A 230,148-nucleotide genomic window follows, 5' to 3' on the forward strand; every position below is an offset into this window, starting at 1 on the left:
AGCTGTGATATACTAATATAGTTGTCGCTTGAGAGAGATTGAGTGACAAAGACCTTTGAAAACTGAACAAGACGAACCAATGTGCAGGGCACTACAACTAATGTTGTAGTACTGAACAATGAAAAACAATAAATCTGTCAGTGACAGAAATGAGTGAGAACTCGAACTTTTAATGAGAGTTTGATCCTGGCTCAGGACGAACGCTGGCGGCGTGCCTAATACATGCAAGTAGAACGCTGAAGCTTGGTGCTTGCACCGAGCGGATGAGTTGCGAACGGGTGAGTAACGCGTAGGTAACCTGCCTGGTAGCGGGGGATAACTATTGGAAACGATAGCTAATACCGCATAAAATGGATTATCGCATGATAATTCATTGAAAGGTGCAAATGCATCACTACCAGATGGACCTGCGTTGTATTAGCTAGTTGGTGGGGTAACGGCTCACCAAGGCGACGATACATAGCCGACCTGAGAGGGTGATCGGCCACACTGGGACTGAGACACGGCCCAGACTCCTACGGGAGGCAGCAGTAGGGAATCTTCGGCAATGGACGGAAGTCTGACCGAGCAACGCCGCGTGAGTGAAGAAGGTTTTCGGATCGTAAAGCTCTGTTGTAAGAGAAGAACGAGTGTGAGAGTGGAAAGTTCACACTGTGACGGTATCTTACCAGAAAGGGACGGCTAACTACGTGCCAGCAGCCGCGGTAATACGTAGGTCCCGAGCGTTGTCCGGATTTATTGGGCGTAAAGCGAGCGCAGGCGGTTAGATAAGTCTGAAGTTAAAGGCTGTGGCTTAACCATAGTACGCTTTGGAAACTGTTTAACTTGAGTGCAAGAGGGGAGAGTGGAATTCCATGTGTAGCGGTGAAATGCGTAGATATATGGAGGAACACCGGTGGCGAAAGCGGCTCTCTGGCTTGTAACTGACGCTGAGGCTCGAAAGCGTGGGGAGCAAACAGGATTAGATACCCTGGTAGTCCACGCCGTAAACGATGAGTGCTAGGTGTTAGACCCTTTCCGGGGTTTAGTGCCGCAGCTAACGCATTAAGCACTCCGCCTGGGGAGTACGACCGCAAGGTTGAAACTCAAAGGAATTGACGGGGGCCCGCACAAGCGGTGGAGCATGTGGTTTAATTCGAAGCAACGCGAAGAACCTTACCAGGTCTTGACATCCCTCTGACCGCTCTAGAGATAGAGTTTTCCTTCGGGACAGAGGTGACAGGTGGTGCATGGTTGTCGTCAGCTCGTGTCGTGAGATGTTGGGTTAAGTCCCGCAACGAGCGCAACCCCTATTGTTAGTTGCCATCATTCAGTTGGGCACTCTAGCGAGACTGCCGGTAATAAACCGGAGGAAGGTGGGGATGACGTCAAATCATCATGCCCCTTATGACCTGGGCTACACACGTGCTACAATGGCTGGTACAACGAGTCGCAAGCCGGTGACGGCAAGCTAATCTCTTAAAGCCAGTCTCAGTTCGGATTGTAGGCTGCAACTCGCCTACATGAAGTCGGAATCGCTAGTAATCGCGGATCAGCACGCCGCGGTGAATACGTTCCCGGGCCTTGTACACACCGCCCGTCACACCACGAGAGTTTGTAACACCCGAAGTCGGTGAGGTAACCTTTTAGGAGCCAGCCGCCTAAGGTGGGATAGATGATTGGGGTGAAGTCGTAACAAGGTAGCCGTATCGGAAGGTGCGGCTGGATCACCTCCTTTCTAAGGATAAGGAACTGCACATTGGTCTTGTTTAGTCTTGAGAGGTCTTGTGGGGCCTTAGCTCAGCTGGGAGAGCGCCTGCTTTGCACGCAGGAGGTCAGCGGTTCGATCCCGCTAGGCTCCATTGGTGAGAGATCACCAAGTAATGCACATTGAAAATTGAATATCTATATCAAATAGTAACAAGAAAATAAACCGAAACGCTGTAGTATTAAAAGAGTTTATGACTGAAAGGTCAGAAAATAAGGTTAAGTTAATAAGGGCGCACGGTGGATGCCTTGGCACTAGGAGCCGAAGAAGGACGTGACAAACGACGATATGCCTTGGGTAGCTGTAAGTAAGCGATGATCCAGGGATTTCCGAATGGGGGAACCCAACAGGTACTACCTGTTACCCACATCTGTTAAGGATGTGAGGAGGAAGACGCAGTGAACTGAAACATCTAAGTAGCTGCAGGAAGAGAAAGCAAAAGCGATTGCCTTAGTAGCGGCGAGCGAAACGGCAGGAGGGCAAACCGAAGAGTTTACTCTTCGGGGTTGTAGGACTGCAAAGTGGACTCAAAGATTATAGAAGAATGATTTGGGAAGATCAGCCAAAGAGAGTAATAGCCTCGTATTTAAAATAGTCTTTGTACCTAGCAGTATCCTGAGTACGGCGGGACACGCGAAATCCCGTCGGAATCTGGGAGGACCATCTCCCAACCCTAAATACTCCCTAGTGACCGATAGTGAACCAGTACCGTGAGGGAAAGGTGAAAAGCACCCCGGGAGGGGAGTGAAATAGAACCTGAAACCGTGTGCCTACAACAAGTTCGAGCCCGTTAATGGGTGAGAGCGTGCCTTTTGTAGAATGAACCGGCGAGTTACGATATGATGCGAGGTTAAGTTGAAGAGACGGAGCCGTAGGGAAACCGAGTCTGAATAGGGCGCATTAGTATCATGTCGTAGACCCGAAACCATGTGACCTACCCATGAGCAGGTTGAAGGTGCGGTAAGACGCACTGGAGGACCGAACCAGGGCACGTTGAAAAGTGCTTGGATGACTTGTGGGTAGCGGAGAAATTCCAAACGAACTTGGAGATAGCTGGTTCTCTCCGAAATAGCTTTAGGGCTAGCGTCGACATAAAGATTCTTGGAGGTAGAGCACTGTTTGGGTGAGGGGTCCATCCCGGATTACCAATCTCAGATAAACTCCGAATGCCAAAGAATTATGGTCGGCAGTCAGACTGCGAGTGCTAAGATCCGTAGTCGAAAGGGAAACAGCCCAGACCACCAGCTAAGGTCCCAAAATAATTGTTAAGTGGAAAAGGATGTGGGGTTGCACAGACAACTAGGATGTTAGCTTAGAAGCAGCTATTCATTCAAAGAGTGCGTAATAGCTCACTAGTCGAGTGACCCTGCGCCGAAAATGTACCGGGGCTAAAACAATTTACCGAAGCTGTGGATACCTTTATAGGTATGGTAGGAGAGCGTTCTATGTGTGGAGAAGGTGTACCGTGAGGAGCGCTGGAACGCATAGAAGTGAGAATGCCGGTATGAGTAGCGAAAGACAGGTGAGAATCCTGTCCACCGTAAGACTAAGGTTTCCAGGGGAAGGCTCGTCCGCCCTGGGTTAGTCGGGACCTAAGGAGAGACCGAAAGGTGTATCCGATGGACAACAGGTTGATATTCCTGTACTAGAGTATGTAGTGATGGAGGGACGCAGTAGGCTAACTAAAGCAGACGAATGGAAGAGTCTGTCTAAGCAGTGAGGTGTGATATGAGTCAAATGCTTATATCTGTAACATTGAGCTGTGATGGGGAGCGAAGTTTAGTAGCGAAGTTAGTGACGTCACACTGCCAAGAAAAGCTTCTAGCGTTAAACATGCTCTACCCGTACCGCAAACCGACACAGGTAGTCGAGGCGAGTAGCCTCAGGTGAGCGAGAGAACTCTCGTTAAGGAACTCGGCAAAATGACCCCGTAACTTCGGGAGAAGGGGTGCTGACTTTAGGTCAGCCGCAGTGAATAGGCCCAAGCAACTGTTTATCAAAAACACAGCTCTCTGCTAAATCGTAAGATGATGTATAGGGGGTGACGCCTGCCCGGTGCTGGAAGGTTAAGAGGAGTGCTTAGAGGTAACTCGAAGGTATGAATTGAAGCCCCAGTAAACGGCGGCCGTAACTATAACGGTCCTAAGGTAGCGAAATTCCTTGTCGGGTAAGTTCCGACCCGCACGAAAGGCGTAATGATTTGGGCACTGTCTCAACGAGAGACTCGGTGAAATTTTAGTACCTGTGAAGATGCAGGTTACCCGCGACAGGACGGAAAGACCCCATGGAGCTTTACTGCAGTTTGATATTGAGTGTCTGTACCACATGTACAGGATAGGTAGGAGTCTAAGAGATCGGGACGCCAGTTTCGAAGGAGACGTTGTTGGGATACTACCCTTGTGTTATGGCCACTCTAACCCGGATAGGTGATCCCTATCGGAGACAGTGTCTGACGGGCAGTTTGACTGGGGCGGTCGCCTCCTAAAAGGTAACGGAGGCGCCCAAAGGTTCCCTCAGAATGGTTGGAAATCATTCGCAGAGTGTAAAGGTATAAGGGAGCTTGACTGCGAGAGCAACAACTCGAGCAGGGACGAAAGTCGGGCTTAGTGATCCGGTGGTTCCGTATGGAAGGGCCATCGCTCAACGGATAAAAGCTACCCTGGGGATAACAGGCTTATCTCCCCCAAGAGTTCACATCGACGGGGAGGTTTGGCACCTCGATGTCGGCTCGTCGCATCCTGGGGCTGTAGTCGGTCCCAAGGGTTGGGCTGTTCGCCCATTAAAGCGGCACGCGAGCTGGGTTCAGAACGTCGTGAGACAGTTCGGTCCCTATCCGTCGCGGGCGTAGGAAATTTGAGAGGATCTGCTCCTAGTACGAGAGGACCAGAGTGGACTTACCGCTGGTGTACCAGTTGTCTTGCCAAAGGCATCGCTGGGTAGCTATGTAGGGAAGGGATAAACGCTGAAAGCATCTAAGTGTGAAACCCACCTCAAGATGAGATTTCCCATGATTATATATCAGTAAGAGCCCTGAGAGAAGATCAGGTAGATAGGTTAGAAGTGGAAGTGTGGCGACACATGTAGCGGACTAATACTAATAGCTCGAGGACTTATCCAAAGTAACTGAGGATACGAAGTGTGAGGTTTACTTGGTATTTGATAGATATTCAATTTTGAGTAGGTATTACTCAGAGTTAAGTGACGATAGCCTAGGAGATACACCTGTACCCATGCCGAACACAGCAGTTAAGCCCTAGAACGCCGGAAGTAGTTGGGGGTTGCCCCCTGTGAGATATGGAAGTCGCTTAGCTCGAGGGAGTTTAGCTTAGTTGTAATTGAGAGGAAATCGAAATTACAATCGGCGGATGAGAGAAACGAAGTTTCTTACCGTTGGCTGAGCTAGACTCCACCCTTTGGGAGTTTAGCTCAGCTGGGAGAGCATCTGCCTTACAAGCAGAGGGTCAGCGGTTCGATCCCGTTAACTCCCATATAGGTCCCGTAGTGTAGCGGTTATCACGTCGCCCTGTCACGGCGAAGATCGCGGGTTCGATTCCCGTCGGGACCGTTTAAGATAACGGAAGTTATTTTAGACTCGTTAGCTCAGTTGGTAGAGCAATTGACTTTTAATCAATGGGTCACTGGTTCGAGCCCAGTACGGGTCATATTTGCGGGTTTGGCGGAATTGGCAGACGCACCAGATTTAGGATCTGGCGCTTAACGGCGTGGGGGTTCAAGTCCCTTAACCCGCATAATAGAAAGCAGCCGGCTTAGCTCAGTTGGTAGAGCATCTGATTTGTAATCAGAGGGTCGCGTGTTCAAGTCATGTAGCCGGCATTTTTTTATATAGAATAAGAGGTCGATGCGAACGTAGTTCAGTGGTAGAACACCACCTTGCCAAGGTGGGGGTCGCGGGTTCGAATCCCGTCGTTCGCTTAGAGAGGCCGGGGTGGCGGAACTGGCAGACGCACAGGACTTAAAATCCTGCGATTGGTAACGATCGTACCGGTTCGATTCCGGTCCTCGGCATATAATGATGAGCACCCTTAGCTCAACTGGATAGAGTACCTGACTACGAATCAGGCGGTTAGAGGTTCGACTCCTCTAGGGTGCATTTTTTTATTTAACGCGGGAAGTAGCTCAGCTTGGTAGAGTACTTGGTTTGGGACCAAGGTGTCGCAGGTTCGAATCCTGTCTTCCCGATTCATGGCGGTGTAGCTCAGCTGGCTAGAGCGTCCGGTTCATACCCGGGAGGTCGGGGGTTCGATCCCCTTCGCCGCTATATTGATCTTGTTGGACCTTTAGCTCAGCTGGTTAGAGCTCTCGGCTCATAACCGAGTGGTCGTAGGTTCAAGTCCTACAAGGTCCATTGTAAATAATGGAGGATTACCCAAGTCCGGCTGAAGGGAACGGTCTTGAAAACCGTCAGGCGTGTAAAAGCGTGCGTGGGTTCGAATCCCACATCCTCCTTTTATATTAACGCGGGATGGAGCAGCTCGGTAGCTCGTCGGGCTCATAACCCGAAGGTCGTAGGTTCAAATCCTGCTCCCGCAATTTGGCTCGGTAGCTCAGTTGGTAGAGCAATGGATTGAAGCTCCATGTGTCGGCGGTTCGATTCCGTCTCGCGCCATATTTTGTTTTATTAAGCGGGTGTAGTTTAGTGGTAAAACTACAGCCTTCCAAGCTGTTGTCGCGAGTTCGATTCTCGTCACCCGCTTTGAACTTTGTTCAAATACCAAGTTTTTAACTTGGGCGCGTAGCTCAGGTGGTTAGAGCGCACGCCTGATAAGCGTGAGGTCGGTGGTTCGAGTCCACTCGTGCCCATTAATAGGAGAATTACTCAAGAGGCTGAAGAGGACGGTTTGCTAAATCGTTAGGTCGGGTAACCGGCGCGGGGGTTCGAATCCCCCATTCTCCGTACTTAGAGAGCTAGTAAGCTCTTTTTTTGTGTGTAGTTCTTTTAAAATAATAGTGAGTAAAAATTTTTAATATAGCAACAGCTTTGCTAGGTTTAGTGCTTTATTAGGAATAAAGATTTTGAGATATCAGGTGATTCTATATGAAAAATGGAGTAAAATTTCGTAGTATTTTTTATAGATTTATACTATTTATCTTTGTAGTATTTCTAACTGTGATTTCAATGATCTTAGATACAACAGAAGCTCAAATTCGCTTTTTAAATCTATCCTTGATTGTTGGGCAAGAGGAGTTGAGGATTGTTACAGTTGTAGTTTTGCTCCTTACTTTTCTTCTATCCTTCTTGCTTAAATGGAAATGTTCAATTCATAAAAAAGGGATTTATCTAAGAAAAATTGATTTATTTATAGCTTGGGATGAGATTAGAGGTCTTAGCCATGTCTGGATCAATGAATATCATCGTGGACCTCATGGTTTCCTGTTCTATAATCGTAAGACGCTGGTTATTTATAGGAAAAATTACCAGCCGATTTGCCTTTATAATATTTCATTATTGGCCTTATATGTGGCTAAATGTTATCATCCAAAATTGAAAACCAATATAGTCTTAGCAACGTTAGCAAGTCTCTTCAATATGGCTTTAAATGCATGGTTCTTGTATGAGATGTTTAGTAAAAATTTGGTGAATATAAAAGCTGAAGTCTTTATGTTTTGGGTGCTTTTATATGCTGTTAAAGTTTTTGCGCTGCCATTGATTATGCTTGAATATGAGAATCACTGCTATGGAGCTTCTTTGGTACATAGCACGGCATATAAAAAGAATGCCTCAAAAGCTATCCACCTGTAAATTGTTGATAGGAAGCTAGCTATTTATATATCTGTTACTTTCTACATTCAAACAGCACTATATGCTTGCTAGATGAGATTCTAGACATCATATAGTGCTGTTTGTTAAGCCCAGCTAGTGAGTGAGATTTCACCACTATTGAGCCAGATTTCTGTCTGGTCATCAAGCTGAATAAGGAGTTGTCCTTTGTCGGAGATGTCCTTGGCGACTCCTTTTTTTTTAGTCTGATCTTGGATAAAACTGACCTCTCTTCCTAGAACAAGAGAGTGTTCTTTATAAAGGTAGAGTAGTTCTTCGGGTGCTGTTTGGTAGAAACAACGCCAAATTTCTGAGATTAGTTCGTTTCGTGTGATAGGTGCAGGTGGCATAAATAGGCTACCTGCTTTTTCTTTTAGGTCTTCTGGGAAGTCTTCTATAGCAAAGTTTATTCCAAGTCCGATAATGACATCTGTAACCAAGCCTGTCTCAACTGATGTCATTGCTTCGGTGAGGATACCTGCTATTTTTTTATTTTTAAAGTAGATGTCATTTACCCATTTGATATCGACTTCTATCATAGTTAGATTTTTAATGGCTTTGTAGACTGCACCAGCTACAAGGAGAGTATAGGAAGGGAGTTTTTCATAGGGAAGATTGGGTTGAATATGCAGGGACATATAGATCCCACCTTGAGATGGAGAATAGTAGGGACGCTGAAAGCGGCCACGACCTGCTGTTTGACAGGTTGAAAGATAGAGTGTATTTCCTTTGGTTCCAGCTTCAATCCCTTCTTTTGCATCTGTTTGTGTTGATTTGGTCTCAGGTTTGTAGCGAATGGTTAAGTTGGTTTTCTCCTGAATCAAATCAGGCAATATCAGATCGCCTTGAATAAGCTTGTATCCTCTATTTTTGATACTGTCAATCATGAGCCCTTCTTGTTGGAGGCGTTGGATTGCTTTCCATATGGATGTCCGACTTAGATTCAGTTCTTCGCCAATTTTTTCTCCGCTGACATAGTCGTTTTCTCTGACTAGTATTTGGTAGACTAGTTGGTGTGATTTCATTGATTTTCCTTTCTAGCTAAGAGGGAGTGAGAGTATTCATTTCGAGTTTGACTAGGTGTTTTATGAAAAAACTGTTTGTAGGCTTTTGAGAAATGTAGTGGATCTGAAAAACCCACAGAATATGCAATGACTTTGATCGTTTCATTGGTGTGTTCTAGTAACTGTTGAGCACGGTTCATTCGAACGAAAAGCAAATATTCTTTTGGAGAGAGTTGGTGAAATTCTTTAAACACACTAGTTAAGTAACTTCTATGAACCGATAGCTCTTTTGCTAAATCTTGAATTGTGAGTGATTGAGGGTAGTGACTATCTATCAATCGTTTGCAGTCAAGATAGAGTTGGTGGGTTGATGAAATATTCTTTTTTTTCTGATTAGGAGCAATAGTTCCTAGATGAAACATTAGTTCATGGAGTTGTCCCATGATGTGGAGTTGAGCTAATTCATTTGATTTTGTTATTTGAGCGAAGCGGACAATATCTGAGATGAGTTTTGCAGTTGTTTGTGTATGACAGTTATTTGACTGGGTGAGGTAGGATTGGTCAGAAATTTGAGATAGAGCAAAGTAGTCGGGTGCCCTCCCTCCAGTGATCCCCAACCAGTAGTAAGCCCAAGGATCCTGGTTATCTGCTTTATAGAATGTTAATTCATCTGGTTTTAGTAAAAAGAAATCTCCTGCCTTTAAATCAACAATTTTCCCCTTATAATGGAATTGACCTTTTCCTTTAGTAATGTAATGTAGTACATAGGTATCTCGAATAGCTGGGCCAAAAGAGTAGTTAGGCGTGCATTCTTCATAGCCGTAAAAGCTAAGAGAAAGATCAATTGTTCCAGTCTGGTATTCTGAAAAAACGAGCATGGGCCACCTCCTACCTAACATTTTACCATACTTTAGAGACATTTTTCTATTTTAGAAAGCGCTTTTATTTGCTAAAATTTTATCAAGAAATGGATGAGGTACAATTTATGGGAATTCGGATAGAGAATAATCTATTTTACGTTGAGAGTAAAGGTTTAAGTTTGATTATTGAAAATAGGGATGGGTTCTTATTGTTAAAACATTTAGGAAAGACTATTAAGGACTATAGAGGGGCTAATAGTGTTTACGAACGCGATCATGCTTTTTCTGGTAATTCCATAGCTACTAATCGAACCTTTAGTTTGGATACGCAACGTCAAATTTTTGGACAACATGGTTTAGGTGATTTCAGAAGACCAACCTTACAGGTTCAGCATGATGCAACTGAGGTAACAGACTTTCGATTTGTAGAAGCAAAGATTTTAAAAGGTCAGAATGGTCCACAGGGCTTACCTTCTCCTCACAGCATGGATGATACAGAGACTCTTGCATTGATTTTAGAAGATCCTCAAGCTAAAATTAGTCTGACTTTGTATTATACAGCTTTTGATAATGATGCGACAATTGCTAGTTACAGCAAATTGGAAAATAATAGTAATCAGGAAGTTGTCATTCATAAGGACTTTTCTTTTATGGCTGATGTTCCCGCTGTGGCTTACGAAATTGTAACTCTGCAGGGTGCTTATGCTCGTGAAAAGACTGTCCGGCGTCAACAGGTAGAACAAGGAATCTTTTCAATTAGTTCGAACCGTGGTGCTTCTGGTCATGCTCAAACACCAGCTCTTCTACTATGTGATCAAGGAGTCACAGAGGATGCTGGGAATGTGTGTGCTCTGCAACTACTGTATAGTGGAAACTTTGAAGCTTTTGTTCAAAAGAATCAATTGAATGAAGTTCGGGTGGCTATTGGCATTAACCCGGAAAACTTTTCTTGGAAGTTAAATCCTGAGGAAAACTTTGAAACACCGGTAGCTTTAGTGACCTTTTCAGATCAAGGATTAACTGGTATTAGCCATGAAAGTCAAAATTTTGTATTTAAGCACATTATGCCAAGTAAATTTTCTAAAAAAGAACGCCCAATTCTTATCAATAACTGGGAAGCTACTTACTTTGACTTTCAGAGAGAAAAACTGTTAGAATTAGCTGATGAAGCTAAGAAAGTTGGAATAGAACTTTTTGTATTAGATGATGGGTGGTTTGGAAATCGCTTTGATGATAATCGTGCTTTAGGTGATTGGGTTGTTAATGAGAAAAAACTGGGTGGAAGTCTAGAAAGTCTGATTTCAGCTATCCATGAAAGAGGTTTGCAGTTTGGGCTTTGGTTAGAACCTGAGATGATTTCCGTTGATAGCGACTTGTATCGTAAACATCCTGACTGGGCTATTCAGGTTCCAGGTTATGAGCATACTTACTCTCGAAATCAATTAGTACTTAATCTTGCCAATCCCCAGGTATTAGGATATTTGAAAAATGTTTTAGATGAACTCCTCTCTCATCATAAAATTGACTACATCAAATGGGATATGAATCGTAATATTACTAATCTGGGGAATGGTTCAGTTTATCTGGAAACCCAGATGCAGTCTCATCAGTATATGTTGGGGCTTTACGAACTCGTTTCTTATCTGACAGAGAAACACAGTCATATTCTCTTTGAGTCCTGCTCTGGTGGTGGTGGACGAAATGATCTTGGTATGATGCGCTATTTCCCACAAGTCTGGGCTAGTGATAATACTGATGCCATAGCACGTTTACCTATACAGTATGGATCATCCTATCTCTATCCAACCATTTCTATGGGAGCTCATGTGTCAGCTGTACCAAATCATCAGATGGGACGAATGACACCATTGGAAACTCGTGGTCATGTGGCAATGATGGGAAATCTGGGCTATGAGCTTGATTTAACAAGTTTATCAGATGAGGAGAAAACTGAGATTGCTAATCAGGTGAACTTGTATAAAGAATTGCGGCCAGTAGTCCAGTTGGGAAACCAGTATAGGTTAATCAATCCCGATGCTGAATCCAATGAAGCAGCTGTACAATTTAACTATGAAAATCAAACGATTGTAACCTACGTCCGAGTCTTATCAGTTGTGGAAACAATGGAAACAACTTTAAAGTTAAAAGATTTGGATGAAGAGGGACGGTATGAATTACAGGAAAATGGTGTAGTTTACTCAGGTGCAGAACTCATGTATGCGGGTATTACTATGGGACTTCCGCAGGGAGATTATCTCAGCAGGCAGTTACATTTCATTAGAAGATAAGGAGATAAAATCATGAGATGGTATAAAAAGATGAGCTTAATTGCTACTACAGGACTCTGCCTTTTGGGACTGTCAGCCTGTAGTAGTCAAGAGAAGTCAGCTGATGGCAAGGTAACGATTGAGTTTTTTAACCAGAAGACCGAGATGGCAGATACCTTGCAAAGGATAGTGGATGATTTTGAAAAGGAACACCCTAATATTGATGTGAAGCTGACTACAGTACCTTCAGCTGGAATTGTGCTAAAGACTCGGATTTTATCAGGAGATGTTCCAGATATTATTAATATCTATCCTCAAAATATGGATTTTCAGGAGTGGGCGAAGGCAGGCTATTTTGCAGATATGACGGGAAAACCCTATCTTGAGAACATCAAGAATGACTATGCCGAAAAGTATGCAATCAATAACAAGATTTATAGTGTGCCATTAACAGCCAACCTTTATGGAATCTATTACAATAAAACGAAGTTTAAAGAATTAGGGCTTGAGGAACCGAAGACTTTTAAAGAGTTTCAAGAGATTGTTAAAAAGATAAAAGATAGTGGGAATTCTCCATTTGCAGTTGCAGGCAATGAAGGCTGGACATTAAATGGTTACCACCAACTTTCTCTCATTACTATTACAGGTAGTGGAGATGCGGCTAATAACTACCTTCGCTTTTCAAAACCAAACGCCATTTCTGCAGATGATGCTATTTTAAAAGCAGATGCGGAACGTCTCGATTTATTAGCAGATAATGCTCAAGATGGTTGGCGTGGTGCTTCTTATAATGATGCGGTGGTAGCATTTTCGAGTGAAACAGCTTTGATGATGCCACAAGGTTCATGGGCATTAGCGGCAATTAATCAACAGGATCCAAAATTTGAGGTGGGGATGTTTGCCTTCCCAGGAGAAGAAGTAGGAAAAGAAGTTACTGTTGGTGCAGGGGACATGGCATTATCAACTTCAGCTACTACTAAACATCCGAAAGAAACCGAAGAATTTATCAGCTATATGACTAGTCCAAAAGCTATGCAGTCATATTATGATGTAGATGGATCACCAGTTGCTGTAAAAGGCATACAGGAAAAAGAAGACTCAGCGCTTACAGAGATTTCTAAACTGGCATTTACTGACAAACATTATGTTTGGTTGGGCCAACACTGGAATTCTGAAGAAGACTTTTTTAATCTAAGTGCAGGTTACTTGATGGATAAAAATCTGAAAAATATGGCAAACAATCTCAATGCTTTCTTTAATCCAATGAAGGCAGATTTGGACTAGAATAGGAGTTAAGATGATATGGCTATTCGAAAATTTTTAAATAAATACTGGGGTTGGACTTTTTTGCTCATCCCACTTGCATTACAAGCTATCTTCTTTTACTTTCCAATGGTGCAAGGTGCTTTCTATAGTTTGACTAACTGGACTGGCTTGACCTATAATTACAAATTTGTTGGTTTGAATAACTACAAACTGCTAATGATTGATGGGAAATTCTTCACAGCCATAGCCTTTACTTTGATTTTAACTCTGGCATTGATTATTGGAGAGATTACGATTGGGATGGTTGTGGCACGAGCCTTAAATTCTAAGATGAAAGGACAGACCTTCTTTAGAGCTTGGTTCTTTTTCCCGGCTGTTTTGTCTGGTTTGACAGTTTCCTTGATTTTTAAACAATTTTTCAACTATGGTCTTCCAACGATTGGAAGAATTTTAGGGATTGGTTTTTTACAAGAGAGTCTATTAGGAACACCTGTAGGAGCGGTAGTAGCAACTATTTTTGTTCTTCTATGGCAAGGAGTAGCAATGCCAATTATTCTCTTTCTTGCTGGTCTTCAGAGTATTCCAAGTGATATTTTGGAGGCGGCATCAATTGATGGTGCAACAAGCAAACAAACTTTTTGGAAAATTGAATTACCCTATTTGCTGCCAACGATTTCTATGGTTTTTATCCTAGCTCTTAAGTCTGGTTTGACTGCCTTTGACCAGATTTTTGCCTTGACGAGTGGTGGTCCAAATAATGCTACAACGTCTCTTGGGCTTTTAGTCTACAACTATGCTTTCAAGAGTAATCAATATGGATATGCGAATGCAATTGCCTTGATTTTATTCTTAATTATTGGAATTGTTTCTCTTATCCAAATCAAACTATCAAAGAAATTTGAAATCTAACAGAGGAGTCCTACACATGAAAAAAGAAGAAAAATTGAATCAGTTTTGGAAATATGTCCTCTTGATAGTTGGTGGTATTCTTATACTTGTTCCTTTGTTGGTAACAGTATTTAGTTCTTTCAAAACAACTAAGGATATCATGAATCATTTCTTTAGTTTGCCCAATCCTTTTACCTTAAGTAATTATGAACGATTAATTTCGGATGGAATTGGAGGGTATTTCTGGAATTCAGCAGTTATTACGGTGTTATCATTGATTGTAGTAGCTTTCTTTATACCAGCTGCAGCTTATTCCATTGCTCGAAATATGTCCAAGAAAAAAGCCTTTGCAATTATGTATTCGCTCTTGATCTTAGGGATATTTGTTCCGTTTCAGGTGATTATGATTCCCATCACAGTTATGATGAGTAAACTCGGTCTAGCAAATATGTGGGGGCTGGTAATACTCTACCTAACTTATGCTATTCCACAGACTCTCTTCTTGTATGTTGGTTATATAAAAATCAGTATACCAGATAGTTTAGATGAAGCTGCAGAAATTGATGGGGCTGACCGTTTTACAACTTATCGTCGAATCATTTTTCCAATGTTGAAGCCCATGCATGCGACAACTTTGATTATCAATGCTCTCTGGTTCTGGAATGACTTTATGTTGCCACTGTTGATTCTGAATAAGGATTCCAAGATGTGGACTTTACCTCTCTTCCAATACAACTACCAAGGTCAATACTTCAATGACTATGGGCCAAGTTTTGCATCTTATATTGTTGGAATTGTAACGATAACCATTGTCTACCTCATCTTCCAAAAACATATCATTTCAGGAATGAGTAACGGGGCAGTGAAGTAAGAAAGTGCTTAGGGAATTTATAATTCCATACATAGACGAACGGTTCAGCTTGTTGACAATTCTATGTAGAAAACAAGAAAGTAGTACTTAATTGCTTTCAGTCTATATTAGTACGAGTTCAATGTGAACAAAAATCTAAAAATATCTTTTATTTACGAAGCCAGGTCATATAAGACTTGGCTTTCATCAGAAAAAGGAGAACATCTATGACCATTCAAAATAAAACTATGTTGATTACTTACTCAGATAGTCTTGGAAATAACCTTAAAGACTTATATGAGAATTTGGAAGAGCATTTTGGCGATGCTATTGGGGGAGTTCACCTTCTACCATTTTTCCCATCAACAGGTGACCGTGGATTTGCGCCAGTTGACTATGATGAAGTGGATTCAGCTTTTGGTGATTGGGAGGACGTTAAGCGTTTAGGTGAGAAATATTATCTTATGTTTGACTTTATGATTAATCATATTTCTCGTCAATCCAAGTATTATAAGGACTATCAAGAAAAACATGAAGCCAGTGAATTTAAAGATCTCTTTCTAAACTGGGACAAGTTTTGGCCGGAAAATCGTCCGACACAAGCTGACGTAGATTTAATCTACAAGCGTAAGGATCGTGCACCAAAGCAAGAGATTGTTTTTGCAGATGGTTCAGTGGAACATTTGTGGAATACCTTTGGTGAGGAGCAGATTGATCTTGATGTGACCAAAGAAGTAACGATGGCATTCATCCGTAAGACGATTCAACATTTAGCAAGTAACGGGTGTGATTTGATTCGTCTAGATGCCTTTGCTTATGCAGTGAAGAAATTGGATACCAATGATTTCTTTGTGGAACCAGATATTTGGGATTTATTGGACAAAGTTCGAGATATCGCTGCTGAGTATGGGACAGAGCTCTTACCTGAGATTCATGAACACTATTCGATTCAGTTTAAAATAGCGGACCATGATTACTATGTTTACGATTTTGCCCTTCCAATGGTGACCCTTTATACTCTTTACAGTTCTAGAACAGAGCGTTTGGCTAAGTGGTTAAAGATGAGCCCGATGAAGCAATTTACGACACTAGATACTCATGATGGGATTGGAGTGGTAGATGTCAAGGATATCCTGACCGATGAGGAAATTGACTATGCTTCAAATGAGCTCTATAAGGTAGGAGCGAATGTCAAACGGAAGTACTCCAGTGCAGAGTATAACAATCTAGATATCTACCAAATCAATTCAACATACTATTCTGCGCTTGGAGATGATGATGTCAAGTACTTCCTCGCTCGTCTGATTCAAGCTTTTGCTCCAGGTATTCCTCAGGTTTACTATGTGGGTCTATTAGCAGGTAAGAATGACTTGAAATTATTAGAAGAAACTAAGGAAGGTCGAAATATTAACCGTCATTACTATAGCAATGAGGAAATAGCAAAGGAAGTCCAACGTCCTGTGGTGAAGGCCCTGCTTAATCTATTTTCTTTCCGTAATCGATCAGAGGCCTTTGACCTAGAAGGGACTATTGAGATAGAAACACCAACAGCTCACAGCATTGTAATCAAACGTCAAAATAAAGACAAGTCCGTAACAGCAGTAGCAGAAATTGATTTGCAAAGTCAGACCTATCAAGTATTGGAAAACGGCAGAAAAATTCAGTTCTAGTGCTATATTAATGAAAGAGTTTTTTTGTGGCGAAAACGTGTTCATTGTTCCCAAATGACAGAAAAAATGGTAGAATATAAAGATAGTTTAGCATTTATCTTCTGGAGAAATCCAGAACAGAAAGGATCCGTTTTGAAATCAATTGGATTACTGGATAAGATAAGAGGGCTTTCGAAAAAAGATTTCTTTTTGTATTTGATGATCATAAGTATCTTTTTACCTTTTTATTTGTTCTTAGCGCTCTTTGCTTTATATTTGATAGGTTTACTTGTTACTGGGGAGATGAAGGGAATTATCAAAGGATTAATCAAACATCCTGTACTTCTCTTTTTTATTGCCTACAGTAGTATCATCTCTATCGTCGCCAAGAACTGGCTTGGATTGGTTGCATCTTTACTGATGTTTCTCTTCCTCATTTTCTTTAGCTTCTACCAGAAACGTCTGACGCATGCTTTCTTTCGACTGATTCTGCAGACAATCTTGTTTGGTAGTGTGCTCTCTGCGGCTTTTGCTACTTTGGAGCATTTTCAAATTGTAAAGAAATTTAACTACGCCTTTCTTTCGCCCAATATGCAAGTATGGCACCAAAACCGTGCAGAGGTGACCTTCTTTAATCCTAACTACTATGGGATTATCTGTTGCTTCTGTATCATGATAGCTTTTTATCTCTTTACAACGACGAAGTTAAGATGGTTAAAAATCTTTTGTGTGCTAGCAGGTTTTGTGAATCTATTTGGTTTGAATTTTACGCAAAATAGGACGGCCTTTCCTGCCATCATTGCTGGTGCCATCATTTATCTCTTTACAACCATTAAAAACTGGCGTGCCTTCTGGCTCAGTATTGGAGTTTTCGGAATTGGACTTTGTTTCCTCTTCTCAAGCGATTTGGGAGTCCGTATGGGAACACTAGATTCTTCAATGGAGGAGCGTGTTTCAATTTGGAATGCGGGTATGACTTTGTTTAAACAAAATCCGATCTGGGGTGAGGGACCACTGACTTATATGAATTCTTATCCGAGAATTCATGCACCTTACCACGAGCACGCGCATAGTCTTTACATTGATACCATTTTGAGTTATGGCTTGATTGGAACCATTCTTCTATCCATTTCTTCGGTTATCCCGGTTCATATGATGATGGATATGAGTCAGGAGTCTGGTAAACGACCAATTATCGGTCTTTATCTCTCCTTCCTTACAGTAGTCGCTGTACATGGAATTTTTGACTTGGCTCTCTTCTGGATACAGTCAGGATTCATCTTCTTGCTGGTTATGTGCAGTCTACCACTGGAACATCGAACACTGGTGTCCGAAATGACAGATTAAGTTGATCAAGATTAGAGATCTTCTACTTTAGGTAGGAGGTCTTTTTTGTTGGTAGAAATTATTTCTAAGTCGAAATAGTTGACAGATGGAACGGCAGGTGTTACAATAAAAACAATTCGATATAGAAATAAAATGGAGAGGTCATGAAAGATAGTCATTTAGTTGCCCATCATATTCGTTTGCTGAATGGGCGGATTTTTCAAAAGTTACTGAGTCAGGATCCGGAGGCTCTTTATCGAAGTGAGCAGGGCAAGATTCTCACGGTGTTATGGAATAGTGAAACTGGCTGTGCAACTGCGACAGATATTGCGCTGGCGACTGGACTCGCCAATAATACGCTCACAAGCATGATAAAGAATCTTGAGGAGCAAAAGCTGATCACGATTAGTCCGTGTGGGGTAGATAAGAGGAAAAAATATGTCGTTCTGACTGAACTTGGTTCATCCCAGAAAGAAGTCGGCCATCGTATCAGTCAAAAGTTGGATGCAATTTTTTATAAAGGATTCACTGAGGAAGAAATTCGCCAGTTTGAAAGCTATCAGGAACGCATTTTAGACAATCTGAAAGAGAAGGAACATGAGGTTTAGAATGGGGTAAATTAGTTATTAAAAGTTTGGTAACTTGACCAATCGAGGAAAATTTTAAATTGAGGACAAAGAATGATTGAATACAAAAATGTGGCGCTACGCTATACAGAAAAAGATGTTTTGAGAGATGTCAATTTACGGATTGAGAATGGGGAGTTCATGGTTTTAGTTGGGCCTTCTGGGTCCGGTAAGACGACCATGATTAAGATGATTAACCGTCTTTTGGAACCCACTGATGGAAATATTTACATGGATGGCAAGCGCATCAAAGACTATAATGAGCGTGAACTTCGTCTTTCTACTGGTTATGTTTTACAGGCCATTGCTCTGTTTCCCAATCTAACGGTTGCGGAAAATATTGCTCTCATTCCAGAAATGAAGGGCTGGACCAAGGAAGAAATTGCTCAGAAAACAGAAGAGCTTTTGGCTAAGGTTGGTTTACCAGTAGCTGAGTATGGGCATCGCCTACCTAGTGAATTATCTGGTGGAGAACAGCAACGGGTCGGTATTGTGCGTGCCATGATTGGTCAGCCTAAAATCCTGCTCATGGATGAGCCCTTCTCAGCCTTGGATGCTATTTCTCGCAAGCAGTTGCAGGTTCTGACGAAAGAATTGCATAAAGAGTTTGGGATGACAACGATTTTTGTGACCCATGATACGGATGAAGCCTTGAAGTTGGCGGATCGCATTGCTATTTTGCAGGATGGAGAGATTCGTCAGGTGGCGGGTCCTGAAACAATTTTACAAGCTCCTGCAACAGAATTTGTAGCAAACTTGTTTGGAGGTAGTGTTCATGACTAATTTAATATCAACTTTTCAGGATCGTTTTAGTGATTGGTTGACAGCCCTATCTCAACATTTGCAGTTGTCACTTTTGACCTTGTTACTAGCTATTTTGCTTGCGATTCCCTTGGCTGTCTATCTTCGCTATCATGAGAAGTTGGCGGACTGGGTCTTGCAAATTTCAGGGATTTTCCAGACCATCCCTTCTTTAGCCTTGTTGGGGCTCTTTATCCCCTTGATGGGAATTGGAACCTTACCGGCCTTGACAGCTCTAGTGATTTATGCTATTTTTCCGATTTTGCAAAATACCATCACTGGACTGAAGGGAATTGATCCGAGTCTGCAAGAGGCTGGGATTGCCTTTGGGATGACCAGATGGGAGCGTCTCAAGAAGTTTGAAATTCCACTGGCCATGCCTGTTATCATGTCTGGGATTCGAACGGCAGCTGTCTTGATTATCGGTACGGCAACCTTGGCGGCTTTGATTGGGGCAGGGGGACTGGGTTCCTTTATCCTTTTGGGAATTGACCGTAATAATACCAGTCTGATTTTAATTGGGGCCCTTTCTTCTGCAGTGCTTGCCATTGCCTTTAACTTCCTACTAAAAGTGATGGAAAAAGCAAAATTGCGGACGATTTTCTCTGGTTTTGCCTTGGTGACCATATTGCTCGGTCTGTCTTATAGTCCAGCCTTACTAGCTCAAAAAGAGAAAGAAAACTTGGTGATTGCTGGGAAATTGGGACCAGAACCCGAAATTTTGGCCAATATGTATAAGTTGCTGATTGAAGAAAATACCAGTATGACTGCGACTGTTAAACCGAATTTTGGGAAAACAAGCTTCCTCTATGAAGCTCTGAAAAAAGGGGATATTGATATCTATCCTGAATTTACCGGTACCGTGACTGAAAGTCTACTTCAACCATCACCGAAAGTGAGTCATGAGCCAGAGCAGGTTTATCAAGTGGCGCGTGATGGAATTGCTAAACAGGATCATCTAGCCTATCTCAAACCCATGTCTTATCAAAATACCTACGCTCTAGCTGTTCCGAAAAAGATTGCTCAAGAATATGGCTTGAAGACCATTTCGGACTTGAAAAAAGTGGAAGGGCAGTTGAAGGCAGGCTTTACTCTGGAGTTTAATGACCGTGAAGATGGAAATAAGGGCTTGCAATCAATGTATGGTCTCAATCTCAATGTAGCGACCATGGAGCCAGCCCTTCGTTATCAGGCTATTCAGTCAGGTGATATTCAAATCACGGACGCCTATTCGACCGATGCGGAATTGGCGCGTTATGATTTGCAGGTCTTGGAGGATGACAAACAACTCTTCCCACCTTATCAAGGGGCTCCACTAATGAAAGAAGCTCTTCTCAAGAAACATCCTGAGTTGGAGACGGTTCTCAATAAATTGGCTGGTAAAATTACTGAAAGCCAGATGAGCCAGCTCAACTACCAAGTCGGTGTTGAAGGCAAGTCAGCAGAACAAGTAGCCAAGGAGTTTCTACAAGAACAAGGTTTGTTGAAGAAATGATGGGGCAGAGACTTTAAACATACTGAACTCAACTCCCTTAAACAACTAGATAAAAGAATGCTCAGACAATTTCGTCTGGGCTTTTTGGGTGTCAGAATTAATGATTTTCATTTTTAAATGGAAAATAAGAGGAAATTTTTAGGATTTTCTAAAATTTTACTGTAAATACACTTGACTATTCAGAAATTAGGTGTATAATGTGTTGTGAACTACTTAACAAATAAAGATTTCCAGCTCATGTCGACTAAGGATGGAAATCTTGTGTATAGACAGTTCAGTAGATATATAATAGAGCGTTGCGTCCGAAAGTCTATCCAGACACGGCTCTTTAAAAACAAAAGGAGAAGATTATGAAAACAGAACCGATTCATCGTACCAGTATGTGGAAATTTAAGTTAAGTGCTGCCACCATGACTTTGATTCCCGCTGCCGTGGGGATTAACTATGTTGCCAAAGCCTTGGCGGAGGGGTTAAAGTTGCCCGTTTGGCTGGGGTCTTTGGGAACCTTTCTTACTAGCATGTTGGCTGGGCCGGTTGCCGGTGCCATTAGTGGTTTCATCAACAACGTGATCTATGGGCTGACCTTATCGCCAATTTCAACCGTGTATGCGATTACCAGCATCGGAATTGGGATTGCTGTCGGAGTTTTGCACGCCAATGGGTGGTTCTCGTCAGCGCGACGAGTATTTGTTTCTGCTATTATTATTGCCATCGTTTCAGCTGTCATTTCAACGCCACTCAACGTCATCTTTTGGGGTGGTCAGACCGGTATCGCTTGGGGTGACTCATTGTTTGCGGTAATGGTCGCCAATCATGCACCAGTGTGGCTGGCCTCATTTACCGATGAGTTTGTCTTGGATATTTTGGATAAAGTCTGCGTGGCCTACCTGGCATTCTTCATCTATCGTCAGCTGCCGAAGCGGATGGTGCACTTCTTTAGCGATGATAAATGATGACTGATAAAACATTGATTTCTGGAGCGCCACGGGTCAAGCTCAAGTGGTACCAGGTGATCGATCCGATTACTAAGCTCTTGTTCATCTTGGACATGACGTTGTTGAGCTTTGCCAGTATGAATTTATTGCTTCAGGCCGGATTAATTCTTGTCGCAACACTGCTATTGTTATTTTCCAAATTGAGTTCTACCACCTTTAAGGCGCTGGGATTCAGCCTGTTTCTGATTTGCACCATGCTGATCATCCAAGGGTTATTTTACAGTCGGAATCAAACTGTGCTGTTTTCTGTGCTTGGGGTGTCGTTCTACAAAGAAGGCCTGATTTACGCCACCACTCTGGGTTGTCGAGTATTGGTGATTATTTTGACCAGTGGCTTTTTTATGGTGACCACGAGTATTTCAGAAAACGCGGCCTATTTGGAACTGTCCGGATTGTCTTATAAAACCGTCTACGTTCTGATGTCGGTGTGTTATATTTTGCCGGAAATGATGCGCAATATGCGGAAAATCCAGCAGGCACAAAAAGTTCGCGGAACCAATCCGCAAAAAACGTTGATTCAGAAATTAAAGTCAGTCCTGCCGGTTCTAATTCCATTGGTGATTAAGACCTTGGATCAATCGATGACGCGGTCGATTTCTCTCCAACTGAGAGGTTTTGATAATCTCAACCGGACTGTCAGAACCTCCCAGCGCGTGTATCGCCTGTCGCGGACGCTGCACATTGGTCTGACTGGATTGGCAATTTTATTGATTGGGTGGAAGATATGGACGAAGATAAACGGATTGTAATTGAAAATTTGACCACCCGTTATCCGGGTACTGAGCAACCACAACTGCGTCAGATTAACGTGGAGGTTCATACTGGCCAGGTGGTTGGGATTATCGGGAATAGCCACTCCGGCAAATCGACTTTGTGCCGTGTGCTGGCAGGGGTTATTCCCAAAATTGTGTCTGCTGAGATTGAGGGCGATTGGCACATGTTTGGCCAGCGAGTGTCTGACAATTGGCCCGTTTATAATGCCATGAATGGAGTTGTACTGCAAAATCCAGCTGGCCAACTAAGCGGGTTGGCAGACACGGTTGCCGATGAAATCGCCTTTGACTTGATTAATCAGGGAATGGCTGAAGGACTGATTCAAAAACGGGTTGAAGAAGTTGCCACGCAAATGGGGCTGATTGAACAGCTGAATTTGCGTCCCGAGAGCCTTTCCGGTGGTCAGATCCAGCGGTTGGCAATTGCCACGGCGATTGTGGCTAATCCGGCTGTTTTGATTATGGATGATCCGACCAGTGAGATGGATCCCCTTGGCCGCCGGCAATTTTTCCAATGGCTGGCCCAAGTCAAAGAGACGACTGTCTTCATTGTCACCAGTGAAATTGACGATTTGTGCGAAGTCGCCGACGTTGTGTGGGTGCTGCACGAGGGTCAAATGGTAGCCCAGGGCAGGCCGGGTGAGGTGTTTAATCATTTGGCAGCTGACTGGCAGATTCCAGCCCCGACAATCCAGCAACTTGCTCAAAAAATGGATTGGCACTTGGCTGATGGCCGGTATCCGGTGAATTACGCTGATCTGAAGGAGGTTCGTTATGTCCACAATTGAACTGAGCCACCTGACGTTCACTTATCCGGAACGGTCCTTTAGCTTGGATGTTGAAGACAAACACTTCGCCGATCCGATGGTGGCGATTGTCGGCCAAAATGGTGCCGGCAAATCAACGCTCTTCAAATTGTTGACGGGTTTGCTGACACCACAAACCGGTGTGATTAAGATCGATGGAGAAAATTTTAATGATCTTAAACCAGTCGAAAAGTTACTGAAGGTTGGGATTACTTTTCAGAATCCTGACGATCAGCTTTTCAACCCGACCGTTCAACGAGAGGTGGAGTGGAATGTCGCGCAGGTCATGGATGACCACGACACGATTACGAGGCGGGCTTTAGCGGCTCTAAAAAGAGTTGGCTTGGATGATAAAACAGCTGAAAGTCCATATGACCTGTCATTGTCGGAACGCAAGCTGTTGAGCGTTGCCACAGTTTTGGCAGTGGATCCGGCGATTTATTTATTTGATGAGCCGATGATGTCGCTTGATTGGGAAAGCCGGCGCAAGTTGACCGCAATTTTCCATCAGTTGGCTGATTCGGGCCACCAAGTTGTGACCATCACCCATGATATGGATTGGGTCGCCGCCGAGTTTGAGTCGGTGTATGTTATGGAACACGGGAAGTTTGGCTTCGCCGGCAGTCCACGGGAATTGTTCAGCAATCACGAACTTGTCCAGCGAGTGGGATTACTACCACCGCGGATTATGGACATAGCGGAGTCGCTGGGTGATTCACAGACATATTTATCGGTTAATGATTATTGCCAGAAAAATCGAGATGTATAGAAAAAGTCACCTCTGCGGGTTTTCCAGGTTGAAGGATTAACTTCAGCTTCTGGCAAGAACTCACATGGGTGACTTTTGTGTTTAATAACGTTTCATGATCATCGGGTGCTTCCTCAGATCACTCGGTTTGATTTTACTTTGTTTTATGGTCATAATCATATACCATTTCTTTTGGATTTTTTGTTTGACTAATACAAAATAGGTCTTCATAGGTCTTCGCATTTTTAGCGCCCATTAGGATCATCAGTATAATTTTCTGAATTAGGAGACTGTCCCATCACTATTCGAACTTCGTCTCCCAACTTACGCTGTTCCCATTCATCCGTGAATCCTTTAAATCGCAATTCTGGAACTTTCTTTTTAACTGAATCATCTATTTTCGCCATAGTCCCCACCATTTTATTGGTTTTTCTTGTTCTTCTATCCTTTTTTGATCTTTGATTTGTTCCTGTAAATTTTCCAACTTCTCTTTAAGAGCGTTCACTTCATCTTTATATTGATTGTCTAAGTGTTTGAATTCTGTTTCCTGTGAGGGCATTTTGAGGGCTTTTAAGTTATCATTTTCCGCCTTGTATTCTTCTAGCAACTTTTTATCTTGCAAGGCTAATCGTTGTTACTGGTCTAACAAATTAGTTAGTTTTTCTATTTGTTGGTCTTTGCTACTTATTTGTTGGTCTTTGGTATTTGATTTGCTACTACTTTCTACTTTACCTAAAATTATTTTTTCTGCTTTAGAATTTATTAGATTAGACCCATTGGAACTTTTAAGCTGTAATTCTTTTGGTAACCTTTGGTAGTGATATTGAATATTTTGTTTTGTAACACTCAATTCCTCCGCCAGCTCTTTGATCGTTTTTAAGTCTTCACTCATGGTTTAAGAACCGTTGGTAGATATTGTTCAATGGCTTTTTTGAGGTAGCGTGCGATATTATGCTTAGAATATTCTTCACGTCTGCTGGCAACATAAGACAAGTGGTCTTTAACACTATTTAGCCCTCTTAATTCTTTCAGTTCGTCATAGAGGGGGTAAACATGGACTTGCAATCCTGCCATGATTTTTGTATCTTGCATTTCAAACGGACTTAGCAACATATTTTCTAGCAATAGCGTGGTGTACTTGCTTTTCATTGCTTCAATAGCTAGCTTATCTTCGGTTTCTGCTTTGCGTGCTTTATCTTCTTGATAGGCGGTATCTTCTAACTTATAGCTGTTATCGTCTGCTCGACGTTTCTTTCGTAACCAGATATCCAATGTTAAACCGTCCGCATCAATCGCTCGATAGAGATAATGCCAACGCCCCTTAATTTTGATATAGGTTTCATCCATTTTCCACGAATAGAAGGACTGTTTATTTTTCTTTTTCCAGAGATGATAGAGGATTTTACTGTATTCTTGAACCCACCGATAAATCGTAGTGTGACAAACATTTATTCCACGGTCATAAAGCAATTCCTGAACTTCACGATAGCTCAGATTGTAACGTAGGTAATAACCAACAGCGACAATGATGACGTCTTGTTGGAATTGTTTGCCTTTAAAATGATTCATCTCTCAAGCCTTACTAACCTTTTTTTGCTCTTTGAGAAGCTGAAGGTCGTGCTAGTAACTACCTATTTGGTTTGATTAATTCCATCATTTATCTGGTGCTTGCCCTTCAAAAAGGCTTCTATGGTGAGGTTTTAACAACTCTCTATTTTACAATTATGCAGCCAATTGGTCTCTTGGTTTGGATTTATCAAGCCCAGTTTAAGAAAGAACAACAAGAGTTTGTCGCACGTAAACTAGACGGCAAGGGTTGGACAAAGTATCTTTCTATTAGTGTTCTTTGGTGGTTGGCCTTTGGGTTTATTTATCAGTCTATCGGAGCTAATCGTCCCTATCGTGATTCTATCACTGATGCGACCAATGGTGTAGGGCAAATCCTCATGACAGCTGTTTACCGTGAACAGTGGATATTCTGGGCTGCTACTAATGTCTTTTCAATCTATCTCTGGTGGGGGAAAGCCTGCAAATCCAAGGGAAATACCTAATTTATCTCATCAATAGTCTAGTTGGGTGGTATCAGTGGAGCAAGGCAGCAAAAAGCGCTTAAAAAAGTAAAAAAAGGATCAGATGATCCTTTTTTTGTGTTAGAGCAAAATGAATAATACCGTAATGACAATAGCACTCGTTATACGAATAATGTGGTGCGATATATGTTGATTTTCTTGCTGTCGCCCGTTCCAGTAGGCACCATAGCAGACGATACTCGAACCCAAAATCCATAGTAGAATGGTTGCCAGTGGGACGAAGTAAAAGATAGCTAGAGCCAGAGAGGTGAGGCAACTGCCGACCAAGATGCACGTGTTTCCCAGACTGTAGTTCTTTTGTTTCATGGCTGAAAAAGCAGCAGCAAGGTGAAGTAATGAGAATGCGAGAGCAAGTACGATTGTTAGTATTCCTAGAATCATCGAAGTTAACATAGTTTTTTCCTTTCTGAGTTACAGGCTTAGTTATCAAGTGGAGTTGTAGAGGTCATCTCCATTACATCAAGGTAAAATCTCACCACTTGCTCTTCGGTATAAGATTTTCCTTTTTTTAGCCACCAAGTTAGAGTCTCGATAAAGTTCGTCACAACAAAATGCTGGAGGTAGGAGGCTGGAATGTTTGGGTAGGCCTCTTGCAAGTCACCCGCCACCATGGGATAAACGTGGTGTTCGAGTTCCTTGTGTAGTTGGCGGAGGAAGTAGTCGTTTTTGGAAAAAAGGAGACTGGTGACATGGTCCTGGTTTTTCTGAAAATGTAAAAAGATATGTGCGAGGTAGTCCTCGGTAGTAAAGTGTCCTTCTCTTTCAAAGAGATGATGAAAGAGGTAGCGACAGAGCTCATCTAAAAGGAGTTCCTTACTCTCGTAGTGACAGTAAAAAGTAGAACGTCCAACATCTGCTAGGTCAATGATATCTTGAACAGTAGTGGTATCATAGCCTTTGTCGTTCAAAAGTTGTAAAAAAGCTTGATAGATGGCTTTTTTAGTCTTGTTGACTCGACGGTCTCTTTTTGGCATATAGACACTTGAGACAAACTGTTCAGAACTGAACATAGCTGACAGTTTGCTTCTATCCTTTCTTTGAATTTTATTAGATAATACAAATGAAAGAAGTATGTATATACCCATTATACCAAAGGAGGGAGAGAAATGAGTTCTAAAACATCTATCTGGTTAGCTTTTTTCTTAAATTTAAGCTATGCGATAGTCGAGTTTATCGCAGGAGGAATCTTTGGTTCAAGTGCAGTTCTTGCTGATTCTGTTCATGACTTGGGAGATGCTATGGCCATTGGCCTATCAACCCTTTTAGAAACAATTTCAAACCGTGAAGAGGATAGACAGTACACCTTGGGTTACAAACGTTTTAGTCTTTTAGGGGCCATGCTAACGGCTGTGATTCTTATGATAGGGTCTGTCCTAGTGATCTTGGAAAATATCACAAAGATCGTTCACCCGCAACCCATCAATGAGGAAGGCATCCTCTGGCTGGGAATCATTGCGGTAGCTATTAATGTGCTAGCTAGTATAGTAGTTCGTAAAGGAAAGACAAAGAACGAGTCTATTCTTAGCTTGCATTTTTTGGAAGACACTCTTGGTTGGTTGGCTGTCATTCTAATGGCGATTATCCTCAAATTTACAGATTGGTATATCCTTGATCCACTCTTATCTCTTGTCATTTCTATCTTCATTCTAACAAAAGCCATTCCTCGCTTTTGGAGCGCACTAAAAATTTTCCTAGATGCTGTGCCAGAAGGGGTAGATATCAAGAAAGTTAAGAATGACTTAGAGCAGTTGGACAATGTTGCTAGTGTCAATCAGCTCAATCTTTGGACTATGGATGGATTGGAGAAAAATGCCATTATCCATGTTTGTCTCAAGCGGATAGAAGACATGGAAGCGAGTAAAACAGCTATCCGTCACTATCTAAAGGACATTGGCTTTCATAATATTACCATTGAAGTGGATAGCGATCAAGCTAGTCATGCCTGCCATAAACGGGATATCCATGCCATAGAGAGTCAGAGCGGACATGATCACCACCAGCATTAATGAAGAATTGGTACTAGCAGAATCCCAAGAAGAAGTGTATACTATAGTTAAGTAAGCAATAGAAAGGTAGGTTGTTCCTATGAAAAAGACAGTCTATACAAAAGCTGGCCAAGTTGGTCTAGTAGAAGTGGAGCGTCCGCAGATCGAGGCGCCGGATGATGTCATTCTCCGTATTGTGCGTACCTGTGTCTGTGGTTCTGATTTATGGAGCTACCGCAATCCAGACATTGAAAAGGGGCATCAAAATAGTGGTCACGAGGCAATCGGGATTGTCGAAGAAATCGGAGATGCTATTACAACGGTTAAACCAGGAGATTTTGTCATTGCGCCTTTCACCCATGGCTGTGGTGAGTGTGACGCCTGCCGTGCTGGCTATGATGGGACTTGTGACCGCCATATTGGAACCAACTGGTCAGGTGGTGTCCAAGCTGAGTATATCCGTTTCCACTATGCCAACTGGGCGCTGGTTAAAATCCCAGGTCAACCCTCTGATTACACAGAAGGAATGCTCAAATCTCTCCTAACACTGGCTGATGTCATGCCGACAGGATATCATGCGGCGCGTGTTGCAAATGTTCAAAAAGGGGACAAGGTTGTTGTTATCGGTGATGGGGCTGTTGGTCAATGTGCTGTCATCGCAGCTAAGATGCGTGGAGCATCGCAAATTATCCTTATGAGTCGTCACGAAGATCGTCAACAAATGGCCTTGGAGTCAGGAGCGACAGCTGTTGTAGCTGAACGAGGAGAAGATGGTATTGCTAAGGTCCGTGAAATCCTTGGTGGTGGAGCGGATGCTGCCCTTGAATGTGTCGGTACCGCAGCAGCTGTTGATCAAGCTCTGGGTGTCCTTCACAATGGAGGACGCTTAGGATTTGTCGGTGTGCCTCACTACAATAACCGTGCTCTTGGTTCGACCTTTGCCCAAAACATATCTGTAGCAGGTGGAGCAGCTTCTGTTACCACCTATGACAAACAGTTCTTGCTGAAAGCAGTGCTTGACGGTGATATCAATCCAGGACGAGTCTTTACGACAAGTTATAAATTGGAAGATATTAATCAGGCCTATAAAGATATGGATGAACGTAAGTCCATTAAGTCTATGATTATAATGAACTAAAAAATAAAATCCTAATGGAGATTTGAGAATCTCTATTAGGATTTTTTATGTTGAACTGTTGTACTTAATGCAGAGTACTTTCTCTCAGAGTCAGTCTAGTTCCCAGCATAGTCAGGCTAGGAATTTTCCGACCATGGAGTACTTCCTTGTTAAGAATATCCATACCTGCTCGGCCCATTTCTTCGGTATAGACTGTGATGCTAGAAAGAGGGGGATAGACCTGCTTGGTCAGGCTAGTGTCGTTAAAGGAAATAAGGCTAACACGATCTGGTAGACTGATTCCAGATTCTTGGAGCGCACGGAGGGCGCCGATGGCTAAACTATCGCTGGCTGCGAAAAAGGCTGGGGGTAGTTGATCCCCCAACTTGTGAATGGCCTCCTTCATCAAGTCATATCCAGACTGGGCAGTAAAGCTCCCCTGAAAGACCAGTTCTTCATGGTAGATTCCTTTTGCTTGGGTAATGTCTTTGAAATTTTCTAGCCGCTTATCCTGGATGATTTCTTCTTGGTCGGTTGTTTCCTCAAGGCCTGTTAGAATGCCAATCCGATCCAGTCCCTGATTGAGAAAATGGTCTACAACTTGTTTCACAGCAGTGTAAAAGTCGGTGATAATACAGGTATGACCTAGTGAGAGGGTGTCACTGTCTATAAAGACCAAAGGTTTTTGGTATTCTTCGAAGGCAGAAATCTGAGCTCGGCTGAACTTTCCGATACAGAGAATGCCAATCACTTCCTCGCTCAGGGTAAAAGGATGGTCATTAAAATAGCGCAAGATATCATAGTCCAACTCTTGAGCTCTTTTTTCAATCCCTAGACGAATCTGGTAGTAGTAGAGGTCGTCTAGCTCTCCTTGTTCGCTGACCCATTGGATAATGGCAATTTTTTGCTTGGGTTTGTGGGATTCGCCTGTCTTGAGATGTTTGGTATAGCCCAGCTCTTCAGCGACAGTTAAAATACGGTGTCTGGTTTCTTCTGTAACAGATAGACTCTGGTCGCGATTGAGGACACGAGATACGGTCGCGATAGAGACAGAGGCTAGCTGTGCGATGTCTTTTAATGTAGCCATAAATCCTCCTTTTAGGTTAGTATATCATATTTTTCTTCTTTTTACCGATTGTTTAGTAAAACTTTAGTAAAAAGGATTGACCTTGGTAAAAGCCTTGGATACAATAGAAGAAAACGATTACACGTTAAGGCGACTTAACGGACAGTCAAAGGAGAATTCATATGACACAACATCTTACTGCTGAAGCCCTTCGCAAAGATTTTCTTGCAGTTTTTGGTCAAGAAGCAGACCAAACCTTCTTTTCACCAGGTCGCATCAATTTGATTGGTGAACACACGGACTACAATGGCGGGCACGTTTTTCCAGCTGCTATTTCCTTGGGAACATACGGTGCAGCTCGCAAGCGTGACGACCAAGTCTTGCGTTTCTACTCAACTAACTTTGAGGACAAAGGTATCATCGAAGTGCCTCTTGCTGATCTCAAGTTTGAAAAAAAGCACAGCTGGACCAATTATCCAAAAGGAGTTCTTTATTTCTTGCAAGAAGCTGGGCACGTGATTGACAAAGGTTTTGATTTTTATGTTTATGGGAATATCCCAAATGGTTCTGGCTTGTCTTCTTCAGCATCATTGGAACTCTTGACAGGGGTCGTGGCAGAGCATCTCTTTGATTTAAAACTAGACCGTTTGGATTTGGTTAAAATCGGAAAACAAACAGAAAATAACTTTATCGGAGTCAACTCTGGTATCATGGACCAGTTTGCTATCGGTATGGGGGCTGACCAACGTGCTATTTACCTAGATACCAACAGTCTTGAGTACGATTTGGTGCCACTTGATCTGAAGGACAATGTCGTTGTTATTATGAACACCAATAAACGTCGTGAACTAGCAGACTCTAAGTACAATGAACGCCGTGCTGAGTGTGAAAAAGCAGTAGAAGAATTGCAAGTTGCCTTGGATATTCAGACCTTGGGTGAATTGGATGAGTGGGCTTTTGATCAATACAGCTACCTGATTAAAGACGAAAATCGTTTGAAACGTGCTCGTCATGCTGTGCTTGAAAACCAACGTACCCTTAAAGCTCAAACAGCTCTTCAAGCAGGTGATTTGGAAACATTTGGTCGCTTGATGAATGCGTCACACGTTTCTCTAGAACATGACTATGAAGTAACTGGTTTGGAATTGGATACTCTTGTTCACACAGCTTGGGATCAAGAAGGTGTTCTCGGTGCTCGTATGACAGGAGCAGGTTTTGGTGGCTGTGCCATTGCCTTGGTTCAAAAAGATGCCGTTGAGGCTTTTAAAGCAGCTGTTGGCAAGCACTACGAGGAAGTCGTTGGATATGCTCCAAGCTTCTATATCGCTGAAGTTGCAGGTGGCACTCGCATCCTTGACTAGTCAAAAGGAGGCTTTATAGTGACCTTAGTAGATAAATTTGTAACACATGTCATTTCTGAAAGTTCATTTGAAGAAATGGATCGCATCTACCTGACCAATCGTGTCTTGGCACGAGTAGGCGAAGGTGTTTTGGAAGTTGAGACTGCTCTAGATAAATTGATTGACCTCAAAGACCAGTTGGTTGAGGAAGCGGTTCGATTAGAGACGATTGAGGATAGCCAGACTGCGCGTGAAATCCTTGGTGCTGAATTGATGGACTTAGTAACCCCTTGTCCAAGTCAGGTCAATCGTGACTTTTGGACAACCTATGCCCACTCTCCTGAGCAAGCAATAGCGGATTTTTACCAACTCAGTCAGAAAAATGACTACATCAAACTCAAGGCCATTGCTAAAAATATCGCCTACAGAGTACCATCTGACTACGGAGATCTAGAAATCACCATCAACCTCTCTAAGCCTGAAAAGGATCCAAAGGAGATTGCAGCAGCCAAGTTGGTGCAAGCTAGCAATTATCCCCAGTGTCAGCTTTGTCTAGAGAACGAAGGCTATCATGGTCGAATTAACCATCCAGCTCGCAGCAATCACCGCATTATCCGTTTCGAAATGGCGGGTCAGGAGTGGGGCTTCCAGTATTCACCCTATGCTTATTTTAATGAGCACTGTATCTTCTTAGACGGCCAGCATCGTCCCATGGCCATTAGTCGTCAGAGTTTTGAGCGCCTGCTGGCTATCGTAGAGCAGTTTCCAGGCTATTTTGCGGGTTCAAATGCGGACTTACCAATTGTGGGAGGCTCTATTCTGACTCATGACCACTATCAGGGAGGTCGTCACGTATTTCCTATGGAATTGGCTCCCTTGCAAAAGACTTTCCGATTTGCTGGTTTTGAGCAGGTCAAGGCTGGGATTGTCAAGTGGCCTATGTCAGTGCTACGTTTGACCTCGGATTCAAAAGAGTATTTGATCAACTTGGCGGACAAGATTTTGCAGGAATGGCGGAAATATTCAGACCCTGAAGTGCAGATTTTAGCAGAGACAGACGGGATACCGCATCACACCATTACACCCATTGCCCGTAAACGCGATGGACAGTTTGAGTTGGACTTGGTCTTGCGGGACAATCAGACTTCGGCAGAGCATCCTGATGGCATCTATCATCCCCACAAGGATGTTCAACATATCAAGAAGGAAAATATCGGCTTGATTGAGGTCATGGGTTTGGCTATATTGCCACCACGTCTGAAAGCGGAAGTGGAGCAAGTTGCTAGCTACCTCGTGGGAGATGGTGATATAGTTGCCGACTATCATCAGGAATGGGCCGACCAACTCAAAGCCCAATATCCAGACATAGCGGATAAAGAAAAAGCCTTTGAAATCGTCAAGGACTCTGTGGGTGCTATCTTTGCACGTGTTTTGGAGGACGCAGGGGTTTACAAGCAGACGGAACAAGGACAGGCAGCCTTTATGCGCTTTGTAGAACAGGTCGGAATTTTACCCGACTAGGAGCTTTCTCCTTGCACAGTCCTATAAAAAGTAGTATCATAGTGTCGTTTGAACTATCAGGAGGAGAATATGAAAGATTTTCATTTTGACGCTATATCAGCTTTTGAAAATTATGAAATTAAAGAGATGAGAGATGGCCACGTTGAGGTGACAACCAAAGTAGTGGACTCGTCGCTTAACTATTATGGCAATGCCCATGGAGGCTATCTCTTCACCCTTTGTGATCAGATTAGTGGTTTGGTGGTTATCTCGCTAGGGCTTGATGCAGTGACGCTCCAGTCATCCATCAACTACCTCAAGGCAGGAAAACTCGACGATGTGCTGACCATTAAAGGAGAATGTGTCCATCATGGACGCACAACCTGTGTCGTGGATGTCGATATCACCAATCAAGAAGGCAGAAATGTCTGCAAAGCCACCTTTACCATGTTTGTCACAGGACAAAGGTCAGAAGAAAGACAGGTAAGGATATAAAGAAACAAAAAAGAGGCTCACACCTCTTTTTCTTATTTCTTTTTCCGGTTTAATACTGCATTGAGGACAATGGCCAGTATGCTGGCTACGACGATTCCGTTTGAGAAGAACATTTGGAAAGCTGTCGGCATGCTGACAAAGAGATTACTATTGTTGAGTCCGACACCTGCAGCGATGGAAACAGCTGCGATAAGGAAGTTGTGTTCATTGTTAGCAAAGTCAACGCGGGCGAGGATTTGCATACCTTGAAGGGAAACAAAACCAAACATCACCAGCATGGCACCACCGAGGACAGGACTCGGAATGATTTGGGCGAGGGCACCAAACTTAGGAAGGAGTCCAAGGAGGACTAGGAAACCAGCTGCGTAGTAGATTGGCAGACGGGTCTTGATACCTGACAATTTAACCAAACCAACATTTTGTGAAAATCCTGTGTAAGGGAAGGTGTTAAAGATTCCTCCGAGAAGTACGGCCAGACCTTCTGCGCGGTAACCGTTGCGCAGGCGCGTACTGTCGATTGGGTCATTGGTAATATCAGACAAGGCTAGGTAAACACCAGTCGACTCAACCATAGACACCGTTGCGATGATACACATCATGACAATAGATGAGATTTCAAAGGTTGGCACCCCAAAGTAGAGGGGAGTTGGAACATGGACAAGCGGTGCTGCCGCAACAGGGGAGAAATCAACCAAGCCCATAGTAGCAGCAATGGCGGTTCCGACAACCAGACCAATCAAAATGGAGATAGACTTGATAAATCCTTTGGTAAAGATGTTGATCAAGAGGATGATCAGAACAGTGATTGCAGCAAGCAAGAGACTTTGACCAGTTGGCTCTGGGACATTATTTCCCATATTTCCGATAGCGACAGGAATCAGGGTCAATCCAATCGTGGTAATGACAGAGCCTGTTACGATAGATGGGAAGAGATTGGCTACTTTTGAGAAAATGCCTGAAATCAGAACCACATAAATCCCTGAAACGATAAGGGCACCAAACATAGCACCGCTACCGTGGCTTTGCCCAATCATAATCAAGGGAGCAACCGACTGGAAGGCAACTCCGAGAACGACTGGTAGTCCAATTCCAAAGTATTTATTGAGTTGGAGTTGGAGGAAGGTGGCCACCCCACACATGAAGATATCTGTGGAAATTAGGTAGGTCAACTGCTCAGCTGAATAGCCAAGAGCTGTCGCAATCATGATAGGAACCAGGATAGAACCTGAGTACATGGCTAGTAAGTGCTGTAAGCCAAGAACGGCTGCTTGCGAGTGTTTTTCTTGTTGTTGCATTAGAGATCTGCCTCCTTAAATACGACCTGACCGTTTTCAAAACGTTCCAAACGAGCGAGTGATAGAACTGGATAGCCAGCTTTCTCAAGCAAATCACGACCATCCTGGAAGGATTTTTCGATAACAATACCGATGGCTTCAACTTTTGCTCCGGCCTGTTCGATGATTTGGATCAAGCCTTTGGCAGCTTGGCCATTTGCTAGGAAATCATCGATAATCAAGACCTTGTCCTCAGGTGAGAGGAATTTTCCAGCGATGGAGACCGTGCTGGTCACCTGCTTGGTAAAGGAGTAAACCTCAGCAGTTAAGATGCCTTCGTTCATGGTGATGTTTTTAGCTTTCTTTGCGAAAATCATGGGAACATCTAAGGCTTCAGCTGTAAAAACAGCTGGGGCAATGCCTGAAGCTTCAATGGTCACGACCTTGGTAATGCCAGCAGAAGCGAATTTTTCCGCAAAAACTTTACCAATCTCCCGCATCAAACGATAGTCAACTTGGTGGGTTAAAAAGGAATCTACCTTGAGGATGTTGTCACCCAAGATATGCCCATCCTGAAGGATGCGCTCTTCTAATAATTTCATAAAACCTCCTAAAGTCTAAAAGATGCTTCATTTGCTTGTCTAGAGTTTCTAGTATGTAATAGAAAAGGGACCTACTTAATCCCCTAAGTAAGTCCCCAAAATAGGCATGGCCAACACCATACCTTCAGCTGACATACTCATTGTTAGGTGTTCCGGCACCTTGTAGAAACGTCGCGCCAATTCACGACATAAACAAGTAAAATGATATTCAATTTTAAAAAGGCTGCTGCCAATGTTTTTATTTTACACCAATTAGCTTTAGAAATCAAATGTTTTGTTAGTGTTTTAATGAAAAAAACGAACAAAAAAGAAACCTACAACGAGATACAGTATTGTAGGGTTCTATTATTCTATTCACTAAATCTTAAAAAATAACCATCTGGATCCAAAACTGCAAATTCGTGAGGGTAAATAAAGCTATCTCCCACTCGAAATTCTCTTTTGGTCAGCGGACGATGGATAGGATAGTCAGCTTCCAGCAGTTTTTGGTAGAGCTGAGGGACATCTTCAATGCCAAAGGAAATATTGACACCGCGCCCGAAAGGATAGGTTAGTTGGGCTAATTCTTCTGTACTGCCTTCTTCTAGCATAAGTTGGCAATCTAAAAGAGATAGGAAGAGGAATTTCTCCTCTGGACGCTCGTATTCGACAGAAAATCCCAGCAAGTCGCAGTAGAAGTGGCGTGACTTTTTGAGGTCAGATACTACAAATTCAGGAATGACAGCTTGATAGTCCATTTGTTTTCTCCTTAGAGTTCAATCTCCATGACAATGGGTGTGTGGTCTTGGCGCGCACCAGAGTCAATCATATCAGACTTGGTCACCTTGTCAGCTACGCGGCTGCTAGTGAGCCAGTAGTCGATTCTCCAGCCTGTATTGTTGATTTTAGAAGTCTTGCTGCGTTGCGCCCACCAGGTATAACGCTCTGGGACATCACCGTGAATATGGCGGAAGGTATCGGTAAATCCAGTTGCCAAGAGGTTGGTAAATCCAGCACGTTCCTCGTCGGTAAATCCAGGTGAACGGCGATTGCTGGCAGGATTTGCAAGGTCGATTTCCTTGTGAGCTACGTTGTAGTCTCCAGTCGCAAGGACTGGTTTTTCTTTGTCTAGTTGAGCCAAATACTCAGCATATTTGACATCCCAGATTTGGCGTTCTTCCAAGCGTTTGAGACCGTCTCCAGCGTTTGGTGTGTATACTTGGCTCACGAAAAATGCATCAAATTCCAAGGTGATGATGCGGCCTTCCAAATCCATGGTAGAAGGAGCACCGATTTCTGGGAAGCTAATCGTTGGTGTGAGTTCTTTCTTATAAAGGAACATGGTTCCAGCGTAGCCTTTGCGAGCAGGTTCTTGAGAGGAACGCCAAGTGTTTTCATAACCTGGGAAGAGTTCTTCTAAAATTTCCAAGTGTTTTTTTGTAGGCCCTTTTGAAGAAAGCTTGGTTTCTTGGATAGCGATGATATCAGCATTTTCAGCGACCAAGGTTTGTAGGACTTCTTGGGACAATTTTGCACGAGCTGAGTCACTCGTTAGGGCTGCATTGAGGGAATCAATATTCCATGAGATGAGTTTCATAAAGTTACCTTTTTCATTCAGATTATAGACTATATTATATCAAAAAAAGGCGTATTTCCCCAACGTATGGTTTGAAAAATCACCCTCTTTCATTTATAATTAAGAATGATTTTATGAAAGGGAGTGAAAATACATGAAATTCTATTCTTACGACTATGTCCTCAGCCAAATTGGTCAGCAAAATGGTATCATGATTGGTTTAGGGATTGTCCTATTAGCTGTGACAGGATTTTTAGCTTTCAAGGCTTATCATGATAAAAAGGGGACCAAATTTCGTGAGTTGGTCATGATTTCAGCTTTGACCTTATTAGCTCTCCTTTTGGTCAGCATCACGACTTATCAAAACAATCAAGTTTCTAACAATAAATTTCAAGCTTCACTTCATTTCATCGAGCTTGTTTCCAAAGAATTGGGAGTAGACAAGTCAGAAGTCTATGTCAATACTTCTGCCGACACTGATGGCGCACTTATCAAGGTCAGAGATCGCTATTACCGTGCCTTGAACGGAAGTGAGCCAGACAAGTACCTGCTAGAGAAAGTCGAATTGTATAAAACAGATGCAATTGAACTGGTGGAGGTGAACAAATGACACTCAATTATATCGAAATTTTAATCAAACTAGCCTTGGGTCTCTTTTCTCTGGTTTTTGTAATCAATGTGACAGGAAAGGGTAACCTAGCGCCTAACTCAGCAATAGACCAAATTCAGAACTATGTACTTGGGGGGATCATCGGTGGGGTGATTTACAATAGCGCCATCAGTATCCTTCAGTATGCAGTTATCCTGATTATGTGGACCATTCTGGTCTTGACTCTCAAATGGCTCAACAACAATGTTCACTTTGTGAAACGTTTGATTGATGGGAAGCCAACCCTGCTCATCAAAAATGGGAAGATTGATCCAGAAGCCTGCCGTTCGGTTGGTTTATCTGCAGCGGACGTAGCTCTTAAGCTCCGTAGTCAGGGAATTTTCCAAATGAAACAAGTCAAACGCGCTATGCAGGAGCAGAACGGTCAACTCATCGTAGTCCAAATGGGAGATGAGAATCCCAAGTATCCTGTTGTCACAGACGGTGTGATCCAAGTCGAAATTTTGGAGACCATTGGTCGGAGCGAAGAATGGCTGCTTGATAACCTCAGCAAACAAGGGTATGACAATGTGGCCAATATCTTTATCGCTGAGTATGACAAGGGTGTCGTCTCAGTCGTAACTTATGAATAAGAAAAACCTGGGGTCTTGTACTCTTCAAAAATCAAATTCAAACTGCGTCAACGTCGCCTTGCCGTATGTAGGTTACTGACTTCGTCAGTTCTATCTACAACCTCAAAGCAGTGCTTTGAGCAGCCTGCGGCTAGTTTCCTAGTTTGCTCTTTGATTTTCATTGAGTCTTGGCCTCAGGTTTCCATTTGCAATCAGAAAGGGATTTTATGTCCATTATTCAAAAACTTTGGTGGTTTTTCAAGTTAGAAAAACGCCGTTATCTAGTCGGGATTGTGGCCCTGGTCTTGGTTTCTGTCCTCAATCTCATTCCCCCCATGGTCATGGGACGGGTCATTGATGCCATTACATCGGGACAATTAACCCATCAGGACCTCCTTCTTAATCTATTTTATCTGCTGCTGGCAGCCTTTGGGATGTACTATCTGCGCTATGTTTGGCGCATGTATATCCTTGGAACTTCCTATCGTTTGGGGCAGATTATGCGGTCTCGCTTGTTTGAGCATTTTACTAAAATGTCGCCAGCCTTTTATCAAACATATCGGACAGGGGACCTGATGGCACACGCCACCAATGATATCAATGCCCTAACTCGTCTCGCAGGTGGCGGAGTCATGTCAGCAGTGGATGCCTCTATCACGGCTTTGGTGACTTTGCTGACCATGCTCTTTAGCATTTCTTGGCAGATGACTCTGGTTGCCATTCTTCCCTTGCCTTTTATGGCTTATGCGACCAGTCGTCTAGGGAGAAAGACCCACAAGGCCTTTGGCGAGTCACAAGCTGCCTTTTCCGAACTCAATAACAAGGTACAGGAGTCTGTATCAGGTATCAAGGTGACCAAGTCTTTCGGTTATCAGGCGGATGAGTTGAAGTCCTTTCAAGCGGTCAATGAATTGACCTTCCAAAAGAATCTCCAAACCATGAAATACGATAGTCTCTTTGACCCCATGGTTCTCTTGTTTGTTGGTTCGTCCTATGTTTTAACCCTCTTGGTCGGCTCTTTGATGGTTCAGAAAGGGCAAATCACGGTTGGAAATCTGGTTACCTTTATCAGCTACTTGGATATGCTAGTCTGGCCTCTTATGGCTATCGGTTTCCTCTTTAATATTACTCAGCGAGGCAAGGTATCTTACCAGCGGATTGAGGAACTTTTGTCTCAGGAATCACCTGTACAAGACCCTGAGTTTCCTCTGGACGGTATTGAAAATGGACGTTTGGAGTACGCCATTGACAGCTTTGCCTTTGAAAATGAGGAAACACTGACGGATATTCATTTTAGTTTAGAAAAAGGACAAACCCTAGGCTTAGTCGGGCAGACAGGCTCTGGGAAAACATCCTTGATTAAGCTCCTTTTGCGTGAATACGATGTGGATAAGGGAGCCATTTACCTAAATGGTCATGATATTCGAGACTATCGTCTGACAGACCTTCGCAGTCTCATGGGCTATGTTCCTCAGGACCAGTTCCTCTTTGCGACCTCTATCTTAGACAATATTCGCTTTGGAAATCCGAATTTGCCACTTTCAGCAGTCGAGGAAGCGACTAAGCTAGCCCAAGTTTACCATGATATTGTGGATATGCCTCAGGGATTTGACACGCTGATCGGTGAAAAGGGGGTCAGTCTTTCTGGTGGTCAAAAGCAGCGTCTAGCTATGAGTCGGGCGATGATTTTAGACCCTGATATTTTAATTTTAGATGATTCCTTATCGGCCGTGGATGCCAAGACAGAGTATGCGATCATCGATAATCTCAAGGAGACGCGGAAGGATAAGACAACTATCATCACAGCCCATCGTCTCAGTGCAGTCGTCCATGCAGATCTGATTTTGGTTCTGCAAAATGGCCAAATCATAGAACGCGGTACACACGAAGACCTGCTAGCTTTAGATGGCTGGTATGCCCAAACCTACCAGTCTCAGCAGTTGGAAATGAAAGGAGAAGAAGATGCAGAATAAACAAGAACAATGGGCTGTATTGAAGCGCTTGATGTCCTATCTCAAGCCCTATGGCCTCCTGACCTTTTTGGCACTCAGTTTTCTCCTGGCGACGACGGTCATTAAAAGTGTCATTCCCCTTGTAGCTTCCCACTTTATCGACCAGTATCTCAGCAATCTTAATCAACTGGCCGTGACCGTTTTGCTGGTCTACTATGGTCTTTACATCCTGCAAACTCTGGTCCAGTATGTTGGCAATCTTCTCTTTGCGAGGGTGTCCTACAGTATTGTTAGGGATATTCGTCGCGATGCCTTTGCCAATATGGAAAAACTGGGCATGTCTTATTTTGACAAGACGCCAGCAGGTTCCATCGTTTCTCGTTTGACAAATGATACCGAGACCATCAGTGATATGTTTTCGGGGATTTTATCCAGCTTTATTTCAGCAGTTTTCATCTTTCTGACAACTCTGTATACCATGTTGGTACTGGATTTTCGTTTGACAGGTTTAGTCTTGCTCTTTCTTCCCTTGATTTTCCTTTTGGTCAATCTCTATCGGAAAAAGTCAGTGAAAATCATCGAAAAAACTAGAAGTCTCTTGTCGGATATCAATAGCAAGCTAGCAGAAAGTATTGAAGGGATCAGAATTATCCAAGCCTTCAATCAAGAGAAGCGCCTGCAGGCAGAATTTGATGAAATCAACCAAGAACACTTGGTCTACGCCAACCGTTCTGTAGCCTTGGACGCCCTCTTTTTACGACCTGCCATGAGTTTACTGAAACTCCTAGGCTACGCTGTTTTGATGGCTTATTTTGGCTACCGTGGGCTTTATCTGGGAATAACAGCAGGAACCATGTATGCCTTTATCCAGTACATCAACCGTCTCTTTGATCCTCTGATTGAGGTGACGCAAAACTTTTCAACCCTTCAAACGTCCATGGTGTCTGCAGGTCGTGTTTTTGCCTTGATTGATGAGAGGACCTATGAGCCTCTTCAAGAAAATGGGCAAGCCAAAATCAAAGAGGGCAATATCCGTTTTGAACATGTGTGTTTCTCATATGACGGCAAACACCAGATTCTGGATGATATTTCCTTTTCTGTTAACAAGGGCGAAACCATTGCCTTTGTAGGTCATACAGGTTCGGGGAAATCTTCGATTATCAATGTCCTCATGCGCTTTTATGAATTTCAGTCAGGGCGAGTTCTCTTGGATGGTGTGGATATTAGGGACTACAGTCAGGAAGAGCTGAGAAAGAACATCGGTCTGGTCTTGCAGGATCCCTTCCTATATCACGGGACTATCAAGTCCAATATCGCCATGTACCAAGATCTTAGTGATGAAGAGGTCCAGGCTGCGGCTACCTTTGTCGATGCAGATCCCTTTATTCAGGAGCTTCCGCAGGGTTATGATGCACCTGTATCTGAGCGTGGCTCAAGCTTTTCTACTGGACAGCGTCAGCTTCTTGCCTTTGCCAGAACAGTTGCTAGTCAGCCTAAAATCCTGATTTTGGATGAAGCGACAGCCAATATTGACTCGGAGACAGAAAGTTTGGTTCAAGATTCCCTAGCTAAGATGAGACAGGGTCGGACGACCATTGCCATCGCTCATCGCCTTTCTACCATTCAAGACGCCAACTGCATTTATGTCTTGGATAAGGGGCGCATCATTGAGAGTGGAACCCATGAGGAACTCTTGGCCTTGGGAGGAACCTATCACAAGATGTATAGCTTGCAGGCTGGAGCCATGTCCTAATACTCTTTGAAAATCTCTTCAAACCACGTCAGCTTTATCTGCAACCTCAAAGCAGTACTTTGAGCAGCCTGTGGCTAGCCTCCTAGTTTGCGTTTTGATTTTCATTGAGTATAAGAAGGAAATTCTTTAAATTACAGATTTCTTGCACTGCCTTTTCCATTTTGTGGTATAATGAAAAATGTTGACAAATAGTATAATAAAAACAAAGGAGAAACAGCATGCTGAAATGGGAAGACTTGCCCGTGGAAATGCAATCAAGCGAGGTTGAGTCTTACTACCAGCTTGTCTCTAAAAGGAAAGGTTCGCTGATTTTCAAGCGTTGTCTGGACTGGGTTCTGGCCTTGGTTTTACTGATTTTGACTTCCCCAATCTTTCTCATCTTGAGCATTTGGATCAAGTTGGATAGCAAGGGACCTGTCATTTACAAGCAAGAGCGCGTGACCCAGTACAATCGTCCATTCAAGATTTGGAAGTTCCGTACCATGGTAACGGATGCGGATAAAAAAGGAAGTCTAGTGACTTCAGCTAACGATAGCCGTATTACCAAAGTGGGAAATTTCATTCGCCGTGTGCGCTTGGACGAACTGCCTCAGCTGGTCAATGTCCTTAAAGGCGAAATGTCCTTTGTCGGTACAAGACCTGAGGTGCCACGCTACACCGAGCAGTATAGTCCTGAAATGATGGCGACCTTGCTCTTGCCAGCCGGAATCACCTCTCCAGCTAGTATCAACTACAAGGATGAGGACACCATCATCAGTCAAATGACGGAGAAAGGTTTGTCAGTTGACCAGGCCTATGTCGAACATGTCCTCCCTGAAAAGATGCGCTATAATCTCGCCTATCTCCGAGAATTTAGTTTCCTTGGAGACATCAAAATCATGTTTCAAACCGTGTTTGAGGTACTAAAATAAAGTAGTCATGAGAAAATGAGTACAGATAAAAGGAGCAAATCAATGCCAAATTACAATATTCCATTTTCACCACCCGATATTACCGAAGCTGAAATTGCTGAAGTAGCGGACACCCTTCGTTCTGGCTGGATCACAACAGGTCCGAAGACAAAAGAACTGGAGCGCCGCTTGTCTCTTTACACACAGACACCTAAGACTGTCTGTCTCAACTCTGCGACAGCCGCTCTTGAGTTGATTTTGCGTGTGCTTGAAGTGGGACCTGGTGATGAAGTCATCGTTCCAGCTATGACTTATACAGCTTCATGTAGTGTCATCACACACGTAGGAGCAACCCCTGTCATGGTGGATATCCAAGCAGATACGTTTGAGATGGACTATGACTTGCTTGAGCAAGCCATCACTGAAAAAACCAAGGTGATCATCCCAGTAGAGCTTGCCGGGATTGTTTGCGACTATGACCGTTTGTTCCAAGTTGTTGAGAAAAAACGTGACCTCTTTACAGCTGCTAGCAAGTGGCAAAAGGCCTTTAACCGTATTGTGATTGTCTCTGATAGTGCCCATGCTTTGGGATCTACTTACAAAGGACAACCAGCTGGTTCTATCGCTGACTTCACTTCCTTCTCTTTCCATGCTGTTAAGAACTTTACAACAGCTGAGGGAGGAAGTGCGACTTGGAAAGCCAATCCAGCGATTGACGACGAAGAAATGTACAAGGAATTCCAAATCCTTTCCCTTCATGGTCAAACCAAAGATGCCCTTGCCAAGATGCAACTGGGCTCATGGGAATACGATATCGTAACCCCTGCCTACAAGTGCAACATGACAGATATCATGGCTTCCCTTGGTCTAGTACAATTGGATCGTTACCCAAGTTTGCTTGACCGTCGTAAGGAAATCGTAGACCGTTATGATCGTGGATTTGCGGGTACTCGTATTCACCCACTTGCACACAAGACTGATACTGTCGAATCTTCACGCCACCTCTACATCACCCATGTAGAAGGAGCAAGTTTAGAAGAACGTAACCTTATCATCCAAGAATTGGCCAAGGCGGGAATTGCAAGTAACGTTCACTACAAACCGCTTCCGCTCTTGACAGCCTATAAGAATCTTGGCTTTGATATGGCAGATTATCCAAGAGCCTATGCCTTTTTTGAAAATGAAATTACCCTTCCTCTTCATACAAAATTAAGCGATGAAGAAGTGGATTACATCGTTCAGACTTTGGTGAGAATCTCTGAAGAAATCCTCGGTTCTGGAAAAAAATCATAAAAAATCTTGACAAAGATAGAACAATAACATATAATATTCTCAATAAATCAGAAAAGTAACTATATTCGATCTTCAGGGAGCCTGTGGTGATTGTGAACAGGTGGTTGGAAGTAGTGAAAGTGGGCTGATTTTAAAAATGAATTTGAAACAATGAAAATTCGGTGCGCACACCTTACAGTGCAACTTGTTGTTAGACAAGGCAGAGATGTAAAGGGGAATAGTCCCTTTATAATTGAGGTGGCACCGCGTTACCAACGCCCTCACACGGATTGATTTCTGTGTGTGGGCTTTTTTCATATCTTTAAATTAATACTGAAAGAGGAAAACTTTTATGACAACTAAAGGTTATTTTGGACAATTTGGTGGTAGTTTTGTACCGGAGCCGATTCAGGCTTTGTTGGATGAGTTGGAAGTGACATTTGACAAGTACAAGGATGATCCAGAATTTTTGGCAGAATTTCGCCATTACTTGAAGGATTATTCAGGTCGCGAAACACCACTTTATTTTGCGGAAAGTTTGACAGATCACCTGGGTGGGGCTAAGATTTATCTTAAACGTGAAGACCTGAACCACCTTGGTTCTCACAAGCTTAACAACGTTTTAGGGCAAATTCTTCTTGCCAAACGTATGGGCAAGAAACGAGTGATCGCAGAAACAGGAGCTGGTCAGCACGGTGTTGCGACGGCAGCAGCTGCAGCTAAGTTTGGTATGGCCTGTGATGTCTACATGGGGGCAGAAGATGTGGAACGTCAACGTCTCAATGTCTTTCGCATGGAGATGATGGGAGCAACTGTTCACGCGGTTGAAACGGGAACTCGAACTCTCAAGGACGCGGTTGATGCAGCCTTTGGAGCATGGATGAATGATCTTGAAGCCTTCTACGTTTTGGGATCTGCTGTAGGTCCTCATCCTTATCCTACAATTGTTCATGAATTCCAAAAGGTCATCAGTGAAGAATCTCGTCGTCAAATCTTAGAAAAAGAAGGCCGTTTACCAGACTATGTCATTGCCTGTGTAGGTGGTGGTTCCAATGCTATCGGTGCTTTTTCACAGTATGTGGCTGATGAAGAAGTCAAATTGGTTGGGGTCGAAGCTGCTGGTCATGGACTTGATACAGACAAGCACGCAGCTACTATGACAAAAGGTAGTATCGGAATTGTCGACGGCATGAAGACCTATGCAGTCTTTAAGGAAGATGGAGAGCTGGCTCCAGTTTACTCTATCTCAGCTGGTTTGGACTATCCAGGGGTTGGCCCAGAACACGCCTACTTTAAAGATTCAGGCCGCGTAGAATACGTAGCAGCGACAGACGAAGAAGCTGTTCAAGCCTTGCTCCTTCTCAGCAAGACAGAAGGGATTATCCCAGCGATTGAAAGTTCGCATGCTATCGCAGAAGCGGTTAAACGTGCACCGAAACTAAGTAAAGATGACATTATCATCATCAATGTCTCTGGTCGTGGAGACAAGGATGTAGCTGCCATTGCAGACGACCTAGAAGCTAAAAAATAAGAGATGGAAAAATTATAGTTATTTCTTTCCCAGAGAGCTTGTGGTTGCTGGAAACAAGCAGAGAAAGCTGTAAGATTGGGTCCATCTGAAACGAGAGAAGAAAACATAATTCTCAAGGGAGTGCCCTTTATCGCACAGCCTGTTATAGGAAAGTTCTGAGACAGGAATAAGAGATAGGAGAAATCCTATAATTGAGGTGGCACCGCGAATTTCGTCCTCACGCAAGTTATTTTGCGTGGGGATTTTTCATACAATCGCCACGGACTAGAAGTAGAACTGAAAGGGAAATTACAATGGAACGAATCATTCATGGAGATGTTTTATCACCAATCTTGGCTTATATGCGCCTAAAGGGGCAACACAAGGTTATCTTAGAGAGTATTCCGAGAGACAAGGAAACCGCTCGTTTTTCTATCCTAGCTTATAATCCTGTTTTTGAGATTAAGTTTGAAAATGGAGTCCTTTATCAAAATGGTCAAGTGATTGATCGGGATCCTTTGGATTTCCTTTATGAAGTGACTCATAAGAGCCAGCATCATTCAGACCTACCTTTTGGTGGGGGAGCTATTGGCTTTGTTGGTTACGATATGATTTCTCTTTATGAAGAAATTGGTCAAATCCCTGAGGATACCATTGGGACGCCAGACATGCATTTCTTTGTCTATGAGAGTTATATGGTCTTTGACCATAAGAAGGAAAAAATCCATGTCATCGAAGATGCTCTTTACAGCGAGCGCAGTCAAGAAGACTTGGAAAAAGCCTTGAACCAAGTGCTTGAAGAATTACGCATTCCTGCTCCAAATGAATTTGAAGACTTGGATTTATCTCCGCTAGACTTCAAATCGCACATCGCTCCTCAGAAGTTTGAGCAAATGGTGGAAACCGCTCGTGACTTGATTCGTAATGGGGATATGTTCCAATGCGTACTCAGCCAGCGTTTCTCAGCAGAAGTTACTGGCAATCCTTTTGACTTCTATAGAAATCTCCGCGTGACCAATCCATCTAATTACCTCTATTTCTATGACTTTGGGGACTATCAAATCATCGGTGCCAGTCCAGAAAGTTTGGTTTCAGTTAAAAATGGCATCGTGACAACTAATCCGATTGCAGGTACGCGACCAAGAGGGGCTACGGATGAAGAGGACAAGGCCTTGGCGACAGACCTGCTTTCTGATGAGAAGGAAACAGCAGAACATGGAATGTTGGTAGACTTGGGGCGTAACGATATTGGTCGCATCTCTGAAACGGCAAGTGTCCAAGTTACCAAGTATATGGAAGTGGAGCTCTTCCGCTATGTCATGCATTTGACCAGCGTGGTGAAAGGACGTTTGCTTCCAGAACTCACTGCCATGGATGCCTTGAAAGCTACACTTCCAGCTGGAACAGTGTCAGGAGCTCCAAAGATTCGGGCCATGAGACGCATCTATGAACTGGAGACGGAAAAACGAGGCGTATACGCAGGAGCAATCGGCTACTTGTCTGCGACGGGTGATATGGATTTCGCCATTGCCATCCGAACTATGATTCTCAAAAATCAAACAGCCTATGTTCAGGCTGGGGCAGGGATTGTCTATGATTCTATCGCCCAAAACGAATACCAAGAAACCATTAACAAGGCTAAATCTATGACTAGAATTGGAGAACTAAGACCATGATTTTATTGATTGACAACTATGATTCCTTTACCTATAACTTGGCCCAGTATATTGGGAATTTTGCAGAAGTGAAGGTCTTGAGAAATGATGATCTCAAGCTGTATGAAGAAGCTGAAAAAGCAGATGGTCTGGTTTTTTCTCCCGGCCCTGGTTGGCCAGTTGATGCTGGAAAGATGGAAGACATGATTCGTGACTTTGCAGGTAAGAAGCCAATTCTAGGGATTTGTTTGGGTCATCAAGCTATCGCAGAAGTCTTTGGTGGGAAGCTAGGCTTGGCTCCAACAGTCATGCATGGGAAACAGAGCCATATCAGCTTTGAAGCGCCATCTGTTCTCTATCAAGGCATTGAGGATGGTCGTCCAGTCATGCGTTATCACAGTATTTTAATTGAAGAAATGCCAGAAGGCTTTGAAGTGACAGCTCGTTCGACTGATGACCAAGCTATTATGGGAATTCAACACAAAACCCTGCCGATTTATGGCTTCCAGTACCATCCAGAAAGTATCGGAACGCCAGATGGCTTGTCTTCTATTCGGAATTTTATCGAGAAGGTTGTAAAGTGAGGAAACTAGGATGAAAGAGATTATTGAAAAACTAGCAAAATTTGAAAATTTATCAGGTGTGGAAATGACGGATGTCATTGAGCGTATCGTAACTGGGCGTGTAACCGAATCTCAGATTGCTTCTCTCCTTTTAGCCCTTAAGATGAAGGGGGAAACACCTGAAGAACGCACAGCCATTGCACAAGTCATGAGAGGCCATGCCCAACACATTCCGACTGAAATTCATGATGCCATGGACAACTGCGGTACAGGTGGAGACAAGTCCTTCAGCTTTAACATTTCGACAACTGCAGCCTTTGTCTTGGCTGGTGGTGGTATTCATATGGCTAAGCACGGTAACCGTTCGATTTCTTCTAAATCAGGTTCGGCAGATGTCCTTCAAGCATTAGGCATCAATCTTGATCTCAAACCAGCTGAACTTGGTAAGGTTTTCGATAAAACTGGAATCGTCTTTCTCTTCGCTAAAAATATGCACCCAGCTATGAAGTACATCATGCCAGCTCGTTTGGAGTTAGGAATTCCAACGATTATGAACTTGACTGGTCCACTGATTCACCCAATGGCTTTGGAAACACAGTTGCTTGGCATTAGTCGTCCAGAACTGCTAGAAAGCACAGCTCAGGTTTTGAAAAACATGGGCCGCAAACGTGCCATCGTGGTTGCTGGACCAGAAGGGCTGGATGAAGCTGGCTTGAACGGAACAACCAAGATTGCTCTTCTTGAAAATGGCGAAATCACCTTGTCAAGCTTCACTCCAGAGGATTTGGGGATGAAAGGCTACGCTATCGAAGATATTCGTGGAGGGAATGCTCAGGAAAATGCAGAAATTTTGCTCAGCGTTCTTCAAAACCAACCAAGTCCATTCTTGGAAACGACAGTTTTAAATGCTGGTCTTGGTTTCTATGCCAATGGTAAGGTAGATAGTATCAAGGAAGGAGTTGCCTTGGCTCGTCAAGTGATTGCTAGTGGCAAGGCCCTTGAAAAACTCAGACTGTTACAGGAGTACCAAAAATGAGTCAGGAATTTTTAGCACGAATCTTAGAACAGAAGGCGGGTGAAGTCGAGCAAATGGAGCTGGAGGAAATCCAGCCCTTGCGCCAGACCTATCGCTTGGCAGAATTTTTGAAGAATCACCAGGACCGTTTGCAGGTAATCGCTGAAGTCAAGAAGGCTAGCCCTAGTCTGGGAGATATCAATCTAGATGTGGATATTGTGCAACAGGCCCAGACTTATGAAGCGAACGGCGCAGTGATGATTTCGGTTTTGACAGATGAAGTTTTCTTTAAAGGGCATTTAGATTATCTACGAGAGATTTCTAGTCAGGTAGAGATTCCGACGCTCAACAAGGACTTTATTATTGACGAAAAGCAAATCATCCGTGCTCGAAATGCAGGTGCTACAGTTATCTTGCTCATCGTGGCAGCCCTGTCAGAAGAATGCCTCAAGGAACTGTACGACTATGCGACAGAGCTTGGTCTGGAAGTCTTGGTGGAGACTCACAATCTAGCTGAACTAGAGGTGGCCCACAGACTTGGTGCGGAGATTATTGGGGTCAATAATCGCAACTTGACCACCTTTGAAGTCGACTTGCAGACCAGTGTAGACTTAGCCCAGCACTTTAAGGAAGGTCGCTATTACATTTCTGAATCTGCCATTTTCACAGGACAGGATGCGGAACGAGTAGCAACATACTTTAACGGAATCTTGGTGGGAACAGCTCTCATGCAGGCAGAAGATGTAGCCCAGAGAATCAAGGAGTTGCAAATTGACAAAGGTTAAAATTTGCGGATTATCTACCAAAGAAGCGGTAGAAACAACCGTATCAGCAGGGGCAGACTATATCGGTTTTGTCTTCGCACCCAGTAAAAGACAGGTGACCTTGGATCAGGCTGCTGAGCTGGCAAAGCTCATTCCTGTGAACGTTAAGAAGGTTGGCGTATTTGTTTCACCAAGTCGAGCTCAACTGCTAGAAGCAATTGACAAAGTTGGCTTGGACTTGATTCAAGTTCATGGTCAGGTAGCAGATGATTTGTTTAAGGATTTGCCTTGTGCCAGCATTCAGGCTGTGCAGGTGGATGGAAATGGTCATGTGCCTCATTCTCGGGCAGACTATCTACTCTTTGATGCGCCTGTGGCAGGGAGTGGTCAGACCTTTGACTGGGGTCAACTGGATACGACAGGACTTGCTCAGCCCTTCTTTATCGCAGGTGGGCTTAAGGAAGACAATGTAGCAAAAGCAATTCAACATTTCTCTCCCTATGCAGTAGATGTATCAAGTGGAGTGGAGACAGATGGACAGAAAGATCATGAAAAGATTAGAAGATTTATAGAGAGGGTAAAGCATGGCATATCAAGAACCAAATAAAGATGGATTTTACGGAAAATTCGGTGGACGTTTTGTCCCAGAAACTTTAATGACAGCAGTTTTGGAGTTGGAAAAAGCTTATCGTGAAAGTCAGGCAGACCCAAGTTTCCAAGAGGAATTAAACCAGCTCTTACGCCAGTATGTAGGACGTGAAACGCCTCTTTACTACGCAAAAAACTTGACCCAGCATATCGGCGGAGCCAAGATTTATCTCAAACGGGAAGATCTCAACCATACAGGGGCCCACAAGATTAACAATGCCTTGGGACAAGTTCTTCTGGCTAAACGTATGGGCAAAAATAAAATTATCGCTGAAACAGGTGCTGGTCAGCACGGTGTGGCAACTGCAACAGCTGCGGCCCTCTTTAACATGGAATGTACCATATATATGGGTGAGGAAGATGTCAAACGCCAAGCCCTTAATGTCTTCCGTATGGAGCTTTTGGGAGCCAAGGTTGAGGCTGTGACAGATGGTTCGCGCGTACTCAAGGATGCGGTTAATGCAGCCCTTCGTTCATGGGTAGCGAATATCGATGATACCCACTATATCCTTGGTTCTGCCTTGGGACCTCATCCATTCCCAGAAATTGTTCGTGACTTCCAAAGTGTGATTGGTCGAGAAGCTAAACAACAGTACCGTGACTTGACAGGTCAAGATTTACCAGATGCCCTAGTAGCCTGTGTAGGTGGTGGTTCTAATGCTATCGGACTCTTTCATCCATTTGTAGAAGATGAGTCTGTAGCTATGTATGGGGCTGAAGCAGCTGGACTTGGTGTGGATACAGAGTACCACGCAGCGACCTTGACCAAGGGACGTCCAGGTGTTCTCCATGGTTCTCTCATGGATGTGCTCCAAGATGCTCATGGTCAAATTCTTGAAGCCTTCTCTATCTCAGCAGGTTTGGACTATCCTGGTATCGGTCCGGAACATTCTCACTACCATGATATCAAACGTGCCAGCTATGTTCCTGTGACTGACGAGGAAGCTTTGGAAGGTTTCCAACTCTTGTCTCGTGTGGAAGGAATTATACCAGCCTTGGAATCAAGCCACGCCATTGCCTTTGCAGTGAAATTGGCCAAAGAACTCGGTCCAGACAAGTCGATGATTGTCTGCCTATCCGGTCGTGGGGACAAGGATGTAATTCAAGTCAAAGACCGCTTAGAAGCAGATGCAGCAAAGAAGGGAGAAGCCCATGCCTAAGACACTAACAGAAAAATTGAAGGCTATCAAAGCAGCAGGAAAAGGAATTTTCGTTCCTTATATCATGGCTGGGGACCATGAGAAAGGTTTGGATGGTCTCGGTGAAACAATCCACTTTTTAGAAGATTTGGGTATTTCAGCTATTGAAGTGGGTATTCCCTTTTCAGACCCTGTTGCAGATGGACCTGTGATTGAAGAAGCAGGCTTGCGCAGTTTAGCTCATGGGACTTCTACCCAAGCTTTGGTTGAAACCTTGAAAACCATTCAGACTGAGGTTCCACTGGTCATCATGACCTACTTCAATCCCCTCTTTCAGTACGGTGTGGAGAAATTTGTCAAAGATCTGGCAGATACAGCAGTTAAGGGCTTGATTATCCCAGACTTGCCTCATGAGCATGCCAACTTTGTAGAGCCCTTTTTGGCAGACACGGACATCGCCTTGATTCCCCTAGTTAGCTTGACAACAGGAATTGAGCGTCAGAAAGAGTTGATCAAGGGAGCTGAAGGCTTTGTCTATGCTGTTGCCATCAATGGGGTGACAGGGAAGTCAGGAAATTACCGTGCAGACTTGGACAAGCACTTGACACAATTGCATCAAGTAGCTGACATCCCAGTCTTGACAGGTTTTGGTGTATCTAGTCAGGCTGATGTAGAACGTTTCAATGCGGTGTCAGATGGCGTTATCGTCGGTTCGAAAATTGTAAAAGCCCTCCATCAAGGAGAGCCGATTCAGGAATTTATCAAACAAGCAGTAGCTTACCAAAAATAACCAAACAAGCAGCAAGTAAGAGGAAAGGCACAAAAGGAAGTCTTTCCTTTTTCTTTTTCGAAAGAAAGGCTAAAATCCCTGCCGCAGAAGCGAACTGAATCAAGATGAGTAATTCGGTCACGCTAAAGACGAGCGAACAAGAAGCCAGAAAGAGAAAATCCCCTGCGCCTATTCGGATATCGATAAAATGAGCCATGATTCCAAGGGCAAGGAAAAAGAGCATAATCAGATTCCAACCAGAGCAAGCCATGAGGATTAGGTGAAACGTCAGCCAGACCAGTAAGGGATATTCCTGATGGCGAAAGTCGTAGATGCCCAAGGTCAAACCAGCAGTGATGAGGATGACTTGCCCCAAGGAAAGAAAGCCCCAAGACCAAGCCAGAAAGAGAAATCCCAAGCTCAATTCAAAGAGGGCATACCAGAATGGATAGCGAATCTTGCAGTAGCAACAGCGAAAGCGATTGAAGACCTGAGATACAATAGGAATCAAATCTAAGGGACGCAAGCGAGTCTGACAGGAATTGCAGTGGCTAGCTGGTCGAATAATGGATTGCTCAGGAAAACGGTCAATGACCAAACCAAAGAAAGAAGCGAGAATGCTCCCGACAAGAAAAAAATAAAGATCAATCATACTTATCTATTCGTAAAAAATAGGAGAAGTAGTATAATAAAGAAACACTGATAAGATGGTGAGGTCAAGATGACAATTCGTTTTGAAGAAAATGTGAGCATAGAAAATGCTCAATTCGTATGCCAATGGTCTAACTCCCTCGGAAAATCCTTTCAAGAACAATGGATGGGACCAAAGATTCCTTTTCCACTGACCCTTCAAGCCTTGCAAGATTTGGAAGGAATCTTTTCAATCTTTGATGGACAAGAGTTTGTTGGGCTAATACAAAAAATCAGGCTAGAAGACAGAAATCTTCATATCGGGAGATTTTTTATCAACCCCCAGAAACAGGGGCAAGGATTAGGTAGCCAGGCTTTTAAGGACTTTATTCAATTAATGTTTGAAAATGAAGAAATTGCCAGTATTTCTCTAACAGTCTTTGAGTCAAATCAAGCAGCAAAGCATCTGTATCAAAAAGAAGGATTTGAAATCGTTCAAATGGTTGAAACACCTATACGAAAATACATCATGAAAAAGGGCGGATAGCAGATTGACTTTGTAGTAAAAACTCCTTTTTCGTTGTGAAGAAGGCTATGCTATTTTAAAGGTAGAAGGAATGGCTCGTATGAAAAAAACAGATATTTTTAAAGACATTGTTTGGATTATGACACATGATTCATCTACAGTAAAAGATCGCAAAGGGTGCAACCCTCAGCCTTTTCTAGAAAAGATTACAGATGATATGACTGAGCAAGAATTTCTTTATCAAGTCAGGACTTATCTTGCTAGTTTTGGGATTATTGGGCATATTTCTTTCCATGATAAAAAATCAGGTCCAAAAGGTTTTCTTTTGAGGATAAGTGAGCAGGAAATGTTTGTTGAGGAAGCAAACCAAGATACAGGTCTCCAAGTGGGGGATCGAATCCTCAGTCTGGACGGGATAAGTTTGGAGCAAGTAGCTTTGCAACACCAAAATTACTTTATTAGTCTGACTCCAGAAAGACGATACCGAGAATGGGTAGATCTGCTACTGATGGCAGAGCAAGTGACCGTCTTGCGAGATGGGCAGGAGATGTCTATTGCAGTTCGTGCTAGCCAGCAAGCTCAAAAAGCTCAGATTTTTTGGAAAAAGTTGGAGTCAGATATCCTCTATCTACGTTTAGATAATTTTATGGATGAAGAAGCGATTAACCGTTTATACCAAGAGTGTTTGCAGAAGATTGCTGAGACAGAAACTCTTATTATAGATGTCCGTTACAACAATGGGGGCACGGATTCTTTGTATTTTCCGCTCTTACATCTTGGCTTGGAGGAAGGGAAAGGCTATGACACTCTTGATTTACAGGATGATGGAATGGAAATTCTCTATACAGAAGGAAATGTCGATCGACGCTTAAAAGATTTTGAAACATGGCTTCAACAAGAAAATATCAGTCCTGATACGGTGAAACTGCTTGAAGATTTTCGTAATAATTTACTCCAAAATCGAGGGAAAGGCTATGTTCGGTATCAGGATGATCAAGACGAGCTTTTCCCAGGTGTTAAGGGTGGTCACTATCCAGAGCAGATTTTTGTTTTGTCGGATATTTATTGTGCATCATCAGGAGATAATTTTGTCAAGATGATGAAGGATTTTAAGAAAGTGACAGTTATCGGCCGTCCAACGCTTGGTATTTTAGACTACTCAAATTGTTGCAAGGTAGATTATGATGATTACTTTTTGATGTTCCCAACTTCTCGCTGGTTGGCTATAGATAAAGGCAAAGGGATGACGGACAAAGGTGTTCTTCCTGATATAGAAATCCCTTGGACTCCTGCACATTTTGAACGAGATGTAGATCTAGATAAATGTCTGAAGTTGATTGAGATGAAGAGGAAACATTAGATTGTTTAAATAAAAGACTTAGTTCTGTATGAAATAGAGCTAAGTCTTTTGCTTTCGATCTGCTTGTAATTGAGTAAAATGATTGTATCACTGAGGGGCAAAAGAATTTTTTTACACATAAAATATATCTTGAGCATCCGTTGATGGAATAAAAGTAGGGAGGACACAAAAAAAGCCTTGAAACCAAGGCTTTTCCTGTTGTTTTTAGATGCCCCCTGCATGGATTTGTAAGAACTTTTCATATTGAAAATAAACAAAAATGTTGAAATATAGCTGATTTTAGGGAAATACTTTTAGGTGTTTTCAATGTCAGGATTTAAAAATGGGGCAAAAGTGGGGCAAAAACGAATGACTCGTATTTTGTTTGAAAACCTATAATACCTAATGATTATGCTATTCTAGATATATAGTTTTGTTATAAATAAATGTCAGTGCGAGATCAAATTGGAGGATAAAATGGAAAAACAAATTAATGAAAAAAAGCCTTGGTTCCCAAGGCTTTTTAATGTTATAAACTCATTAAAATAATCCCCAGTTAGATTTGGAATATTTTTTATTCTGTGTCATATAAAAATAAATAAAATGAATGGCTATAGCTAGAGCTAAAATGGTTGTTATACTCACTACTATTATAGGATTAGAAGCAAAGATTAAAGAGAGAATCAAGGCAGCCAGATAGAGTGTCGCTTGGACACAGTAGTAACTTTTCGAATAGCGAAGATAGTGTTTGTTATAGGGCCCATTTACTAGGACAGCAGCTTGAAAGAGGCCAAATCCGATATAAGAGAAGCTGGTTGCAAAGAGAAGATTAGCTTCAGGATTCAGAAGAAAACTCATCGAAACGGTCATCATAATAAGTCCAATGAAAATAGGATAGTGACTGTAAATTAGAAATAGTCCCTTTTGATTAGATTTTTCATCAATAGCATGGTCGAATTGACCAAAATAAAACAAGAACAGAGAAAGCATAATAATGAAATAAAGAACTGAATAAATCGAGAAATTCTCGATTGTAAAGAAGTTAGCTAGCTCCATAATCATCTCTCCAAACGTAATAATGACAAGAAGGGAGATGCGCTCGATTAAATGGGGGAGATTTACCTGGTAATGCTTATCTTTACTAAGCAAGATAATTGGCATAATAAATGTTAGCAGAATACTAGCAAATAAGACAGAGACTGCAACGTAAATAGGAAGAAGAGCTGCTAGATAGACTCCTAAACTTCCTAGACCTGTTATCCATAGAAAACCTTTGATACTTTCCCGTTCAACATTATCGGTTGATTTTCTAAAAAATTCAACCAAATATTGAAAAAATAAGGTAAAGGTTAATGTACCAACAGCCCAACAAAGATAATGAAAATATTGTTGCCAATCAGGTCCAATCATATTGGCTATAAAGAGTAAAAGTCCCATTTTGATAAACATGATTACCATGTTAAATAAAGAGTTCTTTCCATAGCGATTGGTATAAACGGTTTGAATCATCCATGAATCAGTGAGAACCAAAACAGCCATGAAAAAATCAAGGAAAGAATTCCAAGTCAAAATACCGTTATGAAGATGCTCAATTAAAGTAGTTGCTTTTGAAATTGCAAAAACAAAAACTAGGTCATAAAAAAGTTCTGAAAATTCTACACGTTTATGTTTAATAAGAGTTGTCATCTTAAGTCCTTTCTATTCTAGAAGTACAATTTATTATAACAGAAAATGGTAATGAGAGAAAAGGAAATGCTTAAATAACTTCATGTGACGCGAATTGTCAAAACCTTGGAGCACATTTACCTCATGTACCAACTCACAGGCAGAGTGTTTGATGATTGATAATGAAGAATAAGATTTTACAATAGAAAAGCGAGGATATCCTCGCTTTTTTTATTTAATCTAATAGCTCCTTATTTTCAATTAAGAGCTCTAGTGGAGATTTATCTCTTGCTTCAATAAAACCAGGTTCATATTGGGTATGAAGTGTTCTTTTCTGAGAAGTTGGATCAATATACAACTCTTTTCCATCTTCTGTGTATAGTTGGTTGCCTCTTGTTAGGTAAAGTAAATCCTCTAAGTACTGTCCATCAGTATGTAGGAAATGCTCGATGTATTTGACAGCTTTTAAGATTTCACTTACTTTATCGGAGTATTCATTAGATTCAAGAACACTCTTTTCTAACTCAATCTCTTTACTCGTTCCAAAGAGTTGGGTTGGAGTTGCATTAAAATATTCTGCTATCTTATCCAAATTTGCAAAGGTAGGATAGCTTTTTTGTTTTTCGTAATCAGAGATGGACTGTTTACCGATTCCTAAATCTTCAGCTAGTTGAGTTTGGCTTACTCCTTTTTCTATGCGTAGTCGTGCCAAATTGGGTCCAAAATTTTGAATAATAAAGGTCATGGGAAACTCCTATTTTTATTTTTAACTTATTTTATCACCTATAAACTTACAAATCAAGTTTTTAGTTGACTAATTAAAATATTTTTTATAAAATATATTTATAACTTATAAATAAGTTATAAATAATACAAAATAGCTCGTAAGTTTAGGATTGGTGAGTGGGGAGGAAGTTGAGGACGAGACTATGACTTATGACTATTCGAAGCCTTGGAGCTAGAAATTGTGTGACAAGGACAAGGGACGAGCCTGACGGGAAGTCAGGCGAAGTCCTGCAGACTGCCGTCCAGACAATTTCTAGCCAAGCAAAAGCTGGCTATTCTAACAGCCAGCAAAAAGGTACACTTAGGGCAACGCCCAAAGAACGACGGAACGAGCAAACGTTGATTTGACGGTGTTTCTGAGGACTAAAAAATCTAAAAGAAGGGGGGACGATTTTGTTGGTTTCTATACAAGATTTAAGAAGCATTCAAGAACGATGTGATGTAGGAGAATTAGTACAGCGGTTCGATGTCAGTATTGATAGATTAACGGTTATCTGGGATACAGACACTGGTTCCCTAAGACGAATTTTCAAAAATCTGAAACAGGCAATAAGCGCAAAAGTTGACTCATTTGAAATACATGATAACGTACGAGATGATGTCTTTACTTTAGCTAAAGATTTTAATGAGTATGATTCAATCAATATTATATTCTTCCAATTAGCCATTTATGGAAATGAACAATTGATTCGAATTGATTTCAATCCTAATACTTTAAAAGAATTTGATGGAATGAAAGTATGGAGGCAATTAATGTACTTTGCTAGATTGAATTCATTGACGGTACGTTTGTCACGTTTTGATTTGGCATTTGACATTTTCAACAATCCTGAAATCGTTAATTTGCAACATATTAAAGGTGGTGTTACCCATAAGGTCTTCTATGGTAGAGGGGGCGAATTAGAGACGAAATATTGGGGTTCTAGCGGTAGTAATGTACAAGTTAGGTTATATGATAAGAATAAAGAAATCATTGCTCACAAGCGCGAAGAGAAGCTAGATTTGGCTGTAAATCCGTTTTGGTGGAGACTGGAGTTCCAACTCAGGACCAAAGCGATTGGTGAGGAGATGGTCCAAGATATTATGAATCGACTTGATAATTTCGGATTTTATAAGCTAGAACATATTCGAGTGGATCAAAGAGCATTTACAATTATCTTTCTCAACAATCCTGAACTGTTATCATTGGCTTTTCCAAATTTAAAATCAGACAGTATCAAAAAGAAAAAAACAAGAGTCCGCAAACTATTGAGAGAAGAAACGAACCAATTTGCGGAAGAATTAAAAGAAGTATTAATACAGAATCTCCCTAAATTAAATTCAGAATTACAACTACTTGTAGGTGAGTTTCTGAATTTAGAAAAAAAATAAGGAGGATAACTATGGACAATAATTTAATTAGTAACAAAGAATTAATTGAAATGGGCTATCGCCCTCATACAGCGAATGATATCATTCATCAGGCAAGAGAATTACTTGTATCACGAGGTTATACATTTTATAATCGCAAACGTTTGATGGTTGTTCCAAAAAGTGTTGTAAATGAGATTCTAGGAACAGAGGTGGCGTAATATGGCGAGTGTTCGTTATCGAAAGCGAGGAGATAGTAATTTATGGACCTATGAAATTCGTAGCGAAGGAAAAACTGTTGCTCATAATAGCGGTTTTAAAACAAAAAAACTTGCAGAGTCAGAAGCTGAACCGATTCTGCAAGAACTTCGTTTAGGGAAAAGAATTTCTAGAGATATTTCTCTTATCGATCTATATCAAGAATGGCTTGAACTAAAAATTCTACCGAGTAGTAGGTCGGAAGAGACAAAGAAAAAATATCTTCTCCGTAAAAACACAATTGAAAGATTATTTGGAAATAAAAAAGTCACTCAAATTCGTGCGAGTGAATACCAAAGAATAATGAATAAGTATGGGCAAACAGTTGGTAGAAATTTTCTTGGTAGATTGAATACTGGGATTCATCAGAGCATCCAAATGGCAATTGCCGACAAAGTTCTAATAGATGATTTTACACAACATGTCGAGTTATTTTCATCCAAAGAACAACAGATGACAGAAGAGAAATATTTACATACAGAAAAGGACTATCTGGATTTACTTTTAGCAGTAAAGAGAAAATTTGATTACCAACATTCAATTGTTCCTTATATCGTCTATTTTCTATTAAAAACAGGTATGAGGTTTGGAGAGTTAATAGCGTTAACTTGGAATGAAGTTGACTTTGACAGAGGACTGCTAAAAACATATAGGAGGTTTAATACCCTTACTCATAAATTTGTCCCTCCAAAAAACAAAACGTCTATTCGGGTGGTACCGATAGACGAAGAATGTATCAAGATATTACAAGTCCTAAAAATTGAACAAGAGAAGGCTAATAAAGAGCTAGGAATCAAGAATAGGTATAAAATGATTTTTCAGCATTATGGATATATTCACTTGGTACCAGACATTGCAAGTGTCAATAAAGCTTTGAGTGTTCTTTTAAATGAATTAGATATTTATCCAATTATCACGACAAAAGGAGCACGTCATACCTATGGAAGCTACCTCTGGCACAAAGGATTTGACCTTGGAGTTATTGCAAAAATTCTAGGGCATAGAGATATTTCAATGTTAGTAGAAGTATATGGACACACTTTAGAAGAGAAAATTTTTGAGGAATTTAATCAAATTAGAGATGTCTGGAAAGATTGCTCATAAAAAAATGTGGGGCAAATGATGGGGCAAATCAGTTATAGACAAACAAAAAAGCCTTGATTTCAAGGCTTTTTCCTGTTGATTTAGATGCCCCCTGCAGGGCTCGAACCTGCGACCCATAGATTAAGAGTCTACTGCTCTACCAACTGAGCTAAGAAGGCAAATAAAAAGCTGTATTGGTGCCGAAACTTCACGGTTTGTATTGAACCCGCGCAATTAAGCAGGTGGGCAACTCGCTCTAACTGAAGCTGTTTCCGTGTGAGACGGCTTACATGCTGTTAGAAGACTTTTGTTTCCCTAATAATACAAAAAATAGTCGGTCAACACTTAAGTGTGAAGTCGTACACCACAGCGTTTCTATGTTTATATGATACCACTTTTTCAAAAAAAATCAAGAGGAAAATGCAATTATCTGAAAAGGATTTCACAAATTTCGTAATTTATCAATGGTTTCCTTACGTTGCGCCAAGGCTCGTTCGTATTTGCCGGTATCTTTTGGAGTAAAATAGTGGTGATTTTGGATTTTTTCTGGCAGATAGTCTTGCTTGACCCAATTTCCAGGATAGTTGTGTGGATAGAGATAGTTTTGAGCATTCCCTAGTTCCTTGCTGCCACTGTAGTGACCATCACGCAGGTGCCGAGGGATAGGCAAATGCCCCGATGTTTTGAGATCAGCAAGGGCCTTGTCCATAGCCACATAGGCTGAGTTGGACTTGGGTGAAAGAGCCAGATCAATCACAACATTAGCAATGAGGATGCGAGCTTCTGGGAAACCAATCCTTTGTGCAGCATCTAGAGCAGTTACAGTATGGATCTGCGCTTCAGGATTGGCCAAGCCGATATCTTCATAAGCAATCACAGTCAAGCGACGAGCGAGGCTAGGAAGATCCCCAGCTTCAATCAAGCGGGCTGCGTAGTGGAGACTGGCATCCACATCTGAGCCGCGGATGGACTTTTGCAGGGCTGAGAGAACATCATAATGACCGTCCCCATCCTTGTCCATAGTAATATAGCTGCGCTGTAGGCTATTTTCCATGATATCTAGAGTGATATGACGGACGCCCTTGTCATTCTCAGGGGTAGAGAGAACAGCCAAATCTAGTGAATTAAAGGCAGAACGGAGGTCACCATTAGTAGAGGTTGTGATAAAATCCAGAGCGTCCTCATCTAGCTCAACTGGAAAGTCAAAACCCCGTTCAGGGTCAGATATAGCGATTTGAATGGCTTCTTTAACATCTTGATTGGACAAGGGTTCTAATTCAAAAATCTGAACACGGCTACGAATGGCAGGAGTGACAGAAAAGAAAGGATTTTCAGTCGTTGCTCCAATCATGATAACCAGACCACTTTCCAAGAGTGGCAGAAGGAAGTCTTGCTTGGTTTTATCTAGTCGGTGAATCTCGTCCAGTAACAGGACCAATCCTCCAGAAAATTTAGCCTCTTCCGCGATTTCTTGGAGTCGCTTTTTACTATCCACTGTCGCGTTAAAGGTCCGAAAGGCATACTTGGTCGTTCCAGCGATGGCAGAGGCGATACTGGTCTTGCCGATTCCTGGAGGTCCGTAGAGAATCATGGAGGACAGACGATTGGCTTCCACCATGCGACGGATAATTTTTCCAGGTCCGATCAGATGCTCCTGACCGATGACCTGGTCGATGGTTTTTGGGCGCATGCGAAGCGCGAGATTGTCTGGCATAGCAGTCCTTTCTAACATGGATTTTCTGATGTATATGTGGTAAGATGGTAGTATCTATTTTAGCATAATTCCGAGTAATCGGGGCGATTTAAGAGTCACATAGAAAGAGGACAAAATGGCAACATATGGATTTTTAGATGTTTTAGAGGAAGAATTGGACAAGAACTTTCCCTTTGACTATGAGATTAGCTGGGACAAGCGCAACCACGCGGTTGAAGTGAGTTTTATATTGGAAGCGCAAAATGCTGCAGGTGTGGAGATGGTGGATGAGGATGGAGAGGTTTCTTCAGATGATATCCTCTTTGAGGAAGCAGTGCTTTTTTACAATCCTGCCAAGTCAACAGTCAATAAAGAAGACTATTTAACGGTCATCCCTTATCTACCTAAGAAAGGTTTTTCTCGCGAGTTTTTGGCTTATTTTGCGCTTTTCCTAAAAGATACTGCCGAGGTTGGGCTGGATGCGCTCATGGACTTTTTGGAAGATCCAGAAGCAGAAGAATTTGTCATGGAATGGAACCAAGAAGTCTTTGAAGAAGGGAAAGCAGGCTTGGAAGAAGGAGAGTTTTATCCTTATCCGAGATACTAGGAGTCTGACATGGAAATAGAGATTTCTGATTTTACAGGTTGCAAAATTGCCCTCTTTTGTGGTGATAAGCTCTTAACTATCTTACGTGATGACAAATCAAACATTCCATACCCTAATACCTGGGAATTGCCAGGTGGCGGACGAGAGGGTGATGAAAGTCCTTTTGAGTGTGTAGCGCGTGAAGTTTATGAAGAGCTGGGAATTCATTTGATTGAAGAGTGTCTGCTTTGGAGTAAGGTGTACCCAAGTATGCTTTTTGAGGGGAAGGAATCTGTCTTTCTAGTTGGTAAGTTAAGGCAGGAACAGTTTGATAGTATTGTCTTTGGTGACGAAGGGCAGGGTTACAAACTGATGGGCATCGAGGAATTTCTTGGCTCAGATAAGGTTGTACCTCAGTTGCAGTATAGAGTGAGGGATTATTTGGAGGAGAAGAATGATAACAATTGAGAGAGTAGGGACGGAAGATTTAGAAACGATTATTGCCATTCAAAGAGCCAGTTTTGAGGCGGTTTATGAGAAATACCAAGATGAGTATGATCCTTATCTGGAGGACCGCGAACGAATCAAGTGGAAACTAGCAGAACGTCCTAATAGCTATTACTACTTTGTGAAAGAAGATGAAGAAAAGATTGGTTTTTTACGAGTTCAGACCAATGAAGAGTTGACAGAAGCTTGGTTGGGAACAGCCGCGATTTTACCTCCGTATCAAGGAAAAGGATATGGTTCTGAGGGACTGAGCTTGCTGGAAAAAGAATTTCCAACCATCACACAATGGGATTTGTGTACGGTATTACAGGATGCAGGCATGGTTGCTTTTTATGAGAAAAACGGCTATTGTCAGACCCATATCGAGCCTGAAAAAGAAGGCATGGATATGGTCTACATGAAAAAATGGATAGAAAAATAGAAAGGATGGGTCGGTTAAATTTCTAAACTGAACCCGCCCTAAACACTGTGCCACAAAGATAAACTTCTCTTAGACACAAGCGTCTTCAGAGAATTTCCTATTTTGGCTTTGTGTTTTACGGGCTTGGTATCTTAATTATGGAAACATGGCAAGAGTTAAAAGTTACAGTGAAGCGTGAGGGAGAGGAATTGGTTTCCAACCTCCTGATTGAGCTAGGGGCGCAAGGTGTTGCGATTGAAGACAGTATGGACTATGTGGGAAATGTTGACCGTTTCGGTGAGATTTTCCCAGAGGTCGAGCAACAGGAAGAAATCGTGGTGACAGCCTACTACCCTGACACAGTGGATGTAGCAGTGGTTGAGGCAGACTTACAGGCTCGCTTAGCAGAATTGACAGATTTTATGGATCTGGGAGAGGTCAAGATGGGGACAACTGCCTTGGCTGAGGAAGATTGGGCGGACAATTGGAAGAAATACTATGAGCCAGCTCGTATTACTCATGATTTGACCATCGTGCCGTCTTGGACAGACTATGAGGCGACTGCTGGAGAAAAAATTATCAAGCTAGATCCTGGCATGGCCTTTGGGACTGGGACGCATCCAACGACCAAGATGAGTCTCTTTGCCTTGGAGCAGGTCCTTCGTGGCGGTGAGACAGTGATTGATGTGGGGACTGGATCAGGTGTCCTTTCAATCGCGAGCTCACTACTAGGAGCTAAGGAAATCTTCGCCTATGATCTCGATGATGTGGCGGTTCGTGTGGCACAGGAAAATATTGAGCTCAATCCCGGCATGGAAAATATCTATGTAGCGCCAGGCGATTTGCTTAAGGGTGTGGAAGTTGAGGCAGATGTCATCGTGGCTAATATCTTGGCAGATATTCTCATCCATCTGACCGAGGATGCTTATCGCTTGGTCAAGGATGAAGGCTACCTCATCATGAGTGGCATTATCAAGGACAAGTGGGATATGGTGCGTGAGTCAGCTGAGTCAGCTGGATTTTTCCTTGAGACCCACATGATTCAAGGGGAATGGAATGCCTGTGTCTTCAAGAAGACCAAGGATATTTCCGGTGTGATTGGAGGCTAACATGCAGCAGTATTTTGTCAAAGGCAGTCCTATCTCTCCTGTCACCATTGAGGACAAGGAAACCAGCAAGCACATGTTTCAGGTTATGCGTCTGAAAGAAGATGACCAGGTGACCTTGGTCTTTGATGATGGCATCAAGCGTTTGGCGCGCGTGCTTGATGTGGAAGCACGTCAGTTTGAGTTGGTCCAAGAATTAGCTGACAATGTGGAACTGCCAATCCAAGTGACCATCGCATCAGGCTTTCCCAAGGGAGACAAGCTGGAGTTCATCACTCAAAAAGTGACAGAACTAGGAGCTAGCCAAATTTGGGCATTTCCCGCAGACTGGTCGGTCGCCAAATGGGATGGCAAGAAATTGGGCAAAAAGGTTGATAAACTAGAAAAAATCGCCCTTGGAGCGGCAGAACAAAGCAAGCGTAATCTGGTCCCAAGTATCCAACTTTTTGAGAAGAAATCAGAATTTCTAGCACAACTGGACCAGTTCGACTCTATCGTGGTCGCCTATGAAGAATCAGCCAAAGAAGGAGAAGCCGCTGCTCTTTTACAAGCAGTTAGTGACATTGAAAAAGGAGCAAAATTGCTCTTTATCTTTGGTCCAGAAGGTGGTCTCTCACCTGCGGAAATTGAGAGTTTCGAAGCCAAAGGAGCAGTTCTTGCAGGACTTGGTCCTCGCATTCTAAGAGCGGAAACAGCCCCGCTTTACGCCTTATCAGCCCTTAGTGTTTTATTAGAATTAGAAAAATAAGAGGAAGAAAATGGAACAAAAACACCGTTCAGAATTTCCAGAAAAGGAACTTTGGGATTTAACCGCCCTATACCAAGACCGTGAGGATTTCTTGCGTGCGATTGAAAAGACGCGCGAAGATATTAATCAATTTAGCCGTGATTACAAGGGCAATCTTCATACTTTTGAGGATTTTGAGAAGGCCTTTGCGGAATTGGAACAAATCTATATCCAGATGAGCCATATCGGCAATTATGCCTTTATGCCTCAGACGACAGACTATAGCAATGAAGAGTTTGCTAATATTGCCCAAGCTGGGATGGAATTTGAAACAGATGCCAGTGTAGCCTTGACTTTCTTTGACGATGCCTTGGTAGCAGCAGATGAGGAAGTCTTGGCTCGTTTGGGTGAACTGCCCCACTTGACGGCAGCTATTCGTCAGGCAAAAATCAAAAAAGCCCACTATCTCGGTGCTGATGTGGAGAAGGCTTTGACCAACCTCGGTGAAGTTTTCTACAGTCCACAGGACATCTATACTAAAATGCGAGCTGGGGATTTTGAAATGGCTGACTTTGAAGCCCATGGCAAGACCTACAAGAACAGCTTTGTAACTTATGAGAATTTCTACCAAAACCACGAAGATGCTGAAATTCGTGAGAAATCTTTCCGTTCCTTCTCAGAAGGACTTCGTAAGCACCAAAATACGGCTGCAGCAGCTTACCTTGCTCAAGTCAAGTCTGAAAAACTCTTGGCAGATATGAAAGGCTATGACTCAGTATTCGACTATCTTTTAGCTGAGCAGGAAGTAGATCGAGCCATGTTTGACCGCCAGATTGACCTTATCATGAAGGATTTTGCGCCAGTTGCTCAGAGATACCTCAAGCATGTTGCCAAGGTGAATGGTCTTGAAAAGATGACCTTTGCTGACTGGAAATTGGACTTGGATAGCACCCTCAATCCTGAAGTGAGCATTGATGATGCCTATGACTTGGTCATGAAGTCAGTCGCACCATTGGGTCAAGAATACACTCAAGAAATTGCCCGTTACCAAGAAGAGCGCTGGGTTGACTTTGCAGCCAATAGTGGCAAAGATTCTGGGGGATATGCAACGGATCCATATCGTGTGCATCCTTATGTCCTTATGAGCTGGACAGGTCGTTTGAGTGATGTCTATACCTTGATTCATGAGATTGGGCATTCTGGTCAATTTATCTTCTCAGACAACCACCAGAGCTATTTCAACGCCCACATGTCGACCTACTATGTCGAAGCGCCATCAACCTTCAATGAATTGCTCCTCAGTGATTACTTGGAACACCAGTCTGAAGACCCACGTCAAAAACGCTTCGCTCTTGCCCACCGCTTGACAGACACCTACTTCCATAACTTTATCACCCACCTCTTGGAAGCGGCCTTCCAGCGTAAGTTTTATACATTGATTGAAGAAGGGGAGACCTTTGGAGCAAACAAGCTCAACAGCATTATGAAAGAAGTCTTGACAGACTTCTGGGGAGATGCCATTGAGATTGATGACGATGCGGCACTCACTTGGATGCGCCAAGCTCACTATTACATGGGCTTGTATAGCTACACCTACTCTGCTGGCCTTGTCATCTCAACAGCTGGTTACCTTCATCTGAAACATTCATCAACTGGAGCTGAAGACTGGATCAATCTCCTTAAGTCAGGTGGTAGCAAGACACCACTTGAGTCAGCCATGATTATTGGAGCGGATATCTCAACAGACAAACCACTCCGTGATACGATTCAGTTTCTGTCTGATACAGTTGACCAGATTATCGCCTACAGTGTGGAGTTGGGGGAGTAAGAGTATCCGGTGTCGGATTTAAGCCGCTTTATTGATAAAATGAATACACAAAAATCACCTGTTTTAGGTGATTTTTTCATGCTTTAAAGATTTACTCAAATTTTCCTTTATTGGCTTCATTTGAAGCCTTCATGCTAATTTATAAAAGGTTGGCGAGATTTTCATTATCAAAGCTAGCTTCTCCATTATTATCCACTTTTATGGCGAGGTAATGAGTGCTGCGATCAAGATAATCCATTCCCTCTAAATCGACATAGTTATCCGCTTTAAAATCAAGCGCCGCTAATTGATAAACAAATCGAATATTTAGAGCTTTAACATAGTCTGTTTCAAGAGCCTTTTGTTGTTCTTCCACCAGTCCTTGAAAGAATGCGAGATTGTCTGTGTGATAGGATGCTTTGACTTCATATTGGTAAGTATCTACAGATGGAGACATAAATTTCAAATAAACCATATCGCCTTCTACCTTATAGTCCTCAAGAGTATAGGCACCTGCTTTTCCTAATGCATTGGTATTGACCTTGAAAAACATTGGTGCATAAATTTTGAGAGGATATTTTTCTCCCTTATACTCAAAGATGGTATCATTTGAAAAATTCGGACGGATTTTAGTTAACTCAGGGACTAAATATTCGTTCCAAATCTTATCAAATAACTCTTCTTGATTGCTAGCACCCGATGCTTTCACAACTAGGTCAAGATTTTCTTGATTGACAAAGACTGCATCCACTAATTTGAGGGCTGTTTGAACCTTAGGATCCGAAATTTCTTTTTTCTATTTTCAAGATTCTCAGCAGCCTCTTTAGTGCGATCTAGAGTTTTATTAAATTGACTGCCACTGTTTGTTTCAACAAAGGTTCTCTCATAGTTCGTAGGTTCAACTTTGGCATTCCAATCAAATGAAGCAGCAGGACCAGTTACATCTTTCTTATGGTAGGTTGCTGTCTCTGTATTTGTTGTACTTTCTGTATTGCTTGTAGTAGTGGTCGATGGTTTAGATGAACAGGCGACGAGGCCAAACGCTAAAATCGTAGCAGTGGTTAGAAAATAAACTCTAAACTTTTTTCTCATGGTAGTCTCCTTTTCCAAAAACGTTTATTCTATATTATCAATTATATTATTCTCTTTATTTTTTTGTATGATCTACTAGAAAAAGGTTTGATTGAGGAATGCATACTTTTAAGCAAGTGTTTGAAAGCTTTCGACATTCTTCAAGGATAATCAGCAAAGCATTTTTATCAATTTTTACTTGTAATAGTCTTTATTAGAATTTCAGTGGATTTTCAAGAAATTTTCCAATCAAATATCTTGAAACCCTTTGTTTCTTTTGATAGACTAATACGTAGTTTGAAAAAAAGGAGACTTATCATGAAAAAATTTGTTGCTGAATTAATCGGTACATTTATGCTTGTGTTCATCGGAACAGGAGCTGTTGTTTTTGGAAATGGTGTTGAAGGTGTTGGACACCTTGGGATTGCTCTTGCTTTTGGCTTGGCAATCGTAGTTGCAGCTTACTCAATTGGGACGATTTCAGGGGCTCACTTGAACCCAGCTGTTTCGATCGCTATGTTTGTGAACAAACGTTTGTCATCTTCTGAGCTTGTAAACTATATCCTTGGACAAGTAGTTGGAGCTTTCCTTGCGTCAGCTGCAGTATTCTTCCTCTTGTCTAACTCAGGCATGTCAACTGCTAGTCTTGGTGAAAATGCCTTGGCAAACGGTGTCACTGTCTTTGGTGGTTTCTTGTTTGAAGTTATCGCAACTTTCTTGTTTGTCTTGGTTATCATGACTGTAACATCAGCAAGCAAAGGAAATGGCGCAATCGCTGGTTTGGTGATTGGTTTGTCATTAACAGCCTTGATCCTTGTAGGCTTGAACATCACTGGACTTTCAGTAAACCCAGCTCGTAGCTTGGCACCAGCCGTCTTGGTAGGTGGCGTAGCTCTTCAACAAGTTTGGATTTTCATCCTTGCCCCAATCGTTGGTGGTATTCTTGCAGCCCTTGTTGCGAAAAACTGCCTTGGAACAGAAGAATAAGAAACGAAAAAAGAGTCCTGTCCTCAGTTTGAGGAACAGGACTTTTTCGTATCTGTTTATACTCAATGAAAATCAAAGAGCAAACTAGGAACCCAACCGCAGGTTGCTCAAAGCACTGCTTTGAGGTTGTAGATGAAACTGACGAAGTCAGTAACCATACATACGGCAAGGCGACGTTGACGCGGTTTGAAGAGATTTTCGAAGAGTATTAGCGGTTGTCAATTTTCTCTGGATAAAGGTCGTGTTGGAAGAGGCGTTGTTCTGCCAAGCCCTCATACTTAGTTCCAGGCTTACCATAGTTGTAGTAGGGATCGATTGAAATGCCACCACGCGGAGTGAATTTTCCCCAGACCTCTAAATAGCGAGGGTCGAGCAAGTTGACCAAGTCTTTCCCGATAGTGTTGATACAGTTTTCGTGAAAATCTCCATGATTTCGGTAGCTAAAGAGGTAGAGTTTGAGGGATTTTGACTCGACACAGAGTTTGTCAGGAATGTAGGAAATATAAATCGTCGCAAAGTCTGGCTGAGCAGTGATGGGGCAAAGTGAGGTAAATTCAGGGCAGTTAAATTTGATGAAATAGTCATTTTCCACATGACGATTGTCAAAGGATTCCAGGACTTCTGGTTGATACTCGAAAATGTAGTTGGTTTCTTTGTTGCCGAGGAGGCTAAGGTTTTTCATTTCTTCTTGTTGTGACATGATTTTTTCTTTCTAATCTTAAACACCACGTTGGTTATCGTAGAGGAGGGTATGCAGTTGAGGAAGGACGCGGACATTGCCCCAGCTATCGTCGGCAGCGACGCGTTCCCAGAGTTCTTTGAGACGGTCCAGTTGTTCTTGGACAATATTGCCTGTGGCCTTGGGCTCAGGATTTCCAGCCGATAAGAAGAGAACATCTGGTTGGTAGCGCTCTTGAATCCCTTTGGCAAAGGCCAAATCGGCATCATCAAAGACGGGAATTTTAAAGGTGACTTTATCTGGATCCAGTTGAGAAACGATAAAGTCCAAGGTCTCAAAGTTGACTTCCATCTTGGATGAAGGAGGTTTGGGACTAAGTGTGACTTGGTCGATGTCTTTTAACCAATTTTGCCAGCGGGAGCCTTGAGTCTCAACAGCTAGAGTGACTCCACGTTCCTTGAGTTTAGTGACTAATTCGGCCATGTTGGCTGCTAGGATAGCAGGATTTCCCCCAGACAGGGTTACATAGTCGTAGCTTCCTAGCTTGTCTAATTCAGCAATGACTTCGTCAGCCGTCATGCGAGTTGGTTTTTCAGAACCATCCCAAGTAAAGGCGGAGTCACACCAGTCGCAGTGGTAGTCGCAACCAGCAGTACGGACAAACATGGTTTTCTGCCCAATAGCACGACCTTCACCTTGAAAGGTTGGGCCGAAAATTTCCAGAACAGGTAGTTTGAGGACACGTTCCCTAGTCATCTAACCACTCCCGTCTAAACTCCGCAAAGGCAGTCGGAGTCTCATAGAGGCGAACGTATTCCAAACGGAGACCACGTTCATCTGGCAACTCTTGACTCATGGTTTGGAAAATCCAGTAAACCATATTTTCAGCAGTCGTATTCATATAGGGCAGGGTCTCATTGAGATAACGATGGTCCAAGTGGGGCTCTAAGTAGTTCTTGTAGATAGCTTTGATATCTCCGAAATCGTAGGTCATGCCACGTTCATCTAAAAATCCACTAACAGCAATCTGCAGATGATAGGTGTGACCATGAAGGGATTTGCATTTTCCCTCATAGTGAAAGAGGTGGTGGGCAGCGTCGAAGGTAAATTCTTTTGATACCAAGGTTCTGTGAGGATTGTAGACAAGAGACTCCCCAGTTTCCTGTTTGATTTCTTTGGGTGCAAAAAACATTAGGCCTCTCCTTTCTGTGAGAGATAAACATCTAACCCATGTTGACGTAGGTGGCAGGCTGGGCAATTTCCGCAGCCACTTCCGATAATCCCATTGTAGCAGGTCAAGGTCTTTTCACGAACGTATTCAAAGGCACCTAGTTGGTCGGCTAATTCCCAAGTTTCAGCCTTGTCTAGCCACATGAGAGGTGTTTGGATAACAAAGTCGTAATCCATGGCAAGGTTGAGCGTGACATTAAGGGATTTGACAAAGACATCACGGCAGTCAGGGTAGCCTGAGAAGTCTGTTTCACAGACACCTGTCACGATGTCTTTAATACCAAGTTGTTTGGCAAGAACTGCCGCAAAGGACAGAAAGAGGTGGTTGCGACCGTCAACGAAAGTATTGGGAACCTCTCCCTCTTTTTGCTCGATTTCCATATCAGAGGTTAGGGCATTTTCAGTGATTTGTCCTAGCAGAGACATATCTAGGATGTGATGACGAATTCCTTGTTCCTTAGCGATTTCTCTAGCAACTTGGATTTCGAGATGATGGCGTTGGCCGTAGGCAAAGGTGACGGCTTCGACTGTTTCATAGTGTTCTTTAGCCCAAAAGAGGCAGGTTGTGGAATCTTGACCGCCACTAAAGACGACCAAGGCTGATTGACGTTTCATAGTACTCCTTCCAAAATGGGAAATGTTCAGAGCACGCAAAAAGCTCCCTTTAGGGGAGCTAAAAAATACCAAGTAGAGGTTTTTTTTAGCGATGGCATGTCCCAAACATCGTAATATTCTACCTACAGTCTAGCATATTTTTTGAAAAATGGCAAAGGGCAAGAAAAAAGAGACCAAATAAAGTACTTGGTCTCTTGTGTGATTAGCTCAATTCAGCAACGATGGCCTTGATTTGTTCTGCAGTATGAACACCTGCAACTTGTTTCACCACTTGGCCGTCTTTTTTGAAGAGAAGGGTTGGGATAGACATGATTCCAAAAGCACGAGCCGTGTTTGGATTTTCATCAACATCCATTTTAACGATTTTCAAGACATCTTCTGAAAGTTCCTCAGACAATTTGTCCAAGATTGGACCTTGCATACGACATGGACCACACCAAGTTGCCCAGAAATCTACCAAAACCAAACCGTCTTTTGTTTCTTGTTCAAATGTTGCATCTGTAATTGCTTTTGCCATTGTATTTCTCCTTTTTTAGTTATATTGGCTTAAATCTTGTTTCTTGAGATAGAAGAAGATATCTCCGTAAGTCCCATGGTAGTCCAAATCATGACCGTTGTAAGTTAATTTTTGGACAGGGTAGTAGTCTGCGATACCGATAAGGCAAGCCTGTTGTGAACGATCAAAGTCTTCATAAGAATCGAAGGTAACAGTTCTTTCATTCTTGCTGGCATCTAGATAGGTAATTTCAATCATTTTATAACTCCTTTGTTTAATGATGACTTTATTTTACTCCTTGTAAAAAAGAATGTCAAGAAAAATGATTGCGCACGCAACTTTTTTAAAAAATCTGATTAAGAAATGAAATAAAGACTCATTTCCAGTCTTTCTTCGACGGCTTTTTGCAGGTAAGCTAGGGTGGTTTGTCCCTCGTCAGTCAGACAGATAAAACTTGCTCGTCTATCCTGATCGCAACATCTGCGACTAAGCAAGCCACAGTTTTTCTCTTCTAATCGTGCCACCATTCGAGAAACAGCGCTCGGGCTGAGATGGAGTTTATCTGGCAGGTCAATCTGTCGTAAAGATTTTTCATCAGCTAGGTCCAGATAGTAGAGCAGGTAAAACTCTTTCAAGGTCAACCTTTGTTCACTCTGCTGGGCAATAGTTTCTTCCAACAAGGCTTCCATTTCTTTTTGACGGTGGTTGTAGTCAAACCACTTTTCCAAATAGGTCATTGCTTTCTCCTTTCTTTTAAAAGTAAAAATCACAAAGTCATTACTGATTATCTTTGTAACACAAGATGATTGCGCATGCAATGATTATACTACTTTTAACTAATCCTTGCAAGAAAGAAGAATTTCGATATTTCCTTGAAATTTTCTGAAAAAAGAGTAAACTGGTATGCAAGAAGTCTATTTCGTGGAGTTTAGAATGAAATTATATGTTCAATTAATGATTCTCTTTGTGATTTCATTGATCGGTGAGGGAATCTCCAGTTTCTTTCATCTGCCCATCCCAGGCAGTATTATCGGCTTGATGATTCTCTTTCTAGCCCTGCAGTTCAAGTGGTTAAGGACCAGGCATGTCAACATGGTGGGGAATTTTCTGCTGGCCAATATGACCATTCTCTTTTTGCCGCCAGCGGTGGGAATCATGGAAAAGTTTGATGTGATTGCTCCCTATCTCTTGCCCATCGTCTTGATTGTCTTTTTTGCGGCTGTCATCAATATTATCCTCATAGCAGTGGTAGTTCAGTTCATCAAGAGACGATTTGAGGGAGATTATGAGAAAGGAGATGCCAAATGAGTGAATTTGTTTCCAATCCCCTGTTTGGGCTTGCCTTGTCTATCCTTGCTTATCTAGTGGGGATGTTGATTTACAGACGTTTTCCCCATCCTTTGACAACACCTTTGCTTTTATCGGCAATTTTCATTATCATCCTTCTTAAGGCGACGGGTATTTCTTACCAGGATTACTACCAAGGTGGGGTTTATCTGAACAATTTGATAGTCCCATCGACAGTGGCTCTAGGGATTCCGCTTTATAAGAGCTTTCACTTGATGAAGCACCATGCACGGAGTATTCTCTTTGGTAGTCTGCTAGCAGTCGTTGTCAATACTAGCTTCACTGCCATAGTTGCGAAAATCTTTGGCATGGACTTTTTCCTAGCCATTTCTCTCTTTCCAAAGTCAGTGACAACCGCCATGGCAGTGGGAATTACAGAAAAATTGCAGGGGTTGACGACTGTGACCTTGGTCGTCGTAGTGGCAACTGGGATTTTAACCAGTGTTATTGGACCAACCCTTTTGAAGTGGTTGAAGATTGATGATCCAGTGGCTGTCGGACTTTCTCTTGGAGGAACAGGTCACGCAGTTGGAACGGGAACGGCCTTTCGATACGGTTCTGTAGCAGGAGCCATGGGTGGCTTGGCTATCGGTGTTACCGGTATTCTCTATGTCTTTGTCAGCCCTATTGTAGCCAGTTTGATATTGAGTTAAAGAAAAACCCAGCTTTCTAGCTGGGCATTTTTTATTGCAAATTAACCTTGTTTTTCAAGATGTAATAAGTACCGAGATAGTAGATAACTGATAGAAAGAGATCGCGCAGAATTTCTGTACCAATCATCATGTTAAAGTTATTTTCAATTCGGAAAAAGAGAGAAACATAACCAATGACGATGGCAATGACGATATAGGCTAGAATTCCCATAGCTGTTCGATACTCATTAAAGAGTTGCCCGATTGAGATTGCGAGGTAAATGGACAAGATCCATGTAATCGAACCTGCTAGAAGAGACAGGGCATAGAGCCAACCGTAGCTGAGGTAAGGGGAAATGAAGTTATAGAGGTAAGTGAAGTCTTTTTCTATCGGTGTTAAGAAGAAGATAATCAGTACACTCAAGATAAAGACGATATAGCTTAAGATGGACCAGACAAGACCACCTAAAAGTTTTGCGATGATGATTTGGTGCTCAGAGACAGGCAAGGTCAGGGTCAAATACCCTTGGCGGTCATAAACACTCCCCTTGAATCTTCGGATGATTAAAAAGATTGTTGCAATCCAAAGAGTGACGCTGAGTCCTCCAAAGACTAGTACCAAAAAGAAGATGAAATAAACAGCATTGTTAGAATTGTAACTCTGGCTAAGACTACCAAGAAAAGTTCCAATTAAAACTGAAATTGCAAGCACAGCTCCATAGAGCGCTAAATACCATTTATTGACATTCTTAAATTCATAACGAACTAGATTCCAAAACATAATAATCTCCTTTGCTTAGGCTTTAAATTCCTGGCGGAAGAGCTGGTCAATTGATTCACCTGACTCGTAACGAATATCATCAACATTTCCTTGGCGAACGACTTTCCCGTCTTTGAGGAAGATAATCTCATCCAAGATTGGCTCAATATCTGAAATCAAGTGGGTTGAAATCAGCACCGTAGAGGTTGGTGAGTAGTTGTTGATGATGGTATTGAGGATATAATCACGAGCAGCTGGATCCACACCTCCAATTGGTTCGTCCAGAACGTAGAGGCGGGCTTCACGGCTCATAACCAAAATCAGTTGCACCTTTTCCTTATTTCCTTTTGATAATTTCTTTAAGCGACTATTTTCATCAATGCCAAGGTCTGCAAGCAGATGTTGGGCGCGTTCAAGATTGAAATCCTGATAGAAGGTTTTAAAGTAAGTCAGGGCTTCCTTGACCTTCATCTGTTCATTGAGATAAGTCGTATCTGGTAGATAAGAGACGATCGCCTTGGTAGCAGGACTTGGATCCTGTCCGTTAATGAGGACACGTCCTTTATTTGGTTGAAGGAGGCCATTGATCAGTTTGATCAGTGTTGTTTTCCCGGATCCGTTTGGTCCAAGGAGTCCAACAATCTTTCCAGCTGAGATCTCTAGTGAGATATTGTCAAGTGCCGCAGTTGCTCCATATGATTTTGATACATTTTCAAGTGCTAGTAGTGTCATAGTCTTAAACTCCTTTGATATAGTCGCTTAATACATTTGGCAGTTCTTCTTTTTTGTAGCCAAATTGAAGCATGCAAGAGACGAAGTGTTGCAGTTGCTCCTCGGAAAGTTGTTTACGGGACTGAACGATGAGGTCCAAATCCTCGGTGACAAAACGACCAGTTGTTCGCTTGCTGTATACAAATCCTTCACGTTCAAGGTCAGACAAGGCGCGCTGAATGGTATTGGGATTAACCCCAGCCTCGCTCGCCAAATCTCTCACAGTAGGGAGCTGTTGGTTGGATTCCAGTTCATGGGAAACAATCTGTAGTTTGATTTTTTCCATAATCTGTAAATAAATGGGTTTTGTATTATCAAATGACCAGGACATCATAGTCTCCTTTCTTTATCTTTGTTGTTCTAATTAAATAATACAATAAAACAAAAAACTTGTCAAGTAAAAATAAGAATTGTTTTGGGAATTGATCAAAAAATGGTATAATGAAAAGAAAACGACAAGGAGGGAAATGCATGCGTTGTCCAAAATGTGGGGCTACCAAGTCTAGTGTTGTTGATAGTCGACAGGCCGAAGAAGGAAATACCATCCGTCGAAGACGTGAGTGCGACGAGTGTCAGCATCGTTTTACGACCTATGAACGAGTAGAAGAAAGAACGCTGGTTGTCGTCAAGAAAGATGGCACACGAGAGCAGTTTTCGAGAGATAAAATCTTTAATGGGATTATTCGCTCAGCCCAGAAACGCCCTGTTTCGAGTGATGAAATCAACATGGTGGTCAATCGCATCGAGCAAAAACTCCGTAGTCGCAGTGAGAATGAAATCCAAAGTGAATATATTGGAGCTTTAGTAATGGAGGAATTGGCGGAGCTTGATGAGATTACCTATGTTCGTTTTGCCAGCGTTTACCGTAGTTTTAAGGATGTGAGTGAGTTGGAGAGTCTGCTCCAGCAGATCACCCAGTCCTCAAAAAAGAAAAAGGAAAAGTAAATGAAGCCAAATGACCGTTTTTCTTTTCTAAAGAATAATCGGGTGTCGCAAGATACCTCTTCTCTGGTGCGGTGCTACCTCCCGATTATCGGTCAGGAGGCACTGAGCCTCTATCTATATGCCATTACCTTTTGGGATGGTGGTCAAAAGGAACACCTCTTTTCCCATATCCTCAATCACTTAAACTTTGGCATGCCGACCTTGCTCCAATCCCTTAAAGTCTTATCTGCTTTGGATTTGTTGACCCTTTATCAGAAGGGAGAAACCTATGAATTGCAGCTTCATTCTCCCCTACCTATTCAGGATTTTTTAAGTCATTCTGTCTATAGCAGACTGTTGGAGAGAAAGATTGGGGATACTGCGCTTGCTTCTATGAAGCAAGCTCCAAGTGAGGGAGAAGCACTCTCTGTTTCTTTGAGCCAAGTATTTCCAAACCTGACCGAAGAAGTGACTCCAACCGAGTCTAAAATCAAGATGAAAAATGATTTTGATTTAGAGCATTTTCAGCGCCTGATGGCTCGAGATGGCTTGCGTTTTGAAAATGAGCAGGCGGATGTTTTGGAACTGTTTGCCATCGCAGATGAAAAAAAATGGACCTGGTTTGAAACCTATCAATTAGCCAAGGCGACTACAGTGGCTCAGGTTATTTCAGTCAAACGCATGCGTGAAAAGATAGCACAAAAACCAGCGTCTTCTGACTTTAGTCCCAAAGAAATGACCATTATCAATGAAGCCAAAAATAAAACTCCCCTGGAATTTTTAGCAGAAATCAAGCAAACACGTAAGGGAAATATCATCCAAAGTGAAAGAGAACTCCTTCACCAGATGGCATCTTTAGGCTTGTTGGACGAAGTTATCAATATCGTCTTGCTTTTAACCTTTAACAAGGTTGATTCGGCCAATGTTAATGAAAAATATGCTATGAAAGTCGCCAACGACTATGCCTATCGTAAGATTCGGACAGCTGAGGAAGCCGTGCTTCGGATTCGAGAACACCAGCAAAAAGGGCAAGAAGAACAGAAAAACAAGGCCAGCTCAACTAAGACAAATGTTCCCAAGTGGAGCAATCCAGAATATAAAAATCAAACCAGTGAGGAAACTCGTCTGGAACTTGAACGCAAAAAACAAGAAATGTTAGCCCGATTAGAAGAAGGAGGAGACTAGATGGAAAGTGTGGGTGACGTTATTAAACGTCAGACGAGTCGTTTTCAGTATCAGGACCTAGTCCAGCAGATTATGAAAGACCCAGATGTAGCAACTTTTATCCAGAAAGAATCCCTCAGCCAAGAGGAGTTAAATCGTAGTATCTCCAAGTTCAACCAATATATTACAGAACGGGATAAGTTTCTTCGTGGGGATGCGGACTATATAGCGCGTGGCTACAAGCCTATCTTGGTTATGAATCACGGATATGCGGATGTATCTTATGAAGAAACACCAGAACTAATCGCGGCAGAAAAAGAGGCGGCTATTAAGAATCGTCTCAAGTTGATCAATCTACCAGCAAGTCTCAAGAAAGCGAAGTTGGCTCAGATTGACCTGGATGATCTAGGTCGTTTGCCGATTTTTGAGAGACTCTATGCCTTTGTTGACCTTTACCCAAGCATCCGAAAAGGCCTCTATCTTTATGGAGATTTTGGTGTCGGTAAGAGTTTCATGATGGCGGCTCTTGCTCATGACCTATCTGAAAAACGTGGTGCTTCAACAACCATTCTCCACTATCCAAGCTTTGTCATTGATGTGAAAAATGCCATCGGTGAAGGATCTGTGAAGACCTTGGTGGATGACATCAAGTTAGCAGAAGTCTTGGTCTTGGATGATATTGGTGCAGAACAGTCTACCCCTTGGGTGCGTGATGAGATTCTCCAAGTTATTCTCCAGTATCGTATGCAGGAAGATTTGCCGACCTTCTTTACTTCCAACTTTAATTTCCAAGATTTGGAAAAACATTTTGCCAAAGGAAAGAATGGAAATGATGAGACTTGGGAAGCTAGACGGGTCATGGAAAGGATTCGTTATTTGGCTGAGGAGACAAGACTAGAAGGAGAAAATCGCCGATGACAGAAACCATTAAACTGATGAAAGCTCATACTTCAGTTCGTCGCTTTAAGGAGCAAGAAATTCCTCAAGCGGACTTGGACGAGATTTTGACTGCTGGACAAATGGCGTCATCTTGGAAAAATTTCCAATCCTACTCTGTGATTCTTGTGCGTAGTCAAGAGAAGAAAGATGCCTTATATGAATTGGTTCCGCAGGAAGCCATTCGCCAGTCAGCTGCTTTCCTACTTTTTGTTGGTGACTTGAACCGAGCTGAAAAGGGAGTAAGTCTCCATACGGATACTTTCCAACCCCAAGGAGTGGAAGGTCTCCTCATCACCTCTGTGGATGCTGCGCTTGCTGGGCAAAATACCTTGCTTGCTGCTGAGAGTCTGGGATATGGTGGTGTGATTATCGGTTTGGTCCGTTACAAGTCGGAAGAAGTGGCAGAGCTTTTTAACTTGCCTGACTATACCTACCCCGTTTTTGGGATTGCACTCGGTGTGCCAAATCAACAACATGAGGTCAAACCAAGACTGCCTTTGAACCAAGTGGTATTTGAAGAAGAATACCAAGAACAGCCAGTTGAAGCGATTTTGGACTATGACCAAGTACAGGCAGACTATGCTGGTGCGCGTGCGACAACATCTTGGAGTCAGCGTTTGGCAGAGCAGTTTGGCCAAGCCGAACCTAGTTCAACTCGGAAGAATCTAGAACAGAAAAAGTTATTGTAGAAAGTGAGAAAACATGGCCTTACCAACTGTTGCCATTGTAGGACGTCCCAATGTTGGGAAATCAACCCTATTTAACCGAATCGCTGGTGAGCGAATCTCAATCGTAGAAGATGTCGAGGGTGTGACACGTGACCGTATCTATGCAACGGGTGAGTGGCTCAACCGTTCTTTCAGTATGATTGATACTGGAGGGATTGACGACGTCGATGCTCCTTTCATGGAGCAAATCAAACACCAGGCAGAAATTGCCATGGAGGAAGCAGATGTCATCGTTTTTGTGGTGTCTGGTAAAGAAGGGATTACAGATGCGGACGAGTACGTAGCTCGCAAACTCTATAAAACCCATAAGCCTGTGATCCTTGCTGTTAACAAGGTTGACAATCCCGAGATGCGAAATGATATTTATGATTTCTACGCTCTTGGTTTGGGCGAACCTCTACCAATCTCGTCTGTCCACGGTATCGGTACGGGTGATGTACTGGATGCCATCGTGGAAAATCTACCACATGAAGTCGAAGAAGAAAATCCAGATGTCATTAAATTCAGCTTAATTGGCCGTCCAAACGTTGGGAAATCAAGTTTGATCAACGCCATTTTGGGAGAAGACCGTGTGATTGCTAGTCCAGTAGCTGGAACAACGCGCGATGCCATTGATACCCATTTTACAGATGCTGATGGACAAGAGTTTACCATGATTGATACGGCTGGTATGCGTAAGTCTGGTAAAGTCTATGAAAATACGGAGAAATACTCTGTCATGCGTGCCATGCGTGCTATTGACCGTTCTGACGTGGTCTTGATGGTCCTCAATGCCGAAGAAGGTATTCGTGAGTACGACAAGCGTATCGCAGGTTTTGCTCATGAAGCCGGTAAAGGGATGATCATCGTGGTCAATAAGTGGGATACCCTTGAGAAAGACAACCACACCATGAAGAAATGGGAAGAGGATATCCGTGAGCAGTTCCAATATCTGCCTTATGCACCGATTGTCTTTGTATCCGCTCTTACCAAGCAACGTCTCCATAAACTGCCTGAGATGATCAAGCAAATCAGTGAAAGTCAAAACACCCGTATCTCATCAGCAGTCTTGAACGATGTGATTATGGATGCCATTGCTATCAATCCAACACCGACAGACAAAGGAAAACGCCTCAAGATTTTCTACGCAACCCAAGTGGCAACCAAGCCACCAACCTTTGTCATCTTTGTCAATGAAGAAGAACTCATGCACTTCTCTTACTTGCGTTTCTTAGAAAATCAAATCCGAAAGGCCTTTGTCTTTGAGGGAACACCGATTCACTTGATTGCAAGAAAACGCAAGTAACCCTTGCTTATTTTCCAATAAGAATAACTTAAAAGAAGACTTCATAGTCTTCTTTTTTTCTATCTAAAAAGGGAGAAAAGAACCTATCAAATTGGAGGAGAATCTGTCATCAAATTTCAATCATTTTCCTAGCTTTTGTAATCTATTTGTAATGAAAATGCACTTTTTTTGTAAAAATCAAAATGCTATAATTCCTTAAATCAATTTTCCTTTATCAGGGAGGTTATTATGAAAAAAGGCAGATTATTTAAACATAGTTTGTTGGTTCGCTTGCTTGGGTTGCTGATGGTCTTTCTCTTCTTGTCAGCATTCACAGCACCTGAAAAACCTGAGTACGGAATCTATGATCCCAATCACTATCTGACTGATGATACAATCAGACTGATCCAAGGCTTGAATAAGGTAAATAGTCAAAAAGCAGAAAAATTCCAGATGGGCGTTTACGTTGTGAAAAGCCTGGATGGAGAAACAATCGAAACTGTAGCCAACGAAACAGCTAGAGCTTGGAAGATTGGCTACTCGGGAGACAACAACGGCGCCTTGATTGTGGTCGCTGTTGAGGATAGAAAATCACGGATTGAAACAAGCAATAATGTGGCCAGTAAAATCACAGACTATCAGACCAATAGATTTTTGAAAACAGCACGACCTTACTTTCAAAAGGGAGACTACAGCAATGGAGTTCTTTCTATAGCAAACAATCTCAACTACATGTTTTATAGTGGATCGAGTACGACTTCTTCAAGTTCTAGAAGTAGTTACGACTATGCTACTAATTCTAGTCGTCTAAGAGAAATTGAAAAGTATACAGCTGAGAGTCAATCTTCAAAACGGAACCGAAAAAGCAGTTCGAGCGACGGAGTTATCGGATTTGGAATTCTCATTTACTTCATCGTTATGATTATCGGATTTATATCTGGAGGCCGTGGTGGCGGTTCACATGGAGATGATTCTGGCGGTGGCTGGTGGGGCGGTGACTCATCAGATTCAGGATCTTCTTGGTCTGACTCAGGCTCCGACTCATCTGGAGGCTGGGACGGCGGTGGCTTTGATGGCGGTGGTTCGTCTGATGACTGGTGAGTGATCATATATTGCTTCTCCATACAGTAAGGTGATTCCTTTGCAACAGTTCACTCCTTAATTAAAAATAAAAACAAAGTTTGGGAAATTGATTTAAAATCTGAGTATTTTCTCAGAAAAGTTGATAAAAGAAAGTGTTAAGGTTTTGATATGAAACAAAATAAAGTAATTCTCTCAATAGTGGCGATCTTTTTTGGACTACTAGTTCTGGGAAGTTGTTCCGCAGTGACGACCTATAATGGTCTGGTTGGTGAACAGACTAAAGTGGAGCAGGCTCAGGCCGATGTCTCGACAGCCCTCCAACGTCGTTCGGACTTGATTGGTAACTTGGTGGAGTCCGTTAAAGGACAAATGAATCATGAAACCGAAGTCTTTACCAAGATTGCTGATGCTAGAGCTAAAATCGGTAGTAGCTCAGTGACATCGGAAGAAAACCAAAAGGCTCAGGGAGAGTTGAGCTCAGCTCTTTCCCGCTTGATTTCCTTGACGGAGAATTATCCAGAACTCAAGAGCAATCAAAATGTTGAGCAACTAATGGTCGAACTTTCAGGCAGTGAAAATCGTATTTTTGTAGCACGCAAGGACTATAATAAGGTTGCAGCTGAGTACAATCAAAAGTTGAGAAGTTTTCCAACCGTGCTTTTTGCGAATATGATGAACTTCAAAGAAGCTGAAACCTTTAAAGAAACAGAAGAAGCCAAGACAGTTCCTAAGGTCGATTTTGGAACCTCTTCATCCAGTCAATAAAGTGAATCAGCCTATGAATAAAGGAATTTCTCTAGTATGACTAGTGATTTCAAACCGAACCTGGAAAGCTTTTTCTAGGTTTTTTTGGTATAATAAAAGGGAAGAGACAGTGACTCAAATGGAGGTTTGCTATGGAGAAAACAAAAGCCTTTCTTGAAGCGCACTACAAGAGATATATCCTTACGATTTGCCTTCTCTGGTTCCTCATGTTTTTCCTTCCTTGGGATTGGCAAATAGGAGGAATTTCAGTATATTATTTCGTTATGAAAAAACTCTTCGTGGTCTTTGGCGTTTTATCCATCCTATACTCCGTGCTGATTAAAAAAATCAGTCTTCTCATCTTTGGAATTATCTTTTGCTTGGCCTTCTGGATCAATCTCTTTTGGTATTTTGGGATACTGCCTGTATTCTTGGGAAATTAAACATTAAAAAATGAAGGACTAGACTAGTAGCTAGTCCTTTTTTCCCCTTTGTAAAACAAGGATTCTTTCTTGAAAAATAACAGTAAATATGCTAAAATGAAAAGAACATTCTAAAATATTCAGAATAAAAAGTAAGGAAAATCATGGCTAATATTTTAAAAACGATTATTGAAAATGATAAAGGAGAACTTCGCCGTCTAGAAAAGATGGCTGATAAGGTTCTTAATTATGAGAGCCAAATGGCTGCGATGTCAGACGAAGAGCTAAAAGCAAAAACTGACGAATTTAAAGAACGTTACAACAAGGGTGAATCACTTGATTCACTACTATATGAAGCTTTTGCGGTAGTTCGTGAAGCAGCAAAACGTGTCCTCGGGCTTTTCCCTTATAAGGTTCAGGTCATGGGTGGGATTGTTCTTCACCATGGTGACGTTCCAGAGATGCGTACCGGTGAAGGGAAGACCTTGACGGCGACCATGCCGGTGTACCTCAATGCCCTTGCAGGTAAAGGGGTTCACGTAGTTACAGTCAACGAATACCTAACAGAACGTGACGCGACTGAGATGGGTGAGTTGTACTCATGGCTCGGTCTATCAGTAGGGATCAACTTGGCAGCCAAATCTCCAATGGAGAAAAAAGAAGCGTACCTCTGTGATATCACCTACTCAACCAACTCAGAGATTGGTTTTGACTACCTTCGCGACAACATGGTCGTTCGTGCAGAAAACATGGTACAACGTCCGCTCAACTATGCCTTGGTCGATGAGGTTGACTCGATCTTGATCGACGAAGCCCGTACTCCTTTGATTGTTTCAGGTGCCAATGCAGTTGAAACGAGTCAGCTCTACCATATGGCGGATCACTTTGTGAAGTCTTTGGACAAGGATGACTATATTATTGACATTCAGTCTAAGACGATTGGTTTGTCTGATTCTGGGATTGACAAGGCTGAGAGCTATTTCAAACTGGAGAATCTCTATGATGTCGAAAACGTGGCTCTTACCCACTTTATCGACAATGCCCTCCGTGCCAACTATATCATGATTCTCGATATCGACTATGTGGTAAGTGAAGAGCAAGAAATCTTGATTGTCGACCAATTTACAGGTCGTACCATGGAAGGTCGTCGTTATTCTGACGGCTTGCACCAAGCGATTGAAGCTAAAGAAGGTGTTCCAATCCAAGACGAGACCAAGACTTCAGCTTCTATCACCTACCAAAACCTCTTTCGTATGTATAAGAAATTGGCAGGTATGACGGGTACTGGTAAGACAGAAGAAGAAGAATTCCGCGAAATATACAACATTCGTGTTATCCCAATCCCAACCAACCGTCCAATCCAACGTATCGACCACTCAGACCTTCTCTATGCCAGTCTTGATGCGAAGTTTAAGGCTGTAGTTGAAGATGTAAAAGCTCGTCACCAAAAAGGTCAGCCGGTCTTGGTAGGTACAGTTGCAGTTGAAACGAGTGACTTTCTTTCTAAAAAACTGGTAGAGGCAGGTGTTCCTCACGAAGTCTTGAATGCGAAGAACCACTACAGAGAAGCGCAAATCATCATGAACGCTGGTCAGCGTGGTGCAGTTACTATCGCAACCAACATGGCCGGTCGTGGTACCGACATCAAGCTTGGCGAAGGGGTTCGTGAACTTGGTGGACTTTGTGTCATTGGTACAGAACGCCATGAAAGTCGCCGTATTGATAATCAGCTTCGTGGACGTTCAGGGCGTCAAGGAGACCCAGGTGAGTCACAATTCTACTTGTCTCTTGAAGATGATTTGATGAAACGTTTCGGTTCAGAACGTTTGAAAGGTGTCTTTGAACGTCTCAACATGTCTGACGAAGCCATCGAATCTCGCATGTTAACGCGTCAAGTTGAAGCAGCTCAAAAACGTGTTGAAGGAAACAACTACGATACTCGTAAACAAGTCCTTCAATACGATGACGTTATGCGTGAACAACGTGAAATCATCTATGCACAACGTTATGATGTCATTACAGCAGATCGTGACTTGGCACCTGAAATCCATGCTATGATCCGTCGTACCATTGGCCGAATCGTAGATGCACATGCTCGTTCGAAAGAAGATGAAAAACTGGAAGCAATCCTGAACTTTGCTAAGTATAACTTGCTTCCAGAAGATTCAATCAGCCGTTCAGATCTTGCAGGTCTGTCAGATCAGGCCATCAAAGATGAACTTTTCCAACGTGCCTTGAAAGTTTATGATAGCCAAGTTGCCAAACTTCGTGATGAAGAAGCAGTGAAAGAGTTCCAGAAGGTCTTGATCCTACGTGTTGTAGACAACAAGTGGACAGACCATATCGATGCTCTTGACCAGTTGCGAAATGCTGTTGGTCTTCGTGGATATGCGCAAAACAATCCTGTCGTAGAATATCAAGCAGAAGGTTTCCGTATGTTTAACGACATGATTGGATCGATTGAATTCGATGTAACTCGCTTGATGATGAAAGCACAAATCCACGAACAGGAACGTCCTCAAACTGAACACAATATCAGTACAACTGCGACTCGTAATATCGCAGCGCAGCAGACTCAGCTTCCAAAAGATGTGGACTTGAGCCGAATTGGACGAAATGATCAATGCCCATGTGGCTCTGGTAAGAAATTCAAGAACTGTCATGGTAAGAGACAATAATATGAGATAAGATACAGGCGGATACCTGGTAAAAATCATTTTTTGCTTGGTGTCCGTTTGCTTTATAAGGAGATGAATCATGGTATTTACAGCTAAAAGTCCTAAAATTAACATTGAAGAAGTTCGCGCCTTGTCTAAATTAGAGGGAGCGGCTCTTGCGAGAAAAAACCAACGTGATCAGGAATTGGAAGCCATCATCCGTGGGGAAGACCAGCGTATTCTCTTGGTGATTGGACCATGTTCATCTGATAATGAAGAGGCGGTTCTCGAGTATGCCAAGCGTCTATCTGCTTTGCAAGAAGAGGTCAAAAATCGTATTTTTATGGTCATGCGTGTCTATACGGCTAAACCTCGTACCAATGGAGACGGCTATAAGGGCTTGATTCATCAACCAAATGCTAAAGAAGCACCTAGCTTGATCAATGGAATCAAGGCTGTTCGTCATTTACATTACCGCGTTATTTCTGAGACTGGCATGACAACAGCGGATGAGATGCTTTATCCTGAAAATCTTCCGCTGGTGGATGATTTGATTTCTTATATGGCTGTTGGAGCCCGTTCTGTAGAGGATCAACAGCACCGTTTTGTAGCGAGCGGAGCAGATTTCTCAACAGGATTTAAAAATCCCATATCTGGAAATCTCAATGTTATGTTTAACGGGATTTATGCAGCGCAAAATAAACAGAGTTTCCTCTTCCTCGGTAAAGAGGTGGAAACAACGGGGAATCCATTGTCCCACGCAATTCTTCGCGGTGCCTTGAATGAATACGGGAAAAATATTCCTAACTACTACTATGACAATTTGATGGATACCATTGCCCAGTATGAAAAGATGGGCTTAGAAAATCCCTTTATCATCATTGATACCAATCATGACAATTCAGGCAAGCGGTACATGGATCAAATCCGTATCGTTCGTCAGACCTTGATTAACCGTGACTGGAATGAGAAAATCAAGAAATACGTTCGTGGTTTTATGATTGAGTCCTATCTAGAAGATGGACGTCAAAATGAACCTGAAGTTTTTGGTAAGTCCATTACAGATCCGTGTCTAGGCTGGGACAACACAGAAGCACTTATTCGCGAAATTTACCAAACGCTAGGAGAGTAAGATGGCATTTATCGAAAAAGGTCAAGAAATTGATATTGAAGCAATCAAGGCTGAGACCCAGTTGTCACCTGAAGCCTTGCGAAAAAAAGAAGCCCGTGATAGAGAGTTGGCAGCCATCATTTCGGGTGAGGACGACCGAATCCTTTTGGTGATGGGGCCTTGCTCTTCGGACAATGAAGAAGCAGTACTCGAATATGCTCGCCGCTTAGCAGACTTGCAGAAAAAAGTTGCGGATAAAATCTTTATCGTGATGCGTGTTTATACAGCTAAACCTCGTACCAATGGAGATGGCTATAAGGGTTTGGTTCATCAGCCCGATACTTCGAAAGCTCCAAGCTTGATTAATGGCTTGCAAGCCGTTCGTCAACTGCACTACCGTGTGATTACGGAGACTGGATTGACAACAGCTGATGAGATGCTCTATCCGTCAAATCTCGTTTTGGTTGATGACCTGGTCAGCTACCATGCTGTTGGGGCTCGTTCAGTGGAAGACCAAGAACACCGCTTTGTAGCCTCTGGGATTGATGCTCCAGTTGGGATGAAAAATCCAACATCTGGGAACCTTGGGGTCATGTTTAATGCCATATATGCAGCTCAAAACAAGCAAACCTTCCTTTATCATGGCCAAGAAGTGCAAACTTCAGGAAATCCCTTGGCCCACGTTATCCTTCGTGGCGCCATGAACGAATATGGTAAAAATGAACCCAACTTCTACTATGAAACCCTCTTAAATGCCATCAATCGCTATGAGACTATGGGACTTGAAAATCCCTTCATTATCATCGATACCAATCATGACAATTCAGGCAAGCAGTATATGGAACAAATTCGCATTGTTCGTCAGGCCTTGCTGAATCGTGACTGGAATGAAAAGATTAAAAAGACGGTTCGAGGCTTTATGATCGAATCTTACCTAGCAGACGGTCGCCAAAATCAACCAGAGGTCTTTGGTTGCTCCATTACCGACCCTTGTCTAGGATGGGAAAATACAGTAGCCTTGGTAGAAGAAATTTATACTACCTTAACAAAATAAGTGAAAAGGATGGAGTTGGGGGAATCTCAGCTCCTTTTATGAGTATGATAGTTGGACACGGAATTGACATCGAAGAATTGGCTTCGATAGAAAGTGCAGTTACACGACGTGAGGGCTTTGCCAAGCGCGTGCTGACAACTAAGGAAATGGAGCGATTTACCAGTCTCAAAGGGCGCAGACAAATCGAATATTTGGCTGGTCGCTGGTCGGCTAAGGAAGCTTTTTCCAAGGCTATGGGGACAGGAATTGGCAAACTGACCTTTCAGGATTTGGAAGTCTTGAACAATGAACGAGGAGCTCCCTATTTTAGTCAGGCGCCATTTTCAGGAAAAATTTGGCTGTCAATCAGCCATACAGATCAGTTTGTGACAGCCAGTGTCATTTTGGAGGAAAATCATGAAAGCTAGTCCACATAGACCGACCAAGGCTCTGATTCGTTTGGGAGCTATTCGACAAAATATACAACAAATGGGAAGTCATATCCCTAATGATACGCTCAAATTTGCAGTAGTCAAGGCTAATGCTTATGGACATGGGGCGGTAGCTGTTGCAACGGCGATCCAGGATGTTGTTGATGGATTTTGCGTTTCCAATATCGATGAAGCTATCGAGTTGCGTCAAGCAGGTATAAACAAGAAAATCCTCATCTTAGGAGTTTCTGAGCTAGAAGCTGTTTCCCTAGCTAAAGAATACGACATTACCTTGACAGTGGCAGGGTTGGAGTGGATTCAAGCTCTCTTATCTAGGGAGAATGACCTAGCAGGCTTAACAGTTCACCTCAAGATTGACTCAGGAATGGGACGAATTGGTTTTAGAGATGTCAGTGAAGCTGAGCAGGCTCAAGACTTGCTCAAGCAACATGGTGCTCGTGTTGAGGGAATTTTTACCCACTTTGCTACTGCAGATGAGGAATCAGATACTTATTTTAATGCCCAGTTAGAACGCTTTAAAGCTATTTTGGCAAGTATGAAGGATGTTCCAGAGCTGGTTCATGCCAGCAACTCAGCAACGACCCTCTGGCATGCTGAAACTATTTTCAATGCGGTTCGTATGGGAGATTCCATGTATGGTCTCAATCCAAGTGGAGATGTCTTAGACTTGCCTTATGACTTGACTCCAGCCTTGACCTTGGAGTCGGCTCTGGTCCATGTCAAGACAGTGCCAGCTGGAGCTTGCATGGGCTATGGAGCCACCTATCAGGCGGATAGCGAGCAAGTCATCGCGACCGTGCCAATCGGTTATGCGGATGGTTGGACACGAGATATGCAAAATTTCACTGTCTTGGTAGATGGACAAGCTTGCCCAATCGTCGGACGGGTTTCTATGGACCAAATCACCATTCGCTTGCCTAAGATTTATCCGCTCGGAACAAAAGTAACACTGATCGGCACTAACGGGGACAGGGAAATCACAGCTACTCAGGTAGCGGCCTACCGTGGAACTATTAACTATGAGGTCGTTTGTCTCCTCAGCGATCGCATTCCTCGAGAATATTATTAAAAAAGAAAGGAGTGGAGCATGAATCTACATCAACCCTTGCATGTCTTGCCTGGCGTGGGACCAAAGTCAGCAGAGAAATACGCCAAACTAGGAATTGAAAACTTGCAAGACCTCTTGCTCTACTTTCCTTTCCGTTATGAAGATTTCAAAACCAAGCAGGTCCTAGATCTGGAAGATGGCGAAAAGGCGGTTCTGTCTGGTCAAGTCGTGACACCTGCTAGTGTACAGTATTATGGTTTCAAGCGCAATCGCCTACGTTTTAGCCTTAAGCAGGGAGAAGTCGTTTTTGCAGTGAATTTCTTTAACCAGCCCTATCTGGCTGATAAGATAGAGTTGGGAGCAACCCTTGCTGTTTTTGGGAAGTGGGACCGTGCCAAGGCCAGCCTGACAGGGATGAAGGTCCTGGCTCAGGTGGAAGATGACCTCCAGCCTGTCTATCGTCTGGCTCAAGGAATCAGTCAGGCCAGTCTAGTTAAGGTCATCAAAACGGCTTTTGATCAGGGGTTGGACCTCTTGATAGAGGAAAATCTTCCCCAGTTTTTACTTGATAAATACAAACTCATGTCCCGTTGCCAGGCAGTTCGTGCTATGCATTTTCCAAAGGATTTGGCAGAATACAAGCAGGCCCTTCGTCGTATCAAGTTTGAGGAACTCTTTTACTTCCAAATGCAGTTGCAGACGCTCAAGTCTGAAAATAGAGTTCAGGGAAGCGGTCTGGTTCTGAATTGGTCTCAGGAAAAAGTGACGGCTGTTAAGGAATGTTTACCTTTTGCCTTAACCCCAGATCAGGAAAAAAGTTTGCGGGAAATTTTGACCGACATGAAGTCGGACTACCACATGAATCGTCTCCTGCAAGGAGATGTGGGGAGCGGGAAAACGGTAGTCGCTGGCTTGGCCATGTTTGCTGCAGTGACGGCTGGCTACCAAGCGGCTCTCATGGTACCGACCGAAATCCTTGCTGAGCAACACTTTGAAAGTCTACAGAGTCTCTTTCCAGACTTGAAACTCGCTCTCTTGACAGGATCCTTGAAAGCTGCAGAAAAAAGAGAAGTCTTGGAGACCATAGCGAAGGGTGAGGCTGATTTGATTATCGGAACCCACGCTCTGATACAAGATGGGGTTGATTATGCTCGCCTTGGTTTGATTATCATCGATGAGCAGCACCGTTTTGGTGTGGGACAAAGGCGGATTTTACGGGAAAAAGGCGACAACCCAGACGTTCTCATGATGACGGCGACGCCCATTCCGCGAACATTGGCTATCACAGCCTTTGGCGATATGGATGTTTCCATTATCGACCAGATGCCTGCGGGTCGGAAACCCATTGTGACACGTTGGATCAAACATGAGCAACTGCCTCAGGTGCTGACTTGGTTAGAAGGAGAAATTCAAAAAGGTTCTCAAGCATACGTCATCTCTCCCTTGATTGAAGAATCAGAAGCTCTGGATCTGAAAAATGCTATTGCCTTATCAGAGGAATTGACGGCTCATTTTGCAGGAAAGGCAGAGGTTGCTCTGCTACATGGTAAGATGAAGAGTAACGAAAAAGATCAGATCATGCAGGATTTTAAAAAGAGAAAAACGGATATTCTGGTTTCGACAACGGTTATCGAGGTTGGGGTCAATGTTCCCAATGCGACTGTCATGATTATCATGGATGCCGATCGCTTCGGTCTCAGTCAGCTTCACCAGCTCAGAGGTCGTGTGGGTCGGGGGGACAAGCAGTCCTATTCGGTTCTCGTTGCCAATCCCAAGACGGACTCTGGGAAGGATCGCATGCGCATCATGACAGAAACGACTAATGGATTTGTCCTTGCGGAGGAGGATTTGAAAATGCGCGGATCGGGTGAGATTTTTGGAACCAGACAGTCAGGTCTGCCAGAGTTTCAAGTGGCGGATATTATCGAAGATTTTCCGATTTTGGAAGAAGCCAGGAAGGTTGCCAGCTACATTAGTTCGATAGAAGATTGGAAAGAGGATCCAGAATGGCGCATGATTGCTCTCCACCTAGAGAAGAGAGAACATCTGGATTAAGCCTTTTCTAAGAAATCTATAAGCTAGCTTTTAGGTTTGGGTCTTATACTAGAGTCATCAAAAAGAAACGAGGATTCTCATATGACTATTAAAGTAACCTACCAAAAGAAATTCCAAACCGTCAAACTAGAGAAAGGAGCTAGCACCTATTGATACACAAAGAGCGGAAACGCTCTTTTTCTTTTAAGAAGTGGTCACCTATAAATCAAACTTAGTCAAGTGATAAAAAGATATTAGTCACCCAGCCTATTTACTCATTGAGAGAAGCTTGATATAATGAGCAAAAATAGAGTATAGTGTAGAATGAAAGGAGTTTTTAAGATGTTAGAAACAAGAACGATTGCTATCCAAGATAGGTATGGAGAACGATTTCAGCATTGTTGGGGATGTGGTCCCAAGAATGATTTAGGCTTACATTTAAAAACCTATCCAAGTATAGATGGAAAGAGTTGTATTAGTCGGATAAAGCTTGAAAATGCTTATACTGGTGGAGTTCCATCAAATGTCTTTGGAGGAATGATAGCGACTATTTTTGATTGCCATGGCACGGCCTCAGCAGCTTGGTTTGCCCATCATCAAAAAGGGTTGGAACTGACGGAATCAACTGTGATAGGACGTTTTATTACAGCTCGCTTGGAGATTGATTACCTTAGTCCTAGTCCAATTGAAGATGAAATTGTGGTTACTTCTACTCTGGAGGAATTAGGGGAAAGAAAAGCAATTATTGCTATGGAGATGACAGTGGCTACTAAAGTCCGTGCCAAAGCCAGAATGGTAGCAGTTGCTGTGAAGGATCATATGTAAAACGGAGGATTAGAAGTTTAAGATTTTAAAACTACTTTCAAACGATGCGTTTGAGGGAGGAGAATTTAAAATCACTTTCTGTTTACCATTCTTTCTTGCATTGCTTTTCTAGATATGCTACAGTTATGATAACGATTACAAATTAAAAGGAGCATGCTATGAAAAACCCAGCTTTGCTAGAAGAAATCAAGACTTATAAAGGAAGGGATGAGGTCCCAGAAGATTTTGATGCTTTTTGGAATGAGGAAGTCAAAAAAGTTTCAGTCCTTCCTGCCTACCAGTGGGAGGAAAAGGATTTCCATATTCCTCAAGTAAGGTGCTATGAACTGACCTTTGAGGGAACTAATGAAGGCAAGGTCTATGCACGCGTCGTCCTTCCAAAGACTGAGGAGAAGGTTCCGCTAATCTTCCATTTCCATGGATACATGGGGCGTGGTTGGGACTGGGCTGACATGCTGGCCTATACGGTGGCTGGTTACGGTGTTGTTTCCATGGATGTGCGGGGCCAGTCGGGCTATTCGCAAGACGGCTTGCGCTCTCCACTAGGAAATACGGTGAAGGGGCATATCATCCGTGGTGCTGTGGAAGGTCGGGAACATCTCTTTTATAAGGATGTCTATCTGGATATTTACCAGTTGATCGAAATTGTTGCTAGTCTACCTCAGGTAGATGAGGAAAGACTTTCTAGCTATGGCGCCTCACAGGGAGGGGCTTTAGCCCTGGTTGCAGCGGCGCTCAATCCTAGGATTCAGAAAACAGTTGCCATCTATCCTTTCTTGTCTGACTTTAGACGAGTGATTGAGATTGGCAATACCAGTGAAGCCTATGATGAACTCTTCCGTTATTTCAAGTTCCACGATCCTTTCCATGAAACAGAGGAGGAAATCATGGCGACCCTTGCCTACATCGATGTGAAAAATCTTGCCCATCGCATTCAAGGTGAGGTCAAGATGATTACGGGCTTGGATGACGATGTTTGCTATCCTATTACCCAGTTTGCAATTTACAATCGTCTAATTTGCGAAAAGGCCTATCGCATCATGCCTGAGTATGCCCACGAAGCCATGAATGTTTTTGTCAATGACCAAGTTTATAACTGGCTCTGTGGTAGTGAGATTCCTTTTAAGTACGCAAGATAATGAATGAGAGAGCCCAGGAGCTCTCTTTTTTGTTTTTTAATAAAAATTATTTAAAATAGATGGCTCTCTGAAACTACTTTCAGGATAGTCTGTTCTATAAAATAGTTTTGAAACTGAAATCTATTCTATCACAACCTATTGAAAGCGCTTAACAAATAATATATAATAAGCCCATAAGAACAAGAAAGGGAGGAAAGAGGATGCCACAGATCAGCAAAGAAGCCTTGATTGAACAGATCAAAGATGGAATCATTGTCTCTTGCCAGGCACTTCCTCACGAACCGCTTTATACAGAAGCGGGAGGGGTTATCCCCTTGCTAGTCAAAGCGGCTGAGCAAGGTGGGGCAGTCGGTATCCGAGCAAACAGTGTTCGCGATATCAAGGAGATCAAGGAGGTTACGAAACTACCGATTATCGGGATTATCAAACGTGACTATCCGCCACAGGAGCCATTCATTACAGCGACTATGAAAGAAGTTGATGAGTTGGCTGAACTAGACATTGAGGTCATTGCTCTGGATTGTACCAAACGTGAACGTTACGATGGTTTGGAAATTCAGGACTTTATCCGACAAGTCAAAAAAAAGTATCCACATCAACTTTTAATGGCTGATACTAGCACTTTTGAAGAAGGAATAGCAGCGGTCGAAGCAGGGATTGATTTTGTTGGAACAACCCTATCAGGTTACACTTCATATAGTCCAAAAGTAGATGGTCCAGACTTTGAACTGATCAAAAAACTTTGTGAAGCAGGAGTGGATGTCATCGCTGAAGGGAAAATTCATACACCAGAACAAGCTAAGCAAATCCTTGAATATGGGGTGCGAGGTATCGTTGTTGGTGGAGCTATTACTAGACCAAAAGAGATTACGGAACGCTTTGTTGCCGGTCTTAAATAACACAATCTCAAAACAGAGGAGAGTGGTCGATGCGTCGAACAAAATGAAAACGTATACAAATATAAAGAACTCATTATCCAATATGGATACGCTTATAAATTAGGAGAATACAGATGAAATTTAGAAAACTAGCTTGTACAGTACTTGCGGGTGCTGCGATTCTTGGCCTTGCTGCTTGTGGTAACTCTGGTGGAAGTAAAGATGCTGCAAATTCTGGTAGCGATAGCGGAAAAACAGAAATCACTTGGTGGGCATTCCCAGTCTTCACACAAGAAAAAACTGGTGACGGTGTTGGAACTTATGAAAAATCAATCATCGAAGCTTTTGAAAAAGCAAATCCAGATGTAAAAGTGAAATTGGAAACCATCGACTTCAAGTCAGGTCCTGAAAAGATCACAACAGCCATCGAAGCAGGAACAGCGCCAGACGTACTCTTTGACGCACCAGGACGTATCATCCAATACGGTAAAAATGGTAAATTGGCTGAGTTGAATGACCTCTTCACAGACGAATTCGTCAAAGATGTGAACAACGAAAACATCGTACAAGCAAGTAAAGCTGGAGACAAAGCATACATGTATCCAATCAGTTCAGCTCCATTCTACATGGCCATGAACAAGAAGATGTTGGAAGATGCTGGAGTTGCAAACCTTGTTAAAGAAGGTTGGACAACTGATGACTTTGAAAAAGTTTTGAAAGCGCTTAAAGATAAAGGCTACACTCCAGGTTCATTGTTCAGTTCTGGTCAAGGGGGAGACCAAGGAACACGTGCCTTCATCGCAAACCTTTATGGCGGTTCTGTAACAGATAAAGATGTAACAAAATATACAACAGACGATCCTAAATTCGTCAAAGGTCTTGAAAAAGCTGCTAGCTGGATCAAGGACGGTCTATTGAACAATGGTTCACAATTTGACGGTGGAGCAGACATCCAAAACTTTGCGAACGGTCAAACTTCATACACAATCCTTTGGGCACCAGCTCAAAACGGTATCCAAGCGAAACTCTTGGAAGCAAGTAAGGTAGATGTGGTAGAAGTACCATTCCCATCAGACTCAGGTAAACCATCTCTTGAATACCTTGTAAACGGATTTGCAGTATTCAACAACAAAGACGACAAGAAAGTCGCAGCTGCTAAGAAATTCGTTCAATTCATCGCAGATGACAAAGAATGGGGTCCTAAAGACGTTGTTCGTACAGGTGCCTTCCCAGTTCGTACTTCATTTGGCAAACTTTATGATGACAAACGTATGGAAACAATCAGCAGCTGGACTAAATACTACTCACCATACTACAACACTATCGATGGATTTGCTGAAATGAGAACACTTTGGTTCCCAATGTTGCAATCTGTATCAAATGGTGACGAAAAACCAGCGGATGCTTTGAAAGCCTTCACTGAAAAAGCTAACGAAACCATCAAAAAAGCTACAAAACAATAAGCACTAAGTCAGATTGATTCCCCCCTTTTCCCTGTGCACTATGGTGTAAGAAAAGGGGGACTTTTGTTTGAAATGGTAGGAACTGTCACGAAATTAAAATGAAGTTCTTACATAAGCGAATCTTAAAAAATTTCATTTTGGTTTTAAAACAGTTCAAGAAAATCAAAAACTATTCTATTTGAAAGAGAGGTGCCGACTGTGAAAGTCAATAAAATTCGTATGCGGGAAACAGTGATTTCCTACGCTTTCCTAGCACCAGTGTTATTCTTCTTTGTCATCTTTGTCTTGGCTCCTATGATTATGGGATTCATTACAAGTTTCTTTAACTACTCCATGACTAAATTTGAGTTTGTGGGCTTGGATAACTACATTCGCATGTTTAAAGACCCTGTCTTTATGAAGTCTTTGATCAATACCGTTATCCTGGTTATCGGATCTGTTCCGATTGTGGTTCTCTTCTCTCTCTTTGTAGCATCTCAAACCTATCATCAAAATGCCATTGCCCGTTCTTTTTATCGTTTCGTCTTCTTCCTACCGGTTGTAACAGGTAGTGTTGCCGTAACGGTTGTATGGAAATGGATCTATGACCCACTATCAGGGATTCTAAACTTTGTCCTTAAGTCAAGCCACATCATCAGCCAGAACATTTCTTGGCTGGGTGACAAAAACTGGGCTTTGCTAGCGATTATGATCATCCTTTTGACAACATCTGTTGGTCAACCGATTATCCTTTATATCGCTGCCATGGGGAATATTGATAACTCACTTGTTGAAGCAGCGCGTGTTGACGGTGCGACTGAATTTCAAGTCTTCTGGAAGATCAAATGGCCTAGCCTTCTTCCAACAACTCTTTACATCGCAATCATCACAACCATCAACTCATTCCAATGTTTCGCCTTGATTCAGTTGTTGACATCTGGTGGTCCAAACTACTCAACAAGTACCTTGATGTACTACCTTTACGAAAAAGCCTTCCAATTGACAGAGTACGGCTATGCCAATACCATCGGTGTCTTCTTAGCAGTGATGATTGCCATTGTCAGCTTTGCTCAATTCAAGATCCTCGGAAACGACGTAGAATACTAAAGAAAGGAGACAGTTATGCAACCTACACAAAAGAAACCTTTAACAGCTTTCACTGTTATTTCAACGATTATCTTGCTCTTGTTGACCGTACTGTTCATCTTTCCATTCTACTGGATCTTGACAGGGGCCTTCAAATCACAGCCTGATACCATTATGATTCCGCCACAGTGGTTCCCTAAAATGCCAACCATGGAAAACTTCCAACAACTCATGGTGCAAAACCCTGCTATGCAGTGGATGTGGAACTCTGTATTTATCTCACTAGTAACTATGTTCCTAGTCTGTGCAACCTCTTCTCTAGCAGGTTATGTCTTGGCTAAAAAACGTTTCTATGGTCAACGCATTCTCTTTGCAGTCTTTATCGCTGCCATGGCACTTCCAAAACAAGTTGTCCTTGTACCATTGGTACGTATCGTCAACTTCATGGGAATTCACGATACTCTTTGGGCAGTTATCTTGCCTTTGATTGGATGGCCATTTGGGGTCTTCCTCATGAAACAGTTCAGCGAAAACATCCCTACAGAATTGCTTGAATCAGCTAAAATCGACGGTTGTGGTGAGATTCGTACCTTCTGGAGCGTAGCCTTCCCTATCGTGAAACCAGGATTTGCAGCTCTTGCAATCTTTACCTTCATCAATACTTGGAACGACTACTTTATGCAGTTGGTTATGTTGACTTCACGTCAAAATTTGACTATCTCACTCGGGGTTGCGACCATGCAGGCCGAAATGGCAACCAACTACGGTTTGATCATGGCGGGTGCAGCTCTTGCAGCAGTGCCAATCGTAACAGTCTTCCTTGTCTTCCAAAAATCCTTCACTCAGGGTATTACTATGGGAGCTGTTAAAGGATAATACTCTGCGAAAATCGAATTCAAACTACGTCAGCATCACCTTGCCATACTTAAGTATTGCCTGCGGTTAGCTTCCTAGTTTGTTCTTCGATTTTCATTGAGTATAGGAAAAACTGTCTATCAAAATTCAGAAGAATATGTTATAGACTAAGAGAAATATAGTTTCATAAGTGTCTACAAAATGGAGAGTATGCAGTTACTTCGTGAAGTTTTGTCAGACACTTATCAACTTAATTTATGATTTTAGTTAACTATCAGAAACGAAGGAAACAGAATGATTTTTGACGATTTGAAAAACATCGCCTTTTACAAGGGAATCCATCCCAATCTTGACAAGGTTATCGACTATCTCTATCAGCACCGTAAAGATTCTTTCGAACTCGGTAAGTATGAGATTGACGGGGACAAGGTCTTTCTAGTTGTTCAGGAAAATGTCCTCAATCAAGCTGAAAATGATCAATTTGAGCATCATAAGAACTATGCAGACTTGCATTTGCTGGTAGAAGGACATGAATATTCGAGCTACGGTTCACGTATCAAAGATGAAGCAGTAGCATTCGACGAAGCGAGTGACATTGGTTTTGTCCATTGTCATGAAAAATACCCACTCTTGTTGGGCTATCACAATTTTGCGATTTTCTTCCCAGGAGAACCTCACCAGCCAAATGGCTACGCAGGGATGGAAGAAAAGGTTCGCAAGTATCTTTTTAAAATTTTGATTGATTAAAAGAATCAGGAGGAGCAAACATGGCACAAAAAGGAGTAAGCCTAATCAAGGCAGCATTTGATACAGATAATTTTCTCATGCGTTTCAGTGAGAAGGTCTTGGATATCGTGACAGTCAACCTTCTTTTTGTCGTCTCTTGTTTGCCCATCGTGACGATTGGAGTAGCGAAAATCAGCCTTTACGAGACCATGTTTGAGATTAAGAGAAGCAGACGGGTACCAGTCTTTAGAACCTATCTGAGAGCTTTCAAGCAAAATCTGAAACTGGGTCTTCAGTTGGGTCTGTTAGAGTTGGGCATTGTTTTGTTGAGTCTTTTAGACCTCTATCTCTTCTGGGGACAGACTGCTTTGCCTTTCCAGATTGTGAAAGCTATATGTTTGGGGATTCTCATCTTCCTCACTCTGGTGATGCTGGCTAGTTATCCCATCGCTGCGCGCTATGATTTGTCTTGGAAAGAAGTGTTGCAAAAAGGGCTTATCTTGGCAAGTTTTAACTTTCCATGGTTCTTCCTCATGTTAGCCATTCTCTTTCTCATAGTGATGGTTCTTTATCTATCCGCCTTCACTCTCCTTTTGGGTGGGTCAGCCTTTATCCTCTTTGGTTTTGGTTTGCTAGTCTTTCTCCAAGCAGGTTTGATGGAGAAAATCTTCGCCAAATACCAGTAGGATGGCTTGTTTCTGAAACTACTTTCAATCGTTACAGTTTCTAAAATACAAGTAGAAACTAAAATCTAAGTGTATATAAGATATTGAAAGCGATTTTCACAAGGTGTATACTAAACTTGTAAAAAATAGAACTGCTCTCAGCAGAAAAAAGAAATCTTAGGAGAAAATCTATGTCAGATTTGAAAAAATACGAAGGCGTCATTCCAGCCTTCTACGCATGTTATGATGATCAAGGAGAAGTTAGTCCAGAGCGTACGCGCGCCTTGGTTCAATACTTCATTGATAAGGGAGTTCAAGGTCTCTATGTCAATGGTTCTTCTGGTGAATGTATCTACCAAAGTGTGGCAGACCGCAAGTTGATTTTGGAAGAAGTCATGACAGTTGCTAAAGGGAAATTGACCATCATCGCTCACGTAGCTTGCAATAATACAAAGGATAGTATGGAACTTGCTCGCCACGCAGAAAGCTTGGGTGTAGATGCCATTGCAACGATTCCACCGATTTACTTCCGCTTGCCAGAATACTCAGTTGCTAAATACTGGAACGATATCAGTTCTGCAGCTCCAAATACAGACTACGTGATTTATAACATTCCTCAATTGGCAGGAGTTGCTTTAACTCCAAGTCTCTACACTGAAATGTTGAAAAATCCTCGTGTTATCGGTGTGAAGAACTCTTCTATGCCAGTTCAAGATATCCAAACTTTTGTTAGCCTTGGTGGGGAAGACCATATCGTCTTTAATGGTCCAGATGAACAGTTCCTAGGTGGTTGCCTCATGGGTGCCAAAGCTGGTATCGGTGGTACTTATGGTGCGATGCCAGAACTCTTCTTGAAACTAAATCAGTTGATTGCTGAAAAAGACTTGGAAACAGCGCGTGAATTGCAGTATGCTATCAACGCAATCATTGGTAAATTGACTGCTGCACATGGAAATATGTACGGTGTGATCAAAGAAGTCTTGAAAATCAATGAGGGACTTAACATTGGATCAGTTCGTTCACCATTGACACCAGTGACTGAAGAAGATCGACCAGTTGTAGAAGCAGCAGCGCAATTGATTCGTGAAACCAAGGAGCGCTTCCTCTAATCCATAAGGAGGTATTTATGACACACTACGTTGCAATTGATATTGGCGGAACCAACATCAAATATGGTTTGATCGACCAAGAAGGCCAACTTGTTGAATCGCATGAAATGCCAACTGAGGCGCATAAGGGTGGACCCCATATCTTACAAAAGACAAAAGATATCGTAGCCAGCTATTTAGAAAAGGGCCCAGTAGCAGGTGTTGCCATTTCTTCTGCAGGGATGGTGGATCCTGATAAGGGTGAAATCTTCTATGCTGGTCCTCAGATTCCCAACTATGCAGGAACCCAGTTCAAGAAGGAAATCGAGACTAGCTTTGCGATTCCTTGCGAAATTGAAAATGATGTCAACTGTGCAGGTCTTGCTGAGGCAGTATCTGGTTCAGGCAAGGGAGCGAGTGTGACACTTTGTTTGACCATTGGAACAGGTATCGGTGGTTGCTTGATTATGGATGGGAAAGTTTTCCATGGATTTAGCAACTCAGCTTGCGAAGTTGGTTATATGCACATGCAGGATGGAGCTTTCCAAGACTTGGCTTCTACGACAGCCTTGGTAGAATATGTAGCAACAGGTCATGGCGATCCAGTTGATCAGTGGAATGGCCGACGCATTTTCAAGGAAGCTACTGAAGGAAACAAGATTTGTATGGCTGGTATTGACCGCATGGTAGACTACCTTGGGAAAGGTCTGGCAAATATTTGCTACGTTGCCAATCCAGAAGTGGTCATTCTCGGTGGCGGGATCATGGGGCAAGAGGCTATCCTCAAACCGAAGATCCGCACAGCCTTGAAGGCGGCCTTGGTGCCAAGCCTAGCTGAAAAAACACGATTAGAATTTGCCCATCACCAAAACACAGCAGGTATGTTGGGTGCCTATTATCATTTCAAAACAAAACAATCCTAGTTTGGTTCAACCAAACTAGGATTTTCTAACGCGTTTTTGTCTACGATAGCCATTGAGTTTTTTATTTTCCCAATAGCTATTAAAGATTTTCTCCTTGCTTTCACGATTGATTTCCAAAAAGTAGGCATAAACCAAATCTATAAGGAAGAGCATGGGGAGCTGAGCGGATATCCGTTGAATGTAGGAAGGCTGGCTGTGGCTAGCAACAAGAACGGTCTCTGTATAGGCCTGACTATTTTTGTTTGGAGCGCTGGTAAAGAGGATGGTCTTGGCCCCCATCTCTTTTGCGTCTAATAGACTGTCTAAAATAGAAGGAGTTGTACCAGAAAGTGAGAAACCGAGTACTAGACAATTTTCATCCATGATGCTGGTCGTCCATGCAAAGCCGTCCTGATCGGTTAAGGCTTCACAGACCACACCCAGACGCATGAAACGCAATTTCATTTCACGAGCGACAAGACCGGAACTGCCTGTTCCAAAGAAGTAGACACGCTCAGCATCTTCGATTAACTGGGCAACGCGTTCCAGTTGTTCTTCGTCAATCAAATCCTGCGTTTGTTCTCGCATGATACTGTAGCTTCGCAAAACACGTTTGGTCAAAGGACTATGTTTGTGGGAATGAGTGTCCGGTTTACTAGCCTGATGCTGGTATTGAAAGACGAATTCTCGGTAACCTGTAAAACCACACTTTTTGGCAAAGCGGGTCAATGCTGCTTGGGAGATATGTAATTTCTGGGTAACTTGCTGAGAAGAAAGATCATCTTGACTCGTTTCAGGTTGTAAAAAATAGCGAGCGAGTTCTTGCTCGAGCTCGGTTAATTCTTCAAAATGGAGGTCGATTATGGTTGCGATATCTGGCTTGTTCATGAGGCTCCTTTTTATGAGTCAAAGTCTTAAAGGTTAACGCTTTCCTAACTATTACTATCATTATATCATAGAAGTTAGGATAACCAAATAAAAAGGCATTTTCAGTTGAAAGTCAAAAAATGCTTCGACTTTTCCAAGAGTTTCTCCGTAAAATATGGTACAATGAAAAGTACTGAGCTTCACCTGTTTGCTCTATTATTTTATATGTAAATAAAGGTGAAAATCGGAATTTTTTCTAGAAAAGAGTCTTAGTTGTATGAGAAAATTCAATAGCCATTCGATTCCTATTCGGCTTAATTTACTGTTTGCCATTGTTATCCTCTTGTTTATGGCCATTATTGGTCGATTGTTATACATGCAGGTGCTCAATAAAGATTTCTATGAAACAAAATTGGCCTCAGCCAGCCAGACAAGGGTAACAACCAGTTCAGCTCGAGGACAGATCTATGATGCGGCAGGGAAACCCTTGGTAGAAAACACTGTCAAGCAAGTCGTTTCTTTCACCCGAAACAATAAAATGACAGCAGCTGAATTGAAGGAGACAGCCAAGAAACTTCTCACATATGTGAATGTGACCTCCCCTAATTTGACAGACCGTCAGATTGCAGACTACTACTTGGCGGACCAGGACGTTTACAAAAAAATAGTCGAATCCTTGCCAAGTGATAAACGCCTAGATTCAGATGGGAACCGCTTATCTGAAGCGACTCTCTACAATAATGCAGTTGAAAGTATTGACGTGAGTCAACTCAATTATACAGATGACCAGAAAAAGGAAATCTATCTCTTTAGTCAGCTCAATGCCGTTGAAAATTTTGCGACGGGCACCATTTCTACGGATGCCTTGAATGATACCCAAGTTGCTCTCGTTGCATCAGCATCCAAGGAATTACCAGGGATTAGTATTTCAACTTCATGGGATCGGAAAGTCCTAGACACTTCTTTGTCTTCAATTGTAGGTAGTGTATCGAGTGAAAAATCAGGTCTTCCAGCGGAGGAAGTGGACGCTTATTTGAAAAAAGGGTATTCTCTCAATGACCGAGTAGGAACTTCCTATCTTGAAAAGCAATATGAAGATGTTCTTCAAGGCAAACGCTCCGTCAAGGAAATCCACCTCGACAAACACGGGAATATGGAAAGTATAGAAAATGTCGAAGAAGGAAGCAAAGGAAACAACATCAAACTAACGATTGACCTAACTTTCCAGAATGGTGTGGATGATCTACTCAAGAGCTACTTCAACTCGGAGTTGGGTAACGGTGGAGCCAAATACTCTGAAGGAGTCTACGCCGTAGCCCTCAATCCTAAAACCGGTGCAGTTCTAGCTATGTCGGGTGTCAAGCATAATGTCGAATCCGGTGAATTAAGTTCAGATTCGCTTGGAACGATAACCAATGTCTTTGTACCAGGATCTGTCGTTAAGGCGGCGACTCTTAGCTCTGGTTGGGAAAATGGGGTCTTGTCAGGAAATCAAACTTTGACAGATCAGCCGATTGTTTTCCAAGGTTCGGCTCCGATCAATTCATGGTATACCTTGTCCTATGGCTCCTTCCCTATCACAGCAGTTGAGGCTCTAGAGTACTCTTCTAATACCTACATGGTTCAGACTGCGCTAGGGATCATGGGGCAGTCCTACCAGCCAAATATGATAGTCGCAACTGATCAGTTAGAAACTGCAATGGGCAAGTTGCGATCAACCTTTGGGGAATATGGACTTGGAGCTTCAACAGAGATTGACCTCCCAGATGAATCTACAGGATTTACACCAAAAGAATTTGATTTGGCCAACTATATTAATAACGCCTTTGGCCAGTTTGATAACTACACACCTATGCAGTTAGCCCAGTATGTCGCAACCATTGCAAACAATGGCGTACGATTGGCTCCTCACATCGTTGAGGGAGTTTATGGAAACAATGAACAAGGTGGCTTAGGTAATCTAGTTCAAGAAACAGCCACCAAGGAACTGAACAAGATCAATATCTCAGAAGCGGATATGGCCCTCTTGCACCAAGGTTTCTATCAAGTTTCGCATGGAACGAGCGCTCTGACAACTGGTCGTGCCTTTTCAAATGGCGCAGCCGTTTCCATCAGCGGGAAAACGGGGACGGCCGAAAGTTATGTTAATGGCGGTCAAAAGGCCAATAATACCAACGCAGTTGCTTATGCTCCGTCCGATAATCCTCAAATCGCGGTCGCAGTCGTCTTTCCTCATAACACCAACCTAACAAATGGTGTCGGACCTTCAATTGCGCGTGATATCATCAATCTTTATAACCAACAACATCCAATGAATTAGAAAGGAACTTATGCTGTATCCAACACCTATTGCCAAGTTAATTGATAGCTATTCGAAGCTTCCAGGTATCGGGATCAAAACGGCTACTCGTCTCGCCTTCTATACCATTGGAATGTCTGATGACGATGTCAATGAATTTGCAAAAAATCTCCTATCTGCCAAGCGGGAATTGACCTATTGTTCCATCTGTGGTCGCTTGACCGATGATGATCCCTGCTCTATCTGCACAGATCCGACTCGAGACCAGACAACGATCTTGGTGCTAGAGGATAGTCGCGATGTGGCTGCTATGGAAAACATCCAAGAATACCACGGACTCTATCATGTCTTGCACGGTCTCATTTCTCCTATGAATGGCATCAGCCCAGACGATATCAATCTCAAGAGCCTCATGACCCGTCTCATGGATAGTGAGGTTTCAGAGGTGATCGTGGCAACCAATGCGACAGCAGATGGAGAAGCGACATCTATGTATCTCTCTCGTTTGCTCAAACCAGCTGGTATCAAAGTCACTCGTCTAGCACGAGGACTAGCCGTGGGAGCAGATATCGAGTATGCGGATGAGGTCACACTCTTACGAGCCATTGAAAATCGGACAGAGTTGTAAGTGTAGACCAATTTACTAACTCCATTCATCTATACAAAAAATCAAGGAGGCCGACTTTGTTTTTATCGGTCTCTTTTTATGTTTTTTGAATATCAGTATTAGCTTCAAGTTTTAAAAAAAAAGTAAATATGATATACTAAAGAACAAGTATTCTATTAGAATTAGGACAAGCAATATGAAACAAACGATTATTCTTTTATACGGCGGACGCAGTGCAGAACGTGAAGTGTCTGTATTGTCAGCTGAAAGTGTCATGCGTGCGGTCAACTACGACCGTTTCACAGTCAAGACTTTCTTTATCAGCCAGTCAGGTGACTTTATCAAAACACAGGAATTTAGCCGGACTCCAGGTCAAGAGGATCGTCTCATGACCAATGAAACGATTGATTGGAATAAGAAAGTTGCACCAAGTGCCATCTACGAAGAAGGTGCAGTGGTCTTTCCAGTTCTTCATGGCCCAATGGGAGAGGATGGCTCTGTTCAAGGATTCTTGGAAGTTTTAAAAATGCCTTATGTAGGTTGCAATATCTTGTCATCTAGTCTTGCCATGGATAAAATTACGACCAAGCGAGTTCTAGAATCTGTCGGAATTGCCCAAGTTCCTTATGTGGCCGTCGTCGAAGGTGATGATGTGACTGCTAAAATCGCTGAAGTTGAAGAAAAATTGACTTATCCAGTCTTCACAAAACCATCAAACATGGGGTCAAGTGTCGGTATTTCTAAGTCTGAAAACCAAGAAGAACTCCGCCAAGCTTTGGAACTTGCCTTCCAATATGACAGCCGTGTCTTGGTAGAGCAAGGTGTGAATGCGCGTGAAATCGAGGTTGGTCTCTTGGGGAACTACGATGTCAAGAGCACTTTGCCAGGTGAAGTGGTCAAGGATGTTGCCTTCTATGATTATGATGCCAAATATATCGATAACAAGATTACCATGGATATCCCGGCTAGGATCAGTGATGATGTGGTAGCTGTCATGCGTCGAAATGCTGAAACTGCCTTCCGTGCAATCGGTGGTCTTGGTCTCTCTCGTTGCGATTTCTTCTATACAGATAAGGGCGAGATCTTCCTAAATGAGCTTAATACCATGCCAGGTTTTACCCAGTGGTCTATGTACCCACTACTTTGGGACAATATGGGAATCAGCTACCCAGAACTAATTGAGCGTTTGGTTGACCTTGCTAAGGAGAGCTTTAACAAGCACGAAGCGCATTTGCTATAAAATGAAAGAAGGGGTAGAAGCCCGAACCTTCACTGTAGGTGATTAGAGTTCTCGGACTTCAACCCTTTTTAAAGGAGTAGAAATGAAATTAACGATCCATGAAGTTGCCCAAGCTGTTGGAGCTAAAAATGATGTTAGTCTTTTTGCGGATGCTCAGTTAGAAAAAGCTGAGTTTGACAGTCGTTTGATTGCTGCAGGGGACTTATTTGTGCCCCTCAAAGGTGCGCGTGATGGTCATGACTTTATCGAAACAGCTTTTGAAAATGGTGCAGCAGTAACCCTGTCTGAGAAGGGAGTAGAAGGTCATCCCTACATTCTAGTAGACGATGTGTTGTCTGCCTTTCAAACCCTCGCAGCCTACTATCTTGAAAAAACGGCAGTTGATGTCTTTGCTGTTACGGGTTCAAATGGCAAGACAACGACCAAAGATATGTTGGCACATTTACTGTCAACAACCTACAAAACCTACAAAACCCAAGGAAACTACAATAACGAAATTGGTCTTCCCTATACGGTTCTCCATATGCCTGAGGGAACAGAAAAGTTGGTCTTGGAGATGGGACAGGATCACTTGGGAGATATCCATCTCTTGTCTGAATTGGCACACCCAAAGACAGCCATCGTGACCTTGGTTGGAGAAGCCCATTTGGCCTTTTTCAAAGACCGTTCAGAGATTGCTAAAGGGAAGATGCAAATTGCAGACGGTATGGCTCCGAGTTCTTTGCTCTTGGCACCAGCCGACTCCATTGTAGAGGACTATTTGCCCACTGATAAAAAGGTGGTCCGTTTTGGGCAAGGAGCAGAGCTGGAAATTACAGACTTGCTTGAACGCAAGGATAGTCTGACCTTTAAGGCCAATTTCTTGGAGCAAGCCCTTGATTTGCCAGTGACAGGTAAGTACAATGCCACCAATGCTATGATTGCTGCTTATGTAGCTCTACAAGAAGGAGTTTCAGAGGAGCAAATTCGTCAGGCCTTCCAGAACCTAGAATTGACGCGTAACCGCACCGAGTGGAAGAAAGCAGCCAATGGAGCAGATATTCTTTCTGACGTATACAATGCCAATCCCACTGCTATGAAGTTGATTTTGGAGACATTCTCTGCCATCCCAGCCAACGAAGGAGGAAAGAAAATTGCTGTTCTAGCAGACATGAAGGAACTCGGCGACCAGTCTGTCCAACTCCATAATCAGATGATTCTGAGCCTCTCGCCAGATGTGCTGGATACCGTTATTTTCTATGGAGAAGATATTGCGGAATTGGCTCAACTTGCCAGTCAAATGTTCCCAATCGGTCACGTTTTCTACTTCAAAAAAACAGCTGACGAAGATCAATTTGAAGACCTTGTCAAGCAAGTTAAGGAAAGACTCGGTGCCAATGACCAAATTCTGCTCAAAGGCTCAAACTCTATGAATCTAGCCAAGTTGGTAGAAAGTTTAGAAAATGAATGCAAGTGATTTTGCCAAGTATCTGCAAAGAATGATTGCCATTACAGATACTGGATTAACCTTTACAAAAGATCCTTTTGACCGCGAGCGTTACGAGGACTTGCGAAGCCTGTTATCTGAAATGTTGAATCAGGTATCAGACCTCGATGCAGAAGAAGTGGCAGAAGTCTTGAAACCAACGTCCGCTTATGCAACTCCTCTGATGGACGTCCGTGCTTGGATTGTTGAGGATGAAAAAGTCTGTTTAGTTAGAGGAAAAGGGGAGGATAGTTGGGCTTTGCCAGGTGGTTTTGGTGAAGTTGGCTATTCTCCAACCGAAAATATTCTTAAAGAAATTGAAGAAGAAACCGGCTTTACAGCAAAAGCTGAAAGGTTACTTGCAGTTTTTGACACCAATCGTTTCCAACTACAGAGCAAACAATATGCAAAGTTTGTCTTTGAATGCCAACTTCTTGATGGACAATTTCAAGTGAATCAAGAAATTGCTGAGCTTCAATTTTTTGCCATTGACCAATTGCCATTCTTATCTGAAAAACGCATCACCAAGGAGCAAATGAAGATTCTTTGGCAAGTTTATAGAGGACAAAGAGACCAATATGTTGATTAGTTTATGCTAGAGAAGTTGACAAATCAAAAAAGGGTATCTGTAAGGTGCATTTCTGCAATACAAATGATATAATAGGTTGCGAATTTAAGACGCAAGTGTTCTATGAATAGTATAGAATCAAGTTTTTTCAAAAAATTTAAAAGCTGGAGAAAGTGAATTTTTTACCGCCTCTGGCTAGATGAATGAGGAATAGAATATGAATTTGTGGGATCAATTATTTACCACACAGATATCAGAACCGCCCCAGTTTGAACTCCACTGGTATATTGGTTTGTTATGTATACTGGCCTTTACTTTCTACGCTTCTTATCGTTTTCGTGACAAAGTGGCTTACCAACGATTTATTCAGATTCTTCAATCTGTTCAACTGATTGTTCTGTATAGCTGGTATTGGGGGAATCAAATGCCCTTATCAGAAAGTTTGCCCTTCTATCATTGCCGTATCGCCATGTTTGTGATGCTCTTGATACCAGGGACTTCCAAGTACAAGCAATACTTTGCCCTTCTAGGAACTTTTGGAGCAACCGTTGCTCTGGCATACCCACTCTTTGACCCTTATCCGTTTCCGCATGTGACCATCCTGTCCTTTATCATCGGGCACGTGGCACTTTTGGGAAATGCACTCTTATACTTGTTTAAAAACTATGAAGCTTCCCTGCTCAACTTCAAAAATGTAGCGGTGATTACCTTCACCTTGAACGCTTTGATATGGGTTGTTAATTTAGTTGTCAGTGGGGATTATGGTTTCTTAACGAGACCGCCACTTGTTGGAAATCACGGACAACTTTTGAATTACCTTATTGTTTCGAGCGTTATCGTGATAGCAATTTGCGTAACAGCAAAATTGCTAGAGATTTTTTTACAGCAAAAATCGGAAGAATTTATTCAAGAGAAGGTCTAAAAAGACCTTCTTTTTTTGATGGGTTATAAATATTATCGAATTGTTGACAAGAACATCAAAAACTTTTTCCAGAAGAAAAATTTTCTAATATGTTCTCAAAAAACATGCAGGAAATTTACGAAAAACTAAGCATGATTAGTTTTTTTGTGTTATAATATTCTTTGAATAGCTATGCCCAAACATAGTTATTAAATAGAAGTGAGAAACTTGGAAGATAGAGAGGATGCGATGTAATGACTAGAGATGGTTTTTTTACAGGCTTAGATATCGGAACTAGCTCCATTAAGGTGTTAGTTGCTGAGCATAGAGATGGCGAAGTAAATGTAATTGGTGTTAGTAATGCCAAAAGTAAAGGTGTAAAAGACGGAATTATTGTTGATATTGAAGCGGCTGCTTCGGCAATCAAATCCGCAATCACACAGGCAGAAGAGAAAGCAGGCATTTCTATCAAGTCTGTCAACGTTGGTCTTCCAGCAAATCTTCTGCAGGTCGAACCAACACAAGGAATGATCCCTGTAACATCAGATACAAAAGAAATCACAGATCAGGATGTTGAAGATGTTGTTAAATCAGCTTTGACAAAGAGCATGACTCCTGATCGTGAAGTGATTACCTTTATTCCAGAAGAATTCATCGTGGATGGTTTCCAAGGAATCCGTGATCCTCGTGGTATGATGGGTGTCCGTTTGGAAATGCGTGGTCTACTTTACACAGGTCCTCGTACGATTCTACACAATCTTCGCAAGACGGTCGAACGTGTAGGTATCCAGGTTGATAATGTGATTATTTCACCTTTGGCGATTGTGAACTCAGTTCTCAATGAAGGCGAACGTGAATTTGGTGCAACTGTCATTGACATGGGTGGAGGTCAGACTACTGTAGCGACTATCCGCAACCAAGAATTGCAATTCACCAACATCTACCAAGAAGGTGGAGATTATGTTACAAAAGATATTTCTAAAGTCTTGAAAACATCTCAAAAGATTGCAGAAAGTTTGAAACTGAACTATGGTGAAGCTTACGTTCCACTTGCAAGTAATGAAACTTTCCAAGTTGAAGTAATTGGCGAAGTAGAACCTGTTGAAGTGACAGAAAGCTACTTGGCAGAAATTATTTCAGCACGTATCAAACATATCTTTGACCAAATCAAACAAGAGTTGGAAAGAAGACACTTGTTGGATTTGCCAGGAGGTATCGTCCTTATCGGTGGAAATGCAATTTTGCCGGGCGTTGTTGAATTAGCCCAAGAAGTATTTGGTGTTCGAGTAAAACTCTATGTTCCAAATCAGGTTGGAATTCGCAACCCTGCATTTGCTCACGTGATTAGTTTATCTGAGTTTGCTGGTAAATTGACTGAAGTCAATCTTCTTGCTCAAAAAGCAGTTAAAGGAGATGAATTCCTTCGTCAAAAACCAATCAACTTTGGCATTCCAAATCAACGTTTGAATCCTGTGGCGCAACCAAGCCCAACACAGACAACTCCAGTTGAAACTGTACAGGAAACTCCAGTTGCTCCCAAGGAAGAATTCCAAGCAAGTTCTCAAAGTAAACCGAAGCTAACAGAACGTTTCCGTGGTTTAATCGGAAGCATGTTTGATGAATAAAAGAGGATAAGAAATTATGACATTTTCATTTGATACAGCAGCAGCTCAAGGCGCAGTTATTAAGGTAATTGGTGTCGGTGGTGGTGGTGGTAACGCCATTAACCGCATGGTTGACGAAGGTGTTGCTGGTGTAGAATTTATCGCAGCCAACACTGATGTACAAGCCCTTAGCAGTACGAAAGCAGAAACCGTTATCCAACTTGGTCCAAAATTGACTCGTGGTTTGGGTGCTGGAGGACGTCCAGAAGTTGGACGCAAAGCTGCAGAAGAAAGCGAAGAAGCTTTGACGGAAGCAATCAGCGGTGCAGACATGGTCTTCATCACTGCTGGTATGGGTGGTGGATCTGGTACAGGTGCTGCCCCTGTTATTGCACGTATCGCTAAAGATCTTGGTGCTCTTACAGTTGGTGTCGTGACACGTCCTTTCGGATTTGAAGGAAGCAAACGTGGTCAGTACGCTGTAGAAGGAATCAATGAACTTCGCGAGCACGTTGATACTTTGTTGATTATCTCTAACAATAACTTACTTGAAATTGTTGACAAGAAAACACCGCTTCTTGAAGCTCTTAGTGAAGCAGATAACGTTCTTCGCCAAGGTGTTCAAGGGATTACTGACTTGATCACGAACCCAGGATTGATTAACCTTGACTTTGCTGACGTGAAGACTGTAATGGCAAACAAAGGGAATGCCCTTATGGGTATCGGTATTGGTAGTGGTGAAGAGCGCGTTGTTGAAGCAGCTCGTAAAGCAATTTACTCTCCACTTCTTGAAACAACTATCGATGGCGCCGAAGATGTGATTGTCAACGTTACTGGTGGTCTTGATTTAACTTTGATTGAAGCAGAAGAAGCTTCAGAAATCGTCAATCAAGCAGCTGGCAAAGGTGTAAACATCTGGCTTGGAACATCTATCGACGAAAGCATGAAGGATGAAATCCGTGTGACTGTTGTAGCGACAGGTGTTCGTCAAGAACGACTAGAAAAAGTAGTCGGGTCTGCTACCAACCAACCAGTTGGTCGACCATCAACTAAAACTCCACAAGCACACACATTTGACCGTCAATTCGACTTGGAAGAGACAGCAGAGTTGCCTAAATCAAGTCCACGTCGCTTTGAAACCAACCAAGCATCTGCTTTTGGAGATTGGGACTTGCGCCGTGAGTCGATTGTTCGCCAAACAGATCCTGTTGTTTCACCAGTTGAACGCTTTGAAACACCAGTTTCACAAGATGAGGATGAATTGGATACACCTCCATTCTTCAAAAATCGTTAATCAATGAATTTGAAAAAAAACACTGAATTAGTTTTTCAGCAAATTGCTGATGCTAGTCAAAAAGCCAACCGTAATCTAGATGCTGTTTCAGTAATCGCAGTGACAAAATATGTAGATGTACAAACAGCGGAAGCCTTGCTTCCACTTGGCATCCATCATATCGGTGAAAATCGAGTTGATAAATTTTTAGAAAAATATCAGGCCTTGAAAGATTACCCAGTCACTTGGCATTTAATAGGAACATTACAGAGACGGAAAGTAAAAGAAGTAATCCCATATGTGGATTACTTTCATGCTTTAGACTCCCTAAAGTTAGCACAGGAAATTCAAAAGAGAACAGATCATGTTATCAAGTGTTTCTTGCAGGTTAATATTTCTGGGGAAGAAAGCAAGCATGGGTTTTCAAAAGAAGAATTGCTAGAACTTTTGCCAGAATTGGCTAAGTTAGATCAGATTGAGTATGTTGGTTTAATGACCATGGCTCCTTTTGAGGCAGGCAGTGATGAATTGAAAGAAATTTTCAAGGATACGCAGGCTCTGCAAGCAGAAATTAGAGAAAAACAAATCCCTAATATGCCGATGACAGAGCTAAGTATGGGAATGAGTCGTGATTTTAAAGAAGCGATTCAGTTCGGCTCAACCTTTGTTCGAATCGGTACAGCATTTTTTAAATAGGAGAGAGCTATGTCTTTAAAAGATAGATTCGATAAATTTATAGATTATTTTACAGAAGATGGGGAAGAAACGACTAACTACCAGACTCAACAAGAGGAAACAGTTAGCCCAGCTATCTCATCTTCTAAAGGATTACCAGCATCTGCTCAGCCGGAATCAGTAAAAGATGCGAATATTACTCGCCTCCATGCTCGTCAACAAGAGTTGGCAAAGCAAAACCATCACTCAGATGAGAAAGTGACGATTGATGTTCGTTATCCAAGAAAGTATGAGGATGCAACTGAGATTGTTGATTTGTTAACTGGAAATGAAAGCATCTTGATTGATTTCCAATACATGACAGAAGTACAAGCGCGCCGCTGCCTTGATTACTTGGACGGAGCCCGTCACGTCTTGGCTGGAAATATGAAAAAAGTTGCGAGTACGATGTATCTATTGACGCCTGTCAACGTTATCGTGAATATTGAGGATATCAAACTTCCAGACGAATCACAAGGTGCCGAGTTCGGCTTTGATATTAAACGAAATAGAGCAAGATAATGATTTTCTTAATCCGTTTAATTCAAAATGCAGTTAGCATTTACTCCATCATTCTCGTTGCATTTGCTCTTCTTTCATGGTTTCCAAATGCCTATGAAAGTCAACTAGGTCGCTTAGTCATCAGACTTGCTCGTCCAGTTATCGAGCCACTTCGTAAGCTCAATTTACAATTTGCTGGTCTTGATTTTACGGTTTGGGCCGCGTTGATTCTGATCCAGTTTCTTGGAAATATCTTAACACGACTAGTGCTATTACTATGACAGTAAATCGATCCATTTATCAGCATTTTTCCCAAGATGATATTCCTTTTATTGATAAGGGTTTAGAGTGGATCAAGCGGGTAGAAGATACATATGTACCGGTGCTTACTCCTTTTATCAATCCCCATCAGGAACAGATTTTAAGGGTGCTTGCTGGGACATATGAACTGGGTTGCCAAAGTAGTGGTGATTTTCTTCCGACGGAGTCGGTTCGAGTTCTTCTGTATCCAGATTACTTTGAACCGGAAATATCAGACTTTGAAATGACCTTGTTAGAAATTTGCTATCCGAGCAAGTTTGAACAGCTGAGCCATGGAAAAATATTGGGAACAATCATCAACCAGCTAGGAATTGACCGTAAATTATTTGGTGATATCTTGGTAGATGAAAAGAGAGCACAGATTTTTGTCAATCGTGATTTTATTCCTCTTTTTCAGGATGGAATAAGAAAGATTGGCAGACTTCCTGTATCGCTGGAGGAACGTCCTTTTACCGATAGGATTATATCTAAAATTGACTTTAGAGAACGAGAAATTTTAGTTTCGAGTTTTCGATTGGATGCCCTCTTATCAAGTGCCTTGAAATTATCTAGAAATCAAACTAGTCAACTGATTGAGAAAAAATCTGTCCAGGTAAATTATCATGTGATTGAAAAAACTGATTACCAGGTCGCAGTTGGGGATTTGATCAGTGTTAGAAAGTTTGGTCGTCTAAAAGTTGTCAAAGACAATGGACAGACAAAAAAAGACAAGATAAAATTAAGCATTCAATTATTATTAAGTAAGTGAGGAAAAGTATGCCAATTACATCGTTAGAAATTAAAGATAAAACCTTTGGTACAAGATTTAGAGGTTTTGACCCAGAAGAAGTAGATGAATTTCTTGATATCGTTGTTCGTGACTATGAAGATTTGGTTCGTAGTAATCACGACAAAGAGACACACATCAAGAGTTTGGAAGAACGTTTGTCTTACTTTGATGAGATGAAAGATTCCTTGAGTCAGTCAGTTTTGATTGCTCAAGATACTGCGGAGCGTGTCAAACAGGCTGCTCAAGAACGTTCGAACAATATTATTCAACAAGCTGAACAAGACGCTCAGCGTTTGCTAGAAGAAGCAAAATACAAGGCAAATGAAATTCTCCGTCAGGCAACAGATAATGCTAAGAAAGTGGCTGTTGAGACAGAAGAGTTGAAGAACAAGAGTCGTGTATTCCATCAACGCCTCAAGTCTACGATTGAAAGTCAATTGGCTATTGTTGAGTCATCAGATTGGGAAGACATTCTTCGCCCAACAGCAACGTATCTTCAAACAAGCGATGAAGCCTTTAAAGAAGTGGTGGGTGAAGTTCTTGGTGAAACTATTCCTTCTCAACCAGAGGAAGAGCCAATTGATATGACTCGTCAATTCACACCAGAAGAGGTTGCTGAGTTGCAAGCTCGTATCGAGGCTGGAAATAAAGAATTGGCTGAGTTTGAAGCCCAACAAAATCAACATACAGAGGAAATTGAACAGCATGAAGAGTCAGTTGAAGTAGAAGCTACTGCGGTAACTGAGGAAGATGCAAACAAAGAATCTGTTCTTATCCTATAAAAGTAAATGTGAGAACAAAATCTAACCAACTATATTTTCAGCGAGCGGGAGATGGTGTGAGCCCTGCAATCCCTAGTCGTTAGATTATCCTCTCAACGAATCCAGTCTGAAAACAGTAAGACTGGACGTTCCCCACGTTACGGGAAAAGAGGAAAAGAGACACTGTCTTTTTTCGAACAAAGGTGGTACCACGATTTTCGTCCTTTTTGGAAGTCGTGGTTTTTAATTTGTTAATATTTATAAAGGAGATACCATGAAACTCAAAGATACCCTTAACCTTGGGAAAACAGCTTTCCCAATGCGTGCAGGACTTCCTACCAAAGAGCCAGTTTGGCAAAAGGAATGGGAAGATGCAAAGCTTTACCAACGTCGTCAAGAATTGAACCAAGGAAAACCGCATTTCACCTTGCACGATGGACCTCCATATGCAAACGGAAATATCCACGTTGGACATGCCATGAACAAGATTTCCAAAGATATTATTGTTCGTTCTAAGTCTATGTCAGGATTTTACGCACCTTATATTCCTGGTTGGGATACACATGGTCTGCCAATCGAGCAAGTCTTGGCAAAACAAGGCGTGAAACGTAAAGAAATGGACTTGGTTGAGTACTTGAAACTTTGCCGCGAGTATGCTCTTTCCCAAGTAGATAAACAACGCGAAGACTTTAAACGTTTGGGTGTTTCTGGTGACTGGGAAAACCCTTATGTGACCTTGACTCCGGACTATGAAGCAGCTCAAATCCGTGTCTTCGGTGAAATGGCTAAAAAAGGCTATATCTACCGTGGGGCCAAGCCAGTTTACTGGTCATGGTCTTCTGAGTCAGCCCTTGCTGAAGCGGAAATTGAGTACCATGACTTGCTTTCAACTTCCCTTTACTATGCTAACCGCGTCAAAGATGGTAAAGGTGTCCTAGATACAGATACTTATATCGTCGTATGGACAACAACTCCATTCACTATCACAGCTTCTCGTGGTTTGACAGTTGGAGCAGATATTGATTATGTATTGGTACAACCAGCTGGCGAATCTCGTAAGTTTGTGGTTGCTTCAGAATTACTGAATAGTCTTTCTGAGAAATTTGGCTGGGCTGATGTTCAGGTATTGGCGACCTACCGTGGTCAAGAATTGAATAAAATTGTGACAGCTCACCCATGGGATACAGCTGTAGATGAGTTGGTGATCCTCGGTGACCACGTTACAACTGACTCTGGTACTGGTATTGTCCATACAGCCCCTGGTTTTGGTGAGGACGACTACAATGTTGGTGTTGCCAACGGCCTTGAAGTTGCTGTAACAGTTAACGAACGCGGTATTATGATGGAAAATGCCGGCCCTGAATTTGCAGGTCAATTCTACGACAAGGTTGTTCCAACTGTTATCGAAAAACTGGGCGATTTGCTCCTTGCTCAAGAAGAAATTTCTCACTCATACCCATTTGACTGGCGTACCAAGAAACCAATCATCTGGCGAGCTGTTCCACAGTGGTTTGCCTCTGTATCTAAATTCCGCCAAGAAATCTTGGATGAAATTGAAAAAGTGAAGTTCCACTCAGAATGGGGTAAAGTTCGTCTTTACAACATGATTCGTGATCGTGGCGACTGGGTTATCTCTCGTCAACGTGCTTGGGGAGTTCCACTTCCTATCTTTTATGCTGAAGACGGAACACCAATCATGACAGCTGAGACTATTGAACATATAGCTCAACTCTTTGAGGAACACGGTTCTATCATCTGGTGGGAACGTGATGCTAAGAACCTCTTGCCAGAAGGATTTACTCATCCAGGTTCACCAAATGGCGAGTTCAAGAAAGAAACAGATATCATGGACGTATGGTTTGACTCAGGTTCATCATGGAATGGAGTAGTGGTCAACCGTCCAGAACTCAAATACCCAGCAGACCTCTACCTAGAAGGCTCTGACCAATACCGTGGTTGGTTCAACTCATCACTTATCACATCTGTTGCTAACCATGGCGTTGCTCCTTACAAACAAATCTTGTCACAAGGATTTGCCCTTGACGGTAAAGGTGAGAAGATGTCTAAATCTCTTGGGAATACCATTGCTCCAAGCGATGTTGAAAAACAATTTGGTGCGGAAATCTTGCGTCTCTGGGTAACAAGTGTAGACTCAAGCAACGACGTGCGTATCTCTATGGATATCTTGAGCCAAGTCTCTGAAACTTACCGTAAGATCCGAAACACCCTTCGTTTCTTGATTGCCAACACTTCTGACTTTAACCCAACTCAAGACGCAGTAGCCTACGATGAGCTTCGTTCAGTTGATAAGTACATGACCATCCGCTTTAACCAGCTTGTTAAGACCATTCGTGATGCCTATGCTGACTTTGAATTTTTGACAATCTACAAGGCCTTGGTGAACTTTATTAACGTTGATTTGTCTGCCTTCTACCTTGACTTCGCTAAAGATGTTGTTTACATCGAAGGTGCCAAATCACTTGAACGTCGTCAAATGCAGACTGTTTTCTATGATATTCTTGTGAAAATCACCAAACTCTTGACACCAATCCTTCCTCACACTGCAGAAGAAATCTGGTCATATCTTGAGTTTGAAGAAGAGGAATTCGTTCAATTGTCAGAATTGCCAGAAGCGGAAACTTTTGCTAATCAAGAAGAAATCTTGGATACCTGGGCAGCCTTCATGGACTTCCGCGGACAAGCTCAAAAAGCCTTGGAAGAAGCTCGTAATGCAAAAGTAATCGGTAAATCACTTGAAGCTCACTTGACAGTTTATCCAAACGAAGTTGTGAAAACTCTTCTTGGAGCGGTGGATAGCAATGTGGCTCAACTTTTGATTGTGTCAGAATTGACTATTGCAGAAGGACTAGCTCCAGAAGGCGCAGTTAGCTTTGAGGATGTTGCCTTCACAGTTGAACGCGCTGCGGGTGAAGTCTGTGATCGTTGCCGTCGTATCGATCCAACTACTGCTGAACGCAGCTATCATGCAGTCATCTGCGACCACTGTGCAAGCATCGTAGAAGAAAACTTTGCGGATGCAGTTGCAGAAGGATTTGAAGCGAAATAATCAGAAAGAGACTGAGAAAGGTCACTAAAATCATAAAAACGCATAGTATCAAGAGTTCAAGTGCTTTGATATTATGCGTTTTATCATGGGAAAATTTACTAGCCCATTTCCTAGAATGAAGTTCTTCCTGGCCTGTCCGTGTAGATAATTAATATAATCAACTATTCAGTTTTCTCATAATTTTATATTTCTACTAATTATAAAGAGACTATAGAACTTAAAATTATTTTTTGAAAATCAATATTTATTATAAAATTTTATAAGATTGTTTAATTTTTAGATAAATTATGATAGAATAATACCTATAAAAATTTTAAGGAGATTATTATGAAAACAAATACACTTGCTCGTGTTAACGCTATTTTTGGTCTTATTTCAGGAATTGTATTGCTTTTAGCGCCAGTCATCATGTTTATCATGGCTATTGGAGCTGCTGCGGCAACTGAAGACGCAGATGTAACGGTTGGGACATTGACAGGGCTCTCAATTATTTTGTCATTGGTTAAAATTGCTGTTTTAGTATTGGGAATTGTGGCTATTGTTTATTATAAAGATGATGAACGTGTTACGAATGCACCTTCTGTTTTGCTCATTGTAGGTGGTGCGGTCGGCTTGATTCCATTTTTAGGATGGGTAGGTGGAATTCTAACCATTATTGGTGGTTCACTTTACTTTGGAACATTGAAAAAATTTGTAATTGAAGAGTAGTAGTTTTCCAATTATTTTTTGGGGACTATTTCATCCTCTATCGAGAACAATTATGATAGTGTGATAAAGAGAAGACTGATAAGCTCTTCTCTTTTTAGTTGATTTTAACTAGCTTTTTTGTGAAAAATTGTGTAAAATAGAATAGATAAACGAGGGAAACCTCGAAAAATAAAAGGAGAATCCATCTAATGGTAAAATTGGTTTTTGCTCGCCACGGTGAGTCTGAATGGAACAAAGCTAACCTTTTCACTGGTTGGGCTGATGTTGATTTGTCTGATAAAGGAACACAACAAGCGATTGACGCTGGTAAATTGATCAAGGAAGCTGGTATCGAATTTGACCAAGCTTACACTTCAGTATTGAAACGTGCGATTAAAACAACAAATTTGGCTCTTGAAGCTGCTGACCAACTCTGGGTTCCAGTTGAAAAATCATGGCGCTTGAACGAACGTCACTACGGTGGTTTGACTGGTAAAAACAAAGCTGAAGCTGCTGAACAATTTGGTGATGAGCAAGTTCATATCTGGCGCCGTTCATACGATGTATTGCCTCCTGCAATGCCTCGTGATGACGAATACTCAGCACATACTGACCGTCGTTACGCTTCACTTGACGACTCAGTTATCCCAGATGCTGAAAACTTGAAAGTGACTTTGGAACGTGCCCTTCCATTCTGGGAAGACAAAATCGCTCCAGCACTTAAAGATGGTAAAAACGTATTCGTAGGAGCTCACGGTAACTCAATCCGTGCCCTTGTAAAACACATCAAACGCTTGTCAGACGACGAAATCATGGACGTGGAAATCCCTAACTTCCCACCATTGGTATTCGAATTTGACGAAAAATTGAACGTAGTTTCTGAATACTACCTTGGAAAATAATCTATAAACAGAAAGCCTAGGATTCCTAGGCTTTCTTGTTTTTGCTTCTAGTTTTCAACTAGTTGAAAAAGCGTTATAATGATAGTAAAGAGTGACTTGATTGTAAGAGAGGCAGATATGCTCGAAGTCCTGAAATCAGTAGAGTAATTCACGGCTTTAAACAGTAAATCAGTTGACAAAGTCCCTGCTTCTTGGTAGAATAAGAACTGTCGTAAAGACAAATAACTTCTTCTTGGTTACAGGCATGCCAACCTGTCACTCGGATGAAGCCAAATAAAAAGGAGAAACATCATGGCAATCTCAAAAGAGAAAAAAAATGAAATCATCGCACAATATGCACGTCACGAAGGTGATACAGGTTCAGTAGAGGTTCAAGTTGCTGTCCTTACTTGGGAAATCAACCATCTTAACGAACACATCAAACAACACAAAAAAGACCACGCTACTTACCGTGGATTGATGAAGAAAATCGGTCGCCGTCGTAACTTGCTTGCATACTTGCGTAAAAACGACGTTAACCGTTACCGTGAGTTAATCAACTCTCTTGGACTTCGTCGCTAATCTTGCGTCTAAAACGTTTCTATACTTCGTTGGCTTCAGCTCGATGTACCATTAGTACAATCTTCGCCTCGTCGCCTAGTCTATAAACGTTTTATCCAGCAAGACTTGAGCTCTCTGATATTCAGAGAGCTTTTTTACTTTTGTCACCCTACCTCGATATACTAAAGTATTATCTTCGGTTACGGTTTCTAGCACTGTAAGGTAAAATAAACCAAATCATCTCCCTTTGGGGAGATTTTTTGTTTCACTAGGATTCTGGCTCTAGTTCAAATCAGCTCTCTGTTATCAGAGGGCTTTTTTATTGAGGTTTTATCGGTCACAATTTTGGAGACTACAAAAACCTCAAATGGTATCAGCTAATGACACCATGAAGGTGCGCAGTTACTCGGCTTGAAAAGCCGAGTAACTGTCTGCAAGCCCCCTCGGAGAGCCCACACTTTACGAAGTAAAGTATAGTATGTTATACTTTACATAGAAGTAGTCACCGAATTCCAGTTAGAAATTACTTTGTAACTACGTTTTGAGGAGGAGTAAAATGCTTTCCTACGTTCGACATTACCCACTAGCGATAGCTAAATTAATGTGTCTGTGCTCTCCTAAAATCTGCTGATTTATTACTGACTAATACAGGAGGTTTTTATGGGACAGACAATCATATCTGCTATTGGTGTTTATATTTCCACCAGTATCGATTATTTAATTATTTTAATTATTTTATTTGCACAGCTATCACAGAATAAACAGAAATGGCATATTTATGCGGGGCAATATCTAGGAACAGGCTTACTTGTAGGGGCGAGTTTAGTTGCTGCTTATGTCGTTAATTTCGTGCCTGAAGAATGGATGGTTGGATTGCTTGGTTTAATCCCTATCTATTTAGGGATTCGCTTTGCAATTGTTGGAGAAGGTGAGGAAGAAGAGGAAGAAATTATTGAAAGATTAGAACAAAGCAAGGCAAATCAACTGTTTTGGACAGTTACATTGCTGACAATTGCGTCTGGCGGAGATAATTTAGGTATCTATATACCTTATTTTGCTTCGTTAGATTGGTCACAGACCCTCGTGGCGTTGCTTGTGTTTGTAATCGGCATAATTATCTTTTGCGAGATTAGTCGGATGTTATCCTCTATTCCGTTAATATTCGAGACAATTGAAAAATACGAGCGAATCATTGTGCCCATAGTATTCATTCTACTTGGACTATACATCATGTATGAAAATGGCACGATAGAGACTTTTCTGATCGTGTAGATTTTTTGTTTCACTAGGATTTTAGCCCGGGCTCAAATCAGCTCTCTAATTTTAGAGGGCTTTTTATGTTGTCACTTTACCTCGATATACCCAAGTATAATCTTCGGTTACGGTTCCTAGAACTGTAAGACCAACTATATTCATTTTTTCTCAGCTTGTTACCTAGTTAAAAATATGGTATACTTTTTATGAGAATTTTCTAAATTTTTAAGATTCTATCAAAGGAGGATTGCATGCTTTCCAAATTTTCTGGAAGCCGACAGGACCTGCAATTTGTGTTGTTTTTGGGTGTTTTGCTAAGTGTTTTAGGAATTTCACTTTTTTTAGCTGTTTCTATGGGGTCCGTAGCGATTGACTTAGGAGATACCTATCGGATCATTTTGAGCAGATTGGGATTTCCTCTTGAGATAGGAGAGGTTTCCAAGTCCACTCTTGCCATTGTATGGAACATGAGATTCCCCCGAGTATTGTTAGGTCTGATAGTAGGGGCTGGTCTTTCTATGTGTGGTAGCGTGATGCAGTCTACAGTGAACAATCCCATCGCAGAGCCTTATGTCTTAGGAATTTCTGCGGGTGCAACTCTAGGGGCAACTTTGAGCATCATTCTTGGTTTAAAATTGGTGATTAGCCTTGGAGCTTTCCTTGGAGCTATTTTGGCAACAATCGCTGTCCTTATCATTGCCTCTATGCAGGGAAGGATGACGACTTCTAGTCTGATTTTATCAGGAACGGTGGTCAACGCTCTCTTTCTGGCATTTTCCAACTTTATTATCTCTGTTGGCGCTAATGCGGACAGTGTGATGACCATTAAGTTTTGGACCATGGGTTCGCTTGCAGGGACTACCTGGTCTGACTTATTCTTGCCAACTATTGTGGTAGGAATAGCCTTTCTATTTTTCGCTACCCAGTATCGTGTTTTCAATGCGATGATGATGGGAGATGAGGCTGCTTTAACTTTGGGAATTCCCTTACGCTTCTATTGGTATCTTTACGTGACCGTTGTGGCTGTACTGACAGCTGTCTTAGTGGCAACTTGTGGGATTATTGGATTTGTCGGTCTGATTACTCCACATTTAGCTCGAGGGTTAGTAGGAACAAATTACAGGAGACTTTTTCCCGTTGCAACCTTGCTGGGTGCCCTCTTTGTCATCTGGGCCGATGTACTCTCCCGTATCATCATTCCAAATGCTGAGTTGCCTATTGGTATTTTCACAGCCTTAGTAGGTGCTCCTTTCTTTATCTACATTGTTGGAGGTAGGCGAAGGGAGGTGAGGGTCTGATATGGACTTGATTTGTCAGGATGTCCACTTTGGACTAGGAGAGAAAAAAATCCTCAAAGGAGTTTCTCTTAAGGTTGAGGGGCATCAATTTCACACGATACTAGGACCAAATGGAAGTGGGAAAACCAGTCTTCTTAAACTCCTCTATCGTCAGGAAAAGGCGGACAAAGGCTTGATAAGACTAGATGGAAAGCCACTGGAGCATTGGTCACTCAAAGAAACAGCCAAGCAAATGGCAGTTGTAACCCAGTTTAATCAATTGCAGTTTGATTGTACAGTTGAGGAAATCGTCTTGCTGGGAAGAACTCCCCACCTCTCTTTTTTACAGAAGGAAAAGGAAAGGGATTATGCCCTCGTTCAAGATGCTCTCGTCAAGGTGGATATGCTTGAGAAGAAAACTCGTCTCTATTCGTCTCTGTCAGGGGGAGAGAAACAACGAGTCTTATTAGCCCGCGCCTTGGCGCAAGAACCGACTCTCTTGCTCCTGGATGAACCTACCAATCACCTGGATATCAAGTATCAGCTAGACTTGTTGGCCATTGTGAAGAATCTCAATATCAATGTTCTAGCTGTCCTACATGATATTCAACTTGCTTGTCGCTATTCGGATTATCTCTATCTGATGAAAGAGGGAGAAATCCTTTACCAAGGGACTCCAAAAGAGACCATCACCCCTGAGTCATTGCAAACTGTATACGGAGTTCAAAGTCAGGTTACTTGGACCGAGGATCAGCAAGCTATGATTCACTATTTATAAGAATGAAAAGGAAAACAAGATGAAAAAAACACTAAGCATTTTACTAGTAACAGTAGCTACCCTAACCATGGCGGCTTGTGGAAATACTACTACAGAAAAAACTACCACACAGTCTAGCACAGAAACAAGTCAAAAAGCCAGCACAGAGACGACTTATCCGTTAACGATCAAGACCTATGATGCTAAGGGAAATGAAGTCGAACAAGTCTTTGACAAGGCACCTGAAAAAGTTATCACCAACAATCTGTCAACCACTGAAATCTTATTGGAGTTAGGCTTGAAGGATAAAATTGCTGGCATGCTTAACCCTGATAATGCTGTGACGGACAAATACAAGGACGCGATTGCGACTATTCCTCAAATCGGTGATAAAAAAACAGTCTCACAAGAGACAGTCCTTTCTTATGAACCGGACGCAGTAATGGGTCGAAACATGATGTTTTCTGAAAAATCCTTGGGAACAGTTAGCACTTGGAATGAAAACAAAATCCCAGTCTATACGCAAAAAGCTTCTCTTTCAACGATTCAGCAAGATTTGGGGAATATTGTAGAAGACGTTAAAAATCTTGGAATGATTTTCAATGTTCAGGACAAGGCTAATGAATACGCAACCCAATTACAAGCTAAAATTGACGCTGTTAAGAAAGCAAACCCAGCAAGCCAAGGTGAAAAGAAAAAGGCATTGATTATGGTTGCTTATAATGACGAAACCTTCGGTGCTTACAAGTCTGCTTTGCAAGAGAGCTTGTTGAATCAACTTGGTTATACCAACGTTGCAACGGGAACATCAGGCTTGACCTTGGAAAATCTCGTGTCAATGGATCCTGAGTTGATTATCTATGTGACCAGCGACCGCAATAAAAAATTGGATGCCAACGCAGTAGAGTTGATGAAAGCAAATGAAGTTTTGGAAAACGTTCCTGCAATTAAGAATCAAAAAATCATGACCATTTCTTACGATGAGTTGATGGACTATGGTCCAGCAGTGATTGATTCCCTTGAGAAAATCAATGACTTTATCAATAAATAATGAGTTTGATTGGGAAGGGATCCAAGTCAAGGTCAGCCTTCCTTCGACCTATGATCCCAGTCAAACCTATCCAGCGATTCTTTTGAATGATGGAAACTTGGATTTCCTATCCTCCCTTTCAGAATCTGTGATTTTAGTGGGCTTGACCTCTAAAAATCGTCTAGACGACTACACTCCCTGGAAGGCATCTGCTCTGAGAGATGGAGCTCCAGATTTTGGCGGTCAGGCAAATGCCTATCATGGTCATTTATTTGGAGGTCTTTTAGATAAGTTGCAGTCGCTTTATCGCCTGGACAAAAATCGCCTTGCTTATGGAGGATACTCACTAGGTGGTTTGACAGCAGTATACAGTCTTTTCCATTTTGACAAGGTCTCCTGTGTCTTCTCTATCTGCGGTTCATTTTGGTATCCTGATTTTGTGGCTTACTGCAAGGAACAAAAGTTGAAGAATCTGGACTGCTTGCTGTATTTACTAAATGGTCAAACAGAAGGAGCCCATCATACCAATCGCTTGGCTCAAGCACCAGCCTATGCTAAGCAGATCCATACCAGTCTTCAGAAACACTATCCGACCGGTCAGTTTGTCTTTGATCCCTATGGGCATCATGAGCAAGTTGCTGAGAGATTTTTAGCCTTTTCCAACTGGTTGGCCCAAAAATGGAAAATCGAATAAAAGAATTATCCCTTAGCAAAAGCCAAGGGATAATTGTATTTTTTAACCAAGTTTCTCTCTCTTCTTATCTGGATTCCAGATAAAGCTTGCAATAAAGGTAAAGATAATTGTTAAGATACCAACAACCACAGCAAGGATGAGGGCAGGGATTCGGACAAACCACCAGAGTGGGTTTGGTTTTTTATCATTGTGCCATTGCTTGGTTTCTTCGTCTAAACGTTGGAATTCAGCTTGGATGCGGTCTGCAACCATTTCAATCCCTTCATCATTCATTTTCTTGATGTCTGAGATATCGATGGGATTTCCAAAGTTCATATCCACACGTTCACGGCTAACCAAGCCTTTCAAGGTCATAGGACCTGTGTAGGTAACCGGCATGATACGGACTTTGGCCATCTTGGCAATCAGGGCTACGCCACCCTTGACATCGTTTGAGTGACGGCTCCCACTTGGAAACATGATGAGAGAGCGGTCGCTTTTTTTGAGGACGTTGATAGGGTACTTGATGGCAGAGGCACTAGGTTTTTCCCGATCGATAGGAAAGGCGCCACACATACGGATCCACCAGCCAAAGATGCGGTTGTTAAACAGCTCTTTTTTGGCCATAAAGATGAACTGTTTTGGCTTGGTCGCAAAGGCCATGTAAACAGGATCCCACCAGGTACGGTGAGGTGCGACGAGGATATAGTTTTCGTCTCGGCTAGGGATTTTATCAGTATTGTGATAGTGGGCATTGCCATTGATGGACCACAAGATCAGCATGACTAGTCCACGCAAATAAGTATAAAACATGAGATCTCCTTCGATTGTATTGCTTTTATTATTATACCTTATCAAAAGACTGCTGGCAAACTTTTTCAGTTATCAGCCAACAGTTTTAGATGGGATTAGAATTCTTTTAAAAAAAATGATATGATAGATTTTATGGATAAAAATAAGATAATGGGATTAACCCAAAGAGAAGTCAAAGAAAGACAGGCTCAAGGTTTGGTCAATGACTTTACCGCATCAGCTAGTACCAGTACTTGGCAAATCATCAAACGAAATGTTTTTACACTTTTTAACGCATTAAACTTTGTTATTGCTCTAGCGCTGGCCTTTGTGCAGGCTTGGAGCAATTTGGTTTTCTTTGCCGTTATTTGCTTTAACGCTTTTTCTGGGATTGTGACTGAGCTGCGAGCCAAACATATGGTGGACAAGCTCAATCTCATGACCAAGGAAAAGGTCAAAACCATCCATGATGGTCAAGAAGTTGCTCTCGATCCAGAAGAATTGGTCCTAGGAGATGTCATTCGTTTGTCTGCTGGGGAGCAGATTCCTAGTGATGCCCTGGTTCTGGAAGGATTTGCGGAAGTCAATGAAGCCATGTTGACGGGTGAGAGTGATTTAGTACAAAAGGAAGTGGATGCCTTGCTCTTGTCAGGGAGTTTCCTAGCCAGTGGCGCGGTTTTGGCTCAAGTTCACCATGTCGGGGCAGACAACTATGCTTCCAAACTCATGCTGGAAGCCAAGACTGTTAAACCCATTAACTCCCGTATCATGAAATCGCTGGACAAGCTAGCTGGTTTTACTGGGAAGATTATCATTCCCTTTGGTCTAGCTCTCCTCCTAGAAGCCTTGATGTTAAAAGGCATGCCTCTCAAGTCATCCGTTGTAAATTCGTCGACAGCCCTTTTGGGAATGTTACCCAAGGGAATTGCCCTTTTGACCATTACTTCGCTCTTGACTGCGGTGATTAAGCTGGGCTTGAAAAAGGTTTTAGTGCAGGAGATGTACTCTGTTGAGACCTTGGCGCGCGTGGATATGCTCTGTTTGGACAAGACGGGAACCATCACCCAAGGAAAGATGCAGGTGGAAGCCGTTCTTCCGCTGACGGAAACTTATGGTGAAGAGACTATTGCCAGCATTTTGACCAGTTATATGGCCCATAGTGAGGATAAAAATCCTACAGCTCAAGCCATTCGCCAGCGTTTCCAAGGAAAGGTTGCCTACCCTATGCTTTCCAATCTTCCCTTCTCTAGCGACCGCAAGTGGGGAGCTATGGAGTTGGAAGGGCTAGGGACAGTTTTCTTAGGGGCGCCTGAGATGTTGTTGGACTCTGAAGTACCAGAAGCCAGAGAGGCCTTGGAACGAGGTTCTCGTGTCTTGGTCTTGGCTCTCAGTCAGGAAAAACTAGATCATCACAAACCACATAAACCATCTGATATTCAAGCTCTGGCCTTGCTGGAAATTTTGGACCCCATTCGAGAAGGAGCAGCAGAGACACTAGACTACCTCCGTTCTCAGGAAGTGGGCCTAAAAATTATCTCTGGGGACAATCCGGTCACTGTATCCAGCATTGCCCAGAAAGCTGGATTTGCAGACTATCAAAGCTATGTTGATTGCTCAAAAATCACGGATGAGGAATTGATGGCCATGGCGGAGGAGACTGCGATTTTCGGACGTGTTTCTCCTCATCAAAAGAAACTACTGATCCAAACCCTGAAAAAAGCGGGTCATACAACAGCTATGACAGGAGACGGTGTCAATGATATTCTGGCCCTTCGTGAAGCAGACTGCTCTATCGTGATGGCTGAGGGAGATCCTGCGACTCGTCAGATTGCCAATCTGGTTCTCTTGAACTCAGACTTTAATGATGTTCCTGAGATTCTCTTTGAAGGTCGTCGTGTGGTCAATAACATTGCCCATATTGCACCGATTTTCTTGATTAAGACCATCTATTCCTTCTTGCTCGCAGTCATCTGTATCGCCAGTGTTCTGCTGGGACGGTCTGAGTGGATTTTGATTTTCCCTTTCATTCCGATTCAGATTACCATGATCGACCAGTTCGTGGAAGGTTTCCCGCCATTTGTCTTGACTTTTGAGCGAAATATCAAACCTGTTGAGCCAAATTTCCTCAGAAGATCCATGCTTCGTGCCCTACCAAGTGCCCTTATGATCGTCTTCAGCGTTCTCTTTGTGAAAATATTTGGAGCGAGTCAAGGTTGGTCTGAGATAGAAATCTCAACCCTCCTCTATTATCTCTTGGGCTCTATCGGATTCTTATCCGTATTTAGAGCCTGCATGCCATTTACCCTCTGGCGTGTCCTCTTGATTGTCTGGTCAGTAGGAGGTTTCCTAGCTACAGCTCTCTTCCCAAGAATTCAAAAACTGCTTGAAATTTCGACACTTACAGGACAAACATTGCCTGTTTATGGTGCCATGATGCTGGTCTTTACCGTGATTTTCATTCTAACCAGTCGTTATCAAGCTAGAAAATAAAGAAAGGCTGCAATCTGTGGATTGCGGTCTTTTTAGGTGCAAGATTGCTAGCTGAAATATGGTATAATAAGAGGTAACAGAGTTTTGGAAAGTGAGAGAAGATGATTTCAAAGAGATTAGAATTGGTGGCGTCCTTTGTGCCTCAAGGATCCATTTTACTTGATGTGGGGAGTGACCATGCTTATCTGCCTATCGAGTTGGTCGAGAGAGGGCAAATTGAAGCTGCCATTGCAGGCGAAGTTGTGGTTGGTCCCTACCAATCTGCGGTCAAAAATGTTGAGGCCCACGGCTTGGAAGAAAAAATCCAAGTCCGTTTAGCCAATGGCTTGGCAGCCTTTGAAGAGGCAGACCAGGTATCGGTTATCACCATTGCTGGTATGGGAGGGCGTTTGATTGCGACCATATTAGGAGAAGGATTGGATAAACTTGCGAGTGTAGAACGTTTAATCCTCCAGCCTAATAATCGTGAAGACGACTTGCGCATCTGGCTACAGGGTAACGGTTTTCGGATTGTAGCAGAAAGCATCTTAGAAGAAGCTGGCAAATTTTATGAAATTCTAGTGGTGGAAGCGGGACAAATGAAGCTATCAGCCAGTGACCTTCGCTTTGGCCCCTTCTTGTCCAAAGAAGCCAGCCCAATCTTTGTCCAAAAATGGCAAAAAGAAGCGGCTAAGCTAGAATTTGCTCTTAGCCAAATCCCAGAAAAAAATCTGGAGGAACGTCAAGTTTTAGTAGATAAAATTCAAGCCATCAAGGAGGTGCTTCCATGCTAGCAAGTGAAGTAATACAAGCTTATGAAGCCTTTTGCCCTCAGGAATTTTCAATGGAGGGTGACAGTCGTGGCCTGCAAATTGGCACTTTGGACAAGGATATCCAAAGTGTCATGGTGGCTCTCGATATTCGTGAAGAAACGGTGGCAGAGGCCATTGAAAAGGATGTGGACTTGATTATCGTCAAGCACGCGCCTATCTTTCGTCCGATCAAGGACTTGGTAGCTAGCCGTCCGCAAAATCAGATTTACATCGACCTCATCAAGCATGACATCGCAGTTTATGTCAGTCATACTAATATCGACATTGTAGAGAATGGTCTCAATGACTGGTTCTGCCAGATGCTAGGCATTGAGGAGACGACTTATCTCCAGGAAACAGGCCCAGGACGTGGGATTGGGCGTATTGGTGACATTCAACCACAGACTTTTGGAGCATTTACTCAGCATGTCAAGCAAGTCTTTGGTCTAGATAGTCTTCGAATGGTTCATTATCAAGAGAGTGATTTGCAGAAGCCCATTTCAAGAGTAGCCATCTGTGGTGGTAGTGGTCAATCTTTCTATAAGGATGCTTTAGCAAAGGGAGCAGATGTCTATATAACTGGTGATATATACTATCACACAGCTCAGGATATGCTGTCTGATGGTTTGCTGGCATTGGACCCGGGCCACTATATCGAAATTCTTTTTGTCGAAAAAATTGCTGACCTACTTACTCAATGGAAGGCAGAAAAGGATTGGGCCATTGATATCATACCTAGCCAAGCATCGACCAATCCTTTCCACCATATCTAGTTAGGAAGTGAAGACAATGAAAAAAGTTGCCATTATTGGAGCAGGGATTGTAGGGGCAACTGCTGCCTACTACCTCTCCAAAGAAGCAGATTTAGAGGTGACCGTTTTTGACCATGGTCAAGGTCAGGCTACCAAGGCAGCAGCGGGAATTATCAGTCCTTGGTTTTCAAAACGCCGTAATAAAGCCTGGTATAAGATGGCGCGCTTGGGAGCTGACTTTTACGTGGATTTGTTGGCTGATTTAGAAAAGTCAGGACAGGAAACCGACTTTTACCAGCGTTCGGGAGTTTTTCTCTTGAAAAAGGATGAATCCAAGTTAGAAGAACTCTATGAACTAGCACTCCAGCGTAGGGAAGAATCTCCCTTGATAGGTCAATTAGCCATTTTAGACCAAGCATCTACAAATGAATTATTCCCTGGTTTGCAGGGATTTGACAGCCTGCTCTATGCTTCTGGTGGGGCACGGGTGGATGGCCACCTATTAGTGACTCGTTTGCTAGAAGCCAGTCAAGTCAAGCTGGTCAAAGAAAAAGTGAGTCTGACACCTTTAGCAACTGGCTATCAGATTGGCGAAGAGGTGTTTGATCAGCTTATTCTAGCGACGGGAGCTTGGTTGGGGGACATTTTGGAACCTTTAGGATATGAGGTAGATGTTCGTCCCCAAAAGGGGCAACTCCGAGATTATCAGCTTGCCCAAGACATGGAATCATACCCTGTTGTCATGCCAGAAGGGGAGTGGGATTTGATCCCTTTTGCAGGTGGGAAATTGTCCTTAGGCGCTACTCATGAAAATGATATGGGATTTGATTTGACGGTGGATGAAACCTTGCTCCAACAAATGGAGGATGCGGCCTTGCCTCACTACCCAGCCTTGGCTGAAGCTACTATAAGAGGTGAGCGTGTGGGAATCCGCGCCTATACCAGTGATTTCTCGCCATTTTTTGGGCAAGTCCCAGGCTTAGCAGGTGTCTATGCTGCTAGCGGACTAGGGTCATCAGGTCTGACAACGGGTCCTATCATTGGTTACCACTTAGCTCAACTGATCCAAGATAAGGAGTTGACCTTGGATCCAGTAAATTATCCAATTGCAAACTATGTCAAACGAGTAAAAAGTGAATAATACTCAATGAAAATCAAAGAGCAAACTGGGAAGCTAGCCGCAGGCTATACTAGAGTACGGCAAGGTGAAGCTGACGTGGTTTGAAGAGATTTTCGAAGAGTATAAGCATTTTACTGAAATTTTAGCCTCCCCTCTAGGATGGCAAATGACATTCCCTATCAAAAATGGTAAAATAAGAAAAAATGATTCGAGAATAGAGGAAAAAAGATGCAAGAAAAAATTTTGGTAACAGGTGGAGCAGGTTTTATCGGAACCCACACTGTTATTGAGTTGATCCAAGCAGGTCATCAAGTGGTTGTAGTGGATAATCTTGTCAATAGCAATCGTAAAAGTATAGAAGTTGTTGAGAGAATTACAGGGGTTGAAGTGCCTTTCTATGAGGCAGATATCCGTGATACAGATACTCTAAGAGATATTTTCAAGCAGGAAGAACCGACTGGTGTGATTCACTTTGCGGGCTTGAAGGCTGTTGGCGAATCAACCCGTATCCCTCTTGCCTACTATGACAACAATATCGCTGGAACTCTTAGTCTTTTAAAAGTTATGGAAGAAGCAAACTGTAAGAATATCATCTTCAGCTCTTCTGCGACAGTTTACGGAGATCCTCACACGGTTCCAATCTTAGAAGATTTCCCACTTTCAGTGACCAATCCGTATGGCCGTACTAAGCTTATGTTAGAGGAAATTTTGACTGATATCTACAAAGCAGACTCAGAATGGAATGTGGTCTTGCTTCGTTACTTTAACCCAATCGGAGCACATGAGAGTGGAGATTTAGGAGAAAATCCAAACGGTATTCCAAATAATCTCTTACCATATGTGACTCAGGTAGCTGTTGGAAAATTAGAGCAAGTACAAGTCTTCGGAGACGATTATGATACGGAAGATGGAACTGGTGTTCGTGACTATATCCACGTAGTGGACCTTGCAAAAGGACACGTCGCAGCTCTACAAAAGATCCAAAAGGGGTCTGGCCTTAACATTTATAACCTTGGAACAGGCAAAGGCTACTCTGTTCTTGAAATTATTCAAAATATGGAAAAAGCAGTAGGACATCCAATTCCTTACCGCATCGTAGAACGCCGCCCAGGAGACATCGCTGCCTGTTATTCAGATCCTGCAAAAGCCAAAGCAGAACTCGGATGGGAAGCAGAATTTGATATCACGAAAATGTGTGAAGACGCATGGCGTTGGCAAAGTAAGCATCCAAACGGATTTGAAGACTAAGATAATGATTTCAATCATTGTCCCCTGTTTAAATGAAGAGGAAGTACTTCCTCTTTTTTATCAGTCTGTTGAAGATTTGCTTCCTGACCTGGGAGCAGAGGTCGAGTATGTCTTTGTAGACGATGGCTCAAGCGATGGAACCTTAGAGCTTTTGAAGGCTTATCGAGAGCAAAATCCTGCGGTGCATTATATCTCGTTCTCACGAAATTTTGGGAAGGAGGCAGCTCTGTACGCAGGCTTGCAGCATGCAACTGGAGACCTGGTGGTGGTGATGGATGCAGACCTCCAGGATCCTCCTAGCATGCTACTTGAGATGAAAGCCTTACTAGACCAAAATGCAGACTTGGACTGTGTTGGGACACGGAGAACTAGTCGGGAGGGAGAACCCTTCTTTCGCAGTTTCTGTGCTGATCTTTTTTACCGCCTCATGCAAAAAATTAGCCCAGTGGCCTTGCCTTCAGGTGTCCGTGATTTTCGCATGATGAGAAGGTCTGTGGTAGATGCTATTTTAACCCTGACCGAGTCCAATCGGTTCTCTAAAGGGCTCTTTGCCTGGGTGGGCTTTAAAACGCACTATCTTGATTATCCAAACGTTGAACGACAGGCTGGCAAGACCAGTTGGAGTTTTAGACAGCTCTTTTTCTACTCGATTGAAGGGATTCTCAATTTTTCAGATTTCCCCTTGAGTATAGCCTTTGTAGCTGGACTCCTATCTTGTTTTATTTCTTTTATGATGACTGTTTTTGTAGTGTTTCGGACTCTCATTTTGGGAAATCCAACATCTGGCTGGACCTCTCTGATGGCTGTCATTCTCTTTCTTGGGGGGATTCAACTTCTGACCATTGGAATTCTGGGCAAGTATATCAGTAAGATTTACCTGGAAACCAAAAAAAGACCACTCTTCCTCATCAAAGAAAAAAGTGATCTTTCTATTTTTGAAGGAAAAAATAACCGGAAAAGACTATAATTTTACCTAGAAATATGCTAAACTAGTAGGTGAAGGGATTAAAGTGATAAAGAGAATCTACAAAATCAATCTCCCTTTTAAACTATGATGGATCTTTTAGAAGTGCATGTGTAGGACAATTTTTGATGGCCTCTAGAACATCGCTGCTCTCAGCGATTTCTCTTTGCAATTCAACTGGATCATCGCAAAATCGAACGATTCCATTATCGTGGTAATCAAAGAGTTCAGAATAGGTTTGGCAAAGCCCGCAGGCGATGCACCGTTCAGGTATAAGTGTGAGTTTCATATTTATATTGTAATAAGAAAGTTTAAAAAATACAAGGAGTAAGGTATGGCAAAGGAACCATGGCAAGAAGATATCTATGAAAATAGTGAGGAAGAATCAAGATCAGAGCGTCGTCGCCGTAAACAAAAAGGAAAAGGTGCTGTTGCGAATCGTGTCTTAACCGTTCTAGCTAGCCTCTTCTTTGTGATTGTTGTAGCGATGGTAGTTGTATTGATTTACTTATCAACCGGAGGAAGCAATCGTACTTCATCTTTGAAGGACTTCTATGATACATCGTCTCCTTCTACAAGTTCAAGTTCTAAAGTAGAAGCATCGTCATCTTCAAGTAGCAAGGTAGAAGAAACATCTTCTTCTGAAACAACTCCTTCAGAGAGCAGTTCAGAAGAACACACAGAAGGAGAGGGAACAATCACAGTGCATCCTGGAGAGGGTGAGGCAGCTCTTGCTCAACGTGCAGGGATTTCCATTGCCCAGCTAGAAGCCCTAAATCCTTCTCACATGTCATCTGGATCTTGGTTTGCCAACCCAGGTGATGTGATCAAGACAAGATAGGAGTCGGTCATGAAGACAATTCAAATTGCTATCGATGGTCCAGCTTCGAGTGGTAAGAGTACGGTCGCAAAGATTGTCGCTAAAGATTTTGGTTACACTTATCTCGATACAGGTGCTATGTATCGTGCTGCGACTTATATAGCGCTCAAGCACCAGTTGGATGCGGGAAATGTAGACCAACTTCTTGAGCTTCTTAACCAACACCCCATTAGTTTTGGTCGTTCAGAAACAGGTGAGCAACTTGTTTTTGTAGGGGATGTTGAGATTACGCATCCGATTCGTGAAAATGAAGTGACCAACAAGGTTTCAAGCATTGCTGCCATTCCTGAGGTGCGTGAGAAACTGGTTTCGCTCCAGCAAGAGATTGCCCAGCAAGGTGGTATCGTCATGGATGGGCGTGATATCGGGACGGTTGTTTTACCACAAGCTGAACTCAAGATTTTCCTAGTAGCTTCTGTTGGAGAAAGAGCAGAGCGTCGTTACAAGGAAAATATTGCTAAAGGGATTGAGACTGACTTGGAAACGCTGAAAGAAGAGATTGCTGCGCGTGACTACAAGGATAGTCATCGTGAAACCTCGCCTCTCAAACAGGCTGAGGATGCAGTTTACCTTGACACAACTGGACTAAGTATCCAAGAAGTGGTCGAAAAAATTGAATCAGAAGCAAAAAAATATATGTCCTAGTGACAGGTGAAGCAGGCTAAGGCTAGCCTGCTTCTTTTCTCTCTTTAGGGAGTATTTGAAAACAGTCTTTTTGGGAGAATTTTGATAAAATAGTAGTATCAATGAAAAGGATGGAAGCATGACAAAGAAAATTGTAGCCATTTGGGCCCAGGATGAAAAAGGTGTGATTGGGAAGGAAAATCGTCTCCCTTGGCATTTGCCGGCAGAGTTGCAACATTTTAAGGAAACAACTTTAAATCATGCTATACTGATGGGGCGAGTGACCTTTGATGGCATGGGACGTCGTCTGCTTCCCAAACGGCAAACCCTGATTTTAACGCGCAATAGCGAAGAAGTCATAGATGGGGCGCTCGTATTTCAAGATGTGGAGTCTGTTTTAGCGTGGTATCAGAGTCAGGAAAAAAATCTTTATATCATCGGCGGAAAGCAGATTTTTCAGGCTTTTGAGCCGTATTTAGATGAAATTATCGTGACACAGATTCATGCTCAGGTGGAGGGAGATACCTATTTTCCTGAGGAGTTTGACTTGTCTCGTTTTGAGACAGTCTCAAGCAAATCTTACACCCGAGATGAGAAAAATGACTATGATTTTACCATCGAATACCGAGATAGAAAGGAAGTCTAATGGAGCGCAGTATATTTGGATTTTTCACAGCTTTTTTGTGTGTAATCTGTATTTTGACTGGAGCACAGGCTTTTCGTAAGAAGCGCTATGGACTGTCTGCCTTACTCTGGTTGAATGCTTTTACCAATCTAGTAAACAGTGTCCACGCTTTTTATATGACCTTATTTTAGATAGAATGATAAATTAGAACGGAAGGAAATCATGCCTACAAATAGGAAAAATGATATGATGGTTTATTGCTCATTTTGTGGCAAAAGCCAAGAAGAAGTAAAGAAAATAATCGCTGGGAACAATGCCTTTATCTGTAATGAATGTGTGGAATTGGCTCAGGAAATCATTCGGGAGGAGTTGGCTGAGGAAGTCTTGGCAGACTTGTCTGAAGTACCGAAACCAATCGAGCTCCTCAATATCTTGAACCACTATGTGATCGGTCAGGATCGTGCCAAACGTGCCTTGGCAGTGGCAGTTTACAACCACTACAAACGCATCAATTTCCACGATACGCGTGAAGAGTCAGAAGATGTGGATTTGCAGAAGTCAAACATCTTGATGATTGGTCCAACTGGTTCTGGGAAAACTTTCTTGGCTCAGACTTTGGCTAAGAGCTTGAATGTACCTTTTGCTATTGCAGATGCGACAGCTCTTACTGAGGCTGGGTATGTGGGTGAGGACGTGGAAAATATCCTCCTCAAACTCTTGCAGGCCGCTGACTTTAACATCGAACGTGCAGAACGTGGGATTATCTACGTGGATGAAATTGACAAGATTGCCAAGAAGAGTGAGAACGTGTCTATCACACGTGACGTTTCGGGTGAAGGTGTGCAACAAGCCCTTCTTAAGATTATCGAGGGAACTGTCGCTAGTGTGCCGCCTCAAGGTGGACGCAAGCATCCACAACAAGAGATGATTCAAGTGGACACCAAGAATATCCTCTTTATCGTGGGTGGTGCTTTTGATGGCATCGAAGAAATCGTTAAACAACGTCTGGGTGAAAAGGTTATTGGCTTTGGTCAAAATAGCAAAGCGATTGACGAAAACAGCTCTTACATGCAAGAAATCATCGCAGAGGATATTCAAAAATTCGGTATTATTCCTGAGTTGATTGGACGCTTGCCTGTCTTTGCTGCTCTTGAGCAATTGACGGTCGATGACTTGGTTCGCATCTTGAAAGAGCCAAGAAATGCCTTGGTCAAACAATACCAAACCTTGCTTTCTTATGATGACGTTGAATTGGAATTTGACGACGAAGCCCTTCAAGAAATCGCTAATAAAGCCATCGAACGCAAAACGGGTGCGCGTGGTCTTCGCTCCATCATCGAAGAAACCATGCTAGATGTTATGTTTGAAGTACCGAGTCAGGAAAATGTGAAATTGGTCCGCATCACTAAAGAAGCTGTTGATGGAACGGATAAACCGATCCTGGAAACAGCCTAGAGGTGACTATGGAAATCAATACACACAATGCTGAAATCTTGCTCAGCGCGGCTAATAAGTCCCACTATCCGCAGGATGACCTCCCAGAGATTGCCCTTGCAGGGCGTTCAAATGTTGGCAAGTCTAGCTTTATCAACACTATGCTGAACCGCAAAAATCTTGCCCGTACATCAGGGAAACCTGGGAAAACCCAGCTCCTTAACTTTTTTAACATTGATGACAAGATGCGTTTTGTGGATGTACCAGGTTATGGCTATGCCCGCGTTTCCAAAAAGGAACGTGAAAAGTGGGGCCGCATGATTGAGGAGTACCTCACAACTCGTGAAAATCTCCGTGCGGTGGTCAGTCTGGTTGACCTCCGCCATGACCCATCAGCAGATGATGTGCAGATGTACGAATTTCTCAAGTATTATGAGATTCCGGTTATCATCGTTGCGACCAAGGCGGACAAGATTCCTCGTGGTAAGTGGAATAAGCACGAATCAGCAATCAAAAAGAAATTAAACTTTGACCCAAGTGACGACTTCATCCTCTTTTCATCTGTCAGCAAGGCAGGGATGGATCAGGCTTGGGATGCAATATTAGAAAAATTGTGAGGGAAAGAAATGGCAAAAACAATTCATACAGATAAGGCTCCAAAGGCTATCGGACCATATGTCCAAGGGAAAATCGTTGGTAATCTTTTGTTTGCTAGCGGTCAAGTTCCTCTATCTCCTGAAACTGGAGAAATTGTAGGAGAAACGATCCAAGAACAGACAGAACAAGTCTTGAAAAATATCGGTGCTATTTTGGCTGAAGCAGGAACAGACTTTGACCATGTTGTCAAAACAACTTGCTTCTTGAGCGATATGAACGATTTTGTTCCTTTTAACGAGGTTTACCAGACTGCCTTTAAAGAGGAGTTTCCAGCTCGTTCAGCTGTAGAGGTTGCACGTCTTCCTCGTGATGTAAAAGTCGAAATTGAAGTGATCGCAGAGATTGGATAAGCTAGTTGAAGTTTGGCTCTGCCAAACTTTTTTTGATATAAGGAGAGATAGATGACAAAGAAACAACTTCACCTGGTGATTGTGACAGGGATGAGTGGCGCAGGGAAAACAGTAGCCATTCAGTCCTTTGAGGATTTAGGATATTTCACGATTGACAACATGCCGCCAGCCCTCTTGCCAAAGTTTTTGCAGTTGGTAGAGACCAAGGATGATGACCACAAACTGGCTTTGGTAGTGGATATGCGGAGCCGTTCCTTCTTTTCTGAGATTCAAGCTGTTTTGGATGAATTGGAAAACCAAGATGAATTGGATTTCAAAATTCTCTTTTTGGATGCAAAAGATAAGGAATTGGTGGCACGCTATAAGGAAACGAGAAGAAGTCACCCTCTAGCAGCAGATGGTCGAATTTTAGATGGCATCAAGCTGGAACGTGAACTCTTAGCACCTTTGAAAAACATGAGCCAAAATGTGGTGGATACGACAGAACTCACTCCGCGTGAACTTCGTAAAACCATTGCAGAGCAATTTTCAGACCAAGAGCAAGCCCAGTCTTTCCGTATCGAAGTCATGTCTTTTGGATTCAAGTATGGTATCCCTATTGATGCAGACTTGGTCTTTGATGTCCGTTTCTTGCCAAATCCATACTACCTTCCGGAGCTCCGGAATCAAACAGGTGAGGATCGAGCAGTTTATGACTATGTGATGAATCATGAAGAGTCTGAAAGTTTCTATCAGCACTTACTCGCCTTGATTGAGCCTATTTTGCCAAGTTACAAAAAAGAAGGCAAGTCCGTTTTGACCATTGCAGTAGGATGTACAGGTGGGCAGCACCGTAGTGTAGCCTTTGCCAAGCGCTTAGCTGAGGATTTATCCAAAAACTGGCCTGTCAATGAAAGCCATCGTGACAAAGACAGAAGAAAGGAAACGGTAAACCGTTCATGAGAAAACCAAAGATAACGGTGATTGGTGGAGGAACTGGTATCCCCGTCATTTTAAAAAGCTTGCGGGAAAAGGATGTTGATATCGCAGCCATCGTAACGGTAGCTGATGATGGTGGTTCTTCTGGTGAGCTAAGAAAGAATATCCAACAACTGACACCACCAGGTGATCTTCGAAATGTTCTGGTAGCCATGTCGGATATGCCTAAATTTTATGAGAAGGTTTTTCAGTACCGTTTTTCAGAAGACGCTGGTGCTTTTGCGGGTCATCCACTGGGGAATATCATCATAGCTGGGCTCTCTGAAATGCAAGGGTCCACTTATAATGCCATGCAGCTGCTAAGTCTCTTTTTCCACACAACAGGAAAAATCTACCCCTCAAGCGATCATCCTTTGACACTGCATGCAGTCTTTAAAGACGGTTCTGAGGTGGCAGGTGAGAGCCACATTGCAGATCATCCAGGCATGATCGACCATGTCTATGTGACCAATACCTTGGATGATGAAACACCCCAAGCCAGCCGTCGAGTAGTCAATACTATTCTCGAGAGTGACATGATCGTCTTGGGGCCTGGTTCACTCTTTACATCAATTTTGCCAAATATTGTCATTGAGGAGATTGGGCAAGCACTCTTGGAAACCAAGGCGGAAATCGCCTATGTCTGCAATATCATGACCCAGCGTGGGGAAACAGAGCACTTTTCAGACAGTGACCACGTGGAAGTCCTCCATCGCCATCTAGGTCGGCCTTTTATTGATACGGTCTTGGTCAATATCGAAAAGGTACCTAGAGAATACATGGATACCAACCGTTTTGATGAGTATTTGGTTCAGGTAGAGCATGACTTTGCTGGTCTTTGCAAACAGGTTCCTCGTGTGATTTCATCCAACTTCCTTCGTTTGGAAAATGGAGGAGCCTTCCATGATGGCGATTTGATTGTAGATGAATTGATGCGCATCATACAGGTGAGAAAATGAGTTTTACAGTTGCAGTAAAAGAGGAAATTCTTGGTCAACATCATCTCAGTCGCCATGAACTGTCGGCCATTATCAAGATGTCTGGCAGTATCGGTCTCTCGACTTCAGGCTTGACCTTGTCCGTCGTGACTGAAAATGCCAAGTTAGCTCGGCACCTTTATGAGTCCTTTCTCCATTTTTATGATATTAAGTCAGAAATTCGACACCATCAGAGAAGCAATCTTCGTAAAAATCGTGTCTACACGGTCTATACCGATGAGAGGGTGCAGGAGCTTTTAGCTGATTTGCGGCTTGCGGATTCCTTCTTTGGTTTGGAGACAGGCATTGATCCCGATATCTTAGCGGATGAGGAGGCTGGTCGTGCTTACTTATGTGGGGCCTTTCTGGCAAATGGTAGCATCCGAGATCCTGAGTCTGGCAAGTACCAGTTGGAGATTAGTTCTGTTTATCTGGACCATGCCCAAGGATTGGCCTCTCTCCTTCAGCAGTTTTTATTGGACGCCAAGGTTATTGAACGCAAGAAAGGTGCAGTTACCTATCTCCAGCGTGCAGAAGACATCATGGATTTCTTGATCGTGATTGGGGCCATGCAGGCGCGTGATAATTTTGAGCGTGTCAAGATTTTGCGTGAAACTCGTAACGATCTCAATAGAGCCAATAACGCTGAAACAGCCAATATCGCTCGGACGGTTTCTGCCAGTATGAAGACCATTAATAATATCAGTAAAATCAAAGATAGAATGGGTTTGGAAAATTTACCTGTGGATTTGCAAGAGGTGGCTCAGTTGCGAATCCAGCACCCAGACTACTCTATCCAGCAGTTGGCGGATAGCCTGAGCAATCCCCTAACCAAAAGTGGCGTCAATCACAGACTTAGAAAAATAAACAAGATTGCAGATGAATTATAAAACCACGGATTGTTCAATCCGTGGTTCTTTTCTTATAAACTTGTTGAGTGTTTTGGTTGCACTTTTTGGTCAGGGTCGATGTAGTTGATGGCATTGTTAACAGCTGTTGGAGCTTCCCCCAGTCCTGTCGCAATCAAATCAATTTTTCCTTCATAGTAGCAGCAGTCGCCGATAGCATAGATACCTGCTTGGCTAGATTCTTGCTTGCTGTTGACGATAATCTTGTGACGGTTGAGGTCCAGACCCCAGTTTTTAAGGTTACCGACAGAAGATTTGAAGCCGTAGTTGACAAAGAGGTGGTCTACTTCGATAGTTTCGGTTTCATCTGATTTAACTTTGGTGATTTCTAGTTTGTCGAGTGTTTTTCCATCTCCGAGAAGTTGGCTAGGGACGAACGGTGTTTTAATGGTTACAGACGATTCTTGCAGGGCTTGCACACTATGTTCCAAGGCGCGGAAATTATCTCTGCGGTGAACGAGAGTAGTTGGGGCAATCTTTTCAAAAGCTAGAGCCCAGTCCACAGCTGAGTCTCCCCCACCAAGGATGGTCACCTTCTTACCAGCGTATTGTTGGATATTGGAAACGTGGTAGTGGATATTTTCATAGTCTTCAACGTTCTCCAATTCGAGCGGACGTGGTTTGAAGGCACCACCACCCATGGCAATGATAACTGTTTTAGTCAGGTGGCTACCTTTGTTGGTTGTGATGGTAAATCCTTGATCTTGTTTCTCAATTTCAAGAACGGTTTCGTTGAGGTGAACAGGTGTTTCAAAGCCGTCTAGCTGTTCAATCAAGCGATTGGTCAACTCTTCTCCAGTTAAGTTTGGAAAACCTGGCACATCAAGGATTTGCTTTTCAGGGTAGAGGATGGCTGGTTGACCACCGAGTTGAGGAAGAGAGTCGATGATTTGGACTTTGGCTTGGCGTAGGTGGGCATAAAAGGCAGCAAAGAGCCCAATAGGACCGCCACCTACAATGGTAATATCATAGAGTTGAGACATGATTTCTCCTTTGTTTTTTCTAGTCAGTTTATTTTATCATATTTTTGCTTAATTTAAAATGAGGTAGGATAGGGAAAAAATAGGCAAAAAATGATATAATGATGAGTAAAGTGTTTTGACAGGGAGGAGGCCAAGGATGAATTTTCAACAATTATCCAATTTACAATACTGGACGAGTTTGTTTTCAAGTCCTTGGAGTATAGTCACCAATCTGATTGATATTCTCATTGTGACTTATATTTTATATCATTTTACTAAAGCTATCGCAGGCACCAAGATTATGATATTGGTCCGTGGAGTCTTAGTTTTTATTCTAGCCCAGATTCTTTCCAATATGATTGGTTTAACGACTATTTCCTGGTTGATCAATCAGATCATCACCTACGGGGTGATTGCAGCGGTGGTTATCTTTTCACCAGAGATTCGGACGGGTCTAGAGCGGTTGGGCCGGGCTACTGATTTCTTCTCCAATGCCCCAATTAGCGCAGAAGAGCAAATGATTCGTGCCTTTGTCAAATCAGTCGAATACATGAGCCCGCGTAAAATTGGTGCTCTGGTAGCTGTTCAGCGAGTGAGAACTTTACAGGAATACATCTCGACGGGGATTCCCCTAGATGCCAAGATTTCAGCTGAATTGCTCATCAACATTTTTATTCCTAACACTCCCTTGCATGATGGTGCTGTCATTATCAAGGAAGACCGGATTGCTGTAACTTCAGCCTATCTACCCTTGACTGAAGATACCGGGATTTCCAAGGAGTTTGGAACGCGTCACAGGGCGGCGATTGGTTTGTCGGAAGTATCAGATGCTCTTACCTTTGTGGTTTCGGAAGAAACGGGTGGAATCTCCATCACCTATAATGGAGTCTTTAAGCATGATTTGACCTTGGAAGAGTTTGAATCGGAGTTAAGAAGAATCTTACTTCCAAAATCAGAGAAAAAGCAAGGTCTGAAAGAGCGCTTGCTAGGAGGATTGAAACATGAGAAAAAATAGTCTATATATCATTTCTTCCTTCTTTTTCGCCTGCATTCTCTTTATCTATGCAACATTGACAAACTATCAGAATAGCAACAGTGCCAGACAGGTGCGGACGGAGACTTATACAAACACAGTTCTTAATGTCCCAATTGATATTCAGTATGACAGTGATCAGTATTTTATCAGTGGTTTTACATCTGAGGTGACGGTCTTTCTAACAGGGTCAAACAGAGTTGCTTTAGCGAGTGAGATGCAGGAAAGTACCCGCAAATTTAAGGTGACGGCTGATCTTTCTGATGCCAGTGTAGGAACCATCGAAGTTCCTCTGACTATTGAAAATTTACCGAGTGGTTTGACGGCTGTTGCGACACCGCAAAAGATAACAGTTAAGGTCGGTAAAAAAGCAAAACGAGACAATGTCATTGTTGTGCCGGAGATTGACCCTAGTCAGATTGATTCTCGCGTGAAAATCGATACAGTTACTGTATCAGATGAAAAAGTAACGGTTATTAGTGATGAGGAAACCCTCTCCAAAGTAGATCGTGTCATTGCTATCTTACCGACGAGTGAACGGATAACTGGAAACTACTCGTCCTCTGTTCCTCTACAAGCAGTCGATAAAAATGGAAATGTCTTACCAAGCGTCATTATGCCGTTTGACACAACTATGAAAATTACAACAAAAACAGCAACGTCTAGTTCAAGTAACTCGTCAACAAGTTCCTCAGAAGGCAGTTCGTCTTCAACGAGTTCAGAAACAAAATCAGATTCGTCTAAACAACAATAATAGAAAAGGATGATAAATAAAATGGGTAAATATTTTGGGACCGATGGAGTCCGTGGAGAAGCAAACGTAGAACTGACACCAGAATTGGCCTTTAAACTAGGCCGTTTTGGTGGATATGTTCTTAGCCAACACGAAACAGAAGCCCCTAAAGTCTTTGTAGGACGTGATACACGTATCTCAGGAGAAATGCTAGAATCTGCCTTGGTAGCGGGTCTCCTCTCAGTAGGGATTCACGTCTACAAACTCGGTGTCCTTGCAACACCAGCAGTAGCCTATTTGGTTAAAACTGAGGGAGCTAGTGCGGGTGTCATGATTTCCGCTAGCCACAACCCAGCCCTTGATAATGGAATTAAGTTCTTTGGTGGGGATGGTTTCAAACTTGATGATGAAAAAGAAGCAGAAATCGAAGCCTTGCTAGATGCTGCTGAAGATACTCTTCCTCGTCCAAGTGCAGAAGGTTTAGGAACCTTGGTGGACTATCCAGAAGGTTTGCGTAAGTACGAGGGCTACCTTGTTTCAACTGGAACTCCTCTTGAAGGAATGAAAGTGGCCTTGGACACAGCGAACGGTGCAGCGTCTACAAGTGCTCGCCAGATTTTCGCTAATCTTGGTGCTCAGTTGACAGTTATCGGTGAGACACCAGATGGTCTTAATATCAACTTGAATGTTGGTTCAACTCACCCAGAAGCTCTTCAAGAAGTAGTCAAAGAAAGCCAGTCAGCTATTGGTTTAGCCTTCGACGGAGACAGTGACCGTTTGATTGCTGTTGATGAAAATGGTGACATCGTTGATGGTGATAAGATCATGTACATCATCGGGAAATACCTTTCTGAAAAAGGCCAGTTAGCTCAAAACACCATCGTGACAACGGTTATGTCTAACCTTGGGTTCCATAAGGCCTTGGATCGTGAAGGTATCAACAAGGTTGTCACTGCGGTTGGTGACCGCTATGTCGTCGAAGAAATGAGAAAATCAGGCTATAACCTTGGTGGTGAACAGTCTGGTCACGTTATCTTGATGGATTACAATACGACAGGTGATGGACAGTTAACTGCCGTTCAACTAACAAAAGTTATACGGGAAACCGGTAAAACCTTGTCTCAACTGGCATCAGAAGTAACGATTTACCCACAAAAACTGGTCAATATCCGAGTGGAAAATGCCATGAAAGAAAAAGCCATGGAAGTACCAGCCATCAAGGCAATCATCGAAAAGATGGAAGGAGAAATGGCAGGAAACGGCCGTATCCTTGTTCGCCCAAGTGGTACCGAACCTCTCTTGCGAGTTATGGCAGAGGCACCTACAACAGAAGAAGTCAATTACTATGTAGATACGATTGCTACTGTTGTTAAAGATGAGATCGGTATTGACTAAAGACTAGAAAACTAGATGAAATGATAAAAATGTGGTACAATTGCATAGTAAATTGTAGCAATGGGAGAGAGAAATGAATCTTAAACGAGAACAAGAATTTGTTAGCCAGTATCACTTTGATGCTCGTAACTTTGAATGGGAAAATGAAAATGGGGCTCCTGAAACCAAGGTAGATGTGAATTTCCAGTTGCTCCAATACGACCAAGAAAACCAAGTAACCTCGCTAGTTGTTATCTTGAGCTTTATGATTGTCTTTGACAAATTTGTTATCAGTGGAACGATTTCTCAAGTTAACCATGTGGAAGGTCGTATTGTTAACGAACCAAGTGAATTTAACCAAGAAGAAGTTGAAACCTTGGCACGTCCATGCTTGAACATGCTCAACCGTTTGACGTATGAAGTAACAGAAATCGCCTTGGATCTTCCAGGGATCAATTTGGAGTTTTAGTCATGAAATTAGCTGTCATTACAGATTCTTCAGCCTATTTAGAGGAGAAGACGCTGCAAAGAGAGAATCTATTTATCTTGGATATTCCTGTCAATATTGATGGGGAGGAGTATGTTGAAGGTGTCAATCTGACTGCTGAGGAATTTTATCAAAAAATGGCTCAGTCTGCAGAATTGCCTAAAACTAGTCAACCAAGTATTGCCAAATTGGATGAGATTCTAAGTTCCTTGAAAGATGAAGGCTATACCCATGTCTTGGGACTCTTTCTTTCGTCAGGAATTTCAGGCTTTTATCAGAACATCCAATACATGTTGGATGAGTATGATGGCTTGACCATTGCCTTTCCAGATACCCATATCACAAGTTCCCCTCTAGGATTTATGGTAGAGAGTGCCTTTGAATGGGCAGAACAAGGCGATGATTTTGCCCAGATTCAGGAGAAGTTGGCTATCCAAATTGCTGATAATTCAGCCTTTATCATAGTAGATGACCTTGATCATTTGGTTAAGGGAGGACGTTTGTCAAATGGGGCAGCTATCTTAGGGAATCTCCTCAGTATCAAGCCTATCCTTTACTTTAATGACCAAGGAGTGATTGAAGTTTACGAAAAAGTTCGTACAGAAAAGAAGGCAATCAAACGTTTGGTGGAAATCATCAAAGAGTCGACAAAAGATGGGAATTACCGTATCACAGTCATACATGGCAATGCTCCTCAAAAGGCAGCGGACTTACGTCAGCTTTTGATGGAGAGTGGTGTGACTGCTGAGATTCCAATTGCAACCTTTGGTAGTGTCATTGGAACCCACCTTGGAGAAGGTAGTATCGCTTTAAGCTATACGCCAGTCGTCTAGATTGTTCTTACAAGCTTTGTATCTTAGAAATTGAACATGGCCTGCCTGCCTCTTGAAAAAAGATGCCTGTCTTTCCTTTCGTGGAAAGTCAGCGCTATTTCCTATTTTTCATGGGCAGCTAACGTCCTTTGTATCTTGATAATTGAACACGCCTGGAACCCTGTGTGAAAAAGATAGTTCTTCCAAGGAGGAGACACTCCTTGATCAGAACTCCTATTTTCACTTTGTGTTCTTACAGGCTTTGTATCTTAGACAGGAGTAGAGATGAGTATTCGAGTAATTATTGCCGGGTTTAAGGGAAAGATGGGCCAAGCTGCCTGTCAGATGGTCTTGGCTGATCCGGACTTGGACTTGGTCGCAGTTTTGGATCCGTTTGAGTCTGCGTCAGAATGGCAGGGAATTCCTGTCTTCAATGATAAGGCTGACTTGGCTGGTTTTGAAGCGGATGTCTGGGTAGATTTTACAACTCCAGCTGTTGCCTACGAAAATACACGCTTTGCTCTTGAAAATGGCTTTGCTCCAGTGGTTGGAACAACAGGCTTCACTAGTGAAGAAATTGCAGAACTCAAAGCATTTTCCCGTGAACAAGATTTGGGTGGCTTGATTGCCCCTAACTTTGCCTTGGGAGCTGTCTTGCTGATGCAATTTGCGGCGCAGGCTGCCAAATATTTCCCAAATGTGGAGATTATCGAGCTCCATCATGACAAGAAAAAAGATGCTCCGAGTGGAACAGCTATCAAAACAGCTGAGTTGATGGCGGAAGTTCGGGAATCAATCCAGCAAGGTGCGCCTGATGAGGAAGAATTGATTGCAGGTGCTCGTGGTGCTAACTTTGATGGCATGCGCATACACTCAGTCCGTCTACCAGGCTTGGTAGCCCATCAGGAAGTCATCTTTGGCAATCAGGGGGAAGGATTGACCCTTCGTCATGACTCCTATGATCGCAGCTCCTTCATGACAGGGGTGAATTTGGGAATCAAAGAAGTTGTCAAGCGTCATGAGCTTGTCTATGGATTAGAACACTTATTATGAGATTAACGCAAATGCCTTCTGAATTTCAGAAGGCTTTACCAGTATTAGAAAAAATTAAAGAAGCAGGCTTTGAAGCCTATTTTGTTGGGGGCTCTGTTCGAGATGCCCTCCTCAATCGTCCCATTCACGATGTGGACATTGCGACTTCTTCCTATCCAGAGGAGACCAAGCAGATTTTTCCGAGAACAGCCGATATCGGAATCGAGCACGGAACCGTCTTAGTTTTAGAAGAGAACGAGGAGTATGAGGTAACCACCTTTCGGACCGAAGATGTCTATGTGGACTATCGCAGACCCAGCGCGGTTTCCTTTGTACGTTCGCTAGAAGAAGACCTCAAGCGCCGTGATTTCACAGTTAATGCCTTTGCCTTGGATGAGACAGGCGAAATTATTGACTTGTTTCAGGGTTTAGAGGATTTGGAAAACCAAGTCTTACGAGCAGTTGGAGTAGCTAGTGAACGTTTCAACGAAGATGCTCTGCGTATTATGCGTGGTTTTCGTTTTCAGGCCAGTCTTGGTTTTAAACTTGAGTCAGAAACTTTTGTGGCGATGAAGACTTTGACGCCACTCTTGGAGAAAATTTCTGTAGAGCGTACATTTGTTGAGTTTGATAAACTCTTGCTGGCTCCTTTTTGGCGAGTTGGTCTGTCTTCCATGATTGAGAGTCGAGCTTATGACTATCTTCCAGACATGGCAGGAAGCCAGGACAAGCTCAACAGACTGTTTGTTTTGGAGACTGATTTCACTTTTGAATCTTCTGAACAAGCCTGGGCGGCTCTCTTGTGGGCTTTGGAGATTAAAGATGCACAGCCATTTTTGAAAGCTTGGAAAACCTCACGCCAGTTTGCCAAGCAAGTACAGGATTTGCTGACCATTTTGACCCTTCGTGAAAAGGGAGGACTGAGCAAGCGCGATTGTTACCGCTTTGACTTGGATTCCCTTCTACAAGCTGAAAGTCTTCGTCAGGCTCAAGGGAAAGAAGTCAACCCACAAGCCATCACAGAAACTTACCAGAGTTTGACCATTCATGATAAGAAAGAAATCCAGATTAACGGAGGAGTTCTGATTAAGGAATATGGTTACCAGCCAGGACCAGACTTGGGAGAGATTTTAACAGAGATTGAGTTTGCCATTGTCGATGGAGAATTGGAAAATGATCGTCAAGCAATCCATGCTTACCTGAGGGAGAAAAAATGAGTGATTTTATCGTTGAAAAACTAAGTAAATCCGTCGGTGACAAGACCGTTTTTAAGGATATTTCTTTTATCATCCATGACTTGGATAGAATTGGTCTGATTGGTGTTAATGGAACGGGTAAGACAACCCTTTTGGACGTCCTTTCTGGCACTTCTGGCTTTGATGGGGACGTTAGCCCCTTTTCAGCTAAGAATGATTATAAGATTGGTTACTTGACCCAGAATCCAGACTTTGATGATAGCAAGACGGTCTTGGATACGGTTCTGTCCAGCGACCTCAAGGAAATTCAGCTGATTCGTGAGTATGAGTTGATCATGCTCAACTACAGTGAGGACAAGCAGGCTCGTTTGGAACGGGTCATGGCAGAGATGGACTCTCTCCAAGCTTGGGAAATTGAAAGCCAGGTCAAGACGGTTCTCAGCAAGCTAGGTATTCAGGACTTGTCGACTCCAGTTGGTGAATTGTCAGGTGGTCTGAGAAGACGTGTTCAGTTGGCGCAAGTTCTCCTAGGAAACCACGACCTCTTGCTTCTGGATGAGCCGACCAACCACCTGGACATTGCGACCATTGAGTGGCTGACCCTTTTTTTGAAAAATTCCAAGAAAACCGTCCTTTTTATCACCCACGATCGTTATTTCCTAGATGCGCTGTCAACGCGAATTTTCGAGCTGGACCGAGCAGGCTTGACCGAGTATCAGGGAAATTATCAGGACTATGTTCGCCTCAAAGCAGAGCAGGATGAGCGTGACGTAGCTATGCTCCACAAAAAAGAACAACTCTATAAGCAAGAATTAGCCTGGATGCGCAGACAACCGCAAGCGCGTGCGACCAAGCAGCAGGCTCGTATCAATCGTTTCCATGACTTGAAAAAAGAAGTTTCAGGCGGCGTTGCTGAGGCAGACTTGACCATGAACTTTGAAACCAGTCGGATTGGAAAAAAAGTCATCGAGTTTCAGAATGTTTCCTTCGCCTATGAGAACAAGCCGATTTTGCAAGATTTTAACCTTTTGGTGCAAGCTAAAGACCGTATCGGTATCGTTGGGGACAACGGTGTTGGGAAATCAACCCTACTCAACTTGATTGCAGGAAGTCTTGAGCCAACTGAAGGACAAGTTGTGAGAGGGGAAACTGTTCGCATCGCCTATTTTTCTCAACAAATCGAAGGCTTGGATGAAAGCAAACGGGTCATCAATTACCTGCAGGAAGTAGCAGAGGAGGTTAAGACTAGTGGTGGTTCTACGACTTCCATTGCAGAGTTGCTAGAGCAGTTCCTCTTCCCACGTTCGACGCATGGAACCTTGATTGAGAAATTATCTGGGGGAGAGAAAAAACGCCTTTATCTCCTCAAATTGCTCTTGGAAAAACCAAATGTTCTTCTCTTGGACGAGCCTACAAATGACCTAGACATTGCAACTTTGACAGTTTTGGAGAATTTCTTGCAGGGCTTTGCGGGTCCTGTCTTGACAGTTAGCCACGACCGTTATTTCCTAGATAAGGTAGCGACCAAGATTCTCGCTTTTGAGGATGGCAAGATTCGTCCTTTCTTTGGTCATTACACCGACTACCTTGATGAAAAAGCTTTTGAAACTGATATGGCCAATCAAGTGCAAAAGGCAGAAAAGGAGAAAGTGGTCAAGGTTCGTGAAGACAAGAAACGCATGACCTACCAAGAAAAGCAGGAGTGGGCAAGCATTGAAGGCGATATTGAAGCCTTGGAAAATCGTATCGCTGCTATTGAAGAAGAAATGCAGGCAAACGGCTCTGACTTTGGTAAACTAGCTACTCTTCAAAAAGAACTAGATGAGAAAAACGAAGCACTCCTTGAAAAATACGAACGTTATGAATACCTAAGTGACTTTGATAGTTAGGTGAATAGAAAAATCCTGTCATTACGACAGGATTTTTCTATTCTTCTTTTTTGGTTTCTTGATGAAAGATATTTTGCCAAGTCTCATGGCGACGCCAGATACTGGTGTGGATGATTCCGTCCATCTCATAGCAAATAAGTTTGGTTTTCTGACTGATGGAGGTAATCTGAATATCCTTAATTGCAGCTTTAAGTTCTTTTTCAGCCTTATAGGCCTCTTTATCCATCTGCTCTCCATCTTGACGGATATAGATAAAGTCCTCAGCAAGGAGTTCTTCTAGTTGGTTTCCTTGGTCAATCAATTGCTCGCGCATGAGTAGTTTTTTGTAGACATTGTCTAAAATTTCATCTTCAGGTATAGGAGCAGGTTCGATATGGACATCGGTGTCAAATACTCCAAAACGCTCTTCTAGCATGGATTCGACCTGGTCTGCAATTTCGTGACTTTCATAGACTGATAAATCAGGATTCATCTCCAGCGTGATATCAAGGTAGATATTGCTACCATAGGTACGCCCTCTTTGGGACTTGACCTTACTAATCTTTGGAATTTCCATTATGGCCTTTTGGTAGTCTTCTAGTAGCTGGTCATCAAAACCATCTGAAAGACTGAAGGACGATTCGATAAAGATATCATAGGCTGTCTTTAAGATAAAGAAAGTGATGATGATAGCGACTAATTTATCCACAATCGGATAATTAAAACTGCTGGCTAGGATAGCAATGGAAGTACCAAGCGAGGTGACTGCATCGGAAAGATTATCTTTAGCTGCTGCCTTTAGAGCTTTGGATTTGGATTTCTTACTGAGGCGTGTGTTATAGAGATAAACGACAAACATAACCGCTGCAGAAATGATTCCTAGAAATGCTCCCAGAGGATCGATAATCGTTTGTTCCCGACTGAGGATTTTCTGAATGGTATCCCGAAGCACATCAAAGCCAACGTAGAACATGATGATGGAAGTAATCAAACTAGCTAAATCTTCAATCTTCCAGTGTCCAAAGCGGTGGTCACGGTCTGCAGGCTGGCGGGCCATCCGAATGCCAATCAGAAGAGCAACATTTCCGATAATATCGGATACGTTGTTGAAACCATCCGCTACCAAACTGGATGAATGAAGTAGATGACCAGTTGCTAATTTTGCCGCAGACAAGAATAAGTAGGTCGAGATACTGATAATGGCACCACGCTCAGCTAACTTGAGATTTGAGATTGATTGTTTCATCAAACTTCCTTTTCAGTATAAGTAATATTCTTTCATTATACTGGTTTTTGCGGGAAAATTCAAATTTAGTCCACCTTCATCGAATTTTAATGATTGAAAACTTTTCAAATTTTGATATAATAGTACTACTCAAGGGAGTAGCTGGCAGAAACCTGTGATAGTGTCGTCATTCCGAATTGTGTACTGCAAAGTATACCTTCCGGCCCTATCTTAAACAGCGAGACTTGTTATGATTAACAAGTCTCTTTTTGTTTGTCATAAAACAAAAAGAGAACTTGTTTTGCACACAATGTCAAGGAGGAGACGCATGTCAAAAGAACAAAAACGCCAAGCGTTTTATACTCAAAGTCCTGAAGAGGTCTTGAAGTCAGTTGAAGCAACTGAGCAAGGCCTTTCGTCAAGCGAAGCGCAAAAACGCCAAGCTGAATATGGACGCAATGAACTGGAAGAGGGTGAGAAAAAATCTCTCTTGGTTAAATTCATTGAACAGTTTAAGGATTTGATGATTATCATCCTAATTGCTGCAGCTATCTTATCAGTCATAACTTCTGGTGGGGAAGATATCGCAGATGCCATCATTATCCTAGCCGTGGTTATCATCAACGCTGCCTTTGGTGTTTACCAAGAAGGAAAAGCAGAAGAAGCCATCGAGGCCCTCAAGTCTATGTCCAGTCCAGCTGCTCGCGTTATTCGTGATGGGCACATGGCAGAGATTGATTCCAAAGAATTGGTGCCAGGAGATATCGTTGCCCTTGAAGCTGGTGATGTGGTACCAGCAGACCTACGTTTGCTAGAAGCCAACTCTCTTAAAATCGAAGAAGCGGCTTTGACAGGTGAGTCTGTTCCAGTTGAAAAAGACTTGACAGTCGAGCTTGCTGCAGATGCTGGTATTGGTGACCGTGTCAATATGGCCTTCCAAAACTCAAACGTGACTTATGGTCGTGGTCTTGGTGTTGTTGTCAATACAGGTATGTATACTGAAGTGGGTCATATCGCTGGCATGCTCCAAGATGCTGATGAGACGGATACACCTCTTAAACAAAACTTGAACAACCTTTCTAAGGTCTTAACCTATGCAATTTTGGTTATTGCCCTTGTTACTTTTGTAGTTGGAGTCTTCATCCAAGGCAAAGATCCACTTGGTGAGTTGATGACCTCTGTTGCGCTTGCTGTTGCAGCCATCCCAGAAGGACTTCCTGCTATCGTGACCATCGTTCTTGCCCTTGGTACTCAAGTTTTGGCAAAACGAAACTCTATCGTTCGTAAGTTGCCAGCAGTTGAAACGCTTGGTTCGACTGAGATCATCGCTTCTGATAAGACTGGTACACTTACTATGAACAAGATGACAGTCGAAAAAGTCTTCTATGATGCAGTCCTACATGACTCTGCTGATGACATTGAACTTGGCTTGGACATGCCACTACTTCGTTCAGTTGTCTTGGCTAATGATACCAAGATTGATGCGGAAGGAAACCTGATTGGTGACCCAACGGAAACAGCCTTCATCCAGTATGCCTTGGACAAGGGCTATGATGTTAAAGGATTTTTAGAGAAATATCCTCGTGTAGCTGAATTGCCGTTTGACTCAGATCGTAAACTCATGTCAACGGTTCATCCATTGCCAGATGGTCGTTTCCTCGTAGCAGTCAAAGGGGCTCCAGATCAACTTTTGAAACGTTGTGTTGCTCGTGACAAGGCTGGAGATATTGCTCCGATTGATGAGAAAGTCACTGAATTAATCCATACAAACAACTCTGACATGGCTCACCAAGCTTTGCGTGTCCTTGCAGGTGCTTATAAGATTGTAGACGGCATTCCAGAAAACCCCATTTCTGAAGAGCTTGAAAACAACTTGATCTTTACTGGTTTGATTGGGATGATTGACCCTGAACGTGCCGAAGCAGCAGAAGCCGTTCGTGTGGCTAAAGAAGCAGGAATCCGTCCAATCATGATCACTGGTGACCACCAAGACACAGCGGAAGCCATTGCCAAACGTCTGGGAATCATTGATGAAAAAGATACGGCGGACCATGTTCTGACAGGTGCGGAATTGAACGAACTTTCAGATGAAGAATTTGAAAAAGTAGTTGGTCAATACTCTGTTTACGCGCGTGTATCTCCAGAACACAAGGTTCGTATCGTGAAAGCTTGGCAAAATCAAGGTAAGGTCGTTGCCATGACAGGTGATGGTGTTAATGATGCGCCAGCTCTGAAAACAGCTGATATCGGTATCGGTATGGGAATAACTGGTACAGAGGTTTCTAAGGGGGCTTCTGATATGATTCTTGCGGATGACAACTTTGCGACCATTATCGTCGCAGTTGAAGAAGGACGTAAGGTCTTCTCAAACATTCAAAAGACTATTCAGTATCTTCTTTCTGCCAATACGGCTGAAGTATTAACCATCTTCCTGTCAACCTTGTTTGGTTGGGATGTCCTACAGCCAGTTCATCTCTTGTGGATTAACCTGGTAACGGATACCTTCCCAGCTATCGCTCTTGGCGTTGAGCCAGCTGAGCCAGGTGTTATGACCCACAAACCACGTGGACGCAAGTCAAGCTTCTTCTCAGGTGGGGTCATGAGTTCCATCATCTATCAAGGTCTCCTTCAAGGTGCCCTTGTTCTGGCTGTTTATGGTCTTGCCCTTCTTTACCCAGTTCATGTGGGTGACAATAAAGCTATCCACGCTGATGCTCTTACTATGGCCTTTGCAACACTTGGTTTGATCCAGCTCTTCCATGCCTACAATGTAAAATCTGTTTACCAGTCTATTTTGACTGTTGGTCCATTTAAATCTAAAACTTTCAACTGGTCAATCTTGGTTTCATTTATTTTACTAGCATCAACTATTGTTATCGACCCATTAGAAAGCATCTTCCACGTAACCAAACTAGACTTGTCACAATGGGCCATTGTTCTGGCTGGAAGCTTCTCAATGATACTTATTGTCGAAATCGTTAAGTTTGTTCAACGCAAGCTTGGTTTTGATAAGAACGCGATTTAAAAAGAAAGTCATCTTCGGATGGCTTTTTTTGCATTTGAGGAGAATAGTTAGGAGTTATCCACTTTTATGCTATAATAAAGTGAAATGGCAAGGAGCGAAAGAAATGGAAAAGAAAATTGTCCGAGATGTCTTATTCCTGTCGCAAGTTTCGAAAGCTGCAAGTCAGGAAGACCTTTATCTGGTTAGAGATTTACAGGATACCCTGCTAGCCAATCGCGAGACCTGTGTTGGTCTGGCGGCAAATATGATTGGGGTGCAGAAGCGGGTGATTATCTTTAATCTTGGCTTGGTTCCCATAGTTATGTTTAACCCCATTCTCCTTTCCTCTGAAGATCCTTACGAGACAGAGGAAGGTTGTTTGTCTTTGACTGGGGTACGGTCAACGACTCGCTATGAAACGATTACGGTTTCCTATCGCGATAGCAAGTGGCAGGAACAGACCATTACACTGACAGGTTTTCCAGCTCAGATCTGCCAACATGAACTGGATCATTTGGAAGGACGAATTATTTAGGAGGAACTCAGATGAAACGCATACTCTTTGAACTTGTTTTTATCGCAACGACCTGGTATATCTTTTTACCACCACTTAATCTTACGAGTTGGGAATTTATCTTTTTCCTATGCGGACATTTGGTGGTGATGGGAATTTTGTTTAGTTTTCGAAGGGATATCAATCTTCTCAAGACGGTTCATGTACGTCATGGCAAGGTTGCCAACGAACTCAATCTAGAAGGGCTTCATTTTAATAGACTAGGTGGAGGATTGTTGCTGGCCGCGGGACTTATCTTTGCCCTTGCTGGTCTGGTAAGCCTAGTAACTTCTAGCTTTTTCCAAGCAAAAAATTATGCTAATGTGGTGTCCATCACAGAAAAAGACTTTAAAGATTTTCCTAAGAGTGATACCAGTAAGGTTCCAATCCTAGATCGGAGCACTGCAGAAAAGATTGGTGACCGTTACCTGGGGTCTCTGACGGATAAGGTCTCCCAGTACGTAGCAGCAGATACTTATACCCAGCTGACAGTTGATGGCAAGCCCTATCGGGTGACCCCTTTGGAATATGCTGATCCGATTAAATGGTTCAACAATCAAGCCAAGGGGATTGGCGAGTATATCAAGGTTGATATGGTGACAGGAAATGCGGAATTGGTAGATTTAAAAACACCGATGAAGTATTCGGACTCCGAGTATTTTAACCGTGACGTCAAACGCCATCTTCGAATAAAGTACCCGACCAAGATTTTTAAAACCCCGTCTTTTGAGGTGGATGATGATGGCAATCCTTTCTATGTAGCAACCGTCTATCAAAAACAGTTTGGTTTAGGAGTACCTCGACCTTCATCTGTTATTATCTTGGACGCTACTAATGGAGAAACTAAGGAATACAGCTTGGATGAAGTGCCAGAATGGGTGGACCGTGTCTATCCAGCAGAAGAAACCATCGAACAAATCAATTACAACGGCAAGTATAAAGATGGTTTCTGGAATGCCTTGATTTCTAAGAAAAATGTTACCCAAACAACAGAGGGCTATAACTATCTTTCTATCGGAAATGACATTTATCTCTACACGGGTGTGACTTCAGCAAATGCTGACGAAAGTAATCTAGGATTTATCCTTGAAAACATGCGCACTGGTGAAATCACCAAGTACAATCTAGCTTCAGCAACCGAAGAATCTGCCCGTGCTTCAGCTGAAGGAGCCGTTCAGGAGAAGGCCTACAAGGCTACCTTCCCTATCCTTGTTAATCTCAATGACAAACCGCTCTATATCATGGGTTTGAAGGACAATGCAGGCTTGGTCAAGGAGTATGCTTTGGTCGATGCAGTGGAGTACCAAAACGTCATCGTAGCAGCTACGGTAGACGAACTCCTCAGCAAATATGCCAATAAAAATGACCTCGAGCTGGATAATGAAACGGTAGAAAACATTAAAGGTATCGTCTCAGACCTTAAATCAGCTGTTATCAAGGGTGACACCGTCTACTTCTTTAAAGTTGATGGCAAGATATACAAGGTCAAGGCTTCAGTGTCAGACGACCTTCCTTACCTCGAAAATGGCCAATCTTTCGAAGGTCAAGTTGGAAAGGATAATTATCTCAAGACCTTTAAAGTCAAGTAAAAGAAACCTCGGTATGAACCGAGGTTTTTAAGATGAAATTCTTGGTCGTGATTGAAAAATATGCTACACTAACAATATGAAAATTTTAATCCCAACAGCCAAAGAAATGAACACAAACCTTCCTCTTGTCGAAGCGCTCCCTTTGAGGGAAGAAAGTCAGGCAGTCCTTGACTCACTGGCACACTACTCAGCTAGTGAATTAGAAAGTTTTTATAAGGTATCTGCCGAGAAAGCAGAAGAAGAGTACGCTCATATTCAATCTCTAAAAGATCAGAGCGCTAAGAATTATCCAGCCTTGAAACTTTTTGATGGTCTCATGTATCGCCATATTAAACGAGATGGGTTAACCGAGGCTGAACAAACCTATCTTGAAGATCATGTTTTAATTACATCAGCTTTGTATGGCGTAGTTCCAGCCCTATCTCCAATAGCTCCTCACCGTTTGGACTTCTTGATGAAGTTAAAAGTAGCTGGAAAAACCCTAAAGAGTCATTGGAAATCAGCCTATGATGAGTCCCTACAGGATGAGGACTTGATATTTTCTCTCTTGTCATCAGAGTTTGAAACTGTTTTTTCTAAGGAAATCAGAGAAAAGATGGTGACCTTCAAATTTATGGAGGACAAGGCTGGTCAGCTGAAGATTCACTCAACCATTTCCAAGAAAGCGCGTGGGGCTTTTTTGACAGCCTTGATAGAAGGGCAAGTTCAAACAGTCGAACAAACTCGTAAGCTCCGCTTCGCCGGCTTTGAATACCAACCTGATTTATCAAGTGACTTAGAACTCGTCTTTGTGAAACAAGCATAAAACCAGCTCGAATGAGCTGGTTTTTGCTGGATTAGTTGATGGCTGCAAGAAGGTTGTCAGCTTGTTTTTCAAGTGATGAAGCAGTTGCTTCTTCTAACACCAATTTTCCGTCTGCCCAAGCAGAGTCATTGACACGAGCGGCAGTAAAGTCACCAACGACTTGTGTGCGGATAAATGGCAAGAGGTCTTTATAAATCGCAAAGAGTTGTTCGTGACCGGCATTGGCTACAGATGAGACAGTAACAAACTTGTCTTGGAGGGCAGAAGCACCACGTGTATCAGACAAATCAATGGCACGAGAGAGCCAGTCAAGCAAGTTTTTCACTGTTCCAGGGATAGAGAAGTTGTAGACTGGAGAGAAGATCCAGATTGCATCCGCAGCAAGGACTGCTTCACGAGCAGCAGCTACAGCTGGATGAGTTGGAACTTCCAAATCTTGGCTGAAGAGAGGAACAGCTGAGTAATCAAGATAGCTGACTTCTGCTTTTCCGGCAAGTGCTTTCTCAGCTTCGAGGGCCATTTGGTGGTTGAAAGAACCTTGGCGTAATGAACCGACGATAAATAGTACTTTTTTAGACATGACGTGTCTCCTTTAGTTTAAAATTCAAAGAGTGAACTCTTTTGTCACCATCTATGTTACAACAAATAATACTAATTAGCAATAAATGTGCTCAGCTAAGTTTACTTGTTAGGGGTGGAAAAACTTAGTTCTGAGAAAACAGTATTTGATAGACAGGCAGATATTGTATTTAATTTCAAAGGGAAAATAATCTCGGAATGTTCCTGTCTTCACTTGTAATAAAGGAGGAGAGATGGTAAAATAGACGAGTGAAACTAAGACAGAAAAAAGCAAAAAATAAGCTACTTATACAATATGGAATCGGCATTTCTCTGGTACTGCTAGTCATGACGACTTCCTTTCTTTATCTGATATCACTCAGCATGAAACCCTATCAAGATGCTAGGGTTGAAGGAGAAAAACTGGCCAAGCAGTATGCAGAATTGGAAAAAGCAGATCAGGTTGATTTTTATAATGGACTAGAAGGTTATTACAGCGTTTTAGGACATAATAAAAAGCAAGAGGCCATTGCCGTACTGATTGAAAAGAATGACCACAAGATTTATGTCTATCAGCTAGATAAGGGGATTTCTCAAGACAAGGCTGCGACGATTTCGAGGGAAAAAGGAGCTAGCGACATTGACAAAGTCACTTTTGGTCGCTATCAGGACAAGCCGATTTGGGAAGTCAAGTCAGGAAACCAGTACTATCTGGTTGACTTTGAAACAGGAGCAGTGATCCAATAAGGAGGGCATATGAAACTATCCAAACGTGTACTAGAAATGGAAGAAAGCGTCACTCTAGCCAGTGATGCAAGAGCCAAAGCGTTAAAAGCTCAAGGAAAGGATGTTCTTTTCTTAACCTTGGGACAGCCAGATTTTCATACTCCTGAAAACATTCAGGATGCAGCGATAGAAGCGATTCGAGATGGACGAGCTTCCTTCTATACAGTTGCTTCAGGCCTACCAGAGTTAAAAGCGGCGGTTAATACCTATTTTGAACGCTACTATGGTTATTCTGTAGTAGCTAACGAGGTTACCTTTGCCACTGGTGCTAAATTCTCTCTCTACACCTTCTTTATGGCTGTGGTCAATCCAGGTGATGAGGTCATCATCCTTACACCATACTGGGTCAGCTATGGAGATCAAGTCAAAATGGCAGAAGGAGTGCCAGTCTTTGTCCAGGCCAAGGAAGACAATCACTTTAAAGTAACAGTAGAGCAGCTAGAAGCAGCCCGAACAGATAAGACCAAGGTCTTAGTTCTCAATTCGCCATCTAATCCGACCGGTATGATCTACTCTCGTGAGGAACTCTTGGCTATCGGAAATTGGGCTGTTGAACATGATGTCCTTATCCTAGCAGATGATATTTATGGTCGTTTGGTTTATAACGGGAACGAATTTGTTCCAATCTCTAGTCTGTCAGAAGCCATTCGCAAGCAAACCATCGTAATTAACGGTGTATCTAAGGCCTATGCCATGACTGGTTGGCGGGTAGGTTATGCTGTGGGAAATCCTGAAATTATAGCTGCTATGAGCAAACTAACAGGACAAACAACCTCTAACCTGACTGCCGTATCGCAATATGCTACCATTGAAGCCCTAACTGGGCCACAAGACTCTGTCGAAACCATGCGCCAGGCTTTTGAGGAACGTTTGAATACCATTTATCCTCTCTTGTGCCAAGTTCCAGGATTTGAAGTTGTCAAGCCTCAAGGAGCCTTCTATCTCTTCCCAAATGTTAAGAAAGCGATGGAGATGAAGGGTTATACAGATGTGACAGAGTTTACAACGGCTATTCTCGAAGAAGTCGGCCTTGCCTTGATTACAGGAGCTGGATTTGGAGCACCAGAAAATGTTCGTCTCAGCTATGCCACAGACTTGGATACATTAAAAGAAGCCATTCGCCGTTTGCATCAATTTATGGAAAAATAAAACTCAAAATCTTCGCCTTTTTGGCGAAGATTTTTTGTAACGAAAATCTCGCGAATTTTCTCTAGTCGAACCTAGCTATCGCAGTCTATTTATGGTAAAATAGTGGGTAATGATGTCTTCGGACAAGTTAAACGAAAAAAGGAAGATAGATTATGACAAAACGTGTAACAATCATCGAAGTAAAAGACTACGTTGGTCAAGAAGTGACCATCGGAGCCTGGGTTGCCAATAAATCAGGAAAAGGGAAAATTGCCTTCTTGCAATTGCGTGACGGAACAGCCTTTTTCCAAGGAGTCGCCTTCAAACCAAACTTTATTGAAAAATTTGGTGAAGAGGTAGGTCTTGAAAAATTTGAAACGATCAAACACTTGAGCCAAGAAACGTCTGTTTATGTGACAGGAATTGTCAAAGAAGACGAACGTTCTAAGTTTGGTTATGAGCTCGATATCACAGATATCGAAGTCATCGGTGAATCTCAAGATTATCCAATCACACCAAAAGAACACGGAACAGACTTTTTGATGGACAACCGTCACTTGTGGCTTCGTTCTCGCAAGCAAGTGGCTGTGATGCAAATCCGTAACGCTATCATTTATGCAACTTATGAGTTCTTTGATAAGAACGGCTTCATGAAGTTTGATAGCCCAATTCTTTCAGGGAATGCGGCAGAGGATTCAACTGAACTCTTTGAAACAGACTACTTTGGAACGCCAGCCTACTTGAGTCAATCAGGTCAGCTTTACCTAGAGGCAGGTGCTATGGCTCTTGGCCGTGTCTTTGACTTTGGTCCAGTATTCCGTGCTGAAAAATCAAAAACGCGCCGTCACTTGACTGAGTTCTGGATGATGGATGCTGAGTACTCATACTTGACACACGATGAGTCACTTGACTTGCAAGAAGCTTATGTAAAAGCTCTTCTTCAAGGTGTTCTAGATCGTGCGCCTCAAGCCTTGGAAACCTTGGAACGTGATACAGAGCTCTTGAAACGCTACATTGCAGAGCCTTTCAAACGCATCACTTACGATCAAGCTATTGACCTCTTGCAAGAGCATGAAAACGATGAAGACGCTGATTACGAGCATTTGGAGCATGGAGATGACTTCGGTTCACCACATGAAACTTGGATTTCAAACCACTTTGGTGTGCCAACATTTGTCATGAACTATCCAGCAGCCATCAAGGCCTTCTACATGAAACCAGTTCCTGGAAATCCAGAGCGCGTGCTTTGTGCAGACTTGCTTGCACCAGAAGGCTATGGAGAAATCATCGGTGGTTCTATGCGTGAGGAAGACTACGATGCCCTTGTAGCTAAGATGGATGAACTTGGTATGGATCGTACAGAGTATGAATTCTATCTTGACCTTCGTAAATACGGTACAGTACCACACGGTGGATTTGGTATCGGTATCGAACGTATGGTAACCTTCGCAGCAGGTACAAAACACATCCGTGAAGCCATTCCATTCCCACGTATGCTGCACCGCATTAAACCATAAAATAAATCAAAACGCCCTAGGGGCGTTTTTTCAAAGTAGAAGAAAGAAGAGGTGGAGAACATGTAAAGCACAGTTTAACAAGTGACAAACACAAAGATACAAATACACTTGTTAAAGGAGAAACTATGTTTAAACGAAATTACCGGAAGAATATCGGTCTCATGGCTGGTGTGGAATTTTTTGCCTTTCTGGGCATTACCAGCTTTTGGATTCTATTTCTCAGTCAAAACGGGATGTCGCTTTGGCAGATTGGCTTATTGGAAAGTATTTTTCATGCCACCAGTGTCATCTGTGAAATTCCCTCTGGAATGTTAGCTGACCGCTATTCCTATAAAACCAATCTATATTTAAGTCGAATAGCTGGAATCGCGTCGTCTTTTCTCATGTTACTAGGACAAGGTAATTTTTGGATTTACGCACTCGCTATGGTGGTGAGTGCCTTGTCTTATAATTTTGATTCGGGGACGAGTGCAGCTATGGTTTATGATTCGGCCGTGGAGGCTGGATTAAAAGAGCACTACTTGTCTATCTCCAGTTTTATGTCAGGAGTAGCAGAAGGAACTCGGTCTTTGGGGACTGTTTTAGCGGGATTTTTTGTCCATGGTCAATTGCACTTGACCTACTATATCATGATTGTTACTTCGATAATCGTTCTTTTCCTAACTTGGATGCTAAAAGAGCCTAGTGTTAAAGCACAAAAATCTGAGCGTCTGACAATGAAAAAAATAATCTGGACTGTCAAAGAGGAGTTGCGGAGAAACCCCAGTCTTTTTAGTTGGATGATTCTTTCCCAAATCATCGGGACACTGATGTGCATGTTTTATTTTTACTATCAAAATCAACTGCCTGACTTAGAAGGGTGGCAGATTTCGATAGTCATGCTGATGGGCAGTGTTTTGAATATATGGGCAGTTTATCTAGCAAGTAAGATTGGAAAGAGGTATTCAGCCTTAAAACTCTTTCCAATTCTTGTACTCTTGACGGGAGGAACTTATTTGCTTTCCTATTTTGGTACGCCACTGATTTACATTTTGATTTATTGGCTCAGTAACGCCTTGTATGCCCTCTTTCAGCCGATTTTTGATAATGATTTACAAAAGCGACTCCCAAGTGAGGTACGGGCAACCATGCTAAGTGTCTACTCTATGATGTTCAGCCTAAGTATGATCATCATTTTTCCTCTGACGGGGTGGTTGATTGACTATCTAGGATTTGTAGTAGCCTTTCTTTACTTAGGGCTCATTTTAGTGCTGGCCAGCTTTTTGCTATTTTTCATTTTGAAAGAGATGGCCAGAGCTTTGGAACTCAAAGAGGATGTTATTTCTAAGTAATAAAGTTATTTTTTCACTTTTATCTTTTTTACTTGCTATCTGTCAGTTTTTCTAGTATAATGGTTTATTGTGAGCAAACCTCACTTACCCCTTGCAAAGACTGGGGGTCATTAGACCAAAAGGAGGAACATATCAATGGCTAAATACGAAATTCTTTATATCATTCGTCCAAACATTGAAGAAGAAGCGAAAAACGCTTTGGTAGCACGTTTTGACTCTATCTTGACTGACAACGGTGCAACTGTTGTTGAATCAAAAGATTGGGAAAAACGTCGTCTTGCATACGAAATCCAAGATTTCCGTGAAGGACTTTACCACATCGTTAACGTTGAAGCAAACGATGACGTAGCTCTTAAAGAGTTTGACCGTCTTTCAAAAATCAACGCTGACATTCTTCGTCACATGATCGTCAAACTTGACGCGTAAGAAGGTAGATTATGATTAACAATGTTGTACTTGTAGGGCGTATGACGCGTGACGCTGAGTTGCGTTATACCTCATCAAATGTAGCAGTTGCGACTTTTACTCTTGCAGTAAACCGTACATTTAAGAGTCAAAATGGCGAACGTGAGGCTGATTTTATCAATGTCGTTATGTGGCGTCAACAGGCTGAAAATCTTGCTAACTGGGCTAAAAAAGGCTCTCTTGTCGGGATCACAGGTCGTATCCAGACTCGTAGTTACGATAACCAGCAAGGACAACGTGTTTACGTAACAGAAGTCGTGGCGGATAATTTCCAAATGTTGGAAAGCCGCGGAGTGCGCGAAGGACATTCAGGTGGAGCTTATTCTGCACCAACTGCTGGTCAATCAGCACCTGCAAACCCAGTACCAGACTTTTCACGTTCTGAAAATCCGTTTGGAGCAACAAATCCATTGGACATTTCAGATGATGATTTACCATTCTAATGGACAATTAATACTATAAAGGAGAAAAAACATGGCTCAACAACGTCGTGGCGGATTCAAACGCCGTAAAAAAGTTGATTACATCGCAGCAAACAAAATTGAATATGTTGATTACAAAGATACTGAGCTTCTTAGCCGTTTCGTTTCAGAACGTGGGAAAATCCTTCCTCGTCGTGTAACAGGAACTTCAGCTAAAAACCAACGTAAAGTAACAACAGCTATCAAACGCGCTCGCGTAATGGCTTTGATGCCTTTCGTAAACGAAGATTAAAGAAAAGACCCGGGTGGGTCTTTTTTTCACGAGCATGGAAATGAGAGAGCGAGTTGGGTCCGGGTAGACCTCTTTTTCATGAGTTTGAAAATAAGAAAGCGAATTAAGATTCTTACTGTGAACAATCAAAAGCATATATTTCTGGGCCTAGTAGGATTCTATTTTTAGTTTGCTAGGTCTTTCTTTTTCTTTTTATCTCTATTATCGTGCTATAATAGTGGAAGAAGGTTTTTAAGGAGTACCTTATGGAAACAACGTGTCTGATTAGAAAAATGCAAACATCTGATGTTAAAGAACTATCCCAAGGTTTTATCAATCAAGGTTGGCCGGGTAGAGAAGAAATTTTGGCTAGGTATTTTCTTGAACAAGAATGTGGGGAGAGAGAAGTCTTAGTTGCAGAGGTTGGGGGTGCTTTAGCGGGTTATATCACAATTTTGCCCTGCGCTAAGCAGGGGCCTTTTGCAGAAATCGATCCAGAACTCTCAGATTTCAATGTCTTTGAGCCCTTTCAAAATCAAGGTATTGGAAATCTCTTGCTGGAAGAAGCAGAAAAACGAGTTAGGCTCATATCGGATAAGGTGACCCTTGGTGTTGGTCTCCATTCAGGGTATGGACCTGCCCAGAGATTGTACATCAAACGAGGCTATATTCCAGATGGGACGGGTGTTTGGTATCAGAACCATCCAGTGGCGATGAAAGCTACTTGTGAAGATATCGGTGACCTTGTTTTATATCTGTCAAAAGATTTGATTTAAGATAGATCTTATAAAGTTTAACTTTAAAATAGCAAGAAGTCGTAAATTCCTTTTTCATTAGAGAGGGATTTTTTTGTTGCACTATATTTTACAATTTATCGTTAGAAAAAGAGATGTATTCTATGAAACGATAAAATATAATTATTTGAATCATCAAGATAAAAATAAATATTCAAAATATGGTAAGGTTTAGAATTTTAAAAAATATTTAATAAAAGATTAAGATGGAAGGTTTACACAGTGTAAATTATATCGTTAAAAAAATATTACGATTATTTAAAATTAAATTAAATGCAATAATATACTTAGAAAGATTTGACATATAAATTAATTGACGGTAAAATAATTACGAAAGTTAAATTAATTGATATTGGAACTATCAAATGTACTAATTAATCTGATGTGTCAAATTTTATTATAGTAGAAGGATACAATAATGAAAAAACTGAAAGTGATGCTTGTTTTTGGAACACGACCAGAAGCTATTAAAATGGCCCCTTTAGTGTTGGAATTGCAAAAACATAGTGATAGTATTGAGACGATTACAGTTGTGACAGCTCAGCACCGTCAAATGCTAGATCAAGTTCTTGAAACGTTTAGCATCAAGCCGCATTATGACTTGGATATTATGGGGCAAAATCAATCCCTCTTAGATATTACTGGAAAAATTTTAGAAAAGTTTGATCCAATTGTTAAGCAAGAACGTCCAGATATGATTCTTGTTCATGGAGATACAACGACAACTTTTGCAGCAAGTTTAGTTGCTTTCTATAATCAGGTACGTATCGGCCACGTTGAAGCTGGTCTAAGAACATTTGACAAGTATTCTCCTTTCCCAGAAGAAATGAATCGTCAGATGACAGATAATCTTGCTGATCTTTATTTTGCTCCAACTAGTGAGAGTAAAGATAATCTCCTCAAGGAAAATCATCCTGAGTCTGCTATTGTCATTACGGGGAATACAGCCATTGATGCCTTGAAATTAACCGTTCAATCGGATTACTATCATGAAGTTCTAGATCAATTGGATCCAGATAAGAAACTTGTATTGGTAACCATGCACCGTCGTGAGAATCAAGGTCAACCAATGAGAAATGTCTTTACAGCTTTACGTGAGATGGTCGATCTTCATCAGGAAATTGAAGTTGTTTATCCTGTTCACCTTAGCCCTGCTGTGCAAGAAGCAGCCAAGGATATTCTAGCTGGTCACGATCGTATTCACTTGATTGAACCTTTAGATGTATTCGATTTTCATAATTTATCTTCAAGAAGTTATTTTATCATGACCGACTCTGGCGGTGTTCAGGAAGAGGCGCCTTCCCTCGGCAAACCTGTTCTAGTCCTTCGTGACACGACGGAACGCCCAGAAGGGGTTCGTGCAGGAACCTTGAAGTTAGTTGGTACGAATCCAGCACGTGTGAAAGAGGCTATGGTAGTACTCTTAACAGATGAAACTCTTTATAGAAAAATGTCTCAGGCACCAAATCCTTATGGAGATGGAAGAGCATCTGAACGAATCGTTCGTGCTATACAACATTATTTTGGGATGGCTGAATCTGTATCTGAATTTAAAGAGGGGGAAGAGGCGTGATGAAAACATGGAATAAATTTAGGAATTGGTTCCTCGCTTTTCTGGGGTGCGAGTCGCTTCTTTTAGGGCTTTCTTTTTTCTTTGCTCGAGAGATTATTTTAGAACAAATTTTGTTTTTAGCTTTAGCCTTGTTTGCATTGTTGGTATTATCTGACCTTTTGCTTACTTGGACCCTTATCTTAACATTTGGGCTTGGACTTATCGTTTTGGTTGCGGGTGTGGTTTATATCCCAATCATTCAACTGGTCTTCTTATTAATCAGTTTTCCTCTTTTGATTGGGATTCTACTTAAGGTTCGTTATTATTTCTTCAAGGTGACCTCAAAGGTCCAAGAACAGGAGGACGCAGCTCGAGCAGATTACCATGCTATGGTAACTGAACAAAGTGATGTGACGGTACAGTCTTTATTGATTCATTGGGCACATGAAGATTTATTCTTCCAGATAAAACCTAGAGAGTATAACCAGATGCTCAGTCGCATTCAAAAGGTAATTGCTCAGGGATTGAGTTACAATGATAAGCTCTATTACGTTTCAGAAGGTAATTTTCTTGTTTTATCTAATAGTAGTCAAGATTCTTTGAAGCAACTCTATTTGAATGGTTTGCAGGAGAAACTAGGCAGTTTAGTTTTTCATGGAGAAGATGGAAACCAAGGAATTCAATTCCAAACAGGTTACTTGATGATTAACTCTGATAATAAAGATAAATACCAAGACTACTCGGATACTGCTAGTCATCTCAAACGTCAATTAGAGACAGATGTAATTGTAGAATATTAGGAGGGAAACATGACTCTAACCAATATATTTTTTGGCATTGCTTTGGGACTCAGTCTTACCTTTGGCATTTGTTTTGTCATATTATTTATTGCATACAGTATTCTTTACCATCGAGTGAACAAAAATTTTAAGGCGGTGAATCATGATTAGTCAAATGTTAATGATTTTTACCCTGCTTACTATTTGGATTTCTCTGGCTTGGGGTTTGGTAATTCTCTTTTCAGCAGTGCACTTTTGGTTTAAGCACAGTGATTTTCGTGTAGACACTTCGCCACTACCTTATTATCCTAAGGTTACCATTGTTGTTCCTGCTCATAATGAGGATGTGGTTATTGCCCAAACGGCAAAAGCTATCTTGGACATGAATTATCCTCACGACCGTGTGGAGTTACTCCTGTTTGCAGATAACTGTTCGGACAACACCTATGCAGAGTGCTTGTCTGTACAAGCCCTGCCTGAATATGCAGGAAGAAATTTGACTATTATCGATCGTACTGGTACGGGAGGAAAAGCAGGCGTTCTAAACGATGCCTTAGAGATGGCAACAGGTGAATACATCTGTGTCTATGATGCGGATGCCATGCCTGAAAAAAATGCCCTTTATTTCCTTGTCAAAGAAGTGATAAAGGACCCAGAACGCCACGTGGCATCTTTCGGTCGCAACAAGACTCGAAATGCCAATCAAAATTTTTTGACTCGTTGTATCAACCAAGAAATCGTTGTTACCCAGCGGGTGCACCATGTTGGGATGTGGCATCTCTTTAAAATTGGTCGTATCCCAGGAACCAACTTTATCATTCAAACCGACTTTGTAAAGAGTATCGGTGGTTGGAAAAATGGTGCCTTGACTGAGGATACCGATATTTCTTTTAAAATCATGCAGAGTGGTAAATTGATCGCCCTTGCTTATAACTCAGAGGCTTTCCAACAAGAACCTGAGACTTTAAAGAGTTACTATATGCAACGAAAACGTTGGGCTAAAGGAAACTACGAAGTTGTTCTCTCAAATTTTAAGCATTTATTTGGCAGAGCAAACTGGCGCGTCAAACTAGAAGTCTTTAACTATTCTTGTGTTTTCTTTTGGTTTAACTTTGCCATTGTCCTATCGGATTTGATTTTCCTAGCGAATGTGCTAGCAATCTGTCTGAATCTTTTCTTCCCAGATGTCAGAATTCCATTTGCTTTTGATGCGGATAATATCTACATCGCCCAGCTCATGCTCTTCAACTGGATTCTCATGATTGGTCTCTATTTGATGCAAATTATGACGGCATTAGCAAGTCAGTTTGGACAAGCGACGACAAAACAAATCTGGTTAGCCTTGGTAGCCTATTTCTCTTACGCACAGATGTTTATCGTTGTATCCATTGATTCCATTTCTTCAATCGTGCTGGACAAAGTACTCCGCCGAAAAGAAACTAAGTGGGTTAAAACCAAGCGATTTGCAGGATAGGAGGATTTATGAAAACGAATAAAATAAAATATGTATGGTTTGTGCTCATCCTTTCTATCTTTTGTTTAACCTTGTTTTTGGCAAGAGGAAGGAGTAAAGTCGAGATGCGCAATCGTATTTACCGCCAATGGAGTCAACAGTTTCTTGTTACAAAAGACGATCAGTCTTATGTTCGTACGACGAGTGATTCGGAGGGAACAACAGTTTTATCTGAAGCCCAAAGTTACGGCATGCTCATAACAGTTTTAGCTGCCCAAAAAGGGCAAGCAACACAAGCAGACTTTGATAGTCTTTATCGCTATTACCAAAATCATCGTATCGAGGGAACGCAGTTGATGTCTTGGAAGCAAGTGATCACAAATGGTAGCGAAACGGTTGAGAAAGAAAACGCTACTGATGGGGATCTCTATATTGCCTATTCCTTGATTGAAGCTGCCAAACAGTGGCCAGATAAAGCACAGGAATATGAAGGTCAAGCTCAAAGTATTTTGATTGATATTCTTCGATTTAATTATAACGAGGAGACCGGTGTTCTAAAGGTAGGAAATTGGGCAAAAAAAAATACGGATTTTTACTATTTGATGAGAACATCTGATACACTACCTCATTATTTCCAAGTATTTTATAATCTAACTGGAGATAAACAATGGCTAGATATTAAAGATAAAATGCTTGATCAACTAGAGCAAATCAGTTCTCATTCTGATACAGGACTTTTGCCAGACTTTATCTGGGCTGAGAAGTCAGGGGCGCGTCTTGTTGATGCGAACACAATCGAATCTCAATACGATGGAGCGTACTCTTATAACGCTTGTCGTTTGCCTTATCATTTGTCACAGATCCAGGATGAAAGAAGTCAAAAACTTGTTCAAAAGATGATGGATTTCTTTATGAAAGAGCGACGCATTTATGCGGGGTATGACTTGAATGGAACTGCCCTTAATCAATACCAGGCAGGTAGTTTCTTGGCGCCGATTACCTATGCGTCTGACAAGGGAGAAGGTTATCTGAAACTTCTTCAACAAAATAAATACATTTTCACACAAGATTTACCTTTGGACAACTACTATGATGCAACGATGATTACCATGATTGCTCTAGAGATGTTCTAGGATGAAAAGAGAGGGCTAGTTATACTGGCTCTCTTTTTGATAGGATTTTCTTTTTTTTTCAAAAAGGGAATTTCATCAGCTTTATGGTATAATGGAAAGAGTGATGGAAAAGAGGTAGAGAGATGGATGCGAAATTAAAATACAAGGCAAAGAAGATTAAAATCGTCTTTTTTGATATTGATGATACCTTGCGTACGTCAAAGACGGGCTTTATTCCAGCTACAATTCCCAATGTCTTTAAGCAGTTGCGTGAAAAAGGAATTTTAACAGGTATTGCTTCTGGACGTGGTATTTTTGGAGTTGTTCCAGAGATTCGTGAGCTCAAGCCGGACTTTTTTGTAACCCTAAATGGGGCCTATATTGAAGATAAAAAAAGTCAGGTCATTTATCAGCATCAGATTGACAAGTCAGATGTTGAGGAGTATATCTCTTGGACTAAGCGAGAGGGAATTGAATATGGCTTGGTTGGCAGTCATGACGCCAAGCTCTCTACTCGAACAGAACTGATCAGTGAGGCTATTGATCCGATTTATCCGAACTTGGATGTGGATCCTGACTTCCATGAAAAAGCAGATATATACCAGATGTGGACCTTTGAAGATAAAGGGGATGGCTTGCACTTACCAGAGTCTTTATCAGATAAACTTCGCATGGTGCGTTGGCATGAACATTCATCTGATATCGTGCCGATTTCAGGATCGAAAGCAACTGGTGTAGCTAAGGTGGTGGAGCATTTAGGCTTGAAACCAGAGAATATTATGGTCTTTGGGGATGGTCTCAATGACTTGGAACTCTTTGATTATGCAGGAATCAGCGTTGCTATGGGTGTTTCCCATGATAAAATCAAAGAAAAAGCAGATTATATTACAAAAACAGTAGAAGAAGATGGCATTTTTGATGCCTTAGAAGGATTTGGTATGGTAGAAAAAGAATTGCATTTTCCACAAGTAGAAATTGAAACAGTAGAAGGTCCGTTGGCGACTATTAAGACAAATTACGGAGACTTGCGTATCAAGCTCTTCCCTGAGCAGGCTCCCAAAACAGTGGCCAACTTTGTTGCCCTATCAAAAGACGGTTACTATGATGGTGTGATTTTCCACCGAATTATCAAGGACTTTATGATCCAAGGCGGAGACCCAACTGGTACTGGTATGGGAGGAGAGTCAATCTACGGCGACTCTTTTGAAGATGAATTTTCTGAAGAACTTTATAATATTCGTGGTGCCCTTTCTATGGCCAATGCGGGTCCAAATACCAATGGTAGCCAGTTCTTTATCGTGCAAAACCAACATTTGCCATATTCTAAGAAAGAGATTACACGTGGTGGTTGGCCTGAACCAATCGCTGAGATCTACGCAGAACAAGGTGGAACTCCTCACCTTGACCGTCGCCATACTGTTTTTGGGCAATTGGTAGACGCAGAATCGTTTGCGGTCTTGGATGCCATTGCAGCTGTTGAGACTGGTGCAATGGATAAGCCAGTTGAAGATGTGGTAATTGAAACGATTGAAATTGAGGACTAGAATGAAAATTGGTGATAAGCTAACTGGGAGTATTACAGGAATTCAGCCCTATGGTGCCTTTGTTGAGTTAGAGACAGGGGTGACAGGGCTGATTCACATCTCGGAGATTCGGACGGGATTTATTGAAAATATCTATGACATTTTAAAAATTGGCGATGAAGTCCAAGTTCAGGTGGTGGATTTTGACGAATACACTGGGAAGGCCAGCCTTTCTATCCGTACCTTAGAAGAGGAAAAACATCAATTGCCAAGACGGAGACGTTTTTCAAATGATCGAATCAAGCACGGTTTTGCACCACTTGGACGAATGATGCCTGTTTGGACGCGTGAAGCATTGGAGCATTTAAAAAAGAAGCCGTAAATACGATTACCTAAATTATTTGTAATATTAACATCATTTGTTATAATAAAAGTATGAAAGAAGAACAATTATTAAAACCAGGAGAGCGAATCAATCAGCTCTTTTCGACAGATATAAAGATCATCCAAAATAGAGAGGTGTTTAGCTATTCGGTGGATAGTGTTCTCTTATCACGCTTTCCTCGCTTCCCTAAACGGGGTTTAATTGTGGACTTTTGTGCTGGCAATGGTGCAGTAGGACTTTTTGCAAGTAGTCGTACCAAGGCAAAAATTCTCTCTGTAGAGATTCAGGAGCGTTTGGCGGATATGGCAGAGCGTTCGGTTCAGTTGAATGGCTTGGAAGAGCAGATGCAGGTCATCTGTGATGATTTGAAAAATATGCCTGCCCACATTCAGGGAAGTAAGGTGGATATGATTTTGTGTAATCCGCCTTATTTTAAGGTGGATCCGCATTCCAATCTCAACGAGAGTGAACACTACCTTCTGGCCAGACACGAAATTACGACTAACCTAGAAGAAATCTGTCGAAGTGCTCAGAGTATTCTCAAGTCTAATGGCCGTTTGGCCATGGTCCATCGTCCAGATCGGCTCTTGGATATCCTAGATATGCTCAAACGCCACAATTTAGCACCCAAGCGCCTGCAATTTGTCTATCCTAAACGTGAGAAGGAGGCCAATATGCTCTTAATCGAAGCTATCAAGGATGGATCGACCAATGGCTTTAAGGTCTTGCCACCACTCATCGTTCACAATGATGATGGTTCTTATACCCCAGAAATTCAAGAGATTTACTATGGATCATAAGGCTTATATGTATGTGGTGGAGTGTCGCGACGGGTCTTACTATACGGGCTATACAACGGATGTGAAGAGGCGCCTTGCCGTTCATAATAGTGGTAAGGGAGCCAAGTATACCCGGGCTCGCTTGCCAGTCAAACTTATCTATGCTCAGGGCTTTGCTAGCAAGGAAGAAGCCATGTCAGCAGAGGTTCTTCTCAAACGAAAGAAACGCCCACAGAAAGAACGATTTTTATCTGAAAATCAAGAGAAAAATCTAGTCAACCATATTGATATCTAATGAGGAGTTCTTTGACTCCTCTTACTTTTGTCAAAAAAGGAAAAAAATGCTAAAATAAGATGAATAAATTTAAAGAGGTATTATCATGTCTAAGATTCTAGTATTTGGTCACCAAAATCCAGACTCAGATGCCATCGGGTCATCTGTAGCCTTTGCTTACCTTGCAAAAGAGGCTTATGGATTGGACACAGAAGCAGTAGCTCTCGGTACTCCAAATGAAGAAACAGCCTTTGTTTTGAACTATTTTGGTGTAGAAGCACCACGCGTCATCACATCTGCTAAAGCAGAAGGTGCAGAACAAGTCATCTTGACTGACCACAATGAATTCCAACAATCAGTGTCAGATATCGCTGAAGTAGAAGTTTATGGAGTAGTGGATCACCACCGTGTGGCTAACTTTGAAACTGCAAGTCCGCTTTACATGCGTTTGGAACCAGTTGGATCAGCTTCATCTATCGTTTACCGCATGTTCAAAGAACATGGTGTAGCAGTTCCTAAAGAAATCGCAGGTTTGATGCTTTCAGGTTTGATTTCAGATACCCTTCTTTTGAAATCTCCAACAACTCACCCATCTGACAAAGTCATTGCTCCTGAATTGGCTGAATTAGCAGGCGTCAACTTGGAAGAGTACGGTCTTGCTATGCTGAAAGCTGGTACAAACTTGGCTAGTAAATCTGCTGAAGAATTGATTGACATCGATGCTAAGACTTTCGAGTTGAACGGAAATAATGTTCGTGTTGCCCAAGTAAACACAGTTGACATCGCTGAAGTTTTGGAACGCCAAGCAGAAATCGAAGCAGCAATACAAGCTGCTAATGCAGCAAACGGCTACTCAGATTTTGTTTTGATGATTACAGACATCGTCAACTCAAACTCAGAAATCCTTTCTCTTGGATCAAACATGGACAAGGTGGAAGCAGCCTTCAACTTCAAACTTGAAAATAACCACGCTTTCCTTCCAGGTGCTGTTTCACGTAAGAAACAAGTGGTGCCTCAGTTGACTGAGAGCTTTAATGCTTAAGATTTTGGGTGTTATTTCAAAATAGAAAACGTTCGTTTTCATATATTGAAGGGAGTTTCGGCTCCTTTTTTTCTAGGAGAGAAAGATGTTAGCAAACGGCGATTTGATTTTTGTGAAGGACCTTTCAGATATGGGGCAGGCCATCCAGGCTTCTACTGGGAACTATAGTCATGTAGCTATCTTTTTAGACGGCTTTGTTTATCATGCAACTAGTGAAGTTGGTGTTATCTGTCAAAAACTAAGAGACTTCTTAGAGCCAGCTTGTCTGTATGATCTTTATCTTTATTCAAAAATAGATATTCAAAAAGTAAAGAAAAGAGCTAACCAGCATCTTGGAGCTCCTTATAATTTTGCTTTTTACCCTGATGGGTCTGGCTTTTATTGCTCCCAGTACATTGCTGAAATTCTCCCTATTTTTGAGACCATTCCAATGCAATTTGGAGACGGGGAGCAGGAGATTAGTGATTTTTGGAGGGAATATTACAGGAAACTCGAACTTCCTGTGCCTCTGAATCAACCAGGGACCAATCCTAGTCAACTAGCAGCATCTCCCCTTTTAGAATGTAAAGAAAGGAATCTTCATGATTCAGATTTTTAATCCGTCTCGTTTGACTCGACAGCCATTTTTTATAGATTTGGTTGACTATCTGGACCGGCGTGACGATGTGATTCTACGAGAAATCAAGGCTCAGTTTCCAGATGTATCAGTTGATAAGCTTATGGAAGAGTATATAAAGGCAGGCTTGATCCTAAGAGAAAACAAACACTATTCGCTCAATCTCCCTTTTTTAGAATCTACGGATGATTTAGCCCTTGACCAAGAAATTTTTATCAGAGAGGATAGTCCAGTATATCAAGTCTTGCTAGAGAAGACTTTTGAAACAGAATTGCGCAATCAAACCAATGCAGCCATTTTAGTCGAATCTACGGATTTTGCAAGAGAAAAGATGACCCTGTCGAATTATTTCTACAAGGTCAAGAATCAATATCCTTTGACAGAAAAACAGCAGGAACTCTATGCCATTTTGGGAGATGTCAATCCTGAGTATGCTCTCAAGTATATGACGACGTTTTTGCTCAAGTTCCTCAAAAAGGACCAGCTCATGCAGAAACGCCGTGATATCTTTGTGGACAGTTTAGTCGTTCTAGGCTATGTTGTGCAAAACGAAGAAGGGAAGTATGAGTTGGCTGTTGATTTAGACAAGGAACAGTTGACTTTCTATTTACCTTAATTGCTTCATTTTGAGCAGATTGTTTGACTTTGCTAAAGAATAAGCATAAACTGAATGTAAGCGATAACGTTTATCGTATTAAAAGCAAAGGAGACAGAGCTATGTCACTTGAAAATAAATTGGATCAAGCAACTGGTGCTATCAAAGAAGGATTTGGTAAAGTTACTGGCGATAGCAAGACAGAAGCAGAAGGTACTGTAGAAAAAACAGTTGCGAAAGCAAAAGAAGTTGTTGAAGATGCTAAAGGTGCTGTAGAAGGTGCCGTTGAAGGTCTTAAAAATTCATTTAAGAAAGAAGACTAAAAAATCAAGGGAATGTTTCCCTTGATTTTTTTATAGATAACGTTCTGCGATAGCTGCGTCTCCAGGATAGTCTTCTTTCTTTCCTTGGACGATTTGGTAGCAATCGGCTCCCTTACCTGCAATAATCACAGCATCGAGTTCTTGATTTGTGATGGCCATCGCCGCCTTGATGGCTTCTTCACGATCGGCAATCTTTTCAACAGGATGACTGATATAGCTGCTGATTTCATCCGCAATCGTCATTGGATTTTCATAGTTGGGGTCATCAGCGGTGAGAAAGACTTGAATCTCAGGATGTTGATTAAGGAGGAGGCCAAAGTCCTTGCGTCGACTTTCTCCTTTATTGCCTGTCGAACCGAGAACCAGAGCAATTTTTCCAGTTTGATGAGTTTCAACCACATTGATGAGTTTCTTCAGACTGTCACCATTGTGGGCATAGTCGATGAAGACCTTGGCTCCATTTTTCTGAGTCAAGACTTCCATACGTCCAGGAACGCGGGTTGCAGCGATTCCTTTTTTGATGTCTTCGAGACTAGCACCTAGACGAAGACAGGCAAGTCCTGCAGCAACTGCATTTTCTTGGTTAAAGTGGCCAATGAGTTGAATATCATAATCACCAGCGAGTTTACCTGTAGCGGAAAAGCTAAAGGCTTTAGAGTTCTCGATTTGGTTACTTGACTGGCTACCATAGAAGTCATGTTCTTGATGTTCCACTTGTTCTTTCAGTACAGAAAAGTGGTCCATGTCGCTATTAATGACAACTGCTCGGCTATTTTTCATCAAGAGACGTTTGTGATAGAAGTAGTCTTCAAAGCTAGGATGCTCAATCGGACCGATATGGTCAGGAGTGATGTTAAGAAAGACACCTACATCAAAGGTCAGACCATATACTCGATGAACAAGATAGGCTTGGCTAGAGACTTCCATTACAAGATGAGTTCTTCCATTCTTAACAGCCTGAGCCATCATGTCGAAAAGATCGATATTTTCAGGTGTTGAGAAGGAAGATTTAAAGAAGGTCTTGCCATCCAGAGTTGTGTTCATAGTTGACAAGAGAGCTGTTGGGTAGCGTTGAGATAGAATGTGGTATGCAAAGTAAGCAGATGTTGTCTTTCCTTTTGTCCCTGTGAAAGCGAGAATTTTGAGTTTTTCTTGTGGATTGTCATAAAATTCCATAGCAATTAAACTCATGGCTTTCTTGATATCGTTCACAACGATGACAGGGATACCGACCTCGTAGTCCTTTTCTGCGACATACCAAGCTAAGCCTTGACTTATAGCGGATAGGAGGTATTCTTTTTTAAAGGCAGCGCCTTTGGCAAAAAAAAGAGTGCCTTCTTTTACTTTTCGGCTGTCGTAACTGATGCTGTCAAAAACAACTTCACTGTAGTTGTAGTGGTAGTGTCCTTGGTCGATAATCTCGCGGAAGAGACCATCTTTCTTTAATATATCTAATACGGTTTCAATCTTTATCATACTTTCTATTGTAAACCGAAAGTCTGAATTTTACAAGTAACAAGGAAAAGTTTATAATGGAAGATGAGGAAAATTTCCTAGTTATTAAAATTGAATGAGGAAGCTATGTCTAACGAAAACAATCACCAGCAAGCCCAGATGTTGCGAGGGACTGCTTGGCTAACAGCTAGTAACTTTATTAGTCGCCTCCTTGGTGCTATCTACATTATTCCCTGGTATATCTGGATGGGGAGCTATGCTGCTAAGGCAAATGGACTCTTTACCATGGGCTATAATATATATGCTTGGTTCTTGCTGATTTCGACAGCGGGTATCCCAGTTGCGGTCGCCAAACAAGTAGCTAAGTACAATACCATGCGAGAAGAAGAGCACAGCTTTGCCTTGATTCGGAGTTTCCTAAGCTTTATGACGGGCTTGGGCTTAGTCTTTGCCTTAGTCTTGTATCTCTTTTCTCCTTGGCTAGCAGATTTGTCAGGTGTGGGGAAAGACCTGATTCCCATCATGCAGAGTTTGGCTTGGGCGGTCTTGATTTTCCCGTCTATGAGTGTCATTCGAGGCTTCTTCCAAGGGATGAACAACCTTAAGCCCTATGCTATGAGTCAAATCGCTGAGCAGGTGATCCGTGTTATCTGGATGTTGATGGCGACCTTCTTCATTATGAAGATGGGTTCTGGTGATTACTTATCAGCCGTTACTCAATCGACCTTTGCGGCCTTTGTGGGGATGGTGGCAAGTTTTGCAGTTTTGATCTACTTCCTTGCCCAAGAAGGTTTGCTCAAAAGAGTATTTGAAACACGGGATAAGATCAATAGTAAGCGACTCTTAGTCGATACCATCAAGGAAGCCATTCCCTTTATCCTGACAGGATCAGCCATTCAGCTCTTCCAGATTTTAGACCAAATGACCTTTATCAATAGTATGAAGTGGTTTACCAACTATAGCAATGAAGACTTGGTTGTCATGTTTTCTTATTTCTCTGCCAATCCTAATAAAATTACCATGATTTTAATCTCTGTGGGAGTTTCGATTGGGAGTGTCGGCTTGCCGCTGTTGACGGAAAACTATGTAAAAGGCGACTTGCAGGCGGCGGCTCGCCTAGTCCAAGATAGCCTCACCATGCTCTTCTTATTTCTACTGCCGGCAACGGTTGGAGTGGTCATGGTAGGGGAGCCTCTTTATACAGTCTTTTACGGTAAGCCAGATAGTTTGGCCATGGGCTTATTTGTCTTTGCAGTTTTACAGTCTACTATCCTAGGCTTGTATATGGTCTTGTCTCCTATGCTTCAGGCCATGTTCCGAAACCGAAAGGCAGTGCTTTACTTTGTCTATGGTTCTATTGCTAAGATCGTCTTGCAATTGCCAACCATTGCCATTTTTCACAGCTACGGTCCCTTGATCTCAACGACTATCGGCTTGATTATTCCGAATGTCTTGATGTACCGAGACATCTGCCAGGTAACGGGTGCTCATCGAAAGATAATCTTGAAGCGGACTATCTTGATTACCATCTTAACCCTTGTCATGTTCATCCTAGTTGGCTTCTTGCAGTGGCTACTCGGTTTTGTCTTCCAACCAAGTGGACGTTTCTGGAGTTTCCTTTACGTAGCTCTCATCGGAGGGCTTGGAGGAGGTCTCTATGGTTTGATGAGCCTACGGACACGACTCTTGGACAAGATAATAGGCAAAGCCCAAGCGGACCGATTACGTACACGATTGAAAATATCGTAAAAAAATATTTATAAATAAAAGCAATGAATTAACCTTTCTATAATAGAAAGGTTTTTATAGTATATTTTTCTTAAAAAAGGAGAACTTTTTCTAAAATTAAGAGTAGAAAAATATGTTTTTTAAGTTTTTCTTCAGAAATCGCTTGACTAAATAAAACCAAAGCTGTATAATAAGACAAATCTTTAAAACAGGAGGTTCTGGAAATGAAAAAGTCTAAGGCCAAGTATCTGACACTTGCAAGTGTCGTGTTAAGCGCAGGTATCTTACTGAGCGCATGTGGAAACTCAAGTAGTTCTTCTAAAACATATAACTATGTTTATTCGAGCGATCCATCTAGTTTGAACTATCTTGCAGAAAACCGTGCAACAACCAACGACATCGTTACTAATTTGGTAGATGGATTGATGGAAAATGACCAATACGGTAACTATGTTCCATCGTTGGCAGAGGATTGGACTGTTTCTCAGGACGGTTTGACCTATACTTACAAATTGCGTAAGGATGCAAAATGGTATACCTATGAGGGTGAAGAATACGCCCCTGTAACGGCGCAAGATTTTGTCACTGGGTTGAAATATGCTGCTGATAAAAAATCCGAAGCCTTGTACCTGGTTCAAGACTCTGTAGCAGGTTTGGATGACTATATCAACGGGAAAACAACTGACTTTTCAACTGTCGGTGTTAAGGCGATTGACGACCAAACAGTTCAGTACACTTTGACACGTCCAGAACCTTATTGGAACTCTAAAACAACTTCAACCATTCTCTTCCCTGTCAATGCAGACTTCCTGAAATCAAAAGGGGATGATTTTGGTAAGGTAGATCCTTCTAGTATTTTGTACAGTGGACCTTTCTTGATGAAATCGTTTGTTTCAAAATCTGTTATCGAATACAAGAAAAATCCAAATTACTGGGATGCTAAAAATGTCTTTGTGGATGATGTGAAATTGACTTACTATGATGGTAGTGACCAAGATGCCCTAGCTCGTAACTTCGTAGAAGGAGTATACAGCTACGCGCGTCTCTACCCAAATAGCTCAAGCTTTGAAGGAATTAAAGAGAAGAATAAGGATAACATCATCTATAGTATGCAAAACGCAACTTCTTATTACTTGAACTTCAACTTGGACAGAAAATCTTATAACTTCACGTCTAAATCCTCAGATATCGAAAAGAAATCAACCCAAGAAGCAGTTCTGAATAAAAACTTCCGTCAAGCCTTCAACTATGCTTATAACCGTACAGCCTATGGAGCACAATCTCAAGGGGAAGAAGGAGCAACAAAGATTATTCGTAACCTGGTTGTACCTCCAACATTTGTAAGTATCAACGGAAAAGACTTTGGTGATGTTGTTTCAGAAAAGATGGTCAACTATGGCCAAGAATGGCAAGGAATCAACTTTGCAGACGCGCAAGACCCATACTACAATCCTGACAAGGCTAAAGCTAAATTTGCAGAAGCTAAGAAAGAATTGGAAGCTAAGGGTGTACAATTCCCAATCCACTTGGATGTATCTGTAGACCAATCAGCTAAAAAAGGTGTACTTGAAACGAGCTCTTTGAAACAATCCATCGAATCTGTTCTCGGAGCTGAGAATGTGGTTATCGATATCCAACAATTATCAACAGATGACTACGATAATTCTAGCTACCTCGCTCAAACTGCAGCTCAAAAAGACTTTGATATCTATAATGGCGGTTGGAGTGCTGACTACTTGGATCCATCAAGCTATCTTGATATCTTAAATGTCAATAACGGTGGTATGTTGCAAAACCTTGGTTTAGAACCAGGTGAGGTTAATGACAAGGCTAAGGCAGTTGGTCTGGATACTTACACTCAAATGTTGGAAGAAGCGAACAAGGAGCAAGATCCAGCAAAACGTTATGAAAAATATGCTGAAATTCAAGCTTGGCTCGTTGATAGCGCCCTTGCAATTCCAAACGTTTCCCAAGGTGGAACACCTAGCTTGAGAAAGACAGTTCCATTCTCAGCGCCATTCTCACAAGCTGGAAATAAGGGTGTCGAATCATACAAGTACCTCAAGTTGCAAGATAAGACTGTAACGACTGATGAGTATGAAAAAGCTAAAGAAAAATGGTTGAAAGAAAAAGAAGAATCAAATAAAAAAGCCCAAGAAGAACTGGCAAAACACGTTAAATAACCAGTCTATTCAACAGGAAAAACGATAGTTTCTCAAGAAACTATCGTTTTTGTATAGTTTGAAACTATAACTAGCTCTTGAAAAGAAGAAAATGAGTTAGTGAAAATAAGTGGTACAATAGTTACTATAGATTTGGAGGTACTGTATGAGCAAAGAACTACACATCAATACAATTTTAGCCCAGGCGGGAATCAAGTCAGATAAGGCAACAGGTGCCTTGGTGACGCCGCTTCATTTTTCAACCACTTATCAGCATCCGGAGTTCGGTCAGTCTACGGGATTTGACTATACCCGTACTAAAAACCCAACTCGCAGTAAGGCGGAGAAAGTCTTGGCGGCTATTGAGTCAGCAGACTATGCCCTAGCGACGAGTTCGGGAATGGCTGCGATTGTACTGGCTTTTAGTGTTTTTCCAGTAGGAAGTAAAGTCTTGGCTGTGCGCGATCTTTATGGGGGTTCTTTCCGTTGGTTCAACCAAGTCGAGCAGGAAGGACGGTTCCATTTTACCTATGCCAATACAGAAGAAGAGTTGATTGCTGAGTTAGAAAAGGATGTGGATGTTCTCTATATCGAAACGCCAACCAATCCCTTGATGTTGGAATTTGATATTGCAAAACTAGCAAAACTAGCTCATGCCAAGGGCGCCAAGGTTGTGGTGGACAATACCTTCTACAGCCCGATTTACCAACGTCCGATTGAAGATGGTGCGGATATCGTTCTTCATTCAGCTACCAAGTATTTAGCAGGGCACAATGATGTCTTGGCTGGGGTGGTTGTGACTAATAGTTTAGAACTATATGAGCAACTGTTCTATAATCTCAATACGACAGGTGCGGTCTTGTCACCATTTGATAGTTATCAGTTGATTCGTGGTCTTAAAACTCTACCTCTTCGTATGGAACGTTCTACAGCCAATGCCCAAGAAGTGGTTGACTTTTTGAAGGATTCACCTGCTGTCAAAGAAGTGCTCTATACTGGACGTGGGGGTATGATTTCCTTTAAAGTAGTGGATGAAAAACGTATTCCTCATATTTTAAATAGCTTAAAGGTCTTCTCATTTGCAGAAAGTTTGGGTGGGGTAGAGAGTCTGATTACCTATCCGACAACTCAGACTCATGCGGATATTCCAGCAGAAGTGCGCCATTCCTATGGCTTAACAGATGACCTCCTGCGCTTGTCAATTGGGATTGAAGATGCTAGAGATTTGATTGCGGACTTGCACCAAGCTTTGGAAGGATAAGACAGATATGGGAAAATATGATTTCACAAGCCTGCCCAATCGTATTGGGCACCATACCTATAAATGGAAAGAAGCGGAAGCTGATCGAGAAGTTCTACCAGCCTGGATAGCGGATATGGACTTTGTAGTTTTTCCTGAAGTTCGACAAGCTGTACAAGCCTACGCAGATCAGTTGGTCTATGGCTATACTTATGCAAGCGACGCTTTGATTGAGTCGGTTCAAGAATGGGAAGCCAGCCAACACGGTTATCACTTTGACAAAGATGCTCTCGTCTTTATCGAGGGAGTGGTACCAGCTATTTCAACAGCCATTCAAGCCTTTACAAAAGAAGGAGAAGCTGTTCTGATTAACACACCGGTCTATCCACCGTTTGCCCGCAGTGTCAAACTGAACAATCGCCGATTGATTACCAATTCTTTGGTGGAAAAGAATGGTCTGTTTGAGATTGACTTTGACCAGTTGGAGAAGGATATGGTGGAAGAGGATGTGAAGCTTTATATCCTTTGCAATCCTCACAATCCTGGTGGACGTGTTTGGGAAAAGGAAGTGTTAGAAAAGATTGGCCATCTCTGCCAAAAACACGGTGTCTTGCTTGTTTCAGATGAGATTCACCAAGATTTGGCCCTCTTTGGTCACAAACACCAGTCTTTTAATACCGTAAATCCAGACTTCAAAAACTTTGCTCTTGTTTTGAGCAGTGCTACCAAGACTTTTAATATTGCTGGGACGAAAAATTCCTATGCAGTCATTGAAAATCCTAAACTTCGAGTGGCTTTTCAGAAACGCCAGTTGGCCAATAATCATCATGAAATTTCAGGCTTGGGTTATTTGGCGACAGAAGCTGCCTATCGATATGGAAAGGATTGGCTAGAAGAACTGAAAGAAGTCATCGAGGACCACATTAACTATGTAGTGGATGTTTTGGGCAACGAAACCAAGATTAAGGTCATGAAACCACAAGGTACCTACTTGATCTGGCTTGATTTTTCAGCCTATGACCTAACGGATGACCGCTTGCAAGAGCTTTTGAGAAATGAAGCTAAGGTTATCCTCAACCGTGGTTTGGATTATGGAGAGGAAGGAAATCTTCATGCCCGCCTCAATGTAGCCATGCCGAAATCAGTACTGGAAGAGGTTTGCCAACGCATCGTGACCACTTTTGCTACACTTTAAAAATCCAGCCTTCTAGGAGAAAAGTCTTCCTAGAAGGCTATTTTCATAGGGGAAAATGTGGTATAATGAAAAGATAAGATAAAGGGGTAACTATGGCTAAATTGATTCCAGGAAAGTTGCGTATGGAGGGTGTTACACTCTATGAAACGAGCAACATTGAGATTATCAAGGAAAAAGGGAATCGCCTCTATACTCGTGTGGCGGGAGAAGACTTGCGCTACAGTTTAGAGGATGATCTTGTTTTTTGTGCTTGCGATTTTTTCCAAAAAAGAGGTTACTGTGTTCACCTCGCAGCGCTCGAGCATTATCTGAAGAATGATGAGGAAGGCCAGGTGATTTTACAAGCCTTAGAAAAAGAACATGAAGAGCAAGAAGAGGTCGAAACCAAGGTTAGTTTTGGTGGTAGTTTTTTGGAGCGTATTCAACCTCAGAAGAGAGAGAAAATCTACACTTTGTCGGCTCAAGGGCAGGTGGAAGCTGGAACCAATCGCCTCCTTTGGACTCTCCGAATCGGTTTAGTTGATAGTCAAAAATATTATGTCATTCGTGATATCCCACTCTTTTTGAAGGTCTTAGTCCACCGAAAACCATATATGATTGGGAAATACTATGAAAATGACTTGTCTTGGGAGGCTTTTGATACAGCTAGTCAAGAAGTTCTTACTTTCTTATGTGGCTTGATTGAGGAGGGACTGAGTCAAAATCTCTTTTTCCCCAATCAAGGTCGTCACCTCTTTTTTCCTCTGACCTTTTTTGAGCAGGGAGTGGAGTTGCTGATGAACTTGGAAGATTTTCATTTCGAACACCAGATTATTAGTTATGAAAATCTTCTCTTTCATGATTTAGATCCAGATGCGGGACTTTTCACTTTTTCTGTGCAGGAGTATCCCGATTATTTTGAGATGGAGATTTCTGAAAGTGAGCGAGTTAACGTATTCTATGGGGGAGCGGTTCTCTTTCGTAAGGGGAATCTTTATCTCTTAAACCCTAAACAAATCAGCCTCCTAAAGGAAATAAAGGAGCTCCCTCAGGAGGAAAGAGGGAGAAAATGCCTCCAGTTTGACAACAGTGATCGTGACCGTCTGGCTGCCTGTCTGCCTTTGTTTGGACAGCTGGGCACAGTTTCTGCTCCTGAGCGCTTACAAATACGATCCTTTTCACCAATCTTTTACTTTGATAGGGAGGATGACGGTCGCATCCGTTTGGATATCCAGTTTGACTATGGAGATGTTAAGGTGACTAGTCGTCAACAGCTGGAACAATTACCATTTTCAAGCGATGCCGTCTTGGAAAATCAGCTATTTCAAGTCTGTTTAGGGTCTGGTTTTGAGGCTGATTTTCAGTCTTGGAGACAGGCTTTGAAGCCAGAGTCAGTTTATTCTTTCTTTCACCATACGATTCCAGCTTTTGAGAAATTGGGTCAGGTTTTCTTGTCTGATGAGATGAATCAGCTCTACAGCGTCCAAGCTCCTCAGGTTCAGATTGAGTCCAAGGGAGGACTGTTGGAGATTCAGTTTGATTTCCAAGGGATTGCCCAAGAAGAGATTGATCAAGCTCTTAAAGCCCTGACCAGCAATCAGGATTTCTATATCGGTTCTTCTGACCAAGTGTACTTTTTTGATGAGGAAACCAAGCAGATTCGTCAAAATTTGCAGGAACTGGGGGTTGAGCTAAAAGATGGTTCTTTTCAAGCTCGAAAATCTCTGGCTTATAGCCTTTCTCAGCTTTTTGAAGGTCGAGATAGGATCTCCTTTTCGGAGGAATTTCAGCATTTAGCTCATGATTTGACCCATCCAGAGGATTTTCCTTTGGGAGATATACGGGTGCAGGCGAGTTTGAGAGACTATCAGGAAAAGGGTGTTCGTTGGCTCCAGATGCTTCATCACTATGGTTTTGGTGGCATTCTGGCAGATGATATGGGACTGGGAAAAACACTGCAAACTATCGCTTTTTTGACTAGTCAGGTGACAGAACATAGTCGGGTCTTGATTTTAGCGCCGTCAGGTTTGATCTACAATTGGGCAGATGAATTCAGAAAATTTGCCCCACAGTTGGATTTGGCTGTCGTTCATGGTTTGAAAGCGAATCGAGAAGCAATTCTTTCTGAAAATCACCAAATCTATGTGACTAGCTATGCCACCTTTCGTCAAGACAGCGAGCTTTATCAAGAGATGGCTTTTGATTTCCTCTTTTTAGATGAAGCCCAGGTCATGAAAAATGCTCAGACTAAGATTGCTCAGAGTTTGCGCCAGTTTGTGGTGCCGGCAGTCTTTGCCTTGTCAGGTACGCCCATCGAAAACCATTTAGGAGAGTTGTGGTCTATCTTTCAAATTGTGCTTCCGGGGCTCTTACCTAACAAGAAGGAGTTTATGAAATTACCGGCTGACCGAGTCGCGCAGTTTATCAAGCCCTTCGTCATGAGGCGTAAGAAAGAAGAAGTCCTTACAGAACTGCCTGACCTGATCGAAGTCGTCTATAAAAATGAACTGGAAGACCAGCAGAAGACCATCTATCTCGCCCAGTTGCAACAGATGCGAGACCGCCTAGCACAAGTGACAGATCAAGAATTCCAGAGAAGTCGGGTAGAAATCTTATCTGGTCTCATGCGTTTGCGCCAGATCTGCGATACGCCAGCTCTTTTTATGGACAATTACCAAGGAGCCAGTGGTAAATTGGATAGTCTCCGAGATTTATTGCTACAAGTGGCAGATGGTGGGCATCGGGTCTTGATTTTCTCTCAATTTAAAGGAATGTTGGAAAAAATCGAGCAAGAGCTCCCAAATTTGGGCTTGACTTCCTTCAAAATTACGGGCTCAACTCCTGCTCAAGACCGACAAGAGATGACCAAAATATTTAATCAAGGGGAAAGGGATATCTTTCTCATCTCCCTTAAGGCAGGTGGTGTCGGTCTCAATCTGACAGGAGCTGACACCGTCATCCTAGTGGACCTCTGGTGGAATCCTGCTGTCGAGGCTCAGGCTATCGGACGAGCTCATCGAATGGGACAGGAGCGGAAGGTAGAAGTTTATCGTTTGATTACTAGAGGAACCATTGAAGAAAAGATTCAAGAACTCCAAGAACAGAAGAGACACCTAGTTTCCCAAGTTTTAGATGGGACGGAATCGCGTGCGAGTCTTAGTCTGGCAGAAATTCGAGAAATTTTAGGGATTTCTGAAGCCAGCACTTGAAAAATCAAGACAATACGCTATAATGAAGTGTTGAAAGGAAATACAAAATGAAACAAGATCGATTTCCATTGGTGTCAGATGATGAGATCATGCTGACCAAAATGCCAGTCATGGACTTGTACGATGAGTCAGACTTTATTAGCAATATCAAGGGTGATTACCGCGATAAAAACTATTTGGAATGGTCTCCTATCAATGAGGAACAGGCTGTAACTCCTTCGGTAGCTAGCAAGGAGTCAAAACCAGGCCCAGAACCTAAAAAAATTGAAAAAACGTATGCTGAATTGGCTAGAGAAGAGGCTCGTGCGGACTTGAAGAAGAAACGTTCGGCCAAGTATTTGACTCAGGATGTTAGTCATACTAGACGACACAATGGTTCAACACTTGTTCGTCAAGGAAACCAACCAACAGCACCATTTCAAAAGGAAAATCCAGGTGAGTTTGCCAAGTTTAGTAAAAACTTGAGCCAGTTCCACTATATTCTAGCCGAGGAAGCTGGCCAGGTAGTAACTCCAACTCCGAAAGCCCAAACAGGAAAGGCTAAAAAGAACAACTATGATTTTCTAAAGAAGAGTCAAATATATAATAAAAAGAATAAGCAAACGGAACAGGAACGTCAGGTTGCTCAAGAGTTGAATCTGACAAGAATTACTGAGTAAGGGAGAAAAGCATGTCAAAAACATATCATTTTATTGGAATCAAGGGATCAGGGATGAGTGCCTTAGCCTTGATGTTGCACCAAATGGGACACAAGGTTCAAGGTTCAGACGTTGAAAAATACTACTTTACTCAACGTGGACTAGAGCAGGCAGGGATTACGATTCTTCCTTTTGATGAAAAGAACCTGCAAGGGGATCTTGAAATTATTGCTGGAAATGCCTTTCGTCCAGATAACAATGTTGAAATCGCCTATGCCGACAAAAATGGTATCAGCTACAAACGTTACCATGAATTTCTAGGCAGCTTTATGCGTGACTTTGTCAGCATGGGGGTTGCAGGAGCGCATGGAAAGACATCAACGACTGGGATGCTGTCTCACGTTTTGTCTCACATCACAGACACTAGCTTCTTGATTGGGGATGGAACGGGTCGAGGTTCTGAAAATGCTAAGTATTTTGTTTTTGAATCTGACGAATATGAGCGTCATTTCATGCCTTACCACCCAGAATACTCTATTATCACCAATATTGACTTTGACCATCCAGACTACTTTACTAGTCTAGAGGATGTTTTCAATGCCTTTAATGACTATGCTAAACAAATTACCAAAGGTTTATTCGTCTACGGTGAGGATGCTGAGTTGCGTAAGATTACAGCCAATGCTCCAATCTATTACTATGGCTTTGATGCTGAGGGAAATGACTTTGTAGCCAGCGACCTTCTACGTTCTACGACTGGTTCGACCTTCACAGTTCATTTCCGCGGACAAGAGTTGGGTCAATTCCACATTCCAACCTTTGGTCGTCACAATATTATGAACGCGACAGCCGTTATTGGTTTACTTTATACAGCAGGGTTTGACTTGAACTTGGTACGTGAACACTTGAAAACATTTGCTGGTGTCAAGCGTCGTTTCACTGAAAAGGTTGTCAATGGCACCATTATTATTGATGATTTCGCCCACCATCCAACGGAAATCATTGCGACCTTAGATGCGGCTCGTCAGAAATACCCAAGCAAGGAAATTGTTGCAATCTTCCAACCACACACTTTTACTAGAACCATTGCCCTATTGGACGATTTTGCTAAAGCTTTGAGCCAGGCAGATGCTGTTTACTTGGCGAAAATCTATGGATCAGCCCGTGAGGTGGACCATGGTGACGTCAAGGTAGAAGACCTAGCAGATAAAATTAAGAAGAAAAGCCAAGTCATCACAGTTGAAAATGTATCACCACTCCTTGAGCATGATAATGCAGTTTATGTTTTTATGGGAGCAGGAGATATCCAAACCTATGAGTACTCATTTGAACGTCTTTTGTCTAATTTGACAAGTAACGTCCAATAAGAAAAAAGAATGGAAATTCCAATCACCATAGGACGGGCTACTTTATCGGATTTAGAAGAAATTGTAGCAATTGAAGAATCTTGTTTATCCTCAGAAGAAATAGTGAACTACGAGTTTTTAGAAGAGAGTATCCGTAAGATTGCGGATACCCTTCTTGTAGCTAGATATGAAAACCAGCTCGTAGGCTATGTTTTAGGAGAGTCTCAGTCTCTTCATCCCACATGGATAGAAATAAAATCATTTGCTATTCATCCTGACCATCGCGGGCAAGGCTTGGGGACCCTTCTTCTTGCTAGCTTGAAACAAGTGGCGGTAGAAGGAGGGTATGAGTATCTTCGCTTGACTTGTCCTGATGACTTGCTCTCTTATTTTGAGATGAATGGCTTTGTTGCGGGAGAATTGCTAGAGGCTTCGTACGCAAGATTTTCGGGATGGAATCTGATTTGGGCCAATCCTTTTTATCAGGAGGAAGTATGAAAATCAGACACGCAAGATTTTCGGATTTAGATCAAATTTTAGAGATAGAGCTGGAGAATTTCTCCCTTGAAGAAGCGATTCCTCGTTTGGTCTTTGAGGCGCACTTACGTGAAATTCAGACCAGTTTTCTCGTAGCTGAAAAGGAGGGACGTATACTTGGGTATATCGAAGGTCCAGTCGTCCCACATCGTCATCTACAAGATCAGTCCTTTACAGAAGAGATAAAAGACTATAGCCATCGACCTGGAGGCTATATCTCTGTGACCTGTCTCTCCATAGCTAAGGAGGCACAAGCCTTGGGCGTGGGGAAAAGATTGTTAAGGGCTCTGAAAGAAGTCGCTTTAGAACATGAACGAGAAGGTATCAATTTGACCTGTCATGACTATCTCATCCCTTATTATGAAAAAAATGGATTTGTGAATGAAGGGGTATCCCAGTCAAGCTTTGCGGGTGAAAGTTGGTATGATATGGTTTGGCAACCTTAAAAAATGAGAATCATAGCTATAGAAAGGGATGTTTTGTTGCTTTTCTGTAACTTTTAAGATATAATATTATGGATTGTCAACAAGGAGGTAATGCTTTTGACTGAAAAATCAAGAGAAGAAGAAAAATTAAGCTTTAAAGAGCAGATTCTACGTGATTTAGAGAGAGTAAAAGAACAAGATAGAAGAGAGAAAGAAGTAGACATTCCAAATCTGACAGCTTCATCATCTCAAGCTAGTTCAGTAACTCCTGCAAATCCTGAATCGGATACTTCAACAGAAGAGTTGATGGCTGATTCCCTATCTGTTGTCGATAAAATTCTAAAGAATGCGCCGAGTGTTCCTCCACTTTCGAGTGCTGAAGCTGATAAAACGGATGAAAAAGAAGAGAAAGAGATTAGACAGCCTGTCATTGACAAGATTGAAGTTGTAGAATCTGAAGAACCTCTAGTAGAACCGATTCATCCAGCTGAAGAACCTGTAGTGGAGTCCGTTCAACCTAAGGTGGAACCAGTTGAACTTGAACCTGAAGAAAAAGAATTTAACGATACTCCGACCAAGATAGATGTGACTTATAAGACAGAAGAGGCCAATACATCAGTTCCTTCTTCTGAGAATAAAGCTGAAGTGCTAGTTTCGAGTGAATCCTCAGACAGATTAACGGAGGAACCACGTCGTAACCGTCGCCGTAAAGGTAAAAAACCAACCAAGAAAAAGAAAAAATCAAAAGCCAAAGGTTTCCTAGTAACCTTTTTAGTTCTTTTGGTGCTTGTGGCTGCTGGTGGATACTTTGGATACGGTTATGTTCAAGACTCTTTGAAACCTGTTGATGCGAGCTCTAAGGAGTATATGACAGTTCAAATTCCAGAAGGATCAAATGTGCAACAAATTGGGAGCACTTTGGAAAAATCTGGTTTGGTCAAACATGGACTTATCTTTAGTATTTATGCTAAGTATAAGGGTTCAGACTTGAAGTCAGGTTATTACAATTTGAAGAAGAGCATGAGTACGGATGACTTAATTCAAGAATTGCAAAAAGGTGGAACTCCTGAACCTCAAGAACCAGTGCTTGCGAACTTAACTATTCCGGAAGGTTATACTTTAGAGCAAATTGCTCAGACAGTAGGTCAACTCCAAGGTGATTTTAAAGAACCTCTTACAGCGGATGCTTTCCTGGCAAAAGCTCAAGATGAAACCTTCATCTCCCAACTAGTAGCCAAGTATCCAAACCTTCTTGGAAGTCTTCCAACAAAAGACAGTGGCGTTCGTTATCGCCTTGAAGGTTACCTTTTCCCAGCAACCTACACTATCAAAGACAGCACTACGGTTGAAAGCTTGATTGATGATATGTTAGCAGCTATGGACAAGGCCATGTCACCGTATTACACTACGATCAAAGAAAAGAATCTGACAGTTAATGAATTGCTCAGTATTGCTTCTCTTGTCGAAAAAGAAGGTGCTAAGACCGAAGATCGTAAATTGATTGCGGGAGTCTTCTATAACCGCTTGAATCTTGGTATGCCACTTCAAAGCAATATTGCTATCTTGTATGCTGAAGGAAAACTTGGCCAAAAGATTAGCTTGGCTGATGATACTGCAATTGATACTACGATTGATTCACCTTATAATGTTTATACACATCTTGGCCTCATGCCCGGACCAGTTGATAGTCCAAGCCTCGATGCGATTGAAGCAAGTGTAAATCAGACAAAGAGTGAGTACTTGTACTTTGTAGCTAATGTTGAAGATGGTAAAGTATACTTTGCAACGACAAAAGAAGAGCATGACCAAAACGTTGCAGAACATATCAATAGTAAATTAACACAATCAAGTAGTTCAAACTAAAATTATGTGGTTTTCCACATAATTTTGTTTTAAAAAAAGTAATAGAAAAGAAAGTTGAAAAAATGGCAGAAAAAACTTACCCAATGACCCTTGAAGAAAAGAAAAAGTTAGAAAAAGAATTAGAAGAATTGAAACTCGTTCGTCGTCCTGAAGTAGTAGAGCGTATCAAAATTGCTCGTTCGTACGGGGATCTTTCAGAAAATAGTGAGTACGAAGCAGCTAAGGATGAACAAGCTTTTGTTGAAGGACAAATTTCAAGTCTAGAAACAAAAATTCGCTATGCTGAAATTGTTAATAGCGATGCAGTTGCCCAAGATGAGGTAGCTATCGGTAAGACCGTAACCATTCAAGAAATCGGTGAAGACGAAGAAGAGGTCTACATCATCGTCGGTTCGGCAGGTGCGGATGCTTTTGCTGGGAAGGTATCAAATGAAAGTCCGATTGGACAAGCTTTGATCGGCAAAAAAACAGGCGATATTGTTACGATTGAGACACCTGTTGGTAGTTACGATGTCAAAATTTTAAAGGTTGAAAAAACAGCCTAAATAGAATGAAAACGGAGTAGTGGAGGTCTTGACTTGCTCAACTCCTTTTTGATTTTTTGAATAAATAGGAGACTATATGAGTTCAAATAAGAAAAAAAATAAAATGGAGCGTGGTTTAACCAATCGCCATGTTCAGGTGATGGCCATTGCGGGGACAATCGGAACAGGACTTTTCCTAGGTGCTGGTCGTTCTATCAGCCTTACTGGACCTTCTATCATCCTGATTTACATGATTACAGGAGCCTTTATGTTTTTGATGATGAGGGCTGTTGGGGAGATGCTATATCAGGATCCAGAACAGCATACTTTTATCAACTTTATCACCCGTCATTTGGGGAAAGGCTGGGGGTATTTCTCGGTTTGGTCTTATTGGTTGTCTGTTGTCTTTATCGGTATGGCAGAAATCACTGCGATTTCGCATTATGTTCAGTTTTGGTATCCTTCTTGGCCTAGTTGGTTGATTCAGATTGTTTTTTTAACGATTTTGGCCTTGGTCAATCTGATTGCGGTTAAGCTCTTTGGAGAAGTCGAGTTTTGGTTTGCTATGGTTAAGATTGTGGCTATTTTAGCTATGATTGCAACAGGGGTCTTTATGGTCTTGACAGGATTTGAAACACCATATGGTGCTGCAAGTCTGGCAAATATCAGCAATCAATTCTCTCTTTTCCCAAATGGAGTCATGAACTTTGTCATGGCCTTTCAAATGGTATTTTTTGCCTATCTGATGATTGAATTTATCGGAGTGACAACCTCTGAAACGAAGAATCCTCGTCAGGTTTTGCCCAAAGCAGTGAAAGAAATTCCTCTCCGAATTGTCTTCTTCTATGGCGGTGCTCTATTAGCCATTATGTCTATTATTCCCTGGAGAGAACTTGCTTCTTCAGATTCACCATTTGTAACGGTTTTTGAGCTGGCAGGTATCAAGTGGGCGGCAGCTCTGATTAACTTCGTTGTTTTGACGTCGGCAGCATCTGCTCTTAATTCAACCCTCTATTCAACAGGGCGACACCTCTACCAGATTGCTCATGATTCACCCAATCGCTTCCTAAAAGCGATCAAGGCAGATACTCTCTCTCGCCATAATGTTCCACAAAATGCTATTATTGCTTCAGCAATCTTGATTGCTCTGGCTGCCTTTATCAATGTTTTGCCAGGTGTTTCCGATGCCTTTGCTTTGATTACGGCGTCTTCATCAGGTGTTTACATCGCGATTTATATCTTGATCATGGTGGCTCATCTCAAATACCGCAAGTCACAAGACTTCATGGCGGATGGCTACCTCATGCCCCATTACCGTTTTCTAAATCCTTTAACCATGCTCTTCTTTATCTTTGTCTTTGTAACCCTCTTTTTACAAGAATCTACTTTTATGGGAGCAATTGGTTCAGCTATCTGGATTATCGGTTTCGGAATTTATAGCCAGTGGAAATTTAGAAAATAACTCATGAACTCATCAACTCTGCTTGATGAGTTTTTTTCTAGTTTGACAGTCTATTGAAATAAGATTATAATCAAGCTGTAACAGTTCGAAGGAGGTTTGGATGCACTTTAGATTGGAAAATAAGGAATCGCATAAAGCGCAAGAAATAGGAAATCTGATTCGTTCTTATAATCGTTCCAAAAGAGAAGAGGCTGAAAGCGAGCCACTGAATCTTTATGTCGAAGACGAAAAGGGTAATCTCTTGGCAGGCTTAGTAGCAGAGACTTTCGGAAATTGGTTGGAAATCGAGTATTTGTTTGTGAAAGAGGAATTGCGAGAACAGGGAATCGGTTCAAAACTATTGCAACACGCAGAAAATGAAGCCAAGAATCGAAACTGTCGTTTTGCTTTCGTCAATACTTACCAGTTTCAAGCACCAGATTTTTATAAAAGGCATGGCTACAAGGAAGTCTTTACCTTGCAAGACTATCCCTACACAGGGCAAAGATATTATTACCAAAAGGATTTGTAAGCTAAATATGAAAGTATAAATCAAAGAGGAAATCTTCACATCACTATGGAGGTGGGCTAATGGATATCATACTAGATATGGGCAACGTTTTATTAGAATGGAACAAAGATAAGATTTTGCAAGGTGTTTCGGATACGAAGGAAGAATATTTGATTTTAGATAAGGCCATTTTTCAGTCGGGGCTTTGGGAAAGATTAGATCTTGGAACCATGACGAGAGAAGAGTTGGTGCTTAAAGTTGTGTCAATGATTGGCAGGACCTATCAAAAGAAGGTCGAAGAAGTTATCTGGAACTGGCCTAGCTACATTGACATTTATACGGAAGTCTTTCCTGTCTTGTCAGAACTAAAGAAAAAGGGGCATCGCATCTTTGTCTTGTCCAATACCTCAAAGGTATTTTATGACTTGCTGGAAGAGCAACTATCTCCCTTAAAAGAACTTTTAGATGGCTTTGTCTTATCCTGTGATATAAAAGCTATAAAGCCTGATTTGGTAATGTTTAAGGAGATTCTCGATAAATACCAGCTAGATCCTACAAATTGTGTCTTTCTAGACGATATTGAGGACAATACAAACGTAGCTCAGAACTTGGGCATCAAGGCCCATCAGGTCAAGAAAAGAAGTGATGTCGTTGATATTTTGAAATCCTATATTTAAAGGTAACGCTCTCTATTTTTTGTAGTAGAGAGTTTTTTTGTTAATAAAATCTTACAAAATGACATTTATATATTGCATTAAGTTAGATATATGGTATAATGTTTTTAAAAGAAGCGCAACTTTTTAAAAATGTGAAGGAGGACGCTAGTGGCTAAAAATTTAAAATTAAAATTAGCTCGGGTAGAGCGTGATTTAACACAAGGGGATTTGGCAGAAGCTGTAGGTGTTACTAGGCAGACTATAGGCTTGATTGAAGCTGGGAAATACAATCCTAGTCTCTCCCTCTGCCAGTCCATTTGCAGATGCTTAGGCAAAACTTTAGATCAATTATTTTGGGAGGAAGAAGATGAAGAATAGATTTTTTTATTATCAATTACTAGACGAAAGAGAAGAACAACTGATGAATAAAGCGGGAGCTGAAAGTTTCTATATCTCTACAGCTTTCTTGCTTTTATCTTATATGATTACAGTATTAGCACCAAGTCTTTTTAATCCGAGAATGATTCTCATCATTATCATTATTGGAACTTCTTACTTTTTCGGCCGTGCTAGAGATTTGGGTGTGAACTACTATAGTCGTTTTCATTTTACGATTGTAGGGTGTTTGCTGGTAACTCTCGCTATTACGACTCTCTTGATGTTGCAGAATTATCAATTCAACATAGAAATTTATCAGCACAATCCTCTGAACGTTAAATACTTATCTGCTTGGGTGCTTACTTATCTGATTTACCTTCCTTGGGTTTTTATCGGCAATCTCGGCCTTAAAAGTTATGGCGAATGGGGTCAAAAAAAGTTTGAGCAAGATATGGATGAACTGGAGAATGGAGAATAGCTTGTTAGCTTTTTATCAATCTCGGTAAAATGTGTTATAATAGTACTGATTTATCGGATGGTGTGAAAGTGGTAGAATACGTTCATACCTTTGTAAAGTAGGAAGAAGGAAAACAGATGTATCCAGATGATAGTTTGACATTGCACACGGACTTGTACCAGATCAATATGATGCAAGTTTACTTTGACCAAGGGATTCACAATAAGAAGGCGGTCTTTGAGGTTTACTTCCGCCAGCAACCGTTTAACAACGGTTATGCAGTTTTTGCTGGTTTGGAAAGAATTGTACATTATCTTAAAGACTTGCGCTTTTCAGATAGCGATATTGACTACTTGGAGTCGCTTGGTTATCATGGGGCGTTCTTAGATTACCTTCGCAACTTCAAGTTGGAGTTGACGGTTCGTTCTGCCCAAGAAGGGGACTTGGTCTTTGCTAATGAACCGATTGTACAGGTGGAAGGTCCTCTGGCCCAATGTCAATTGGTAGAAACGGCTCTCTTAAACATCGTTAACTTTCAAACCTTGATAGCGACCAAGGCAGCACGTATTCGTTCGGTCATTGAAGATGAACCCTTGATGGAGTTCGGGACACGTCGTGCGCAAGAAATGGATGCAGCTATCTGGGGGACACGCGCAGCGGTGATTGGTGGTGCCAATGGAACCAGTAACGTGCGTGCGGGTAAACTCTTTGGTATTCCTGTCTTGGGGACTCATGCCCATGCCTTGGTACAAGTTTATGGAAACGACTATGAAGCGTTCAAGGCTTATGCGGCGACCCATCGTGACTGTGTCTTTCTAGTAGATACTTATGACACGTTGCGAATCGGTGTGCCAGCTGCCATTCAGGTGGCGCGTGAGCTGGGTGATCAGATTAACTTTATGGGTGTGCGGATCGACTCTGGGGACATTGCCTACATTTCCAAGAAAGTCCGTCAGCAACTGGACGAGGCTGGCTTTACAGAGGCCAAGATCTATGCTTCTAATGATTTGGATGAAAATACTATTCTCAACCTCAAGATGCAAAAGGCCAAGATTGATGTCTGGGGTGTGGGAACCAAGCTGATTACAGCCTATGATCAGCCAGCTCTTGGGGCAGTTTATAAGATTGTAGCTATCGAAGATGAGAATGGTCGTATGCGCAATACCATCAAACTGTCTAATAATGCTGAAAAAGTGTCAACGCCAGGTAAGAAACAGGTGTGGCGCATTACCAGTCGTGAAAAAGGCAAGTCAGAAGGTGACTACATCACCTATGATGGTGTTGATGTGAGCGGCATGACTGAAATCAAGATGTTCCATCCGACTTATACCTACATCAAAAAGACTGTTCGAAATTTTGATGCCGTTCCTCTCTTAGTGGATATCTTTAAAGAAGGAAAATTGGTTTACGATTTGCCTAATTTGACTGAGATTCAGTCCTATGCTCGCAAAGAATTCGACAAGCTATGGGATGAATACAAGCGCGTATTGAATCCACAGCACTATCCAGTAGACTTGGCGCGTGATATTTGGCAAGACAAGATGGATTTGATTGATAAGATGCGCAAAGAAGCCCTTGGTGAAGGAGAAGAAGAATGAGTTTGCAAGAGACCATTATCCAGCAACTGGGTGTCAAGCCAGTGATTGACGCTCAGGAAGAAATCCGTCGTTCCATTGACTTCTTAAAAAGATACTTGAAAAAACACCCCTTCCTTAAAACTTTTGTACTAGGGATTTCTGGAGGTCAGGACTCAACCTTAGCAGGGCGCTTGGCGCAATTAGCTATGGAAGAAATGCGAGCAGAGACAGGAGATGACAGCTACCAATTTATCGCTGTCCGCCTGCCCTATGGCGTGCAAGCTGATGAAGCGGATGCTCAAAAAGCCCTCGCTTTCATCCAACCAGATGTCAGTCTAGTTGTAAATATCAAGGAATCAGCTGATGCTATGACAGCTGCAGTCGAAGCGACAGGAAGTCCTGTTTCAGACTTTAACAAGGGCAATATTAAAGCTCGTAGTCGTATGATTGCCCAATATGCCCTTGCGGGTGCCCATAGCGGAGCGGTCATTGGTACAGACCATGCTGCGGAAAATATCACAGGCTTTTTTACCAAGTTTGGTGACGGTGGTGCAGACATTCTCCCTCTTTACCGCCTCAATAAACGTCAAGGAAAGCAACTCTTGAAAGAGCTTGGTGCAGACCCAGCCCTTTATGAAAAAATCCCAACAGCAGATTTGGAAGAAGAAAAACCAGGTATTGCAGACGAAGTCGCACTTGGAGTCACTTACAATGAAATTGATGATTACCTAGAAGGCAAAACAATCAGCCCAGAAGCCCAAGCGACTATTGAAAACTGGTGGCACAAAGGCCAACACAAACGCCACCTACCAATCACCGTATTTGATGACTTTTGGGAGTAAAAAGATCCTGTGGACCTTTTTAGCTTCTTGCCTAGAAACTAGGAAGCAAGAATAACCTCCAGTGGAGGTTTTTACCCTGAGCCTAGAAATGAGAAAGCGAAGAAGGTCCAGGGACCTTTTTAGCTTGAGCCTTAAGCTTAGAAAGCGAGGTAACATTATGAAAGCAATCGGTACGCAAATGTTAGAGACAGAACGCTTAATCTTGAGAAGATTTGTGGAGAGTGATGCGGAAGCTATGTTTCAAAATTGGGCTTCATCTGCTGAGAATCTGACCTATGTCACCTGGGATCCTCATTCTGATGTCGAGGTGACTCGAAATTCGGTTCGTAATTGGATTGCCTCCTATGCTAATCCCAACTATTACAAATGGGCCATTTGCCTCAAAGAAAATCCGGAGAAAGTTATAGGAGATATCAGCATAGTTGCAATAGATGAGAACGATTTTTCTTGTGAAATTGGCTATGTGCTAGGCAAGAAATACTGGGGTCGTGGTATGATGACGGAGGCCTTGAAAGCTGTGTTAGACTTTTGTTTTACTCAAGCAGGCTTTCAAAAGGTCAGAGCTCGTTACGCCAGTCTTAACCCAGCTTCAGGCCGTGTGATGGAGAAGGCTGGAATGACCTATCTAAAAACTATTGCCAATGGTGTGGAGAGAAAAGACTACGTTTCGGACCTTATTTATTACCAGATAAGTAGGGAAGACAGGTGATTTCTTTTCTGTTTCTATCAAAGTCAGACCTTGTCTGGCTTTTTTTGTGCCAGATTTCTGAATAAACTGATTAAATTCCTATTTTTTCCTATCATTGTCCCTGTTTTTTCTTAGAGTTGGGAATTATAATAGACTTATCAAAAGAAAGAAGGGTGAAAAGATATGGACAATGTATTCTTTTTTATCAGTGTTTTTCTTGCTGGAATTCTTTCCTTCTTTTCTCCTTGTATCTTACCCTTGTTACCGGTCTATGCAGGGGTCTTGTTGGATGACAAAGATGGTGCTCAGGCTTCTAGCGGAAAAATTTCAATCTCATTTGTTAGTTTATTGCGAACTCTGGCATTTATAGCGGGGATTTCTTTTATCTTTATCTTAGTGGGCTATGGAGCTGGTTTTTTAGGCAATTTGCTGTATGCTTCTTGGTTTCAGTATGTGACAGGTGCAGTTATCATTCTTTTGGGTTTGCACCAGATGGAAGTCTTACATTTTAAGGGACTTTACAAGGAAAGAAGGCTACAATTAAAGAGACAGGGACAAAGCGGTAAGGGCTATAGTCAGGCATTTTTACTGGGGTTGACCTTTAGTTTTGCTTGGACGCCATGTGTAGGGCCGGTTCTGGGGTCTGTTTTGGCCTTAGCGGCTTCAGGTGGCTCAGGTGCTTGGCAGGGAGCTGGTTTCATGTTGGTTTACACGCTGGGTTTGGCGCTACCATTTTTGGTTCTAGCTCTCGCCTCCAGCTATGTTTTGAAACATTTTCGAAAACTCCATCCTTACCTCGGAACCCTCAAAAAAGTGGGTGGTTTCCTCATTATCGTGATGGGAATCTTGGTGCTTTTGGGAAATGCTTCTATTTTGACAAGATTATTTGAATAGAGAGGAAGAAGAAATGAAGAAATGGCAAACATGTCTACTTGGAGTAGGCTCAATCTGTTGCTTGGCAGCTTGTTCGGCTAAAAACATGTCAGACGAATCAACTATGAAGGAGCAAACCAAAACAGAACAAGTCGGTGCGCAAACTGCGACTAAAGGTCAGGCAGTCGCTGATTTTGAACTGATGGGAGTAGATGGTAAGACCTATCGTTTATCTGACTACAAAGGCAAGAAAGTCTATCTTAAATTCTGGGCTTCCTGGTGTTCCATCTGTCTAGCCAGCCTTCCAGATACGGACGAAATTGCTAAGGATGCAGGTGATGACTATGTGGTCTTGACAGTGGTGTCACCAGGCCACAAGGGAGAACAATCTGAAGCGGACTTTAAAAACTGGTACAAGGGCTTGGATTATAAAAATTTTCCGGTTTTAATTGATCCATCAGGCAAACTCTTGGAAAGTTATGGTGTTCGTTCTTACCCAACTCAAGCCTTTATAGACAAGGAAAGCAAGCTGGTCAAAACACAACCAGGTTTTATGGATAAGGATATGATTTTAAAAGAATTGAAAGAAATGGGGTAGAGAAAGGCTATGAATGATAAAGTAAAACTATTTGTCTTGGCAGGGGTCATTCTCCTAGCCATAAGCGGTTTCTATTTTCTATTGATGCGAAATGCAGGGCAGACAGATAGCTCGCAAATTGAGAAAGCGTCAGTTAGCCAAGGAGGAAAAACAGTGAAAAAAACAGAGATTAGCAAAGACGCAGACTTGCACGAAATTTATCTAGCTGGGGGATGTTTCTGGGGAGTGGAGGAATACTTCTCACGCGTGCCTGGAGTGACAGATGCCGTTTCAGGCTATGCAAATGGTAGAGGGGAAACGACCAAGTACGAATTGATTAACCAAACAGGACATGCAGAGACTGTCCATGTTACCTATGATGCCAATCAAATTTCCCTCAAGGAAATCCTGCTTCATTACTTCCGCATTATCAATCCAACCAGCAAAAATAAACAAGGAAATGATGTGGGTACTCAGTACCGTACTGGCGTTTATTACACAGATGACAAGGATTTGGAGGTAATCAACCAAGTCTTTGATGAAGTGGCTAAGAAATACGACCAACCTCTAGCAGTTGAAAAGGAGGCTTTGAAGAATTTTGTGGTGGCTGAGGATTACCACCAAGACTATCTCAAGAAAAATCCAAATGGCTACTGTCATATCAATGTCAATCAGGCTGCCTATCCCGTCATCGATGCCAGCAAATATCCCAAACCAAGCGATGAAGAATTGAAAAAGACCTTGTCAGCTGAGGAGTATGCAGTCACCCAGAAAAATCAAACAGAACGGGCTTTTTCAAACCGCTACTGGGATAAATTTGAATCTGGTATCTATGTAGATGTGGCAACTGGCGAACCCCTCTTCTCATCAAAGGACAAGTTCGAGTCTGGTTGTGGCTGGCCTAGTTTCACCCAACCAATCAGTCCAGATGTTGCTACCTACAAGGAAGATAAGTCTTACAATATGACGCGTATGGAAGTGCGGAGCCGAGTTGGAGATTCTCACCTTGGCCATGTCTTTACAGATGGACCACAGGACAAGGGGGGCTTACGCTACTGTATCAATAGTCTCTCTATCCGCTTTATTCCCAAAGATCAAATGGCAGAAAAAGGCTATGCTTATTTACTAGATTATGTTGATTAAGAAGTCTTTCCTAAGCGGTTAGAGGAGAATTTTGCTATACTGATACTAGTAAGTGACAAAGGAGCAGAGCATGACCTACACAATCTTAATCGTAGAAGATGAATATCTGGTAAGACAAGGCTTGACCAAACTGGTCAATGTAGCAGCCTACGATATGAAAATCATCGGTCAGGCTGAAAATGGAAGACAGGCTTGGGAATTGATTCAACAACAAGTGCCGGATATCATTTTAACCGATATCAACATGCCTCAGCTAAATGGCATCCAGTTGGCCAGTCTGGTACGAGAAACCTATCCACAAGTGCATTTGGTATTTTTAACGGGTTACGATGATTTTGATTATGCCTTGTCTGCTGTCAAACTAGGTGTAGATGACTATCTGCTTAAGCCCTTTTCTCGTCAGGATATTGAGGAAATGTTGGGGAAAATCAAGCAAAAACTAGATAAGGAAGAGAAGGAAGAGCAGTTACAAGATTTATTAACCGATAAGTTTGAGGGAAATCTGGCTCAGAAGATCCAGTCCCATCTGGCTGATAGTCAGTTTAGTTTGAAGTCTTTGGCCAGTGACTTGGGCTTTAGTCCGACTTATCTGAGCTCCTTGATTAAGAAAGAGTTGGGTCTGCCTTTTCAGGATTATCTGGTGAGAGAGCGTGTCAAACAAGCCAAGCTCTTGCTTTTGACCACGGATTTAAAGATTTACCAGATAGCCGAAAAGGTTGGTTTTGAAGATATGAACTATTTTACCCAACGTTTTAAACAGATTGCAGGTGTGACACCTCGTCAGTTTAAGAAGGGAGAAGGCCGATGAAGCGTTCTTCTCTCCTGGTCAGAATGGTTATTTCCATCTTTCTGGTCTTTCTCATTCTCCTAGCTGTGGTTGGGACTTTCTACTATCAATCTAGTTCATCAGCCATTGAGACTACCATTGAAGGCAATAGCCAAACGACCATCAGTCAAACTAGCCACTTTATCCATTCTTATATCAAAAAATTAGAAACCACCTCAACCAGTTTGACCCAGCAGAAGGATGTGTTAGCCTATGCTGAGAATCCTAGTCAAGATAAGGTCAAGGAAATCCGAGATCTATTTTTGACCATCTTAAAGGCAGACCAGGATTTGAAAACGGTGGTGTTGGTAACCAAGTCTGGTCAGGTCATTTCCACTGATGACAGTGTGCAGATGAAAACTTCCTCAGATATGATGGCTGAGGATTGGTACCAAAAGGCTATTCATCAGGGGGCTAAACCCGTTTTGACACCAGCTCGTAAATCAGACAGCCAGTGGGTTATTTCTGTCACTCAGGAACTTGTTGATGCAAAGGGAACCAATTTAGGTGTGCTTCGCTTGGATATTTCCTATGAAACTCTGGAAGCATATCTCAACCAACTCCAGTTGGGCCAGCAGGGCTTTGCCTTTATCATCAATGAGAAGCATGAATTTGTCTACCATCCTAAACGTACTGTCTATAGCTCATCTAGCGAAATGGAGGCCATGAAACCCTATATTGAGACAGGGCAGGGTTATACTCCAGACCACCAATCCTATGTGAGTCAGGAAAAGATTGCAGGAACTGATTGGACGGTTATAGGCGTGTCTTCACTGGAGAAGTTAGATAAGGTTCGGAGTCAACTCATGTGGACCTTGCTTGCTGCTAGTGCCTTATCTCTTCTTGCCTGTCTCTGCTTGGTGTGGTTCAGTCTCAAACGCTGGATTGCGCCTTTGAAGGACCTGAGAGAAACCATGCTGGAAATTGCTTCTGGTGGTCAGAATCTGCGTGCCAAGGAAACTGGTGCCCATGAACTGAGAGAAGTGACTCGCCAGTTCAATGCTATGTTGGATCAGATTGATCAGTTGATGGCAGATGTTCGCAGGCAGGAAGAAACGACCCGTCAGTATGAACTTCAAGCCTTGTCAAGTCAGATCAATCCGCATTTTCTCTATAATACTTTGGACACTATCATCTGGATGGCTGAATTTCAGGATAGTCAGCGAGTGGTTCAGGTGACCAAGTCCTTGGCAACCTATTTCCGTTTGGCTCTCAATCAAGGAAAGGATTTGATTTCTCTTTCTGATGAAATCAATCATGTCCGCCAGTATCTCTTTATCCAGAAACAACGTTATGGGGATAAGCTGGAGTATGAAATTGATGAAAATCCTGCCTTTGATAATTTAGTATTGCCTAAACTGGTGCTACAACCCCTTGTAGAAAATGCCCTTTATCACGGCATCAAGGAGAAAGATGGACAGGGACATATTAAAGTTTCCGTCCAGAAAAAGGATTCAGGGCTTGTCATCTGCATTGAGGATGATGGTGTTGGTTTCCAGGCTGCTGGCGATAGCAGTCAAAGTCAGCTCAAACGTGGGGGAGTTGGCCTTCAAAATGTTGACCAACGGCTCAAACTTCATTTTGGAGACAATTACCAAATGAAGATTGATTCTATTCCCTCAAAAGGTACGACGGTTGAAATATACATAAATAGAATAGAAACTAGTTAACTCCCAGTCAATTCTGGGAGTTTTATGCGTAATTGGGCAAGCTTTCTAGGTTATCTATCTTGCTAAAACGTAGAAAAAACGATATGATAGATAATGACAAAAGAGGTATCAAGTATGAAGGAAAAAGACATTCAAAGAGAAACAAGCCAGATTGTAAAAGATGTATTAGAAAAGGCCAATTTGAAGCAAGGAGCTATCTTTGTTTTGGGCCTTTCTTCTAGTGAGGTTATAGGTGGTCAGATTGGCAAGGAATCCAGTCAAGAAATTGGGGAAATCATTGTGAAGACCATCCTAGATATCCTAGAGGAAAAAGGGATTCATCTAGCTGTTCAAGGTTGTGAACATGTCAATCGAGCCCTCGTCGTTGAACGTCAGGTGGCAGAGCAGTTTGGTCTTGAAATTGTCAGTGTCCTTCCAACACTTCATGCAGGAGGTTCGGGTCAGTTGGCAGCCTTCAAGTTTATGCAGGATCCAGTTGAGGTTGAATTTATCATGGCCCATGCTGGATTGGATATCGGAGATACTGCGATTGGCATGCATGTCAAGCATGTTCAGGTTCCGATTCGCCCTCTTTTGAGAGAAATTGGGCATGCCCATGTAACGGCTCTAGCTAGTCGTCCAAAATTAATCGGAGGTGCGCGTGCGCAGTATCCACAAGATTCTATCAGAAAGTCGTGAGAATGAGAAAAACAAAACAACAACTAGAAAAAATCACCAAATATTCGATTCGTAAGCTCACTGTTGGAGTAGGTCCTGTAGCCATCGGTGCCTTCCTTTTTGGTGTCAGTACCCTTTCAGTAGATAAAGTGCATGCCAATGAAGCTGGCGGTGCTCATAGTGTTCATTACCGTTATTTGGCGGAGCAGGAATTGACCGAGTCTGAAAAAGCCCTGATTCACCATGAAGTTGCTACAGAATTTCAAGATGAAGATATTCTCTATGTAGTTTATCGCAAGAAAGCAACTAACAGTCAACAACTTCCTTACACAGGAAGTAAAGAACTAGCCTTGGCTGGTCTTGGCTTGGCAACAGCCTCACTAGCAGTCTTTTTGGTATCCAAAAAAGGTCGCAAAGAGGTCCTAGGTGTTCTCTTGATTGGTTCTTTGGGAGCCAGCACTTTTGTACCTTATGGGACATTTGCATTTGAAAATAAAGAATTGCTTTCTTATAACCAAACTATTTCGGCCTCTACACATGAAGGTTTGGCTGAAGGAATTATCCATATTGATGGCTATGAATACATTGGTTACTTCAAGGAAGCAGAACTCCACCCATCAAGACCAGCTTCAGCTGAGAAGCCTCAGTTGCCAGTAGAAAAGCAAAGTGCAAATGAAATCGAGAAAACAGAAGTAGTTCAAGAAATACCGACTGTTGCGCCAGAAACCGTCGTTGAAAAACCTGTGGCACAAACTCCGGTTTCTCCTGCTGTTGAAGAAAAACCAGTTTTTGAGAATCCTCAGACTAGACAGGAAGAGAGCTTGGTAGAGATTCCTTTTGAAACAGTCACAAGCCCAGATGCGAATCTAGCAGAAGGAGAGACTCGTATCGTCGCAGCCGGAGTAAATGGTCAGCGTCGCCTTGTAACCAAGGTATCGATGGTTAACGGTCAAGAAGTTAGAGAAGTCATCGAAGACCAAGTAGTCCAAAATCCTGTGTCTCAAGTCATTGCAGTCGGAACTAAGAAAGAGGTGCAACCTGCTCCAACTCCAGTACCACAAGCTGAACCAACTCACCAAGTAGCTAAAGGTACACAAGAAGAAGGTAAGACAGGACAATCCTTAACACAAGCTGAATTACCAGAAGCCCCAGTTGAAGTAAAAGGAACTCAAGAAGAAGGTAAGGCAGGACAATCCTTAACGCAACCTGAATTGCCAGAGACTCCAGTTGAAGCAAAAGGAACCCAAGAAGAAGGCAAAGAAGGTCAAGCTCTGACGCAACCAACATTACCAGATGCTCCAGTAGAAGTAAAAGGTACACAAGAGGAAGGTAAAGTAGGTCAAGCTCTTGTACAAGAACAGTTACCTGAGTACAAAGTAACTGAGGGAACCCTTGTTGAAACATCGACTACAGACCTAGACTACAAAACTGAAACGACTGAGGATCCAACCAAGTATACGGACGAAGAAACTGTCGTAAGAAATGGTGAAAAAGGTAGTCAAGTTACTAAAACAACTTATAAAACAGTAGAAGGTGTTAAAACTGACCAAGTTCTTTCAACTAGCACAGAAGTTACCAAGGAGCCTGTAAACCAACAGGTAAGTCGTGGGACAAAACCAATTGAAGGAACTCTTATAGAAGAAAGTCTTGAAAAGATTCCATTTAAGGAAGCTGTTAAAGAAGATGACCAACTGAAAAAAGGCTTAGAAGTTGTAGCTCAAGAAGGAAAAGAAGGCCAGAAAAAAATCACCAAAACCTTTAATACCATTAAGGGAGTTAAAACAGAGGACGCTCCAAAAGTTACAGAGGAAATACTTGAGGCACCTCAAGACAAAATTTTGAAACGTGGTACCAAGACCTTTGAAAAACCAGTATTGGCCATCACAGCAGTTGAGCCTAAGGATTTGAAGCGTACTTCAGATGTTAAGTATAGTCTAGAAAATCCAAGTAAGGCAGCCATTAAATCTATTACCTTAACTCTGAAAAAAGGTGATGAGATTATCAAAACCTTGAATGTTTCACCAGACGACTTGACAACTACCCTGACAGATTTACAGTACTACAAGGATTATAAACTTGAAACGAAGATGGTTTATGACCGTGGTGAGGGTGATGAGGAAGAGGTTCTGAAAGAAGAACCGCTAAGACTTGACCTTAAAAAAGTTGAAATCAAAAACATCAAAGAAACAAGCTTGATGAGTGTGGATGATGCTGGTGTTGAAACAGATAAGAGCTTACTTACTGAAAAACCGACAGACGTTGCTCCACTTTACTTACGAGTGACAACTCATGATAATAAGACAACAAGACTTACGGTAAGTTCTGTTGAAGAAGTGGTTGTCGATGGAAAAACATTGTACAAAGTGGTAGCAAAAGCTCCAAACTTAGTTCAACGTAGAGCAGATGATACTTTCAGTGAAGAGTATGTTCATTACTTTGAAAAACAAAAATTAAAAGAAGGTAATGTATATTACAACTTCAATGAGCTTGTAAAAGATATGCAAGCTAACCCAACGGGTGAGTTTAAACTTGGTGCGGATCTTAATGCAGCAAATGTTCCGACTCCGAATAAACAATACGTGACGAACATTTTTAAAGGTAAGTTGTATAGTGAAGGTGATAAACGTTATACCATTCACAATCTAGCTCGACCATTGTTCAACCGTGTTGAAAATGCTCATATTCATGACATCAACTTTGGTAATGTGAATATCAATATGCCGTGGGCTGATAAAACAGCTCCACTTGGAGATATGTTTAAGAACTCAACGATTGAGAATATTAAGGTTACGGGTAATGTGGTTGGTAATAACGACGTTACAGGTATGGTCAACAAACTAGATGAATCCAATATGCGTAATGTAGCCTTTATCGGTAAAATCGAAAGCGTGGGTAACAAAGGTTGGTGGTCTGGTGGACTTGTAAGTGAAAGCTGGAGAAGCAATGTAGATAGTTCTTATGTTGAAGCTGACATTAAAGCCAACAATGCTAAATTTGGTGGATTGATTGCCAAAGTCAACCATGGTGGAAATCCAAATGATGTTAAACAAAAAGGTCGTTTAACTAAATCTGTGGTCAAAGGGACATTGACACTCAAAACCAATAATCAAAGCGGTGGTTTAATTCACGAAAACTATGACTGGGGTTGGGTTGAAAATAACGTCAGCATGATGAAAGTGACAAATGGTGAAATGATGTATGGTTCAGGGTCAGTTGACTCAGGTGACCCATACTTCGGATTTGATTACTTCAAGAACAATGTGTATGTGAACGATGTTGCATCAGGTAACGTTTCTTATAACCGTTCAAAACAGATTAAGGGTGTCGACCAAGCAGAAGCGGATAAACGGATTGCTTCGTTCAATATCACAGCCGATAAATATGAAATCACACCATATTTGACTGATAAATTAAATCACGTAGTGTATAAAGAAGACACGTACAAAACTACTCAAGATTATAATGCAGAACGTGAACTTGCTTACCGAAATGTTGAAAAACTTCAACCGTTCTACAATAAAGAGTGGATTGTGAATCAAGGTAATAAGACTCCTGAAGGATCTAAATTATTAACTACAGAAGTATTATCTGTGACAGGTATGAAAGATGGGCAATTTGTAACTGACTTGTCAGATGTTGATCATATTATGATTCATTATGCTGATGGTACTAAGGAAGAAAAAGTTGTCACACGTAAAGCTGATTCTCAAGTCCAACAAGTTCGCGAATATAGTATCGAAGGTCTTGGTGACGTCGTTTATACACCGAATATGGTTGTTAAAGATAGAACACAATTAATCAACGATATTAAAGCAAAATTAGCAGGTGTTGAATTGATTTCACCTGAAGTGCGTGCGTTAATGGACAAACGTAACAAACCAGCTGAGAATAGTGACAATCATAAGAACAATTACATTCGTAACTTGTTCCTTGAAGAAAGCTTTGAAGAAACGAAAGCTAATTTAGATAAATTAGTCAAAGCTTTAGTTGAAAACGAAGACCATCAATTGAATAGTGATGATGCGGCTATGAAAGTTCTTCTTAAAAAAGTGGAAGACAATAAAGCTAAGATTATGATGGGTCTTACTTATTTAAATCGTTATTATGGATTTAAATACAATGATATGAGCATTAAAGACCTTATGATGTTCAAGCCTGATTTTTATGGTAAGAACGTTAGCGTTATCGATAGATTGATTCAAATTGGTTCACGTGAACATTTCTTGAAAGGGGATCGAACTCAAGATGCTTATCGTGATGTGATTGCGGGAGCAACAGGTAAAGGTAATTTAAATGACTTCTTAACATATAACATGAAACTCTTTACAGAAGATACTGATATGAATGTATGGTATAAGAAAGCTATTTCTCATACTAACTATGTAGTTGAGAAACAATCATCTAACCCTGATTTTGCTAATAAGAAATATCACTTATATGAAAACTTAAATAACGGTGAACATGGTCGATACATTTTACCACTTCTTAATACGAAGAAGGCTCACATGTTCTTAATTTCAACGTACAATACGCTAGCGTTTAGTGCATTTGAGAAATATGGTAAGAATACAGAAGCTGAACGTGAGGCGTTTAAGAAAGAAATCGACTTACGTGCACAAGAGCAAATTAATTACTTAGACTTCTGGTCAAGACTTGCTGCTGATAATGTACGTAATCAATTGTTGAAATCTGAAAATATGGTTCCATCAGCAATTTGGGATAACCAAGATGTTCCAGGTAATGGATGGGCTGACCGAATGGGTCATAATAAGAATGGTGACTATGCTCCAGTTCGTGAGTTCTATGGACCTACAGGTAAATGGCACGGATATAACGGTATGGGTGCGTATGCTTATATCTTTTCTAACCCACAAAATTCAGAAGCTGTATACTACATCATCTCTAGTATGATTAGTGATTATGGTACATCTGCATTCACTCACGAAACAACTCATATCAATGACCGTATGGCCTACTTAGGAACATGGCGTCACCGTGAAGGGACAGATATTGAATCATTTGCTCAAGGTATGCTACAATCACCATCTCTTACAAACTATAATGGTGAATATGGTTCACTTGGATTGAATATGGCGTACGAACGTAAAAATGATGGTACACAAATTTATAACTATGATCCTAATATGTTAAGTAGTCGTGAGAAGATTGATCACTACATGAAGAACTATAACGAATCAATGATAATGCTTGATTACTTAGAAGCAGAATCTGTCATCAAGAAAAATACTGGAACTAACGATAAGTGGTTCAAGAAAATCGATAAGAAATATCGCGAAAAAGCGAGCTATAATAAGTTAGAAGGTGCACCACACCAATGGGATTTAGTTCGTGATTTAAATGATGATGAGAAGAATATGAAACTGACAGTTATTGATCAACTTGTAGATAACAACTTCGCTACTAAACACGGGCTACCAGGTAATGGTCATTACCGTACTGAAGGATTCGATTCTGCTTATACTGTTGTGAATATGATGACTGGTATTTACGGTGGTAACACAAGTAAGAGTACGGCTGGCTCAATCTCATTCAAACACAATACATTCCGTATGTGGGGCTACTACGGTTACCTTGATGGATTCTTAGGGTATGCATCTAACAAGTATAAACAAGAATCTAAAGCAGCCGGTAACGTAGGTCTAGGTGATGACTTTATCATCCAAAAAGTTTCTAAAGGTAGATTTAATACATTAGAAGAGTGGAAGAAAGAATGGTATAAAGAAGTCAGAGCTAAAGCTGAGAAAGGTTTTGTAGAAATTGAAATTGATGGTCAAAAGATTTCAACATATGAAAAACTTCAAGAGCTATTCGATGCTGCAGTTGAAAAAGACCTTCAAGGTAATAAATTTGATAATACAGTGAATCTTAAATGGAAAGTTTACAAACAACTATTGCAGAAATCAGACGGATTTACTGGAGATTTATTCACTAAATAGTAGATAGGACTAGTAAAATGAAAAAAGGTAGATCAGCTTTGTCTGTATCTGCCTTTTTATGCTATACTTAAGGTATGCATAGAAAAACAGTGATTGATTTTAGGGATTTGGGTGAGAGATACATCTTTACCCAGCCGATCAAAGAGTTAAAAACGAGAGATTTAGCAGAAGTGGTGGATTTGCTGGCGCAAGTGGAAAGCTACCAAGAGCAAGGCTACTATGTAGTGGGCTACGTCAGTTATGAGGCTGCACCTGCATTTGAGGAGAAATTAGCAGTTCATAAAACTCCTTTACTGGCAGAGTATCTGTTATATTTTACAGTTCATGATAGGGTGGAAACATCGCCTATGCCTCTGACTTATGAGGAAGTAGATCTGCCTTCAAAGTGGCAGGAAGTAACGTCTGAAGCAGACTATGAAAAAGCTATTTCCCAGATTCACCATCATTTGCGTCAGGGGGACACCTATCAGGTCAACTACACCGTCCAACTCAAGCAGGACTTAAGTGCTAATTCTTTTGCCATCTACAATCGCATGGTGGTAGAGCAGGAGGCGGGCTACAATGCCTATGTTGAACATGACGAGATAGCGGTGATTTCCATGAGCCCAGAGCTCTTTTTTGAGCAAAATGACCGTGAGTTGACAACGCGACCAATGAAGGGAACAACCCAGCGTGGAGTGACTGACCAAGAAGACCTTGCCCAAGCTAGCTGGCTAGAACGGGATCCTAAAAATCGGTCTGAAAATATGATGATTGTGGATCTCTTGCGCAATGACATGAACCGTATTTCTGAAGTGGGTAGTGAGCATGTGGAGCGTCTGTGCCAAGTGGAGCAGTATTCAACTGTTTGGCAAATGACGTCGACCATCAAGAGTCAGTTACGATTGGATGTGGACTTGGTTGCCATTTTTCGCTCTCTCTTTCCTTGTGGGTCCATAACGGGAGCTCCGAAAATTGCGACCATGGAAATTATCAAAGATTTGGAGCCCCAACCTAGAGGAGTTTACTGTGGAACGATTGGTCTCTTACTTCCAAATGGGCGACGAATTTTCAATGTCGCCATTCGGACCATTCAACTTCACAAGGGCCAAGCCATTTATGGAGTTGGAGGCGGGATTACTTGGGATAGCACCTGGGAGTCTGAATACCGTGAAGTTCATCAAAAGGCGGCTGTTCTCTATCGTAAACAAGCATGTTTCCAACTGATTACGACTGGGAAAATCAGCCAGAAAAACTTGTTGTTTGAAGATCAACATCTGGAAAGACTGACAAAGGCGATTCGCTATTTTGCCTATCCTTTTGATTCAGAAAACCTGAGACAAAAGATAGAGGAAGAGTGTAAAGCTTGTGATTCTCACCAAGACTATCGCTTGCGAATTACTATCAGCAAGTCTGGAGAGATGGAACTCAGTCGCCAAATCTTAACACCCCTCAGTCCAAGTTTCTGCAAAGCCAAACTTTGTCTGCAAGAAGCAGATTTGAATCAAGCGTTTACCTACTTTAAAACAACTAATAGACCACACTTAAGTCTAGGGGAACAGGAAATCATTTACCATAATGCAGCAGGAGAATTGCTTGAAACCTCTATTGGAAATCTGGTCTTAAAAATTAATGGTAAACTCTACACACCGCCTACCAGTCTAGGAATTTTGCCAGGGATTTACCGCCAGCATTTGCTAGAAATAGGACAGGTAGATGAAAAAGTCTTGACTTTGGCAGACTTGAACCAAGCAGAAGCTGTCTATGGCTGTAACGCAGTCAGAGGTTTGTATGAGTTGTTATTGAAGGAGAAATAAATGAAATTGATATTTTTACATGGCTTAGGTCAGACAGCCGCAAGCTGGAAGGAAGTTCAGAATCTACTTGTCGACTATCCTTCTGAGGCCCTTGAATTGTTTCCTGCGGGAGTTAGTTCTTATCAGGAAACCAAAAAACGGATAGCTAAATACCTATCAGAGGAGAAGAAACCTTTTGTTTTAATCGGTTTATCCCTCGGTGCTACTCTTGCACTGGAGCTTTCAACAAGTTACGATTTGCCAAATCTTCAAGGTTTGGTCTTGTCAGGCTGTCCAGTGAAACTAGCAAGCAATATCTTGTTTAAAATCCAGTTGATGATTTTCAAACTACTTCCAAAAAGTTTTTTTGAAAAGCAGGGAGCAGAAAAAGCGCTCATGGTTGGTGTTTCTGAGGAATTGAAAACACTTGATTTAACCCAAGTAGCACAGAATTGTTACTATCCAACCTTGCTAATTTGTGGTAGCCAAGACAAGCCTAATCTCAGTTCTATGAGAGGCCTTCATCAATTGATGTCAGATTCTAAATTGCAGATTATTCCTGACGGTCCTCACACACTGAACACTGACAAACCGAAGGAGTTTGCAGAAAAGACTAGAAGTTTTCTTGAATTGCTGGAATAAGTCTGGTAAAATAAAAGCGAAAGCGATATCAAAAAAGGAGAGAATAATGAAAAAAAAGTTTTGCTAGAAGTGGCTTTTGCTACCCTTCTAGTTTGGGGGCTATTTACCGAACCAGTTACTGCAGAGGAAAATATTCATTTTTCTAGTTGTAGAGAAGCATGGGAAAATGGTTACTCTGATATTCATAGAGGAGAACCAGGTTACTCTTCTAAACTAGATCGTGATGGTGATGGGATAGCTTGTGAACGTGCAAATGCACCTCGGGGAGTCTTTAAACCACGCCAGTCGGGTTCGCAATCCAATGTCACAGCTAGCGGATGGGTCAAACAGGACGGTTATTGGTATTATTTTGCTGAAAATGGGCATGCAGTTAGGAATACTTGGCAAGGTAGCTATTACCTTAAGTCAGATGGCAAGATGGCAGCCAGCGAGTGGATTTATGATGCTAGCTATCAATCTTGGTACTATCTAAAATCCGACGGTTCTTATGCGAGAAATACTTGGCAGGGAAGCTACTACCTTAAATCAAATGGTAAGATGGCAGCAGGTGAATGGCTATATGATTCCTATTATCAATCGTGGTATTATCTAAAAGAGGACGGAGCTTACGCCCGCAATGCTTGGCAAGGAAGCTATTATCTCAAGTCAAATGGTAAGATGGCATCAAGTGAATGGGTTTATGATACCAGTTATCAAGCATGGTACTACCTAAAATCAGATGGTTCATACGCTCGTAATACTTGGCAAGGAAATTACTATTTGAAATCAGATGGCAAGATGGCTATGAATGAGCGAGTTGATGGTGGCAGATACTACGTAGATGGTTCTGGCCTTTGGAAACCATAAATCAGAATAATTTCTAGGAAGTTAATGCAAACCTTTGCACAAAACAGACGATTCTGTTATACTATATCTGTAAGCATTTTCAATTAAAAAGGAGAAGACGATGAGTCAAAAGATTATTGGGATTGACCTTGGTGGGACATCTGTTAAGTTCGCAATTTTAACTCAAGAAGGAGAAATCCAAGAAAAATGGTCTATCAAGACCAATATTTTAGACGAAGGAAGCCATATTGTAGATGATATGATTGAGTCTATTCAACATCGTTTGGACTTGCTTGGATTGTCAGCTACGGATTTCCGAGGCATTGGTATGGGCTCACCTGGTGTGGTTGACCGTGAAAAAGGGACTGTTATCGGTGCCTACAACCTCAACTGGAAAACCCTTCAACCAGTTAAAGAAAAGATTGAAAAAGCCTTGGGTATTCCATTCTTCATCGATAATGATGCCAACGTAGCTGCTCTTGGTGAGCGCTGGATGGGTGCTGGTGACAACCAACCGGACGTTGTCTTTATGACACTTGGTACCGGTGTTGGTGGCGGTATCGTCGCAGAAGGGAAACTTCTCCACGGTGTTGCTGGTGCAGCAGGAGAACTTGGTCACATCACTGTTGACTTTGACCAACCAATCGCATGTACTTGCGGTAAGAAGGGCTGTTTGGAGACAGTTGCTTCTGCAACAGGGATTGTCAACTTGACTCGTCGCTATGCGGATGAATACGAAGGCGATGCGACCTTGAAACGCTTGATCGACGATGGAGAAGAAGTAACCGCTAAAACTGTTTTTGACTTGGCAAAAGAAGGAGACGACCTTGCCTTGATTGTTTACCGTAACTTCTCACGTTACTTGGGAATCGCTTGTGCTAACATCGGATCAATTCTAAACCCATCAACAATCGTAATCGGTGGTGGGGTGTCAGCAGCGGGAGAATTCCTTCTACAAGGTGTTCAAAAAGTCTATGATGAAAATACCTTCCCACAAGTACGTACATCTACAAAATTGGCTCTTGCGACTCTAGGAAATGACGCTGGAGTTATCGGAGCAGCATCACTTGTATTGCAATAAGATAATAAAAGGAGAAAAACACTACTTTAAAGCCAGTGATTTTCCTCCTTTCTTTTTTATGCTATACTAGTTAAGACTATAAATGAGGTGAGAGTAAATGACAAAAGCAGATACGATTTTTAAAGAGAATATTGAACGAATCCTCAAAGACGGCGTCTTTTCTGAACAAGCACGTCCCAAGTACAAGGATGGGACTGTTGCCAACTCCAAGTACATAACGGGTGCCTTTGCTGAGTATGACTTGGCCAAGGGGGAATTCCCCATCACAACCTTGCGTCCTATCGCTATCAAATCCGCCATCAAGGAAGTGCTCTGGATCTACCAAGATCAGTCTAATAGCCTAGAAGTGCTAAATAGCAAGTACAATGTTCACTACTGGAATGACTGGGAAGTGGGAGAGACGGGGACCATCGGTGAGCGCTATGGGGCAGTGGTTAAAAAGCACGATATCATCAACAAGATTCTCAAGCAGTTGGAAGCCAACCCTTGGAACCGTCGAAATATCATCTCGCTCTGGGATTACCAAGCTTTTGAGGAGACAGATGGTCTTCTTCCATGCGCCTTTCAGACCATGTTTGATGTCCGTCGGGTTGATGGAGACATCTATCTGGATGCGACTTTGACCCAGCGTTCGAATGATATGTTGGTGGCCCACCACATCAATGCTATGCAGTATGTGGCTCTTCAGATGATGATTGCCAAGCATTTCGGCTGGAAGGTTGGAAAATTCTTCTACTTTATCAACAACCTTCATATCTATGATAATCAGTTTGAACAAGCAGAGGAATTGCTCCGTCGTGAGCCGTCAAACTGCCAACCACGCTTGGTTTTAAATGTTCCTGATGGGACTAATTTCTTTGATATCAAAGCGGAAGACTTTGAGTTGGTTGACTATGATCCGGTTAAGCCACAGCTGAAGTTTGATTTGGCTATTTAAGAAAATAAAAAGAAGTTGAGATTTCTCAACTTCTTTTGTTGCTTAATGTGATACGCGGCGGCGAGCTGCTTTTTTGCGGTTTTCTTCGATGAAAGCTGCTTTTTGCTCTTCTGGCTCAATCACTTTCTTTTTAATTGCGTATACTGCACCTGCAACGGCAGCGACAGTTCCTGCGACACCTGTTACAAGACCTTTAGCGAATCCTTTAGCCATGAGTCTTCCTCCTTTATCTTCCCGAACAGTCAGGCTCCTCAAGTGGTAGCATTTTTCTGACTGACCTTTTTGTGATATAATAATAGTAACGAAAAAATGGGAATTTTTCAAGGAAAAAAGATGAAAACAAAAATAATTGTGATTGTTGGACCGACTGCTGTTGGGAAGACAGCCCTTGCTATTGAAGTGGCCAAGCGCTTTGGTGGAGAGGTGGTCAGTGGCGACAGTCAGCAAGTGTACAGAGGGTTGGATATTGGGACGGCCAAGGCTAGCCCAGAGGAGCAAGCAGCTGTTCCTCATCATTTGATTGATGTCAGAGAGGTGACCGAGTCTTACTCGGCTTTTGATTTTGTTTCAGAAGCTAAGAAGGCTATTGAGGATATTCAAAGCCGTGGCAAGCTTGCTATTATCGCTGGAGGTACAGGGCTTTATATCCAGAGTTTGCTGGAAGGATACCATCTAGGTGGAGAGACACCTCATGAGGAGATTTTAGCTTATCGGGCTAGTTTGGAGCCTTATTCAGATGAGGAATTAGCCCATCTCGTGAAGCAAGCAGGCCTTGAGATTCCCCAGTTTAATCGTCGTCGTGCCATGCGCGCCTTGGAAATTGCCCATTTTGGTCAGGATTTGAAAAATCAAGAGACCTTGTATGAACCTTTGATTATCTGCTTGGACGATGAGCGCAGTCAGCTTTATGAGCGTATCAATCGCCGAGTAGATCTGATGTTTGAGGCTGGTCTTTTGGATGAGGCTAAGTGGCTCTTTGATCATTACCTGGATGTGCAGGCTGCTAAAGGCATTGGCTACAAGGAACTTTTTCCTTATTTCCGTGGGGAGCAAACTCTTGAGGAAGCGAGCGAGAGTCTTAAGCAGGCGACTCGTCGTTTTGCCAAGCGTCAGTTGACCTGGTTCCGTAATCGCATGCAGGTCACCTTTTATCAGATAGGAGAGCCTGGAGTTCAAGACCGCATTTTAAGCCAGATAGAGGAGTTTTTAAATGATTGAAACGGAGAAAAAAGAGGAGCGAGTCCTGCTCATAGGTGTGGAATTGCAGGGCATGGATAATTTTGACCTCTCTATGGAAGAGTTGGCCAGTCTAGCTAAGACAGCTGGTGCTGTTGTAGTTGACAGCTACAGACAGAAACGTGAAAAATATGATTCCAAGACCTTCGTCGGCTCTGGTAAGCTGGAAGAGATTGCACTCATGGTAGATGCGGAAGAAATTACGACTGTCGTCGTCAACAACCGTCTGACACAACGGCAAAATGTCAATCTAGAGGAAGTTCTGGGTGTCAAGGTGATTGACCGTATGCAGTTGATTCTGGATATCTTTGCTATGCGAGCTCGAAGCCATGAAGGAAAACTTCAAGTGCATTTGGCCCAGCTTAAGTACCTCTTACCTCGCTTGGTTGGTCAGGGAATTATGCTCAGCCGTCAGGCAGGGGGAATTGGTTCCCGTGGTCCAGGTGAGAGTCAGTTGGAACTGAACCGACGTAGTGTTCGCAATCAAATCACAGATATTGAGCGTCAGCTTAAGGTAGTTGAGAAGAATCGAGCGACAGTCAGAGAAAAACGCTTGGAGTCAAGTACCTTTAAGATTGGTTTGATTGGTTATACCAATGCTGGGAAATCAACCATCATGAACACCTTGACCAGCAAGACCCAGTATGAAGCAGATGAATTATTTGCGACTCTGGACGCGACGACTAAGAGTATCCATCTGGGAGGCAATCTTCAGGTTACCTTGACTGATACTGTTGGCTTTATCCAAGATTTGCCGACTGAGTTGGTGTCAAGTTTTAAGTCGACCTTGGAAGAAAGTAAGCATGTAGACCTTCTAGTTCATGTCATTGATGCCAGCAATCCTTACCACGAGGAGCATGAAAAAACGGTTCTGTCTATCATGAAAGACTTGAATATGGAGGATATTCCTCGTCTGACCCTTTATAATAAAGCGGATTTGGTGGAGGATTTCACGCCTACTCAGACGCCCTATACCCTCATTTCTGCCAAGTCTGAGGATAGTCGTGAGCAGTTGCAGGCTTTATTTTTAGAGAAAATCAAGGATATTTTTGAATCCTTTACTCTACGGGTGCCTTTTTCTAAGTCCTACAAGATTCATGATTTGGAAAGTGTAGCGATTCTTGAAGATCGTGACTACCAAGATGATGGAGAAGCGATTACAGGCTATATTTCGGAGAAAAACAAATGGAGGTTAGAGGAATTTTATGACTGATATTAAAACCTTGGCTCTAAAATATGGGGGCTATACAAGTCTGGATAAGGTCTATCTGGATCAACTTCTAGCTGGCAAAACAGAACAAGAGCAGTTGGCTCTCATCACCCCTCCGCCCAGTGTAGTGAATGCTTACTTTGCAGAACTCTACCAGAAAAAGAGTCCTCAAGCTGCGACGGATTATTTTGTAGAACTAAGCCAGGAATTGAATCTCTACAATGCTGAGCCAAGTTTCACCTTTGAAAATAAGCCTTTCATTCGTCTTAATTTATCTGGCAAATCTTTTGGATTTTGCTACGAGAGTGAAGGACTGGGAAGGATTTTCTCTGAAAATGAAGAGGAAATCTCGAATGACTTGCTTTTTGAGATTGCGCAAATTTTCCCTCATCAGTTGGTCTTTGAAGAGTCTGGAAAGATTTACATGAAGGATGCCGGAGACGAAGAAGTTGTTAGTGTGGAGAGTCTCACAGCTTTGACAGATTTGGAAAGCTTGGCTGATGGTCGCAAACGTCTCAAAGGTTATAGCCAAGAGGATTTATTACAAGAAGCTGTTGCTTTTTCTGGCAAGCGCTATTTCCGATCGGAAAACCGCACAGCCATGTTATATATTGATTAATTAGAAAGTATCAAATGGATATTCAATTTTTAGGAACGGGAGCTGGTCAGCCCTCTAAAGCCCGCAACGTCTCAAGTCTCGCCCTGAAACTCTTGGATGAGATTAACGAAGTTTGGCTCTTTGACTGTGGTGAAGGAACGCAAAATCGCATTCTAGAAACCCCGATTCGACCACGGAAGGTCAGCAAAATCTTTATCACTCATCTGCATGGAGACCATATCTTTGGCTTGCCAGGATTTCTTTCTAGCCGTGCCTTTCAGGCCAATGAAGAGCAGACAGATTTGGACATCTATGGACCGCAAGGGATCAAGTCCTTTGTCTTAACTAGTTTACGTGTGTCAGGTTCTCGTCTGCCTTACCGCATTCATTTTCATGAGTTTGGCCAAGATTCTCTAGGGAAAATCCTTGAGACCGATAAATTCACTGTGTATGCAGAGGAGCTGGACCACACTATTTTCTGTGTTGGCTATCGTGTCATGCAAAAGGACCTAGAAGGGACCTTGGATGCTGAAAAACTTAAGGCTGCTGGTGTTCCATTTGGCCCGCTTTTTGGAAAAATAAAAAACGGTCAGGATGTTGTTTTAGAAGATGGAACTGAAATCAAGGCAGCTGACTATATCTCAGCGCCACGTCCGGGCAAAATTATCACTATTCTAGGAGATACCCGAAAAACCAATGCTAGTGTACGTTTAGCTGTCAATGCCGATGTCCTTGTCCATGAGTCGACTTATGGAAAGGGAGATGAAAAAATTGCTCGCAATCACGGTCACTCAACCAATATGCAGGCAGCACAAGTAGCAGCAGAAGCCAGTGCTAAGCGCCTCTTGCTCAATCATATCAGTGCTCGTTTCCTTTCAAAAGATATCAGCCAGCTTAAGAAAGATGCAGCTAGTATTTTTGAGAATGTCCATGTGGTTAAAGACTTGGAAGAAGTGGAAATCTAGAAGATTGAGAAAGGATAAGTATGCGTACTATTCTCATTACCGGAGCTAGCGGTGGATTAGCCCAAGAAATGGTCAAACTCTTGCCAAATGACCAACTGATCTTGCTAGGTAGAAACAAGGAAAAACTGGCACAACTCTACGGGAATCATCCTAATGTGGAATGGATTGAAATCGACATTACTGATGACTCAGCCCTAGAAGCTCTGGTCGCTGACCTCTATCTCCGTTATGGCAAGATTGATGTCTTGATTAACAATGCTGGTTATGGTATTTTTGAAGAGTTTGACAAGATCTCTGATCAAGACATTCACCAGATGTTTGAGGTTAATACCTTTGCCCTGATGAATCTGTCTCGTCGTCTTGCAGCTCGTATGAAAGAAAGCCGAAAAGGCCATATCATCAATATCGTCAGTATGGCAGGTTTGATAGCGACTAGCAAGTCCAGTCTTTACTCGGCGACCAAGTTTGCGGCTATTGGATTTTCAAATGCTCTGCGCCTCGAACTCATGCCCCATGATGTCTATGTAACGACGGTTAATCCAGGACCGATTCGTACTGCCTTTTTTGACCAGGCAGACCCAGATGGGACCTACCTCAATTCGGTTGACCGATTTCTCTTAGAACCAGATGCGGTTGCTAAAAAGATTGTTAAGTGTATAGGAAAAAACAAACGGGAACTCAATCTCCCAGTTTTGTTGAACCTAGCCCATAAGTTTTATACCCTCTTTCCCAAGCTAGCTGATAAGTTGGCAGGGGGAATCTTTAATTATAAGTGAGAAAGCTGTTCCCTTGAGGAAGGGCTTTTTGTTTTAATTAGGAGAAGTTGTTCATCAAAAATAATCCCTGAAAATACTGGTAGTTTATCCCTATTAGATAGCTTTGCGGTATAATAGAGATAAGAATATTCATCAGAAAAAAGAAGACCTAAACTAGCTAGTTTGCTCTAGAAAATGGACTATTTATAGTCGGAGGTTGACAATAGAATTATTGACAATTGACCAAATTATTTCCATTATTGAGGAAGCAATACAAGGGCTTGACCCTGAGATAAGAGAAGGAATTGTCCTGAGCCATACTGAAGTGCCTGTGTCTGAACTGGATCGTTTGAAAAAACAACTGCAAATCCAAGATTTGGATCCGATTTTTAGGAAGTATATTCTGGCCTATAACTGGGGGCAGATCGGTTTTTTAAGTTACCAGTTTGGATATGGGGACGACACTAGTCTTACTTGGCTGATGAATCGAAATTTGGAATACCACGATTACTCTACTCTACAAGAAAGAGGCCTGATCATCATTGCAAATGGAGATCCCTATACTATTTTGCTGGATTGTCAATCTGGGGCGGTCTATGCTCTTGATGCAGAGATGAACTATGATGAAAAAATATGGCTGACACCAGATTTTCTAGCATTTGTTAGAGCCATGGGAACGGCCCAATCTGCAGTTTGGAAGGGGTGTGAAAGTGACTTCATCCGCTTGATGACTAGAATAGGTCATGCGTCCAGTTTGATATTTTGGCAGAGTCTGGTCGGGTTTTATGATTGAAAATAGAAGGAGCAGGTCATGGAATTTATTGTAGCTGAGGAAGGGATTCCTCAAAATATCGGATGTCAGGGAGCCCTGATTGCCTATTATGGCAGTGAGATAGAATTTCATTATGAAACCGTTCCACCACACGGTGATGAGATTTTTTCTGCCAAGTTGCCTTTGTTGGGGCTTGATCTGCCCTTTTGGATTTATGGGAGAAATCTCATATTTTTAGATGCTTACTACCTCTTAGCAGAAACAGTTAAGAAAGGGACTTGGAATCCCATAACGAGTATCCTCATCAATATTCATATGGGGGAATACGCCAGCCTAGACCACTGGTACAATCATATATCTATTGAGCAAAACGGTCTTGAGTTGAAAAATGATTATGATGGAAAAGTCAGAACTTTGAAAAATATTGACAATCTTCATTGGCTTGCCCTAGATGCTGAATCAGAAGAAAGGAACTAAAGATGGCAAAGGAAAGAGTTACATTACCAAAAGAGTTTAAGGATTTAATGGATGAAGGAAATATTGAAGCCCTTAAAGCAGTCTATGATCGTTGTGAATTAACCGCCCATGATGGAAGATTTAGCTTATGTACACCTCTGCATATGGGAGGAGTCCCGGATGAATTGGTTATCTGGCTGGTAGAAAAGGGCCTAGATATCAATATCCCTGATTATTATGGAGCGACTCCTTTGTATCGTCAGGCAACCATGGGAAGAGATACTGTAAAACTATTGCTCGAATTGGGTGCAGACATTGGGAAACCCAATACCTATGGCGAGACACCTTTACATGTGGCAGCTGAGTTTTTCCATCCTAAGACAGTCAAACTTCTGATTGACAAAGGAGCAGATGTTAATGCCAAAAATGATATGGGTAGAACTCCTCTAGCTTCAGTCTTGATGGTCTGCCGGGGAATCTATATTGCCCAAACAGCTGAAATTGCCACCATGTTGGTAGAGGCGGGCGCTAAAAAAACTTCTGCTATGAAAGAAAAGGTTGAAAATATTGGTAAGGATTTTGAATTTCACAGAGAAGGTATCCATCCTGACTACATAGAGGCTGCAGATAAAGGCTTAACGAAGCTCTATGAGATATTTGATGTTAAGCCTGTAGAAAAACGCCTAACTCATGATGGAGTTTCACCGATTAAGCTAGTAGAAGGATCCTGGGAGGAACAATATGAGGAACTTTGGTCCTTCTTAATCCCTTCGAGTGGGCCAGCCAAAACTGTTCAGGGGGAAGTTATCCGTATACCAGGCAGAGTTCGTGATGAACTGGATCGCAATGGTGGGGCCAACTGGGACAGGAACTATAGAAAAATGCTTCAAGCTCTCCCTCAATACCTGTCTTTAGGAAGCTCTCTTTCAGATCAAGAATTAGAAGAAATCAAGCAAGTCATTGCGCAAATCCACAGCAAAGAGAATGATGATGAAGCAAGTCTGGACCGTCTCTGCCAATTTGCTCTTGCTTGGATTAAGCAAAATCCTAACCCCATTCATCTAGAAGAACCAAGTTATAATCGTTGAAAGAAATTTTAAGCTAGTTAAAATAAAGAACTCATGGTGAAATGATGCAACTAATTGACCAAGTTAAGAAATTAGAAACTTATATTTGTGAGTATTTTGAAGACTGGGATTTGGATGATCCTGTAGAGGAAGGATATCTGGATGATTATCAGGACATTTCTGGTGCTTCCGAGGAAGAGCTTCAAACCTTTGAGGAAATATTTGGCATTCGTCTACCTAGTGACTTCAAAGAGCTTTATAGCTATAAAGATGGGAGTAAATACCTCTCTATTTTACCTTGTGTAATTGACCAGAGAGATTTGACTTTTTCTCTCATGAGTCTACAGGAAATTGAGACTTGTAAAAAGTACTTTCAAAATAGAGATGCTCTGTTAACAGAATTTTCTGACTATTTTTCTAGTCAAGATCTAAAAAATATGCGTGATAGTAGAATTAAGCTCTATCTTTTTAATAAAAAATGGCTTCCTTTTGCCCAGTATTGTGACTCTTGTTATCTTATGCTGGATTTTGATCCAGACCAGGAGGGTCAGGAAGGTCAGGTTATTTGCTACATCCATGATCCTGACCAGGTGATCTATGTGGCTGAAAGCCTTACAAATCTGATTGAAGGGATAATGGATGAGATCATATGAATGGACAAATGTACCAAATAGCCTGTATCGTGGCAGCAGCTAGGAAGGCTTTAAAAAGTGGTAAAGAAATATGCTATAAGCCTGAAAAATATACAAATAAGTTGAGCTTTCAAATTTTGCCGTCAGAAAAAGGGGAAGTTATAGAACTATCTGTATCTGATTGGTTTGAAAATCTTAAGGAAAAAGGTTTGAAGGACTTAAAATTATTTTGCCCTATCTCAGTAAATGACAGAGGTATTTTAGGTTTCTCCAATACGACACAGAGTTCAATTCTCTGTTTTTATAAAGATGGGAAGGCAAGTTTTTTCCTACCAAATTGGAAATCTGCTTCCGCAGGCAGGGGCTGGGATGTTACATACACTGAGTATGAATGGGAAAGGCCTTTTCAAGACCTTCCCCACTATGAAAATAATATAGAAGAATTTAAGGACATATTGACTCGTATAGAAAATCTAGCAATTAAAATTGAATGTGACAACTTTGCCAAAGTCTTTCACTCTGCTAGAAACTTTTTGCTAGACCCAGAATCTGGTAAAGGACTGGTAGACCCTCAAATTCCACTGCAACATCTAAGCATATTTAGAGCTGCAAGTGCAGCGGATGTTTTTGGAGGAATGGGCTCCTGGAATGATGAACCTGGATGGCTGGCACAAGACAAGGGACTGGGTCAAGTATACGATGAACTTTCAGATCAATTGCTAAGAAATATTAGATCAGCCATTCTATTTGCCATCAACGAGTGGTGATGGATTAGGAGAGAGAAAATGGGGAAGTTAAAGTTAAGTCTATTGAATAAATGGGAACTAGACAAGGACTACAATAGTGTTTTCAATTCTGTCATGTTACATGATGGTCGAGCCTTGGTCTTAACCAGTGAGAAAGAAGCTTGCAATCGCTACTGTCTGCTAGAAGTATCTCCTTTGGGTGTGAAGGAGATAGATGCTTGGTATTGTGACCATGTTTGGGAGGAAGAGCCTCTACTCTTTACAGATGGACAAAATATTGGCATCATCAAGGCTGGCAAGGAAATAGTCTATTATACTGGTGATTTTTCTCATCCAGAAATCATTGCCATAAAGGATCCGCAAAGTATACTTCCTAAAAAGGCACAAGAGAGATATTTTCAAATCGTATCAGATAGCGACCAGATACCCGTGTGTTTTGAAAATCAAGTTTATACAAATCAGGCAAGAAACTTTGCCCTTTTAGAATTTGATCGAGAAAAAAGCAGGCGAAGTGGACCACTTATTCGCATATTGATAAAAAAGAGTTAAATCACCACGACACGAACTCAAGTTTTTGTCCTAAAATCGATAGTATGAAATGTTGGAAGCAAGAGCTCTATGCCTTTAGCTCTGGAGAAAGCCAAACCTCTGTCAATAAATGGGGCATGGACTATTATGCTCTTGTTAAAATCTCTAGTGATGGTCGTATTATCGAAAAGTTATTAGAATCTGAACATTTAAAGGCTTTAGGCAAAAAAACTGGTGTCAATGGAATTTTTACGGATTCGCCTTATCTTATCCTGAGCCCCTTATTTAAGAATGATGACTGGAAGGGTAAGCAAAAGCTATTTTCTCTGGCAACGAGAGAATGGTGCGATATAGCTTTGCCTAGAGGAATGAGTAAACACAAGCTTCAAAATATGACAGACAACTTTTGTTTAACCTTCCTTTACGACAGAGGATTAAAAGAACTTGCCCTTTGTCGGATTGACTAGGCTGTGAGGCTGAGTTTAGGAGCTTTTTATAGATAGGTGCTGAAATTTCTTGGTTAGTCTGCAGTATTTATTTTGAGGTGTTTTCTTGTCAAATTTGACCAAGTATTGCGAATCGAATCTTAAAATAGTATACTAGAAATAGCGATTATGAAAACGTTTGCGTTTTTGTTGATGATAGATTATTTAGGAGACAAGACATGGAATTGACAGCCATTTATCATAGACCAGAATCAGAGTATGCTTATCTGTATAAAGAAGGTCAGCTACATATCCGAATCAGAACCAAGAAAAATGATGTACAGCAGGTCATTTTACATTATGGAGATCCCTTTATATTCATCGAGGATAAGTATGAAGCCAAGAAAGAAATGACTAAAGCAACCTCGGATGCTTTATTTGATTATTGGCAGGTTACAGTATCGGTTGATTTTGCACGGATTCAGTATCTCTTTGAACTCCTTGATGAGGAAGGTCAGGGTATTTTCTACGGTGATAAGGGTTGTGTGGAACATACTCAAGAAAACTTGGATGCTGAAGGCAATGGCTTTAAGCTTCCTTATATTCACGAAATTGACGGTTGTCAAGTTCCTAGCTGGGTTTCAAATACCGTTTGGTATCAGATTTTCCCAGAACGATTTGCTACTGGAAATCCTAATCTAACTCCAAATGCAGCTCGAGAGTGGGATGCTGCCATTACACCTAATAGGGATGACTTTTTTGGTGGAGATTTACAAGGGATTATCGACCATCTAGACTATCTAAAAGATTTGGGAATCACTGGACTTTATCTATGTCCGATTTTTGAAGCTACAACCAATCATAAGTACGATACGACGGATTATTTTGAAATCGACCGTCACTTTGGAGACAAGGAAGTCTTTGCTACTCTAGTCGAGGAAGCTCACAAACGTGGTATCAAGATCATGCTAGATGCGGTATTTAATCATATTGGCGACCAGTCTGCCCAATGGCAGGATGTTCTAAAAAATGGAGAAAAGTCACCTTATAAAGATTGGTTCCATATTCAAGAATTCCCAATTACAGAGGATAAACTGAAAAACGCGAGAGAACTACCTTATCATACCTTTGCCTTTGCTAGCTATATGCCTAAGTTAAATACAGCAAATCCTGAAGTCAAAGACTATCTTCTCAGTGTTGCGACCTACTGGATTGAGAATTTTGATATCGATGCTTGGCGTTTGGACGTTGCCAATGAAATTGACCATCAGTTCTGGAAAGATTTTAGAAAGGCAGTTCTCGCTAAAAAGCCTGATTTGTATATTTTAGGTGAAATCTGGCATACGTCTCAACCTTGGCTAAAAGGGGATGAGTTCCATGCTGTCATGAACTACCCGCTCTCTGAAAGTATCAAGGATTATTTCTTGCGTCAGCATAAAAAGACAGAGCAGTTTATTTCAGAAATCAATAGCCAGTCAATGTACTACAAGCAACAAATCTCAGAAGTGATGTTTAACCTTCTGGATTCTCACGATACAGAGCGTATCCTCACAACTGCCAAAGGCAATGTGCAACATGTCAAGGCTGCTTTAACCTTCCTCTACCTTCAAAAAGGGACTCCTTGTATCTATTACGGAACAGAGCTTGCATTAATAGGTGGACCAGATCCCGACTGCCGTCGTGTCATGCCTTGGGACCGTGTGTCTGAGGACAATGATATGCTGAATTTCATGAAGAAATTAATCAAGGTCCGTAAGGAAGTGGCAAGTATGATTCAGCATGGTTCATATTGCTTGCAAGAAGTGAAACCAGATGTTCTTGCCTTGAGCTGGAACTACCAAGGAAAAGAAGTTCAGGCAATCTTTAATCAGTCTAAAGAGAATTTTGTTTTAGAAAGAGACTCTGTTGATTTAGCGAGTCATTGCCAGTTTGAAGATGGGCAACAAGTTATCTTGCCAGCTGGATTTGTGGTTTATTTAGATTCGATTTAAATCGATTTTAACTCCAGTACAGGTTTGTTTTAAACGAGAAAGGGAAGAATGATGGAAAAACTTCAAGTTTCCGAAGAATGGTTGCAAAAATACCAAGAAATCAAGCATATTTTGACCTCGTCTGTCAATTATGCAGCATGTTTTGAGGCTAAAGAAATAGACGGCAAGGAAGTCTTTGTCCTAGATATGGGGGAAGTGACCTTCCCAAGTGGAGAAATTTTAGTTAGGGATCCCTTGGTCTGGCTCCGTAGGAATGAAAAGCCCTATCTAGAGACAGTTCCCAAAGGAACATTTCCTCTCAAAACCTTAGTAGTCAAGATCGAAGAAGATCACTATCGGTATGTTGCAACAAGAGTTCAATTTACAGATAAGCTTCCAGTTGTTTACTATGAAGCCTTAACTGGTACTGAAAACTTGGATTCGGTTGAAGAAGATTCTTATTTTGGATTTTCAGTCGATGCCGGCTTGGCAGCCATTGTGGATGTTGAGACTAAAAATGCCTATTGTGATTTTGAAGAAAAATGGTATCAAGAAAATCCTGAAAAAAACATTTATGATGATTTCTTTGCGGAAATTTTTGCTCAAAATGCCATAGAACATCCCCTATATCAGCGAGAAGGCGGTGATTGGATAAACTTTAAAATCCCAGATACAGACCTGACTATTCCAATGATTCAGTCTGGTTTTGGAGATGGAAATTATCCTGTTTACTTTGGCTATGATAAGGATCACCAACTTTGTGATGTAGTTATCGAGTATATCTATCTTGGATAAGGAGTTGGATGATGTCACTCAATGAAGTTTATGAATATTTTCGTCACTATGATAAGGAAACTTATCAAGTTGTCGCCTGCATGGGCAATGAACCATCGGAAGAAGATGTAAAGGATTTTGAAAACCAATATGGCATTCGTCTGCCAGAAGATTTCAGAGAATTCACCATGTCAGCTTTGGGAGGCCTCTTTATGGAAGTCAGGGAAGAGCTATGGCCAAGAGCCAAGGCTTACGATGTAGCCCCTTTTTGGACTTTCTGTCGAGGTATTAAGGTTTTTGGAATTGCAAATGGTATCCCAGACTTCTTAGACATTCGTCTTCAAACAAAGGAATTACACGCTCTGGGCTTTGTAGATTATATCCCATTTCTGTCTATCGTAGGTGACGGAGATGTCATGTTTTGCTTTGATAAGGACAATCACATAGTTGCTCTAGACTGGTATAATAGCGGTGAAATCGAGGGACTTAATTGTGATTTTTCGGAGCTTTTGCTTCATCAAATTGCAGAGCTAGAAGAACGAAAAAATGAGATGGTCAAGCTACTGGCAAAAGGAAAAACTAGTCAGTGATTGAAGGGAAAATTCAGGATTGATTTTTAATAATAGCTGTTTCTATAAAGGGGACAGCTTTTTATCATGAAACTTTTTATCTTTTTTAGTAAAAAAATCCTAAATCTACATTCACATTTTTTGAATCTTCTACAAATTTTAGAAAAAACAATCAAAAATATGATTTTTGTGTTTAGGGTATTGAAATTTCCTATATTATTTTATAAAATAAGGATAAAAGGCTATGAAAAAAGTAATAAGCTTACAAAGAAATGGAAGCGGTTACTAAAGGAGGATTTTATGGAAAAAGGCTTTTGGAATCGTAAAAGAGTCTACAGTATTCGTAAGTTTGCTGTAGGAGCTTGCTCTGTCATGATTGGAACCTACACTGTTCTATTTTGAGGAAGTGTCGTTGGAGCATCACCTGTTTTTGCGGATGAAACTCCTATTGCGCACACTGTAGAACAAGCAAAGGAAGAAAGTCCAGCAGTGGAGGAAAAACAGGATCAAGCAGTAGCAGAGAAGAACGTGGCTGCAAGTGTGGATCAAAGCCAAGCAGCTCCCATTGAAGCAAGTAAACCAGAGGTGAAAGAAGATGAAGCTATAACTCTGAAAGAGGAAAAAGCATCTTCTAAACCTGAGGAAAATGATCCAAAGGTAGAATCACAAGCTTCAAGTCAAGAAAAGCCTGTTAAGGAAGATTTGAAAGCTGCGACAAATGAAGAAGTAAATCAAATGATTGAAGACAGAAAAGTGAATTTTAATCAAAATTGGCACTTTAAACTCAATGCGAATCCTAAAGAAGCTGTGAAATCAGATGCTGACGTATCAACATGGCAAAAATTGGATCTCCCACACGACTGGAGTATCTTTAACGATTTTGACCATCAGTCACCTGCCCAAAACGAGGGTGGACAGCTCAATGGTGGTGAAGCTTGGTATCGCAAGACCTTTAAACTTGATGAAAAAGATCTCAAGAAAAATGTTCGTGTGACCTTTGATGGCGTCTACATGGACTCTCAAGTCTATGTCAATGGCCAGTTAGTGGGGCATTATCCAAATGGTTATAACCAGTTCTCATACGATATCACCAAATACCTTCACAAAGATGGTCGTGAGAATGTGATTGCTGTCCATGCTGTCAACAAACAGCCAAGTAGCCGTTGGTATTCTGGTAGTGGTATCTACCGTGATGTAACCTTGCAAATGACAGATAAAGTTCATGTTGAGAAGAATGGGACAACTATCTTAACACCAAAACTTGAAGAACAGCAACATGGCAAGGTTGAAACTCATGTAGCCAGCAAAATCGTTAATACAGATGACAAAGACCATGAACTGGTGGCAGAATATCAAATCGTTAAATGTGGTGGTCAGGCTGTAACGGGCTTGGTTCGTACAGCGAGCCGTACCTTAAAAGCACATGAATCAACAAGCCTAGATGCGATTTTAGAAGTTGAAAGACCAAAACTCTGGACAGTTTTAAACGACAAACCTGCCTTGTACGAATTGATTACGCGTGTTTACCGTGACGGTCAGTTGGTGGATGCTAAGAAGGATTTGTTTGGTTACCGTTACTATCACTGGACGCCAAATGAAGGCTTCTCTTTGAATGGTGAACGTATTAAATTCCATGGTGTTTCCTTGCACCATGATCATGGAGCGCTTGGAGCAGAAGAAAACTATAAAGCAGAATATCGCCGTCTCAAACAAATGAAGGAGATGGGGGTTAACGCCATCCGTACAACTCATAACCCTGCAAGTCCACAGACCTTGCAAATCGCAGCAGAACTTGGTTTGCTGGTTCAGGAAGAGGCCTTTGATACCTGGTATGGTGGCAAGAAACCTTATGATTACGGACGTTTCTTTGAAAAAGATGCCACTCACCCAGAAGCTAGAAAAGGTGAAAAATGGTCTGACTACGATCTTCGTACCATGGTCGAAAGAGATAAAAATAACCCAGCTGTCTTCATGTGGTCTATCGGAAACGAAATTGGTGAAGCCAACGGTGATGCTCATTCTCTAGCGACTGTAAAACGTTTGGTCAAAGTTATCAAGGATGTTGATAAAACTCGTTACGTTACCATGGGAGCAGATAAGTTCCGTTTCGGTAATGGTAGTGGTGGACATGAGAAGATTGCCGAAGAATTAGATGCAGTTGGTTTTAACTATTCAGAAGATAACTACAAGAAACTTCGTGCGAAACATCCAAACTGGTTGATTTACGGTTCTGAGACATCTTCAGCAACCCGTACACGCGGTAGCTACTATCGCCCTGAACGTGAATTGAAACATAGTAACGGACCTGAACGTCATTACGAACAGTCTGACTATGGTAATGACCGAGTTAACTGGGGTAAAACGGCAACAGATTCATGGACTTTTGACCGTGACAATGCTGGCTATGCTGGACAATTTATCTGGACAGGTACAGACTATATTGGTGAACCTACGCCATGGCATAACCAAAACCAAACTCCTGTTAAGAGCTCTTACTTTGGTATTGTCGATACAGCCGGTATTCCAAAACAGGACTTCTACCTCTACCAAAGCCAATGGGTTTCTGCTAAGAAGAGACCGATGGTTCACCTCCTTCCTCACTGGAACTGGGAAAATAGAGATTTGGCCTCTAAAGTAGAAGATGCTCAAGGTAAGATTCCAGTTCGAGCTTACTCTAATGCTGCAAGTGTTGAATTGTTCTTGAACGGAAAATCTCTCGGAGTTAAGACTTTCAACAAAAAACAAACAAGCGATGGACGCACTTACCAAGAAGGTGCCAATGCTAAGGAACTCTATCTTGAGTGGAAGGTTGCATACCAACCAGGTACTCTGGAAGCTGTAGCTCGTGATGAAGCTGGTAAAGAAATTGCACGTGACAAGATTACCACTGCAGGTCAACCAGCAGGTGTTCGTCTCATCAAGGAAGAGCACGCAATCGCAGCAGATGGAAAAGACTTGACCTACATCTACTACGAAATCGTTGACAGTGAAGGGAATGTAGTCCCAACTGCAAATAATCTGGTTCGCTTCCAATTGCATGGACAAGGTCAACTCGTCGGTGTCGATAATGGGGAACAAGCCAGCCGTGAACGCTATAAAGCACAACCAGATGGTTCTTGGATTCGCAGAGCCTTTAACGGTAAAGGGGTTGCCATTGTCAAATCAACTGAACAAGCAGGTAAATTCACACTAACAGCCCATTCTGATCTCTTGAAATCTAGTCAAGTAACGGTCTTTACTGGTAAAAAAGAAGACCAAGAAAAGACTGTTCTCGGGACAGAAGTACCAAAAG

General features: G+C 42.1%; 221 protein-coding genes, 19 tRNA genes, 3 rRNA genes, 4 pseudogenes, 1 riboswitch and 2 other annotated features (1 of these 250 only partly in view). Of the genes and pseudogenes, 210 read left to right on the forward strand and 37 right to left on the reverse strand.

Features of this window, described 5'->3' with window-relative positions; translation table 11 throughout:
* Positions 1-168: 168 nt before the first annotated feature.
* The 22 genes from ACXYSL_RS03835 (at position 169) to ACXYSL_RS03940 (ending at position 7,508) form a co-directional block, all read left to right on the forward strand.
* A 16S ribosomal RNA gene (locus ACXYSL_RS03835) occupies positions 169-1,717 on the forward strand.
* Between the two features lie 51 nt (positions 1,718-1,768).
* Positions 1,769-1,841 (forward strand) — tRNA-Ala (locus ACXYSL_RS03840).
* Between the two features lie 122 nt (positions 1,842-1,963).
* Positions 1,964-4,865: ribosomal RNA gene (locus ACXYSL_RS03845) — 23S ribosomal RNA — on the forward strand.
* A 76-nt stretch (positions 4,866-4,941) separates the two neighbouring features.
* Positions 4,942-5,057, forward strand: a 5S ribosomal RNA gene (gene rrf, locus ACXYSL_RS03850).
* The 16S, 23S and 5S rRNA genes sit together here with 18 tRNA genes alongside, the layout of an rRNA operon.
* Positions 5,058-5,162: 105 nt before the next feature.
* A tRNA-Val gene (locus tag ACXYSL_RS03855) sits at positions 5,163-5,235 on the forward strand.
* A gap of 4 nt (positions 5,236-5,239) precedes the next feature.
* Positions 5,240-5,312: transfer RNA gene (locus tag ACXYSL_RS03860), tRNA-Asp, on the forward strand.
* Positions 5,313-5,336: 24 nt separating this feature from the next.
* Positions 5,337-5,409, forward strand: a tRNA-Lys gene (locus tag ACXYSL_RS03865).
* Positions 5,410-5,414: 5 nt separating this feature from the next.
* Positions 5,415-5,496: transfer RNA gene (locus tag ACXYSL_RS03870), tRNA-Leu, on the forward strand.
* Between the two features lie 12 nt (positions 5,497-5,508).
* Positions 5,509-5,581: transfer RNA gene (locus tag ACXYSL_RS03875), tRNA-Thr, on the forward strand.
* A gap of 27 nt (positions 5,582-5,608) precedes the next feature.
* A tRNA-Gly gene (locus tag ACXYSL_RS03880) sits at positions 5,609-5,680 on the forward strand.
* Positions 5,681-5,687: 7 nt separating this feature from the next.
* A tRNA-Leu gene (locus ACXYSL_RS03885) sits at positions 5,688-5,773 on the forward strand.
* An 11-nt stretch (positions 5,774-5,784) separates the two neighbouring features.
* Positions 5,785-5,858, forward strand: a tRNA-Arg gene (locus ACXYSL_RS03890).
* 15 nt (positions 5,859-5,873) lie between these two features.
* Positions 5,874-5,947: transfer RNA gene (locus ACXYSL_RS03895), tRNA-Pro, on the forward strand.
* A gap of 5 nt (positions 5,948-5,952) precedes the next feature.
* Positions 5,953-6,026 (forward strand) — tRNA-Met (locus ACXYSL_RS03900).
* Positions 6,027-6,039: 13 nt separating this feature from the next.
* A tRNA-Ile gene (locus tag ACXYSL_RS03905) sits at positions 6,040-6,113 on the forward strand.
* 11 nt (positions 6,114-6,124) lie between these two features.
* Positions 6,125-6,214: transfer RNA gene (locus ACXYSL_RS03910), tRNA-Ser, on the forward strand.
* A 10-nt stretch (positions 6,215-6,224) separates the two neighbouring features.
* Positions 6,225-6,298 (forward strand) — tRNA-Met (locus tag ACXYSL_RS03915).
* A 3-nt stretch (positions 6,299-6,301) separates the two neighbouring features.
* A tRNA-Phe gene (locus tag ACXYSL_RS03920) sits at positions 6,302-6,374 on the forward strand.
* A gap of 16 nt (positions 6,375-6,390) precedes the next feature.
* Positions 6,391-6,461 (forward strand) — tRNA-Gly (locus ACXYSL_RS03925).
* Between the two features lie 33 nt (positions 6,462-6,494).
* Positions 6,495-6,568: transfer RNA gene (locus ACXYSL_RS03930), tRNA-Ile, on the forward strand.
* Between the two features lie 6 nt (positions 6,569-6,574).
* Positions 6,575-6,662: transfer RNA gene (locus ACXYSL_RS03935), tRNA-Ser, on the forward strand.
* Between the two features lie 141 nt (positions 6,663-6,803).
* Positions 6,804-7,508: a hypothetical protein gene (locus ACXYSL_RS03940; RefSeq protein ID WP_458624014.1), complete on the forward strand. Its 705-nt coding sequence runs from the start codon at positions 6,804-6,806 to the stop codon at positions 7,506-7,508.
* Positions 7,509-7,612: 104 nt separating this feature from the next.
* Here ACXYSL_RS03940 and birA read toward each other — a convergent pair whose 3' ends face one another.
* A complete protein-coding gene (birA, locus tag ACXYSL_RS03945) occupies positions 7,613-8,551 on the reverse strand; it encodes a bifunctional biotin--[acetyl-CoA-carboxylase] ligase/biotin operon repressor BirA (RefSeq protein ID WP_458624015.1) in 939 nt (312 codons plus the stop codon).
* Positions 8,548-9,408, reverse strand: a complete 861-nt coding sequence (locus ACXYSL_RS03950; protein ID WP_458624016.1) for an AraC family transcriptional regulator — start codon at positions 9,406-9,408, stop codon at positions 8,548-8,550. Before ACXYSL_RS03950 ends, birA begins: the two co-directional genes overlap by 4 nt.
* A gap of 107 nt (positions 9,409-9,515) precedes the next feature.
* On the opposite strand from ACXYSL_RS03950, the gene ACXYSL_RS03955 reads away from it, so the two are divergent.
* The 13 genes from ACXYSL_RS03955 (at position 9,516) to ACXYSL_RS04015 (ending at position 23,901) form a co-directional block, all read left to right on the forward strand.
* On the forward strand, positions 9,516-11,678 hold the full coding sequence (locus ACXYSL_RS03955; protein WP_458624247.1) for an alpha-galactosidase: 2,163 nt from the start codon (positions 9,516-9,518) through the stop codon (positions 11,676-11,678).
* Positions 11,679-11,690: 12 nt separating this feature from the next.
* Entirely contained in the window at positions 11,691-12,941 is a 1,251-nt protein-coding gene (locus tag ACXYSL_RS03960) for an extracellular solute-binding protein (protein ID WP_458624017.1), read from the forward strand.
* 18 nt (positions 12,942-12,959) lie between these two features.
* Entirely contained in the window at positions 12,960-13,832 is an 873-nt protein-coding gene (locus ACXYSL_RS03965) for a carbohydrate ABC transporter permease (RefSeq protein ID WP_001007688.1), read from the forward strand.
* A gap of 16 nt (positions 13,833-13,848) precedes the next feature.
* On the forward strand, positions 13,849-14,682 hold the full coding sequence (locus tag ACXYSL_RS03970) for a carbohydrate ABC transporter permease (protein ID WP_000711267.1): 834 nt from the start codon (positions 13,849-13,851) through the stop codon (positions 14,680-14,682).
* Positions 14,683-14,888: 206 nt separating this feature from the next.
* Complete coding sequence (gtfA, locus tag ACXYSL_RS03975; protein ID WP_458624018.1) at positions 14,889-16,331, forward strand: sucrose phosphorylase; 1,443 nt, start codon at positions 14,889-14,891, stop codon at positions 16,329-16,331.
* Between the two features lie 132 nt (positions 16,332-16,463).
* Positions 16,464-17,657 carry an O-antigen ligase family protein gene (locus ACXYSL_RS03980; RefSeq protein WP_033588981.1) on the forward strand — a complete coding sequence of 398 codons (1,194 nt, stop codon included), beginning with the start codon at positions 16,464-16,466 and terminating at the stop codon, positions 17,655-17,657.
* 143 nt (positions 17,658-17,800) lie between these two features.
* Positions 17,801-18,244, forward strand: coding sequence for a MarR family winged helix-turn-helix transcriptional regulator (locus ACXYSL_RS03985; protein ID WP_458624019.1), 444 nt, complete (start codon positions 17,801-17,803; stop codon positions 18,242-18,244).
* A 72-nt stretch (positions 18,245-18,316) separates the two neighbouring features.
* The gene (locus ACXYSL_RS03990) at positions 18,317-19,045 is read left to right on the forward strand and encodes an ATP-binding cassette domain-containing protein (RefSeq protein WP_458624020.1); all 729 of its coding nucleotides are present in this window, start codon (positions 18,317-18,319) and stop codon (positions 19,043-19,045) included.
* The gene (locus tag ACXYSL_RS03995; protein ID WP_458624021.1) at positions 19,038-20,558 is read left to right on the forward strand and encodes an ABC transporter permease/substrate-binding protein; all 1,521 of its coding nucleotides are present in this window, start codon (positions 19,038-19,040) and stop codon (positions 20,556-20,558) included. The genes ACXYSL_RS03990 and ACXYSL_RS03995 overlap by 8 nt, the downstream gene beginning before the upstream one ends.
* Positions 20,559-20,908: 350 nt before the next feature.
* A complete protein-coding gene (locus ACXYSL_RS04000) occupies positions 20,909-21,511 on the forward strand; it encodes a hypothetical protein (protein WP_000846130.1) in 603 nt (200 codons plus the stop codon).
* A complete protein-coding gene (locus ACXYSL_RS04005) occupies positions 21,511-22,302 on the forward strand; it encodes an energy-coupling factor transporter transmembrane component T (RefSeq protein WP_000130448.1) in 792 nt (263 codons plus the stop codon). Before ACXYSL_RS04000 ends, ACXYSL_RS04005 begins: the two co-directional genes overlap by 1 nt.
* Positions 22,278-23,114: an ABC transporter ATP-binding protein gene (locus ACXYSL_RS04010; RefSeq protein ID WP_007517389.1), complete on the forward strand. Its 837-nt coding sequence runs from the start codon at positions 22,278-22,280 to the stop codon at positions 23,112-23,114. Before ACXYSL_RS04005 ends, ACXYSL_RS04010 begins: the two co-directional genes overlap by 25 nt.
* Entirely contained in the window at positions 23,101-23,901 is an 801-nt protein-coding gene (locus ACXYSL_RS04015) for an energy-coupling factor ABC transporter ATP-binding protein (RefSeq protein WP_000103848.1), read from the forward strand. Before ACXYSL_RS04010 ends, ACXYSL_RS04015 begins: the two co-directional genes overlap by 14 nt.
* Positions 23,902-24,125: 224 nt before the next feature.
* On the opposite strand, the gene ACXYSL_RS04020 is transcribed toward ACXYSL_RS04015, so the two are convergent.
* The 4 genes from ACXYSL_RS04020 to ACXYSL_RS04035 are packed head-to-tail and all read right to left on the reverse strand — an operon-like array spanning position 24,126 to position 25,449.
* Complete coding sequence (locus tag ACXYSL_RS04020; protein ID WP_001062367.1) at positions 24,126-24,287, reverse strand: hypothetical protein; 162 nt, start codon at positions 24,285-24,287, stop codon at positions 24,126-24,128.
* Positions 24,275-24,502 (reverse strand): hypothetical protein, encoded by a 228-nt coding sequence (locus ACXYSL_RS04025; protein ID WP_001152920.1) that lies wholly within the window; start codon positions 24,500-24,502, stop codon positions 24,275-24,277. Before ACXYSL_RS04025 ends, ACXYSL_RS04020 begins: the two co-directional genes overlap by 13 nt.
* A 12-nt stretch (positions 24,503-24,514) precedes the next feature.
* Complete coding sequence (locus ACXYSL_RS04030; protein ID WP_458624022.1) at positions 24,515-24,772, reverse strand: plasmid replication protein; 258 nt, start codon at positions 24,770-24,772, stop codon at positions 24,515-24,517.
* On the reverse strand, positions 24,769-25,449 hold the full coding sequence (locus ACXYSL_RS04035) for an IS6 family transposase (protein ID WP_458624023.1): 681 nt from the start codon (positions 25,447-25,449) through the stop codon (positions 24,769-24,771). Before ACXYSL_RS04035 ends, ACXYSL_RS04030 begins: the two co-directional genes overlap by 4 nt.
* Positions 25,450-25,487: 38 nt before the next feature.
* Between ACXYSL_RS04035 and pnuC the strand changes: the two are divergent.
* A pseudogene (gene pnuC / locus ACXYSL_RS04040) lies at positions 25,488-25,993 on the forward strand (nicotinamide riboside transporter PnuC); the annotation flags it as partial.
* A 37-nt stretch (positions 25,994-26,030) separates the two neighbouring features.
* On the opposite strand, the gene ACXYSL_RS04045 reads toward pnuC, so the two are convergent.
* Positions 26,031-26,363 carry a glucuronide permease gene (locus tag ACXYSL_RS04045; protein WP_458624024.1) on the reverse strand — a complete coding sequence of 111 codons (333 nt, stop codon included), beginning with the start codon at positions 26,361-26,363 and terminating at the stop codon, positions 26,031-26,033.
* 26 nt (positions 26,364-26,389) lie between these two features.
* On the reverse strand, positions 26,390-26,944 hold the full coding sequence (locus tag ACXYSL_RS04050; protein ID WP_458624248.1) for a TetR/AcrR family transcriptional regulator: 555 nt from the start codon (positions 26,942-26,944) through the stop codon (positions 26,390-26,392).
* 132 nt (positions 26,945-27,076) lie between these two features.
* On the opposite strand from ACXYSL_RS04050, the gene ACXYSL_RS04055 reads away from it, so the two are divergent.
* Positions 27,077-27,976, forward strand: a complete 900-nt coding sequence (locus ACXYSL_RS04055; protein ID WP_458624025.1) for a cation diffusion facilitator family transporter — start codon at positions 27,077-27,079, stop codon at positions 27,974-27,976.
* Between the two features lie 79 nt (positions 27,977-28,055).
* The gene (locus ACXYSL_RS04060; protein WP_247917124.1) at positions 28,056-29,093 is read left to right on the forward strand and encodes a zinc-binding dehydrogenase; all 1,038 of its coding nucleotides are present in this window, start codon (positions 28,056-28,058) and stop codon (positions 29,091-29,093) included.
* 64 nt (positions 29,094-29,157) lie between these two features.
* On the opposite strand, the gene galR is transcribed toward ACXYSL_RS04060, so the two are convergent.
* Positions 29,158-30,159, reverse strand: coding sequence for a DNA-binding transcriptional regulator GalR (gene galR, locus ACXYSL_RS04065; RefSeq protein WP_000212498.1), 1,002 nt, complete (start codon positions 30,157-30,159; stop codon positions 29,158-29,160).
* A gap of 161 nt (positions 30,160-30,320) precedes the next feature.
* On the opposite strand from galR, the gene ACXYSL_RS04070 reads away from it, so the two are divergent.
* From ACXYSL_RS04070 to ACXYSL_RS04080, 3 genes are all read left to right on the forward strand, one after another.
* A complete protein-coding gene (locus tag ACXYSL_RS04070) occupies positions 30,321-31,499 on the forward strand; it encodes a galactokinase (protein ID WP_458624026.1) in 1,179 nt (392 codons plus the stop codon).
* A gap of 18 nt (positions 31,500-31,517) precedes the next feature.
* Positions 31,518-32,999 (forward strand): UDP-glucose--hexose-1-phosphate uridylyltransferase, encoded by a 1,482-nt coding sequence (locus ACXYSL_RS04075; protein WP_458624027.1) that lies wholly within the window; start codon positions 31,518-31,520, stop codon positions 32,997-32,999.
* A gap of 69 nt (positions 33,000-33,068) precedes the next feature.
* The gene (locus ACXYSL_RS04080; protein ID WP_458624028.1) at positions 33,069-33,473 is read left to right on the forward strand and encodes a PaaI family thioesterase; all 405 of its coding nucleotides are present in this window, start codon (positions 33,069-33,071) and stop codon (positions 33,471-33,473) included.
* Positions 33,474-33,505: 32 nt separating this feature from the next.
* Here the strand turns inward: ACXYSL_RS04080 and ACXYSL_RS04085 are convergent, their stop codons facing one another.
* From ACXYSL_RS04085 to ACXYSL_RS04100, 4 genes are all read right to left on the reverse strand, one after another.
* Positions 33,506-34,768 carry a nucleobase:cation symporter-2 family protein gene (locus ACXYSL_RS04085; protein ID WP_458624029.1) on the reverse strand — a complete coding sequence of 421 codons (1,263 nt, stop codon included), beginning with the start codon at positions 34,766-34,768 and terminating at the stop codon, positions 33,506-33,508.
* Entirely contained in the window at positions 34,768-35,349 is a 582-nt protein-coding gene (locus ACXYSL_RS04090) for a xanthine phosphoribosyltransferase (protein ID WP_044020318.1), read from the reverse strand. The genes ACXYSL_RS04085 and ACXYSL_RS04090 overlap by 1 nt, the downstream gene beginning before the upstream one ends.
* Positions 35,350-35,469: 120 nt before the next feature.
* Positions 35,470-35,565: riboswitch (purine riboswitch) on the reverse strand.
* A 134-nt stretch (positions 35,566-35,699) separates the two neighbouring features.
* On the reverse strand, positions 35,700-36,086 hold the full coding sequence (locus tag ACXYSL_RS04095; RefSeq protein ID WP_458624030.1) for a bleomycin resistance protein: 387 nt from the start codon (positions 36,084-36,086) through the stop codon (positions 35,700-35,702).
* A gap of 11 nt (positions 36,087-36,097) precedes the next feature.
* Positions 36,098-36,925, reverse strand: coding sequence for an exodeoxyribonuclease III (locus ACXYSL_RS04100; protein ID WP_458624031.1), 828 nt, complete (start codon positions 36,923-36,925; stop codon positions 36,098-36,100).
* 133 nt (positions 36,926-37,058) lie between these two features.
* Here ACXYSL_RS04100 and ACXYSL_RS04105 point away from each other — a divergent pair, with 133 nt between their 5' ends.
* The 14 genes from ACXYSL_RS04105 to trpA all read left to right on the forward strand — a co-directional run bounded on the left by ACXYSL_RS04105 (position 37,059) and on the right by trpA (position 52,076).
* Positions 37,059-37,514: a DUF3290 family protein gene (locus tag ACXYSL_RS04105; RefSeq protein WP_458624032.1), complete on the forward strand. Its 456-nt coding sequence runs from the start codon at positions 37,059-37,061 to the stop codon at positions 37,512-37,514.
* Positions 37,511-38,146, forward strand: coding sequence for a DUF421 domain-containing protein (locus ACXYSL_RS04110; protein WP_000174434.1), 636 nt, complete (start codon positions 37,511-37,513; stop codon positions 38,144-38,146). The genes ACXYSL_RS04105 and ACXYSL_RS04110 overlap by 4 nt, the downstream gene beginning before the upstream one ends.
* 206 nt (positions 38,147-38,352) lie before the next feature.
* Positions 38,353-40,098 (forward strand): ABC transporter ATP-binding protein, encoded by a 1,746-nt coding sequence (locus tag ACXYSL_RS04115; protein ID WP_458624033.1) that lies wholly within the window; start codon positions 38,353-38,355, stop codon positions 40,096-40,098.
* Complete coding sequence (locus tag ACXYSL_RS04120; protein ID WP_458624034.1) at positions 40,088-41,830, forward strand: ABC transporter ATP-binding protein; 1,743 nt, start codon at positions 40,088-40,090, stop codon at positions 41,828-41,830. The genes ACXYSL_RS04115 and ACXYSL_RS04120 overlap by 11 nt, the downstream gene beginning before the upstream one ends.
* A 218-nt stretch (positions 41,831-42,048) precedes the next feature.
* A complete protein-coding gene (locus tag ACXYSL_RS04125) occupies positions 42,049-42,741 on the forward strand; it encodes a sugar transferase (protein ID WP_000922227.1) in 693 nt (230 codons plus the stop codon).
* A gap of 42 nt (positions 42,742-42,783) precedes the next feature.
* Positions 42,784-44,013 carry a DegT/DnrJ/EryC1/StrS family aminotransferase gene (locus ACXYSL_RS04130; protein WP_458624035.1) on the forward strand — a complete coding sequence of 410 codons (1,230 nt, stop codon included), beginning with the start codon at positions 42,784-42,786 and terminating at the stop codon, positions 44,011-44,013.
* Positions 44,014-44,046: 33 nt separating this feature from the next.
* Positions 44,047-44,278, forward strand: a binding site (T-box leader).
* Between the two features lie 66 nt (positions 44,279-44,344).
* The gene (gene trpB, locus ACXYSL_RS04135; protein WP_458624036.1) at positions 44,345-45,523 is read left to right on the forward strand and encodes a tryptophan synthase subunit beta; all 1,179 of its coding nucleotides are present in this window, start codon (positions 44,345-44,347) and stop codon (positions 45,521-45,523) included.
* Positions 45,520-45,745 (forward strand) — a binding site (T-box leader). It overlaps the preceding gene by 4 nt.
* A 71-nt stretch (positions 45,746-45,816) precedes the next feature.
* Positions 45,817-47,178 carry an anthranilate synthase component I gene (gene trpE / locus ACXYSL_RS04140; protein ID WP_458624037.1) on the forward strand — a complete coding sequence of 454 codons (1,362 nt, stop codon included), beginning with the start codon at positions 45,817-45,819 and terminating at the stop codon, positions 47,176-47,178.
* Positions 47,175-47,741, forward strand: coding sequence for an aminodeoxychorismate/anthranilate synthase component II (locus ACXYSL_RS04145; RefSeq protein ID WP_458624038.1), 567 nt, complete (start codon positions 47,175-47,177; stop codon positions 47,739-47,741). Before trpE ends, ACXYSL_RS04145 begins: the two co-directional genes overlap by 4 nt.
* A 10-nt stretch (positions 47,742-47,751) precedes the next feature.
* Positions 47,752-48,756, forward strand: coding sequence for an anthranilate phosphoribosyltransferase (gene trpD / locus ACXYSL_RS04150; protein WP_458624039.1), 1,005 nt, complete (start codon positions 47,752-47,754; stop codon positions 48,754-48,756).
* Positions 48,753-49,520 carry an indole-3-glycerol phosphate synthase TrpC gene (gene trpC, locus ACXYSL_RS04155; protein WP_458624040.1) on the forward strand — a complete coding sequence of 256 codons (768 nt, stop codon included), beginning with the start codon at positions 48,753-48,755 and terminating at the stop codon, positions 49,518-49,520. Before trpD ends, trpC begins: the two co-directional genes overlap by 4 nt.
* Entirely contained in the window at positions 49,507-50,106 is a 600-nt protein-coding gene (locus ACXYSL_RS04160; protein ID WP_458624041.1) for a phosphoribosylanthranilate isomerase, read from the forward strand. The genes trpC and ACXYSL_RS04160 overlap by 14 nt, the downstream gene beginning before the upstream one ends.
* Positions 50,084-51,307 carry a tryptophan synthase subunit beta gene (gene trpB / locus ACXYSL_RS04165; RefSeq protein WP_458624042.1) on the forward strand — a complete coding sequence of 408 codons (1,224 nt, stop codon included), beginning with the start codon at positions 50,084-50,086 and terminating at the stop codon, positions 51,305-51,307. Before ACXYSL_RS04160 ends, trpB (ACXYSL_RS04165) begins: the two co-directional genes overlap by 23 nt.
* The gene (gene trpA, locus ACXYSL_RS04170) at positions 51,300-52,076 is read left to right on the forward strand and encodes a tryptophan synthase subunit alpha (protein ID WP_247946243.1); all 777 of its coding nucleotides are present in this window, start codon (positions 51,300-51,302) and stop codon (positions 52,074-52,076) included. Before trpB (ACXYSL_RS04165) ends, trpA begins: the two co-directional genes overlap by 8 nt.
* Here the strand turns inward: trpA and ACXYSL_RS04175 are convergent.
* Complete coding sequence (locus tag ACXYSL_RS04175; RefSeq protein WP_458624043.1) at positions 52,048-52,707, reverse strand: prepilin peptidase; 660 nt, start codon at positions 52,705-52,707, stop codon at positions 52,048-52,050. The two genes, trpA and ACXYSL_RS04175, sit on opposite strands and share 29 nt — an antisense overlap.
* Positions 52,708-52,776: 69 nt before the next feature.
* Here ACXYSL_RS04175 and ACXYSL_RS04180 point away from each other — a divergent pair, with 69 nt between their 5' ends.
* Together ACXYSL_RS04180 and ACXYSL_RS04185 are read left to right on the forward strand one after the other, a co-directional pair.
* Positions 52,777-53,232 carry a GNAT family N-acetyltransferase gene (locus ACXYSL_RS04180; protein WP_458624044.1) on the forward strand — a complete coding sequence of 152 codons (456 nt, stop codon included), beginning with the start codon at positions 52,777-52,779 and terminating at the stop codon, positions 53,230-53,232.
* Between the two features lie 79 nt (positions 53,233-53,311).
* Positions 53,312-54,571 (forward strand): S41 family peptidase, encoded by a 1,260-nt coding sequence (locus tag ACXYSL_RS04185; RefSeq protein ID WP_458624249.1) that lies wholly within the window; start codon positions 53,312-53,314, stop codon positions 54,569-54,571.
* Between the two features lie 519 nt (positions 54,572-55,090).
* On the opposite strand, the gene ACXYSL_RS04190 is transcribed toward ACXYSL_RS04185, so the two are convergent.
* Complete coding sequence (locus tag ACXYSL_RS04190; protein ID WP_458624045.1) at positions 55,091-56,236, reverse strand: low temperature requirement protein A; 1,146 nt, start codon at positions 56,234-56,236, stop codon at positions 55,091-55,093.
* 214 nt (positions 56,237-56,450) lie between these two features.
* Entirely contained in the window at positions 56,451-56,960 is a 510-nt protein-coding gene (locus ACXYSL_RS04195) for a helix-turn-helix domain-containing protein (protein WP_005591592.1), read from the reverse strand.
* Positions 56,961-57,167: 207 nt separating this feature from the next.
* Here ACXYSL_RS04195 and ACXYSL_RS04200 point away from each other — a divergent pair.
* From ACXYSL_RS04200 to ACXYSL_RS04215, 4 genes and pseudogenes are all read left to right on the forward strand, one after another.
* Positions 57,168-57,349 (forward strand): annotated as a pseudogene (locus tag ACXYSL_RS04200) (hypothetical protein).
* A 45-nt stretch (positions 57,350-57,394) separates the two neighbouring features.
* Positions 57,395-58,372, forward strand: coding sequence for a replication initiation protein (locus ACXYSL_RS04205; protein ID WP_458624046.1), 978 nt, complete (start codon positions 57,395-57,397; stop codon positions 58,370-58,372).
* An 11-nt stretch (positions 58,373-58,383) separates the two neighbouring features.
* A complete protein-coding gene (locus tag ACXYSL_RS04210; protein ID WP_000369785.1) occupies positions 58,384-58,572 on the forward strand; it encodes a DUF3173 domain-containing protein in 189 nt (62 codons plus the stop codon).
* Between the two features lies 1 nt (position 58,573).
* Positions 58,574-59,713: a tyrosine-type recombinase/integrase gene (locus ACXYSL_RS04215; RefSeq protein ID WP_458624047.1), complete on the forward strand. Its 1,140-nt coding sequence runs from the start codon at positions 58,574-58,576 to the stop codon at positions 59,711-59,713.
* 85 nt (positions 59,714-59,798) lie between these two features.
* On the opposite strand, the gene ACXYSL_RS04220 is transcribed toward ACXYSL_RS04215, so the two are convergent.
* Positions 59,799-59,871, reverse strand: a tRNA-Lys gene (locus ACXYSL_RS04220).
* Between the two features lie 263 nt (positions 59,872-60,134).
* On the reverse strand, positions 60,135-61,406 hold the full coding sequence (locus tag ACXYSL_RS04225) for a replication-associated recombination protein A (protein WP_458624250.1): 1,272 nt from the start codon (positions 61,404-61,406) through the stop codon (positions 60,135-60,137).
* A 115-nt stretch (positions 61,407-61,521) separates the two neighbouring features.
* Between ACXYSL_RS04225 and ACXYSL_RS04230 the strand changes: the two genes are divergently transcribed.
* From ACXYSL_RS04230 to pepF, 6 genes are all read left to right on the forward strand, one after another.
* On the forward strand, positions 61,522-61,992 hold the full coding sequence (locus ACXYSL_RS04230) for a DUF3013 family protein (protein ID WP_458624048.1): 471 nt from the start codon (positions 61,522-61,524) through the stop codon (positions 61,990-61,992).
* A gap of 9 nt (positions 61,993-62,001) precedes the next feature.
* Entirely contained in the window at positions 62,002-62,439 is a 438-nt protein-coding gene (locus tag ACXYSL_RS04235) for an NUDIX hydrolase (protein ID WP_458624049.1), read from the forward strand.
* Positions 62,426-62,899, forward strand: coding sequence for a GNAT family N-acetyltransferase (locus ACXYSL_RS04240; protein ID WP_458624050.1), 474 nt, complete (start codon positions 62,426-62,428; stop codon positions 62,897-62,899). Before ACXYSL_RS04235 ends, ACXYSL_RS04240 begins: the two co-directional genes overlap by 14 nt.
* Before the next feature lie 137 nt (positions 62,900-63,036).
* Positions 63,037-63,987, forward strand: a complete 951-nt coding sequence (gene prmA / locus ACXYSL_RS04245) for a 50S ribosomal protein L11 methyltransferase (RefSeq protein ID WP_458624051.1) — start codon at positions 63,037-63,039, stop codon at positions 63,985-63,987.
* A 1-nt stretch (position 63,988) separates the two neighbouring features.
* Positions 63,989-64,732: a 16S rRNA (uracil(1498)-N(3))-methyltransferase gene (locus ACXYSL_RS04250; protein WP_458624052.1), complete on the forward strand. Its 744-nt coding sequence runs from the start codon at positions 63,989-63,991 to the stop codon at positions 64,730-64,732.
* A 10-nt stretch (positions 64,733-64,742) separates the two neighbouring features.
* Entirely contained in the window at positions 64,743-66,539 is a 1,797-nt protein-coding gene (gene pepF, locus ACXYSL_RS04255) for an oligoendopeptidase F (RefSeq protein ID WP_458624053.1), read from the forward strand.
* A gap of 139 nt (positions 66,540-66,678) precedes the next feature.
* Here pepF and ACXYSL_RS04260 read toward each other — a convergent pair.
* Positions 66,679-67,610: pseudogene (locus ACXYSL_RS04260) on the reverse strand (hypothetical protein).
* A 297-nt stretch (positions 67,611-67,907) separates the two neighbouring features.
* Between ACXYSL_RS04260 and ACXYSL_RS04265 the strand changes: the two are divergent.
* Positions 67,908-68,576, forward strand: a complete 669-nt coding sequence (locus tag ACXYSL_RS04265; RefSeq protein ID WP_458624054.1) for an MIP/aquaporin family protein — start codon at positions 67,908-67,910, stop codon at positions 68,574-68,576.
* Between the two features lie 208 nt (positions 68,577-68,784).
* Here ACXYSL_RS04265 and queF read toward each other — a convergent pair whose 3' ends face one another.
* The 7 genes from queF to ACXYSL_RS04300 all read right to left on the reverse strand — a co-directional run bounded on the left by queF (position 68,785) and on the right by ACXYSL_RS04300 (position 72,333).
* On the reverse strand, positions 68,785-69,276 hold the full coding sequence (queF, locus tag ACXYSL_RS04270) for a preQ(1) synthase (RefSeq protein ID WP_000082587.1): 492 nt from the start codon (positions 69,274-69,276) through the stop codon (positions 68,785-68,787).
* Between the two features lie 18 nt (positions 69,277-69,294).
* Entirely contained in the window at positions 69,295-70,011 is a 717-nt protein-coding gene (queE, locus tag ACXYSL_RS04275; RefSeq protein ID WP_458624055.1) for a 7-carboxy-7-deazaguanine synthase QueE, read from the reverse strand.
* The gene (gene queD, locus ACXYSL_RS04280) at positions 70,004-70,447 is read right to left on the reverse strand and encodes a 6-carboxytetrahydropterin synthase QueD (protein ID WP_000464575.1); all 444 of its coding nucleotides are present in this window, start codon (positions 70,445-70,447) and stop codon (positions 70,004-70,006) included. Before queD ends, queE begins: the two co-directional genes overlap by 8 nt.
* A complete protein-coding gene (queC, locus tag ACXYSL_RS04285; protein ID WP_458624056.1) occupies positions 70,447-71,100 on the reverse strand; it encodes a 7-cyano-7-deazaguanine synthase QueC in 654 nt (217 codons plus the stop codon). The genes queD and queC overlap by 1 nt, the downstream gene beginning before the upstream one ends.
* A 202-nt stretch (positions 71,101-71,302) precedes the next feature.
* Positions 71,303-71,617, reverse strand: coding sequence for a thioredoxin (gene trxA, locus ACXYSL_RS04290; protein ID WP_001029581.1), 315 nt, complete (start codon positions 71,615-71,617; stop codon positions 71,303-71,305).
* Between the two features lie 15 nt (positions 71,618-71,632).
* The gene (locus ACXYSL_RS04295) at positions 71,633-71,854 is read right to left on the reverse strand and encodes a DUF4649 family protein (protein WP_007521148.1); all 222 of its coding nucleotides are present in this window, start codon (positions 71,852-71,854) and stop codon (positions 71,633-71,635) included.
* Positions 71,855-71,952: 98 nt separating this feature from the next.
* On the reverse strand, positions 71,953-72,333 hold the full coding sequence (locus ACXYSL_RS04300; RefSeq protein ID WP_458624057.1) for a MarR family winged helix-turn-helix transcriptional regulator: 381 nt from the start codon (positions 72,331-72,333) through the stop codon (positions 71,953-71,955).
* Between the two features lie 196 nt (positions 72,334-72,529).
* Between ACXYSL_RS04300 and ACXYSL_RS04305 the strand changes: the two genes are divergently transcribed.
* Both ACXYSL_RS04305 and ACXYSL_RS04310 read left to right on the forward strand, forming a co-directional pair.
* On the forward strand, positions 72,530-72,904 hold the full coding sequence (locus tag ACXYSL_RS04305; RefSeq protein ID WP_002879833.1) for a CidA/LrgA family protein: 375 nt from the start codon (positions 72,530-72,532) through the stop codon (positions 72,902-72,904).
* On the forward strand, positions 72,901-73,596 hold the full coding sequence (locus ACXYSL_RS04310; protein WP_033584367.1) for an LrgB family protein: 696 nt from the start codon (positions 72,901-72,903) through the stop codon (positions 73,594-73,596). Before ACXYSL_RS04305 ends, ACXYSL_RS04310 begins: the two co-directional genes overlap by 4 nt.
* Positions 73,597-73,627: 31 nt before the next feature.
* Here the strand turns inward: ACXYSL_RS04310 and ACXYSL_RS04315 are convergent, their stop codons facing one another.
* From ACXYSL_RS04315 to ACXYSL_RS04325, 3 genes are read right to left on the reverse strand one after another with little or no spacing between them, the layout of a single operon-like run.
* Entirely contained in the window at positions 73,628-74,356 is a 729-nt protein-coding gene (locus ACXYSL_RS04315; RefSeq protein ID WP_247917589.1) for a hypothetical protein, read from the reverse strand.
* A 15-nt stretch (positions 74,357-74,371) separates the two neighbouring features.
* The gene (locus ACXYSL_RS04320) at positions 74,372-75,067 is read right to left on the reverse strand and encodes an ABC transporter ATP-binding protein (protein WP_033584369.1); all 696 of its coding nucleotides are present in this window, start codon (positions 75,065-75,067) and stop codon (positions 74,372-74,374) included.
* A 4-nt stretch (positions 75,068-75,071) separates the two neighbouring features.
* Positions 75,072-75,437 carry a GntR family transcriptional regulator gene (locus tag ACXYSL_RS04325; protein WP_167265239.1) on the reverse strand — a complete coding sequence of 122 codons (366 nt, stop codon included), beginning with the start codon at positions 75,435-75,437 and terminating at the stop codon, positions 75,072-75,074.
* A gap of 140 nt (positions 75,438-75,577) precedes the next feature.
* On the opposite strand from ACXYSL_RS04325, the gene nrdR reads away from it, so the two are divergent.
* The 24 genes from nrdR (at position 75,578) to ACXYSL_RS04445 (ending at position 100,336) form a co-directional block, all read left to right on the forward strand.
* Complete coding sequence (nrdR, locus tag ACXYSL_RS04330) at positions 75,578-76,051, forward strand: transcriptional regulator NrdR (RefSeq protein WP_001203677.1); 474 nt, start codon at positions 75,578-75,580, stop codon at positions 76,049-76,051.
* Positions 76,052-77,215, forward strand: a complete 1,164-nt coding sequence (locus ACXYSL_RS04335) for a replication initiation and membrane attachment family protein (protein ID WP_458624058.1) — start codon at positions 76,052-76,054, stop codon at positions 77,213-77,215.
* A complete protein-coding gene (gene dnaI, locus ACXYSL_RS04340; RefSeq protein WP_169446416.1) occupies positions 77,216-78,112 on the forward strand; it encodes a primosomal protein DnaI in 897 nt (298 codons plus the stop codon).
* The gene (locus ACXYSL_RS04345) at positions 78,109-78,822 is read left to right on the forward strand and encodes an NADPH-dependent oxidoreductase (protein ID WP_458624059.1); all 714 of its coding nucleotides are present in this window, start codon (positions 78,109-78,111) and stop codon (positions 78,820-78,822) included. The genes dnaI and ACXYSL_RS04345 overlap by 4 nt, the downstream gene beginning before the upstream one ends.
* 13 nt (positions 78,823-78,835) lie before the next feature.
* Positions 78,836-80,146, forward strand: coding sequence for a ribosome biogenesis GTPase Der (gene der / locus ACXYSL_RS04350; RefSeq protein ID WP_084938969.1), 1,311 nt, complete (start codon positions 78,836-78,838; stop codon positions 80,144-80,146).
* Positions 80,147-80,374: 228 nt separating this feature from the next.
* The gene (locus ACXYSL_RS04355) at positions 80,375-81,226 is read left to right on the forward strand and encodes a TPM domain-containing protein (protein ID WP_084938970.1); all 852 of its coding nucleotides are present in this window, start codon (positions 80,375-80,377) and stop codon (positions 81,224-81,226) included.
* 150 nt (positions 81,227-81,376) lie between these two features.
* Positions 81,377-81,973 carry a LemA family protein gene (locus tag ACXYSL_RS04360; RefSeq protein WP_000812473.1) on the forward strand — a complete coding sequence of 199 codons (597 nt, stop codon included), beginning with the start codon at positions 81,377-81,379 and terminating at the stop codon, positions 81,971-81,973.
* Positions 81,974-82,104: 131 nt separating this feature from the next.
* Entirely contained in the window at positions 82,105-82,395 is a 291-nt protein-coding gene (locus ACXYSL_RS04365) for a hypothetical protein (RefSeq protein WP_061588659.1), read from the forward strand.
* Between the two features lie 143 nt (positions 82,396-82,538).
* Entirely contained in the window at positions 82,539-85,052 is a 2,514-nt protein-coding gene (gene secA / locus ACXYSL_RS04370; RefSeq protein ID WP_458624060.1) for a preprotein translocase subunit SecA, read from the forward strand.
* A 79-nt stretch (positions 85,053-85,131) separates the two neighbouring features.
* Positions 85,132-86,163: a 3-deoxy-7-phosphoheptulonate synthase gene (locus ACXYSL_RS04375; protein ID WP_458624061.1), complete on the forward strand. Its 1,032-nt coding sequence runs from the start codon at positions 85,132-85,134 to the stop codon at positions 86,161-86,163.
* A 1-nt stretch (position 86,164) separates the two neighbouring features.
* Positions 86,165-87,196, forward strand: a complete 1,032-nt coding sequence (locus ACXYSL_RS04380) for a 3-deoxy-7-phosphoheptulonate synthase (protein ID WP_458624062.1) — start codon at positions 86,165-86,167, stop codon at positions 87,194-87,196.
* 44 nt (positions 87,197-87,240) lie between these two features.
* Complete coding sequence (gene acpS / locus ACXYSL_RS04385) at positions 87,241-87,603, forward strand: holo-ACP synthase (protein WP_084911410.1); 363 nt, start codon at positions 87,241-87,243, stop codon at positions 87,601-87,603.
* Positions 87,593-88,696, forward strand: coding sequence for an alanine racemase (gene alr / locus ACXYSL_RS04390; protein ID WP_458624063.1), 1,104 nt, complete (start codon positions 87,593-87,595; stop codon positions 88,694-88,696). The genes acpS and alr overlap by 11 nt, the downstream gene beginning before the upstream one ends.
* A gap of 18 nt (positions 88,697-88,714) precedes the next feature.
* Positions 88,715-90,730 carry an ATP-dependent DNA helicase RecG gene (gene recG / locus ACXYSL_RS04395; RefSeq protein WP_458624064.1) on the forward strand — a complete coding sequence of 672 codons (2,016 nt, stop codon included), beginning with the start codon at positions 88,715-88,717 and terminating at the stop codon, positions 90,728-90,730.
* Between the two features lie 321 nt (positions 90,731-91,051).
* Entirely contained in the window at positions 91,052-91,534 is a 483-nt protein-coding gene (locus ACXYSL_RS04400) for an acyl-CoA thioesterase (RefSeq protein ID WP_195216848.1), read from the forward strand.
* A gap of 158 nt (positions 91,535-91,692) precedes the next feature.
* Positions 91,693-92,673 (forward strand): acetylxylan esterase, encoded by a 981-nt coding sequence (locus ACXYSL_RS04405; protein ID WP_007521182.1) that lies wholly within the window; start codon positions 91,693-91,695, stop codon positions 92,671-92,673.
* A 200-nt stretch (positions 92,674-92,873) separates the two neighbouring features.
* On the forward strand, positions 92,874-93,572 hold the full coding sequence (locus tag ACXYSL_RS04410) for an N-acetylmannosamine-6-phosphate 2-epimerase (RefSeq protein WP_458624065.1): 699 nt from the start codon (positions 92,874-92,876) through the stop codon (positions 93,570-93,572).
* 113 nt (positions 93,573-93,685) lie between these two features.
* A complete protein-coding gene (locus ACXYSL_RS04415) occupies positions 93,686-95,014 on the forward strand; it encodes an ABC transporter substrate-binding protein (RefSeq protein ID WP_458624066.1) in 1,329 nt (442 codons plus the stop codon).
* A gap of 219 nt (positions 95,015-95,233) precedes the next feature.
* Positions 95,234-96,100 (forward strand): carbohydrate ABC transporter permease, encoded by an 867-nt coding sequence (locus tag ACXYSL_RS04420; protein ID WP_161800156.1) that lies wholly within the window; start codon positions 95,234-95,236, stop codon positions 96,098-96,100.
* Between the two features lie 15 nt (positions 96,101-96,115).
* Positions 96,116-96,955: a carbohydrate ABC transporter permease gene (locus tag ACXYSL_RS04425; protein WP_001183243.1), complete on the forward strand. Its 840-nt coding sequence runs from the start codon at positions 96,116-96,118 to the stop codon at positions 96,953-96,955.
* A gap of 273 nt (positions 96,956-97,228) precedes the next feature.
* Positions 97,229-97,681 (forward strand): YhcH/YjgK/YiaL family protein, encoded by a 453-nt coding sequence (locus ACXYSL_RS04430; protein WP_007521188.1) that lies wholly within the window; start codon positions 97,229-97,231, stop codon positions 97,679-97,681.
* 20 nt (positions 97,682-97,701) lie between these two features.
* Entirely contained in the window at positions 97,702-98,346 is a 645-nt protein-coding gene (locus ACXYSL_RS04435) for a DUF624 domain-containing protein (RefSeq protein WP_084926105.1), read from the forward strand.
* A 170-nt stretch (positions 98,347-98,516) separates the two neighbouring features.
* Positions 98,517-99,434: a dihydrodipicolinate synthase family protein gene (locus ACXYSL_RS04440; protein WP_458624067.1), complete on the forward strand. Its 918-nt coding sequence runs from the start codon at positions 98,517-98,519 to the stop codon at positions 99,432-99,434.
* A 17-nt stretch (positions 99,435-99,451) separates the two neighbouring features.
* On the forward strand, positions 99,452-100,336 hold the full coding sequence (locus tag ACXYSL_RS04445) for an ROK family protein (protein WP_061588650.1): 885 nt from the start codon (positions 99,452-99,454) through the stop codon (positions 100,334-100,336).
* A 15-nt stretch (positions 100,337-100,351) separates the two neighbouring features.
* Here ACXYSL_RS04445 and ACXYSL_RS04450 read toward each other — a convergent pair whose 3' ends face one another.
* Positions 100,352-101,203: a MurR/RpiR family transcriptional regulator gene (locus ACXYSL_RS04450; RefSeq protein WP_458624068.1), complete on the reverse strand. Its 852-nt coding sequence runs from the start codon at positions 101,201-101,203 to the stop codon at positions 100,352-100,354.
* Positions 101,204-101,459: 256 nt separating this feature from the next.
* Here ACXYSL_RS04450 and pbp2b point away from each other — a divergent pair, with 256 nt between their 5' ends.
* From pbp2b to ACXYSL_RS04560, 22 genes are all read left to right on the forward strand, one after another.
* Positions 101,460-103,502, forward strand: coding sequence for a penicillin-binding protein PBP2B (gene pbp2b / locus ACXYSL_RS04455; protein WP_458624069.1), 2,043 nt, complete (start codon positions 101,460-101,462; stop codon positions 103,500-103,502).
* Positions 103,503-103,512: 10 nt separating this feature from the next.
* Positions 103,513-104,109 carry a recombination mediator RecR gene (gene recR / locus ACXYSL_RS04460; protein WP_000966754.1) on the forward strand — a complete coding sequence of 199 codons (597 nt, stop codon included), beginning with the start codon at positions 103,513-103,515 and terminating at the stop codon, positions 104,107-104,109.
* A 175-nt stretch (positions 104,110-104,284) separates the two neighbouring features.
* Positions 104,285-105,328 carry a D-alanine--D-alanine ligase gene (locus tag ACXYSL_RS04465; RefSeq protein ID WP_458624070.1) on the forward strand — a complete coding sequence of 348 codons (1,044 nt, stop codon included), beginning with the start codon at positions 104,285-104,287 and terminating at the stop codon, positions 105,326-105,328.
* Between the two features lie 82 nt (positions 105,329-105,410).
* The gene (locus tag ACXYSL_RS04470; RefSeq protein WP_458624071.1) at positions 105,411-106,784 is read left to right on the forward strand and encodes a UDP-N-acetylmuramoyl-tripeptide--D-alanyl-D-alanine ligase; all 1,374 of its coding nucleotides are present in this window, start codon (positions 105,411-105,413) and stop codon (positions 106,782-106,784) included.
* On the forward strand, positions 106,771-107,382 hold the full coding sequence (locus tag ACXYSL_RS04475; RefSeq protein WP_458624072.1) for an NUDIX hydrolase: 612 nt from the start codon (positions 106,771-106,773) through the stop codon (positions 107,380-107,382). Before ACXYSL_RS04470 ends, ACXYSL_RS04475 begins: the two co-directional genes overlap by 14 nt.
* A gap of 196 nt (positions 107,383-107,578) precedes the next feature.
* A complete protein-coding gene (locus tag ACXYSL_RS04480; protein WP_458624073.1) occupies positions 107,579-108,283 on the forward strand; it encodes a YwaF family protein in 705 nt (234 codons plus the stop codon).
* A 233-nt stretch (positions 108,284-108,516) separates the two neighbouring features.
* Positions 108,517-109,887, forward strand: coding sequence for a cell division protein FtsA (gene ftsA, locus ACXYSL_RS04485; protein ID WP_000196341.1), 1,371 nt, complete (start codon positions 108,517-108,519; stop codon positions 109,885-109,887).
* A 16-nt stretch (positions 109,888-109,903) separates the two neighbouring features.
* Entirely contained in the window at positions 109,904-111,160 is a 1,257-nt protein-coding gene (gene ftsZ / locus ACXYSL_RS04490; protein WP_000144258.1) for a cell division protein FtsZ, read from the forward strand.
* A 3-nt stretch (positions 111,161-111,163) separates the two neighbouring features.
* The gene (locus ACXYSL_RS04495) at positions 111,164-111,835 is read left to right on the forward strand and encodes a YggS family pyridoxal phosphate-dependent enzyme (RefSeq protein WP_001049622.1); all 672 of its coding nucleotides are present in this window, start codon (positions 111,164-111,166) and stop codon (positions 111,833-111,835) included.
* A gap of 9 nt (positions 111,836-111,844) precedes the next feature.
* Complete coding sequence (locus ACXYSL_RS04500) at positions 111,845-112,375, forward strand: cell division protein SepF (protein ID WP_000053369.1); 531 nt, start codon at positions 111,845-111,847, stop codon at positions 112,373-112,375.
* Entirely contained in the window at positions 112,375-112,635 is a 261-nt protein-coding gene (locus ACXYSL_RS04505) for a YggT family protein (protein ID WP_000576499.1), read from the forward strand. The genes ACXYSL_RS04500 and ACXYSL_RS04505 overlap by 1 nt, the downstream gene beginning before the upstream one ends.
* Entirely contained in the window at positions 112,632-113,423 is a 792-nt protein-coding gene (locus ACXYSL_RS04510; RefSeq protein ID WP_458624074.1) for a YlmH family RNA-binding protein, read from the forward strand. The genes ACXYSL_RS04505 and ACXYSL_RS04510 overlap by 4 nt, the downstream gene beginning before the upstream one ends.
* A gap of 8 nt (positions 113,424-113,431) precedes the next feature.
* A complete protein-coding gene (locus ACXYSL_RS04515; RefSeq protein ID WP_295588343.1) occupies positions 113,432-114,226 on the forward strand; it encodes a DivIVA domain-containing protein in 795 nt (264 codons plus the stop codon).
* 253 nt (positions 114,227-114,479) lie between these two features.
* The gene (gene ileS, locus ACXYSL_RS04520) at positions 114,480-117,272 is read left to right on the forward strand and encodes an isoleucine--tRNA ligase (RefSeq protein ID WP_000768060.1); all 2,793 of its coding nucleotides are present in this window, start codon (positions 114,480-114,482) and stop codon (positions 117,270-117,272) included.
* Between the two features lie 327 nt (positions 117,273-117,599).
* Positions 117,600-117,980: a hypothetical protein gene (locus ACXYSL_RS04525; protein ID WP_009730427.1), complete on the forward strand. Its 381-nt coding sequence runs from the start codon at positions 117,600-117,602 to the stop codon at positions 117,978-117,980.
* A gap of 188 nt (positions 117,981-118,168) precedes the next feature.
* Complete coding sequence (locus ACXYSL_RS04530; protein WP_458624075.1) at positions 118,169-118,861, forward strand: phosphoglycerate mutase; 693 nt, start codon at positions 118,169-118,171, stop codon at positions 118,859-118,861.
* A gap of 291 nt (positions 118,862-119,152) precedes the next feature.
* The gene (gene rpsO, locus ACXYSL_RS04535; RefSeq protein ID WP_001018251.1) at positions 119,153-119,422 is read left to right on the forward strand and encodes a 30S ribosomal protein S15; all 270 of its coding nucleotides are present in this window, start codon (positions 119,153-119,155) and stop codon (positions 119,420-119,422) included.
* 639 nt (positions 119,423-120,061) lie between these two features.
* Positions 120,062-120,673, forward strand: a complete 612-nt coding sequence (locus ACXYSL_RS04540; RefSeq protein ID WP_000531728.1) for a CadD family cadmium resistance transporter — start codon at positions 120,062-120,064, stop codon at positions 120,671-120,673.
* 233 nt (positions 120,674-120,906) lie between these two features.
* Positions 120,907-121,953, forward strand: coding sequence for a FecCD family ABC transporter permease (locus ACXYSL_RS04545; RefSeq protein ID WP_000949301.1), 1,047 nt, complete (start codon positions 120,907-120,909; stop codon positions 121,951-121,953).
* 1 nt (position 121,954) lies between these two features.
* Complete coding sequence (locus ACXYSL_RS04550) at positions 121,955-122,710, forward strand: ABC transporter ATP-binding protein (protein WP_000364118.1); 756 nt, start codon at positions 121,955-121,957, stop codon at positions 122,708-122,710.
* Between the two features lie 19 nt (positions 122,711-122,729).
* Complete coding sequence (locus tag ACXYSL_RS04555; protein WP_007521233.1) at positions 122,730-123,740, forward strand: ABC transporter substrate-binding protein; 1,011 nt, start codon at positions 122,730-122,732, stop codon at positions 123,738-123,740.
* On the forward strand, positions 123,721-124,413 hold the full coding sequence (locus tag ACXYSL_RS04560) for an alpha/beta hydrolase-fold protein (RefSeq protein ID WP_458624076.1): 693 nt from the start codon (positions 123,721-123,723) through the stop codon (positions 124,411-124,413). Before ACXYSL_RS04555 ends, ACXYSL_RS04560 begins: the two co-directional genes overlap by 20 nt.
* Positions 124,414-124,455: 42 nt before the next feature.
* Here ACXYSL_RS04560 and ACXYSL_RS04565 read toward each other — a convergent pair whose 3' ends face one another.
* A complete protein-coding gene (locus tag ACXYSL_RS04565; protein WP_084938988.1) occupies positions 124,456-125,205 on the reverse strand; it encodes a lysophospholipid acyltransferase family protein in 750 nt (249 codons plus the stop codon).
* A 132-nt stretch (positions 125,206-125,337) separates the two neighbouring features.
* On the opposite strand from ACXYSL_RS04565, the gene ACXYSL_RS04570 reads away from it, so the two are divergent.
* The 6 genes from ACXYSL_RS04570 to ACXYSL_RS04595 all read left to right on the forward strand — a co-directional run bounded on the left by ACXYSL_RS04570 (position 125,338) and on the right by ACXYSL_RS04595 (position 132,552).
* On the forward strand, positions 125,338-127,674 hold the full coding sequence (locus ACXYSL_RS04570) for a cation-translocating P-type ATPase (RefSeq protein ID WP_458624077.1): 2,337 nt from the start codon (positions 125,338-125,340) through the stop codon (positions 127,672-127,674).
* Between the two features lie 101 nt (positions 127,675-127,775).
* A complete protein-coding gene (locus ACXYSL_RS04575; RefSeq protein WP_458624078.1) occupies positions 127,776-128,447 on the forward strand; it encodes a tRNA (adenine(22)-N(1))-methyltransferase in 672 nt (223 codons plus the stop codon).
* On the forward strand, positions 128,441-129,238 hold the full coding sequence (locus ACXYSL_RS04580) for a Nif3-like dinuclear metal center hexameric protein (RefSeq protein ID WP_084938991.1): 798 nt from the start codon (positions 128,441-128,443) through the stop codon (positions 129,236-129,238). Before ACXYSL_RS04575 ends, ACXYSL_RS04580 begins: the two co-directional genes overlap by 7 nt.
* 16 nt (positions 129,239-129,254) lie before the next feature.
* The gene (locus ACXYSL_RS04585) at positions 129,255-130,358 is read left to right on the forward strand and encodes an NAD(P)/FAD-dependent oxidoreductase (protein WP_084938992.1); all 1,104 of its coding nucleotides are present in this window, start codon (positions 129,255-129,257) and stop codon (positions 130,356-130,358) included.
* A gap of 207 nt (positions 130,359-130,565) precedes the next feature.
* A complete protein-coding gene (galE, locus tag ACXYSL_RS04590; RefSeq protein WP_096422563.1) occupies positions 130,566-131,585 on the forward strand; it encodes a UDP-glucose 4-epimerase GalE in 1,020 nt (339 codons plus the stop codon).
* Between the two features lie 4 nt (positions 131,586-131,589).
* Positions 131,590-132,552, forward strand: a complete 963-nt coding sequence (locus tag ACXYSL_RS04595; RefSeq protein ID WP_162278921.1) for a glycosyltransferase family 2 protein — start codon at positions 131,590-131,592, stop codon at positions 132,550-132,552.
* Between the two features lie 82 nt (positions 132,553-132,634).
* Here ACXYSL_RS04595 and ACXYSL_RS04600 read toward each other — a convergent pair whose 3' ends face one another.
* A complete protein-coding gene (locus ACXYSL_RS04600; RefSeq protein ID WP_162278922.1) occupies positions 132,635-132,838 on the reverse strand; it encodes a ferredoxin in 204 nt (67 codons plus the stop codon).
* 45 nt (positions 132,839-132,883) lie between these two features.
* Between ACXYSL_RS04600 and ACXYSL_RS04605 the strand changes: the two genes are divergently transcribed.
* The 9 genes from ACXYSL_RS04605 (at position 132,884) to whiA (ending at position 139,943) form a co-directional block, all read left to right on the forward strand.
* A complete protein-coding gene (locus ACXYSL_RS04605) occupies positions 132,884-133,390 on the forward strand; it encodes an SAG1386/EF1546 family surface-associated protein (protein ID WP_001040923.1) in 507 nt (168 codons plus the stop codon).
* Between the two features lie 9 nt (positions 133,391-133,399).
* On the forward strand, positions 133,400-134,074 hold the full coding sequence (gene cmk / locus ACXYSL_RS04610; protein WP_084938994.1) for a (d)CMP kinase: 675 nt from the start codon (positions 133,400-133,402) through the stop codon (positions 134,072-134,074).
* A gap of 118 nt (positions 134,075-134,192) precedes the next feature.
* A complete protein-coding gene (locus tag ACXYSL_RS04615; protein WP_458624079.1) occupies positions 134,193-134,699 on the forward strand; it encodes a dihydrofolate reductase in 507 nt (168 codons plus the stop codon).
* A gap of 201 nt (positions 134,700-134,900) precedes the next feature.
* Positions 134,901-136,133 (forward strand): ATP-dependent Clp protease ATP-binding subunit ClpX, encoded by a 1,233-nt coding sequence (gene clpX / locus ACXYSL_RS04620; RefSeq protein ID WP_458624080.1) that lies wholly within the window; start codon positions 134,901-134,903, stop codon positions 136,131-136,133.
* A gap of 8 nt (positions 136,134-136,141) precedes the next feature.
* Positions 136,142-136,729 carry a ribosome biogenesis GTP-binding protein YihA/YsxC gene (gene yihA, locus ACXYSL_RS04625; RefSeq protein WP_000405196.1) on the forward strand — a complete coding sequence of 196 codons (588 nt, stop codon included), beginning with the start codon at positions 136,142-136,144 and terminating at the stop codon, positions 136,727-136,729.
* 9 nt (positions 136,730-136,738) lie between these two features.
* Positions 136,739-137,119 carry a RidA family protein gene (locus ACXYSL_RS04630; RefSeq protein ID WP_001140420.1) on the forward strand — a complete coding sequence of 127 codons (381 nt, stop codon included), beginning with the start codon at positions 136,739-136,741 and terminating at the stop codon, positions 137,117-137,119.
* A 51-nt stretch (positions 137,120-137,170) separates the two neighbouring features.
* Entirely contained in the window at positions 137,171-138,061 is an 891-nt protein-coding gene (gene rapZ, locus ACXYSL_RS04635; RefSeq protein ID WP_458624081.1) for an RNase adapter RapZ, read from the forward strand.
* Positions 138,058-139,035, forward strand: a complete 978-nt coding sequence (locus tag ACXYSL_RS04640) for a YvcK family protein (protein WP_458624082.1) — start codon at positions 138,058-138,060, stop codon at positions 139,033-139,035. The genes rapZ and ACXYSL_RS04640 overlap by 4 nt, the downstream gene beginning before the upstream one ends.
* Positions 139,032-139,943: a DNA-binding protein WhiA gene (gene whiA / locus ACXYSL_RS04645; protein WP_000011266.1), complete on the forward strand. Its 912-nt coding sequence runs from the start codon at positions 139,032-139,034 to the stop codon at positions 139,941-139,943. The genes ACXYSL_RS04640 and whiA overlap by 4 nt, the downstream gene beginning before the upstream one ends.
* Positions 139,944-139,975: 32 nt before the next feature.
* Here whiA and ACXYSL_RS04650 read toward each other — a convergent pair whose 3' ends face one another.
* The gene (locus ACXYSL_RS04650) at positions 139,976-140,944 is read right to left on the reverse strand and encodes an NAD(P)/FAD-dependent oxidoreductase (protein ID WP_458624083.1); all 969 of its coding nucleotides are present in this window, start codon (positions 140,942-140,944) and stop codon (positions 139,976-139,978) included.
* Positions 140,945-141,080: 136 nt separating this feature from the next.
* On the opposite strand from ACXYSL_RS04650, the gene cdaA reads away from it, so the two are divergent.
* The 8 genes from cdaA to ACXYSL_RS04690 all read left to right on the forward strand — a co-directional run bounded on the left by cdaA (position 141,081) and on the right by ACXYSL_RS04690 (position 149,479).
* Positions 141,081-141,938, forward strand: coding sequence for a diadenylate cyclase CdaA (gene cdaA / locus ACXYSL_RS04655; RefSeq protein ID WP_458624084.1), 858 nt, complete (start codon positions 141,081-141,083; stop codon positions 141,936-141,938).
* Positions 141,925-142,710, forward strand: a complete 786-nt coding sequence (locus ACXYSL_RS04660; protein ID WP_458624085.1) for a CdaR family protein — start codon at positions 141,925-141,927, stop codon at positions 142,708-142,710. Before cdaA ends, ACXYSL_RS04660 begins: the two co-directional genes overlap by 14 nt.
* Before the next feature lie 21 nt (positions 142,711-142,731).
* Complete coding sequence (glmM, locus tag ACXYSL_RS04665) at positions 142,732-144,084, forward strand: phosphoglucosamine mutase (RefSeq protein ID WP_458624086.1); 1,353 nt, start codon at positions 142,732-142,734, stop codon at positions 144,082-144,084.
* A 73-nt stretch (positions 144,085-144,157) separates the two neighbouring features.
* Complete coding sequence (locus ACXYSL_RS04670; RefSeq protein WP_001050095.1) at positions 144,158-144,532, forward strand: DUF1149 family protein; 375 nt, start codon at positions 144,158-144,160, stop codon at positions 144,530-144,532.
* Between the two features lie 2 nt (positions 144,533-144,534).
* Positions 144,535-145,383, forward strand: coding sequence for a DegV family protein (locus ACXYSL_RS04675; RefSeq protein WP_458624087.1), 849 nt, complete (start codon positions 144,535-144,537; stop codon positions 145,381-145,383).
* A gap of 264 nt (positions 145,384-145,647) precedes the next feature.
* A complete protein-coding gene (dapB, locus tag ACXYSL_RS04680; protein WP_458624088.1) occupies positions 145,648-146,415 on the forward strand; it encodes a 4-hydroxy-tetrahydrodipicolinate reductase in 768 nt (255 codons plus the stop codon).
* Positions 146,412-147,611, forward strand: coding sequence for a CCA tRNA nucleotidyltransferase (locus ACXYSL_RS04685; RefSeq protein WP_458624089.1), 1,200 nt, complete (start codon positions 146,412-146,414; stop codon positions 147,609-147,611). The genes dapB and ACXYSL_RS04685 overlap by 4 nt, the downstream gene beginning before the upstream one ends.
* Positions 147,608-149,479 (forward strand): ABC-F family ATP-binding cassette domain-containing protein, encoded by a 1,872-nt coding sequence (locus ACXYSL_RS04690; protein WP_458624090.1) that lies wholly within the window; start codon positions 147,608-147,610, stop codon positions 149,477-149,479. The genes ACXYSL_RS04685 and ACXYSL_RS04690 overlap by 4 nt, the downstream gene beginning before the upstream one ends.
* Positions 149,480-149,516: 37 nt before the next feature.
* Here the strand turns inward: ACXYSL_RS04690 and mntE are convergent, their stop codons facing one another.
* The gene (gene mntE / locus ACXYSL_RS04695) at positions 149,517-150,704 is read right to left on the reverse strand and encodes a CDF family manganese efflux transporter MntE (protein WP_458624091.1); all 1,188 of its coding nucleotides are present in this window, start codon (positions 150,702-150,704) and stop codon (positions 149,517-149,519) included.
* Between the two features lie 307 nt (positions 150,705-151,011).
* On the opposite strand from mntE, the gene ACXYSL_RS04700 reads away from it, so the two are divergent.
* The 4 genes from ACXYSL_RS04700 to yaaA all read left to right on the forward strand — a co-directional run bounded on the left by ACXYSL_RS04700 (position 151,012) and on the right by yaaA (position 156,634).
* Complete coding sequence (locus ACXYSL_RS04700) at positions 151,012-153,708, forward strand: cation-translocating P-type ATPase (protein WP_458624092.1); 2,697 nt, start codon at positions 151,012-151,014, stop codon at positions 153,706-153,708.
* A 103-nt stretch (positions 153,709-153,811) separates the two neighbouring features.
* Entirely contained in the window at positions 153,812-154,222 is a 411-nt protein-coding gene (locus ACXYSL_RS04705; protein ID WP_000412248.1) for a peptide deformylase, read from the forward strand.
* A gap of 11 nt (positions 154,223-154,233) precedes the next feature.
* Positions 154,234-155,829 carry a hypothetical protein gene (locus ACXYSL_RS04710; RefSeq protein ID WP_458624093.1) on the forward strand — a complete coding sequence of 532 codons (1,596 nt, stop codon included), beginning with the start codon at positions 154,234-154,236 and terminating at the stop codon, positions 155,827-155,829.
* Positions 155,830-155,905: 76 nt separating this feature from the next.
* Positions 155,906-156,634 carry a peroxide stress protein YaaA gene (gene yaaA / locus ACXYSL_RS04715; protein WP_458624094.1) on the forward strand — a complete coding sequence of 243 codons (729 nt, stop codon included), beginning with the start codon at positions 155,906-155,908 and terminating at the stop codon, positions 156,632-156,634.
* A 31-nt stretch (positions 156,635-156,665) separates the two neighbouring features.
* Here the strand turns inward: yaaA and ACXYSL_RS04720 are convergent, their stop codons facing one another.
* Positions 156,666-157,214, reverse strand: coding sequence for an NADPH-dependent FMN reductase (locus ACXYSL_RS04720; protein WP_033606153.1), 549 nt, complete (start codon positions 157,212-157,214; stop codon positions 156,666-156,668).
* 248 nt (positions 157,215-157,462) lie between these two features.
* Here ACXYSL_RS04720 and ACXYSL_RS04725 point away from each other — a divergent pair, with 248 nt between their 5' ends.
* The 20 genes from ACXYSL_RS04725 (at position 157,463) to ACXYSL_RS04820 (ending at position 174,339) form a co-directional block, all read left to right on the forward strand.
* On the forward strand, positions 157,463-157,939 hold the full coding sequence (locus tag ACXYSL_RS04725) for a cell wall elongation regulator TseB-like domain-containing protein (protein ID WP_002875866.1): 477 nt from the start codon (positions 157,463-157,465) through the stop codon (positions 157,937-157,939).
* A 9-nt stretch (positions 157,940-157,948) separates the two neighbouring features.
* Complete coding sequence (locus ACXYSL_RS04730) at positions 157,949-159,127, forward strand: pyridoxal phosphate-dependent aminotransferase (protein ID WP_458624095.1); 1,179 nt, start codon at positions 157,949-157,951, stop codon at positions 159,125-159,127.
* A gap of 152 nt (positions 159,128-159,279) precedes the next feature.
* The gene (gene asnS / locus ACXYSL_RS04735) at positions 159,280-160,623 is read left to right on the forward strand and encodes an asparagine--tRNA ligase (RefSeq protein ID WP_084940524.1); all 1,344 of its coding nucleotides are present in this window, start codon (positions 159,280-159,282) and stop codon (positions 160,621-160,623) included.
* A 125-nt stretch (positions 160,624-160,748) separates the two neighbouring features.
* Positions 160,749-161,954, forward strand: coding sequence for an MFS transporter (locus ACXYSL_RS04740; protein WP_458624096.1), 1,206 nt, complete (start codon positions 160,749-160,751; stop codon positions 161,952-161,954).
* A 135-nt stretch (positions 161,955-162,089) separates the two neighbouring features.
* Positions 162,090-162,380: a 30S ribosomal protein S6 gene (gene rpsF, locus ACXYSL_RS04745; RefSeq protein ID WP_001151775.1), complete on the forward strand. Its 291-nt coding sequence runs from the start codon at positions 162,090-162,092 to the stop codon at positions 162,378-162,380.
* Between the two features lie 11 nt (positions 162,381-162,391).
* A complete protein-coding gene (locus tag ACXYSL_RS04750) occupies positions 162,392-162,862 on the forward strand; it encodes a single-stranded DNA-binding protein (RefSeq protein WP_458624097.1) in 471 nt (156 codons plus the stop codon).
* A gap of 31 nt (positions 162,863-162,893) precedes the next feature.
* Entirely contained in the window at positions 162,894-163,133 is a 240-nt protein-coding gene (gene rpsR, locus ACXYSL_RS04755; protein ID WP_000068664.1) for a 30S ribosomal protein S18, read from the forward strand.
* Between the two features lie 245 nt (positions 163,134-163,378).
* Positions 163,379-163,888 carry a GNAT family N-acetyltransferase gene (locus tag ACXYSL_RS04760; RefSeq protein WP_458624098.1) on the forward strand — a complete coding sequence of 170 codons (510 nt, stop codon included), beginning with the start codon at positions 163,379-163,381 and terminating at the stop codon, positions 163,886-163,888.
* A 436-nt stretch (positions 163,889-164,324) separates the two neighbouring features.
* Positions 164,325-165,479 (forward strand): non-hydrolyzing UDP-N-acetylglucosamine 2-epimerase, encoded by a 1,155-nt coding sequence (gene wecB / locus ACXYSL_RS04765; RefSeq protein ID WP_458624099.1) that lies wholly within the window; start codon positions 164,325-164,327, stop codon positions 165,477-165,479.
* Positions 165,479-166,258 (forward strand): hypothetical protein, encoded by a 780-nt coding sequence (locus ACXYSL_RS04770; RefSeq protein ID WP_458624100.1) that lies wholly within the window; start codon positions 165,479-165,481, stop codon positions 166,256-166,258. Before wecB ends, ACXYSL_RS04770 begins: the two co-directional genes overlap by 1 nt.
* 142 nt (positions 166,259-166,400) lie before the next feature.
* Entirely contained in the window at positions 166,401-167,711 is a 1,311-nt protein-coding gene (locus ACXYSL_RS04775) for a glycosyltransferase family 2 protein (RefSeq protein WP_458624101.1), read from the forward strand.
* A gap of 8 nt (positions 167,712-167,719) precedes the next feature.
* Positions 167,720-168,823, forward strand: a complete 1,104-nt coding sequence (locus ACXYSL_RS04780) for a glycosyl hydrolase family 8 (RefSeq protein ID WP_458624102.1) — start codon at positions 167,720-167,722, stop codon at positions 168,821-168,823.
* A gap of 122 nt (positions 168,824-168,945) precedes the next feature.
* On the forward strand, positions 168,946-170,346 hold the full coding sequence (locus ACXYSL_RS04785) for a bifunctional Cof-type HAD-IIB family hydrolase/peptidylprolyl isomerase (RefSeq protein ID WP_458624103.1): 1,401 nt from the start codon (positions 168,946-168,948) through the stop codon (positions 170,344-170,346).
* A gap of 1 nt (position 170,347) precedes the next feature.
* Positions 170,348-170,707, forward strand: a complete 360-nt coding sequence (locus tag ACXYSL_RS04790) for a S1 RNA-binding domain-containing protein (RefSeq protein WP_458624104.1) — start codon at positions 170,348-170,350, stop codon at positions 170,705-170,707.
* 53 nt (positions 170,708-170,760) lie between these two features.
* Entirely contained in the window at positions 170,761-171,510 is a 750-nt protein-coding gene (locus ACXYSL_RS04795) for a tRNA1(Val) (adenine(37)-N6)-methyltransferase (protein WP_458624105.1), read from the forward strand.
* Positions 171,500-171,784 carry a GIY-YIG nuclease family protein gene (locus ACXYSL_RS04800; RefSeq protein ID WP_458624106.1) on the forward strand — a complete coding sequence of 95 codons (285 nt, stop codon included), beginning with the start codon at positions 171,500-171,502 and terminating at the stop codon, positions 171,782-171,784. The genes ACXYSL_RS04795 and ACXYSL_RS04800 overlap by 11 nt, the downstream gene beginning before the upstream one ends.
* A gap of 85 nt (positions 171,785-171,869) precedes the next feature.
* Entirely contained in the window at positions 171,870-172,805 is a 936-nt protein-coding gene (locus tag ACXYSL_RS04805) for a manganese-dependent inorganic pyrophosphatase (RefSeq protein WP_458624107.1), read from the forward strand.
* 85 nt (positions 172,806-172,890) lie between these two features.
* The gene (locus tag ACXYSL_RS04810; RefSeq protein ID WP_458624108.1) at positions 172,891-173,403 is read left to right on the forward strand and encodes a YiiX/YebB-like N1pC/P60 family cysteine hydrolase; all 513 of its coding nucleotides are present in this window, start codon (positions 172,891-172,893) and stop codon (positions 173,401-173,403) included.
* Complete coding sequence (locus tag ACXYSL_RS04815; protein ID WP_458624109.1) at positions 173,387-174,037, forward strand: DUF1803 domain-containing protein; 651 nt, start codon at positions 173,387-173,389, stop codon at positions 174,035-174,037. The genes ACXYSL_RS04810 and ACXYSL_RS04815 overlap by 17 nt, the downstream gene beginning before the upstream one ends.
* Before the next feature lie 101 nt (positions 174,038-174,138).
* Entirely contained in the window at positions 174,139-174,339 is a 201-nt protein-coding gene (locus ACXYSL_RS04820) for a CsbD family protein (RefSeq protein WP_000051179.1), read from the forward strand.
* A gap of 30 nt (positions 174,340-174,369) precedes the next feature.
* On the opposite strand, the gene ACXYSL_RS04825 is transcribed toward ACXYSL_RS04820, so the two are convergent.
* Positions 174,370-175,815 (reverse strand): UDP-N-acetylmuramoyl-L-alanyl-D-glutamate--L-lysine ligase, encoded by a 1,446-nt coding sequence (locus tag ACXYSL_RS04825; protein WP_458624110.1) that lies wholly within the window; start codon positions 175,813-175,815, stop codon positions 174,370-174,372.
* A 105-nt stretch (positions 175,816-175,920) separates the two neighbouring features.
* On the opposite strand from ACXYSL_RS04825, the gene ACXYSL_RS04830 reads away from it, so the two are divergent.
* From ACXYSL_RS04830 to ACXYSL_RS04980, 31 genes are all read left to right on the forward strand, one after another.
* On the forward strand, positions 175,921-177,543 hold the full coding sequence (locus ACXYSL_RS04830; RefSeq protein ID WP_458624111.1) for a putative polysaccharide biosynthesis protein: 1,623 nt from the start codon (positions 175,921-175,923) through the stop codon (positions 177,541-177,543).
* 203 nt (positions 177,544-177,746) lie between these two features.
* Entirely contained in the window at positions 177,747-179,705 is a 1,959-nt protein-coding gene (locus tag ACXYSL_RS04835) for a peptide ABC transporter substrate-binding protein (RefSeq protein WP_000748547.1), read from the forward strand.
* Positions 179,706-179,850: 145 nt separating this feature from the next.
* The gene (locus ACXYSL_RS04840; protein ID WP_458624112.1) at positions 179,851-180,945 is read left to right on the forward strand and encodes a cystathionine gamma-synthase; all 1,095 of its coding nucleotides are present in this window, start codon (positions 179,851-179,853) and stop codon (positions 180,943-180,945) included.
* A 7-nt stretch (positions 180,946-180,952) separates the two neighbouring features.
* Positions 180,953-182,119, forward strand: coding sequence for a MalY/PatB family protein (locus tag ACXYSL_RS04845; protein ID WP_458624113.1), 1,167 nt, complete (start codon positions 180,953-180,955; stop codon positions 182,117-182,119).
* A 92-nt stretch (positions 182,120-182,211) separates the two neighbouring features.
* The gene (locus ACXYSL_RS04850; RefSeq protein WP_458624114.1) at positions 182,212-185,307 is read left to right on the forward strand and encodes a DEAD/DEAH box helicase; all 3,096 of its coding nucleotides are present in this window, start codon (positions 182,212-182,214) and stop codon (positions 185,305-185,307) included.
* Between the two features lie 47 nt (positions 185,308-185,354).
* The gene (locus tag ACXYSL_RS04855) at positions 185,355-185,966 is read left to right on the forward strand and encodes a cystathionine gamma-synthase (protein ID WP_458624115.1); all 612 of its coding nucleotides are present in this window, start codon (positions 185,355-185,357) and stop codon (positions 185,964-185,966) included.
* An 11-nt stretch (positions 185,967-185,977) separates the two neighbouring features.
* Positions 185,978-187,312, forward strand: coding sequence for a UDP-N-acetylmuramate--L-alanine ligase (gene murC, locus ACXYSL_RS04860; protein WP_000048097.1), 1,335 nt, complete (start codon positions 185,978-185,980; stop codon positions 187,310-187,312).
* 9 nt (positions 187,313-187,321) lie between these two features.
* Positions 187,322-187,789, forward strand: a complete 468-nt coding sequence (locus ACXYSL_RS04865) for a GNAT family N-acetyltransferase (RefSeq protein ID WP_458624116.1) — start codon at positions 187,322-187,324, stop codon at positions 187,787-187,789.
* On the forward strand, positions 187,786-188,274 hold the full coding sequence (locus ACXYSL_RS04870) for a GNAT family N-acetyltransferase (protein ID WP_195216754.1): 489 nt from the start codon (positions 187,786-187,788) through the stop codon (positions 188,272-188,274). The genes ACXYSL_RS04865 and ACXYSL_RS04870 overlap by 4 nt, the downstream gene beginning before the upstream one ends.
* Before the next feature lie 90 nt (positions 188,275-188,364).
* The gene (gene mltG / locus ACXYSL_RS04875; protein WP_458624117.1) at positions 188,365-190,116 is read left to right on the forward strand and encodes an endolytic transglycosylase MltG; all 1,752 of its coding nucleotides are present in this window, start codon (positions 188,365-188,367) and stop codon (positions 190,114-190,116) included.
* Between the two features lie 62 nt (positions 190,117-190,178).
* Positions 190,179-190,661, forward strand: coding sequence for a transcription elongation factor GreA (gene greA / locus ACXYSL_RS04880; protein WP_458624118.1), 483 nt, complete (start codon positions 190,179-190,181; stop codon positions 190,659-190,661).
* 76 nt (positions 190,662-190,737) lie between these two features.
* The gene (locus tag ACXYSL_RS04885; protein ID WP_458624119.1) at positions 190,738-192,102 is read left to right on the forward strand and encodes an amino acid permease; all 1,365 of its coding nucleotides are present in this window, start codon (positions 190,738-190,740) and stop codon (positions 192,100-192,102) included.
* 100 nt (positions 192,103-192,202) lie between these two features.
* On the forward strand, positions 192,203-192,613 hold the full coding sequence (locus tag ACXYSL_RS04890; protein WP_458624120.1) for a GNAT family N-acetyltransferase: 411 nt from the start codon (positions 192,203-192,205) through the stop codon (positions 192,611-192,613).
* A 59-nt stretch (positions 192,614-192,672) separates the two neighbouring features.
* Positions 192,673-193,269 (forward strand): HAD family hydrolase, encoded by a 597-nt coding sequence (locus ACXYSL_RS04895; protein WP_084911339.1) that lies wholly within the window; start codon positions 192,673-192,675, stop codon positions 193,267-193,269.
* 147 nt (positions 193,270-193,416) lie between these two features.
* The gene (locus tag ACXYSL_RS04900; RefSeq protein ID WP_038805946.1) at positions 193,417-193,626 is read left to right on the forward strand and encodes a helix-turn-helix transcriptional regulator; all 210 of its coding nucleotides are present in this window, start codon (positions 193,417-193,419) and stop codon (positions 193,624-193,626) included.
* Positions 193,616-194,104 carry a DUF6773 family protein gene (locus tag ACXYSL_RS04905; RefSeq protein ID WP_458624121.1) on the forward strand — a complete coding sequence of 163 codons (489 nt, stop codon included), beginning with the start codon at positions 193,616-193,618 and terminating at the stop codon, positions 194,102-194,104. Before ACXYSL_RS04900 ends, ACXYSL_RS04905 begins: the two co-directional genes overlap by 11 nt.
* A 116-nt stretch (positions 194,105-194,220) precedes the next feature.
* On the forward strand, positions 194,221-195,681 hold the full coding sequence (locus tag ACXYSL_RS04910) for a nicotinate phosphoribosyltransferase (RefSeq protein ID WP_458624122.1): 1,461 nt from the start codon (positions 194,221-194,223) through the stop codon (positions 195,679-195,681).
* Positions 195,678-196,502 (forward strand): ammonia-dependent NAD(+) synthetase, encoded by an 825-nt coding sequence (gene nadE, locus ACXYSL_RS04915; RefSeq protein ID WP_458624123.1) that lies wholly within the window; start codon positions 195,678-195,680, stop codon positions 196,500-196,502. Before ACXYSL_RS04910 ends, nadE begins: the two co-directional genes overlap by 4 nt.
* A gap of 157 nt (positions 196,503-196,659) precedes the next feature.
* The gene (locus tag ACXYSL_RS04920; RefSeq protein WP_458624124.1) at positions 196,660-197,211 is read left to right on the forward strand and encodes a GNAT family N-acetyltransferase; all 552 of its coding nucleotides are present in this window, start codon (positions 196,660-196,662) and stop codon (positions 197,209-197,211) included.
* A 162-nt stretch (positions 197,212-197,373) separates the two neighbouring features.
* The gene (gene ccdA2, locus ACXYSL_RS04925; RefSeq protein WP_458624125.1) at positions 197,374-198,084 is read left to right on the forward strand and encodes a thiol-disulfide oxidoreductase-associated membrane protein CcdA2; all 711 of its coding nucleotides are present in this window, start codon (positions 197,374-197,376) and stop codon (positions 198,082-198,084) included.
* A gap of 13 nt (positions 198,085-198,097) precedes the next feature.
* Complete coding sequence (locus ACXYSL_RS04930; RefSeq protein WP_458624126.1) at positions 198,098-198,661, forward strand: redoxin family protein; 564 nt, start codon at positions 198,098-198,100, stop codon at positions 198,659-198,661.
* A 9-nt stretch (positions 198,662-198,670) separates the two neighbouring features.
* Positions 198,671-199,783 (forward strand): peptide-methionine (R)-S-oxide reductase MsrB, encoded by a 1,113-nt coding sequence (gene msrB, locus ACXYSL_RS04935; RefSeq protein WP_458624127.1) that lies wholly within the window; start codon positions 198,671-198,673, stop codon positions 199,781-199,783.
* A 70-nt stretch (positions 199,784-199,853) separates the two neighbouring features.
* Complete coding sequence (locus ACXYSL_RS04940; protein WP_084911336.1) at positions 199,854-200,591, forward strand: response regulator transcription factor; 738 nt, start codon at positions 199,854-199,856, stop codon at positions 200,589-200,591.
* Positions 200,588-202,279, forward strand: a complete 1,692-nt coding sequence (locus ACXYSL_RS04945) for a cache domain-containing sensor histidine kinase (RefSeq protein WP_458624128.1) — start codon at positions 200,588-200,590, stop codon at positions 202,277-202,279. Before ACXYSL_RS04940 ends, ACXYSL_RS04945 begins: the two co-directional genes overlap by 4 nt.
* Positions 202,280-202,393: 114 nt before the next feature.
* Positions 202,394-202,957, forward strand: coding sequence for a TIGR01440 family protein (locus ACXYSL_RS04950; protein WP_458624129.1), 564 nt, complete (start codon positions 202,394-202,396; stop codon positions 202,955-202,957).
* A 2-nt stretch (positions 202,958-202,959) separates the two neighbouring features.
* A complete protein-coding gene (locus ACXYSL_RS04955) occupies positions 202,960-208,893 on the forward strand; it encodes a ZmpA/ZmpB/ZmpC family metallo-endopeptidase (RefSeq protein WP_458624130.1) in 5,934 nt (1,977 codons plus the stop codon).
* Between the two features lie 74 nt (positions 208,894-208,967).
* Complete coding sequence (gene pabB, locus ACXYSL_RS04960; RefSeq protein ID WP_458624131.1) at positions 208,968-210,689, forward strand: aminodeoxychorismate synthase component I; 1,722 nt, start codon at positions 208,968-208,970, stop codon at positions 210,687-210,689.
* On the forward strand, positions 210,690-211,310 hold the full coding sequence (locus ACXYSL_RS04965) for an alpha/beta fold hydrolase (protein ID WP_458624132.1): 621 nt from the start codon (positions 210,690-210,692) through the stop codon (positions 211,308-211,310).
* Positions 211,311-211,370: 60 nt separating this feature from the next.
* Positions 211,371-212,156: an excalibur calcium-binding domain-containing protein gene (locus tag ACXYSL_RS04970; protein ID WP_458624133.1), complete on the forward strand. Its 786-nt coding sequence runs from the start codon at positions 211,371-211,373 to the stop codon at positions 212,154-212,156.
* 100 nt (positions 212,157-212,256) lie between these two features.
* Entirely contained in the window at positions 212,257-213,216 is a 960-nt protein-coding gene (locus ACXYSL_RS04975; RefSeq protein ID WP_195216717.1) for an ROK family glucokinase, read from the forward strand.
* A 97-nt stretch (positions 213,217-213,313) separates the two neighbouring features.
* Positions 213,314-214,153, forward strand: coding sequence for a thymidylate synthase (locus ACXYSL_RS04980; RefSeq protein WP_007521389.1), 840 nt, complete (start codon positions 213,314-213,316; stop codon positions 214,151-214,153).
* A 42-nt stretch (positions 214,154-214,195) separates the two neighbouring features.
* On the opposite strand, the gene ACXYSL_RS04985 is transcribed toward ACXYSL_RS04980, so the two are convergent.
* Positions 214,196-214,366 (reverse strand): DUF3042 family protein, encoded by a 171-nt coding sequence (locus tag ACXYSL_RS04985; RefSeq protein ID WP_001051782.1) that lies wholly within the window; start codon positions 214,364-214,366, stop codon positions 214,196-214,198.
* 120 nt (positions 214,367-214,486) lie between these two features.
* Between ACXYSL_RS04985 and miaA the strand changes: the two genes are divergently transcribed.
* The 16 genes and pseudogenes from miaA to ACXYSL_RS05065 form a co-directional block, all read left to right on the forward strand.
* Positions 214,487-215,371, forward strand: a complete 885-nt coding sequence (gene miaA, locus ACXYSL_RS04990) for a tRNA (adenosine(37)-N6)-dimethylallyltransferase MiaA (RefSeq protein ID WP_458624134.1) — start codon at positions 214,487-214,489, stop codon at positions 215,369-215,371.
* Positions 215,364-216,602, forward strand: coding sequence for a GTPase HflX (gene hflX, locus ACXYSL_RS04995; protein WP_458624135.1), 1,239 nt, complete (start codon positions 215,364-215,366; stop codon positions 216,600-216,602). Before miaA ends, hflX begins: the two co-directional genes overlap by 8 nt.
* Positions 216,595-217,218 (forward strand): cystathionine beta-lyase, encoded by a 624-nt coding sequence (locus ACXYSL_RS05000; RefSeq protein WP_084911326.1) that lies wholly within the window; start codon positions 216,595-216,597, stop codon positions 217,216-217,218. The genes hflX and ACXYSL_RS05000 overlap by 8 nt, the downstream gene beginning before the upstream one ends.
* 14 nt (positions 217,219-217,232) lie before the next feature.
* Positions 217,233-218,162 carry a ribonuclease Z gene (gene rnz, locus ACXYSL_RS05005; RefSeq protein ID WP_458624136.1) on the forward strand — a complete coding sequence of 310 codons (930 nt, stop codon included), beginning with the start codon at positions 217,233-217,235 and terminating at the stop codon, positions 218,160-218,162.
* A gap of 20 nt (positions 218,163-218,182) precedes the next feature.
* Positions 218,183-218,938 (forward strand): SDR family NAD(P)-dependent oxidoreductase, encoded by a 756-nt coding sequence (locus ACXYSL_RS05010; RefSeq protein WP_458624137.1) that lies wholly within the window; start codon positions 218,183-218,185, stop codon positions 218,936-218,938.
* 196 nt (positions 218,939-219,134) lie between these two features.
* Positions 219,135-219,710 (forward strand): SMI1/KNR4 family protein, encoded by a 576-nt coding sequence (locus ACXYSL_RS05015; protein WP_458624138.1) that lies wholly within the window; start codon positions 219,135-219,137, stop codon positions 219,708-219,710.
* Between the two features lie 18 nt (positions 219,711-219,728).
* Positions 219,729-220,166, forward strand: coding sequence for a hypothetical protein (locus tag ACXYSL_RS05020; protein WP_458624139.1), 438 nt, complete (start codon positions 219,729-219,731; stop codon positions 220,164-220,166).
* Between the two features lie 2 nt (positions 220,167-220,168).
* Positions 220,169-221,233, forward strand: a complete 1,065-nt coding sequence (locus tag ACXYSL_RS05025) for an ankyrin repeat domain-containing protein (RefSeq protein WP_458624140.1) — start codon at positions 220,169-220,171, stop codon at positions 221,231-221,233.
* A 44-nt stretch (positions 221,234-221,277) separates the two neighbouring features.
* Positions 221,278-221,865 carry an SMI1/KNR4 family protein gene (locus ACXYSL_RS05030; protein ID WP_458624251.1) on the forward strand — a complete coding sequence of 196 codons (588 nt, stop codon included), beginning with the start codon at positions 221,278-221,280 and terminating at the stop codon, positions 221,863-221,865.
* Positions 221,862-222,611 carry a hypothetical protein gene (locus ACXYSL_RS05035; RefSeq protein WP_001014337.1) on the forward strand — a complete coding sequence of 250 codons (750 nt, stop codon included), beginning with the start codon at positions 221,862-221,864 and terminating at the stop codon, positions 222,609-222,611. The genes ACXYSL_RS05030 and ACXYSL_RS05035 overlap by 4 nt, the downstream gene beginning before the upstream one ends.
* 18 nt (positions 222,612-222,629) lie before the next feature.
* Positions 222,630-223,139, forward strand: a complete 510-nt coding sequence (locus ACXYSL_RS05040; protein ID WP_458624141.1) for a hypothetical protein — start codon at positions 222,630-222,632, stop codon at positions 223,137-223,139.
* Positions 223,140-223,183: 44 nt separating this feature from the next.
* Complete coding sequence (locus ACXYSL_RS05045) at positions 223,184-223,585, forward strand: hypothetical protein (protein ID WP_458624142.1); 402 nt, start codon at positions 223,184-223,186, stop codon at positions 223,583-223,585.
* A gap of 197 nt (positions 223,586-223,782) precedes the next feature.
* Positions 223,783-225,534 carry a glycoside hydrolase family 13 protein gene (locus tag ACXYSL_RS05050; protein ID WP_458624143.1) on the forward strand — a complete coding sequence of 584 codons (1,752 nt, stop codon included), beginning with the start codon at positions 223,783-223,785 and terminating at the stop codon, positions 225,532-225,534.
* A gap of 51 nt (positions 225,535-225,585) precedes the next feature.
* Positions 225,586-226,308 carry a DUF4241 domain-containing protein gene (locus tag ACXYSL_RS05055; protein WP_458624144.1) on the forward strand — a complete coding sequence of 241 codons (723 nt, stop codon included), beginning with the start codon at positions 225,586-225,588 and terminating at the stop codon, positions 226,306-226,308.
* An 11-nt stretch (positions 226,309-226,319) separates the two neighbouring features.
* Positions 226,320-226,877 carry an SMI1/KNR4 family protein gene (locus ACXYSL_RS05060; protein ID WP_458624145.1) on the forward strand — a complete coding sequence of 186 codons (558 nt, stop codon included), beginning with the start codon at positions 226,320-226,322 and terminating at the stop codon, positions 226,875-226,877.
* Between the two features lie 279 nt (positions 226,878-227,156).
* Positions 227,157-230,148: pseudogene (locus tag ACXYSL_RS05065) on the forward strand (Ig-like domain-containing protein) (its annotated part continues 2,243 nt past the right edge of the window); the annotation flags it as partial.

This window comes from Streptococcus sp. V913 (genome assembly GCF_054353455.1).

What these genes read in the sequence shown, in the direction of transcription:
- ACXYSL_RS04035 (WP_458624023.1), bottom strand. Translation starts at nt 25,449, where the DNA reads ATGAATCATTTTAAAGGCAAACAATTCCAACAAGACGTCATCATTGTC.
- queE (WP_458624055.1), bottom strand. Translation starts at nt 70,011, where the DNA reads ATGACTAGGGAACGTGTCCTCAAACTACCTGTTCTGGAAATTTTCGGC.
- galE (WP_096422563.1), top strand. Translation starts at nt 130,566, where the DNA reads ATGCAAGAAAAAATTTTGGTAACAGGTGGAGCAGGTTTTATCGGAACC.
- ACXYSL_RS04525 (WP_009730427.1), top strand. Translation starts at nt 117,600, where the DNA reads ATGAAAACAAATACACTTGCTCGTGTTAACGCTATTTTTGGTCTTATT.
- ACXYSL_RS04115 (WP_458624033.1), top strand. Translation starts at nt 38,353, where the DNA reads ATGTCCATTATTCAAAAACTTTGGTGGTTTTTCAAGTTAGAAAAACGC.
- ACXYSL_RS04435 (WP_084926105.1), top strand. Translation starts at nt 97,702, where the DNA reads ATGGCACAAAAAGGAGTAAGCCTAATCAAGGCAGCATTTGATACAGAT.
- ACXYSL_RS04410 (WP_458624065.1), top strand. Translation starts at nt 92,874, where the DNA reads ATGCCACAGATCAGCAAAGAAGCCTTGATTGAACAGATCAAAGATGGA.
- ACXYSL_RS04705 (WP_000412248.1), top strand. Translation starts at nt 153,812, where the DNA reads ATGGAAAAGAAAATTGTCCGAGATGTCTTATTCCTGTCGCAAGTTTCG.
- nadE (WP_458624123.1), top strand. Translation starts at nt 195,678, where the DNA reads ATGAGTTTGCAAGAGACCATTATCCAGCAACTGGGTGTCAAGCCAGTG.
- ACXYSL_RS04185 (WP_458624249.1), top strand. Translation starts at nt 53,312, where the DNA reads ATGAAAAAAACAGATATTTTTAAAGACATTGTTTGGATTATGACACAT.
- ACXYSL_RS04770 (WP_458624100.1), top strand. Translation starts at nt 165,479, where the DNA reads ATGAAAACATGGAATAAATTTAGGAATTGGTTCCTCGCTTTTCTGGGG.
- ACXYSL_RS04355 (WP_084938970.1), top strand. Translation starts at nt 80,375, where the DNA reads ATGAAAAAAGGCAGATTATTTAAACATAGTTTGTTGGTTCGCTTGCTT.
- ACXYSL_RS05025 (WP_458624140.1), top strand. Translation starts at nt 220,169, where the DNA reads ATGGCAAAGGAAAGAGTTACATTACCAAAAGAGTTTAAGGATTTAATG.
- ACXYSL_RS04685 (WP_458624089.1), top strand. Translation starts at nt 146,412, where the DNA reads ATGAGATTAACGCAAATGCCTTCTGAATTTCAGAAGGCTTTACCAGTA.
- ACXYSL_RS04985 (WP_001051782.1), bottom strand. Translation starts at nt 214,366, where the DNA reads ATGGCTAAAGGATTCGCTAAAGGTCTTGTAACAGGTGTCGCAGGAACT.
- ACXYSL_RS04815 (WP_458624109.1), top strand. Translation starts at nt 173,387, where the DNA reads ATGATTCAGATTTTTAATCCGTCTCGTTTGACTCGACAGCCATTTTTT.
- pbp2b (WP_458624069.1), top strand. Translation starts at nt 101,460, where the DNA reads ATGAGAAAATTCAATAGCCATTCGATTCCTATTCGGCTTAATTTACTG.
- murC (WP_000048097.1), top strand. Translation starts at nt 185,978, where the DNA reads ATGTCAAAAACATATCATTTTATTGGAATCAAGGGATCAGGGATGAGT.
- wecB (WP_458624099.1), top strand. Translation starts at nt 164,325, where the DNA reads ATGAAAAAACTGAAAGTGATGCTTGTTTTTGGAACACGACCAGAAGCT.
- ACXYSL_RS04415 (WP_458624066.1), top strand. Translation starts at nt 93,686, where the DNA reads ATGAAATTTAGAAAACTAGCTTGTACAGTACTTGCGGGTGCTGCGATT.
- greA (WP_458624118.1), top strand. Translation starts at nt 190,179, where the DNA reads ATGGCAGAAAAAACTTACCCAATGACCCTTGAAGAAAAGAAAAAGTTA.
- ACXYSL_RS04575 (WP_458624078.1), top strand. Translation starts at nt 127,776, where the DNA reads ATGATTTCAAAGAGATTAGAATTGGTGGCGTCCTTTGTGCCTCAAGGA.
- whiA (WP_000011266.1), top strand. Translation starts at nt 139,032, where the DNA reads ATGAGTTTTACAGTTGCAGTAAAAGAGGAAATTCTTGGTCAACATCAT.
- ACXYSL_RS04785 (WP_458624103.1), top strand. Translation starts at nt 168,946, where the DNA reads ATGGATGCGAAATTAAAATACAAGGCAAAGAAGATTAAAATCGTCTTT.
- ACXYSL_RS04425 (WP_001183243.1), top strand. Translation starts at nt 96,116, where the DNA reads ATGCAACCTACACAAAAGAAACCTTTAACAGCTTTCACTGTTATTTCA.
- ACXYSL_RS04080 (WP_458624028.1), top strand. Translation starts at nt 33,069, where the DNA reads ATGAAAGATTTTCATTTTGACGCTATATCAGCTTTTGAAAATTATGAA.
- trpA (WP_247946243.1), top strand. Translation starts at nt 51,300, where the DNA reads ATGCCTAAGACACTAACAGAAAAATTGAAGGCTATCAAAGCAGCAGGA.
- ACXYSL_RS04730 (WP_458624095.1), top strand. Translation starts at nt 157,949, where the DNA reads ATGAAACTATCCAAACGTGTACTAGAAATGGAAGAAAGCGTCACTCTA.
- ACXYSL_RS04130 (WP_458624035.1), top strand. Translation starts at nt 42,784, where the DNA reads ATGCCAAATTACAATATTCCATTTTCACCACCCGATATTACCGAAGCT.
- ACXYSL_RS04795 (WP_458624105.1), top strand. Translation starts at nt 170,761, where the DNA reads ATGAAAGAAGAACAATTATTAAAACCAGGAGAGCGAATCAATCAGCTC.
- ACXYSL_RS04975 (WP_195216717.1), top strand. Translation starts at nt 212,257, where the DNA reads ATGAGTCAAAAGATTATTGGGATTGACCTTGGTGGGACATCTGTTAAG.
- ACXYSL_RS04325 (WP_167265239.1), bottom strand. Translation starts at nt 75,437, where the DNA reads ATGTCCTGGTCATTTGATAATACAAAACCCATTTATTTACAGATTATG.
- ACXYSL_RS04495 (WP_001049622.1), top strand. Translation starts at nt 111,164, where the DNA reads ATGAATTTGAAAAAAAACACTGAATTAGTTTTTCAGCAAATTGCTGAT.
- ACXYSL_RS04800 (WP_458624106.1), top strand. Translation starts at nt 171,500, where the DNA reads ATGGATCATAAGGCTTATATGTATGTGGTGGAGTGTCGCGACGGGTCT.
- ACXYSL_RS04070 (WP_458624026.1), top strand. Translation starts at nt 30,321, where the DNA reads ATGACACAACATCTTACTGCTGAAGCCCTTCGCAAAGATTTTCTTGCA.
- der (WP_084938969.1), top strand. Translation starts at nt 78,836, where the DNA reads ATGGCCTTACCAACTGTTGCCATTGTAGGACGTCCCAATGTTGGGAAA.
- ACXYSL_RS04335 (WP_458624058.1), top strand. Translation starts at nt 76,052, where the DNA reads ATGAAGCCAAATGACCGTTTTTCTTTTCTAAAGAATAATCGGGTGTCG.
- ACXYSL_RS04780 (WP_458624102.1), top strand. Translation starts at nt 167,720, where the DNA reads ATGAAAACGAATAAAATAAAATATGTATGGTTTGTGCTCATCCTTTCT.
- ACXYSL_RS04940 (WP_084911336.1), top strand. Translation starts at nt 199,854, where the DNA reads ATGACCTACACAATCTTAATCGTAGAAGATGAATATCTGGTAAGACAA.
- trpE (WP_458624037.1), top strand. Translation starts at nt 45,817, where the DNA reads ATGGAACGAATCATTCATGGAGATGTTTTATCACCAATCTTGGCTTAT.
- ACXYSL_RS04790 (WP_458624104.1), top strand. Translation starts at nt 170,348, where the DNA reads ATGAAAATTGGTGATAAGCTAACTGGGAGTATTACAGGAATTCAGCCC.
- ACXYSL_RS04550 (WP_000364118.1), top strand. Translation starts at nt 121,955, where the DNA reads ATGGACTTGATTTGTCAGGATGTCCACTTTGGACTAGGAGAGAAAAAA.
- ACXYSL_RS04950 (WP_458624129.1), top strand. Translation starts at nt 202,394, where the DNA reads ATGAAGGAAAAAGACATTCAAAGAGAAACAAGCCAGATTGTAAAAGAT.
- ACXYSL_RS04740 (WP_458624096.1), top strand. Translation starts at nt 160,749, where the DNA reads ATGTTTAAACGAAATTACCGGAAGAATATCGGTCTCATGGCTGGTGTG.
- ACXYSL_RS05060 (WP_458624145.1), top strand. Translation starts at nt 226,320, where the DNA reads ATGTCACTCAATGAAGTTTATGAATATTTTCGTCACTATGATAAGGAA.
- ACXYSL_RS04500 (WP_000053369.1), top strand. Translation starts at nt 111,845, where the DNA reads ATGTCTTTAAAAGATAGATTCGATAAATTTATAGATTATTTTACAGAA.
- ACXYSL_RS04640 (WP_458624082.1), top strand. Translation starts at nt 138,058, where the DNA reads ATGAGAAAACCAAAGATAACGGTGATTGGTGGAGGAACTGGTATCCCC.
- ACXYSL_RS04295 (WP_007521148.1), bottom strand. Translation starts at nt 71,854, where the DNA reads ATGATTGAAATTACCTATCTAGATGCCAGCAAGAATGAAAGAACTGTT.
- ACXYSL_RS03965 (WP_001007688.1), top strand. Translation starts at nt 12,960, where the DNA reads ATGGCTATTCGAAAATTTTTAAATAAATACTGGGGTTGGACTTTTTTG.
- mntE (WP_458624091.1), bottom strand. Translation starts at nt 150,704, where the DNA reads ATGAAACAATCAATCTCAAATCTCAAGTTAGCTGAGCGTGGTGCCATT.
- ileS (WP_000768060.1), top strand. Translation starts at nt 114,480, where the DNA reads ATGAAACTCAAAGATACCCTTAACCTTGGGAAAACAGCTTTCCCAATG.
- ACXYSL_RS04870 (WP_195216754.1), top strand. Translation starts at nt 187,786, where the DNA reads ATGAAAATCAGACACGCAAGATTTTCGGATTTAGATCAAATTTTAGAG.
- ACXYSL_RS04965 (WP_458624132.1), top strand. Translation starts at nt 210,690, where the DNA reads ATGAAATTGATATTTTTACATGGCTTAGGTCAGACAGCCGCAAGCTGG.
- ACXYSL_RS04845 (WP_458624113.1), top strand. Translation starts at nt 180,953, where the DNA reads ATGGGAAAATATGATTTCACAAGCCTGCCCAATCGTATTGGGCACCAT.
- ACXYSL_RS04510 (WP_458624074.1), top strand. Translation starts at nt 112,632, where the DNA reads ATGACAGTAAATCGATCCATTTATCAGCATTTTTCCCAAGATGATATT.
- ACXYSL_RS04420 (WP_161800156.1), top strand. Translation starts at nt 95,234, where the DNA reads ATGCGGGAAACAGTGATTTCCTACGCTTTCCTAGCACCAGTGTTATTC.
- ACXYSL_RS04890 (WP_458624120.1), top strand. Translation starts at nt 192,203, where the DNA reads ATGCACTTTAGATTGGAAAATAAGGAATCGCATAAAGCGCAAGAAATA.
- ACXYSL_RS04445 (WP_061588650.1), top strand. Translation starts at nt 99,452, where the DNA reads ATGACACACTACGTTGCAATTGATATTGGCGGAACCAACATCAAATAT.
- ACXYSL_RS04480 (WP_458624073.1), top strand. Translation starts at nt 107,579, where the DNA reads ATGAATTTGTGGGATCAATTATTTACCACACAGATATCAGAACCGCCC.
- ACXYSL_RS04440 (WP_458624067.1), top strand. Translation starts at nt 98,517, where the DNA reads ATGTCAGATTTGAAAAAATACGAAGGCGTCATTCCAGCCTTCTACGCA.
- ACXYSL_RS04015 (WP_000103848.1), top strand. Translation starts at nt 23,101, where the DNA reads ATGTCCACAATTGAACTGAGCCACCTGACGTTCACTTATCCGGAACGG.
- ACXYSL_RS04675 (WP_458624087.1), top strand. Translation starts at nt 144,535, where the DNA reads ATGAAATTAGCTGTCATTACAGATTCTTCAGCCTATTTAGAGGAGAAG.
- ACXYSL_RS04865 (WP_458624116.1), top strand. Translation starts at nt 187,322, where the DNA reads ATGGAAATTCCAATCACCATAGGACGGGCTACTTTATCGGATTTAGAA.
- trpB (WP_458624042.1), top strand. Translation starts at nt 50,084, where the DNA reads ATGGCATATCAAGAACCAAATAAAGATGGATTTTACGGAAAATTCGGT.
- ACXYSL_RS04055 (WP_458624025.1), top strand. Translation starts at nt 27,077, where the DNA reads ATGAGTTCTAAAACATCTATCTGGTTAGCTTTTTTCTTAAATTTAAGC.
- ACXYSL_RS04380 (WP_458624062.1), top strand. Translation starts at nt 86,165, where the DNA reads ATGGCATTTATCGAAAAAGGTCAAGAAATTGATATTGAAGCAATCAAG.
- ACXYSL_RS04265 (WP_458624054.1), top strand. Translation starts at nt 67,908, where the DNA reads ATGAAAAAATTTGTTGCTGAATTAATCGGTACATTTATGCTTGTGTTC.
- ACXYSL_RS04100 (WP_458624031.1), bottom strand. Translation starts at nt 36,925, where the DNA reads ATGAAACTCATCTCATGGAATATTGATTCCCTCAATGCAGCCCTAACG.
- queD (WP_000464575.1), bottom strand. Translation starts at nt 70,447, where the DNA reads ATGTTTTTTGCACCCAAAGAAATCAAACAGGAAACTGGGGAGTCTCTT.
- ACXYSL_RS03940 (WP_458624014.1), top strand. Translation starts at nt 6,804, where the DNA reads ATGAAAAATGGAGTAAAATTTCGTAGTATTTTTTATAGATTTATACTA.
- ACXYSL_RS04470 (WP_458624071.1), top strand. Translation starts at nt 105,411, where the DNA reads ATGAAATTAACGATCCATGAAGTTGCCCAAGCTGTTGGAGCTAAAAAT.
- dapB (WP_458624088.1), top strand. Translation starts at nt 145,648, where the DNA reads ATGAGTATTCGAGTAATTATTGCCGGGTTTAAGGGAAAGATGGGCCAA.
- ACXYSL_RS04345 (WP_458624059.1), top strand. Translation starts at nt 78,109, where the DNA reads ATGACAGAAACCATTAAACTGATGAAAGCTCATACTTCAGTTCGTCGC.
- ccdA2 (WP_458624125.1), top strand. Translation starts at nt 197,374, where the DNA reads ATGGACAATGTATTCTTTTTTATCAGTGTTTTTCTTGCTGGAATTCTT.
- ACXYSL_RS05035 (WP_001014337.1), top strand. Translation starts at nt 221,862, where the DNA reads ATGAATGGACAAATGTACCAAATAGCCTGTATCGTGGCAGCAGCTAGG.
- ACXYSL_RS04565 (WP_084938988.1), bottom strand. Translation starts at nt 125,205, where the DNA reads ATGTTTTATACTTATTTGCGTGGACTAGTCATGCTGATCTTGTGGTCC.
- ACXYSL_RS04300 (WP_458624057.1), bottom strand. Translation starts at nt 72,333, where the DNA reads ATGACCTATTTGGAAAAGTGGTTTGACTACAACCACCGTCAAAAAGAA.
- ACXYSL_RS04090 (WP_044020318.1), bottom strand. Translation starts at nt 35,349, where the DNA reads ATGAAATTATTAGAAGAGCGCATCCTTCAGGATGGGCATATCTTGGGT.
- rpsF (WP_001151775.1), top strand. Translation starts at nt 162,090, where the DNA reads ATGGCTAAATACGAAATTCTTTATATCATTCGTCCAAACATTGAAGAA.
- ACXYSL_RS04805 (WP_458624107.1), top strand. Translation starts at nt 171,870, where the DNA reads ATGTCTAAGATTCTAGTATTTGGTCACCAAAATCCAGACTCAGATGCC.
- asnS (WP_084940524.1), top strand. Translation starts at nt 159,280, where the DNA reads ATGACAAAACGTGTAACAATCATCGAAGTAAAAGACTACGTTGGTCAA.
- galR (WP_000212498.1), bottom strand. Translation starts at nt 30,159, where the DNA reads ATGGCTACATTAAAAGACATCGCACAGCTAGCCTCTGTCTCTATCGCG.
- ACXYSL_RS04930 (WP_458624126.1), top strand. Translation starts at nt 198,098, where the DNA reads ATGAAGAAATGGCAAACATGTCTACTTGGAGTAGGCTCAATCTGTTGC.
- ACXYSL_RS04095 (WP_458624030.1), bottom strand. Translation starts at nt 36,086, where the DNA reads ATGGACTATCAAGCTGTCATTCCTGAATTTGTAGTATCTGACCTCAAA.
- ACXYSL_RS04615 (WP_458624079.1), top strand. Translation starts at nt 134,193, where the DNA reads ATGACAAAGAAAATTGTAGCCATTTGGGCCCAGGATGAAAAAGGTGTG.
- pepF (WP_458624053.1), top strand. Translation starts at nt 64,743, where the DNA reads ATGGAACAAAAACACCGTTCAGAATTTCCAGAAAAGGAACTTTGGGAT.
- rpsO (WP_001018251.1), top strand. Translation starts at nt 119,153, where the DNA reads ATGGCAATCTCAAAAGAGAAAAAAAATGAAATCATCGCACAATATGCA.
- ACXYSL_RS04400 (WP_195216848.1), top strand. Translation starts at nt 91,052, where the DNA reads ATGTTAGAAACAAGAACGATTGCTATCCAAGATAGGTATGGAGAACGA.
- recR (WP_000966754.1), top strand. Translation starts at nt 103,513, where the DNA reads ATGCTGTATCCAACACCTATTGCCAAGTTAATTGATAGCTATTCGAAG.
- ACXYSL_RS04650 (WP_458624083.1), bottom strand. Translation starts at nt 140,944, where the DNA reads ATGTCTCAACTCTATGATATTACCATTGTAGGTGGCGGTCCTATTGGG.
- ACXYSL_RS04190 (WP_458624045.1), bottom strand. Translation starts at nt 56,236, where the DNA reads ATGACAACTCTTATTAAACATAAACGTGTAGAATTTTCAGAACTTTTT.
- ACXYSL_RS04690 (WP_458624090.1), top strand. Translation starts at nt 147,608, where the DNA reads ATGAGTGATTTTATCGTTGAAAAACTAAGTAAATCCGTCGGTGACAAG.
- ACXYSL_RS04235 (WP_458624049.1), top strand. Translation starts at nt 62,002, where the DNA reads ATGGAAATAGAGATTTCTGATTTTACAGGTTGCAAAATTGCCCTCTTT.
- ACXYSL_RS03950 (WP_458624016.1), bottom strand. Translation starts at nt 9,408, where the DNA reads ATGCTCGTTTTTTCAGAATACCAGACTGGAACAATTGATCTTTCTCTT.
- ACXYSL_RS04240 (WP_458624050.1), top strand. Translation starts at nt 62,426, where the DNA reads ATGATAACAATTGAGAGAGTAGGGACGGAAGATTTAGAAACGATTATT.
- ACXYSL_RS04450 (WP_458624068.1), bottom strand. Translation starts at nt 101,203, where the DNA reads ATGAACAAGCCAGATATCGCAACCATAATCGACCTCCATTTTGAAGAA.
- trpC (WP_458624040.1), top strand. Translation starts at nt 48,753, where the DNA reads ATGAGTCAGGAATTTTTAGCACGAATCTTAGAACAGAAGGCGGGTGAA.
- ACXYSL_RS05045 (WP_458624142.1), top strand. Translation starts at nt 223,184, where the DNA reads ATGAAATGTTGGAAGCAAGAGCTCTATGCCTTTAGCTCTGGAGAAAGC.
- ACXYSL_RS03985 (WP_458624019.1), top strand. Translation starts at nt 17,801, where the DNA reads ATGAAAGATAGTCATTTAGTTGCCCATCATATTCGTTTGCTGAATGGG.
- ACXYSL_RS04175 (WP_458624043.1), bottom strand. Translation starts at nt 52,707, where the DNA reads ATGATTGATCTTTATTTTTTTCTTGTCGGGAGCATTCTCGCTTCTTTC.
- mltG (WP_458624117.1), top strand. Translation starts at nt 188,365, where the DNA reads ATGCTTTTGACTGAAAAATCAAGAGAAGAAGAAAAATTAAGCTTTAAA.
- ACXYSL_RS04405 (WP_007521182.1), top strand. Translation starts at nt 91,693, where the DNA reads ATGAAAAACCCAGCTTTGCTAGAAGAAATCAAGACTTATAAAGGAAGG.
- ACXYSL_RS04670 (WP_001050095.1), top strand. Translation starts at nt 144,158, where the DNA reads ATGAATCTTAAACGAGAACAAGAATTTGTTAGCCAGTATCACTTTGAT.
- ACXYSL_RS04225 (WP_458624250.1), bottom strand. Translation starts at nt 61,406, where the DNA reads ATGCCAGACAATCTCGCGCTTCGCATGCGCCCAAAAACCATCGACCAG.
- queC (WP_458624056.1), bottom strand. Translation starts at nt 71,100, where the DNA reads ATGAAACGTCAATCAGCCTTGGTCGTCTTTAGTGGCGGTCAAGATTCC.
- ACXYSL_RS04920 (WP_458624124.1), top strand. Translation starts at nt 196,660, where the DNA reads ATGAAAGCAATCGGTACGCAAATGTTAGAGACAGAACGCTTAATCTTG.
- ACXYSL_RS04515 (WP_295588343.1), top strand. Translation starts at nt 113,432, where the DNA reads ATGCCAATTACATCGTTAGAAATTAAAGATAAAACCTTTGGTACAAGA.
- ACXYSL_RS04045 (WP_458624024.1), bottom strand. Translation starts at nt 26,363, where the DNA reads ATGTTAACTTCGATGATTCTAGGAATACTAACAATCGTACTTGCTCTC.
- ACXYSL_RS04030 (WP_458624022.1), bottom strand. Translation starts at nt 24,772, where the DNA reads ATGAGTGAAGACTTAAAAACGATCAAAGAGCTGGCGGAGGAATTGAGT.
- trxA (WP_001029581.1), bottom strand. Translation starts at nt 71,617, where the DNA reads ATGGCAAAAGCAATTACAGATGCAACATTTGAACAAGAAACAAAAGAC.
- ACXYSL_RS04145 (WP_458624038.1), top strand. Translation starts at nt 47,175, where the DNA reads ATGATTTTATTGATTGACAACTATGATTCCTTTACCTATAACTTGGCC.
- ACXYSL_RS04050 (WP_458624248.1), bottom strand. Translation starts at nt 26,944, where the DNA reads ATGCCAAAAAGAGACCGTCGAGTCAACAAGACTAAAAAAGCCATCTAT.
- ACXYSL_RS04595 (WP_162278921.1), top strand. Translation starts at nt 131,590, where the DNA reads ATGATTTCAATCATTGTCCCCTGTTTAAATGAAGAGGAAGTACTTCCT.
- ACXYSL_RS04315 (WP_247917589.1), bottom strand. Translation starts at nt 74,356, where the DNA reads ATGTTTTGGAATCTAGTTCGTTATGAATTTAAGAATGTCAATAAATGG.
- ACXYSL_RS04120 (WP_458624034.1), top strand. Translation starts at nt 40,088, where the DNA reads ATGCAGAATAAACAAGAACAATGGGCTGTATTGAAGCGCTTGATGTCC.
- ACXYSL_RS04250 (WP_458624052.1), top strand. Translation starts at nt 63,989, where the DNA reads ATGCAGCAGTATTTTGTCAAAGGCAGTCCTATCTCTCCTGTCACCATT.
- ACXYSL_RS04555 (WP_007521233.1), top strand. Translation starts at nt 122,730, where the DNA reads ATGAAAAAAACACTAAGCATTTTACTAGTAACAGTAGCTACCCTAACC.
- recG (WP_458624064.1), top strand. Translation starts at nt 88,715, where the DNA reads ATGAATCTACATCAACCCTTGCATGTCTTGCCTGGCGTGGGACCAAAG.
- ftsA (WP_000196341.1), top strand. Translation starts at nt 108,517, where the DNA reads ATGACTAGAGATGGTTTTTTTACAGGCTTAGATATCGGAACTAGCTCC.
- ACXYSL_RS04840 (WP_458624112.1), top strand. Translation starts at nt 179,851, where the DNA reads ATGAGCAAAGAACTACACATCAATACAATTTTAGCCCAGGCGGGAATC.
- rnz (WP_458624136.1), top strand. Translation starts at nt 217,233, where the DNA reads ATGGATATTCAATTTTTAGGAACGGGAGCTGGTCAGCCCTCTAAAGCC.
- ACXYSL_RS04760 (WP_458624098.1), top strand. Translation starts at nt 163,379, where the DNA reads ATGGAAACAACGTGTCTGATTAGAAAAATGCAAACATCTGATGTTAAA.
- ACXYSL_RS05000 (WP_084911326.1), top strand. Translation starts at nt 216,595, where the DNA reads ATGACTGATATTAAAACCTTGGCTCTAAAATATGGGGGCTATACAAGT.
- ACXYSL_RS04580 (WP_084938991.1), top strand. Translation starts at nt 128,441, where the DNA reads ATGCTAGCAAGTGAAGTAATACAAGCTTATGAAGCCTTTTGCCCTCAG.
- ACXYSL_RS04125 (WP_000922227.1), top strand. Translation starts at nt 42,049, where the DNA reads ATGCTGAAATGGGAAGACTTGCCCGTGGAAATGCAATCAAGCGAGGTT.
- ACXYSL_RS04810 (WP_458624108.1), top strand. Translation starts at nt 172,891, where the DNA reads ATGTTAGCAAACGGCGATTTGATTTTTGTGAAGGACCTTTCAGATATG.
- birA (WP_458624015.1), bottom strand. Translation starts at nt 8,551, where the DNA reads ATGAAATCACACCAACTAGTCTACCAAATACTAGTCAGAGAAAACGAC.
- ACXYSL_RS04560 (WP_458624076.1), top strand. Translation starts at nt 123,721, where the DNA reads ATGACTTTATCAATAAATAATGAGTTTGATTGGGAAGGGATCCAAGTC.
- ACXYSL_RS04775 (WP_458624101.1), top strand. Translation starts at nt 166,401, where the DNA reads ATGATTAGTCAAATGTTAATGATTTTTACCCTGCTTACTATTTGGATT.
- glmM (WP_458624086.1), top strand. Translation starts at nt 142,732, where the DNA reads ATGGGTAAATATTTTGGGACCGATGGAGTCCGTGGAGAAGCAAACGTA.
- ACXYSL_RS04215 (WP_458624047.1), top strand. Translation starts at nt 58,574, where the DNA reads ATGGCGAGTGTTCGTTATCGAAAGCGAGGAGATAGTAATTTATGGACC.
- cdaA (WP_458624084.1), top strand. Translation starts at nt 141,081, where the DNA reads ATGAATTTTCAACAATTATCCAATTTACAATACTGGACGAGTTTGTTT.
- ACXYSL_RS04910 (WP_458624122.1), top strand. Translation starts at nt 194,221, where the DNA reads ATGTATCCAGATGATAGTTTGACATTGCACACGGACTTGTACCAGATC.
- ACXYSL_RS04895 (WP_084911339.1), top strand. Translation starts at nt 192,673, where the DNA reads ATGGATATCATACTAGATATGGGCAACGTTTTATTAGAATGGAACAAA.
- miaA (WP_458624134.1), top strand. Translation starts at nt 214,487, where the DNA reads ATGAAAACAAAAATAATTGTGATTGTTGGACCGACTGCTGTTGGGAAG.
- ACXYSL_RS04010 (WP_007517389.1), top strand. Translation starts at nt 22,278, where the DNA reads ATGGACGAAGATAAACGGATTGTAATTGAAAATTTGACCACCCGTTAT.
- ACXYSL_RS04720 (WP_033606153.1), bottom strand. Translation starts at nt 157,214, where the DNA reads ATGTCTAAAAAAGTACTATTTATCGTCGGTTCATTACGCCAAGGTTCT.
- ACXYSL_RS04630 (WP_001140420.1), top strand. Translation starts at nt 136,739, where the DNA reads ATGGCAAAAACAATTCATACAGATAAGGCTCCAAAGGCTATCGGACCA.
- trpB (WP_458624036.1), top strand. Translation starts at nt 44,345, where the DNA reads ATGACAACTAAAGGTTATTTTGGACAATTTGGTGGTAGTTTTGTACCG.
- rapZ (WP_458624081.1), top strand. Translation starts at nt 137,171, where the DNA reads ATGACAAAGAAACAACTTCACCTGGTGATTGTGACAGGGATGAGTGGC.
- ACXYSL_RS05055 (WP_458624144.1), top strand. Translation starts at nt 225,586, where the DNA reads ATGGAAAAACTTCAAGTTTCCGAAGAATGGTTGCAAAAATACCAAGAA.
- ACXYSL_RS04885 (WP_458624119.1), top strand. Translation starts at nt 190,738, where the DNA reads ATGAGTTCAAATAAGAAAAAAAATAAAATGGAGCGTGGTTTAACCAAT.
- ACXYSL_RS04530 (WP_458624075.1), top strand. Translation starts at nt 118,169, where the DNA reads ATGGTAAAATTGGTTTTTGCTCGCCACGGTGAGTCTGAATGGAACAAA.
- ACXYSL_RS04320 (WP_033584369.1), bottom strand. Translation starts at nt 75,067, where the DNA reads ATGACACTACTAGCACTTGAAAATGTATCAAAATCATATGGAGCAACT.
- ACXYSL_RS04570 (WP_458624077.1), top strand. Translation starts at nt 125,338, where the DNA reads ATGGATAAAAATAAGATAATGGGATTAACCCAAAGAGAAGTCAAAGAA.
- ACXYSL_RS04210 (WP_000369785.1), top strand. Translation starts at nt 58,384, where the DNA reads ATGGACAATAATTTAATTAGTAACAAAGAATTAATTGAAATGGGCTAT.
- ACXYSL_RS04945 (WP_458624128.1), top strand. Translation starts at nt 200,588, where the DNA reads ATGAAGCGTTCTTCTCTCCTGGTCAGAATGGTTATTTCCATCTTTCTG.
- ACXYSL_RS04310 (WP_033584367.1), top strand. Translation starts at nt 72,901, where the DNA reads ATGAGTGAATTTGTTTCCAATCCCCTGTTTGGGCTTGCCTTGTCTATC.
- acpS (WP_084911410.1), top strand. Translation starts at nt 87,241, where the DNA reads ATGATAGTTGGACACGGAATTGACATCGAAGAATTGGCTTCGATAGAA.
- cmk (WP_084938994.1), top strand. Translation starts at nt 133,400, where the DNA reads ATGAAGACAATTCAAATTGCTATCGATGGTCCAGCTTCGAGTGGTAAG.
- pabB (WP_458624131.1), top strand. Translation starts at nt 208,968, where the DNA reads ATGCATAGAAAAACAGTGATTGATTTTAGGGATTTGGGTGAGAGATAC.
- yaaA (WP_458624094.1), top strand. Translation starts at nt 155,906, where the DNA reads ATGAAAATTTTAATCCCAACAGCCAAAGAAATGAACACAAACCTTCCT.
- rpsR (WP_000068664.1), top strand. Translation starts at nt 162,894, where the DNA reads ATGGCTCAACAACGTCGTGGCGGATTCAAACGCCGTAAAAAAGTTGAT.
- ACXYSL_RS04980 (WP_007521389.1), top strand. Translation starts at nt 213,314, where the DNA reads ATGACAAAAGCAGATACGATTTTTAAAGAGAATATTGAACGAATCCTC.
- ACXYSL_RS05040 (WP_458624141.1), top strand. Translation starts at nt 222,630, where the DNA reads ATGGGGAAGTTAAAGTTAAGTCTATTGAATAAATGGGAACTAGACAAG.
- ACXYSL_RS03995 (WP_458624021.1), top strand. Translation starts at nt 19,038, where the DNA reads ATGACTAATTTAATATCAACTTTTCAGGATCGTTTTAGTGATTGGTTG.
- ACXYSL_RS04750 (WP_458624097.1), top strand. Translation starts at nt 162,392, where the DNA reads ATGATTAACAATGTTGTACTTGTAGGGCGTATGACGCGTGACGCTGAG.
- ACXYSL_RS03960 (WP_458624017.1), top strand. Translation starts at nt 11,691, where the DNA reads ATGAGATGGTATAAAAAGATGAGCTTAATTGCTACTACAGGACTCTGC.
- trpD (WP_458624039.1), top strand. Translation starts at nt 47,752, where the DNA reads ATGAAAGAGATTATTGAAAAACTAGCAAAATTTGAAAATTTATCAGGT.
- prmA (WP_458624051.1), top strand. Translation starts at nt 63,037, where the DNA reads ATGGAAACATGGCAAGAGTTAAAAGTTACAGTGAAGCGTGAGGGAGAG.
- dnaI (WP_169446416.1), top strand. Translation starts at nt 77,216, where the DNA reads ATGGAAAGTGTGGGTGACGTTATTAAACGTCAGACGAGTCGTTTTCAG.
- ACXYSL_RS05010 (WP_458624137.1), top strand. Translation starts at nt 218,183, where the DNA reads ATGCGTACTATTCTCATTACCGGAGCTAGCGGTGGATTAGCCCAAGAA.
- ACXYSL_RS04955 (WP_458624130.1), top strand. Translation starts at nt 202,960, where the DNA reads ATGAGAAAAACAAAACAACAACTAGAAAAAATCACCAAATATTCGATT.
- msrB (WP_458624127.1), top strand. Translation starts at nt 198,671, where the DNA reads ATGAATGATAAAGTAAAACTATTTGTCTTGGCAGGGGTCATTCTCCTA.
- ACXYSL_RS03955 (WP_458624247.1), top strand. Translation starts at nt 9,516, where the DNA reads ATGGGAATTCGGATAGAGAATAATCTATTTTACGTTGAGAGTAAAGGT.
- ACXYSL_RS04700 (WP_458624092.1), top strand. Translation starts at nt 151,012, where the DNA reads ATGTCAAAAGAACAAAAACGCCAAGCGTTTTATACTCAAAGTCCTGAA.
- ACXYSL_RS04605 (WP_001040923.1), top strand. Translation starts at nt 132,884, where the DNA reads ATGGCAAAGGAACCATGGCAAGAAGATATCTATGAAAATAGTGAGGAA.
- queF (WP_000082587.1), bottom strand. Translation starts at nt 69,276, where the DNA reads ATGTCACAACAAGAAGAAATGAAAAACCTTAGCCTCCTCGGCAACAAA.
- ACXYSL_RS04710 (WP_458624093.1), top strand. Translation starts at nt 154,234, where the DNA reads ATGAAACGCATACTCTTTGAACTTGTTTTTATCGCAACGACCTGGTAT.
- ACXYSL_RS04465 (WP_458624070.1), top strand. Translation starts at nt 104,285, where the DNA reads ATGAAACAAACGATTATTCTTTTATACGGCGGACGCAGTGCAGAACGT.
- ACXYSL_RS04585 (WP_084938992.1), top strand. Translation starts at nt 129,255, where the DNA reads ATGAAAAAAGTTGCCATTATTGGAGCAGGGATTGTAGGGGCAACTGCT.
- ACXYSL_RS04850 (WP_458624114.1), top strand. Translation starts at nt 182,212, where the DNA reads ATGGCTAAATTGATTCCAGGAAAGTTGCGTATGGAGGGTGTTACACTC.
- secA (WP_458624060.1), top strand. Translation starts at nt 82,539, where the DNA reads ATGGCTAATATTTTAAAAACGATTATTGAAAATGATAAAGGAGAACTT.
- ACXYSL_RS04110 (WP_000174434.1), top strand. Translation starts at nt 37,511, where the DNA reads ATGACACTCAATTATATCGAAATTTTAATCAAACTAGCCTTGGGTCTC.
- ACXYSL_RS04505 (WP_000576499.1), top strand. Translation starts at nt 112,375, where the DNA reads ATGATTTTCTTAATCCGTTTAATTCAAAATGCAGTTAGCATTTACTCC.
- ACXYSL_RS04360 (WP_000812473.1), top strand. Translation starts at nt 81,377, where the DNA reads ATGAAACAAAATAAAGTAATTCTCTCAATAGTGGCGATCTTTTTTGGA.
- ACXYSL_RS04830 (WP_458624111.1), top strand. Translation starts at nt 175,921, where the DNA reads ATGTCTAACGAAAACAATCACCAGCAAGCCCAGATGTTGCGAGGGACT.
- ACXYSL_RS04060 (WP_247917124.1), top strand. Translation starts at nt 28,056, where the DNA reads ATGAAAAAGACAGTCTATACAAAAGCTGGCCAAGTTGGTCTAGTAGAA.
- ACXYSL_RS04545 (WP_000949301.1), top strand. Translation starts at nt 120,907, where the DNA reads ATGCTTTCCAAATTTTCTGGAAGCCGACAGGACCTGCAATTTGTGTTG.
- ACXYSL_RS04660 (WP_458624085.1), top strand. Translation starts at nt 141,925, where the DNA reads ATGAGAAAAAATAGTCTATATATCATTTCTTCCTTCTTTTTCGCCTGC.
- nrdR (WP_001203677.1), top strand. Translation starts at nt 75,578, where the DNA reads ATGCGTTGTCCAAAATGTGGGGCTACCAAGTCTAGTGTTGTTGATAGT.
- ACXYSL_RS04820 (WP_000051179.1), top strand. Translation starts at nt 174,139, where the DNA reads ATGTCACTTGAAAATAAATTGGATCAAGCAACTGGTGCTATCAAAGAA.
- ACXYSL_RS04230 (WP_458624048.1), top strand. Translation starts at nt 61,522, where the DNA reads ATGGCAACATATGGATTTTTAGATGTTTTAGAGGAAGAATTGGACAAG.
- ACXYSL_RS04375 (WP_458624061.1), top strand. Translation starts at nt 85,132, where the DNA reads ATGGTATTTACAGCTAAAAGTCCTAAAATTAACATTGAAGAAGTTCGC.
- ACXYSL_RS05050 (WP_458624143.1), top strand. Translation starts at nt 223,783, where the DNA reads ATGGAATTGACAGCCATTTATCATAGACCAGAATCAGAGTATGCTTAT.
- ACXYSL_RS04365 (WP_061588659.1), top strand. Translation starts at nt 82,105, where the DNA reads ATGGAGAAAACAAAAGCCTTTCTTGAAGCGCACTACAAGAGATATATC.
- ACXYSL_RS05030 (WP_458624251.1), top strand. Translation starts at nt 221,278, where the DNA reads ATGCAACTAATTGACCAAGTTAAGAAATTAGAAACTTATATTTGTGAG.
- ftsZ (WP_000144258.1), top strand. Translation starts at nt 109,904, where the DNA reads ATGACATTTTCATTTGATACAGCAGCAGCTCAAGGCGCAGTTATTAAG.
- ACXYSL_RS04000 (WP_000846130.1), top strand. Translation starts at nt 20,909, where the DNA reads ATGAAAACAGAACCGATTCATCGTACCAGTATGTGGAAATTTAAGTTA.
- yihA (WP_000405196.1), top strand. Translation starts at nt 136,142, where the DNA reads ATGGAAATCAATACACACAATGCTGAAATCTTGCTCAGCGCGGCTAAT.
- ACXYSL_RS04600 (WP_162278922.1), bottom strand. Translation starts at nt 132,838, where the DNA reads ATGAAACTCACACTTATACCTGAACGGTGCATCGCCTGCGGGCTTTGC.
- ACXYSL_RS04020 (WP_001062367.1), bottom strand. Translation starts at nt 24,287, where the DNA reads ATGGCGAAAATAGATGATTCAGTTAAAAAGAAAGTTCCAGAATTGCGA.
- ACXYSL_RS04835 (WP_000748547.1), top strand. Translation starts at nt 177,747, where the DNA reads ATGAAAAAGTCTAAGGCCAAGTATCTGACACTTGCAAGTGTCGTGTTA.
- ACXYSL_RS04180 (WP_458624044.1), top strand. Translation starts at nt 52,777, where the DNA reads ATGACAATTCGTTTTGAAGAAAATGTGAGCATAGAAAATGCTCAATTC.
- ACXYSL_RS04430 (WP_007521188.1), top strand. Translation starts at nt 97,229, where the DNA reads ATGATTTTTGACGATTTGAAAAACATCGCCTTTTACAAGGGAATCCAT.
- ACXYSL_RS05020 (WP_458624139.1), top strand. Translation starts at nt 219,729, where the DNA reads ATGGAATTTATTGTAGCTGAGGAAGGGATTCCTCAAAATATCGGATGT.
- gtfA (WP_458624018.1), top strand. Translation starts at nt 14,889, where the DNA reads ATGACCATTCAAAATAAAACTATGTTGATTACTTACTCAGATAGTCTT.
- alr (WP_458624063.1), top strand. Translation starts at nt 87,593, where the DNA reads ATGAAAGCTAGTCCACATAGACCGACCAAGGCTCTGATTCGTTTGGGA.
- ACXYSL_RS04475 (WP_458624072.1), top strand. Translation starts at nt 106,771, where the DNA reads ATGAATGCAAGTGATTTTGCCAAGTATCTGCAAAGAATGATTGCCATT.
- hflX (WP_458624135.1), top strand. Translation starts at nt 215,364, where the DNA reads ATGATTGAAACGGAGAAAAAAGAGGAGCGAGTCCTGCTCATAGGTGTG.
- ACXYSL_RS04005 (WP_000130448.1), top strand. Translation starts at nt 21,511, where the DNA reads ATGACTGATAAAACATTGATTTCTGGAGCGCCACGGGTCAAGCTCAAG.
- ACXYSL_RS04855 (WP_458624115.1), top strand. Translation starts at nt 185,355, where the DNA reads ATGAAACAAGATCGATTTCCATTGGTGTCAGATGATGAGATCATGCTG.
- ACXYSL_RS04195 (WP_005591592.1), bottom strand. Translation starts at nt 56,960, where the DNA reads ATGACCTTTATTATTCAAAATTTTGGACCCAATTTGGCACGACTACGC.
- ACXYSL_RS04085 (WP_458624029.1), bottom strand. Translation starts at nt 34,768, where the DNA reads ATGCAACAACAAGAAAAACACTCGCAAGCAGCCGTTCTTGGCTTACAG.
- clpX (WP_458624080.1), top strand. Translation starts at nt 134,901, where the DNA reads ATGCCTACAAATAGGAAAAATGATATGATGGTTTATTGCTCATTTTGT.
- ACXYSL_RS03970 (WP_000711267.1), top strand. Translation starts at nt 13,849, where the DNA reads ATGAAAAAAGAAGAAAAATTGAATCAGTTTTGGAAATATGTCCTCTTG.
- ACXYSL_RS04825 (WP_458624110.1), bottom strand. Translation starts at nt 175,815, where the DNA reads ATGATAAAGATTGAAACCGTATTAGATATATTAAAGAAAGATGGTCTC.
- ACXYSL_RS04105 (WP_458624032.1), top strand. Translation starts at nt 37,059, where the DNA reads ATGAAATTCTATTCTTACGACTATGTCCTCAGCCAAATTGGTCAGCAA.
- ACXYSL_RS04305 (WP_002879833.1), top strand. Translation starts at nt 72,530, where the DNA reads ATGAAATTATATGTTCAATTAATGATTCTCTTTGTGATTTCATTGATC.
- ACXYSL_RS03990 (WP_458624020.1), top strand. Translation starts at nt 18,317, where the DNA reads ATGATTGAATACAAAAATGTGGCGCTACGCTATACAGAAAAAGATGTT.
- ACXYSL_RS04905 (WP_458624121.1), top strand. Translation starts at nt 193,616, where the DNA reads ATGAAGAATAGATTTTTTTATTATCAATTACTAGACGAAAGAGAAGAA.
- ACXYSL_RS04540 (WP_000531728.1), top strand. Translation starts at nt 120,062, where the DNA reads ATGGGACAGACAATCATATCTGCTATTGGTGTTTATATTTCCACCAGT.